Consider the following 177,146-nt stretch of genomic DNA (forward strand, 5'->3'; position numbering starts at 1 on the left):
CAAAATCATGTTTTATTTTAGGGTTATTGCTAAATAACTTATTGCCATTCTGTCCCAAAACAATAGGTTCAAAAGACGTTGATTGATCTACTAAGTACGTCAATCTAGTTTTTTTGTTAAACTCGATGGTTACGTTTTCCATAATCAACCCCATATTAACATCTCTAATCAAATACCCCTTCCAAGTCTTATCGTATGTAAATGTAGCATCCTTAAGTTTAGAATAATCTCTATCTGCTTGAGGATAATTAATATTGGCAATTTGAACATTATGAAAGCGGTTGTCAACCACTTCTGAACCATTAGCAGTTATTTGCAAACTTCCACCAATCATTGTATTATTGGTAAAAAAGGAACTCCTTCCAAGATCTATGGCAGCATTATAAAATAAGTTGTTAATTGTTCTGTCATTTCTTGCTTTATCTGCGCTTAATGAATTTGTATAACCATCATTTCTTCTTTGTCTACTTGGTGCCGTTGTCCCCAAAAAATAACAGTGATCAACAACAATTCCATCTGTACCTACCCAATTTAAATATCCTGTATAACCATCTTTAAACAACACATTTCTAAAAGTCTGATTTTGGACACCACGACGCATATCTTCTGTATTCGAAGCATAGGCTGGTAATACATTTCCCACATCCGTAATACTTCCTCCATCCATCAAAAAATTAGTAGGCATATTACTTAGTCCATGAGCACCACCAGCGTTAAAATGAACATTTTGCAGCGTCAAACCTATTGGATTTAGATTAGCCCTAATTTGCGCGTTAACAAGTGTAGCATCTATTACTTTCTCAAACTTTACTCTGATAAACTTAACATCGTCTTCGTACTCATAAGTATGATAAAATACCTGCTCTTGGCTTTTCCGTAAAAACATACCATTTTCATCGTAATAATACGCCCAGTATCTTGGTGTTGTCAAACCTGACCATCCAGCGTATCCAAGTCCAGAAAATTGATAATGCCTTCTTCCTCTTCGATCATTTCTCGCAATTCGAGTTGTTTCAAACTGTGACTTGCTTATATCTATTAAATCAATATTATATGTATAATTTCCATTTCCAGGAAGTGGTACACCAGTTATACCATTAATGTCTCCATTTGTTACATTTGATGCTCGTTGATGCACATTAATCGTGCTATCTCCTTTTATATAATTAGTAAACTGCAAGTCACCAGAGCTAGACATTAATGTTCCTTCTGTATTGCTTATAGAACAATCTTTTATCAATCCATTATAAGCTGCCGTTCGAATAAAAACAACTATATTAAAATCATCTCCTGTATTAGCAGCTGTAAGACCAGAATAATTATGCATTTTTTTATCTTGTTCCAAGTCAATGGAAATCGTATAATTATGAGTATTTCCGATTGTCAACAACCTAGATTTTCTCAAATTATGAGGAATAGCTCGTATCACACCAGCTCCCATGAGCGTATGCTTATCGGTACCATCTCCCATGTACCAACCAACAACAGCGGTAGTTAATCGAAGATTATTGACATACTCTCGAACACTGGTAAAATAAAGTCCCTCTGTAAAAATCAGCGTATTTCCTGAAGTCTGATTTTTGACAAAAAACAAATTCTTTCCTGCTTGAAAGTTATCCGTTCCAGTCCAGACCTCTGTATTACTAACTGTTCTAGTGGCAGGTTTATCAAGAACAACAGTGGTGGTATTAACAACCGATTTTATCTTAGTTTGCAAAGAATTTTGACTTATTTGAGGATTGGAAGCCACAAAGCCTGCATCTGCCCCATAAACTGCTACAAATTTTCCAACATCAGCAGCGGAAAAAACCCCATCGGTCACCACCAAAGTAGCACTTCCTGCGCTGATGCTTCCTGTTGTATATTCTACTCCGTCATTTTTCAAACCCAAATTTTTGGCATATAGTGTTGCCCCTGCATTCCAAGTTCCTTTCAATTCACCGTTAGAACTCTCTACAATTAATTGATCTTCTAGTCCATAAATAGATGTATTTACCCCTGTTAAGGTAAATGAATCAATATCTAAATAGCCTCCACAGCTTTTGAGTGTCAAATTTTCGGCTAATACAAAATTGCTGTTTAATGTAATAATAGATTCAAAACAAGCTATTTTGCCTGCGTTACTAGGATTGGCTAAATCTGCTAATGAAGTTGCGACAAATTCGTTGCTGTAATAATTTGGTGCTACAAATGGAGTATGGTGCAAGACCAACTTATTAACAAAGGAATGGGTTAATTGGGCATGACAGGTCGTTATCATCACAACCAACAAGCCGATTATTCTTGTTTTCATAATTCGTGTGTTTTAATTGGTAATTAATGTGTATTGATCGTCTATCCACTGATACAGGTGGAATAGGATTATTTTAAATACATAAGCTATATTACTATTACCGAATAGAGGGGGCATACATTGTATCCAAAACTTCATACAATGCATTCATACAAGATGTAGGTAGTGTAAACGTTGAGTCGCCTACTACACACAAAAAATAAAACTATTGATAGCTAAAACATGGGGCAAGTTTTATATTCTGCGATCTTGTTTAATCCTACATACCTGTAAGATTAACAAGCACAAAAATAAATGGATAGGATACCAATTACAAACAAACTTTAGTGGTTAATTATGAGATCCAACCACCAAACAAACACACAAAACAATGATAATCAAACACTAACTAACAAAGAAATCATTCTTCTATATTCTATTAACGACTGGCTAAGATGGGATAAATTTCGTCCATAGAAGTTAGTCCCTTTTTAAGCAATTCAAAGGCATTGTCAGCTAAAGAACTAATTCCTTTTTCTTTTAGTAGTTCTTTTACATTAAACTCCTCTTGTTTGACCAAATTTGCCAATTCTTCATCTAGTGGAATAATTTCATAAACAGCTTTTCGACCTTTATATCCCGTATAAAAACAGTGGTCACAGCCTTTGGCTACGTATTGTGTTGTCAATGCAAGAGGCGCCTTGTAATTTCTAGGATATTCTTTGGCTGATAAGGGTTGTTCTTCCTTGCAATGCACACAAAGCAAGCGAACCAGTCGTTGGGCGACTACTGTATTAAGTGTATCTGCTAATAAATAGGCAGGAATCCCCATATCAACTAAACGTGGAATGATCCCCCAAGCTGAATTGGTGTGAATGGTAGACAACACCAAACGCCCAACCAAAGAAGCACGAATCGCCATTTCCGCGGTATCCTTATCTCGTATTTCTCCTACCATGATAATGTTAGGATCTTGGCGCAAAAATGTTCGCATCGCAGAAGAAAAATCCAAACCAATGGCTTCTTTTAATTGCACTTGATTAATCCCCTCTAATGTATATTCAATAGGGTCTTCTATTGTCGTAATATTTCGACTCGTTTCGTTCAACAAGTGCATCGTAGCATACAAAGTGGTTGTCTTTCCTGAACCTGTGGGACCGCTAATCAAAACAATTCCATTAGGTCGTTTTATGCCCTCTAGATAGTCTTCTAATTGTTGTTGTTCAAAGCCCAATTCTTCTAACGCAATATTTCCTATATCACTACTCAACAAACGCATCACCACCTTTTCGCCATATAAAGTAGGCAAAATAGAAACCCGTAAATCAAATTTCTGATGGTTATTCTGAAAGAAAATACGTCCATCTTGTGGCAAGCGTTTTTCTGCAATATCCAAATTGGCACGAATCTTAATTTTGTTGACTAAACTAGGGTAGGTTGCTTTTTCTAGATGATATCGTTCTACTAATTCTCCATCAATACGAATTCGTACTCGACATTTGTGCTCGTAGGTCTCAATGTGTATATCACTAGAACCTAATTGATGTGCTTCATGAATTAGTTGATCCAAGATGTCTTGATTTTTATCTAATACCTTGCTCTTTTGTTCTCTAGCTTGTCGCCTATAGTATTGACTCAAGAAAGGTTGCAATGTGTTCGCTGGAACATATTTTAAAACAATTTCTGCTCCTAACAAGACTTCCAATTCTTCCACAGACGTATTTTCTTCTTCTATTGCTGCACAATACAAGACCCCTTCCTTTTTTTGAAAAGGGATAATTTTATAATGCCAAGCTTGTTCTGTACTTACTAATTGTAAAATACTACGATCGACTTGTTGAAGTTCTAAATTATCCATAAATGTATTGTAATAAACTCCAATCGTTGTAAGAAGAAGTATTATAATAATAAAGTGCTATTAAATAAAGCAACCAACAAAGGCTCATGGCACCAGCGAGCGGAATGGTTTTAATTTTTTGTACGCTCCAATGATAAATGCCTGTTACCAATAAAATTAATATTAGGGAGCCTATAAAAAAACAACAAAATTGTGCAGGAGAAAATAGTGTTGTGATAGCTAAAAAAAAGCAAATATCACCCCATCCCAAATAATGCTCTGTAATGTTGATCCATTGTTTGTGCTTGATGGAGAAATAGAGACTAACTCCTATCAATTGTATTGCCACAAAAGAAAGATTAAAATACAAAAACCAAGGCTCCCATGTAGGACTTGACCAAGCTGCATACAATCCTAACAAAAAAATAGAGGGAATCGTCCAAACGCTAATCGCTCTGTCTTTAAAATCTTGATAAACAACCATTCCCAAAACCAAACAAAGCCAATAATAAGGATGCATTAATCCAGTACGGTTTCTTTGAGCGTTCCCGTTTTATCGACCTCCCAAACATTGAGTTGTCCATCGCCATCAAAGTCTTCAGAAGCCGTTGCTCTAGCAATAAAATTCTCTTTTGAGGCATTCACCACCTCGTATACATACAAAGCATCTCCCCCTGTTTGTTTCAATGCAGGCGCTTCAAATCGCAGTTCTTGAAAATTGTCAGTATATCGAAAATTGGTTTGGTAGTATGCCTTTTGTAAGGTTTGAATGTATTTTAATTGTTTTTTGGCTTCCAAGCTGTAAGCTTGTCCAAACAATCCTTGCAAATTGGGCAAGGCTAATAAAATTAGAATTCCGATGATGACCAATACCATCATCAATTCAGTCAGGGTAAATGCGGGAAGTTTTTTATTCATGGTTACAGTTTTTCAATGCTTTGACTACTTGGTTGTTGAATACTCGCATTACAAACAACATTAATTATCAAAGAATAAGTATAAGTAATCGTTCAAAAAAAGCTAAACATACAAAATTTGACAGATATTCGCAACCCTTCTAAGCAGAAAATCAAAGACAAGTACTGTTAATTAATTTCAAAGAAAATCAAACCAAAACTACTATTGCATTTCCCAAACCCAGTTCCCTTCCATGTTTAAATATCCTACTTTATCCCCTTGTTCTACTCTAAACAAGCCATTTCCCACATAATCCACGTACTCATATTCGGGCTGAATAATTATCTTTCCTTGCAAATCAACCACTCCTAGTAAGTTGGTAATACTCACATTGGCCACTCCTTTTTTAAAGGGCGTAATTTTTGCATATTTAGGAGTTAAGAGTTGCAATCCCTTTTCATTAATGACTCCCCACTTGTTTTTGACTCGAACAGGAGCGACATGGTTTTCAAATCTCATTGCCCCTGTAAAATTGTTGGGGGTATGTCGTTTGGTATCTTCATGCACAAAATAATACGTCCAAGAATTTCTACGCACCAATGCCAAGCCTTTGTTGATGTCCAAAATTTTATTATATTTTACAGGAATAATTACATTTCCAGTCGTATCAACAACTCCCGTTTTATTATAACTCTCCCAAACGACAGCTCGATTGCCTTGAAATGGCTCTACCCTAAAATAAGTCGGTTCAATAACGACATCGCCTTTGGTATTAATGTACCCTCGTTTAGATTCATCAGAAGTAAAAGCAGCTCGCCCTTCTGAAAAGTCCTTCAATTGACGAAATTCTTTATCACAAACCAAGGTACCTGTTGTGTCAATAAACATCCAATTCAAATTCGTTTTTCCCAATGCTTTCTTTCCTAGCGGTTGAATGCGAACAACAGCAAAGCCTTCCTTAAAATCACGAATTTTACCATACGCTTTTTTTCCAACTAGCTCACCCCTTTGATTCATTAAACGATACTTTTTGCCAATTTTCACTTTTGCTAGTCCATATTCATTAAAAGCACTTATATTCTCATAGCGCCTTTTCGGTTTTAGGATAAATTCCCCTTGGGTATTAATCAGTCCCCAACCTTTTTTGCGAATATAGACTCTTGCTATACCATTTTTAAAATCTGTTAAACGAGAGAACCTACCAGCAAATAACAACTCTCCTGTGGGGCTGATATATCCTTTTTTTCCTTTAGGAAGATGTACCCAAGCCTTGCCTTCTTTAAAATCTCCCATTCTTAGATATTGAGGCTTAATAACAACATTCCCTGAAGGATCTATCGCGCCCCATCTTGATTGATCAAAAATAACAGCCAGACCTTCGCTAAAATCTCTCGCTATTCTATACTTTGATTTTATCACCTCTTTGCCACTTCGATTGACAAAACCCCAACGACCAGACAAATTTTTAACCGCAACTCGATCTTCTTGATAATTTCGAACCTTCAAATATTGTACTGGAACAACTATATTGGCATTACTATCAATCGCACCATGCAAAACTCGATGCTGTGCAATAAAAAATAATTGCTGGTTGGATTTAGGTAGAAAATTGAAATTATCGTAAGCTGGGGGCAGTATTTCGTTTCCCTCTTCGTCTAACATTCCCCATTTCCCTTCTTTTCTAACCAGCGCTCTATCATTAGAATAATTCTCTGCATAATCATACTTAAAAGGACTGTGCACCATACCTAACGTATCCAAGTATCCCCATTCTGCATCTGCGCAATACAGTGTCCCTTCCTTTTTAAATGCTTCAAAATATTTGGGGTCATTGTCGTTGTCAAAAATATAAGCAGCCAAAAAATCGTTAAAAAATGGAGCTGCTTTTCCTATAGGACGTTCAATTTTCCCCTCTAAGTCAACCAATAACCGTCCTTTTTTGGTCGCTCTAGCTTTTCCTTCTACAAATTCACCAATATAAGCAAAGCCTCTTTTTATAATCTTTCCATTTTGTGCTATTAAACCATGTTTTCCTCCAACAAAGACACAACGGGCAATATCCATATTGCGAAGCGTAAAATCAGATGTTTTTATATCTAAAAACTCCATTTTAGTAACAGGCAACCCATGTACATTTGAGAAAACACCATAAACTTCGTGAATTTTGAACCGAATTCTTCCTGTATTAATACGACCTCCTATGTCGATTTTTTCTTTTTCTACGATCGAAATTCCTTGCTTCTTAAATACTTGAACACTTGCCCACTGTGGTGCAAATTTATATCGTTCTTCTTGTATGTGCCACAGTCCCCATTTTCTCGCTCTTGTGTGATATTTCCAACACAAACTATCGCTAATTTGAAAAGGATTGGAGGTAGCATTATTGGTATTGTTGACAGTAGTAGTAGAACGAAACGTCCGTCCTGAAGAACGTACTTTTAAAGACTTTAAATTTGAAAATTTTGTATTATTTGACAATTGACCATTTTCATCAAAAGCAAACAGCTGTAAGTTCCCTTTATCATCTTGATAACGAGCATTGTTATCATTTAACTCCAGTGACGGAGGATAAGCAATAGGAACAACAATTTCCCCATTATTATTAATAATGCCATATTTTTTGCCCTTACGAGCAATAGCTACCGTCGTATTTAAATTGCTAATATGATCATAAATAAGAGGAATTAAAACCGATCCGTCTTGATTTAAGACTCCCTCTAATCCATTTTCTCTTACTCTAAAAGTATTCTTTCCAAACTTTGTAATAAAATCATATGCTCCAGACAAAACTGTTTGCCCTGTCCCATCAATTAGAGACCTTACGCCACTAGCCATAATTACCTCTACATGATTTTCATCAAACACCTTAACCTGCTTGCAGCCTTTTAATATGACTGAATTTAGTTCTACTGAATACAGAGCTATTTTGTTTTCTTCGTCTACAAATCGGTAAAACTTATTGCCTATTGCTTTGTAATTAAGCCAATTGTGTGGTATTACATTCACTCCTTCTTCATTAAAAGCCCCCCATTTACCACTCCTTTTTGCCCAAATTAAATTATCTTGAACAGCAATTCGGTCATACCCTGCCCCCAAAATTACTTTTCCGTCATAATCGTACAATTTTTCTATGCCCTCTTCATCTTTGGCTACAATAAATTTGTTTTTTAGGAAACTAAACTTTTCAAATTGGGGTGGCAAAATCACCCCTTTTTTGAGATGTGCCAAGCCTAGTCCTGTGATTTCTTCATAAGACAAAAAAGCATCTTCCAAAAACTCAATACTGGCAGCCATATCGTCCAAGATAAGTTTCTGCTCTGTATTAATCACACGCCAATTCGCACCTTCTGTTTTGACAGAAAATAGTCCTCGACCTATATAGTCCATCCAATCATATTGACAAGGAATCACCAAAGCCCCTGTTGTATCCAAAACACCCAACAAGCCCTCTTTTTCGGCAATAGCATACAAACCATCTTGAAAAACACCAATTGCGCTATAAGAAGGATTAACAATCAAATTGCCGTTAACATCCATCATTCCCCATTTTTTATTAATATGAACAGGGTATAAATGTTGATTTTGTTGAGCCTCTACGACAAGAGCTGCTATGGCGAATATCATTACCAAAAAGGGACGCAACATAATTAGATGTTTAGGAAAGTGATAAAATGAAAATGTAATGAGATAAAATGGAGGTGCTCACAACTACACCCCCATTCCTAGAAAAGCTATTAAAATTTATGTGTTTAATACCAATAGTTAGCTGCGCTGCTACTATAATACTAGACATGATCATCTATTACGACAAAGCATAGTCTACAAAAGTTCTCCTACTAAAAAACTATTTTCCTGAACTTTTGCGCACTTATCTAAATAGCAAACGCTCGGTCAATAACTTCATCCAATCCGTCTACAGAAGATATCGTTGCGATTTCTGTTGCCATTTCCATCAAAGCATGACCATCTTCTTTTATTTGTTCCAAATTTAGTGCTTTGAAATCTTTAGCAGAGAAAATAGCTACTTTTCCCTCTGGCAAGATAGCCAACAAAGCGTTTTCATCTACTGGGTCAAAAGAAAATTTAGACAAGTCGGTTGGACGGTAACGAACTACGGAGTGTTGTTTTCCCATGACTAAAAAATACGAAATCTTTTTATTAATATCTGAATTCACCTTTGCCAATTCATCAAATTTAGGTTGAGCAGCACAACGAGTTCTTCCTGGTTTGTGCCAAATATCCCAATTATAAATACCAAACCCTCCTACGTTAAAAGTACGCACCAAATTTGCTTGAGCAACCAAACGTTCTCGCTCATCTTTTTGTGCTTTCTTGACTTCGTTGTAAGCTTTCATTTTAGTTTCTGTAAACGCAGCCAAGGCTTCTTCATAATTTTCATCACTCAAAACTGGTCGCACCAAAGTTTTGAAGTCTTTCTCTTTATTCGACAAGATCAATTCAAAATATCCTGTCGGAGATTTCTCTAACTTAATTTTGTCCCAATCAGAGCTAAAAATCCACTCATTTTTCTCTGGATTTTTTCCTTCGCCAGCATATTCCCATACAACGCCTTTGAACGTTTTTAATTCTGGAAACATTGAATAATTGACATCCAAATCAAATACAAAGTTTTCCACATTGGAATGTTTTCTTGGTTTAACAGGCACAGGTGGTAAAGCTGCGTCCAAAGCTGCCAACCGTTCTTGTTTTTTAACATTGGGCGTTGCCGCTGCGGTTCCTTTATCTTCCCACCGACAATCCTTGGGACCTAGCTTATAAAAATTAAATTGGTTACCTTCATTAAAAGAGGCTAGATTTACTTTGATATCTTTGTCTCCTTTAACAAAAATTTCTTGCCCTGCCTGTTCCCCTTTTATTTCAAACATCCCAGCTGTCTCCATATACTCTCCCGTTTCTGGATTATGCATTGGAATTCCACTGGCAATAATATCCGTTGCATCATGAAACTCTCTAAATTTAATCTCTACATTACCCGATATAGGATTGCCATCTTTGTCTACAAAAGCATTCGCAGGGATTTCGATGGTCGTTCCTGTTGCTGTTTCGATGGTCATCCCATCTGATGTGGCAACAGAGTAGGATTGAAACGGAATATCCAATCCCTGAATCGGGGGACTCACAGCTAAAACTGGTGCTTCTATTCCTTGCTCATCAGTAGGAAGGTTAATTGCTTGATTTTTTTGGTTATTAGAATTAGAATCACAGGCTGCTAACAAAGCAGCACCTGCTACAACAGGCGTAAAAAGTCTTAAAATTTTGTTTTTGACAGTCATCATGTTATTTTGTTTTTAGAATGATCCAATATTTAGGAATTCATAAAATCTAAGTTGCAAATTGAACTGTTATTAATACCAATTATCCTCCGTGAAGTTTATGAGAAGTGGGCTATTCGACTTTCTCCTTTTATCCAAGAAACGGAAATGAGCATCTTTTAGAGAAGCTTTGCATTTTTCGATGTTATAGAGAAAGGAAAAAAGCTACGGTGATTCATCCAAGGTTATAAGTACACCAACTACGTTTTGTGATAATCGTTAATAGAGATTTTTTTGTTTTTGCTTTACTTAGTTGCATTTTTTTAATTGTATGACTCCATAATGACATAGAATAATAAGGTTACATGATTTATTTATTTTTTTTATTTTTTAATTTCACTCTACCTTAAAACAGATCTATAATTTAAACTTTTTTGTTGTAAAATGCATTATATTGGATGACTATTTATAACAAGCCTTTTTTCCTGTATAACTACTTTTAACATCACCCATAGAAGCAATAGAATAAATAGTAGACGACTATGTCTAACAACTACTCTATACATCATATAATAATATGAATATCTTGAAATCATTATTTTACCTACTACTGTTGACAGCCTGTTTATTCCAGTCTTGCGAACTTCCTAAGCCTGCTCAACCACCAACTTCAGATCCAATTTTGGACCAATATAATTCTACGACAAACAGTAGTGATTTACTGTACCGAGATACGGTTTATATTCCAATTTACTCCGACATATACAGCGAGACCAAAGATGTGAAATTTAATTTAACGGCAACGCTAAGTATTCGAAATACAAGTTTAGTAGACACCATTTATATTGATGATATTGATTATTATGATACCAACGGACAACTTGTACGTCATTATTTAGTAGATCAAACACTAGAATTAAGCCCCATGCAATCCATTGAATATGTCATCGAAGAAGATGATACCGAAGGAGGTACAGGTGCCAATTTCATCATCAACTGGGCAGCTAATAGTCGACATGTTACCCCTATTTTCCAAGGCGTGATGATTTCTACCAACGGACAACAAGGAATCTCATTCTTAACAGAAGGCGTTTCTATTTGCAAAAAATAACCTTTCAAAATAATGGTCAAGCACTTCGTAAAAACCCTAAAACCTTTACAACTTTTGATGTATGGGTACTTAGTTATTCTGTTTGTTGGATTTGGGTTGCTTTGCCTTCCGTTCTTTCAAACTACCTCCATTCGTGTCATAGACAATCTATTTATCGCTACATCTGCCCTCTCAACCACAGGCTTGGCAACGGTAAGCATTCCTGAATCTTACAATTTGGGTGGTCAGATTGTCATTCTACTACTAGTTCAAATAGGTGGTTTGGGGTATATGTCTATTGGTTCTTTTATTGTTTTATTAACTCGCAGAAAGCTTACTGAGATGAACTTTGAGCTAATCAATTATGACTTTAGCTTGCCCGAACATTTTGAAGTTAGAAGCTTTATTCGAGATATGGTTATTGTTACTTTGGTTATAGAACTAATCGGAGCTATTCTCTTAGCGTTCATCTTTTGGAATGCAGGCGAAAACAATGCTGTTTGGAATGGCATTTTTCACAGCATCTCTGCTTTTTGCACGGCAGGTTTAAGCTTATTTCCAGATAGTTTTGTTGGATATCGAGACCACTTTTTTTTAAATTTTGTTATCTCTTTTTTATCTATTGCAGGAGCATTGGGTTTTATTGTTTTTACCGATTTATTTGAACGTTTTTCTGGACGAAAGGAAAAAATAACCCTTACTAGTAAAATTATTATACATTTCACTTTTTGGGGCATTTTGTTAGGGGCTGCTGTTCTTTTTTTGAGCGATTTATCTATTGCCAACTTAGCCCCTGAAAAGCGGTTACTAGCATCCTTATTCCAAAGTGTTGCAGCTTTTACAACCGTTGGTTTCAATTCCTATAATATTAGCAATATTAGTTCAGGACCTTTGTTTTTTATGCTATTGTTAATGATTATTGGAGCCTCTCCATCAGGAACTGGTGGGGGAATGAAATCAACAACCGTTACAACGTTGTATGCCCAACTGAAAAGTACGTTTAGGGGAACACAAGACATTATTTATATGCACTGCAAAATTCCTGAACACAGAATACGACTGGCAACTAGCAATTTTTTCTTTTACGTCTTAGTAGTTTGCCTAGGCACTTACTTATTGTTATTGGTGCAACCACAAGACAAATTTGAGGTCTTATTTGAGGCTGTTTCGGCACTTGGAACAGTTGGATTAAGTACTGGCATAACAAGTGATTTAAGCGTTTTGGGCAAAATAATTGTTATGATACTTATGTTTTTAGGTCGAGTCGGTCCATTGTCTTTTGGAATGATCTTATTTCACAGCAATTATCAAGAACCAAAAATCAAAGAAGAAGATGTGGCAATTTAAAGAAGAATTTATAAATTAAAGGATTGTTGTCTCACATAGTAGCACCACAGCTAACTATTGCTCACACATACTCACAATAAATAGCCCTCTAAATAAACTATTATGCCGCATACCGAAGTGAACCTTGTTTTGGATAGCGCCAAAATCATGGCAACCATACAAGCCCTAGAAAAACGTATTGAAGATCGTTTCCCTGAATCTAGTCTCTTAAAAACGTGCAAGGGGTTTTCACAAATAGCCGACCATAGTCAAAACAACATTGATTATATCGGCAGACGCAATTTACCAATTCGATTATTTGCTTTAGCTATTATCTTAATGGGTTTAGTAGCGCTTTTGTATAGTTTTACTTTAGTCAATTTCAAGTTCTCTAGCATGACCATTGTAGATGTTGTCACACTTGCAGAAGCTACAATTAATGATGTTGTTTTACTTGGAGCTGCTATCTTTTTTTTAGTCACCTTAGAAGTACGTTTAAAACGTAACAAAGCTATAAAAATACTAGATCAACTGCGAGGACTTGCACATGTCATTGATATGCATCAATTGACTAAAGACCCTGTTATGGTTGGCGTAATAAAGCTAAAAACATATAATTCTCCTGAACGTACGTTAAGTAAATTTGAATTGCAACGTTACTTGGACTATTGTACTGAAATGCTCTCTTTAATTGGCAAGGTTGCTGCGCTGTATTCTCAAAGCCTTCCAGACGATGTTATTGTTACGGTTGTTAATGAAATAGAATCTTTGACAAGTGGTTTGAGTCGCAAAATTTGGCAAAAGATCATCATATTGGCAGATGTTGACGACCACCCTAGATTAGCGCTCAATATGGATGTAGAATAGAAATTTTTCTTGATTTTATAATATGAAAACATTACCTTTGCCTTCTAAAGTTTACAAACATTAAGTAATAATACTATACTCCGTTGATTACCTGCGGTGCTACTTCGTGGTAGCTCCCTGCGGTCGTGAGGGCGCAAGCTTAGTTTTTTAGTTTTCCTACGAACCCGCAGGCTCAAACTAATACGATTTTTCAACGGAGTCATGTAGGTAAAGAAACAAATTAAATCCATGAAATTCACAACACTTTTTATGTTGGGCTGCTTCTTAGTATCTTCTACCATGCTATTGGCTCAACAAACTATTTCAGAAATCCAAACAGAGGCTGATCAAATAAAAAAAGAGGAAGGTTCTATCAGTTTTTCATATGCTGAAAAATTATTGGAACTTGCCCAAATGTACGAAATTCAAAAAGATTTTCAGAAAGCCACCGATTTGGACCAAGAAGTAACGCTTATTTTAAATACGTTTTCTGACAGTATTCCTCCAGATTATGAAACCGAATACATCATTCAAGAACAATTAGAAAACCTGCGTTTAAAGCAATACTTGATTCAAGAAAAAGATTGGATAGAACGAAGCATTAAAGCAAAAGCATACTTGGGTATCATGCATTTCTTTCAAATTGCTCATCGGTTTATAGGTAGCCAACACGAAGATTATTTGAATAACTGGGAGAAAGCTTATTTTTTATACAATAGTGTCAACTACTATAACCTGCAACAAGCTAGAAATCTTTGGAAAGCAATTACTCAGCATCGAGCTCAGGAGTCTCAAGAAGAAAGTTTTACACACCTTGAAGTATTATTTGGATATGCTAGTTTTTGTGATAGAACCAATGACACAGAAACCTATAATACCTTAAAAACAACCATTGAAAAACATTGGCCTTATGCCTTTGGAAACAATGCGGACTATGTACCACCACAAGAGGACTTAGATGTAAAGGACGATATCACTTTGCCAGAAGAAGAAGGAAAAGAAGAAAATTCTTCCATATTTGTTTCAGTAGAAGAAATGCCTAGGTTTCCAGGTTGTGAAGCACTCCAAGAAGATCATAAAGAGAAAAAAGCTTGCGCAGATCTAAAACTATTGCAATTTATCTACAAAAAAATAACCTATCCTACACCTGCTTTAGAAAACGGCATACAAGGGATGTCTGTCGTTAGTTTTACAGTAACAGAATATGGTACTATTGTTGATTTTAAAATCCTTAGAGATCCAGGCGGTGCTTGTGGACAAGAGGCATTGCGAGTAATTAAATTCATGAATGAATTGCCAAGTCGCTGGACGCCAGGGAAACAAAGAGGGAAACATGTTCGAGTAAAATATAATTTGCCCGTTAGATTTAAGCTGACTTAAGAAGGCATCTTTTCATTTTATTAGATAAGAATTAGCATTGTATCTAACTTTTTGCCGAATAAAAAAATAAAAAAACGTAACGTGCGTTTTTTAATAAAATTAAATACCAAAATGCTTTATCCCCTAAACTTCAAATAAATTTAGTGTGCCGCTAAATAAAAATATCCTTGAAATAGTAGTAAGTACTTCTTATAATTTATATATTACGGTCAAATGTCTGTTTGAATTGCTTTGGCATTTTTTTTAATTTAAGATAAAACAAATCATAACACTATGTTTTCGAATCTATTTTTCTTGTTTCAAACACCACCAACAGATACAACTGGTTTAGAACCAACTGTACAAGCATTTTCTTTAATTGGAGTAGTTGCCAAAGGTGGTGCTATTGGTATCACTATCGCTATTATTCTTTTGTTCTTATCTGTTATAGCTATCTACATTTTAATTGAGCGTTATTTGACCATCAAGCGCGCTGGAGAAGTAGATGATAATTTCATGAAGGAGATTGGAAGTTTTGTACAAAATGGTGACATTCAGTCGGCAATCAACAAATGCAATGTAACAGACACACCTGTTGCCAGATTAGTTTCTAAAGGGTTACAACGCATTGGAAAACCATTAGAAGATATCAATACAGCTGTACAAAATGTTGGTAATTTGGAAATTTACAAACTAGAAAAGCGATTGTCTTTGTTAGCAACCATCTCAGGAGCTGCTCCTATGATTGGGTTCTTGGGTACGGTGACTGGTATGATCTTGTCTTTTATGAATATGGCTGGTGGTGATGTTAGTACGGAATCGTTGGCTGGTGGTATTTACCAAGCTTTGGTAACAACAGCATTTGGTTTGGTGGTAGGTATTATTGCCTTTATTGGTTATAATACATTGATTGCTCAAATGGATCGAGTTGTATTTAAAATGGAAGCGGCTACCGTAGAATTCCTAGACTTATTACAAGAGCCTGCTAGACACTAACATAAATTATATTTTAGTTCTTAAGCACACTGCAAAGTGAATGTTCAATAATTTTCAAGCAAATCTTTGTTTCAAACTGCTAAAAAGTATTGAATTTAAGGCTTTCTAAGCTGAAAAATTTATTTTATAGTGTGCTGAGAGTTTATTTCCTATTAGAACTAAAATTTTTCTCTTCACTATTTTTAGAATAGTTCGTTGCTTATTTTCGGTAACTTTTCTCTTAAAAAGAGTAATGATTTGCCATTTAAGTTAGATTTAAATTTTTGGAGGTATATCCAAATCGAACTATTTATTTTATTAAAGCACCTTTAATATGGGATTAAAAAAGAGAAATAAATTCAATGCAGAATTTAATATGTCGTCTTTGACGGATATTATCTTTTTGTTATTGATTTTCTTTATGTTAACTTCAAGCTTGACCAGTCCTAATAGTCAGAACTTGGACCGACCAAAATCTAGTAGTAAAACGCCTTCTCCTCAAAACGTTGCGCTTTCGATTACACCAGAAGGCAAATTTTTTGTAGATGCAGATGAGGTTCCTGAATCTCAACTAGAACAAAAATTGCTTGAAGCAATTAATAAAGAAAGAAGAAAAAATCGAGAAAAAAATATCCAAACTGAAGTAACGGTTGTTTTAAATGTAGAAATGACTGAAACAACAGGAACTATCGTTGAATATATGAAGCTTAGCAACAAACTAGGTGTGCGCCTTATTTTGGCAACAGAACCAGGAGATGAATAATTAAACGCACTCTATTATACTTTGAGTTGATCGGTTGCTGTTGCACCCCTCAAAGTATTAAAACGTTATAAGTTTGCTAAAAAACATCAAACAATGGGATTAAAAAAAAGAACAAAAGTATCTGCAGAGTTTAATATGTCGTCTTTGACGGATATTATCTTTTTGCTGTTAATCTTTTTTATGTTAACATCTAGTTTGGTAAGTCCAACCGCAATTAATTTAAAATTGCCTAACTCTAGTACCGATGCTAAACGCGATACTAAAAAAGTAGAAGGACCAATCAAATTAGACATTAATAAACGTAAAGAATACACAATTAATGGTAAACGCTTGGCAGAAAAAGCCGTCCGAGGAAAATTAACGTCTATCGTAAACAATGATCGAAGACAACCAGAGGACATTACAATCATTTTATCTATTGATGAAAATGTAGATGCTCAAACATTGGTAACTAATGTAGATTTAATCAACGATTTAGGTATTAAAATGATTTTGGCAACAAAACTTTCTAAATAAGCGTTTAATATAACTGTAGCAAGTATTGCTACACAAAATCATAAATGCTTAAAAAGCATGGCATTTAGACGAAATTTTAATAAAGCTGATGATGCTCAAATTCGCCGAAAGATAATTGTATTAATTGGAACAATTGTGACTGTTGTTATATTAGCTCAATTGGCATGGGAGCTCAGCCATTCAGATACACCTCATTTGATTGAAGTCGAGATGTTGGATAGAAATCAGTTTATTATACAAGGCGATACAACTAATTACGAGGAATTTGCATCTAAACTAAAAAAGGAAGTTATACAATCTAAAAAAGAGCATTTGAACAATCAAATTCAATTGAAACTACCTCCTACTAGCAAACAATCTAAAGAAGTTGCAGACATTATTATGATTGTTAATGGAATGAATTTGGATTGGGAAATAAAATATTAATACTATGATTACCAACAACTATACGAGTCTAGAAGACTTCGAAAAACCAGAAGACAAACGAAAAGGACGTATTGGCGCAGGCATTTTCTTAGTTACAGTACTAGTTCTATTATTTGTTCCTTGGTTCAAAACTATTTACCCAATTCCTGAGGCAGAGGGCTTGATGGCGTCCTTTGGGGATGTGGAACTCGCAGGTGGCAGTGAAGATTTTGTCAAACCTGCTGAACCTACTCCTCCTCAACCAGATCCTGTCGAAACAAAACCTGTTGTAGAAAAGGTAGATGAAGTTGAAACGGTTAAGAATGACGAAGAACCTATCGTCAACGAAAAACCAGAGCCTACTCCAACACCACCTACTCCAGAACCTGAACCTGAACCAACTCCGACACCACCTAAACCAGATCCTGGTTCTTTATTCCCTGGATCAAGTAAATCCAATGGAAAAGGAACAGCTAAAGGTGATGGTACCCAAGGTCGCCCAGATGGAAAAGGAGATTTAGGAGGTACAGGAAATGGTGATAAAGGGAAAGGAAAAGGAAAAATTGGTAGTCGCCGCAATATTCGTAAATGCGAAGATTACAAAGCGGGCAATGCTTCTTGGCAAGAAAAAGGAACGGCTGTTGTCACAATTTGTGTGGATGCCAGAGGCAAAGTGGTTAGCGCTGAATTTAATCGCCGAAAATCAACCATTACAAGCCAAGCTTTGATTGATTTGGTGGTTGGCTGTGCCAAAGAATATCGCTATGAAAAAGCCCCCGGTCAACCAGAGGCTTGTGGAGATATTACCATCCAATTAGGCGTCCACTAGGATTGTACTAATTCATAAAAAATATTTTACCTGAGCATCAATTCATTTCTGAATTGGTGCTTTTTTTGTAATCTTATTCGTTACTTTAGGGAGCCTTAAACAATAAATTTTATTAAATTACAAACTATTTTTTTGTTAAAGTGTTTGAATTGTTGCTATGGTTTTAAAAAGGTTAAAAGGTGCTGACATATTATTCTATTTGGTCATTACTTATGTGATGGTTGCTGGGAGTTGGTGGTCTTATCTTTTGTATATCAAAAACTCGGATGCACTTAATGCTAAAAAAGAAGTTTTGTGGTTGCAAATGAAAGAACAAGGCATCACTGACCGGCAGGTTTATCTGGAATCCGCAGAGTATACCCGTTTAATAGAGCAATATGGTCGGCAAAAATGGATGATTTTTGGCGAATCTTCTGTTTTGCTTATCCTAATTGTACTTGGTATTTGGCGAATAGCCCAAAGCCGCCAAAAAGAATTGGCTTTAGCTGAACAACAACGAAATTTTTTATTATCAATTACCCATGAATTAAAGTCCCCCATTGCTGTTATAAAATTAACCCTAGATACGTTTAACAAAAGGACACTCACCGCCGAACAAAGCAAGATGCTCACTACCAATGCTCTTGCAGACACCGACCGGCTCAATAAATTGGTAGAAGATTTGCTCTTGGCTGCGCGCGTAGATGGAGGATATCAGTATACTTTTGAATCTCTTGACTTGGGGCTCTTGCTCCAAAAGTGTATAAAAATAGCTGCTCCTAAATATAGCGGAACCATTGAATTTAATAATAATGTTGGAGATGCAACCCTCAACAGAGGTGATCAAACTACTTTATCTTCTGTTTTTTTAAATATTATAGAAAATGCTATAAAGTATGCCCCCAATACTTCAAAAATTATTATTAGCTTGATGCAAAATAAGGAAAATACTTATTGTGTCGAAATTTCCGATTTTGGTCCAGGGATTTCTAAACTGGAACGTGAAAATATTTTTGAAAAATTTTATCGAATTGGCAATGAAGATACGAGAAAAACAAAGGGTACTGGATTAGGATTGTACATTGTTAAGCAAATAGTAAAAGCACACAAAGGCAATGTTAGTATCAAAAGTAATCAACCTACTGGTAGTATTTTTACCATTTCTTTGCCTAAAGCATGATAAAATAAAACGGTAGCAACTTGCAAATCAATTATTGTTACCTTTAATAATTAAGTAATCTTGTAAAATCTAATGCCAACAAAATGAACATTTAAAGGTTTATTAAGGTTAGAGAATTACATGATTAAAAACTCCTAACGAATTACAAGTTAAATAGTATGGCAGTACGAATTTTTTTAGTCGAAGATGAAATTAGCATCCGAGATGCACTCAAATTAAATTTAGAATTAGAAGGCTACGAAGTTGTCACCACTGGTGATGGAAAACAAGTCTTAAAAATGTTCAAAGAACAACACTTTGATATTGTATTGTTAGATATCATGTTGCCTGAAGTTAGTGGTTTGGAACTTTGTGAGCAAATCAGGTTGGTTAATATGGATATTCCAATTATCTTTTTAACCGCAAAAGATACAACCGCAGACAAGGTTACAGGACTCAAAAAAGGCGCTGACGATTATATTGTCAAACCTTTTAACTTAGAAGAATTGCTGCTTAGAATTCAAATTTTGCTCAAACGCAGCCAAGGCAAAACGAGCACTTCTTTGGATAGCTTTGAATTTGGAGATAACAAAGCTAATTTTAAAACATTTGAAGCAACAGGCAAACAAGGTGATTTTAAATTGACAAAAAAAGAGGCCATGCTTCTAAAACTGCTGATTGAACGCCGTGGTGAAGTCGTGTCTAGACAACAAATTTTACAAAGTGTTTGGGGCTATGATGTCTATCCTTCTACTAGAACAATTGATAATTTTATCTTATCTTTCCGCAAATATTTCGAAGAGGATCCCAAATCTCCTAAGTTTTTCCACTCTGTCCGTGGCGTTGGATATAAATTCGTTACAGAAGAGGGATAAAAATTGTATCAATTATATTTATGAAAATCTGGAAACAATCGTTTACCTTAGAAGGCTTGGACAGTATGTCCGCTAATACTCTATCCGAAACCTTTGATATCAAATTTGTAGAGTTTGGTGATAATTATTTGATAGCAGAAATGCCTGTCACAAATAAAAATGTACAACCGATGCGCATTTTACACGGTGGAGCCTCTGTTGCACTAGCAGAAACTGTTGGAAGTATTGCCTCTGTCCTTTGTTTGGACGACCCTACAACAAATCATCCCGTAGGGTTAGACATCAACGCCAATCATTTGCGCTCTGTTCCCGAAGGAGGGAAAGTCCAAGCAAAAGTTACTCCAATTCATTTGGGTAAAAAAACACATGTATGGCACATTGATATTACAAATGAAGCAGGTAAAATGGTTTGTGTCAGTCGATTAACAATGATGATTCGAAAAGCTCGAATCTAGTTCATTCCTAATCATAATAATTACTATATAGCCCTCTAATTGTTAATAGAGGGCTTTCGTTTTTTCATAGTTACTTTCTGCTCATCGAACGATCAACTTTTCTTCATAAAATACTCCTTGATTGTTGGTTGCTATAATAGAATACAAACCTGTTGCTAAACTTTGTACATCTACTGTTAAATTTCCCTTTCCTATCGTCGTTTCTTCCCTAACAACCTTGCCTTGCGTATCCACAATTTTCCATTTCAGCGTTTCTCTGTTGCTTGGAAAATCGAAAGTTATTTGAATAGTGTTACTAGCTGGATTGGGATACACATTGAAGGTATTCTTGGAACTGGTTTTAATTGCATCCGTCCCTACCGTTGTATTGACTTGAATTGTAAATCCCTTAACCTCTACCCCAGGAACTGGCATTGCATGGTCGTTGACTTCCACCCAAAAGGTATGTACCCCTGTATCTTGAGCCGTTGGTGTCCAACAAAATGTTCCTATAGGATTGTTGGTTGTATCAATCGTAAATGTTGCTCCAGCTATAGCGTTGTTCCATGTCATGGTCAACTGTTGGCTTGTATCCAAATCTTCTCCATGTATATCAAAACAAAGTGTTTGACCAACTAGTATCGTGGTATCAAAATTATTCGTACTGTCTATTCCTGTTATAATAGGAATGTTATTAGTAGGGCAATTTAAACTAACAATCGCTATTTCTCGTATCGTAGAACCAATGACAAGCCCATTTCGTACCTCTTCAACCAAAACACAAAACATACTTGCCTGTTGTATTGATGCGGTATAATTAATTTGCCCTGTTTGCGTATCAATAGAAACAGGATTAGTCGCCCCCAAAGGAGCTGTTCCGCTATAGCCTGAGTTATAATTAACCGTTTGATTAGAATCTTGAAGACAAGGAATCAGAGAAAATCTCAAACTATCACCATCAGGATCTACAGCACCTTGATTGTAGGTTGATGACCAATTAGCACAAGCCCCAATAATAGGAGGATTCATAAAAAAAGGAGATGTATTGCATGGAATAGAAAAATTTTTTATTTCCGTTTCTAAATAAAATAGCGTGGTATCTGGATCATTTATAGATGTTAAACTATCGCTGCGACAGCAGCTTTGCCAACTAAGATTAATCATGGAGCAAGTAGCAGGAATAACAAGCGTATCTATATATGAATAGTGCTCTACTCCTCTAGTTCCTGTTCCTCCATTACAAGAACTTCCACTAGCACCCCCAAATATAGAACTAGTTACATCCACAGGTGAGCCTGCTGCTTTGGGCATCAAAAGTACTCCTGCATTCAATCCTTGGCAAGCACCCGACCAGTTTAAAGATATAGAATCGGGTAGATCAGCCCCCGAACAATCGGCATACACATTTAAGGAAACTCGATAGGTATTTACTCCTATACATTCGTAAGATATTTCTCCTCCTAATAGGCTTGCTGTTTGTCCATTAACAAGATTTATTCCCCATAAATAGCTTACAATTAATACCCAAAGAAGGTTAAAATTCTTTTTCATTAGATAAAGTGTTTTAATGGTTATGTGATGTTTTTTATAATTGCTAAAGATACCTCATAAGGTATTTTTTTTAAATTACAATTATAACGATGTAGCACTAGGTATGGCTGCTTACTAAGCTATATATTACGATTAAGGCATTCAATTTGTTTTTTCAATCAAACTAACATTAGTTTTTTTTGGATTTTTAATAAAAGAATTGTTTTTTAAAACATTACTCCATTGAAATCTCGTAGTAGCAGCGAAGCAAAGCAACGGAGTATTATTAAAACATAGACGTTGAATGCCCCTCTCTTAAAAATCTCAAATTTAACGCTATTCATTCACTTTTAATTTAGTTGAAACATGTCTCAAAAATACTTGGGTTTTCCATTATCAAAAGAATTAGAAAATCGTGTTCAAGACGTTTTATTGGATCTAAAAAATAACCATGACCGTCGCCAATTTGCCCTAAAGCTATTCCAAGTAATTAGTGATTTGTCTGACGAAGGATTAGATTATTACTTTATTCAATCTTTAAAAAAAGCAGGCTTAAGCAAAATCAAAATGATTGCTGTTGAAAATGCCATCAAAGTTGGTAAAAAAGCAATTTTGGGTGTTGGCAAAAGTATTATAAAAGCTATGAATGACGAACAACTGCTCGTTATCGGAAGTGTCTTGGAGGACTCTTTAACCATTCGCTCAGAAGAAGCATAAAATCTATTGATTAGCGAGCTAAGCGACTATTCACAATAAATATCAACCAACTCAAGTTATAGTTTTATGGATGGTTTCGTCCAGTCATGCTTTTACTTGCTATGTATTTTGTACTAAGATTTTGATTCTCAACTGCACAACACTCATGCAATCAACTAATCCATAATCATGATTTTTTTTTATAGCTTAATAATTCTTGCCTTTTGTTCTGTTTCCAGCTGGGCACAAACAGCCACATCTAAATTAGAAGTAGGGCGTCTTTCTGAACCTTTGTTAGAAGCATTGATTCTTGAAAAAGTCAATGCACATCGTCAGGAGAAAGGTCTAGGAGAATTACAAAATGAAGCAACACTTGCCAAAGCAGCTGCTAATCACTCTTCTTATCAAGGAAGCATCAAAGAATTAACACACGAACAGCGGAATGCTAGTCTAAAAACTCCCGCTTTGAGGGTTGCTAAATTTGGTGGCAACTTTAATTTAGTTGGTGAAAATGTGGCTTTAGTTCCTTTGGGTGTAGAAAGCACCTATGCCAGTATAGCAGAAGATTTTTTTCAAGCTTGGAAAAAATCACCACCGCATTATAAGAATATGATTAGCCCAGATTATAAGAACTCTGGCATTCGTTTTCGGTTTGGGAAAGATCCCAAAACTAAAACACCAATCATTTATGCAACTCATGTATTTGCTGGATTAAAAGCTCGCTTCTTTTCTGATGTCATTACTCCTAGTGATAATTATGGTGTATTGCCCTATAACGAGACGTGTAATTATTACAAAAAAACCAATGCCATCGCCGAAGTCTTAGCAAATTTTGTTGTTGTCAAAAAAGACTCTGTCTATTTGCATTATCATAATTTAAAGCACATTCAACAATATTTTTTGACCAATGAAAACGATGGTTTTGCAATCGACATTGTTGAACGCAAGCAATTTCCTTGCGACGCGAGTAACTTGATCAGTTCTACAGGGGCTTATCAAGGAGTTCCAATGCCTCCTAAATTTAGAGATGAGTTGTTGCTTAACAATCCTATGCAAGCACAGAACAAATTCTTAGCTTTTCTTGGCGTTCTTCCCGAAGGTTTGGTAGATAATTATCAATTAAATGTTGTTAGCATTCGAGAAAATTGTGCTTGTACCAATTCTAGCTATTTAGAAGTTCCTGTTAATGATATTCCCTTGGTCAAAATTCTTCCCGTTTGGCACACGACATTCAAGGTCAACAAATTGGACTACGAAGAACAAATCACAGAGGTTCAATTTGGTCAAGGAAAATCAGATTTAAATCATTCAGAAATAGCTCAAATAAAACAATTGATACAAAACTATCAAAAAAACATCCAACGCATACACATTTTTGCAACAAGTTCAGTTGAAGGCAATAGTGATAAAAACGAACAGTTGGGAATAGATAGAGCCATGCACATACAACAAATTTTTGAACAAGCAGGCTATCCTTCTGACATCATCAATTATCACACTTTAGAACGTTGGGATCTATTCCGTCAGCAAGTCAAAGGAACGCCTTTTGCCTTTCTTTTGGAAATGACCAATGCTCAAATTCAACAACGTCTTAATACAGATCAAGAGCTATTTAACAAAGTTGAATATCTATTGGTACAACAACGAAAAACTCAAATTACGCTAAAAATTGCTACCGAAGAAAAATTCGCAACAATCCCCTACAATGAACAAGAGTTATTAATAGAATTTGAACGCCTTTTGGAGAATAAGGAATTAGAAGCAGCTTTGGAAATTCAGTCTCAAATGGTCTATGCTTTTGTCAATGATAAGCTAAAAAAATCAACGCTGTTGGCGACTAAAATTCCATTAGAAAAAGAGTATATTCCTATGCTCAGTAATCAAATTGCGGTAGAGTTATTCTTTGGGGATTATATTCCTCATTCTGTTTTGGTTCCCAATTGGGGCGATCCATTTTTTAGTGTTGATCAAGCTTTTTTGGACAAATTAGTTCAACTTGTTCAATTATCTGAAACAGATTTACCACTCCAATACAATTTAAGCGCTTTTGCTATCAAATACATGCGATACACACGAGCAAGTATTATGGATGCCGCACAACTTTACGAAAAAATATTGGGATTCTCTGATAGTAATATTTATGGGAAATTCAGTACTTGGAATCAAATAGAAATAGAACGTTTGAAATTAAATTTTCACTTAGCTGCTGCCGATTATTTTTATCAAAAATTTGAGTACGAAAAACGAGATAACTCTCTAAAATACGTTCGTAAACACTACGCTAATCAAGATTTAAAAATAGATGAGGCGCTTTATTTAGCTACTTATTTTAATCAAAATTATCGTTTTAATTGGGCAATTGATTTGCTCAAAAACAGCTTAAAAGAAGCACCGAATCACGAAGATACTTATTTTACCTATGTTCAAACATCGACTTTGTTACAGGATTTTAATCAAGCATTGGATACGTCTTATTTGGAAGACATAGCTAAAGCTCTAGAGATGAATGCTAATCGATGTTGTACTTGGATGAACACCAATTATCAACTAATGCAAAATCCTCAGTTCAAGGCAATTTACTGTAAAAACTGTTTAAAAAATAAATAGTAGTGCGATGGGAAATAAAATTTTAATTACAGGCGCCTCAGGCAATATTGGTCAAGAGTTAATCCACTTTTTATATCAAAACCACTCTATTACTGTTGACATTATTGCAGGTATTCGATCTCTAGCTATGCCACCTAAGTCGCTTTCAAAATACTCGAAACTACAATACGTTCATTTTGATTTTACTAATCCTAATACTTTCAATCAAGCGCTAGATGGTGTGCAAACGGTATTTTTGCTTCGTCCTCCTGCCCTTGCGGATGTCCCTCGTATATTTGTGCCCCTCATTAAGGCTTTTGAAAAAAATCATGTCAAGCAAGTGTTATTTTTATCCGTTCAGGGAGCTGATAAAATAAAAATGATTCCTCATTATAAAATAGAACAATTGCTACTAAATAGCCAGTTAGATTATATCTTTTTGCGCCCCAGTTATTTTATGCAAAACCTCTCGACTACCTTACATCAAGACATTCTAAAGGAAAATCAAATCTTCTTGCCTGCAGGCAAAGCACTCTTTAATTGGGTAGATGTTGCCAACATAGGAGAAGCTGCAGCAATTTTATTAACTAATTTTGAAACGTATAAAAATCAAGCTTTTGATTTAACAGGTAGTGAACTATTGAATTTTGAGACAGTTGCCCAATTATTGACACAAGCATTACACAAAAATATTCGTTATGTTAGCCCTAACCTCATTCGCTTTTATAGAAAGAAAAAACGCCAAGGACACACTACTTCCATGATACTTGTACTCATTATGCTACATTTCCTTCCTCGCTTTAGCAAGCCTACTACTTTGTCGAATAATTATAATTTGTTAACAGGAAAAAAGCCAACTCTATTGGCAGATTTTATAGCTAGAGAACGCAATACTTGGCTCTAGTACTATTCTCGCTAAATACTTTCTATAATTGAGCAAATCTCTGTTATCTTTATTAAGTTACCCGAAACCTTAATACCGTTTTAAGCTTATCGACAGCCACTTTTCTAAAATCTGATAGATAAATTTCTCTATGCACTTTTGATATTCTGGTTAGATTCTGCTCTTTAGCAAATGCTTCCATCAATTGAAAACTTTCTGGCTCATTATCATAACTCCCAATGTGCAACATTTGTACACATTTTCCCTCTTTTATAGTTTCAAATTGGAGGTTAGTTAACTGCTTTTGAGGTTTTTTCTGTTGGGTAAGTGCCAACATTTCTTCAAAGAAGGCTTGGCTAACAAAATCAGGTTGTCGAATCATTAACTTAAACACCAAATCATCCTTATTAATTAATCCAGTAAAGTTCTCTTTAGCAGCTTGATTAATATCCCACACTCCCTCTAAAGGATAAACGGTATAATCCACGTAGTTTTTAGGGCAATTGTCTAATTTTTTCAACGTCATTTTTATAGCATAAGACACGCTATACAAAGCCGCAATGCATTCTGAAAATAGGCCACTATTAGGATTTCCTTCTCCATGGAGTGTAATAAATTGATAAGCTGGCACTTCAATTATTTCAGGCTTATTCTTAGGCAAGTAAACTTTTTTCTCTTTTTTTCTCCATTCGTGTTTCATAAACTTATTTTAGATGTTAATGAATAATATGAAGTCAAAGCTACACCATGCTTATGACAGCCTTATGTCAGCAACCATACATTTATTCATCGCTCGAAATTGCCTCTCGAAGAATGGATTCGTATACCACTTCTTGCATTCTAGAACGAATGTCTTTGCGAATTAAGGTCATATTTTCACCAGAAGGAAGCGTTCGGTTAGACAAAAATAAATATACAATCTTATTCTCAGGGTCGCCCCAAGCACCAATGCCTGTAAATCCTTGATGTCCAAAAGTTAAATTAGATGCCTGATACGCTACATTAATAGAAGTTCTAGGCTTGTCGCTTTCTTCTTTTCGGTCAAAACCTAATCCTCTCCTAGATTGGTTGCTGTATTTTGCTGTAAATTGTTTTACGGTTGCTTCTTTCAAATAACGCTTGCCACCATACTCTCCTCCATTAATCAACATTTGAAAAATAGCTGCCAAATCCCTTGCATTCGAAAACAATCCTGCATGCCCAGAAACCCCATTAATCATTGCAGCCCCCATGTCATGTACATCGCCTTGGATTCGTTGGTATCTAAAATACTGGTCATCTTCGGTTGGAATAATCAAATCTCGTGGCACTCCCTTTTTTAATGGATTGAACATCATTGTCGTCAATCCCATTGGGCGATAAAAGGTTTCGTTAGCATAGTCATCTATATTTTTACCGCTTACCTTTTTAATCAATTTTGCAAATAAATAAAAGCCCAAATCACTATACTTATAATTCTTTCTTGAGCGCAAATCTTGATTATAAATTCGTTGCCAAATAACAGAATCAACCTTAGATTGAGCGAAATATAGATTTTCTGCTACTCTTATTGAATAGTCCTTACTTGGTTTGTCAGAATAATAACGCCCCATAATAGGCTTCTTGTTGTCATCCAAGGTTTTTACATAAAAAGGAATCCAAGGTTTGAGCCCTGCTTGATGCAATAAGACCTCTTTGATCGTCATCCTAGACTTGTTGGTGCCGCGCAATTCTGGCAAATAGAGACTCATAGGCTGATTGATGTCCAGCTTACCTTCGTCCACCAAACGCATGATCGAAATTGTTGTGGCAGCTACCTTTGTAACAGAAGCTAAATCATAAATATTTTCTAGGGTTACTCGTTTCTTTTTTTGATAATCATAATAGCCATAAGTTCTATGGAAAGCAATTTTGCCATCTTTTGCTACCAATACCTGACAACCAGGAGCCGCCTTTTCTCGAATCATTTCAGCAGCAATTCTATCAATTTTAGACAAAATAGAAGCATCCAATCCAACCGATTCAGGGCTAGATGCATACATCATTTTTTGTACTTCAGTATCTTTTCCCATGCCATATTGAAATTTAGTCGAAGCAGAAACAGGCAAGCGACCTCTAAATGGTAGGGCTCCTGCAATCCCTCGCGCTGCTAATTGCTGTGTTAATATTTCATCATTAAAAGCAACTACAGCTCCTTGAGCAGTTGGGAAATTCTTCAAAGCATAAGGCGTTCCAAAGACAACAACTAGAACTTTTGTTTTAGAACTTATTGTTCGAACTGCTTTTTGAATGCCTGAAGCAATTCCAAAATTATTCTTAGCATTTTTGCCAATATTATGAACGGCAACAATAACAATGTCTTTCTTTGCTAACTGTTTGATTCGATTATTAGAAACATTATTTTTAGCAAAGTGGTGGTGTTTGATGCCATATCTTGAAAGTTCTTTGGTAAATGCAGTTTCATTACGGCTTGTTCCCACTGATATACAAGCAATACGCTGCTTTCCTAAAGGAAAGATAGCTGCGTGATCAACCAACGTTAACGCCTGACTGACCATTTCTTGCTTCAAAGCTTTATTCGCTTGAACATTTAAACGATTAACAACATTTTTAGCATTAACAGGCTTGTAACTATGCAATCCTAGTTTGTACTTAGCATGCAAAATCTTACGCACTCGGCTATCAATTTCTTCCCATGTGATGAGTCCTTCTTTGATCGCTGCATAAATTCGCTTTTTCGCATTAGGAATATCTTGCGTCACCAACAAGATATCATTTCCAGCTAATAATGCTTTTAAATCTGTTTCTCCATCTTTATAATGCTTTGTTACCCCCTTCATATTAAGAGCATCCGTAAAAATAAGTCCTTTAAAGCCCAATTTTTCTTTCAACAATCCCGTGACAGCAGGTTTGGAGAGTGTAATGGGCAAATTAGGTGTAGAATCTAAGGCAGGAATATGCAAATGAGCAACCATCACACTTTGTACACCATGTTGCGCTAAATTTTTGAAAGGGTACAGTTCTACACTATCCAACCGTTGCATATTATGTGGTATTACAGGCAAATCTTTATGTGAATCGACATCTGTATCTCCATGCCCAGGGAAATGTTTAGCGCAAGCCATTACTCCATTATCTTGTAAACCTTTGATGTACTGAAAAGATTTTGCGGTTACATTTTCTCTATTTTCACCAAAAGAGCGGTCTCCAATAACAGGATTGGCAGGATTGTTATTAACATCTACAACTGGTGCAAAATTAACGTGAATTCCCATTGCCTTGCACTCCGCAGCTACTGCTGCCCCAAAGTCATAAATTAATGCGTTGTTTTGAATAGCCCCCATCAATAGTTGACGAGGAAATTTAACAGAGGCACTAACCCGCATATTGGTTCCCCATTCGGCATCCATAGCCATCATTAGTGGCATTTCTGAACGCTCTTGATATTTATTGGTCAATGCAGCAATGCGATCTTCATGACCTCTAAAAAAAATGATCCCTCCAATCTTATGCTTATCAATCGCCTCCAAGATCTTTTTTTCATCACTCCCCCCCTTAGGAGGATAAGCACCAACCATAAACAACTGCCCCAAGCGAGCCTCTTTATCCATTTTTTGAAGTTGCTTATTAACCCAGGCTTCCTCCTCTTTTCGGCGTTCTTCTGCCAACAAACGAGCAGCTTCTTCGGCTTGTGCAATAGAATCTTGGACAAATTTTTGTCGTTCCAACTCAGCTCGGTTAGGAACATCAGATTGACACATTAAAAAACTAGTCAATATAATTACAATAACGGTGATACCTACTTTTGGCGTCATTCTTTTTTTCTTTATGTTTTTATTCTATCGTTACTTCGTCGCAAAATCGTATTGAATTGATTGTCTGTAACAACATATACCATTCCTTTATAGAACCATTATCTAAACTGTCAAAAAAACAATCATTTTAAATATGGGAGATTTTTTGCAACTACGCTACTCCTTTAATAAAGCGAGCAATCTCAAATAAGATAAGCTTTTGAGTTTAGAATTTCATAGAAAAGAAACGTTTTTTTGGAAATATTAAGTATTAGGTGATTACCTTTTTTTATTTGGCGAATTAAGCTTTAAATGGAGCTTGGCTCCATTTGTTTTAGCAACCACCTGCTATCATTTGTTCAACATGAAAATTCTCTTGATATGCCACTTAAACAAAACTTTTCTTGCTTTATTTTACTCTGCTGTTTTTTTTGCCTTACCTCCAATTCCTACGCTCAACAAAAGCCTAGAAAGGAACGCAAAATTAGGAAAAATCAAAGGTATAAAAAATCTATCTTAGATAATTTGCCAACTTTTTTTGTCGATGATTCTAGGTTTCCTAGTTATTTAAAACAAATCTATAAGCGAGATGCGGCACGAATGTCTATTCGACTACTAAACAATGAATTGCGTGTATCCAAACAAACTGTTCAAATTCCCGAAGAATTGGTTCAAGCGGTTTATAATGCTATGGTTGCCGTTCGTACAAGCGACTACAGTTCTATTGACACAATTACCAATCAATATTATATTCGGACATTTCCAGTGCCTAATGTTGAAAAAATTGTCTTGGTTGCCGAGCACGACGCTCCTTGGTTAGAACCACTAAGGCAACGCCAAGATACGACAGGAAGTGTTGCGATGAATGCTATCATCAAGGAACATCACCTAGTTCTTACCAAGTTAGTTCATTTAGATGAAGAGCGAGTTGCATTAGTATTACAATCTAGTGAACCTATTAACATTCCTGCTTTAATGATGCGTTTTTTTATTAGTGAAGGAATTGGGTCTATTGAAGAAGTTTTACCTTATGGTGACGGCAACGATATTAGCATCGTGCGTACCAAAACAGGCTGGGATTTAGTTTATAGTTTTAAATTTGGTGATTGCAGTTTTCAATGCCAAAAATTCCGAAACTGGTCGTTTTCTGTAGAGGAAGATGGTTCTGTGAATTATAATGGAAGTTCTGGATATACGATTCCGCCATGGAACACAAAAAGTAAGGATGCCAAACGCTATCCTGATGTTTTGGCAAAAAGATAATAACGCTTTCTCAAAAAAACATCCCTGTTCTATACTTATTAGTAGTTAGCTACGCTGCTACTTCGTGGTCGTTGATTAGCTCCCTGCGGTCGTGAGATCGCTATCGCTTAGTTGTTTACTTTTTTACCAAAAAGATAAAAAAGCACATTTATATTAGTTTGATAATCAAAATTTTAACACAAAACGCAATAAAATCACAACTTACTGATTATCAACTGCGCAGCACTCACGAAGTAAACTAATAAAGTTTTTCAACGACCACGTAGTAGCAGCGCAGCTAACTATTGATACTTATTCTACCAATAGAAAATGAGCCAACTCTCAACGATTTGGCTCATTTTTTCATAAACAAAACTATCATATCACGAAGCTAACTTACTAAGTGACAATCTATTTAGTCTTTATTTTCAATTTCTTTCATATTTGCTTTAATAAACTTAGCGTAATTCGCATCAAAGGACTCTGCTGTTTGCTCAAAAGTTTGCTCACTAAAATATTGCGGTTCAACATCTACTGTATTACCACCAATTTCTTTCACTTTTTCAACAACTTCATTAAAATGAGAATCTCTTTGTCTTGCTATATCAGCTGCTCTATAAGCGTCATGTGAAGAGAAAACCGCTTGACGTGCTCTACTTCTATATTTAGTAAGCGGCTCATCGGTCATATCTTTGAGTTTCACAGGCAAGGCAGACCCCTCATTTTTCCAATGCTCTTCATCCAAGTCCCTCCATTTAACATATGCTCCATGACCTTGTGTTGTACCTTTCCCTTCCAACATCTGAAGCGTGTTTAACTGTAATTCACAGTTGTGATTAAACGCCTCTCCATCATAATCACTACCACTCTTGACATTCAGATTCAGTTTTACATCTCCATAAAGCAACGCACTAAGAGGCGTATATATTTGCTTGATGCGAGCAATTGTGTAGCTAAAATTACCAAAATCAGAACCTGCTAGTTCTTCTATTTTGTTCAAAGCAAATAACATCTCTTGGAAGTTTTCAAACGCCAAGGTTCCTCGCACAACATCATTGATTTCATTAACAGCATTTTTTCCAGCCCCTGCATATTTAGTATTCATCTTTTGCTTGATGCGTTCTTTTCCTTTCAACCCTCCCATACTTGTAGCCGCCAAATTTTTGGTTTCCATAATTGGACGATTGGTGTGTTGATGGTACATAATATCTCCTTCTTTTGTAGGATCTTGCTCATCAAGCACTTTAGGATGATCTGCTTTGTATTTAACCTTTTTTTGTTGATCAATTTTCTTAGTCGAAGCACGTGTATCTACTTTTAATTGATTAAAAACCTGTGTAAAAGGTCCCAACGCTTTTGCCGCATCAGCCAACAATGCTTCAATTTGTTTATCCTGTTGTTCACTAGACAAATCCTCTTCATCATCTCCTGCATGAATGATATTTTGATTGGGTTGTGATAACATTTGTACAGGTCCAGAAGTAGTTGCTGTTTTTAAATCCGTTCTTTCTTCTGTTATCTCTGTTTTTTTTGCCTTATCTCCCATTCTAGTCGCCTGATCCTCTAAGCTAGTTTCTGTATTAGCCAAGGTACCTGTTCCCAATTCCGTATTAGGTTTCACATTTCCTTGTTTCTGTTGAATAACATGCCATAACTCATGTGCTAGATGTTCCTCTTGCCCTGGTCCAATATATATATTATTACCTTCGGTGTAAGCATACGCACCTATTTGTGCTGGTTTATCAGAATTATAATGCACTTTAACATCATCCAAAGAATACCCCGAAAGACTTTCAATAGATGCTTTCAAATCATCTGGAATTCCTGTTTTATTCGGCTTAGAGGTTTTACTGATACTATCCTGATAATCGGACAATTCTTTATTTTCATTGTTATTATCCACATCAGACTGAAATTGGCGCATGCGAATTGCTTCTGTGCTGTTATCTACAAAATCAGAATTGGTCGTATCAGGTTGTTTCCTAATCGACTCGTTAGATATCGACTGCTTTTCATCACCTGTTGACTTAGTTAGAGAATCTTTCATATTTTTATTTAGTTTGTTTACAACGTTGAGTCTCCTGTAAAGTTTCTAGTATTTAATACATTTTGCAATCATGTCGTTTTGCAAACGACAGATCCACTAAAAACCTATTTAACATTCTATTCTACTAGAGGAGAGAATTTATAAGGTATAGAGCCTAATGCACCAATAAATATACTACAATTAATGCAAATTAACAACAAAAAAAATGGAGTCATTTTATTAAAGAATGACTCCATTTTTTTTACATATAATATGTTTGACTATTTCTTAGTTAAAGCATTTAAAAAGTCCATGATAGAGTAGTACTCCATAACCACCTCACTTCCATCATTTTCCAAGCCATAAACACGCAAATTCTCTCCAGCTTCTAATAAATTAACCGCATATAAAACTTGACTATTCATGTTCCAAGCGATTTGATACAACAAGACGCGTTCATCATTATATTCGGTATCAAAATTTTCTGTTGTTCTACTAAACTCAATTTCATCATAAGTTCCTTCCTCATTTTTTTTATGGACTGTTGTATTTCCACGCCAATCAATCAAAAAGAGCGTATGCAATGTCTGCGAAATACGTTGGAGTTGTTCCTTAGGATCTTGACCTTGCCACTCTTTGTGATCTTCTAAGGAATAAAATTTAAGTCGTTTGCTTTCTCCTTCAAAGGAACGTTTTTCATCAATACTAATACCCAAGTTGATTAATTGCTCTTTTAATTGCTGCTGAAAATTAGCAGCTTGCGAATTTGTATCCTTCATAATTTGAGTGGTTTAAAATATTATAAATATGTTTTTAATATCATAATTAAATGTATTGGTTGGGCAATACATAAACACGAGGGATTCCTCAATGGTGGTAGTGGGGCAAGAAAATTAAAGTAGAATTTTTAATTTTTTGGAAAAATAAATTGTTGAAGGCTAAGTATGATGTTTCAGTTGTTGGATTTATGAAAACATCAAGATGAGAAATGAATTAAATAGAATTGAATCTAAAAATAACTGTTATTCAGTTAAGTAAGATTAAGATAATACAAAAAAATTATTATTTACAAATAATTGATAGCTATTTTTTTTGTTTTTTTTAGAATTTATGATTGATTCTGATTTTGAAGCCGTACTTCTTTTGAGTACATTTATGCTTCGGTTCGAAGAACTAAATTAGTAAACGTTTAATTTTTCAATTTGTTCTTTAATTGACCTTCTAATTGATAAAAATATTCTAAAATGAACTTAAATTTAGTCCATAAAAACGCTTTAGTTTGTGGCAGCACACAAGGTATTGGAAAGGCAACAGCTTTAGAATTAGCACAAATGGGTGCTAATATCACTTTGGTAGCCCGTAATGAAGAACGTCTAAAGAAAACACTAGCAGATTTAGACACTTCTAAAGGGCAAACACATCAATATTTATGTGTAGACTTTTCAAAACCTGAGGTATTAGCAGACACCTTGACTGCTTACTTGGCAGACGGAAAAATCATGCACATTCTAATCAACAATACAGGAGGTCCTGCGGGTGGACCTATTGAGAAAGCAGCAATACAGGAATTTAGAGCAGCTTTTGAAATGCATTTGATTTGCAATCATATCTTAGTATCTGCGGTAAAAGATGGGATGAAAAAGGCAGGCTACGGTCGAATCATCAATGTCATTTCTACTTCTGTCAAACAACCTTTGAATGGACTAGGAGTCTCCAATACTATTCGTGGCGCTGTGGCGAATTGGGCTAAAACAATGGCCAACGAACTCGGTATTCATGGGATTACTGTCAACAATGTTCTTCCTGGTGCAACCAATACTGTTCGCCTTCAATCCATTATCGAAAATAAGGCGCAAAAACAAAATAGTACGGTTGATGTGGTTGCCAATGCGATGAAAGCAACCATTCCTGCGGGGCGTTTCGCAGAGGCTTCCGAAGTTGCAAATGCTATTGCGTTTCTAGCTTCTCCTGCGGCTGCTTACATCAACGGAATTAATGTTCCTGTAGATGGTGGTAGAACAAAATGCTTGTAAGATAGATTACTTACGGTTATTAATATAATCGTTCATATAGACCACTAGTTTCTGATGCAATTTGCTTCAAAGCTAGTGGTCTTTTTTTATCAATATAGATGATTGCCTATCAAAAAACAGCCTATACGACTTAACGCATGACCATCAATGGACAGGTAATATGCTCTAACAAATGTCTGGTTGTACTTAATCTAAATAAACGCTCAAAAAAGTTTTTAGGAGGACTATACGCCATCAATAAATCAATGCTCTTTTCTTTTAGAAACAACTTCAGCCCTTCCTGAACTGTTTTTCCTTTTAGTTCGTGAAAAAGCACTTCGATATCGGCTGAATTTGCGGTCAACAACTCGTCAACTTCCCCTGGTTCTGCTTTTTTATCAGAATAAACATGTACATAATGCAAATTTGAATTTAACAATTCTGCTAAAGCCAAGGGCATAGAAACTTGATTCATATTTTCTAAGCTCAAATCCGTGGCGTAAGCAATGTCCGTTATTTTGCGATACGTTACTTGTTCTGGTACAATCAAAACAGGACAATGTGAGGTAGCGGCAACTTCTGTTGTCACACTTCCAAATAAACTCTCTATAATATTGTGTTCACCATGTGTTGGCATTACAATTAAGTCAATATCATTTTTTTTGCTAAAAGCGACGATTTCATCTTCTGGCAAACCTACAGATGCATGAGCGTGGATGTCCAATCCCTCTGTTAATTTCTGCTGTCCTGTTTTTTGAAGGTGGGCGAATCGCCCCAATTTTAGATGGGCATTTTCTTTCCGTTCTTCAATCATTTTATAAGCAATTGGGTCTGTTACAGGAACCCCTAAGTCTATACGATACACATGTAGAACATCTACCCTAGCCTTTAATTGGCGTGCAAGATTTAGGCAATACTGGTAACCTAGAACAGACATTGCTGAAAAATCAGTTGGGTAAAGTATTCTTTTTATTGGTTTCATAATTGGTAATTTTTAATTTAGTAGTTCTTCCTTCGTTCTTCAAAATGAATACAACAAGTTATTCTAAATCCACCTCTACACTTCCTACTAGGTAGCTATGAAGTCAAAAATAAGCTTTTTGCAAAAATAGAAATGTGTTTTTAATCATTTTTGTTTATGACCACTATCATAATATAGTCCATATAAATGGTTTATTTTTGTAGCAAATCAACAACTAATCATTGAATTTGTAACCTATTATTATGAAAAATATATTGTCAGCTACCGACTTCTCTTCTACTGCCAACAAAGCGGTTGATTACGCTAGTATGATTGCAAAGGGTCAAAAAACACCTGTGGAACTAAAATTACTAAACGTTTATCACATTAAGGAAGAATTGAAGCCTATTTTATCAGAAGAATACATCGAAAAATTATCTCGGCACGAATTATTTGATTTGGCAATTTACAAACAATCTAAAAATCTGCCAGCACATGTGAGTTTAAAAGGAGTATTAAGAAAAGGACCTGTTGTAGAAACTATTTTGCAGGAGGCTAGAGAAAGCAAGTCTGAATGTATCGTTATTGGTAGAAATGGTCATTCAGGAGTCAAAAATTGGCTGTTGGGGAATAACACGTTGCAACTAATTGAAAAAAGTGAGATTCCTGTTATGGTGATTCCTCGAATAGCCATTGTTCAGCCTCCTAAAAAAATTGCTATTGCCATTGACGATCGGTTTGTTCCATCCAACAAAACCTTGGCTCCTATTTATGAATTAGTCGATCGGTTTAATACAGAATTAGTTCTTTTTCATGTAGAACAAGAAGCCGCTCATTCTAATACACATAAAGAGACAGCCATTCAAATTGCTAGAAAAGGGTATCAAATTAATTTGTATAAAATGGATTCTGAAAACCCCACCGATGCGCTCTTAACAATGGCAGAAGAACATCAAATAGATTTGTTGTGTTTGATCAAACACGACTACACAACGTGGCAACAGTTATTCCACAAAAGTACTTCTTCTAATGTAGCTACTAAGAGTAAATTGCCTTTTATTATTTTAAAAGATCAGTTGTAGAATCTACGTCTATAAGATCAAGCAATTAAAGCGTTAAAAAGTGATTAAAATCATTCTTTGTGATGATGTAAGTCATTGTAAGACACTTAGAATAACCGTATTTTTATAATACAAAATACAAATAGATTTAGTTATTCTAAAAAATATATCAATCATGAAAAAATTCTTTTTAACTTGGATCACCCTCTTGGGTATTGTAGCGCTCACTTTTGCTCAAACACAAAAAACCTTGGTCAAAACTCTGCCTGTTGAGTGCCCTACTTACGAAGCTATTTTTGCCTTAAAAGGACAGGTTGACGTTGAAGAATGGGACAATAAAACCATTCGAATTGTCACCACAATTACAACTGCCAATACTCCTGAAAACGTCTTAAAAGCTTTGGTAGCAGCTGGGCGTTACGATTATGAAATGACAATAGATGATATGAATCAAACCATCACCATTGATATGCCTAAAAAAGAGAATGCGATTATGATTAATGGTGTTGATCTTGACGATCAATTAGACTATAAAATTTTCGTTCCGAAAGGAATGAATTATCAAATTGGTTTGGATTTTATGTTGATGTAATTTAGTTCGTCCAATCCCAAGTTTTATTAGCTATGTATTTGATACAATAGTTCGTTAAAAACCTTTATTAGTTTGATAATCAGTAAGTTACACCTTCGTCTCACTTCATATTAAAGCTTTGATTATCAAACTAATATAAATGTGCTTTTTTATTTTTTTGGTGAAAAAGTAAACAACTAAGCGATAGCGATCTCACGACCGCAGGGAGCTACCACGAAGTAGCACCGTAGGTAATCAACGAACTACTATGATAATAATACAGCTAACTATTGAGACAAGCGACTTAATGATTTTTAGAATCCTCGATATAGTGTTTATCTTCCTATAAAAACATGTTTTACTTGTTTAGTAGTCCGCTAAAAACAGCGGACTATTAACTTGTCAAAGCATGTTTTTTTTGTCTTTTTGCTCATACTAAGCAACATCATTTTTTAAACTAAGCAACATCATTTTATGATCTATTGAATCCCGCTATATTTGTTCTGTAATCAAAAAACAATTACTTCACTATAAAACAGATCAATCATGAAAAAGCTACTATTAACTTGGGTAATTGTACTACTAACCTTTGGTCTAGGATGGGCGCAGACAGAAAACACATTTGTTCAAACGTTTATTCCTGAAGAAGATTGTTATTTTGCCGTTTTTGCTTTAAATGCTAATGCGACAGTAAATACATGGGATGAACCAACCATCAAAATTACTTACACCCTTAAAAACCTTCCCGAAGCTAACAACACAGACAAAGTCTTTCATCAAGTTGAAATGCAGTTTTACGAAGAAGAAAGGGTCATGATTTTTGAACTTCCTAATCAAGACAAAGCAGTACTAAACAATGCCGAAAAAATGGTCGAATTCTTGGAAGTAGAAATCCTTATTCCTAATGGCATTAAATACCATGTTGTTCCAACGGCTTTACATCCACTACTATAAACAAAGCATTAATTAGGGGTTGAGAACTTACTCAAAATAAAAAAGCATTCAATCCTAAATACCATAATTCAAGCCATAAGTTTTCGTTCAATCGTTGCTTATGGCTTTTTTACTTTCTTGTTGTAGGATAATCCTATGCTTGTGTTCAATGATATAATGAACCTTGGAACTTATTAGGGTACTAGATAGTTACATAATTTATGAAACTAACAATTACAGGATATTCGACCGCTTTATTTGCAACATGGTATTTTATTGAAGAGTTGGGTTTACTCTTTGATGCAGGAGATGGGGTATCGGCTCATTTACTACAAAAATCTAGAAAAATTAAACATATTTTCATCAGTCATCCTGACAGAGATCATATTACAGGTCTATTGCAAATCCGTCAGTTAAATGCCCGTGAAGGCGGTTTTCCTTGGGTCTACTATCCCAAAGATGCAGGCTCCTTTCCTGCTATGGACAACTTTATGAGTAAATTTGATGCACATACCCAACACAATATTTGGCATCCTCTAAATGATACACAAGACGTTCCCATAAAAAAAGGAATTTTGGTGCATAGCATAAGAAATGAGCACATTGAAGCTCCTAAAAATAGCATTAAAAGTCTAAGCTTTGATGTTATCGAAGTCAAACAAAAACTAAAAGAACAATTCAAAACATTATCTCCTAAAGAATTGCAAACCCTTCGACTGCAAAAGGGCAATGATTTTATTACAGAAGAAAAAAAACAGTCTATTTTAAGTTATTCAGGTGATACTCCTGTCCAAGATTTCGATCGCTGGAAGCATTCTAAAATTCTCATTCACGAAGCAACATTTTTGGATAATTCTATCAATCCCCCCAAAGGGCAGAAAAAGAACCAACATAGCACCTTAGAAGAAGTCATAGAAATGGTGGCAGCATCTAAAGTAGAACAATTAATTTTAGGGCATTTTTCTTCTCGTTATTCCAAGCAACAAATCCAACAAGCGGTAATGTCCTTCGCTCAAAAATATGCTTTAAACATACCTATATTCTGTGTTTTTCCTGGCGAAGTTGTGAAAGATATTTTAAATACCAATTCTATTGTCTGACAACATCATAATGATGCTATCCAAACATTCCAACCAAATACAAATACGTTACTACTATTATTATTAACAAACACCAAATGAGAATTTTAGCCGGCAATACTTGGGAAGCTTTTTGAAGGTTTCGAGCTACTAAGGTCTCCTTCAACTGCTGTACTTCTGATAGTGAATAGACAATATTTTGCTCTGCCAATACTTTCAAAGCCAGTTCTAAGCTCTTTCCATTCATTTGCGCTGAAGCCAATGCTTTTTGCAATACTGTAACTGGCAAACCTCTGAAAAAACGCTCTTCAGCAGCTTCAAAATAGGTCAAAATAGTGCTGTATCTTTGAACCAATTGGTCTGCTTTTTCTTTGCACGCTTCTGGCAAAAAAACCGCCCAACCATCATAAATTCCTTTTGTTTCTACAAAATCAATAATCCGAATCGCATCTTTGTAAGCATAATAATAACGCCACTCTAAAACCATTGCTATCCCCTCTTTCTTCATAACTTCTTGAAATGCCTCTACATCTGCCGATTCATCCAAAATGAGGTAAGGTACTAATTCCGTACGCTTTTCATCTACATTATGCTTCATTTTCACTAAAATGTTTTGTTACCCAATCGGCATACCCTTCCGCCCCTAACATGGGTACAATCTGTATAATAGGCAAACCTTTCTCTTCTTGTTGCAGCATTGCCACTAAGCCTGTATAACGTTTGTGTGCCTTATTATTTCGAATCGCAGCACTAACAGCTTCCTTTGTTCCCACCAAAATAACCAATTGTTTGCCCCTTGTTATCCCTGTGTACAATAAATTTCTAAAAAGCAACCGATTATACGACTCATGAATGGGCAAGATGATACAAGGACTTTCACTTCCTTGATACTTATGGACAGAAACAGCATAAGCCAAGTCGAGCTCCAACAATTCTGAAAATTCGTATTCTACCTCTTTTCCATCAAATTCTACTACAACTATTTTATCAACATCAATCACTTTCTTAAGGTAACCAATATCTCCATTATACACACCCTTATCATAATTATTTCTAGTCTGTATCACTTTATCCCCTTCCACCAACTTTTTATGTCCAACCCCCATGTCTTCGTTTTTCTTCTTAGGATTTAAGTTGAGTTGTAAAATACGATTAAATTCTACACTGCCTATTTTCCCCTTATTCATCGGACATAACAACTGAATGTCTTTTAGCTTGTGTAAACCATATGCTTTGGGCAAACGTTTGTCAATTAGCCCTAAAATGTGTTGTATGAGTCGTTCAGGTTGACGTTCAGTAATAAAAAAGAAATCACTATCTTTCTCTGTCGTAATATTAGGAAAAATTCCTTGGTTGATTTTATGTGCATTGATTACAATCTGCGAATTAATGGCTTGTCTAAAAATTTCTGTCAACCTTGTAACAGGCACTCGTTCGCTTTGAATCAAATCGTTTAGCACATTCCCTGCCCCCACACTAGGCAATTGGTCAACATCTCCTACCAAAATCACCTTACAATTATCAGGAACAGCTTTCAACAAAGCACTCATCAAAAAAGCATCAATCATACTTGCCTCATCTACAATAAGCACCTCACAATCCAACTGATCGTATTTATTCTTACGAAAATAGCGAGTAACAAAATCAAAGGTTAATAAGCTATGAATGGTAGAAGCTTCCCTTTTCGTAATTTCGCTAAGTCGCTTAGCAGCTCGTCCAGTAGGAGCAGCAAGAACAATAGACTCGGTGGTTTCTAAACAAATATCTAAGACTACTTTTGTAATCGTACTTTTTCCAGTACCAGGTCCTCCTGTAATAATATGCAGCTTGTCTTCTATACTTTTAATGACGGCCGCTTCTTGTTGTACAGCCAAAGTAATTCCATTTTTCTTGCTAGATTTTTCTATAGCAAGTTCCAAATCGGTTGCTTCAAAAACATCCTCAAAGACCTTTAAGCGCTGTATTTCTGCCGCAATTTCTTTTTCATAGTCATAATTGACCTTTGACCAAACAAAAGTCTTAGGGCTACCTCCTTTGTGTGTTAATAATTTGAGAATAACCCTTCCTTTTGCTGCCAACCTATTTAAGGCATCTTCTACCAAGTCAAAAGCAACTCCTAGCAACATCGCTGCCTCCTTTACCACCCCTTCTAAAGGATAGCAACTGTGTCCCATTCGAGCAACCTGTTCCAGAGTAAATTCTATTCCAGAAGCAATTCTTGCGGCATCATTGACATCCACACCCATTTTTTGAGCAATGGCATCTGATTTCTTAAAACCAATACCATCAATTTCCGTTGATAAACGATACGGATTTTCTTTGACCTTTTCAATGCTTTTTTGACCGTAAACCTTAAAAATACGTTGAGCATAAGCAGGTGAAACGCCATAATTTTGAAGAAAGATCATAACCTGCCGAACATCTTTCTGTTTTGCCCATGCCGATTGTATCCGTTCTAATTTCTTCTTGCCAATTCCTTCTATTTCTAACAAACGATGCGGAGCAATATCAAAAACTTCTAGTGTTATTTCTCCAAAATGATCGACAATTTTCTTGGCAAATACAGCACCAATTCCTGCCACAGATCCCGAAGCTAAATACAACTCAATGCCCCTAGTAGTAGATGGAATTTTAACATCAAAAGCCTCTACAACAAACTGTTTACCAAACTTCTTATCATTCTTCCAATAACCTTCACAAAGCAAGGTTTCACCAACCTGAACTCCCATCATACTCCCCACTACTGTGGTCACGTTGGCATGCCCTGTTTCCAATATTTTGCCAACAGTATATCCATTTTCTTCGTTTCTATAAATAATATGCTCTAAGCTTCCTTCAATCTTTTCCATAGTTGCAATTTATAACAAAAAGAATCAACAAGCAATTCTTATTTGATAGACACACAAAGTATGTATATTTTTCGTTATGATAGCCATCCATTTATTAGATTTTTGACAATTCATTTAGCTAATTTGCCAAACAACAATTTTTTGTATCTTATCTTTAAGTATATTTACCCCTTATAAAACAATTATCTAATGTATCTTTCTTTTTTATTCCGCATTTTTTGCTTTTTATTCCCTTTTCAACTCCTTCTAGCACAAGAAAATCACAGGATTGACAGTTTAGAAAAATTAGCCGATACTACCCTTTCTTCTGACCAAAAATCAGAGCTATATCATTCGATTGCAAAAGAATACTTAAATGTAGATTTTGAAAAAGCAGAAGCCTACGAAAACTTGGCCTTAAAGTTTTGCTCTGATGACAATCATAGCCAATTGGGAGATTGTTATGGTCTTTTTGCTGCCATTTATGCCCAAACTTCTAGATCCCCCCAAGCTTTAACCTACGTAGATAGCTCTATTTATTTCTATGAAATAGCCAAAGATAGCGTTGGAATAGCAATAGCCTACAACACTAAAGGAGCCATTCTCATTCAATTACAACAATTTGAAAAAGGAGCTGAATATTTGTATAAGAATCTACAATTAAACGAACAAATGGGTGATACCGCTTCCCTAATGCCTGGACTTCAAAATCTCTTGGAAATTTATCGAATGATTGGCGAACACAACAAAGCCTTGGAAACAGGGAGAAAAGTTTTGTCCCTCGCTCACTCTACCCATGATATTTCAATGCAAGGATTTGCCTATCAATCTATAGGAGCTATTATGTTCAACTCGCATCAAATCGACTCTTCTTTAGCTTATTATCTTAAATCTATTCCTGCATTTAAAAACGCAAATAACTATGAACAAGTCGCTTTGTCCTATGGTCATATAGCACATCTTTATGCCTTCCAAAAAAAGAAATCATTGGCTTTGGAAGCGATTCAACAAGCAATAGAGTTCCAACCATTTATTAATTCTCAAAGTAACACCCTCGAATTGCAACTTTATATTGCTCACACCTATTATGCCATTGAAAATTACAACCAAAGCATCGCTATATCCCAAACAGTGTTAGACACAGCAACTATTTTAAACGACTTTTATTTTCAAGAACAAAGCCTAAATCGCCTGATTAAGAACATGGTGCAGCTCAATGATTTTGAAGCCGCCTACAACTATCAAAAAAAACGAGAAAGTGTTCTAGATTCATTTCTAACATTAGAAAAGCAAAATGAATTACTAAATTTAGAAACCAAGTATCAAACAGAAAAAATTGAGCAAGAAAATAAATTGCTTGCTCAAGAAAAAGCTATCGAAAAAATTAGAGCAGATCGCAACCGTCAACTACTTTATCTGTCTATTTTTGCGATTATACTAATAATAATTATTTCCATTCTCTTAGTTCGCCAATCCAAAATAAATGCAGCTCGTTTGACCAATCAACTCAAAAATCGCCTGTTGCGCAATCAAATGAGCCCTCATTTTATCTTTAACTCTTTAGTCGCTATTCAAAACTTTGTTTACAAAAGCAACCCCATTCAAGCAGGAGATTATTTAGCTTCTTTTGCTCAACTAATTCGTGCTATTTTAGAAAATTCTATGGAAGAATACATCCCGTTGGAAAAAGAAATTCAATGGCTTGATAATTATCTAAAGTTGCAACTATTACGTTTTGACAACAACTTTGATTATTCCATTGATTTAGATGAAAACATTGACTTGGATAATATGCTTATTCCTCCAATGCTCACACAACCTTTTATTGAAAATGCTTTGGAACACGGTCTGCAAGATGTAGATTACAAAGGTAAAATTGAGGTCAAAATTAACATATCTAACGACATTTTGCACATTAAAGTTTATGATAATGGCGTTGGTTTAGAAGCGAATAATAAACCTAACGATCAAAAAAAGCACCAATCATTAGCCCTTAAAATTACTAAAGAACGCCTACAATTTCTCAACAAAAAACGTGGAAAAAAAATATTCTTTAATATGAAAAGCCTTCCTTCTAAAGGAACTTTAGTTTCTTTTTCGCTACCTTTAAATTATAAATATTAATACCAATCATATTCCCTTTATAATGAATGCACTTATTGTTGACGACGAAAAACAAGCAAGAGAAACGCTTTTGCAAATCATTCGATTATGTTGTACCAACATCACAATTTGTAGAGAAGCCAACAGCGTATTAGATGCTATCATTGAGATAGAAAAAGAGCGACCTGATATTCTATTTTTAGACATCAATTTAGGTTCAAACAATGGTTTCGAAATCTTACAATACTTTGAAAAAGAGCCTCTAAATGTTGTATTTGTAACAGGACACAACGATTATTTACTCAAGGCATTACGCGCCTCAGCAGTCGATTTTTTGTTAAAACCCGTCAAAGGCAGTGAATTGATGGCAGCGGTTCAAAAAGTAGAACAAAAACGATCCGAACAACAACGCTATCAATATATCGACACCCTTCTTTCTAATCTTCAAGACGAAAAAGAGAGCATACAAAAGCTAACCATTAGCACCGCTGATAGCCTCTATATTCTCAATGTGGATGATATTATTTATTGTGAATCGGACAAAGGATATACTACTTTTTATACGACAGACAAACAAAAAATTATTGTCTCTAAAATTATAAGAGAATACGAAGAAATATTGCCTAAGAAAAACTTCATGCGAGTACATCAGTCTTTTTTGGTCAACCTAAATCATGTTCAACGATACGACAAAAAAGACAAAAATGCTCTAATAACGACACTGAATTACCAAGTTCCAGTTTCTCATAGATTAAAAGCTAAAGTCCTCGGCTATTTCGATAATATTGGCAATTGATTGTAGTAGTAAGCCTCAAAAACAGCAGGCTGTAAAAATAACAACGAACTACTATTACAAAGTACTGAGTACAAATTAAGGTCATCTCTTTAAGGATGACTTTCTTTTTTAAGTATCTTGATTTTGAGGGACAAAAGTCCCTACAATCTTTTTTTTTCTCTATCTTTCTTATTGATGCTCTCTAATTAGAACAATCGAACCAAAACAAAATCAATCATGTCTATAAAATCGAACCACATTTATCTCTATATTTTTCTTATCACAGCACTTGTAGGTTGTCGAGGATGCAGCTGTAGTCCACCCAAAACTTTTGTCTTAGAAAAACTGACCAAAGACATTCGATTGGATGCTGATAATGTTGCCACCATTCAAATTGAGCATCTAGAAAAGAAAAAAATGAGTTTTACATTTAAGTTTAAAAAACATGGAGGCAAGGCTTCTTATGCGATGCGCTACAACTTAAAACTAAATGACCGCCCTTACCGAAAAGCTATTTTTGAGCACGATGCAGCCAAAACGGATAGTGTTCAACAATATCAAAATGATCTAAGCTTAGAAATAAGTGAAGACCAACAACATTTGCTTGTCAAACACTTAGGAGAACCTGTTGATGTTTATCATATCTTGCCACTAGGAGCGCCCTTTTCTACTACTTTTAAAAAGGTAGAATTGAAAAAAAATAGTACCGCATTTCAACAAAAAACACTAAAAAGCCCCGAAGATCTTTTAACGGACTATGTTGCAAAAATGGAAACGGAGGCGCAATTTGCCAATAACCCAAGCATTAAGGAAACTCTAGATGCCCAAGAAGGTATTTGTCCCCTCGACAAGAAATTATTAGAATTAGTAGGCAACCCGCTCGCTGATTATTATTTCACCAAAGAAGGACGTATTTCTTATCTTTGTACCCATGACAAAGCTTGGCGGACTAGAGCCATGAAAAAAGTCTATCGTTTTGTAGGAGAAGCAAGCAGATCAAAACATCCCATGCCTCCCCAAACCTTAAAAAATGCTACGGGTGCTGTTAATTTGTTTGTACACGGTTTGGCTGATCTAATGGATAAAAGAGCTATTGAACGAATGGTCTTGCCACAATACCCTTTGTACCCTTATACCGAAGCAGTGTATAATCTAGAACATCATCGAACACTCCGTCCCAATGAAGCAAGAAGTATTGAAAAAAATTCCAAGAAAATTTTGACAAATCCTGCCTTTCGCAAAGAGTTGCCCGATCCTACCGCTGCTGTAGACGCAGCCATAGAGTTTCTCATCTTGTATCGAGACGATAAGAATACAAAAGCATTTGAAGAAATTATAAAAGCCATTTTCCAGAAAGAAATTCTCTTGTTAGAACTAAAAAACATAGAAGCTGAAATCTTTTTTCCTTACGATAGTCGATTTTCTCAACAAGAGCAAGCTATTATTCTGAATCAGGCTAGAAAAGCAGCTCAACAATTGGGCAAAAAACAAGAAAATTTTCGATTAAAATCTTTCTTAAAACGTTTTGAAAAACAAACCAATACTGCTACTAAAACAGAAAAAAAGATGCCTTCTTAAGTCTGTTTACTAGAACTTAGTATACGATTATGGACATTCTATAGATGAAATCGGACAGCTTTGAATCTAAACGATTCAAAAAGCGCCAATTTTATTGCATTGCATTATATTAAATAAGAAATCATTCTACATTATTTAATTCTATTATCGTATGAATAACCCAATGCAAGTTGTCCATTTTCAAATCAATTTAGGTTCTTCCTTAACATTCAAAGAAGGCTATTTCGAAATTTATGCCATACAAGAACAGAGTACACCCAATACTGAAAAGATTTCAGTAAACACGCCTACTTTTACTGTTACCTTGAATAGCAACTCGGATGTTTACTACTGCCTTATTCTAACCATTACTCAAACTAATGAAGGCAATTATTCAGAACAACACCCCATTCAGTTGCTTTCTGTTTTTAATGGAGCTAGTACCGAAGTTATGCTCAATGAACCATTAACGATTGCAAATGCTTTTTGTTATGCTCAATTTATGCAAGTATCACAAGAGCAAACAATAGCTATTACAGGACTTTCTAGAAGTATTGAAGTAGCGCATTTGATGCGTCTCAACTTTATGGACGATGCAGGAAATTTATCTCCTGTCATCTCTACTTCTCCTAATCATCTGGAAACCAACAGCTATTCTATGTGGAACTCCTTGTCAAATTTATTGTATTATTGCTTGACAGATGCTTCAATTTATCAAGCTTTTTTGAGCGCAACAAGCACTCCTGATTTGCAGGCTACCTCTTTCCTAGGTGGACTTTCTTTTTTAGTCCATCATCCATTTAATAATGTTGATTTTATTTATGACCTAGTCTGTGGAGAAGAACAAGTTTATACCCCCTCATTACCACAAATCCAACCAATTGGCAAACAAACAAAAGCAGTTTCTCAATGGACATTAACTATAAAAGTACACGATTCAGGAGCTAAAAATTTCCTAATTGGCGGACCTGCTTTTGTTGTTTTTGATAAAAATGACAGAGCTTGGATTACCAACAATGTAACCCAAGGCACCCCCAACTCAAGTGCTTTTTGCACTGTTTTAGAACCCGATGGTTCTCCCGCTTCTTTTTCGCCACTATTTGGTGGAGGGCTACTAGGTTCTGGCTTTGGAGTTGCTACAGATTTAAACAAGGAAACAATTTATTTTGGTAACTATGGATGGGGACCAACACAGTGCAACCCACAAGAAGGGAGTATTTCGGTCTTTAATTGTGAAGGGAAAGCCATCAGCCCTCCTCAAGGGTATACCAATTCCTTGCATAGAATCCAAGGTTTAAATTTTGATAGCAAGGGAAATCTGTGGATGTGTTCTTGGGGCACTCAAGATCCTTTAGCTCCTTCTGATGCTACCTATTATAACTTTAAATCGCACAATAGTTCCATTGTTGTTTATTTAGGCGGTGACCCAAACAAAGTTGTTTCTTATGACTTTGACGAGATGGCGAGCCCATATAACTTAACATTTTCTGTTACTTTTGACAAAGATGATAATGCCATTGTTAGCAATGCGGGGGCTTACTCTAAAGATGATCCCAGTAAATGTCAAATATCTTCTATTTATAAACTACAACTAAAAGATGGCGTCATTCAGCCTTTAGCGCAATGGACTGCTGCTGATAATCCAGAAACCAATGGCTATGAAATTTTTCGCCAAGCTGCTGTCAATTCCAAGGGAGAAATTTATTTGGCAGCTATAAAATCGAGTCGAATTATTAAGTTTGACAAAGATTTGAACTACCTCAAAGAATTCAAACAAAACATACATTTGCCTTGGGGAATTTTAATTGATCGAAACGATACAATCTGGGTTAGCAATTTTGGCAAAGAAACCTACGCAACAAATGGCAAAGAAGTCCTTGGACCTACTGGAGTTACAATCATTCAAGAAACACCCAATGGTGCCAGCAATCATTTTATGACTTTGCCATCTGGAGGTCATGAAGTCTTATTGAAAAACGGATTTCCGTTATATGGCAACATTTCTGGTGATCCTAGTCAGCCCTTGCCCTTACCTTGTTACAGCCCTCTTATGCGCTTAACAGCTTCTTCTATTGATCGTTGCGGAAATCTATGGGCTGCTAATAATTGGAAGCCTGCTGCGACTGTAGACATAAAAGAAAATCCTGGAGGCGATGGAATTGTAATTTTTATTGGCGTAGCCCCTCCCACTATTTAGACATAAGACTCTAATTAGTTGTGTCAATTCCAACGCAACTGATTGTTTCCCGTTCGAACAATCATATAATTATCCATAAGGTGCTCAATAGCTTTGAGTACCTTTTCTTTGATGTCCTCAGGAAATGCATCTACTATCGTATGCAAATCGGTGGGCTCTTTTTTGAGCAAGTATTCCAATTTAGTTTTAATTTGATAATACTCATGATGCTTCACATACTGGTCGTGTCTACCCAAGCAAACATCACAATGACCACATTTTGGGGCGCCATTTTCATCAAAATAAGCCAATAAAAGCTGATTTCTACATTGCAAAGTTTCGGCATAGTACAACGTGCTTTCTAAACGTTTTTTTTGACGCTCTTTCAAAAAATGGTAACGCTGTTGATCTATCACAAGCTCTTTTTCAGGTAAGCGTTCTACTAAAAAGGTCAATTGGGGGGCATCTTTTTGGGGTTTGTACTGAATAATTGCGTCTTTGTGCAATTTTTCTAACATAAAAATCAACTCCTTATGAGGCACTTTTAAGGAGTGTGCCAACTGCCCTTCTTTGATATTCACATCATGATTAAACGCTCCTTGCGAAGAACGTAAAATAATATGCACTAGTCGTTGCAACTTATTATTTCGAAGCATATAATCATACATCTCTTCTTTCCGAACAATCACCCGCAAGGTCGAAGGGAAAAATACATTTTCTGTCAAATCCAGATACTCTTCCTTCATCAACACTTTAAGCGCATGTAAGGTTTCTATTGGATTTAGATTAAATGTTTTGGCAAAATCTGGAACATCCAAATCAAACGTCTGTCCTAAACCAGCTCCAACCGCCAATTGATAATAAGACCCCAGCGCTTGATAGACCCTTCTAATTTCTTTGACAGAAGGATAAGCCTGTTTGAAATAGCGTTCTTGCTTGATTCGATCCGATTGGTTGTACAATAAAATACCATATGCTCTTTGTTCGTCTCGACCTGCTCGACCAGCTTCTTGAAAATAAGCCTCCAAGCTATCTGGCAACGTCAAATGAATAACAACTCGAACATCTGGCTTATCAATCCCCATTCCGAAGGCATTGGTTGCCACAATAATTCTAGTTTTGTTATTAATCCAATCTTCTTGTACTTTCTCTCTGGTATCTCCATTTCTACCAGCATGATAATATTCTGCCGATATACCATTTTTTTTCAAAAAATAGGCTACTTCCTGCGTTTCTCGTCGATTTTGTACATATACAATTCCTGCGCCTGCTATTCGCTTAAGAATATCCAACATCTTACGGCGCTTATTTTCTTCATAAAGAACAATGTAGGATAAGTTTTCACGCGTAAAACTCTTTTGGAATACCTTAGCTCCTTTGGAAAAGACTAATTTTTCTTGAATATCCTTTACGACAGGTGCTGTTGCCGTAGCCGTCAGCGCAATTAGCGGTACTTTAGGTAGTAATTCTCTAATCTCTGCTATATTCAGGTACGATGGTCTAAAATCATAGCCCCATTGAGAGATACAATGCGCCTCATCTATTGCTATTAGACTTACATTCATTTGCTTGATACGCTCTATAGCCAAGTCTGATGTCAAGCGTTCAGGTGATAAATATAAAAACTGTACTCCTCCGTGAATGCAATTGTCCAACACTCGATCCATTTCGGCTATGTTCATCCCCGAATAAATGGCATAAGCTCTAACTCCCCTTTCTTTCAAGTTTTTAACTTGATCTTTCATCAATGCAATAAGGGGAGAAACCACTATACAAATCCCTTCTAAGCAAAGTGCTGGCACCTGAAAACAAATTGACTTCCCTCCACCTGTTGGCAACAGAGCCAAGGTGTCATTCCCGTCCAATACAGACTGAACGATGTCCAATTGTAATGGACGAAAATCATCATACCCCCAATATTTTTTGAGTACTTCTTGTGGTGTCAATTTTCTTCTGCTTTTTGATTTTAGAATTTAATAAACGCATGACTGATGATAGTAGTTAGCTACGCTGCTACTACGTGGTCGTTGATTACCTACGGTGCTACTAGCTCCCTGCAGTCGTGAGATCGCTATCGCTTAGTTGTTTACTTTTACCAAAAAGATAAAAAATCACATTTACATTAGTTTGATAATTAAATTTTTAACCCAAAACACAACAAGCAAACAACTTGTTGATTATCAAACCAATAAGGCTTTTCAACGACCACAAAGCAGCAGCGCAGCTAACTATTGTTATGACCAACTCCTACTAAAACAATAACTTTGAACTTTCAAAGTCCAAAAAATCGTAGTGTTATCCATTCAACTGCGTACAAAAGTACAATATCAAGTTTTTGCACCCAATTTTTGATGCAATTTTTTAACATAATGGGTTGTCTCCAACAACCGTGAACCATACCAAGAAAAGAGCTCACCATCAACTATTTCTACTCTAGCGTTAGGGCAAATTTCTTGAAATATTTGAACGTGCTTTTCTTTGAATGGATAAGGTTCTGAAGATAATAAAATTAATTCTGGTTGCTTCGCCTGAATTTCTGCCACAGTTACCGATGGATAGCGCAACGATTCAGCAAAAACATTTTCAAAATTGGCTTTTTTTAATACATCATCAATAAACGTGTCACCTCCCGCTACCATATAAGGATTTTGCCAAATAAAATACGCTACTCGCCAAGGCGGCTCACTTTGTTCGTTAACTAAAGCTAAAAAATCTTCTTTTAACTGTTGAATTAGAGCCGTACTTTGATCGGGCACATTTAAAACATTTCCTAACAAAGTCATCATATCCCAAGCCTCTTCCAAGGTTTGCATGTCACTCATCCAAACAGGGAATTCCTTTTGCAAAGCTTCAATATCTGACTGCGTATTTTCTTCTTTATTGCCAATAATCAAATCAGGCTTCAAAGCCCTTACTTTTTCTAGATCAACGGTTTTAGTTCCTCCTACTCTTGGTTTATTTTTGTACCATTCTTTAGGATGTATACAAAACTTCGTTATTCCAACTACCCGTTCATCTAATCCCCAATAATAAAGCAATTCGGTCTGAGAAGGAACTAACGAAACAATACGCTTAGGCTCCTTAGGAACTTCTAATTGTTGATGCATTTGATCGATTACTAATTTCATATAGAAATTTATTTGGATACTGAAAATGGAGGTAGTATTTTGTGTGAAAAGGCTTCAAAACGAACCCTAATTTACAACAAAAGAACCAAGATTATATGAATTACCTAATACTAGTTTTTTTATTTTTGGTCAGCCCCAACCTTATAGCTCAAGGCGATCCCCCTCTTCTAGAGCAGCTGGTTCAAATTCACGACTTAATTAAAGAAAAAAAATTAAAAGAAGCACGTTTTAATTTAAAGTTATTTCAACAAAATTATTTGCATCTACTCGACCAATCTAGTCTTGAATTGCAAACATATCATACTGTAAAATCACATCTCTTTGGCGTACAAGAATCCTACGACGAGGCACTCATTCACATCACCCAAGCGTTAAAAATTGCCAAACAACATCCTGATTCTTTGCGCTATCTAAGTTTAACACACTGGGCAGCACGCTCCATTTACGAGCAAACAAGCCAATATCAAAAAGCCATTCAACAAGGCGAAAAATTAGCCTCTATCTACAGCTTGGGAGGTTTAGAAGAACAAATTGACTTGGGTAGAAACTACCAGAAAATGGGGATTTTTTACATAGAAAAGAGAGAACCCACCAAAGCCTTAGAATATTTTAATAAAACACTTTCTATTTATAACAAAACACCTCAAGCGTCTCTTATTGATTATGCAAGTTTGTATCGTGCTTTTTCTATGGCTTACAGTACTTCTGGGCAATATAGCGAACAAATTAAGTATATCAACAAAGCACTAGCTATTACCCAAAAAGATACCAGTTCGCTTAGTAAACAACTAGAAATATCGTTGCTAAATAATTTAGGGGCTTATTACATTCAAACCAAACAACCCAACAAAGGACTAGAGACGTATCACAAATATGTAGCCGCTACAGTCAAAGAACATGGACCTAATAGCGTTTTGGCATCTGTTGCTTATAGCAATTTGGGAATTTCTTATGCTCAAACTGGTGATTTGGAAACAGCCGAGACTTATTTTAGGAAAAATATTCAAATCAAAGAAAACATCCATGGCAAACACAATCCTGATGTAGCAATTGCATATGGCAACCTTGTCATTCTATTAGATTTGATGGAACGATACGAAGCTGCCCTTCAAGCGAGTCAACAAAGTTTTATCGCCAATACCAAAGATTTTGAGGACAATAATCCCTATCTTAACTTAGTCCCTGTCGTTCAAAAACACAACATACTAGATCCCATTAATGCTATTGGCAATCTCAATAACCGTTCTAGAGTTTTCTATAAATTATACCAAAAAGAAGAAAAATTAGAATACCTCAAACACGCTCATCAAACCATCCTTGCTCAAATAGAAATTTTAGACAAAGTTAAAAATGAATTGAGTGATGAAGATAAACTTGGTTTACTCAATGAGCGATTTATGCCCTTTACTTTAGGCGTTCAATTTGCAGAAGAATTGTATCAAATCACAAAAGACAAGCGTTATTTGGAAGCAGCCTTCCAATTAGCCGAACGCAGTAGAGATGCCGTTTTAACAAGTGCATTAAGTGCTCAAAAGGCACTTAATTTTGGCGGCGTTCCAGATAGTCTGATTCTCAAAGAAAATCAACTAAAAAAAGCTATTAGCCAATTGAATAAAAAATTATTACACAAAAAAAATTCTGAAGTAGATTATTATGATTTGCAAGAGCAAACTTTTGAACTCAAACGAGCCCAAGAACAGCTCATCAAACAATTGGAACAAAACTATCCTCAATATTACCAAATCAAGTATAAATCAAATATAGCATCTGTCGTAGATTTACAAACACGAATTTTAGACCCCAATACTCAACTAATTGCCTACTATATACAATACCCAAAGGCTTATATCTGGTCGATTACTCAACAAAATGCACACCTACAAACCATCCAATTAGACAGTAATTATATGAATGACATCCATACTTTTAGAAAGGTATTAACCAATTTGAAGTATGTTCAAAAAAATCCTATAAAAGCAGGAGAATTATACGACCAACTATCCTATAAATTTTATAATTCCTTTGTAGCGCCTGCCCTAACATCACAAAAATTCAAACGACTAATTATTATTCCCGATCATCTACTAGGACACCTTCCCTTTGAGGCATTTACCACAAGTTATCAAGCACAACCTCTTGTCGATTATCACCAGAAAAATTATTTACTCAAAGACTATGAAATACAATACTCTTATTCGGGTACGCTGCTTTTAAAAAATAAAGATCAGTACAATTTTTTGTCGCAAAATGTTCGTCTACTTGCTGTTGCAGCCGATTATAATAAAACGAATTTTACGCAACAAAATCGAACAGAGGAAGATTTGCTTATTCGGCATAACCTAGCCCCTCTCCCCGAAGCGATCAACGAGGTTAAAACACTGGAAAAAATAGCCTTGGGCACATTTCTTTATGGCAATGAGGCGTCGGAACATCTTTTTAAAAAGAAGGTTCCTCAACATGGAATTATCCATTTGGCCATGCACGGTATTTTAAATCAAAAAAATCCGATTGCTTCTTCTTTGGCATTTACCGAAAATGGCAGCGAGGTCGAAGACAATTTTTTACATGCTTTCGAAATAAGTAATTTATCGTTTGACGCACAATTGGTTGTTTTAAGTGCTTGCGAAACGGGGTATGGAAAGTTTGAACGTGGAGAAGGGATTATGTCCTTGGCACGTTCGTTCATGCATGCGGGGGTGCCTAGTTTGGTGGTTAGCTTGTGGCAAGTCAACGACTACTCTACTTCTAAAATAATGGAATATTTTTATAACGAACTCAAAATGGGCAAAACAAAGAGCGAAGCACTACAAGCTGCCAAATTATTCTATTTAGAAAACACCGAAGGTATTTCTGCACATCCTGCTTTGTGGGCTGCCTTTATCCAATTGGGCAACCATGAGGCTTTAAAACTAGAACAAGAACTTCTTTTTTCGATGACAAATTTGTTCTTATTTATACTTTCAATTGTATTGGTTATTGTCCTTTTCCGATTGTTTCTCAGAAGACGCAAAGAGCGAATTGACCTTGATAATACGACATTTGACTAGGTCTTTTGCCAATAGATTTCATTTAGCGTATTAAGATCAAAATCATATAACATGAAGTTCTATAAAAATGACTTCTTTTATTCAAAAACTCTTAACTTTACCCATGTGTTTTAGGTATACGTTATTAATACTTCGTGGCTTTTTGGGTCTTTTATAAAAAAGCCACGAAGTAATGTATTATGTTATTACCATAGCAGTACCATTAACTACTATTATTATAGCCATTTACTTAAGTAATCCATTCATTAGATGAAACAACTGTTATCTTTAGGGTACATTATTGTCTTATTTTCTTTTTTGTGTTCAAGCTGTGTCGGAACAAAAAAATTCAAGGCGTTGGAAGAAGAAAAACTAAAATTGGAAAATACACTTTTAGGAACCAAGCAAGAGTTGTCACAAGCCAAACGAGAACTCAACAAATTGAAAGACGCCTCGTCATCTGCCAACCTAACACAATCGGGAACAATCAAGAGTTTGCAGCAACAACTGGAAGACAACCAATCGGCTTTAGATGCTGCACAATCGGCTACCGTTAATTGTCAGGCTCAGTTGAAACAAACACAAAAAAAATTAGCCGACAAAGATTTATTAATCAAAACAGAATTAGAACCTTATAGAAAAATTAAATCAGGGTTAACGACTCAAAATCGCTCTTTGCGAGCTATTCGGGATGATATTAACGCTTTACTTGCTGCTAATCCTGAATTTAAATTAGTTCAATGGCTCAACAAGGATGAATTAACCTTGACATTTGATAACAAAGACTTATTTTCATCATCTAGTCGTTCGGTATCAAGCAATGGACGAGCATTGCTCTATCAACTAGCAGAACTATTCAAAAAATACCCTGCGGTTTATATTGACATCAATGGGCATATGCCCGCTAGTAGTGCCGTTAAAGATAATTGGAAAAATAGTACTCGCAAAACCTTATCGGTACTCTATACGTTAACACAGAAGGACATCCCACAAGATAAGATTCGGGTGATTGGCTACGGGCAGTTCAAACCTATTGTTTCGGAAGAAGATCCCGAAGCTAATCACAAAAATAGCCGTACTGAAATTGTCTTGCATTATCAAAACCTAGAACTACTAAAGGTAGTTCCAATTGACTAACTATTCGGTTTTAGAGTTGCTTTATCCTTTCAAACGAAAGCAGTCAATCAATGAAAATTATTTAGTAATAGTAGTTAGCTACGCTGCTACTTCGTGATTTCAACGAACTATTGTTAGTAACACTTGATATTTTAATCTCACATAGTGGAGTTGCTTATAACTTCCAAAACAATTAATTAAATCGTCATGCAAAAATACTTTAACTACTGTATTATCCTTTTCTTTTTTGGATCATTATTGTCTTGTGTTCCCAATCGAAAATTCCAAGAAGAAGTATCTGCTAAAACAAAGGCTCAACAAGAGGCTTCACAAGCAAAACAAAGTGCCGAACAAGCACAAGAGGAACTTGAGTTAGCTCAAAAAGAAATTCAAAAAATTGAAAAAGAGCTTCAAGAACTAGACAAAGATTATACTTTGATTAAAACTCGTTATGATCAACAAGAAAAGCTTAACAAAGACTTGCAAATTCTTTACGACAAAGTATTGGCAGTCAACGAAAAATTAACACAAGAAGCAGCAGGAAAAAGCAGAGAATTGACAGAAGAAGTTACACGCAAACAAGAAGAAATTCGCCGCAAAGAGGACGAGATTCGCCGTCGTGAGCGAGAAATGGCAGACATGAAACAACGCATGGACCAAGAACGTGCAGAAATCGAACGACTGCAAAAAGACTTAGAAGACAAAAATGCTAATATTGATAACCTTCAAGGCGATAAATCAGCGTTAGAAAAAAGTCTAAAAGCCCGCGAAGAAAAAGTAGCTGCACTAGAAAGTAGCTTGGCAGCACGTGAAAAACGAGTTAAAGAATTAGAAGATGCTATTGCCTCTCGCGATGCAAAAGCCAAAGCGCTAAAAGACAAATTATCACAAGCTTTGTTGGGTTTTGAGTCCTCTGACTTGAGTGTAGAACAACGCAATGGAAAGGTATACGTGTCTTTAAGTCAGAATTTGCTATTTGCTACTGGAAGTGCTCGTTTGGACAGCAAGGGGGCTGGGGCAATTACAAAATTGGCTGAGGTTTTGAACAAAAATAATGAAATCAACGTCTTGGTAGAAGGGCATACCGATAGCGATGGAGATGAAAAAATGAACTGGGAATTGAGTACCAAACGCTCTTTGTCTATTGTCGATCAGTTAATCAAAAACAAAGTTAAACCAAGTAGAATTACTGCGGCAGGACGTGGCGAGCATGTGCCTATTGCATCTAACGATACTGAAGCTGGAAAAGCTAAAAACCGTCGTACTGAAATTATTTTATCTCCTCAGTTGGACGAAATTATGAACATCTTGAAGAACTAAAAATTTACTTTCTTCCTTCCTTATAAGTCTGCAATTGATGTCAATTGCAGACTTTATTTTTTTTAATAAAAAAAAACAGAGCCTTTAAAGTAAAGGACTCTGCTTCATTATTTTTATTGATAGCTTTCTTTCAGATAAACTACTCCTCTGTTTGGTCTACTTTTTCCTCCTTTTTGGCTGCTTCTTCTTTTGCCGCTGCCTCTGCCGCTAGTTCTTCTTCTGTTGGCAAACTCAATAAACCTCTTTCATTTAAGAAATTGAACCATTTGATCAATTTCTTGATGTCACTCACCAATACTTTATCTCTGTCATACTCTGGCAAAATTCCTTCAAAATAGTTCTTAATCTCTACAGAACTTGCTTTTGTTGCTACTGGAGGGTTGGATTCCAATTGAGTTAACATGCTAATAAATACTGCTTTTAGTTCTACTGTAGCCTCTTCTGTATCTGTATAAATAGAAATAGATTCTAAAGGAGTAAATTGATGTCTTCTACTTGGCGCAAAAAATTTCTTGCCTGTATCCAAATCTTCAATAATTAATCCATTAGGACGATTAGCTGCCATTTTATAAATTCCTGAACGTCCACTAACCGCAACAAGTTTCTCTAAATTCATTTTTTATTTTTCTTTTATAAATTATAACTCTGTTTATTTTCCCAACAAAAATTTACTTAATTGAGGTAAAATACTATTTACAATAAATACCATTTTGTTGGTTTTAAATTGTTTGTTCTTAATACCAATTTTAAGTTTTTGAATAACTAACTATTAAGTAGTATTTCGACTAAACCCGACAAAAATACAAATTTGAGCCAACTCAACGAATTCATAGCCCTAATATTTCGGCTTATTACAATTTTCATAACGTTAAGTGATAAGATAGATGTTAACACCTATCTTAAAAACCTTCATTTCATATTATATTTTATACTATTTTTACAAACAAAATTGCCTTTCATTCGTTATAAATAATAACAATGCTACTCACAAGCATTTTTCCTTACTAACTTTCACTACAGTAAGAACATTCTTTAGCCCAAAAGAATGCGTTCTCTCTCTCACCTATCCTATTATTGGCTATTCTAGGATATGCACCTCTACTTATTGTAGAATAAGCTTCACTTACATTTCATTCGAACTGTTGGCAAAATAATATTTTTTAAAAAAATAATTATAAAAATTATGAAGTCACTACTACCAATTTATTTCGTTTTATTTTCATCCTTTCTTGCTACAATACATGGTCAAGAGGCACATTGGGAAAATGGTATTCAAAGTTTTGAATCGGCTAACTATAAAGCTGCAATTGCCAATTTCAAGCAATATGAAACAACAATTGCAGCTCAACAACCTAGCACGCAATTCCATATTGCTAAGGCTTATTATCATTTACACCAATTGGATTCTGCCATACATTATTATGAAAAAACACTTCAATTTGACAATATCAATCGCATTAATCAACGATGCATCCTCGGATTAAGTCGAGCATATTTACAAAAGGGGGATTTTGAAAGTGCCTACAAAACAGCTTTAACCTATTTGCAAGACAACCCTGATGATGAAGCTGTTCGTACCGAATTTCAAGACATTTGCCTTTGGGCATATTTAATCAAACACCATCGTTTGAATCCTGAATATTTAACCAATTACATCAAGAAGCCTAGTTATATTATTAACTCTGTAGCTGCACAGAAACTAATTGCTCGTAATGTTAGAAATGAAGCAGGCTACAAATTTGATTCCGATCGACTAGAGCAAATTGGCTTGGCTCAACGCTGGTATGGTACATTTTATAACGAGACAAAAGAACAGTCGATTCATTTCATATTTATTGATCCTGATTTGATAGAAAGTGTCCGAGAACAAGAAAAAAAGGCAAGCGAAATTATGACCAACGAAACCTTACCAATCTACGAACGTTTAGGTGCTTTTTATTTTCTTACGCCTCTCAATGATAAAAAAATGAACCTTGCATTGGAGCAAAAAGAGGAAACGTTTCGCTTTTGCACTTGTCTAGAAACGCCTGATTATGTTGCCAAACGCTACAAAAAAAAATGTATAAAAGACAAGCGTTCTATCATACAAGCAGCTGTCAATCAAAACACTGCTTTTGCTAATTAATATTACTCTATAGAAAATTGTATTTAATTAAAATATGCTCCCAATAATCATTACTCCGTTGAAACCACGTAGTAGCAGCGCAGCTAAATCGTATTAGTTTGATTATCAGTAAGATGCACCTTTAATAGCCTTTACACTAAAAGACTGATAATCAAACTAATGCAAGATGCTTTTTTACGTTTTTACTTCGTGAGCCTACGGGTTCGTAGGAAAACTAAAAAATCAACGGAGTATTAAATAATGTAACAGCTAGTTTTTTGAGATGCATCTATTTTAAAATTTGCAACCACTTTTTCACGATAAGATGAGTTAAGAAATCGTAATTCACAAAAAAAAACGATAAATTCAAGCTTTATTTGTAACAATAATTTGCGATATAGCGTTAAAGGTTGGCTTTATTCCCTTCCGATAATACTGATACGAAATTAAGAATGATCATAAAGCACGACAAAAGTACACTTTACCAAAAATTAAAGACTCATTTTGGCTACAATAGTTTTCGAGATCAACAAGAAGCCATTATCACACATATTTTAGAAGGCAATGATACCATTGTACTGATGCCAACAGGAGGCGGAAAATCACTTTGCTACCAAGTCCCCGCATTGCTTTTAGAGGGGCTAACGTTGGTCATTTCCCCTCTAATTGCCTTAATGAAAGATCAAGTGCAAGCCTTAAATGCCAATGGCATTCCTGCGGCATACCTCAACTCTAGTCTTACCACAGCCGAAGAAAAAGAAATTGAAGCACAACTAGAACGTCATGAGTTAAAGTTGCTCTATGTTTCTCCTGAAAAAGTTTTTGCTCAAAATTTTCTTTCTTTTCTTACTTTATTAAACATTCGACTAATTGCTATAGACGAAGCCCATTGCGTTAGTAGTTGGGGACATCATTTTCGTCCAGAATATCAAAAATTATACTTACTCAAAAACAAACTACCACAAGCTACAATGGTTGCCTTAACCGCTACCGCAGACAAAGCAGTACGATCAGATATTGGCCAACTATTGGGTATGCAGAGCCCTACTACCTTTCTTTCTTCTTTTGATCGTTCCAATCTATCGTTATCTGTTTTGCCTGGACAAAAAAAATGGGAACAGATTCGTCGGATTGTTCGAAAATATGCCAATAAAAGCGGCATTATATATTGTAGTAGTCGAAAATCAACCGAATCCTTGGCAGCAAAACTAAAAGCTGAAGGTGTCAAAGCTGCTTGTTATCATGCAGGTATGATGAATCGCCTCAAAGAAAAAACGCAGGATGCCTTTATTCAAGGGGATTTGGATGTTATTTGTGCTACCATCGCTTTTGGAATGGGCATTGACAAACCTGATGTGCGTTACGTAATTCATTACAATATGCCTGGCAACTTGGAGAGCTTTTATCAAGAAATTGGTCGGGCAGGACGAGATGGACAAAACTCTGATACAATTCTATTTTATAGTTATCGAGATGTTCAAACGCATTTGGGTTTTGCTAGTGAAATTGACAATGAAATTTATAGAGATATTCAAATTGCCAAGCTCCAGCGAATGCAAGAATATGCAGAAGCGCAAGTTTGTCGGCGAAAAATTCTATTGAGTTACTTTAGCGAAACCTTAGAAGAGGATTGCGGCAATTGCGATGTCTGCAAAAATCCTCCTAAATTTTTTGATGGAACTCTGCTTGCTCAAATGGCACTTTCTGCGGTGGCAAGAACACAGCAAAAAATTAGTCTTAGCACCTTGATTGATATTTTGAAAGGGTTTTATACTGAAGTAGTTCGAGAAAAAAAATATCACGATATAAAAACCTTTGCTGTCGGCAAAAAAACAACGGCTGTAGCTTGGCAACTTTACATTCAACAACTGATTCAACAAGGAATACTAGAATTAGATTACAAGGATCACTATAATCTCAAGCTTAACGATTATAGTTGGCGTATATTAAAGGGGGATGTTTCTGTCAAACTGGTAAGTTATGATGTTATTAGAGAACGTCAAGACACTCAAAAAAAACAAGCCAAAGTAGCTCCTAAACTCGTTTTAGAAAGCAATCCTTCTCTATACGAACACTTGCGTTTGTTGCGTCAAAAGCTTGCCAAACAAATCAACAAACCTGCTTTTGTTGTCTTTAGTAATGCTAGTTTAAAAGACATGAGTGCCAAAGCCCCAACAACACTAGATGCTTTTTTGGAAGTCAATGGAGTTGGTGAACACAAGGCAGCACATTATGGTTCGCAATTTATTGAGGCGATTCTAGAATTCCAAGAACGAGAGACCTAGGTACATTAGCAATGTCCAAACACTTACCTATTTTATTCTTTATTGTATTAATAATCTAAGTATCATGACTCCACTCCAATACACACAACAGTTACACCAAGAACTCTTGGCTTTTGATAAAAAACAAGTTGAGCTCTCCGTTGACCCTCTTATATTGGAGCAACCTAATCCGGCTTTTAACCTTGATAATTATAAAGATATTTTTCATCCAGACCTTCTACATGATCTGCATAAGCTCTATACAACTGTTCAAAAAATCAGTGTCTTTTGGTCACTTTCTAAAGATAAAAAAGGCAATTTACTAACTAGCAATTGGGTTCAGAAGGAGGTATTGGAAGACAGGGGATTGTCTCCTGAAGAATGCCTTGGAGGTAACTTAAATATAGTTTCCTTTCAAGAAATGATGTCCGATACATTTTATACCAATTTTTTGAATCAAAAAGGCGTTGAATATTTGCCATTTGATCGACATTGGACTCGTGTTGCTTGTTTGAAAAAGGTAAATGGACAGGTTAAAAACAAGGTCTATTTCTTTGATAGCGAAAATGCAAAAAAGGTCTATGACCTAAAAATAGGTGTCCTAGATTACATTCAATTAGCTTACCAAGCCAAGTGTTTCTATAATTGGCAATATGCATTTTTATTTCAGGACAAGGAGAATTTTTATAACAAGCATTTAGGCATCATGTTGCCACATTTATTACCACATCTTGAATTAGATTTGTCTGCATTTGGAATTGATACTAGTTCTAATTTTGACCTTCAAGCAGCAGCAGAAGCAGACCTTACAGCCGATACAAAAACGGATTTTAAAGAAGAAGAAACCCGACTAGTAAAGTACTTAAAAACAATAGATTCTAAAGTATCCTATGGAGGGCTTGACCATATAACTTTTAATTCCCAACCTTCCCACATAGATTTTGCGAAGTTTTCTAATTTGCATCGCCAATTGGCAACACAAGATAGTGCTTCTGCGCCCAAAATACTCCTTCAAAATGTTCCTAATCATTGTAACATACATGCTCTTGAGAAAGCGGATAGTGTTACAGAACTTCATTTGAATTATATTGGGGATGGTCCAAACAACTTTGAAGCATGGCTTGATAAGGATATCCCCTCTATTGAAACGCTTTGGCTCAACAATTTAGTTGGCGTCCAAAACCTTGACTTTTTACGTTCTTTTCCAAACTTATCGACCCTTCGATTGTCTTTGCTCAAAGATAACAGACTACCAGAAGACTGGTCTTTTTGTAAAAATCTAAAAACCATATCTATTTCCGCAGACAAAAAACAACACACTGGCATTCAAAAACTTATTTTACCCGACAGTACCCTTTCTCTTACTATTTGGATGAATGCACTACAAGCTATTCCATACATCAAAGGCAATCAGCTTCAGTATTTGGCCCTAAGCTCTACACAAATTTCAAAAATAGAACAACTAGAGCATTTGAAAAATATTCAACTCTTAAAAATCGAATCGAGCGCTATTTCTAAAGTCGAAGGACTAGAAGGATTGGTTAATTTAAAATCACTCTCTCTCAAAAATAATAAATTAGAAGATTTTTCAAACCTAGCAGCACTGCCTGCCCAAACAATTGTCTATCTTAGCAAAAAGGAATTTGTTACTGAGGATAGAAAAACAAATCTAAAACGCAAATTAAAACTTAAACATTTGAAACTAACAGTTAGTTAGTTTTTATCTTAATGCTTGCGTTCTCAGAGTTAGGACGCAGCTTCTATCCCCAGCCCTAATTTATTAATTTCAGACCAGTCTTCTTTCGCTAGTTTAACTCCCAAACTACCAACTCAATCAACAAGAGCGATAACTTGCTGAATTCACTCCTATGCCCCTTTCTCAATGCGATTCAACCTTTCTATAATATTCCCAATAACAGAAAAGTGTTCGTTCATAACAGAATTAATGAGCTTGAGAACATAGTTTTTTTACTACATTTTTCATTACCTACATTTGAGTTATCAATACAGTAGAAACTACTTCTAATTGTATTCTTTCAATCTTAATTCTAGCAGTAGAATTTTGCAGTATTAATTTTTTCAAAAAAACATTTTTTGTAGGTACATCTTTTATTAAAATAAAGACTATGAATCAAACATTTAATTTTCTACTATTCCTATTTCTATCTTTTTTCTCTCTAGAAACTTATGCTCAAATCACCTTACCTTATCATGAAGATTTTGAAGGAGCAGATTCTATTGAAACCTCTTCAAATTTAGCAACTATTACTGGGCTCACAGGTTGGGAGTTCGAGACTTCAACGGCTCAAGGTAGAATACGTACACAAGCAGGAACAGGCTACCCTAATAGCGGTACTAAAGCAATTACATTAGATGCCATACTTAATGGAGCTAATCCAGAACCTATTAACTATTTAATTGGTCATTGGGATTTATCGAATTATGATGCTAATGCCGATGCTATTGGGTTAAGTTTTGCTTGGATGGATCATGGGGATGAACCTGATGTAAATGATCGTGTCTGGATACGAGGTAGCAATACCGATACTTGGATCGAAATATTGAATTGGAGCAGCATCTCTGTTCCTAATGGCACGTATCAATTTGTAGAGAAAATGAATATTTCTACGATTCTACTCAATGCAGGGCAAAATTACTCTTCTACTTTTGAGATTCGTTTTGGACAGGAAGATAATTTTATGTCTTCTACTCCTAATGGCTCAGATGGGTTCACCGTTGATGATGTCAAATTAGAAAAAATTGTCCCTTACAACATTGGAGTCGTCGCCATTTTATCTCCTAGTGGTATCACTTGTGGAGACAGTATGACAAGTGTGACCGTTGTCATGGAAAACTGTGGAGCCAATACGATAGTCGGAGCAAATGTAACCATTAACATGACAGGTGATTTGACAGGAACGGTATCTGGAACAAACAGTGACTCAGTTGCTTTTGGTCAGCTAGATACTTTTACCATTGACTTCCTCAACACTTATGCTGGTGGTACCGTTACTCTTACTGCTTTTACTACCTTAACAACAGATTCTATTCCTGAAAACGATACTGCTAGTATAACACTTACATTTACAGGTATTACTAACCCTACTGTAACAGGGGCAAGTATTTGTTCTCTAGGAGACTCTACAACCTTAATCGCAACGCCCATCTCTGGTTTTGTTCATACTTGGTTTGATAGCGCTTTCGGTGGCAATATATTAGCCAAAGGAGACAACTACCCAACAGGTCCTATCGCTACCAACACTACGTTTTATGTCAATGCAGCTCAAGTCGTCACGACCAACGTAGGACACCTAGGTCCAAATACCAACTCAACCAATCCTAATACGCTTAATTTTTATCAAAACTTTACAGCACTGGGCGAATTTACAATAGATAGTATGACCCTTTACCCCAACGATACGGGTTTGGTAAGTATAAGAATTACAGATCCTACTGGTGCTATTGTCTATGACTCTATCAGTGTTTTAGTCGAGCCTAATGCTGCTTTTGATCCTGTGCGCATTCCTGTAGGAATAACAATTGCTCCTGGTGATTACAGAATGAATAGCTTTGGATCCACTGTTGGAGCCTTAGGTTATTCTAATGGTGCTGCCTTTCCTTATAGTGCTACTAATATTGTTGATATTACAGGTTCTAGTAATGGTGGTATCTACTTTTTCTTTTACGACTGGAAAATAACAGGTTTGCTTTGCCCTAGTGCTAGAATCCCTGTTCCTGTAACCGTTGGCAATGCACCAAGTATTAATTTAGGTACCAATATTAATCAATGTGGTGGAGTGGTTACTTTAGACGCAGCAAATTCTGGGAGCAACTACAATTGGTCTAATGGAGATACAACACAAACTACTGTAATAAGCACTTCTGGAATATACACTGTAATGGTCACGGATAGCAACAACTGCTCGGCAACAGATACCATTGACATTGAAATTCATTCCAATCCTATTGTTATGCTAGGAGCAGATATTATAGAATGCGATCACAGCACGGTTACTTTAGATGCAGGTAATTTGGGAAGCAGCTACAATTGGTCCAACGGAGATACAACACAAACTACTGTCGTAAATACTTCTGGAATGTATATAGCTACGGTTATAGATACAAACAGTTGCGTTGGAATGGATACAATCGAGGTGAGTATTTCAGATCTTGTTGCTAGTGCTGTTGATAATGGCAATGGAACGGCTACGGCTACGGGTTCGGGAGGTGTTACCACTACTACTTATACTTTCTTGTGGAGTAATGGCGATACGACTGCTACAGCAACAGGATTAACTGCTGGAGTGGCTTATTGTGTAACGATTACAGATGATAATGGTTGTTCGGATAGTGCTTGCGTCAGTATTAATCTAGGACTTAATAGTTTGGAAATGGAAGAGAACATCCAAGTTTATCCCAACCCAACCCTTGGGAATGCTTTTGCTAAGTTTAGTTTTGCTGAAACAACGGATTTAACAATTGAAATCATTGATATTACTGGGCGTAGCCAAGAGAAAATCAGTCTCCAAGCTACTCAAGAAGCAGTCATAAAACTACCAACTGATGCATTACCAAGTGGAACTTACTTTGTCCGTTTCCAAGTTGGCAACGAAATTAGTACTCAAAAACTTATCATCCAAAATCGATAAGTAGTCATTCAACCATACTGAATCTCTAACAAAATAGTCTTGGAATTTTTCAAGGCTATTTTGTTCTTTTTAAGAGAACGCTCAAACGCTATCTTCAAGCAACAACACAACTTCATTCTACAGTTTTAAATGCTCCTGTGCCAAAACAGCAATCAGCTGGTACAGTTGCTTTTCATAAGCTTCTTTTGTTTTTTGTTGCTTAAAAAAAGCTTTGTATTTTCGCTTTTTTGATGCTTGAACCACTTCTGGATGTACATAAGAAGCCTTTGCCACCGCTGGCGTATTGTTCAAGAACTGAGCTGCCTTTTTATAAGCCTTTTTTTCTGAAAGTTCTTGACAAAGCATCGTATAAGCTTTTTGAGTGCCATGCCATGTTCTAAATGCTTTTACCGTATAGCGTTGACCTGTAATTTCGTGCAGCTTATCATTAAGAGCAGTAGCATCAATATCTGGAAAAAGAGGAACAGAACCTTTTCTTTCCTCTTCTATTTCTGAAATAAAGGAAATAATCCGATCATTCTTAATGACAAATGTACGTTCTTTCTGCGATTTTGCTTGGTACTTTATTTCTATTTCACCTTCTTGAATGGTAATATGTTCCATACGAATTGTTGTTAGACCAACCGTATTATTCCGTTCATAATATCGCTCAGAACCAACCCGAAGTGCAAAAGTATCTAGCAAGTAAAAACAAACTGCATATTCCACCAATAGATCGTTTTCGCTCTCCAAGTTCTTTGCTATCCACTCCCGCAATTTTGATAAGGTTGGATATACATTTAACAACTCATAAAAATGTAATTTACTCCTTCCATCTACCCACTTGGGATGATATAAGTATTGTTTTCTACCAGCAGCATCATTTCCAAGGCTAAGCAAATGGGCTTGTTTTAGGGGAGCAATAAAGACGTTTTGCCATGCAGGGGGAATTCCTAACTGGTCGTAGTATTTTTTTCTTCTGATATTTGTAATTTGATGCCCACGCCTAAAGTAGCAGAACGAATCGCCACAAGGTTTTCGTTGAATTCCTTTCTCGTATGCTGTCCAATATTCTAAGCCTAAATGTGTGGCACAAGACGTAGCATCTCTTAAAAAGTGTTCAATAGTTTCTAGAAGCTTAGGATTTAAGTCCTGTTTATTGGCAGTATGTGATGGTCTAGACATTGTTCTATTAGGAATGATGAGTTTCTACTAATATATAATATCTATTTCTTGTATAAAGTTTTGCTTAATGTTGTTTTTTTGAAGCTCCGATCCAAACTTTTTTTTACTTAAATTCTTGATTCTATTTTTTTAATATCCCTCTTTAGATTATTGCGAGTGTAATATTGTTAATACCCTCATTCATTATATTATCATTAGCAAATGACTAGTATATTGATTAAGAAAAAACGGCCATATACAATTAAAAACTAGATCGCTTACAAAGCATTAGCTTTCATTCTTTTCAAATCAACAAAAACATCTATGGGATTTTCGATTGAATGCAAAACATCAAATTCTCTTTCGCCCTTGCTATTTTTTTTTCCACTATAAATGAGAATAGACCCCGTCTGATATTTATTCTCTATAAGATTGGAACTAGATTCTATATCAATAATTTTACTAAATTCAATAATAGTATAGTTTGCTCCAAGCCCCTCTTTAATAAAAATTCTCCTTCTTGAATAAGCATAGTGAACGTGATTAATATTTTTGTAACTAGCATATGAAACAAAACAACTCGACCAAAAAGGGATAAGATATAATATGTAAAAGCAAAAGTCACTCAAAGATTCAATTTGAAATAACATCGGAAGAGCTATAAAAAACCACAGTAAGCCTACTATTTGAAAAAGGACAGCACTCAAGGAATATGGTATTGGAGAAGGTTTTCCTATCCATAAAATTTTTTCATTTTCATCTAAAAAATTTTTAAAATACCTGTTAGGTTCTTTTTCAATATTCATTTCTTTATTTTTTAATCCTCTTCCCAAAAGATAAGAGAAATGTTCTCAGTAAAAAATACTATACCCCAACAATATATTTTTTTCTTAGAGTACGTAAAAGATGATATTCCCAAATACTTGAGTCTTCTAAAAGCCATCTTACTCTTCCTCTAATATAATTTCTCCTCTTGGGTCCGTGATAATTACTTTTCTCGAAGTAAAATATTTATTATGATAATCGTGAAAGAAAGTTGTCCATATAGTTTTTTTCCGACCTTTAAAAACTACCTTTTCTGCTACAAACCACTCATCTTTTTCCTTATTAAAAAGAAGCTTTTTATAACTTTTATTAAAGGGAGACTTATAGATTTTTAAGCTATCACTAAAACCATTTACATGACTGTAGTTGCATCTAACCTTTTTAAGAAATGGATTTGAGTTTTCAAAATCAAGGATTAATGTATGATAAGATTGAAAACTATATTCTTCAACTATTTTTTCATAGCTTTGAAAATTAAAATTTATCCTTGGTAATCTTTTGAAGAGAGCTTTCCGAACTTTAATAGTATCTCCATTTTTTAATGTCAATTCAAGCAACGTATTTTTTGATATGGTAGTTATAATATCAATAAGAGTTGAATCAGACCAATATTCTCTTTTATGAATATGTTTTTTAGTTGATTGTAAAATTTTGATGCTATCTCTGTAATCAATTTTAATAGATGGAGTAAGGTGTTTTTCTCCTCTTAAAGTACAGTTTCGACACATCAGTTTATCTCTATTCTTTTCTTTTCCCAAAAATCGACCACTATAATCACTTGGATCTTTCTGTTGATAGACACTTTCCTTCAATACCACTTGTTTCTCAAAACGATATGCGCTTAAGCCCTTATCATAAGTATATGTGCCCATATAATGCTTAGGTAAGTCCTTGTTCCATCCCCAAAAACCATCGATAAACTTTCCACTACTCTTAGAAACAAAATACCACATACCATTTACATCTATTAAAATTAAAGCCGTATCCATTTCAAATAGATTAATAGAAGATGCACTCCCCGTATGACTACTGATTGTAATGGAGTCTTTTAGCATTCCCGCTTTGTCATACGACTTAGCCACTCTGCCATGGTCAACTAAAAAAGGATGTTCATTCCGTTTCTCAACCTTAATATGCTGCCCCCATATGGTATCTGTAGAAATAATAGTCAGCATAAAAAGTAATATTTTAGATAGCTTCATCCGTTTTTTTAGTTAATTTTCAGGTACAAATCTGCTACATTTATAGAGGCAGTTGAAATTATTTTGTGATAAAAAGAGTTAATTAGGTAGAAAAACATTTATCCTACTATGCTCAAAGAAATCTCTATTCCTGCAACAAGATCGAATCAAAATTTCTTATTTTTTCAAGGAATTTTCTTTTTTTCGATAGCATTATTAATCACTTTTTTATATCTAAAAAATGTGTCTATCATCCACTATCAACATCCATGGTCTCGTAAACCTAACTTTAATACTGAAGCAATAATGCCTCTATTCTTTTTTCTTTTTATACTATGGCAAATAGGCAAATACCTACTCCACTTATACATCTATCATTTCCAGTTGCATTCAGATGTTTTGATTGTCGTACAAAAAAGTATATTTCGGAAAAAGATATACTTCTTCGAGCTCAAAAAAATAACTTCAGTTTCCGTATTAAAAGAATCCAAACTTTTTTTAGAAACAATGAACAACATTGATTATGAAATAAATGTACTAAAGATAGAGCAAAGCAATGAAGAAACTATAACATATTATTTTCCTCCGTACACCAATTATCTAGAAATCAAAGCCCTAAAAAAAATATTAAAAGACTTGCTTAAAAATTAACGATTCCAAACAAGCCTATACAAGGATTAGAATTTTATCATCTTCCCAATCACTTTCTGTGTCTTATTCTCTATTGTAATACTGTAAATTCCTGTACTCATTGCTCCTAGATCTATTTCTAATACGGTATTAAAATAAGTATCAAACTGACGGACGACTTGCCCTAACGAGTTGATAATCGTCACACGACAATTCTCCATAGATTGAGCAGTTTGTATTTGAACAAATCCAGAAGAGGGGTTCGGATAGATACGCAAATCTTGTACAGTTTTTTGGGTAACGTTTAGCATTAAATCGGGACGGATAATTTGTAATGCTTTGTATAAATTAATACGCCCATACCCTACCATATTATTAGGAAAAACATATTGAGAAGTCGTTCCACAAGTATCGTCTCTATAAGTATAAACCGTATCGGCTGTCATTTCTAATAAAGTTTCCAAAGAATCTACATTTCCTGCTAAACTAGGTTTGGCATTAATCAGCAAAGCAACAGCACCCGCAACGTGAGGACCAGCCATACTTGTTCCCGAATAAGCAGCGTAGCCTCCATTGGGAATAGAAGAACGAATTCCTGCCCCTGGCGCAACGACATTGGGCTTCATACGCATACTTCCATCAGAAGTAACACTCCCCAAACTGCTAAAGTTTGTCAATGTATCTAAGATATCCGTTGCACCAACTGAAAAGCTAGCTTCGTAAATTGCAGCAGGATTCCTAATAGAATTGCAACCAGCCCAACCATCGTTTCCTGCTGATACTACAACAAATACCCCTGCATTTTTCAGGTTTTCTACTGCCAACTGCATAATGTGAAAGTTGCTTGGGTTGCACCCTTCTACAGGAGGGCATCCCCAAGAGTTAGCAATTACATGAGGTGCCATGCTTGGATTGGGGTTCAAATTATTGGTATCGGTAGGTGCTAAGAACCACTCAAAACACTCTATATAGGTTGCGGGGGTTCCCCAACCATTCTCCATATTTCTACAACCAATCCACTCCGCCTCTGGTGCAACTCCAATTTGGTTGCCCAATCCATCATCGCCAATCATCGTTCCCATCGTATGCGTTCCGTGCGTGGCATCATCACAGGGATAGTTGACATCGTACCCACATTTATTAAACGTATCGGCACTTAGTTGACCATGAATAGCATCGTGCCAGTGATAATTATGATCCAAAGAATCGCCTCGATATTGATTTCTCAACGCAGGATGAATCCATTCGTATCCAGTATCTTGACCGCCAACTACAACTCCAGCACCTTTCAAGTTTTGATTCCAAAGCAAATGCGCGCGAATCATCCCTATTCCCCACTCGTAAGCTCGTGGACCTCTAGCAAGATGAGCATTTAATGACGAGCCGTCTGGACGATTCGGCAAATTATTATAAATTTTAGGATTCGGAGCAATCAAGGCTACTTCTTCTCGCTTAGCCAATGCTTCCAACAACGTTCGACTTCCTTTCACCCAAATTCCGTTAACAATAAAATAGGGACGATACATACCTTGATGCTGATCGATCAACTCTAGCAAATCACTCTGTGTTTCGTTTGCTTTTGTTTCTAATTGTCGAAAAACATATTGTGCTTTTCTTTCTTTGGTTGAAAAGTTTTTGGCCACCTTGGTATTGGCTTGGTCTTCCAGCAAAACAAAATATTCAAAATTCGCTTGATGAGCCGTTGCCCAAACTTCCGAGTCTACTTTTTCTTGCCAATCTGTTTGAGCATTACTTCCTAAAGCGTAACACAACAAGGTCAAAAACAGTATTTTTTTCATAATTTCTAACAAGTTTTATATCCTAAAACACTAGACCATTACAAAAGAGTCATGCAATGATAATGATATACACTTGAGTGTATAGACATCTAATTAATTGGCATTAAAGTGATATTACCAATAAAGGATATTTATAAATCAGCAACTTGTAGGGAACGATTGATATTTGTATATTTATACACAAAATAAGCCATATTACCTAAAAAAGGAAGTAGACAATCATTTCTTACTAAAATAATTTCTACCCCAAACCTTACTCATCTGCATAAATCTTTACCTCAATCCGACCATCTTCATAAATCACACCTCTATACATCCCTTTAGTATTAAAAGGCATAGCCACATTCCCCTTGGCATCTAGAGCGATCAAACCACCGCTAGCATTTTGTTCTTTTAATTTTGTATTGACTACATATTCTGCGGCTTCTTTCAAAGATTTATTTTGGTAATCCATAATAGCAGCAACATCATAAGCAACAACGTTTCTAATAAAATATTCGCCATGTCCTGTACAAGATACGGCACACGTTTTATTATTGGCATAGGTACCCGCTCCAATAATTGGGCTATCTCCTATCCTACCGTATTGCTTATTGGTCATCCCTCCGGTAGAAGTTGCAGCAGCTAAATTTCCTTTATAATCCAAGGCTACAGCACCTACTGTCCCAAATTTTTCGCTCTCTTTCGACCAAAGGCTTCCTTGTTTCCCATCTTCCTTATCTAAAGGATTGGTTGAGTCTTTTCCATCGTGATCCAATTCTATTTGAGAACGTCTAATCGCATTTTTAAGTTGTCTATAACGACGCTCATCATAAAAATACGCTGGCTCGACCAATTCCCCTCCTTGTTCTTTCATAAAATCTTCTGCTCCTTGCCCTGACAACATAACGTGTTTTGACCTTTCCATCACCATTCTGGCAGCTGTAATAGGGTTTTTAATATGCCTTACCCCAGCAATAGCCCCTGCATTCAAATCTGCTCCATTCATAATAGAGGCATCCATTTCTTGTTCTCCTTTGTGATTAAAAACAGCACCTTTTCCTGCATTAAACAAAGGAGAATCTTCCATCAATCGCACCACTAACTCTACTGTTTCAACAGATGATTTTCCTTCCTTTAGAGCTTTCATACCACTTCTTAATACCTTTTCGAGTTGATCTCGATACGCCTTGTCTTTTTCATTGCTCATCTTTTCTCTCAAAATAGTACCTGCACCACCATGAATTACCAAAACAGATTTTAAAGAGGTTTCTTTAGGAGGATTTTGTTCTTGTATAGTTGTCATACTGTTGCCGATTATCAAAATACTAGTTAATAGTAAAATGTATTTTATTTTCTTCATAATAAATAAATTTGTTTTACTGCCGACGTTTTACATTTGAATAATTAGGTTTAGAACTCTCATATCAGGTGTCATTTCAGTTTTTTTTACCAATTGCTTTTTATTGAAACTTGTTGGGCAACATCCCTTTGGCAGCCAATCGGGCTATTTCATCAATTCTCCTCTTTCTAGTTTCATTTCTTTTGGCGATAACAACCCAATGTAACATACCTTTTCTAATTGTTTTTGACTGGCTTTGAAAAAACTCCATTGAATTATCGTTCTTATTTAAGGCTATTTTTAAATCGTCTGGTACAATCAACTTTTCAACATCATCCATCAATGTCCATGTTCCATTTTTTTTTGCTCTTTCTATGCTTTCAAAACCTGCGTTTGTCATTAAGTTATTTTGGATAAGCTGTTCAATTTTATCTTTATTTACTTTTGACCAAGTACTGCTAGGTTTTCTTTTGCAAAAATATTGCATATATCTTTCTTTGTCAATAGATTTTTTAGTACTATCGATCCATCCGAAACACAATGCTTCGTCAACAGCTTCACTCCAACTGATCGAGGGAATTTTTGTTGAGAACCTATAATAAACAAGCCAAATAGACTGTTTTGATTCATGATTTTCTTCCAACCATTTTCGCCAATCTGCTCGGCTGCTAGGACAATATGTTTCTACTTCCATTTTATTTACATTCGACTCCACCCCTGCCTATCTATTAAAAAAATCAAACCATTATAACAAACAGCAGTAAAGCATAACTATTAAAAAATTAACGTAACTGTCATTAATAACACTGCAAACTTATGCCTAGTGCATGACACCCCTATGTCAATAGACCATAAAAATTATTGATACAAATCTACATGTTCTTACAATCATCTAATATAAAGGATATGAATAGGAAAGCAGCATTTAGGTGCATTATATTCTTGGTTGGACTTGGTATTTACCTCCAAATGATCCAAGGAAATACCAAATAATAAGTCTATATTTTTAAAATAGGATTTCCTCATAAAATAGAGCTTCTTTGTAAGATTGAGAATAACAACAAAAAAAGCTACTATGAAACTCGAACTGCACCTAAAAATCATCAGTATCATCCTTGCATTTAGTTTGCTGTATTTAGCGCTTTATAACCAACAACCTATTTGGGCAGAGTCCATTCGAATTATCATAAGCTTGGTTATCATCCTCTATTTCATTGTTATTTGGATGCGAACTAAGAAGTTGCTTTATTTTATCACTTCTATGCTACTTCCTATTTGGCTTTTAATTTTAATTCATCCCAACAGCTTTGCAGATCATTTTTTTTTATGGGAAAAAGAGAACATACTTCAAGAAATCATCCAAGTTGTTCAGTCTGACAACAAGTATAAAAAATTGACGACTTACGTCATCTCCGATGGTAACGCCCCCATACTTTCTAAGCAATCATACAATCATTCTCTATTAACTAAGATAGCAAGTACCAAAGAAATACACCCAATTTCCTCCAATGAATTGAAAAAACTGTTGAAACAAAGCTACATAATAGGCTTTGAGATGAGACATAACTCCATTCTATTTCATATTAAAAATAATAGACAAGTTCGATATTATCTTAATGAAGAAAGTTTTGTTTACCCAAAAGATAAAAAAATTAAAACACAATGGTATCGAGTAAACTAAATTACAAGGTGCTAAACTCTCTCACAAATTACACAACCTAAGACTTTACAAAACAACACATTAAACATCAAACATCCACCTTCAACCTTTGCTCTTTTGTCACAAATTCATTTTTTAATTTTGAACATCCATTTAAAGTATAATATATTTATCCCTGTCTAAACCTAAGAGGGATATTTTTTTGATCTATTTTAAAATTAAATAAACATTCAGTTATTTTATAAATACAAGAACTATGAAGCTATTTAATAAGATTTGCATACTATGTTTATGCATTATTTGCTGTTCTACGAATCCCACACAAGCCGCTATTGTATACTCTTACGACAAAGTCACGCCTCGCATTGAAAAAAAAGTAAAACCTCAACACCCTAGAAAACTCAAAAAAAGATTGCGATTCCAAAAATCCTTAAAATTAAAACAAGCCCGTCAACATCATCAAAGTCCAGAAAGCAAAAAAGCCATCACCTACATCATACTAGCTTCTGTAGCTACAATACTCTTTGTTGGCATCCTACTTGGTAGCCTGTCCTTTCTATTTAGTATACCTGCAACACTTGGTATTGTGTTAGCCATTGCGGGTATTGTAATCGCAATACTTGCCATTATTTTCTGGATCAATGGCTTCATCTATTTAAGCAAAGCAATTAGAAAAAAACGCCTAGGCTAGAATTTATCAGCCGTCCATTTACACAGCCATTATCAAGATAAAATTAAACTTCATATAAATTCATTAGTTAAAATTTCTTATCTTTCATCAGAATTCCCTATTAAACTACGCTCAATAGAGTTTATCTAAAACATTATTTTTCAGTTAAGAGTAAAAGATGTTGAGTCTATCTTTAGTTTTTTAAACGAGCCTATCAATAGGCTACTAAAAAACATTGGAAACATTCAAGATCAATGTATACGTCCTACTCTTGACTCGAAACACCTTCAATTTCTAGACAAACTCTTCAAACCAAAAAGAAAAAATGATAATAAAAAAACTACTGATGAAAAACATGCTCACCCTTTTGTTTGGCTGTTTTTATTTTTTTGCCAGTCAAGCACAAAATTCCCCTACTCAAACAATTAGAGGCAAAGTTGTAGATAAAGCTAGTCAAATGCCACTCATTGGAGTTGTTGTTATGGTAGCAGAAACAGATTTGAATACAACCACAGATCTTGATGGCAACTTTATTTTATCGAATGTTCCGATTGGTCGACAAGTCATCACGACCCAATATCTTGGTTATGAACCTTACTCGACGGAAGGATTAGTAATCTCCTCCAGCAAAGAAGCTTATCTTGAAATTGGTTTAATTGAGCAAGTTGAGGTAACAGAAACGGTTGTTGTTACGGCTTCTGGTGGCAAAGATGGAGTTGGCAACCAAGCCATCAATGATTTATCGGTTGTTAGTGCTCGGTCTTTTTCGGTGGAAGAAACCAAACGCTATGCTGCTAGTATTGATGATCCTGGTCGTATGGCCGCTGCCCTTCCTGGTATTCAAACCGACCAAGACAATGAAAACGATGTTGTTATCCGTGGCAACTCTGCCTTTGGTGTCTTATGGAGAATGGAAGGTTTAGAAATTCCTAATCCAAGCCATTTTGGTCGCCCAGGGACGACAGGAGGTGGTATTTCTGTTTTCAGTGCTTCGGTTATTGGCAATACAGATTTGTCTACAGGAGGTTTTGCTGCCGAGTATGGCAATGCGCTATCAGGAGTTTTTGACATGCGCAATCGTAGGGGAAATATGGTCAATAGAGAACATTCTGTAAAAATTGGATTGATAGGGTTAGGTGCCTCTACAGAAGGTCCTATTAAGAAAGGCCGCAGTTCTTATTTGGTCAACTACCGTTACTCAACACTTGGATTACTAAATGCCATGGGCTTGTATGTTGTTCGTGAAAACGTAGGAAATAACTTCATGGATTTATCGTTTAACCTAACCTTCAATTCGAAAGACAACAAAGATGAGTTCAAGATTTTTGGTATTGGCGGGCTAAGTGATGAACGTTGGTTTACCAAAGAAGATACAGCCGATTGGCAAACTTACTTAGATTATATTGATGAGCGCAATGGTTCTAACTTAGGGGTTTTGGGATTCACCTACCGACGCTTAATCAATGAAAAATCATACTTAAAAGTAGTTGTCGGTTCTGTTCTTAATCATATCTTTTTGAAACAAGCCATACCGAATCTTACTACTTTAGATATCGAAGATAAAAATGTTGTTGAGGATTACGATTACAAAACCCTAAGAAGTCAACTACATTTAACCTATAGTAACAAAATTAGCAACCGTTTTCGTCTAAAAACAGGTGCCTCCTTAACAGCCAATACTTACTGGTTAAATTATTCAAAGGACTTGGGTAATGGAGACTATACTTATTTGGACAACATCCATGGTAATACGTTCTTGCTACAAGCATACGCTCAAGGTAGTTATCGTCCTGTCAAAAAATTAATGTTCAATTTTGGGTTCCATGCCTTGTTTTTAACCTTAAACAATACCTATAGTATTGAACCAAGATTATCCATACAATACAAACCCTTTGAAAATACGACCTTTAGTGCTGCCTATGGCTTGCATGGCAAAGTGCTCCCTATTGGAACCTACCTCCTTCAATTGCCTAATGGCAACGGAAGTATTACACAACCCAATAAAGATTTAGAAATTGCCAAAGCACACCACGCCATTCTATCATTCCAACAAATCATTGGTTTGGGCTTCCGCCTCAACTTGGAGGGATATTATCAATATACCTTTGACAATCCAACTAGTACCATTCCCAATAGTGGTTACTGGTTTTTTAATGAACGTGACAATTACGGAACACGAGAAATGATTTCGGAAGGGCAAGGGCAAAATTATGGTGTTGACTTAAGCGTAGAAAAGGCATTTAGCCGCAGTTTTTTTGTCTTAGTAACAGGTTCTTTATTTTGGTCTCAATACAAGTCTTTGGGCGATACAGAATGGAGGCGCACTCGCATAGACAAACGTTGGGGAACTTCCGTGATGGGAGGATATGAATTTACCTTCAAGAAAGGAGGCGTTTTGCAAATTGGTCTAAAGAGTTTTCTTTCTGGTGGTCTACGATATACTCCTGCTGATTTTGAAGCGTCCAAACTAGCAGGGCAACTAGTCGAGGATACCAATCAATATTGGGGAGCTTCTGCGGGCACCTATTTCCGTTTGGATGGTCGAGTAGCTTATCGCAAAGATCATAAGAAATTTTCCTATACAATTTCCTTAGATGTTCAGAACATTACCAACACCAAAAATCCAAGGTATTTTATTTATGATCGCCAAGAAATCACACTAATCCCTCGTTATCAATCGGGCTTACTCCCTGTTATTAGTTTCCAAATTGACTTCTAAACAAGGCAAATGCACTGTTCGCTAAAACATCTAATTTAGCGAACAGTGTTCTTTCGTTCATATAACACCAATATAGTGCTCTACAAGACTACTTCTTTTTTATTTTCACGGCATCACTTTCGTTATAAAACTTAGTTTTCTCTCAGAACTTTGTAGAATGAACAAGAATATTTTTCCCATACTTTTTATCCTTGCTTACCTAAATTTATTATTTAAAAACTTACTTTTATGAACATTATCACTTGAAATTGATCTATAAACATACAATCAATGAAACTGTTACTTTCTTTGTGTTTTAACTTTATTTTTCTTTTTTCTTCTTTTGCTCAAACTCAAACTATTCGAGGAAAAGTTGTAGACCATGCTAGCCAAATGCCCTTAATTGGAGTTACCTTAGTTGTCGATCAGACAAATATTAATGGTGTTTCTGATGAAAATGGTGATTTTGTTTTAGAAAAGGTTCCTGTAGGGCGTCAACAAATAAAAGCGCAATATTTAGGTTATGAGCCTTATGTATCAGAAGATTTAATTGTCTCTTCAAGTAAGGAAATATACTTAGACATCTTATTAAAAGAACAAGTAGAGGTTACAGAAACAGTTGTTGTCAATGCCTCTAAAAGTGCCGATGGAGTTGGTAACCAAGCTTTAAATGATTTGTCTGTTGTCAGTACCCGTTCTTTTTCTGTAGAAGAAACCAAACGTTATGCCGCTAGCTTGGACGACCCTGGACGTATGGCAGCAGCATTGCCAGGGGTACAAAGTGACCAAGACAATGAAAACGATGTCATCATTCGAGGTAATTCTTCCGTAGGTGTTTTGTGGCGTTTAGAGGGTTTAGAAATTACCAACCCAACTCATTTTGCCCGACCTGCTTCTACGGGGGGTGGAATCACTGTTTTTAGTGCTGCTTTGCTAGGCAATACTGATTTTTCTACGGGTGGCTTTGCCGCAGAGTATGGCAATGCTTTTGCTGGTGTGTTTGATATGCGTTTTCGCAAAGGAAATATGATACAACGAGAACATTCTGCCAAAATTGGATTGGTTGGGCTGGGTTTTTCCACAGAAGGGCCGATGAAAAAAGGTAGAAGTTCTTATCTAATAAATTATCGTTATTCAACTCTGGGGCTTTTAAATGCAATGGGACTTTATGTTGTTCGTGAGAATGTAGCAAACGATTTTCAAGATCTATCTTTCTGCTTAACGTTTAATTCGAAAGACAATAAAAATGAGTTTAAAATATTTGGGGTTGGAGGCATCAGTAATGAACTTTGGTCTGTTAAAGAAGATACCGCAGACTGGCAAAACACATGGGATTATCAATACGAAAAAGCAGGTTCTAATTTAGGGGTCATAGGGGCAAGTTTTCGTCGACTCATGAATGAAAAATCTTATTTAAAAGCTACTGTAGGAACGGTATTAACTCATATTTTTTCGACACAGTATGAACCCGAAATTACTAATTTAGAGAATAGAGATAGCTTTTTACTGTACGATTATAAGATACTCCGTTCGCAAGCTCATGTTACTTATGGCTATAAATTTAGCAATCGTTTTCGTCTAAAATCAGGCGCTTTGGTGCATGCCATTTCTCATTGGTTAAGTCTAAGTGAACGACGCGCCAACGATCTAACCAATCACCAGTATTTGGATATCAGTGATGCAAATACAAACTTTTTAATACAAGCTTATGCCCAAGGAAGCTATCGCCCAAACAACTATTTTACAATTAATGCTGGGCTTCATGCCATGTATTTTGCAATGAACAATACCTACAGTATTGAACCTAGGTTTTCGGTACAATACAAACCTTTTTCCAAAACAACAATCAGTGCTGCTTATGGCTTGCATGGCAAATTAATTCCTATTGGAACCTATCATTTACGCATCAAAGATCAATTTGGCAACGTAAGTCAGCCTAACAAAAACTTAGAAATTGCTAAATGGCATCACGCTATTTTATCTTACCAACAAGTTATTGCATTGGGCTTTAGAGCAACAGCTGAAATTTACTATCAATATGGCTTTGATATCCCGACAGGTATTGATAGCGCAAGTACTTATTGGCTGTTCAATGAACGCCAAACCTATGGTCATGTAGCAATGACTTCGGAAGGGTTTGCCCAAAACTACGGTTTAGATATTACGATAGAAAAAGCCTTTGGTAGAAACTTCTTTTTATTGGCAACGGGTTCTATTTATCAAGCACAGTACAAATCTCTGGGCGATACAGAATGGCGTAATACTCGTTACAATAGAGGTTGGGGAACAAGCTTGATGGGAGGCTATGAATTTACCTTCAAAAAAGGGGGTGTTTTACAAGTGGGTATTAAAACATTTTTAGCAGATGGTATTCGCTATACTCCAGCAGATGAAGCTGCTTCTATTGCTGCTCGTGCTTTGGTAGAGGACGAAGATAAAGCGTATAGTGCTAAAGCTCCTATTTATTTTCGCTTAGATACGCGTATCGCATATCGAAAAGATCACAAAAAATTCTCCTATACCATTGCTCTTGATGTTCAAAATGTTACCAACTATAGAAATATTAGTTTTTATGGTTATGATCGTCAAAAGAATGAATTATTTCCTCGTTATCAAGCTGGAATTTTGCCAGTACTTAGTTTCCAAATTGATTTTTAGATCTTTTTCCGTTTCTACAAAACCAAAACTATCAATCAACAAGTTGTAATTTACTCTACTCATAAATCGTCCAAAAAATTATAGTAAATAATAGATTAATTCTTACTATAATTTTTTGGTACGACGATTAACTTGGATTAAGGAATACATTTTTTGATTGCCTCAAGTATTTTTTCCTCATCTCCTTGTTCATATCCAGTTTGTTTCCACATCAATTTTCCTTCCCCATCAAAAACAGCTACGTGTGGTGGATGGTTCGCATTCATTTTGGTCATAAAATCTTTTTCTGGATTGAGATAGTACTCATATTGCCAGCCTTTTGATACCACATAAGGTTTTACTCTAGCCATATTTCGAGCATCGTCTATAGAAACGGCAATAAGTTTCACTCCTGTTCCATCAACCCAATCTTCGTATTCCTCATGAATGGTGTTTAGCAATCGCTTACTAGGACTGTCCCAAGTTGCCCATATTACAACGACGAATGGCTTTCCATCGTTGCTCAATGTTTTTGCATTCACCTCTTGACCTGTGGATGTCTTTAAAGTAGCGTCAGGCAATCTATCTTGTGCCATAGTCAATACTCCTGATAATAGTGCTACTGTCAGCATAATTAGTCGTATCATTTTATTTAGTGTTTAGTTATAAAAATTATAAAAATCTTGTCCATGCCATTTGTGTTCTATTAACACCATCGTCTTAACGCACTGAAATTATGTATTCCTCAATGCTTCAAACATTTCTACCAACCACGTTTTACTAGCAATCGGATTGGTTGTATTAAATAATATTTCTAATTTTTGAAATTCCTTTAGAAACTTATTGTCAGACAGATAATCCTTACTTTCTTTTAATTTATACGTCCGCCGAATAAGGTTAATGAAATTATAATACACAACTCGGATGTCTTCTGTCAACTGTTTGTTCCGTTTGAGGTAATTTCGAAAGGCATCGGTCAAGGAATATAAGGCTTCTCCTTCATTTATTTCATAATAAATTTTAAGTTGAATCATTTTGGCTCCAATATGATAGGTATAATTGGTAAACACTACATTGTGTAAAGCTTGCAACGCAACTCCATATTCTTTTTTGGAATAAAGTAAAAACCCCATCAACAAAGAATAGGCGCTCTCTTGATACTGGGGTATCAAAGCTTTTTTATAGGTTTCAATAAACTCGGCTGCCCATTCATAATCTCCCAGACTAATTGCACTTGTTCCTATGTTTTTATAATCTCCATCAGACAAATAACCATCTACAAAATTGATCTCATGCTTGACTAAAAACTTAGAAATATCTAGTATTTCCTTTAGATATTGTTCACTTGCCGTTTTATTATAACAACGAATGCAATAATTTTCTAGGTAGTCGTATATATTTTTGAGCTCTTTCTTTGAAAAAATTGCCTGATGCTCTACCAACCAGCCTTTTACTTTAAAATATTCCCCATCTCCTTTTTCTCCATACAACAACATTTTTAATACTCCCGCATAAATTTTAATCGTAGGCTCTTGCCCATATGGACTATTCGGTTGATCCAAATAAACAAAAAGTTCATCCACCAAACGGTATTCATAATTACTACCAATAACAATATTTCGACTCACCATATCACAAGCAACTTTAAGCTTTTTAGTAATAAAGAACAAGTCTAAAAAATCATTTTTAAGTTGCAAATTTTCATTGTAAGTCCGTCCTCCCTGTGTTACAAAATTAACATCCAATTCTTTGTGATAAGAAAACTTTTCCCAGTACAAATCTTCTACATCTGTATAAGAACTCTCTTCGCTTCTTTCAATCTTTCGAAGAATAGCATCATAATCTTTAAATTGTTTTCTATGCCGCAACTCTGCTAGTATCTTGATCAAATGTTGGTTGTGCTTTTCTTCGTGCGCTGTTATCACTAAGTAATCGTGCAACAAAGAAAGTAATTTGGAACTAATACTATGAAGGGCATTGCCATCAAATTTTTTGTTAGGATAAACATATTTAAAAACACGTTCTTTTTCTAAACGATGCTGTCGCTTAGGATTAGGAACATACTTCGCTAAGTAAGCACATAGCTTCTTAACTTCCGCATGTTTGTTATAAAATGGGGAATTGACATAATCTAAGAAACGAGTAATTTCTCTAGAGTCTAAATGCTGAAATAGGTTTACTAGCTTGGTTTTGTGCATTATAAAACGCGATAAATTTAATTTCTTTAAATTGGTGTTAACCTGTCTTTTGTTATCTCATAAATGAAATTTGTTTCGCCCCATACTTTTTCTTCGTGCAATAACTTCCACGTAAAATGATGTTTGCGTGCAATACTCTGTATCGTTTCAATGGCACAATCGTCGGACAAAATCATAAAGATAGAACTTTGCACTTGCATGTAAGTACCTATTGTAGAAAATAAGTTATGAAAGTACTCAAAATTCTGTCCACAAAAAAACGCTTTTTCTCGATTATTTGTGGGTTCTTGCGGAAAATAAGGTGGATTAATTAGAATATATTGAAATATTGTAGGGGGTATATTTTTCAATAAATCAGATTCGATGACCTCCAATTCTAAGTTATTCATATCCTTAGTTTCTAAGATAGAGCGAACAGCTATAGGATTAATGTCACTTGCTGTGACAAGGAAACCCTCTCTCGCCATTAAAGAAGCTATTAATCCACTTCCTGCCCCTAATTCAAGTACTTTAGAGCCTTTTAATTCTAAATTTAATGCAAATTGGGCTAAAATTTTAGTACTAAATAGCAATCCTGGATGAAATACAGAAGGTGCTACTTTTATAGACAAGCCATCGTAATTAAACCAACGTGTTTTGGACAAATAAGCCTTGTATAATCGCCACAATATAGGTTGCGTCAATCGTCTGAATTGACGTCGTATTCGATCTATCATAATGTTTATACTACACTCTAAAAGCCTTCAATTTCGGGTTGACGATATTTCCAAATTTTCTGCAATACTTTTAACTCATAGGGAAATTTGTACAGCCCAAGGCGATAACGTAATACGGATAGAATATGTATCATCTTTCGCTGAAATTTACTCAATCGAATGTCTGATACCGTTGGATAATACGCATTCAAAACTGTTTCAAAGTTTTTAATCTTATCGACCATAGCAGGAGTCAGCCAAGGGGTAAGCGGATTTTTTCTCAAATCAAAGTTTTGCCATTGTGGTGTAATCCAATCTTCTAGTTGACTAGGGAATTCAAATCCAGCAGCCGTGATTCGTTCAAATAACTCGGAGCCTTCTGTCGGCACTGGGCTATATAAATAAATAATAATTTCTGTTGCAGGATTAATTTCTTTTATTTCCTTGATGAACGCAATATCAGCATCAATCTGAGCCATCACTTTTTCTTCACTTTCGGCAGGCAACCCCAAAACAAATGAATATTCTGGAATAATATCTACTTTTTTCATTCTAGCGGCAAAGCTTTTTATTTGTGCTGCCGTTTGCTTCCCTCCTTTGTCCATTTGTTGAAGAATGGCATCATCACCACTCTCTGCCCCAAAGAAAATCATTTTGCACCCAGCTTTTCGCATCAAATGCAACGTTTCATCCGAATAACGATCAATGGTGTCGATTCTACCTTCACCCCACCAAACCATATTTTCTTTCAACATCAACCTTGAGAATTCTGCTGTACGTTTTTCAGAAACAAAGAAATTGTTGTCGTGAAACTCTATTGCTGTTGCTCCGTACTCTTTCTTAATTTTTAATACATCTTTGTATACATTTTGAGCACTTTTAGCTTGCCAACGACCATTATAAATAGGAACAACGGCACAAAAAGAACATTTAAAAGGGCAACCTACACTAGAATGGTAAGCCAAGGTTTTGTTGCCTAAATACGTCTTTCCGAGGTATTTTTCAATTGGGTAAAATGTATTTAAATAATCATAAGGCAACTCTGTTAGTTGATCTTGATTGAGTAGACCTTCTTTTTTAGTTTTTACAATTTGACCATCAACAGTCTGATAAATTAAATTGGGAATAAACTCATAAGGCAAGTCGTTCTCCAACGCCATCAACAAAGCAGGAAAGGCATTATCACCAGGACCATTCACAATATAATCAATAAAAGGCGCTTGAATAACCACTTTATATTGATTGGAAGGGAAGTATCCTCCCCATATATTAATAATATCTGGAAATTCTTCTTTGGCTTTTTTGGCAAATGGAATGGCTTGGCTAAGTTGTGGACCGGGCATAACCGTCATGCCCAAATACTTAAATTCACCTGTTTTCAAATAAGAAGCTATCTTAGCGTAAGGATCTTGCTCCATATTACCATCAACAAATACATAATCAAACTTACCTTCTATAGAGGCTCCTACTTGTAAAATACTATTCGGAATTCGATATTTGGAATTGGCACTTCTAGGATTAAATAAAATTACTTTGTGGGGGGAGATTCTCATCATTCCTTGTTATTTTTAACTTTAGCTCTATTGTCGTAATTTACAATGTTTTTTGTAAAACTTAGTATTTTAACCATCTAAGTAATCGTTCATAAAAATTTATAGGCAAAATAGAATTCTTTTTGCACTGTTCTTCATCAAAAAATCTCGTTTTAGCCCGCTAAAACTTCAATTCTTTTCTTTGAACAGCACTAAAAACAATTACATTTTTAACTATACTTTTTTCTGTCCACTTACTTATGTCATAAATTCTTCGTTTGAATCGTCTACTTTTATGATTGCAGCAACCTTACGTTACCTAACTTTTTTTTTATTTTATGGAGGTCTTTCCAGCCTTATTGCTCTGCCCTTGGCTTGTTCTAGCGATAAATTAAATCCACCTTCTGATTTAAAAATTTGTTTGCAATATTATTACAATCCTCCGTCGTCTAACTCTGAGACCCTCAAAAGTGGTTTAAAGTGGTATTTTTCTTATTTGGGAGCTGCCTTACCTCAAGGACAATTAGAAAAGGCGATTCGTTGGAAAAAAGAGAATCATCAATTGGCGCTACTAGAAATTGATTGTGCGCTACTAGGCTTCTCTAACAATGCTCAAAATGCTTTGCAACGAATTATTAATACCATCAAAAGCAGTGCCGCCTACCAAAAAAATCAATATATGGATTTGGGGCGATTTGTTGTCCTCACATTGAATAGCAGTTACCATTATTACGCGATTACAGGAGTTTATCCTACGTTAGAGGGCTTTAAAAATGCCTATAATTTTGAAGATACTGCTGTTATTCGTTTGGACAGTGGTAATTCGAGTGTAACAATGGGAAATCGAGTGATTTACCAAACCAATAATACGATTATAGATTTTAAAAAAATGGCGTTTATGGCTGTAGAAGGAACTGGAGATGTCCAACAAGGAACTTTCCAAGCAAGCGATTTTGAGGCATTTGATTTTATGCCTAACGGACAACCTCGTTTTGCTATTTATAATGAGTTGGGACAACTAAAAACGACCGTTCCTCCATCCTTAGGAGAAGCTGGAAAGCCTGCCAAGTGTATGTGGTGCCATGAATCAATTATACAGCCTAATTTTGTGTTACAACATCCTCAAGCTGCTTCTTTTAATCAAAACATCCGACACAAGAATGCCTTGTTAAGCGATGCCAGAAATCAACTACACTCTGATCTAAGTTATGCATTATTACAAGAACACCACTTTGCTGAATTACTGTATATATCTTTTATGGAACCAAGCGCCGAACGGTTGGCGTTAGAATGGAATTATACCTTGCCACAAACTCAAGCATTATTACAAAGCTATACGACACATACGCATCCAGAATATCCTCAATTGGGCAACTTGTACCATCGTTCAGAAGTAGATCATTTAAATCCTTTGCCTGTGCTAGCAACTCCTGAATCTGCTCAAGAAGCATCTTTTTATGAGCCTAATTATTAATTTTTTGCCATTTTGACGACTTACCAAGCAATATCCTAAAAACAAAAAATAGCAACCACTGTACTATAGCCGTTGAAGCAATTGCTCCCAAAGCACCATAGGTTGGAATTAGAATATAGTTGCAACAAATATTCGCGAATGCAGCCCCCAAAAAGACCACAACTAACTGCTTTTCTTTTTCTATTTTTATTAGATGATGCGTTTGAATAGCATAGCCAAAAAAAGGTACGATCATTAGATACCCCAAACCATACATCCAAGCAGAAAAGTTAATTCCGTATATCCAAGGTAATAAATAGTAAAAAGCAATTACAACTGGTGCTGTTCCCAATATTCCCAACCCAAACATCCAATGGTTGAGCCGTTGTAAGGCTGTATCAGGCATTCGATAAATGTTTTTTAAAAATGGACTCACAATAATTCTATTTCCTAGTATAAACAAACTAAATGCTTTGAAAAAAACTTGATAAGCCCCCAATGTTTCTTCTGATAAATAAAATGCTACTCCATACAAATCTATTCTACTTTGAACAAATCCAATCATCGCTGGTATAAAAAAAGGAAAAGCAGCAACCAAAAATGCTTTTCGAAACCTCCATTTCCAATTCTTTAAAACAACACGTCGATAAAAAAAGGCATAAGCCATAGCTTTGGCAACAGCTAAAAATGCATATAAAAAAAGTAGGTAGTTGGTATCCAAATTCGAACGATGTGACCACAAGGCTATTAATATCATCATCAATCCTCCCCCTTCTATGCTCAAAGCTCCTTTTAATTTTCTAGTATAAATAGGCAACGGATCAAAGGAGCGCACTCCAAAAGCTCCCCACAACCAAACAGAAAGCCACCAACAACTTACCTCATCTCTATAAAAAAAAACAATGGCAACCATCTGCACTAATCCCAATAAAACCAAACGACTGCAAAACGACTCTTGCCAATAAACGGCTACCATTTGAACATTTTGACTAAAGGCTCGAATCAAGTAGGTATTCTGCCCCCAGTTAAAAAATAAAATAGCTAAGTTGACAAAAATCAAATAATTTACTATTTCGCCCCAAGCTGCCTCTGAATTGAATCGAATGACAAAATAAGAAATAAGAAACTGTCCTAGTGGAGGTAGAATTTGAAGACCACCATACAGAACAATCCATGTCAATCGTTGCTTTTTTTTTCTATTTAGTTCGTCCATTTTTTAAATAAGCTATGGCGTTCTTCTTGACTGTAAAAATGGCGGCAATATTTAGAATCTAACATTTGCTCTACATAGTTTTTAGGCAATCTCAAACTGGTTTTAAATGTGTGGTATAAATGCGCATAGTCTTTTTGTGCTCCAATATTATGGCGCTCCAATTTCAAATTAGGAATATTAAGAAATTCCTTCAACCTTTTTTCTTTTTTAGCATCTGGCAAATCTACCCGCATTAATAACAATTCAAAATTTCCTCTCTGATATTCTTTATACTTTTTTTGAGTATCAAAATTAGTCGCAAAAACATCTATTTCCAGCATCATTTTTAATTCATCGTCTAGCCAATTTAACGGATAATCATGAGGCACTAGTTGTAAGAATTGTTCTTGCAAAAGAGAAACATCATTATCATAGTTGGAAGCATCCATATTATTATAATAACGAAACACTTCAAAAAAAGCAGATACATTGCGTTCTATCGGTTCTCTTATTGTTGTTATAATTGAAGTTGGTTGGTTGGGTTGAATTTTTTTGTTATAAATTAGAGCACCCGTATTTTTAGAATCGGGCCACCAACCTTTTGCTCTACAAGTCTTGTATTCCCAATCTATACGCCTTTGATTTAAGCTATGTATGTGGAATATTGGGCTGTTACTATGACTTCGAATCGAATGATACAAAGACAACGATCCTACTTTTCCCATACTGTAAATTACAATTGGTTTTTGCTCCGATGATAATGATTTTTTAGCCTTTAAATAGTGCCATTGTCCACGAATATGATAACGGTAAAATGACTTTAAATAATACTTCATACTGCCTTATTTTTTCTCTGTCAACCTCACTTTCATTAAAGTATAAAATCCCATCCCACGGTTCTGATCCGACAAATAAAAGATCTCTTTTCCATTAATAACCATAGGCTTTCGCTTGTTTGAGTTCGTGTTGGTCAAAGGCATTCCCTTATAATAAATTTGTTTGTCTTTGATCCGTACAACATTCGTATCAAATTGATGAACCATAATATTAGTGGTAAGTCTTTTGGGAGCAGGAACCGTCCAATATTCGTATTCCAATTGCCCATTCTTAATCGTATAGTCGCTCGTCAAAATATGCTTCTCTTTTTCTAATACATAGGTATTTTGAGGGGGCGTCTTTTTAATAACAGCTGGTACGGTAAAAAACAAGAACAGCCCCATTCCTATCCCTACTTGGCTAATGTGATTGATGCGCTTGCTTTCTTTTGGGAGCAATAACTGTTGGTAGTATATAAAAATCAAGAGCAACACATATACTTTTGGGAACTTTAAATACAAAGGTAATTCGTAAAAATAAGTAATCGGAAGGTTAACATATAGAGCGATCAGCACAGAAAATAAAATCTGTTGTTTTTGTGTTAATTGCAAATCGTTTCGAAACACAACCAACCAAGGAAATAATAACAGTATTCCTGCATAAGAACTCAATCCTGGAGACAAGAGCATACCTGCAATGAGCCATAGCCCTACTTTTGTTATCAAGTCTTGTTTTGACTTCCAAGTAAAAAAAATAGCTGTACTTAATACAATCGTTTTATAAAAAGCTTGCATGAAGATAAATGCTGTGTACGAATTGAAAACAGGCGTAGGATTATGTAAGGCATCGTATACAAAGAGATGCTTAAACAGCATTGTTGCGGACTTTGCAGCAGGTGTAAAACCATCGTAGTAGGTTCCTGAAGATGATTTTGGAAATACATCGGTGAAATAATACATCCAGCTTGCCATGTCTACTTGAAATAACGATATGCTCAACAAACTAATACAAGCGACTCCATAAACCAACGCTGCCTTATAGTGCTTTTCTGCAATTAGCAATACACCTAGCAACACTGGAAATACTTTTAACATCAATGCTATTGCCCAACAAAAAGCCCCAACAACAAAGCGTTTTTTTTGAAATGCATGCAGTCCTTCGGCTAGTAAAAAACTCAATAATAAGTATACTTGTCCAAAATATAGACCATTCCGCAGGCTTGTAAAAAATACAACAGGCACTAGGAGAAATACCCCAGCTGAAAATCGCCATCGTCGCTGCGCTCGCACCAACATCAATAGAAACAAACTACTACTCAATAGATTAAAGCAAATCTTAGCCCATATTGGTGACAAAAAAGTAGCAGGATAAAAGAAAAAGGCTAAAAAAGGTGTATTAGGATAATAGGCCAAAAATAAATTAGAAAATCCCTTTTCTAAAGCCATCGAATTGAATTTCCAAGCATCATAAACTCCTGTTGACCACCAACCCTCTTTTAGAAATACAGCACCAATATAAGCATTCGAAAAATCATGAATAGGGAGTCCATACGTTCTAATAAGCCAATAACACAGCCCCAATAGTAGTGGTCCAAGAAATAATAAGGTTGGTATATTTGTCGTTTTTTTCAATTGGTAGGTATTCGTCAGAAATTCTATAAACAGCAATTATTTAAAGGCTTCTTTTTCAGACTATTGAGCAACAACTTTAGTCAAATCATATTGATTTTCTCTCGTTCTAAAGCCTAAACCCTCGTATATTTTCAAGGCATGATAGTCTTCATCGGCAACAATAACCGCTTCTTCCATTTGCAGCATATTTACAGTATAGATATGTTGAATCAAACGCTTGCACAAACCTTGCCTTCTAGCACTTTCAATAGTTCGAACTTGTTGAAATCGACCAATTTTATCAAAAATATACAAGCCCGCAGCAGCTAATAATTTTCCATCTCGAAAAACGCCATAAAAGTTCCCCATCTCCTGTGTTATCATGGTTTTATAAACATTTCTTCTATTCAATAAATAAGCCTTAAAAGAAGCTTCTGAAAAAACCGTTGGACGCTCTCTAATTTCATGCTGTGTCCATTGTTCCCAATCTAAATCAGAAGAAAATGGTCGAATGTGGTCACGCTCCTCCTGCAATACTGTTTTTGCCTCTACAGCCTCCTTATCATAAGTCATTACCGCCAAGTTGTCTATTTGGTATTGATCATTTTGAAGGTAAGGGGCAAGTATTTCATCCGAAGGTATATGCATCAATCGAAAACCTACATGATGCTGATTCGTTGCTTCAGAAAAATGACACTTAAAAAGCTTTTCCAGCTCGTCTTTGTCTAGAAGTAAATCAGGTGATTTTAACACCATGCAGTTTCCATCTATAAACGTTGGATTGGTTGGAGTTTCTACCAAATAATAATCGACATATTCTGTCACTTTTGCATCCGATCCTAGTAGTTTAAAATCAGTAAAAAAGCCTAAGTTATTCATGAATATTGCTTTAAATTTTTAATTTTTTCAATGGCTGGTATTTTGGATAAATCGCCCTATTCTTAACAAAACGCTATCGCAAAATAAATTATAAAAAGCGCTTGGTATACGCCATCCCTGTTTTGGCAGCAACAGATTTTAGTTTCAATTTAGTTGCTGCAAGGCTAAACTGTTGTCCTTTTAGTACCTGTTTATGATAATTTACCTCATTAACGACTCGACGCACAGCATAATCGTAATAACGTTTGGGATAAGTTCGCTTAAAATCTCGATCCCGATCTGTACTTGTATTCCAATCATTAACAGTTGTTTGCAATGCATCTACCTGCTCATAAAGTCCTGTTCCCTTGATAGGATAAGCAATCGTAATTGTGAAATGATCTGGATTCGATGTTTTTAGGTGATGAATGGTTTCTTCTATGTCTTCCTCTGTTTCGCCAGGATAACCTAACATAATAAATGTTCCCGCCTCAATTCCTTTTTTTCGAGTAAGTTGAATCATAGAACGGACTTGATGCACGTCAACCCTTCTATCCATAGCATCAATAATTTTTTGCGAGCCACTCTCTGCACCAATCCAAATACGAAAACAACCTGCTTTTTTCAACAAATCAATCACCGATTCATCCATTCGATCTGCCCTAGTAATACATTCAAAAGGAATAATTGCATTGCGTTCATTCACCTCTTGCGCAAACGCTGCCAACCATTTGTGGCTTACCGTAAATACATCATCTACAAACCATAGCGTTTCTGGATTATAACACGTTTTAATGTGTACTAATTCATCCACCACTACCTTAGGAGAACGCCTCCGATAACTTTGCCCATATACAGCAGTACTGCACCACTTACAAGTATAAGGACAACCTCGTTGAGTACTTACAGAGACTGCATTCAGACCATGATGTTTTTTCCATGTATGTAAGTATTGATGTAGATTTATTTTTTTGCGATTGGGAAAGGGCAAATCATCTACTGGACGCAATCGCTTTCGTGCTTTTGTCTTAAATATTTCTCCATCACTTGTGCGATATGCCAAGCCATCAATATGGGCAAACTCTTGACGATTCCCTTGTGCAATGGTTTGGGCAATTTCAAGCATTGTTTGTTCACCTTCTCCTATTACAACTATATCCGCTCCTGTAGCCAGATAGTCAGCTATATTGTAAGTAACATCAGGTCCTCCCAATACCACAATGGTATCCTTTAGTATAGAACTAGAACGAATGAATTGTACCAACTCAATCACATTTACTTTTGTCATCAGATTGGTATAAATGGGAATTAAGTCTGGTTGCTTTTGCTCTAGGTGCTGATACAGTTCTTTTTTAGTAGAAAAAGTGGTGTCAAACACTGTATTATCCACACCATTTTTTTCCAACCAAGCTGACAAATACAAAATCCCCAGAGGTGGGTAGGGGCGCATAATTTCCTGCTCTTTTTCGTCTTCTTTTATAAAATATCCGTGTGTAAAAATTATCTTCATTAATTTTTTTTAGGTCTCAATACAATCATATAATGGTCACTCCATCGGGCACAAACTTTGGGAGTCCATTTTTCTAGTTGATTCAACCCTCGAAGCAACGAAGGTTTATTTTTAAACCAATTATCCAAATAAGAGGGGGGCAACATAAATCCAATCGGATAAGCCTGTTGACAATGAAACTCCATTTGCAAAAGATGACCAAATTCTTTGGGGCTATAATACCAAGTATCTACGGTAGTGGCAAGAGTCAACGGGGCGGCAATTGCTTCCTTAGCCTTTCGTCTCCAAGCTTTTTTGAATTGCCCTTTAAAAGTAAAATACAACGTTTCCCACCAACAAAACCTTGACATCACGACTCCTATAAAACGACCATTGGGTTTCAGTAAACGTTGCAAAACAATACTTATTTTTTTTAATTCTTTAGGCGATACACAATTCAAACCTCCAAAATCAGAAAAAATAAGGTCGTATTTATCATTCGAATTCAACTGCTCCAAATCTTGTATTCCTAGCCTTTGGCAAGTAATATTTGTCTCCAATTTATTTTCTAAAACCTTCTCTTTAGTTACGGCAACCATCCTCTCCGAAATATCCGTTGCCAAAACAGAACAGCCCTGTTTTGCCAACCAAATGGCATCTTCTCCTGTCCCGCAATTCAGTTCCAAAACAGAACAATTAGAATATGTAGATACATACCTTTGAAGATAATTATATACTCGCTTGCGTTGTAGTACACCTATTTGAGTATGTGTAAATTCACGATCGTAGACCTTCGCTATACTATTAAAAGGTTGCTCTATAGATTGTTGATTTAATTTAGGCATTTTCCAAACGTTTTAAACGCATTTTATCTATTGCCGCAGCAGGAAGATAATAAAATGTTCCCAGTGCTGAGCGCAAGCGTACCCGATTGGTTTTTTGAGGAGATTTTAATAATAGTTTCAAATTTTCCCAACCTTGCTTCTTCCGAAATACCTTGTGCACCAACCGATGTAATCGTCTATAAAAAGCAGGCGAAAAAGTAGCTTGATACATCATATCCAAATCATCAGAGTCTTCCCAGTTTTGTTTGTCTTTTAATTCTGCCTGCACCATCTCAAAAAATTTAGTTCCTGGCAAGGGATAAGAAACAGAAATTCCAATATCATCTGGCAGCAAATCCAACAACATTTGAATCGTTTTTTCGATATCTTCCATTGTTTCTCCTAAATAGCCAAACTGCAAAAAGAAAGCGACTTTTACCCCTTTGCTTTTTAGAAGCTTCGTAGCTTCGTAAATTTGTGCAACATCCGTTCCTTTGTCCATAGCATCCAAAATCTTTTGAGATCCTGATTCTGCGCCCACCCAAACGGTCTCTAAGCCTGACGCTGCCAAGGCATCTATGGTATCCTCTTTTAGCAATAAGTCAACCCTAGATTGAATTTTGTACTGAATGGATAAATTACGAGTTTGCAACAAATCTCGAAAAGATTGTACCCACCCAGGCTTTAAGCCAAAAATATCATCACATACCCAAAAGTACTCTGCACCATACTTCGTTACCAGCATCTCGATTTCGTCAACAATACGCTCTGGCGATCTCGAATTGTAACGATTGCCATAAATAGGCTTTGCACACCAATTGCATTTATAAGGACACCCTCTAGTTGTTGCAATATTCAACGAAAAGTAACCTTGTTTTTGAAGCCATATCTTTCGATATGCCTCAATATCCACCAAATCCCATGCAGGTTGTGGCAATTCATCCAAATTTCTTAAGACAGGTCTCCTTGGATTTTTTATAATAGTCCCCAACTCATCCGACCACACCATTCCTAAAACAGAAGCTTTATTGATCTTTTCCGATTCAAGTGCATTGATCAACTCTAATAAGGTCTGCTCTCCTTCTCCTAACAGTACATAATCTGCTCCTTTTTCCAAATACTTGGCATAATGATCTGTCGAATCAGAACTAGAAACAATTACCGTACAATCTCGTGCTTTGCCATAAGCAATCATCTCAAAAGCCGCCTCCCGCATCTTTGTCAAACACATCTTTGTCAAGTAGTTAAACCCATCATCATAGATAATCAAATATTGTGGTTTTTCTTGATCCAAAACAGGAATTATTTCGTCCGTTCGCTCTTTTAAGTTGGTATCATATAATCCCACGTCATAGCCTTCTTGCCGCATCAAAGCGGCTGCATAAATCGTTCCGTAGGGCGGGTAAGGACGTCCATCTTCCCACTGTTTGGGATCAAAGCGATAAAAATAAGAATGTGTAAATAATAATTTCATACGTATACGATAATAGTTAGAGACAGATGATACGATAATAGATCTTGCTATTAATTATTTATAACTCTGAGGGAGTCATATAAAGCTGGATTTGATGTTGTTGTTCAAAATTTTGGACTCGTTCGGCAAAAGCTTTGATAACTTTTTGTTGGAATAATCGAGGATGATGCTTGGAAACATTTCGTCTTGATTTTAGGGCAATGTTAAAATCTTCTACAGGCATATCTTCAAACTTTATATTCCATCTTTTCAAGGTTTTTTTCATAAAAAAAAGATCCAACCAATCGCCTAACCTAGTATTTAATAATGCTTCCGTAAGATATTGCACCCATCTTTGTTTCTCTGGCAAGGTCTGCTTCAAATCACGAGGTTTTACGTTGGGATAATAGTTTTCTAACCAATCGTTAGCCAGCCAAAAATCTTGGTAAATTTGAGTCCCATACATTGGCAAAACAGTAGCCACTTCTGTTGCTGTGAAACGATTTTTTTCTTCGATTTCAAGCAAATGCTCATCGACAAAATAGTTAACGCAAAAGTGTTTTTTAGAATTGAATAAGAAAATCTTTTTAAATAAAATTAAAAAAGTTCGAGCTACCCACAAACGTTGGGGCTTGGTAACAATAAAATAGTCTATATCCCCATCCGAGGGCATTACATTTTTGGATAGTGATCCTGAGATAAATACTCCTCGAACATATGGGAAAAAAGTCATTAACTGCGTCATTCTTTTAGCTCGTTTGAGATACCTTAATGCGCGTTGATTGTTCTCTCTTCGACTTGTTACCCAATTCGGTCGATTCGCCAACAGGTAAAACTGGTCTATTTTATATAAATAGCCCTTTGCTACCAGCTCCTCTAAAATCTCCTGCACCTCTTTTATTAATGTTTTATCAGACGATTTATGACAACTAAATTCGTGTACTTCTTCTACTGTTAAGGGGTAAGAAAAAATATCATAATAAAATAAGGGTTCTAATATTCGACTAACGATTTTCCAATCAGTAGTATTAGATTTTGTGGGGAACTTCATACTATTTTGTTAGTTCATTAAAAAGTGTGTTATTTGCGTTTTTTGACACAAATAAGGTGCTTAAGCTATTGGATTAGCTAATATAACATCAAAAAATGACTTTATTCTTGAACATCCCTAATCAATCAAAACATTTCAAACAAAGTTTATCAAAACAGAAACACATTCAAATCACTAAAAATCAATATCATAAAAATTAAATCAACTATAATATTTCTAAGAAAAGCTATTTTTTGTTTTTGATCTAGCTCAAATAAAGTTTCATATTTGTAGTATTCCAAAATCTAAATCATCGCTTTGTTTATATTTATATATAAAATATTAATTTTAAATCATAATCAAAACTTAATCACTACTTTGTTTAAAACACAAACAAATCCTGAACTTGTAAAGAAACAATTAAAATTTAATTTTTATCGACCAAAAGTATACATTTAACAATCATACTGTATTCACACCGCACTAAATATACAAAAGAAACTTATATCACAATGACAAAAAATCTCAGTTTAAAAATCCAGTATGCAATTTTTGCCTGCCTCCTCTGGTTTGGACTAATAAGGTCTAGCCAAGCGCAAATGTTGACACTAGATTATGACGTTGACTCCAACTGTATTGTTACGATTAATCTACTAGACAGCAATAATATTGTTGCTAGTTTTAACCCTCCCTACCATTTTTCACTTGGAGGTATTAACGTCAGTAGCAACTCTTTAGGGTCGGTTAGTATTGACGCATCTCAACTCGCCGCCAATTCCTTTTACTCAATAGAAGTCATTGATGGGAACTTAAATTACTACTATGATAGTATAAACCTTATTTGTGGACAAACTTTTAACGGTCCTAGTATTTTATTGACCGATTCGCTTCTCCAAAGCCCAACGACTTGCACCCAATGTAATGGTTCAGGACAAATAAGTATTTTAAACCCTAATGGATCGCCGTATACATTTCAGTGGAGTGATGGGATCACTGCTACAGACACGCTTCAACATACTAGAAATAACTTGTGCCCTGGTATTTATACCATTGTTGTTACAGATAACGCTGGCAATAGAAGCGCTACTAGTCTAACCGTTACTTGTAATAGTCCTACTACTCCTCAAGTAGCGACTTGTTTTAATAGCATTACTCGTTATTTAGATGCGAACAATCAAGTAAGCATAACACCTAACGATCTAAGTCTTATAGGAATTGACACCAATAAAACTCAAGCTTATCTCATTGATCCATCAGGAGCAATAACTACCAGCCAATATTTTGATTGCAATAACTTAGGGTATCACTATTTCACTTTATTGCTTATTGATTCTATTCAGCAAATTCCAGATACTTGTACTGTCTTGGTAAATATTCAGGATACTCTAAATGCTTGTAATGGACTTATTGGCAACACTAATGAAGTAATTGGAAATACAACCAATTCTTCTAACTGTGCTACTTGTGATGGAAGCTATACTTTCATCCAATTCATGGACAGCACTACCGCTACAGGACCAGCTACGTTTGCATGGAGTGATGGCTCTACTGCTGGACCAATCAGAACAGATTTGTGTCCTGAGCAAAATTATGTCCTTTCCGTTAGTGATGTCAATGGAGTTATTCATACTGCAATCGTCAGTACAGGCTGTTTTAATGGTGCCTGTATAGATAGTAATTTGATCGATTCAGCATTAAGCTGCCCTGCTGTTTATGCGCCAGTTTGTGGTTGTGATAGTCTCACTTATATAAATGCTTGTGTCGCTACCCATAAATATGGCATTGCGAGTTGGACACAAGGACCTTGTGGTGGCACCAATAGTTTGTCCTTAATTGTTTCTACAACTCCTGATGCTAGTTGCGATACTATTATTGGTTGTTCTGGAACTGTCAATATTTCTGTATTGGGCGGCTTACCTCCTTATAACATCACTTGGAGTGATACGACCATCTCTGGTTTTTCTCCAACCAATATGTGTCCAGGCAATTATACCGTTGTTGTTAGTGATTTATTTGGCTACAGCGTAGCTTCGATTGTTACTGTTGGGGTAAGCGGTTGTGTATGGCCAGGTGATACGGATGATAATACGGTAGCCAACAACTTTGATCTATTACCAATTGGATTGGCTTATGGTGACGCAGGACCTCCGAGAGCAATCACCTCCAATACATGGATACCTTACGCTGCTTCCGACTGGAGTACAACTCCAATTATCGATTTACCCAATGGAAAGCACTTTGACTCCAATGGAGATGGTGTTGTTGATTCTCTAGATATCAATGCGATCCAACTTAACTACGGTCGTTCTTACTTCCGTTCTGGGGGGCACTCTTTAGCTGGTATTAGCCCATTTGGTATCAATAATGCTATTGCCAATACAGGCGATAGTCTAGCGACTGATATTTATTTAGGAAGTACTTTTTATCCAATAACGGATGCTTATGGTCTAGCGTTTACGATTAACTACAATCCAGATCATATCGAAGCAGGTTCAGTAATGGTGGACTTTAGCAATTCTTGGCTAGGTAATGATCTTATTCATATTCAAAAAGTCTTTCATAGAGTTGGTCAAATTGAAGTTGCTGTCTCTAGAAAAGATAAATACCCTATTAGTGGACAGGGACCTATTGGAGCCATGCATTTCACTATTAAAGATGACCTAATTATGGGTAAATGGTCATCAGATACTATTATTTCTCCAGTAACAATTTCGTCTGTTCGTCTTATTAACCACCAGAATTTGGAAATTGGAACAACACCAATAACAGGTCATATCACTATTTCAGGGCTTTTAGATATACCTCCTACTCCTGATAATTTAGATATTCGATTGTTCCCTAACCCAACAGATGGCTTACTAAATATCATCAGCGAAAAATCAGAAATTACCTCTATCAAAGTATTTAATGCTATGGGGCAATTAATTGACAGCAATAATAGTCCTGATCCATATACTAATAAAATTTCTATGGAAAGATTAGCTTCAGGTGTTTACTTTTTATCAATCCAAACAAATAATGGAATTTATAATCAAAAAGTAAAAGTAATCCACTAAAAACAGTACGTTTAAATATACTTCTTCACAGTTTTTCTAAAGTTACCTTAGTTTATTTTTTTCAACTAGGGTAACTTTTTTTTAGAGTAAATGAGTAGAAAACTAGGTTTATTTTGAGTGTTAACTGAAAAGCAAACAGAAGCGTTACTTTCGCTACTTTCCTTTAGTTCCTTCCTGCATTACACAAAGACACGAACTTGTACAACTCAATTGGTTGGGACTATCTAAGAATTACGTTTTTTTTTGCAACGTAGCATATACAAATACAAAAATCACCCCAACCCATATGTCAAGGTGATTTTTATTACAAATAGCTTTAAGAGCAAATAAATCTTCTCAAACTATTCTATTATTTTTTGATAAAGCGACTAGTAGATACGCCTTCGGATGTTTCAGCTGTGACAAAATAAACTCCCATTGCAAGATTACTTACGTCAATGGTTTGTTTTTCGGAAGTTACATTTTTGCTTTGGCTTAAATAAACCACACGACCAGATACATCTGTCATAATATATGTAACATCGATAGGAGCATCAAATTCTACTTCGACATTCAGGTGATTTCCTACTGGATTAGGATAAACGCTCATTGTAGCATTCTCTGCCTCCAATATTGCTTGATTTCCTGTTATCAACGCTGAGGAGTTCAAATGCAATCCTATAGAAGGTACTTCATCGAACCCTGTGAAACCTGCGAACCAATCTATAGAACCAGCCGCATCAACTACTCTCATAGTAGATGGAGCTACTGGTGATGCATTAGAAGTTGTCCCTATATTCATAGCATAGTTCAAACGATCTACTCCATGAATTGGCACATCGTTAAACCCAAAAGTTGAAACCCCGCCAGCCAAGGAAGGTTGTGTTAAAACAGAAATATAATAAAATCCTCCATCGGATAAGGGACCCATTGGTCCTCCTGACGAAGCATCTGCAAAGCTACGAACTACAGCCAAGCCATAATCGCCATTGGCAACAGTAGTCCCCAAACCAGTTAAAGCCATCGTTCCTATTCCCACTTGTGTTAATTCATCGCCCGTCACAAATCCATTAGATGCTCCACCATTAGAACCATCTACATATTCATAGATATTGATAAACATCGTTTGGTTGGCTGCTCCTGTAAAACCAGAAGGTACGTAGTAACGGAAATCAATAGAATCTATTTTTATATCGTCTGTCATTCCTTTTGGAAAATAAAATACAGACCCATACTCAAATGCTGAATGTGGCGCCCCCCCTGGGAATATGCGACTACGGGCAAATACTCGACCATCTGAATTGGCTAACCTCGCTTTAGACAAGTAATGCGAAGAAGCCCCTCCTTGATCATCTGTAATAACAAAAGAATGTCTAATGGTATCATTCTCTGGTGTTCCATCTGCATTGTTATGCTCTACCCAATACGTCACATAGTAACGCCCAGCACCATTGTTCATAATAAAATCTAAATCTCTCAAGTAGTCAACTAAACCAATACCGTTGCGATCATTTGATTTGATCGAATCGGTCGCCCCTCCTACAATTGTATCTAAATAAACCCCTGTTGTTAAGGCTCCTGTCACAGCATCTTCAAAGTCAATAGAGCACTTCACTCTTGGTGCATCCGCTGGCAAGATATTTTTCCATCCATTATTAATAACTTTCGCTCCCCATAACCATTCACCCAAGTTGTAACGATCAATGTTCACAAGCGGATTATAAGCATTGTTACCTATTCTAACCATATCTCCAACACCAAAATAAGTTGGTGCATCTGCATCTGGAAGTCCTATAGCAATATCATATTCTGGAGCCATTTCGATAACAATATCATCCAAAATAGAAAAATAAAGCTCTCCATCAAATGAAAATTTCAAGCGACACTGAGACAAGTTAGCCACCCCTGCTGTTACAGATGGAAACATAGCTCTAACCATCCCTCGAACAAAAGAGTTTTGAGGAGTAGGTTGCAATGCAGGTATACTAACAGGTGTACTCCATGTTGTCCCATCATCTGTAGAAATCGACAAGGATAACTCTGTCAATCGAAAAGGTCTATAATAAGAATAGAACTGCACAACAATAGCAGAATCGGTAGCTCCAGTCAAGTCTATTCTTGGAGAAATCAACTCTCCCCTATGTTCTGCTGGAGAAGTTCCTGTTCCTGGAGCAGTACTAACGCCTCCATTATCCATAAAGTCAGAATCAAATATTGCCACTCCATTTGCCGCCGAAACAGAATTGGCAGGATTTAATGTACCGACATAAGCACCTTGCGAAATACCTGTGGTACTTCTTACCCAATAAGCATTTCCAGGCATCACAGCCGCATCATTTTCATTGACGGTCAACGCAGTCCATTGAGTTGCAGAATAAGACCCTGCCGTTGTTGACTGTACAAAAGCATTTTGAAACTCTGCATCTGCTTGACCATTAGATGCTCCAACTCCCCATAGTTTTGTTTGCGCATTGGCAGCTCCTACAGATAATAGAAAACTGAGCACAAAGGTCGCACATTCTAGTAATCTTAGTTTTTTCATGATTAAAATAATTGTACTGTAAATAAATTGGATTAATAAATCAGTTTAAGGGATTGATTTTTTAGTGACTTACTTATCTTTAAATTTACAATTTTATAACAACAAAACCATAACATTTTATTAAGATTTTAAGATTTTTTTTTGTGTATTTAATTATATTTTAGACTGTTGTGCCTATTTTTAGATTTTGCTAAAAATAGAATAGATAGAAATTCATCTTGTTTTTTTACCAAACAATCGTTTGATTAAACTTTATTATTTATATTGCTACCTATTCATTCTAATCTTCAAAAACAACTTCAATAGGTTTCTTTTTTTAGATAAGGTGAGTTTGACCAAAATCAATCAATTTATAATTTACTATTATGACAAAGGAAAAATATCCGCATTTGCTAGCCCCTTTAGACTTAGGATTTACCACCCTTAAAAACAGAGTTCTTATGGGTTCTATGCATACAGGGTTAGAAGAAGGAGACCCCAAAGTATTGGCTGCTTATTTTGCAGAACGTGCCCGCGGACAAGTTGGACTTATTGTTACAGGAGGTATCTCTCCCAATCACGCTGGTGTTGTCAAACCATTAGCTGCTCAACTAAAGAAAAAATCTCAAATTGCACATCATAAAGTAGTTACAGACGCGGTACACAAGGAAGGGGGCAAAATTTGCATGCAAATTCTACATGCAGGACGATATGCTTATGTTCCTTATTGTGTTTCTGCTTCTTCTACCAAATCTCCGATTTCTATGTTTAAAGCATGGAAGTTGCCCAATTTCATGATTAATTGGACGATTAACGACTATGCTAATTCTGCTTATTTAGCACAACAAGCGGGGTATGATGGTGTAGAAATTATGGGTTCTGAAGGCTATCTCATCAATCAATTTATCGCTGCTCGAACCAACAAAAGAACAGATAAATGGGGCGGCAGTTATGAAAATCGCATCCGCTTTGCACTAGAAATTGTTCGAAAAACCAGAGCACGTGTTGGCAAAAACTTTATCATCATATTTAGATTATCGATGCTTGATTTAGTTGAAGGAGGATCTACATGGGAAGAAATTGTTCAACTAGCAAAAGGCTTAGAAGAAGCAGGCGTTACTATTATTAATACGGGTATTGGCTGGCATGAAGCACGTGTTCCCACCATATCTACTAGGGTTCCAAGAGCAGCTTTTGCTTGGGTTACCGAAAAGATGAAAGGAGAAGTTTCTATCCCTTTAATTGCAACCAATCGTATCAATATGCCTAGTGTTGCCGAAAGTATCCTTGCCGAAGGGAAAGCAGACATGGTTTCTATGGCCCGCCCTTTTTTGGCAGACCCAGAGATTGTTCTAAAGACAATGGAAGGAAGAGAGGACGAAATTAATACTTGTATTGCTTGTAATCAAGCCTGTTTAGACCATGTCTTTGAACAAAAGAAAGTTTCTTGCTTAGTCAACCCACGCGCTGGTCATGAAACAGAACTCAACTATCTACCAACCAATAACAAAAAGAAAATCGCTGTTGTAGGCGCTGGTCCTGCGGGCTTATCAGCCTCTACTGTTGCCGCTCGTCGAGGACACCAAGTTACCCTATTTGATGCGAGCCATGAAATAGGTGGACAATTTAATATGGCGAAACAAATTCCTGGCAAAGAGGAATTTTACGAAACAATTCGATACTTTAAACGTCAGATAGAGTTGACTGGTGTTCATCTTAAATTAAATACTAAAGTAAGTGCTGAAGATTTGATTGGCAATTTTGATGAAATAATTCTAGCAACAGGGATTAGTCCAAGAGTCATTCAACTAGAAGGAGAAAATCATCCCAAAACATTAACTTACATCGAAGTACTAAGAGACAAGAAGCCTGTTGGAAACAGGGTTGCGATTATTGGTGCTGGTGGAATTGGATTTGATGTAGCTGAATATTTGTCGCACGAAGGTGTTGCGCCTAGTGTTGACATTCCTACTTATATGAGTGAATGGGGTGTAGACATGACCTTAGAAAGTCGTGCAGGACTTACCGCTCCAGAAGTACACCCTTCTCCTAGAGAAATTTATTTACTCCAACGAAAGAAGAAAAAAGTAGGTGGTGGCTTGGGCAAAACAACTGGTTTTGGGCATCGTGCAAGCCTCAAGAAAAAGAAAGTACAAATGCTTAATGGGGTATCCTATCAAAAGATTGATGATCAAGGACTACATGTTACCATTGATGAAAAACCACAAATATTGGAAGTTGATAACGTCATTATATGCGCTGGGCAACTACCATTAAAAACCTTATATGCTCCTTTGGAAGCTGCTGGGGCAAAAGTACACCTCATTGGAGGGGCTGATGTTGCTGCAGAACTAGACGCCAAACGAGCAATTAACCAAGGCGCTCGATTAGCTGCCAAAATTTAACTTTACCAACTACTAAAACAAAAAAACCGTTGATAACAATTGCTATCAACGGTTTTTTTTGAGTATCACTAAGTGTGGTCAATATACAATGCTTATTTTGCTTTGTTTTTGATCTCTTGTACTTCAAGACGGATGCTTTGAGCAAGAGTTTTGATTTCTTGCATACCTTTACGTACACGAGTACCAGCAGCATTATTGTTGTCATTGTAGAATTTTCCAAAATCAGCTTCTAAAGCATCAACGATGCCTTTTAATTCATTAAATTTGTCCATTACAGTTTCTTTGTTTTCTTTTGCAATAAATGAATATTACAAAGGTGTTTTTAAAAAAATCCTTTTTCAAGGGAAAGCAAATGTACAATAACATCTAAAATATCCAAAACACACACCCTTTTTTTTTAAAAAATCGCTCTAAAAGTCGGTTATTAGGGTGTTTCAGGCTGTAAAAGTGTTTTAAAAAGTAATTAAAAGGCGATCTATAAGTAAAATAAAATGCTATTTTTAAGCATTCTGAGTACGCTCTAAAAATAGCAGAAAATCACTTAACAGTGTCCTAAGGCAGTTTTTAATAAAGTTCTTGAAGTACTGTAAGCGTCTGATCCAAATGATGCTCTGTAAAATCAAGATGTGTCACCAAGCGAATTTGTTGAGGACCAAAAGCAACCGTTCTTACTCCCTTATTTTGCAATTTATTAATTACGTCTATATGAGACAAATCTTCCCTCACCTCAAATACTACTATATTGGTATACACTGGCAATACATCCTTAACAAAAGAACACTTTTCTAAGGTTTCTCCTAAAGTTTTTGCTCTAGCATGATCTTCTTTCAATCGTTCAATATTGTTTTTTAAGGCAAAACTTGCAGCAGCAGCCAAGCTACCCGCTTGGCGCATCCCACCTCCAAATATTTTTCGAATTCGCCTAGCCTTTTTAATGCTTTCTTTTGTTCCAAGTAACACCGAACCTACTGGCGCTCCCAAACCTTTGGACAAACAAACAGAAATGGTATCAAACTCCGCTCCTAAATCTTGAGCCGTATAATCCGACTCAACAATAGCGTTAAAAACTCTAGCTCCATCTAAATGCAACTTCAACCCTCTTCTTTTACAAAGTTGTCTAATTTTTCTTATTTCTTCTATATCGTACATTGTTCCACCTCCTTTGTTACAAGTATTTTCTAAACTCACCAATTGTGTTTCAGGAAAATGTGGGTCATCTGGCTGAATTGCTGCTTCTATTTGTTCTGCGGTCAACCGTCCCTGTTTGCCTTCTAAAAGATGCGTTGCTAAGCCTGAATTAAACCCAATTCCACCACCTTCGTACTTGTAAATATGCGACAACTGATCACAGATTAACTCCCCAGGCGCATTACTATTTATTTTAATGGCAATTTGATTTGTCATTGTCCCTGAAGGACAAAAAACAGCTGCTTCCATACCAAACAAATCAGAAACATAAGCTTCTAACGCATTAATAGAAGGATCATCACCAAACACATCATCTCCTACTGGTGCTTCTAACATAATTTGTTTCATTGCCAATGAAGGTCGAGTCACCGTATCACTCCTTAAGTCGATCATTATTTTTATTTTGTTTTGCAATTTTTTTTTTTGACAACTTAAAGATACGACTTCATCACAGTAGTCACAACTATAGAACTAATCTTTTAAAACCTTGTGGCACGTTATATTTCTTCCATTTGTTAGTCGCAACCAATACATCCCTTTGGGAAGTGTTTCTGGAACCTCAAGCTTTACTTTTTGATTTTGGTATACCTCAGATAAATGAATTGGCATACACTCTCCAAGACTATTCCATAACTCTATTTCTAACGCTTCAAGCGCAATGTCTTCCTCAAATTTAACCTCTATTTGATGGACAAATGGATTTGGATAAACATTAATAACCATATTTGATGTTGAATGATTCAAGACTTTTATAGCAGAATGTTCTATAATTTCTGCTTTTAAGACCATCTCTAGACGGTAATAATTCGCTCCACTCAAAGGATTATTATCCTCCCATTCTTGCAATGACTTTAATTCTTCTAATGTTGCGATGGTTTCAAAATGAATTCCGTCTGAACCTCTTTGGATGCGTATCTCTTGGTATGATTCTATATTAGACACTTCCCAAGATAGCAAGCTTGTCATCACCCCTCTTTTTTTGACTTGAAATTGTTTCAATGGAAGCACAATGTGAGCTTCAACAAATACATCATCTATAAAATAGTAGGCCGCTCGATTTATTAATATACAACCATTGGTAGCCGCAGTTCCCGTTAATTGAATGGTTGTTGTTGCATCATCATAAAAATTACCAATCGTCAACCACTCTTCTCCTCCCGAAGCAGTATAAATGCCACTGACCAACGTCCAATTATTGGCATCTGAGACTACCCCTGAAACTACTTGCGGAACCACATTAATAAATTGATTCCCTGCTTGAGGCGTCTGACTCGAAGAAAGATACATGCCTTTACCGTTGGTGGCATATTTAGTAGAATCGGGTCTTAATATCCAAAATCCAATATTATATCGTTGGCCTGCTGCTAATGGGCTTGTTAACCGTACTTGCAAATACTCTCTACCATTGGGAGCACCCAAATCATATACATCTACAATTCCAGCATAAGCATTGCCACTATGAGCAGGATTGGTGCTACCTCCCATATTGACAGGGATTCCTTTTGAAGCACAGCTTGCTGTTGAGGGGAAACCACAGACATTAAATAAATCAGGAGTAGTTGTAGAGCCAGTTGGTCGCTGCCAAGGTAGTCTGATATTGCCAGTTGCACAACCTGAATTTTCAAAACTAGGGTCTGGAACCAAATTTTGACTTTGTGCTTTTATTAAAAATGCAAAAATTAAGATAAAAGAAAGACTTGTTTTCATTGCTATTACTATTAACTTAGTAGTTAGCTGTGCTGCTACTTCTTGGTTGTTGATTAATTCATGCGCTGTGTGTTTTTAGTTTTTAATAAAAAACACTTTACATTTAACTGATTCTATGCAATACAATAGTAACCTTTGTATTGTTTTTTTTCTACAACAAAAAAAGAATCTTGTTTATCCTTTTTTTCAACTATTATACGTATCTATCATTGGCTGATTTTTTTCTTACAATCAATCATCTATCATTAAATGGTACCAAATACATCATTACTAAAAAAGTATGTCTAAATAGATTACTTAGTTTATCTTCCTTATTTGACATAAAATGTTTATTACATATAGAAAACACACATTCAACATCCAAATTAACTCATGAAACAAGATTTAAAGAAAACAGACTTTTTTTGCCTTGAAAAAAAACTTTGGCTTGCCAATCAAACCACGAACATTCGAGCATATGATTTTCAATTCACACCTCTTTTTTCAGTTTCTCGACCTCGTATAAATGAGCCATCAAAAATTGTTGCTAGAATTGGTGCCATTGCAGATTATTCCTCATTATATCTTACCTATCAAGAATTGGGTTTTGAATTAATTAATTCTCCAAAACAACACCAACTGGCTAGTGAGCTTCAGTTTTGGTACCCTTTAATAGCTGAGATGACTCCCAAAAGCAAAGTTTATCCTAATTTTCCAAACTTGGCAACCGTCCTAAAAGATTTTAGCTTTCCAATATTCATAAAGGGAAATCGACAAACGGCAAAACATCATCCCGATCTTTGTATTGCTAAGAATAAAACTGACTTTCAACAAATTGCTAAAGCCTATCAAGAAAATAACATTTTGCATTGGCAAGCTGTTGTTTGTAGAACCTATGTTCCACTACATTCGCTAAAGCAACAAGTTCCCGATAAAGTCCCTCTTTCTTTTGAGTTTAGAACCTTTTGGTGGAAAGGCAACTTGGTTGGCAGTGGTCCTTATTGGTCACAGTTTGCCAATTATCAATGGTCGCCCCAACAACAACAAGTTGCACTTCAATTAGCGCAACAAGCAGCCAACCGAATTCAAGTTCCCTTTCTTGTCATTGATTTAGCGTTAACTCAAAAGGGCAAATGGATTATAATCGAGTGCAACGATGCTCAAGAGAGTGGTTATGCAGGTGTTGCTCCATTTTTACTTTGGCAAAATATTCTTGAACTAGAAAACAACCATTCAACTTATGAAATTTATAAATAAACTACTATCCAAATTAAAAGGGAAGGCAACCAATGATCATTTTCCTATAACTATAGAAGTTGTCCCAAATCAGCTATCCGTTATTGTTGACGAGCATCAAATCCCTAAAAGTATGGGCAACAGCAACCTTAATGCTCTGTCTTATCTTAGCAAAGGGCTAACATCAGTGGGGCAACAAGAATTGTTTTTTGTTCTAAAAACCAATCAAATTGATGTGTCAAATATTCCACAAGATCCTCTATTTTTTCTAGCCCAAGTCTATCAATTAGCACAACAAGGGCGCATTGTCAAAGAGGGTGATATTACACAATTTGGCAGTAAAGACATGTGGGGATGGAAAGGCATTGTATATGCCCCTGCGCCATTGCATTTGCAATCCAAACTTCCCCCAAATTGCCTCAGTATGATTCTATTAACTTTAGAAGAAGTGCAAACAGTTCAAGATTTTGGAGCCCTTAGAATTTTATCTATGCTAGGCAAACAAGCCCGCTATTATCCATTTCCTTACTGGACAGACCATCATCGGGAAAACTTGTTAATTAAAGAACTTCAAGATAGTTTGTTATTGCGTGTCAATCGGGTCAATTTGAGAGAAGCGACTGTTACCATGTTAAATAACAATCACATCTATTTAAAAATTTCTACCTCTTTAAAAATTGACTTTCCTCCAGATGCCTTGTCGGGACCTGTGCCAATTGGCATCTTACCATCCTTGGCAGCAGAGGCAGATGCTTGTCTAACTTGGTCTTTTGCTCCCAATACACCAGAAGCCATTACCCTTCCTAATAGCAATGGTACGGTTATTAGTGGTTGTATGTTGGTATTAATTGGCGAACAATCCGAAAATTCTAGTCGAATGCTTGAGGATGGTTTTGCATTATTATTAACCAAAGAAGCATGGGAAGCATTTTGGATGGCATTTGAAAAACAAGAAGTTTATCACTTAAAAACGGCTGGGGAAAACTTAGATTTTTCACTTATTTGGGAATAAAATATTAGTTATACTCCTTGGATTAGTAGTTCGTTGATTAGCTCCCTGCGGTCGTGAGATCGCTATCGCTTAGTTGTTTACTTTTTTAGCTCGCTGCGCTCGTGAGATCGCAAACTTAGTTACCAAAAAGATAAAAAATCACATTTATACTAGTTTAGCTGCGCTGCTACTTCGTGGTACTTCGTAAGTGCTGCGCAGTTGATAATCAAAATTTTAACACAAAACATAGTAAATCCACAACTTGTTAATTATCAAACTAATAAAGTTTTTCAATGACCACGTAGTAGCAGCGCAGCTAACTATTGTTGGATTTTTTAAACAAATTATTGCATGAAATTAATATCATTAAATGTAGGACAACCTCAAACGCTTACTTGGAAAGGAAAAACAGTTCAAACTAGTATTTTTAAACAACCTATTCATGGTAAACAATCGGTTTCTTTCTTGAATATAGTAGGAGACCAACAAGCAGACCTTCGTTATCATGGTGGTAGAGACAAAGCTATTTATAGTTATGACCTATCACATTACGAAGCTTGGAAAAAGCAACTTCATCGAGACGAGTGGTCTTTTGGTCTTTTTGGGGAAAATCTGAGTACAGAGGGATTGGATGAAACACAAGTTTTAATTGGGAACATTTACCAAATTGGTTCGGTGGTCATTCAAGCTACTCAGCCTAGAATTCCGTGTTTTAAATTAAATATTTGCTTTGATCGGGAAGACATGACGAGTTTGTTTTATAATTTCAAACGTTATGGCATTTATTTTCGCGTCTTAGAAGAAGGGACTTTGGAGGCTGGAGACACAATTAAGTTGATAGAGTCTTCTCCTTACGCTATTTCTATCCAAGACCTTGTCAATACTTTTGTAAGTAAGGGAAAAGATAAAGTTTTGCTTGAAAAAATCTTGGATATCCCACTCCTGCCCAATGGGATTAGAAAAAACTTTTTGTCCTTTCTATAATCCCTTTGGAGAATCGTATAGTTTCCTTACCTTATACCCCATTATGGTTATAATCACAACAAACTATGAGCAAAATAGAAGTCAGTCAACATATAAAAGAGTTAAAAGCCTCCTTAAAATTAATGGGCTCCAATCTTCTAGTAGCTGCTAGAGAATTTGGTGCTAGCAAAGAAACTAGAGAAATTTTAAAAGGGCAAATTGATAATATTAATGAAAACTTTTTGTTTGTCATTGTTGGAGAAGTAAATGCAGGCAAAAGTAGTTTTGTCAATGCTTTGTTGGGTAGCCCTATCTGTGCCACTAGCCATGAAATTTGTACGCAAGATGTACAAAAAATCATCTATGGCGAACAAGAAACATTGACTCAAGATACACACGAACGCATTACAACACGTCAGTTTCCCGCGGACATTCTAAAAGAAATTACGGTAGTTGATACGCCTGGCACCAACAGTAGAGAACTAGATCATCAAGTGATTACAGAACGCTTCATTCCTAAATGTAATTTGGTCTTGTTTGTTTTTCAATTGGACAACATCCACGTACAATCTGCTTGGGATTTGTTTCAAAAAATAAAAGGCGAATGGTCTAAAAAAGTAGTTTTTGTTCTTACCAAAGCCGACCGTTACAGCGAGGAAGAAAAGATCAACTATAAGAACATTCTAACCAAGTACGCCATTAACGAAAACATTGAAAATCCGTTGATATATGTTACCTCTTCTAAATTAGAAGACGAAGGCAAAACTGCTGAAAGTGGTTTTGCTCCCATCCGAGATTATATCAATAGTGATGTTTTAAAAAATGCTGCTCTGAACAAAATTATTGAAGATGTCAAGGTGATTAAAAAGCTCATGGCAGATATTCATCAGGAGTTCGATTTGCGCAAAACAAAATTTGCTAAAGATACGGAAGCAAGGGAAAGAATCGCTAGCATTATCAAAAGCAAAGAATCACTCACTTTGTCTAACATTCAAAATTTAACCCGTAAATGCTTGGCGGCTTATGATGCCAATACTGAAAAGACATTGGAGGAATTGAACAAAGGTATTGGATTCTTTAGCTTTACCTTTAAGTCCATTCGCTCTGTCTTTGGAGGTGAAAGTACCCAAGAATGGCTAGAAAAAGTCAACAAAGAACATGTAGAACGCTTGAACAAGGATACTAATTTAATCTTAGATAGTGGTGTTGATAGCCTTAAAAGTGACATTACCTATATGGTTATTGGTGTCAAAGAGGAACTAGATGCTTTGGAGGACATTCGTATTCGTCCGACAGAAATGTTTCATAAAATTGACGAAAAACGCAATGAAATTGTACATTCTCTCAAGCAAAATTTGACCGACTTTTTGGATAAATCTTCTGTTTTTAAAGGTGATCAAGTTGTCAAAGGCAATGGGGTTGATTATACAGGTGTTAATGTAGCGGGTGGTGTTGCCGCTGTTGGTGGTGCCTTGACATTTATTACTCAAATTTCTGTTTTGGACATTACTGGGGGCATTGCTACGGGACTTGGCTTGTTATTGGCTGGCGGTATTGCCTTTAGCAAAAAAGGAAAATATATCGCTGATGTAAAAGAAGCTTTGGCTCAAAAACGAGTACTTTTTGAAGAAACGCTGACCCAAAATTTAAGTAGTTATTTTAATCAAATTAAACTAAAAATCAACGATCAGTTTGTCGATTTTGACTATCACCTAAAATCAGAAGCCAACCAAATCAAGGAATACGACAAAGTTGCGCACCAACTCAAAAATGAGTTAAAAGAAGTTGAACGTAAGATTTTCAGTTAAAACAACGTTTCAGTAACCGATACAAACAATACAACTATGAAATTCCGAATTGCTCGACATGCAACTAATTTGCAAGCTATGGTTGATTTTTATACTCAAAATTTGGAACTGGAAATCTTAGGTGGTTTTAACAATCATAGTGATTATGATGGGGTCTTTTTAGGCAAAAAAGGCTTGGATTGGCATCTAGAATTTACAGTATCTTCTGATGCTCCTGAACACCATCCAGACGAGGATGATTTATTGGTTTTTTATATGCCAAGTGTAGAAGATTTGGAACGTATAAAAGCAAATTTTGAAGCCAACAAGATTCCCTCTGTCAAGGCAAAAAACACCTACTGGGATAACTATGGGCTAACTTATGTAGACCCTGATGGGTTTAGAGTGGTGGTGGTTTATCAAGAGAAATAGTCCAATTCACATAAGAAATATGCTTTGGAAAAACGAAGAATAGGTTTATGAAGGATGAATGTAGCCCGTAAAAATAGAAGAGTAGTTTTGCCCTAATTTTATTCTAAGTTTTCGTTGTGTTTTCCACTGATAGATTGGAATAGTAGTAACAGCAATTTCATTAGGTGGTAACAACCAATAAATTGCCCCCATACCACAACCTCTATACTGATAAGGCTCTTTTAATTCTTCCCATTTTTTCCCCATATATCCTTCTAGAACCAAAGGGATAGAATATTGCGTTGCAAAAACTATCGTATCTTCTTCTAAATTTTTGATAATAACAGGATAGGCTTTAAACGCTTGTCTCTTAATTGCCAAATAATTATAGGATAACAAATGGCGGTTGGTATCTACGATAACTCTCAAATCAACGGTATCACCTATCAAAACCGATGCATATTGACTATTACAATCTGCCATATAACATCTACAGGAATCCCATTTGGGTTTTAAAGTAGTTAACTTTTTTGTCAAACTATCTTTCATTGTATCTTTTTGAACCGTTACTGTTTGTAAGAAATCTTGAGGTGGCGGCGGAGGCGGGATACCTATATAAAATGGCGGTTGATAATCAATGTATATTGTATCTTTTTCTTTGCCTATATATAAAATATGTCCCTTTAACATTTGATTATAATCATCATATTCAAGTACTGTAGAATCAAAATTAACATTATCAATACAAATAGGGTAACTAATTTCAGGCACCAGCGAACCAGGGCTTTGACAACTAACCAGTAAACAGATAAGGAATAAAAGTAATATTTTCAAAATCATCAACTTTTAGAAATAATCATTACATTCATATAAGCTAGATGCACTATTGTACCCAATGGGTGTTTGGAGCTGGTTTAAATTGAACTCTTTGTCTAAACAAAGAAGCAGGATCACAAATTTCGAGTAGTTCCTTGCCTGTTTTAATTTGTTCTAATTCATCTGCAGCATAATATTCATATTCTGTCCAAACAGAAACAATTCTTTTATCCTTGATTGGAAACTCAGGTACAACCCAAAGTATGCTGTCTTCATATGCTTGGTAGATGTAATTCATGGCACAATCTCCAACATCAAAAGCGGCATATTCAATCGTATTTGGAGCGACTATTTTGACACGTTGATAATTTTTAATTGCTTCTTCTAGAGCTTTATTTTGATCCACATCGTGTACCACGACTTTACCCATTGCTCCAAACAACCCATATCTAATATTGTGTTCTGGCAAGTCAGGAAATTCCCAATCTCTAATTTCAAAAGAATAGTACAGCTTCCAAGTATCTTTGTAAGTATAAATTCTATAGGTATTCACACTTGAATAATCCGCATGAAATTCTACAACTCCTATTTCATCCGCACCATCACCATCAATATCTCCGATTGTTTCGGCATAAGCGACTCCCAAATCAGACGTAAAGGGAAACGTATCTTTTAAGGTATTGCTAACCATATAAGAATAAAACTCATGATCTTCTATCTTTCCACCTTGATAAGCCATTATATCCAAGTTTTCAAAAAATTTATTGGTTTCTTGTTTTGTTTTTGCATTTACATGACGTTCTACCAAGGTATCTTGAATATGATCTCCATTAAAATCTCCTAATAAGACAAAGCGATATCCCCAGATTGGTTTGCCCAGACCTATTGTTTCTTCTTTTGTTAATTTTTTTTTGACTAAAGACGTGTCTATTTTTTTTGCTACTGTTTCTAGTATTGATGTATCGAGTGCTTCTTCTTGAGGGGCTTCACAAGCTATGGTAATCGTAAAAAGTGCTACTAAAAGCACGTAACATAATCTCATTTAGTGATCTCTATTTTTGTATTTTTTTTAATGCCTGCTCCAATTAATTGTCCTGAACAACCAATAATAAAAGGTTTCTAACGGCTAAAATTCACTTATAAAATACAAAATAAGTTACTTTTTTTTATTTTTAAGTACTATTTTTTAATAATTAGTATTCGGTTGAAAATAATAGTCTTTGGTTACTCTAAGCCTAGTTAATTCTAACAAATATTCCATTTTTGTATTGAAGTTCAAAGTGGCTGTTCTGGTGTTTTAAATGTACTTCAAAAGGCGAAAAGTGGGCTTCGTCATTTCTAGGAATCCATTTTTTCTGCTTGTTATTAATAACAATAAATAAACCATGCTCATCACCCAAAGCCGCAAAACGTGCCAAATCACCACTGTAGCGTTCTATAGGAAAAGTTTGTAGCAAGCTCTTATAGACAGCTTTTACAGCATTGGTTGGCACTCCTATTTCGCTAACTTCCAGTACTTGATCTACTCCAAATGCTTCCTTTCTATCCATATTTAAATTTTTTCTGGCAATCAGCTCCACGATATTCATATCTTTATCATAAAAATACATTGCCTCAGCATTCCAATCTGAAAAGTCAACTAAATCCATTCCTTGCCAATCCAAAATATTTACCCGCTGTTGAAGCCATTTTAATGCCTCTGCTCCTTTGTTGGACGGAATGTTAAAAGCATAATGATAATTGGTTGCTCCACTTTTCTCAACAAACTGCAAGACTGTTTTTCCTATTTTTAGGCTAAACGTATTGGCTGTTTTTTCTAACAACTCAAATCCTAACGTTTGCGTATAGAAGGATATTTGTGCCGCTAAATTGGCGCTATAAAGCTTTATTTTATTGAAATTCATTTTATGTATTTTTGATACGCTCCATAGATTTATTATTGCTGAAATACAGAGATGCCCTTTGTTTTTTCTAAAAAATAAAAAAGCCGATAAGTGCTACTTCAGCGGGTCTTTTTTAGTAGGTTTCACTTAGTTTTTGTAAACTAGATAGCTATTGACTTTGTTCAAAGATAAAAAAGTACAATCAGATAAAGTTACTTTTTCATATTTTTAGTATATTCGCAGGTCGATACTGATTCCTTACTATTTTATTGTTTATAAATGCATTCAAAGTAGTTGTTTTATCACAAAAATCACAACCTACATTTGAATGATTTGGCAGATAGTATTTTCAAGTTTTCAGTAAGCATTTATATAGAAAAAAATTAAGAATCAAATAAAGAAATACCATGTTTGACAGTTTATCAGAACGTTTAGAAGGTGCCTTTAAGTCGTTGACAGGAGACGGTAAACTAACGGAAATTAACGTCGCTACCTCCATTAAAGAGATTCGTCGTGCCTTAGTTGGTGCCGATGTAAACTACAAAATTGCCAAAGAATTTACAGATAAAATCAAGGCGCAAGCTTTGGGAACTAAAAATGTACTTGCTTCTGTTCGTCCTGGTGAATTAATGACCAAAATCGTTAACGATGAATTGGTCGAACTAATGGGTGGTCAAGCAACAGGTATTAATATCAAAGGGAAACCAGGTATTATCTTAATTGCTGGTTTACAAGGTTCGGGTAAAACTACTTTTACAGGTAAATTAGCAAAATTTTTAAAAGTAAAAAAAGGCAAGCGTGTTTTACTTTCTGCTTGTGATGTTTATCGTCCTGCGGCCATCACTCAGCTAACTGTTTTAGGAGAGCAAGTGGGGGTAGAGGTATATAAAGAATTAGAAAACGAAAACCCTGTTGAAATTGCTCAAAATGCAGTGGCTCACGCTGCCAAAATGGGCTTTGATGTGGTTATTGTCGATACAGCGGGTCGTTTGGCTGTAGACGAAGAAATGATGAATGAAATTGAAGCTGTTAAAAATGGTATCAATCCTTCTGAAGCATTATTCGTTGTGGATGCCATGACAGGTCAAGATGCTGTTAATACGGCAAAAGCCTTTAACGAACGTATTAATTACGATGGAGTTGTATTGACCAAAATGGACGGTGATACTCGTGGTGGTGCGGCACTTTCTATCAAATACACGGTTGGCAAGCCAATTAAGTTTGTTAGTAGAGGGGAAAAAATGGATGAATTAGATGTCTTCCACCCTGATCGTATGGCTCAGCGTATTTTAGGTATGGGAGATATTGTTTCTTTGGTTGAAAAAGCTCAAGAACAATTCGATGAGAAAGAAGCCAAACGTTTGGAAAGCAAAATCAAAAAGAACAAATTTGATTTTGACGACTTCAAAACTCAGTTGAACCATATCCGCAAAATGGGTAACTTAAAGAACTTGATTAGCATGATTCCTGGTATGGGCAAAATTGCTAAAAATTTGGACATTGATGATAATGCCTTTAGCAAAATTGAAGCTATTATCAATTCGATGACTCCTCAAGAACGTAAAAACCCTAGTATTATCAATGGTAGCCGCAAAAAACGTATCGCTCGTGGTTCTGGAAATAAACTAGAAGAGGTCAACCAATTTATGCGCCAATTTGAGCAAATGCGTAAGATGATGCATCAAATGAGCAAAATGCAAGGCCAAGGTGGTGGTGGAATGAGCATGCCAAAATTCCCTGGACGTTAGTTCGATCTCAATAACTGTAATAAGTAATCGTTCATAAAAATTTATAGGCAAAATAGAATTCTTTTTGCACTGTTCTTCATCAAAAAATCTCGTTTTAGCCCGCTAAAACTTCAATTCTTTTCTTTGAACAGCACTAAAAACAATTACATTTTTAACTATACTTTTTTCTGTCCACTTACTTAAAATATAAAAAGAAGCCTTAAACTCTATCTCTGAGTTTAAGGCTTTTGTTTTTCTAGCTCTTAGGTCTCGGAATTTCTAAATAGAAAGAATAACCGACTTGAATTTGATGATAATATAAATTGGCATTCGTGAATTGGTGTATGAACCTGTAACGACCAAAAAATCTACCATTGCTTTTATTCGGAGCTGGTTTTAACCAAACCAATAGCTCTGCTTTTCCTAACAGAGAACGATCCCAAAATTCGCCCTGTTTCAAGTCATTCCTAAAATCATCTCTGTCTTTTACCTGGTTGTAATATTCCCCCAAACCCAATAACAAAAAGGGCGTATAACTCATACTAAAACCAAAGTATTTATCCATCGAAAATTTTATATTGGCTTCCAAAAATGTTTCCAATGTCACTGCTGTGTATTCATTATTTTCGGGGAGTCGAACAGGGTTTAATCGTAACGAATCTTTTAACGGAACCAAACCAAAGTAAAACCCAGAATTAAACTCAACGGTAGTATGTAAATGAGGATTTTGAAATAATGCCAAATTAAACAAACTCCCTACTCTCATGTATTGATACAAATGTAAATCAATGGAGGTAGCATATCCATGCGTTTTTTCTTGACCATTAATCGTGGTGGTTAAATAATCTAGCGGCAAAACTCGTTCTTTGTCTTCTACTTTTGATATGGTTATATTAGGTCGTAAATATTGAAAAATCCCCCAATTGATATCTTTACTTCCCCACAATTGATTTCGGATTGTATGCAAGTTGATTCGACGGTATATATCTGTCTGAATTAAGCCATTGGGCTTGTCCTCTTCTATCCCCATAAAATCAGAAAAGACAGCAGCTTGTATGATTCGACTTAGGGGCTCTTTGTATACCGTATGTACGGTCGGGTCTTGCTTCACTAGAATGATATGGGTGCCATTTTGAGGACTTTTGTCCAATACATTTCTCGTTAAATCAGGGATATATTCTAACAAATCTTTTAAGTTAATTATATAATCCACATAGCCTTTAGGTTTAAATAGATCCTCACCTGCTACCCTATAATGAATGGGATCATGACAACGGATATAGTATTCGTTAAATCTACTGATATTTCTATTGGACGAAATGCCAATTGGAATAGGATTCGTAAAAAGGTACTCCGTTCCTCCTATGGTTACAGTTGCCCTAAGTTCATTGATAAAACCATTGTGAACGACTATTTCTACTTTATTTACTGTAAATGAATTGGCGGTTATCTTTGCCAAAGGAGTATCTGGCACCAAGCTTGTACGTACAGCGGATGAAGCTGAATCGGTGATAGGGAGAGTCCCCCCTCCCTTTGATGAATTGGGATAATGTCTATTAATCTTCGCAGAATTATCATAAATAGTAGCGTACACAGGAACCGTTTGATGGACCTTAAAATCGCCCGCTTTGGGTCCTGTAGCAGCAGCTGGATTTAGGCTGTTTAGCATCACAATATTATGATACAAAGCACTTGCCGCCACTTGCAAATTAGCACTATTTTCAGCTGAAGTTACTTCTGCTGGTCCTCCTGCCTTGTCTACTGCAACATTAAATTTAGCTGTAAATGTATTTAATCTCAAAGGGCTATCAAAGAATTGAGTTGTTTTATTTCCATATTTAATCTCTACCTGAAATTTGTCTTTAGAAGTACGGATTACGGTTGCTTCATAGACATGATCATCTTTTCCATCAGAAATTAAAATGGTTCTTCCTGATATGAGTGTTGTTTGCGCTAAGGAGCTGATAATACAGCCTAACAATAAGCTTATTATAATTAGATATTTCATAATAAATTGGCGTTAGAGGTTAATTAAATGATGTAAAATTTAAACTATCAACAGGGTCAGCAGCATTTCTTGGATGATGTATCCAACTGATTTGTATGTTGTCAGCATTGATTCTTGTCAAGGTATCCAAGGAAAATTGAGCAGTGGTATCCCCCGAATCGGTATAACCTGTCCCAACAAAAGCACTAAAATCAGTAGTGAACACTCCTCGTATTTGTTGTGTACTAAGGGGCGATTGTGGCAATCTAAAATCTAGCTTATTATCAGCTGTAATCACACCGTATACACTCCCCGCTCCTAACAATGTGGCTGTTGAGACGGTATCAAAAGCTTCCACCTGACCAATATAATAGCCACTCCATGAATTTTGGCGGTTGTATTGGGTACAAAAAACCTCTATATGTTCTGCTGTTTTTAAGGTGGTAACCGTTTTGAAAAGAGGCAATACGGTAGAATCTACCAAATTGGCAATCAAAAACGTTGTCTTTTTAGCTTGTGCCAAATCATTAGAGGTTCGACTTTCTTGTTCGTACAAAAACAAGGTAATTTCTAAGGAATCAATGGGTTGAGCATCTAAATTCCTTACTTTGAGTAAAATAGATCCTGTATCTATTTGATTGGTATAATCTCTCGCTAAGTATTGTTGAAACTCCAAATTAACAATTGGTGTTCCATAATAGGTGAGCGTTTTGAGAACTACATGAGGTGGGGTTTCTTTTCTTAGCTTGTCAAAAAAATCATCTTGAGAACAAGCTCCCAAAAAGATAGCCCCTAGCATTAAGAGCATTAATAAATTACGCATACATTTTCTTTTAGTTGGTTATAAATCGAGTTATTATTAATCAATAGCACTAAATTTAGAAGTATTGTTATCATCTAAGCCCTTGATTAAGTGGACATAAAAAATTATAGTTAAAAAGAATCTTATTTTTATAGATTTTTTTCTAGATGATTACTTATAAGTTAATAAATATATTATTCGAATAACTATTTTAAAGATAAAGCATCTACAAAACAATAAGAAACCAACTTTTTTACTTTTGTAAAATCCCATTAAATAAGGATATTGAACGCTTGTCTATATCATTACTCCCTTGAAACCACGCAATAGCAGCGCAGCTAACTAAAAGCAAAGCGCTCATGTAATAAACTAATGCAAGGTACTTTTTTATGTTTTTACTTCGTGAGCCTACGGGTTCGTAGGAAAACTAAAAAGCAACGGAGTATTACTATATTGTATAGCAATAAAAAAACCTTGAATTCTATTAGAACCCAAGGCAATCTTTACATTATTCCTCAACCATAAAAGGTTTATAGACCAAACTTTTCTTCGTTACAAAGTATTGATATAATTATCCAACAGTTGCTTGGTAGCATCAAAAGAAAAAGCATCTTTGACACGACCATAATTAATTCTATCGGTGACATGACCATAAGCAAATTTTGCAAATTCCAACCGATATTTATCCATTGTAAACAAGGCTAAAACATCTCTTACCTGATTGGAAGTTAAGCACCAATCATTGATTAAAATTTTAGCCGTTAATACTCTATTTTTATCCAAATGCGCTTGGCTAACTTTCGTTTTTAAGGCCTCCACATCCTCTAGACTCAACTGCTTTGTGCAACTAATTTTAGGATTTAAAACTGGAATTTCATTTTGTGCCAATGTTGTATCTCCATTTCCTATCACCACATTAAAATCATTTTCAAAACCACCGCTAGAAGTTGTTTTAGAATTGGTCTCTCTGACCGTTTTCCCATTCACTTTCTCTGTATAAGAATGTGTTGTTGTAGATTCGTATTTGCCACTCATTTCTCCCGAAATCGTACCATTGCCTTCGCATCCTACGAGTAACAATCCCATCAAAAAAATTCCTATTGTTCTTTTCATATTATTTTTTTATCGTTACTTAATTTAGTTTTAGTAGTTAGCTTTGTTACTCCCTACGGTCGTGAGCTCGCATAGCTCGGTTCGCTGCTACTTCATGGTTATTGATCTTTTAGAGCATAAAATTGGATCAACTATAAAAAAAGGTTTCTAATTCAAACCCCTCAAAACGCCATACAGATTTAGGAGATTGCCGAACATCTATCACAGAAGCCCTCTTATCTCCTTCTTTCTGATAGAGTAATTTCAAAAAACAAAGATGATGTGGATAACATTTTACGCCCCCTGTTCCAAAACTATACAATTGCTTGCCTGTCACTTTGGTAAAAAAATCAGCCAACTTATTTTTTTGACTTCTTAATTTACTCAAATTGGGAGCTTGATTTTGATCATGAGGCAATATTTGAACGCTAGAGCTTCGCTCTAAACGATTACTTTGATAAACTCGATATCCTTCAAAATTTGCTTGTTTGGCAGTGGATAAGTCCGTATTTAGAGGCTGCTTAGGATTAAAAAACTGCAACGCCATTTTTTCTTTTTGAGTACTAGCTTGTCCTTGTATAATATAATACTCAAATTTAATGCTATCTAATTGCTCTACTTTTGCCTGTTCTTTCAACAACTCTTTTCCTTGGGGAGTTATCCAATAAGTTTGATCCTCCGCTAGTCGGACAAAATCTTGTTGCAACAAATAATGAAATTGTCCTAAAACAAAACGCTCCTTATCTAAACCTAGAAAAGCACAAATTTCTTTGTGCGCCACCTTTCCAGCCTCTATCGTTTGCAAGATCACCCGACTAAATCCATCCAAAGGTATTTGTGAACAACTGATTAGCTCCTGTGTACATTTCCATATTGGAAAATAAGTTTCCTGTACATCAACCAATGTATACCCTTTATCTTGATATCGGTCTTTATATTCTTGCCATATTTTTTCTGTATGCATACGGTTATTCATTCTAAAAATCTTTCTCTAACAAGTCACTAAAATCATCATATACCAGTCCCTCTTTATCCAGCGCTTGAACAATTTGCTGCAATTTAAATATTTTAACCGCACTTTGTGGATGAAGGATTGCTCTATTTAATAGATAGTCTTTGTCGCCTACAATAAAAAGCAAGCGTTTGACTCTCGAAAAAGCAACATTAATACGCCGATGATCTTCTAAAAAACCAATAACATCTTTCTTTTGAGGGCTACTTCGTACAATATCATAAATAATAATATCCCGTTCAGCCCCTTGAAATTTATCAACAGTATCCACGCTGATCAACGCTTCAAAATTTTCGTAATTCTTTTGATCAATTGCTTTTCGCAACAACTTCACTTGTCCATTATAACCAGCAATCACACCAATTGAAAGTGGTTTTTCCTGCTCTTTGTTCCCCACATACAAAGTATTTAATTGAGTCAACAATTCAGTAATAACAGCAACATTACAAGCATTGCTACGATGAACGGAATCTCCATTATCACTAGGATTAGAACGATTAGAAGTATTTATAAAAACAATTGACGTATCTTTTTTCAAATTCAAACCATGCTGAGTATGCTTCAATAGTTCAGGTGCTGCATTTTGCAATGTATTCTTATAAAAATACTTAGAAATCAAACTTCCAATTTGGGCAGGCATTCGATATTGAACCGCCAGCATTTTTATGTGTGCTTTTTGTTTCTCATCTTGCTCAAATGCTTCAATTAATGTTTCAAATAAACTTTTTCCAAAATCTCTATCCTCCCCCAAACCATTATCTACTAAAGTCTTTTTTAAAGCTCCTTTCAGTACTCTATCTTTAGCAACCACAGGCGGTAACTGTTGATGATCACCTATTAAAATAATATTTCGCCCCATATTGATAGGAACCAATGTTTCGGAAGGAGTCGCTTTGCTACTTTCATCCATAATAACATAATCAAACTCAAAATTCATATTTTGATATTGACCGCTAGCGATGTGCATACAGGTAGCCCCTACAATGGAAACTTCTTGCAACAAAGCACTTAAAAAGTCAACTGCTCCATGCCCAGTTTGCACCATTGCTTGTTTTTTACCATTTGCTAAATCAACATTCGCACCATTCAAAAAAGCAAACCAACGTTGCTGTATTGCCTTCAGTTGTTTTTGCTCTGACGGAGAACAACCCTTGATATAGTCCACAGATTTTTGTTCTTTTTCTTGAATCCATTGTTGCAGTTTGTGTTCGTAGGTATGCGCCATAATTTCTGTGGGTATAGCGGATTTATTCAAGGTATACTTACTAGCCAAACGCATAAAAGGCAAGCTATTTTGTGTTCTTTTATTTATCTTCAAAATCCCTTCCAAGACATTATCAACGGCTAGATTAGATTGAGAAGTTACCAATATTTTGGCTTCTTTTTCTCGTTGCAATATTTGCTGCAAAAGCTCAATAATAACCGTTGTTTTACCTGTCCCTGGAGGTCCTTGAATTAAATAAAGTGGCTGCCGATTTAAAGCTTCTAACACTGCTTCTGCTTGCGTTCTATCGTTACACAAATTTGGATTAAACAAAGTCTTGCTAAATGCTTGGTAATTTTCCTCCTGCAACGGTTGATTCTCGACAAAAGCATTCACCTCAGGACGTGCCAGAATCCGACACAACAAAGGATTAACTATCTTTGACGCTTCAAAGTTTTGCAATGCTTCCAACTGCTTTCTTAGCTGACTACTCTCCTGACGAAGATCTTCTTTTAAAATTCCTTTCTTAGGAATTTCCTCCAACAGACAGTGTATATCTCCCAAAACAATGGTTTTTTGGATCTTATCATAATCCACCAAGCGCCCCACCAACTGCCTCTCCACACACAAACCAATTGATTGTTGATGTATTGCGGCTACTCTCACCCAAGTACTGATGCTTGTTTCGCTTAGTCGAAATACCAATCGCCCCTCTGCGTCTTGAGTTCGGTGCTTATAGTTTACTTGAAACGCATTTTGCTCCAACTGTTGTAACTCTTTTTCTGGTAATAACTTCCAAGCACGCACCAAACTTTTCTGTTTGCGTTGCAATTTGAGCAAGTCATTTTGAGTCTCGAACTTTTGAGTAAAAAATGGGATGCAATTGTAGTTAGATGGATATTCTGAAAAAGAAGCTTTCAGCACAAAAGAGTAAGGAGCATCCCAAACGCGGTTGTTGCGTTCGTTATTACAATGTGGAATAAAAAGCGACTTATCATTATTTAATACAAATTTCCCGTTCCAATTTGCGGTACTAAAACGCCCTGTTATCAAGCCTCTATCCGAACGCTGATGCGCCAAATCCAAACACACTTTTTGATTCATTTCTTTCAACAGCAAGCGCAAGGTATTGGCATCAATAGCTTTTCGGTTCACAATCACTCGAATTGCTCGACGTTTCTCATCGTAAGGCATTTTAAAGCTAACTTGTTCTAATAATTCTATCAATTCTGAATAACTACTTAGAGAGTCTGCTCTTTGAGGAAATAAACCTCTTTGTAAAATAGCCCCAACAACCATTTGCTTTTGTTCTTTTTTTAAGAACGATTCAAAACTCTTGATTAAAGCGTACACATTATCTTGATGACTAGGGCGGCTGACGACATCATTTTGATTGGATTTCAGAAATGCCTGTGTATCTGGCGAGAGTTGTCGTTCAGGCAATACCTCTTCTTTTCTAAACAAGTCCCATAGTCCCACATAACTCAATACAGCCCTTCCTTCTGAATTAATCCGAATCGTATTGGGACTTATAATTTGTGTTGTATATTGTTTCGCCTGCAAGCTCTCCAAGCCTTTTGCTAGGTCTAACAGATTTTGAAAACTTGTCATAGAACGACCACTGCTCAATCGAACAAAGCCTTCTAAATATTCGTAGACAATAAAGTAACATTGTTCGTGCTCGTCAAAACCTATCGCTTGAATATTTTGTATTCCTTCTATAGATTGGTTCACTAAAAGGGGCAACTCATATTTAAACAAACATTTTAATATAAAAGCTGTTTCTTTTGTTCGTTGAATCGTTAAGAGTTCATGTTTTACTCCTTTAGCATCATGGCAAAACCAATGTTTTATTCTTTCATTGACCTCGTAAAACAATTCATTAATTTGATATTGATTAATTATTTGCATTAACTTTTTATTAAAAACAATAATGTCTCCTCTAGATGATTTTAATGACTATTCTGAGAATAAGTTTAACAAATTTACTTTTAAGTAAGTGGACAGAAAAAAGTATAGTTAAAAATGTAATTGTTTTTAGTGCTGTTCAAAGAAAAAAATTGAAGTTTTAGCGGGCTAAAACGAGATTTTTTGATGAAGAACAGTGCAAAAAGAATTCTATTTTGCCTATAAATTTTTATGAACGATTACTTAAAGACCTACTCAAACAATCGACTGTTTTTATACTTCCCTTGTTTGGGATTGTTGGTGCATTCTTATTCCCTATACTTATGGTGTTATTTTTGAGCCTATTACTGTGTATTCTAAGTCTTTTCTTTTAGAACCATACAACGATAAATTGTATACCCTTATTCATTAGCCTCCCTATAAAGTTCTTTCCACAAGCCAAACAAAGCTAAACAATAATTTACCATTTTGCCTCAAAAAGCACTTTCTTTGGTACAAGAAGCCTATATCAGAAATTAGACACAAAAAACTCTCTGACAAAATGGCAGCTTTGCATTCTTTTTTTGTATCTTTGCAGTGTTATTACTTAATACTCTGTTGTTTTTTTAGTTTTTCTATACAAAACATAAAAAAGCATCTTGTATTAACTTACTTATCAGGCTATTAGAATCAAAGCAAATAAAACTGCATCTTACTAATAACCAACGGCGAAGCCCTCACGAAGTAAACAATATGATTTTCCAACGGAGTAATTCTAATTTAAAGAACAAATTATAAGTTTCCAATCCTGTGAACGATATAGGTAAAAATTAAGTTATTTGTTCGACTTTATAGCGTTTTGAATTTTACAAATTAAATATGTACAACGACAATCCAACAATAAAAAACATAGACGAAAGCAAACAAGGTGATGTTTTCTTCAAAGAGCAAGTCGCTAATCAAACTGATGACAATAACAAAAAATTCTACATTGAGAGTTATGGTTGCCAGATGAATTTTAGTGATAGTGAAATTGTTGCCTCTATCCTATCTGAGGTAGGTTATTCTCCAACTAGGGACATGGATAACTCTGATTTGATTTTGATTAATACTTGTTCCATTCGAGAAAAAGCAGAGGATACCGTTCGCAAGCGATTGCGTGTCTTTGACAAAATCAAAGACAAAAAACCAGGTACTTTAGTAGGCGTCTTAGGTTGTATGGCTGAGCGATTGAAGCAAAAATTGCTTGACCAAGAAAAATTAGTGGATTTGGTGGTCGGACCAGATGCTTACCGTGATCTTCCCAACTTGATTGCAACAGCAGAAGATGGAGATAAAGGAATCAATGTATTTCTATCTAGGGAAGAAACTTATTCAAATATCAATCCTGTTCGATTGGGAAGCAATGGAGTAACTGCTTTTGTAACCATCATGAGAGGTTGTGATAATATGTGTTCGTTCTGTGTGGTTCCTTTCACTCGTGGACGAGAACGTAGCCGTGATCCTTTTTCTATTTTGGCAGAATGTACCGACTTATTCAACAGAGGTTTTCGTGAAGTTACCCTTTTGGGTCAAAATGTAGATTCTTATAAATGGAAAAATCCAGATACAGATGAAACCATTGATTTTGCGGATTTATTAGAATTGACGGCTAAAGTCAGCCCAGATTTGCGTGTACGTTTTTCTACTTCACACCCCAAGGACATTACCGATAAGGTCTTGTTCAATATGGCAAAATATGAAAATATTTGTAAGTACATTCACCTACCTGTTCAGTCTGGTAATTCTAATATTCTTAAAAAAATGAATCGTACCTACGATAGAGAATGGTACATCAACAAAATACATCGTATCTACGAAATTATGCCTGATTGTGCCATTTCTTCAGATATGATTGCTGGTTTCTGTGGTGAAACAGAAGAGGAACACCAAGAGACACTTTCTATCATGGAGATTGCTCAATATAGTATGTCTTATATGTTCTTTTATTCTGAGCGTCCCAATACACTAGCGCATAAAAAATACGAAGACGATGTTCCTTTGGAAGTTAAAAAACGTCGTTTGAATGAAATTATCCGTTTGCAAAATCAACTATCATTTGAGCACAATCGCAAAGAAGTAGGGCAATATCACAAAATTTTGATTGAGAAAGTTTCTAAAAAGTCAGACCAAGAATTGGCAGGGCGTACCTCTCAAAACAAAATGGTCGTTTTCCCTCGTGAAGATGCCCAAATAGGTACTTATGCCTATGTCAAAATTCACGACTTCACTTCTGCTACTCTAAAAGGAACATTAGTAGACGAAGCAGAATACTTGCAGCACAAGGCTTAATACAATCCATGTATGAAAGCAAGTAAACGATTGCATTTTAGATCCTTAACAACAGAAGATACAACGGCATTAATTCGCATTTATTCGGATGCAGAAGCGATGAAATTTAGGGCTAATCCTCCTCTCTTAAACGAAGATGAGGCGCTCCAAATGATTAAAAAGGCAACGCAGGAAGCTGCCCATTTTTCGTCTAAAAGATGGGCGATTGTTAAGAACGATACCAATGAGTTAATTGGCACTTGTGTCTTGACCTATGATAAACAAGAACCAACCTGTACCATTGGGTATTCTATTGGTAAAATGTTTTGGAATAAAGGATATGGCAAAGAGTTGCTACATGCAATGGTTCAAGAAGTAAGAACAACCAACTGCAAAACGATAAAAGCTTTTGTCCATCCTCAAAATTTGGCTTCTATAGCTATTTTAGAAAAGGAACAGTTTTATCAAGCTGATGCAAGCGCATCTGAAAATCTATTGACGTATTGTTTGAATATAATGTTATAACTAGACGCTGTTCTAAGGAAGAAGAAATTCCTTATGATTTGCTACTGCTTGCTGATGAAACGATAGAAGCTATTAATCGATACATCCATCAATCGGATTGTTATGTCTTTGAACACCAAGGGCAGCTGCTTGGTTTATATGTCTTATTCCCCATCAGCAATCATTGCATAGAAATAAAAAACATTGCTGTTTTAGAAAGTGCTCAAGGCAAAGGAATTGGCACGTTGTTAATTAGAGATGCCATCCAAAAAGCAAAGGAGCAATCCTATACAACCATTCTTATAGGTACTGCTAATACGGCCTTCAAACAGTTGTATTTGTACCAAAAAGAGGGATTTGAAATTGATGACATCAAAAAGAATTTTTTTATTGATAATTATCCAACGCCTATTTACGAAAAAGGAATTCTTTTGAACCATATGATCATGCTAAAAAAAACAATTGAACAATAGCTCCTAATCCTAAACACGTTAATTAAAATATTCTTACAATGATAAAATCACTCTTCTTTTCTCTCTCTCTTATACTTTTATTGTTGTATAGTTGCAACCAACAACCTACTCCAATCGAACAGGATCCAATTTCAACACTTCCCGAATCGCCTCCTGCAACAACAACACCTCGTAAATCGTCTGGCACCATGACCAATCAGCCCATTGAAGACATGGCTCCCGCTGTTGTGAATCAAGATTTGATGATAGCACCTAAAGAACTATTGGGGTATGTACAAGCAGCTATTATTCCTAGCTACAAAGATTGGGTTTTATTCAAAAATGGAACGTATATTATTTTTGATTACATAGATACGATTCCTGATATTCAACAATCTGCTTTACGCTATTTAGCACAATACAAACCTAAAACGATTGCAGATACTAACTGGGATTTTACCATTAGCGACTTGGATCAGGTAGAAGGTTGGTCGGTGTACGGAAATGGTTATGGAATATATACTTTTGTACATCCAACTGAATTGAGCATCAATCCTAGTCCTCAACAAATTGGAGCTTATGCCAAAGCCAAAAGAGCACTAGACGAGGAGAAGCCCAAAATACTTTTCATTAGTAGCAAGGATGGAATTCTAGAGATTCAATAAAATAATACTCCGTTGATTTTTTAGTTTTTCTACGAACCCGTAGGCTCACGAAGTAAAAACATAAAAAAGCATCTTGCATTAGTTTGATTATCAGTTTTTTAGTATAAAGGTTGGCGAAAGTACATCTTACTAATAATCAAACTAATACGATTTTTCAACGGAGTAATGATAAAAAACTCCTCTACTTAATTTAATTATTCGTTTCAAGCCACAAAATTATGCCTTCAAAATCAAGTTTATCAACATTTTTAATCTGCCTATTAGTTTGTATTACAACGCAAGCTCAAGAAGGATTGAACATTGAATCTGTTTCTATTTTTAAGAACAAAACTGCATTCTTTGTAAAAAAAGGAACTGTTGCTACCCAAAACAATAGTTGGCTGATTTTAGGAGATACCATTCCCGCCGCTTTAAACGGAACGTTTTGGCTCAACTCTCCTGACAATGATTTTAAATTGGTAAAAGCTTACAAAAAAACCATTAAAACAAAAGAGCAAGCAGTAGCTAGTGATTTTGCTGCCATGCTAGCTTTGAACGATGGAAAAACAGCAACACTATATTTTAAAGATACGCTGTACACAGGGAAAATTTTATTCATGCAAGTAACGCCCAAAAAGAAACCCGATGCTCCCAATCTAAAAGCTCCATTATTCGCTTTAATTACCAAAGAAGGTAAAACTATGGTATTCAAAGAGAGCAGTATTAATGGGTTGATGCACATCGAATTTTCTAACACGCCTCAATTTACTTATGACTATACTCAGTCAAAACAATTGCCTGCTCTGCAAATTGATTTTAAATCAGATAAACCCAAACAGGCTTTGGATATGATGTATTTATGCAATGGTTTGGCTTGGAAACCCGATTATAAAATTGAATTGATTGAAGAAAATAAAGCCAAATTATCCCTTCGGTCTACCGTTTTGAATGAAGCAGAAGACATCAGCACCAAAAAACTTAATTTAGTAGCCGGTGTTCCCAATTTTAAATATGCTACAAGCATTTCTGAATTAATTAATTTTTTAGACATTCATATTGGAGGATTTGCCAATAACGTTCAAGCATTTGGTAACATTGCGATTCCTCAAAACCAGTTCAATGAAACGGTCTACAACAGTCCAACTACTTTTTCGGGCAATACAACGACCGCCTCACCTGCTCCCTCTTTTGGCGAGGCTACTGCTATGGAAGATCTATATTTTTATACACTCAATGATGTTGTTCTAAAAAAAGGGGAACGAGCTTTCTTTGATATTTTCACAGTTGATGTTCCCGTAGAGCATATTTATGAAGCAGTTCTATCAGACAATAACATTACCTATGCCTTAGAATATAGCTTCATAAAAAAAGAAAATCCTGTTGTTCATACCATTAAACTAACCAACAATTCTAAGTTTACGTGGACAGCTGGTTCTGCACTCGTTTTAAAAAATGATAAAAACCAACAAGCTCCTATTAGCCAAGATAAATTGGGCTATACTTCCCAGAAAGATGATATTTCTGTCAAACTTACGGAAGCACCTGATGTTAGTGTCCGCTTTTTAGAAAAAGAAACCAATCGTACTCCCAATAAAAAAAGCTTAAAGAAGGGAAATTATACTTATTATAATGATTTAGTAGAGGTTGAAGCAGAAGTAACGGTTCATAATTACAAAAACAAAGCCATCCGCCTAGACCTAAAACGTGCTATTGCTGGTGAATTGGATAAATCCAACCTTGAATGGCAATTGGCTCCAAGGGTGCAGTTTGGCTATACTTTAAATAAAAAAACGGATGTATGCTGGGAGCTAAAATTGAAAGCCGGTGAAGAAAAAGTCATTCGATATACTTACTCATTTTATACATCTGAACACAGATAATACTATATGAATTTACAATCAATTAAACAACGTTTTGGAATTATAGGTAATTCTCCAACCTTAAATCATGCCTTGCAAATAGCCGTACAAGTGGCACCAACAGATTTATCTGTACTCATAGAGGGGGCAAGTGGTGTTGGAAAAGAATCTTTTTCCAAAATTATACACAATTTATCGAGTCGAAAGCATCAAAAATTTATTGCCATTAACTGTGGTGCTTTGCCCGAAAGCACGTTGTATTCTGAACTCTTTGGGCATACTAAAAATGCCTTTACAGGAGCAACAACAGAACGAAAAGGTTATTTTGAAACGGTCAATGGTGGAACTATTTTCTTAGATGAAATTGGAGAAATGCCTGCCAAACTACAACAGTTCTTACTGCGTGTTTTGGAACAAGGTGAGTTTGTCAAAATGGGTTCCAACAAAGTTGAAAAAACAGATGTTCGGGTCATTGCAGCCACTAATGTTAAGCTACTGGAGAATGTACAGCAAGGGAAATTTAGAGAAGATTTGTACTATCGACTCAATACGGTTCCCATCAAGGTTCCTCCATTAAAAGATCGTTCAGAAGATATTCACATTTTGTTCCGAAAATTTGCAGCTGACTTTGCAGAACGTTATAAAACGACTCCCGTTCGTTTGGACGAACGAGCCCAGCTACTATTAGAAAATTATAGTTGGCCAGGTAATATTCGGGAGCTAAAAAATATCGCCTTACAAGTTTCTGCACTGTCCGATAACAAGACAATTACAGCGGACGAACTCTTGCAATTTATTCCTAAAGCATTGGATAGAAACTTGCCAGCAATCAGCAATCAATTTGGAGGTGGGTTTGATAATGCTGCAGGTTCTGGTTTTTATGAACGGGAGATTTTGTTCAAGTTTTTGTATGAAATGAAAAAAGATTTGGCTGATCTAAAAACATTGATTGCCGAAATTGCGCATACCAATAATCTTCAAATGCCTAATGGCACAACAGCTTCGAGTCTAACGCCTGTCCCCAGTTTTCAAGCTCAAACCAAGGCTAGCTTTAACAACTCGGACTATGAGGAAGAAAATTACGAGGAACACAATAGCAAACATACTCCTATTGTCATCAATTCTGAACGACCTGTTAGTAATAAATATAGCGATGTGGAAGAAATTGAAGAATCCTTATCCATTGAAGATATGGAGCAAGAATTAATCAAAAAAGCGCTAGCCAAACATCGAGGAAAGCGCAAAGAAGCGGCAAAGGAACTCGGCATTTCAGAACGGACATTGTATCGAAAAATTCGTCAATATGAAATTGAGGCTTAATGAAACCACGCAGTAGCGCCTTGTATTAGTTTTATAAATGCAATTGATTTTGCCTCATTTTCTCTTGATAAAATATTCTGATATAGCACCAAAGATAAACCAACGATCAATAATACGATCTTATTTTTGGTGCTATTTTAAATCAACTTTTTATCTCTTGCTTTTCTTGTTTTCAGAATATTCCATACCAATCCAAAAGCAGGTAAGGTAATCAACCAAGCTACTCGGCTATTATAACGATCATAAACACCAGAAGTTGAAGCAACAATAAATGCATTTACCAAAATTCCCAAAATTAGCAGTGTAGCCAATGCCTTTTCTTGTTCTGAATAACCTCTATAAAAAAAGAAAGCCATCAAAACAATAAACGCAGATAAATATAACACAACCTTTTGCACAAAATTAGCGACATATACTTCCTGCTCTGTATATGTTTTTAGAACTTGGCGACTGTCTTGCCCTGCCAAATAATAGGTAGGAAAATAAGGTTTTATGGGAGCCATAAATGGGTGACCTTTGGTATTCCCCATATCTTCCTGATTGTTATAATCAAAAAAAGAGAGCTGCATCAAGGTGGCTTCTAAACTACGAATAATATACTTTTTTAAATACTTGGGCTGGGTTAAAATTTTCCAACATAACTCATTGTAAAAGGCTACTTTTTCATCCGACCAATGCCATAAATCCTTCTTGTTCAAATAACTTCCTGTCGACCATAAAAAATACCGTCCCAAACCCAATGACTTTATATGCCCGCAAATATCATGGTCGAATTCCGTGCAATTTTCTTCTAAATAGCTTTGGGCTAGACCAAAATCACACAATCGAGCAAACAAAAATATTCCTCCGCCTTCAGTTCCAACAAAGCCTCCACCTCGACTGTATTGAATGGTACAAGTTGTTAGATAACTCCCTCCTACCAGAGCCATCATAAATGCCAATTTTCGACCTGTAATCCCCAATTGTTGGTACCTAGCTTTCCCTCCTTTCAAGAACCTTCCCAACAACACTACCAAAAGTAGAATTAGATTTAACAACGTATGCGAATTATGCATTCCTGAAGATAGAAGAAATAAAAAGACTGCTATTCCAAAATCTCTTCTTGATATATTGGTTGCTAGTAATAAAAGACAGAAACTGAGTAGGACAATTGGAGTAAAAATATCTGGCATTAGCATGCTAACGTGAAAAGAAGCTGCCGTTGTTGCTGCAATCATGCAAATATAAGAAGTCAAAGAAACTGCTAAGTATTTGCTAGGGAAAAAGTATTTAAAAATCAAGTGAATAGCTCCTATCAAAATAATTCCCTGTGCCAATAAAACCAACCACAAAGACTCCCATAAACTAACGTGTCGTATAAAACCGCCATACAGCCACAATCGTGTATTGCCTGCTTTTCCTTCAAATCCTGAAATAATATACCCCAATGAGTCGGTAAAAAACAAGGGAAAACCATTATAAAAAGCTGGAATACATAGTACAATAGAAAGAAGAAAGAAAAGAAGAATATATTGTTTATTTGATATCCTCATAAAGATTCCGTTTGTTTTAAAAGCAAAAGAATAGTATGCTTACAGTAATAAAGAGGACATAAAATAAGTATCCTTTTTTTAGTCGTAAAAACATTACGCCTCCTCAAAAGACTCTTATAAAATGCCATATACTTAATAGATAGGGTACTAAAATCGTGTAAACATAAAAAATTATAACCTTAATTACAAGTTCATCTAACAGGTATTCTAGAAATATTTATGCAATACATATTTCTATTTTTATCTTTTAAACAGTAATGATTCGTACATTAGTACCCCCCTATTACTATTACTTAATAAAAAGCTTAATGAATATGTATAAACTTACTTATTATCTAATTTCTATCGCTTATTTTTCCATCTGTCTTGCCTGTGTTTCGGTACCCAAAAACACACACAAATCTTCTGAGCGTATTGCTACAGGGGCAGGTCCCGAAGATATACTCTTAGATACTATTTCATGTCAACACCCTAGATTACTGGTTTCTTGCACCAATCGCCGCTTAAAAGATAGTATTCCTAATGGGAATATTTATGCCATTGATTTGGACAAAGATTCTTTAATCAGTCGTCCTCTCCTACGGGTCAACGAACCCGACACACTCGTTTTTCAACCACATGGATTTGACTTGATTCGTCAAAATGGAAAAGTGTATTTATTTATCGTTTCTCATGACGAGCAAAGAGACAAACACTATGTTTACAAATATGAAGTAAACGAGCAACAACTTAAATTTGTAAAAGCCTATCAAAATATATTAATGAACTCCCCTAATACTGTTGTTGCCTTAAAAAAAGGAGGCTTCTATACTAGTATTGACCAAAAGAAACGAGGCAATCAACTCGCCTTGCTTTTTAAAGCAAAATCAGGTAGCATCGTTTTTTGTGATGAGCAAGGTGGTTGGGCAAAAGTTGCTTCTAAATTGGCGTACCCAAATGGCTTGTATATTACATCCAAAGAGCGTTATTTATACGCAAGTACCACACGCCAGCATACTCTATTTAAGTACAGTATTAAAGCAGATGGAAATTTGATTAATCGAGAAAAAGTTACTCAATTGGTCGGCGGAGACAATATAAGATTAGGTCAAAACAAAGAACTCTTAATTCCTGCACATCTCAAAGCATTTAAGTTTTTTGCTCATTTCAAGGACTCATCCAAGATAGCTCCTAGCGTTGTTTATAGTGTAAATACTACTGATGGAACCAAAGAAGTGGCATATTCTAACGATGGGAAGCAAATTAGTGCTGCATCAACTGCTGTTAGCTACAAAAATCATCTATATATTGCGCAAGTTTATCAACCCTATATATTACGCATTAAGCGAGAAAATAAGGTTTCTAAAAAATAGTACTTTAAGCCTTCGTTAAATAAATCTATATTTTTATGTCTTTTTTCTTGCAAAAAAAAAGAAAAAGTCTGACATTGGGACTAGATCAAAAAAAACACTTGATCTTCTTTAAAAAAAACACTACTAAAATTAAATTTTAGTAATTAAATATAATGGTTTTCATAGCTTAGGTTTGGTGGGGTAATCAAACCTAACAGGGTTGGTCTGCTCGGGGGAAATGACCAACCCATTTTTTTTGCCCTTACTAAACCTTTCGATTTATTTTCCTCTCTTTATAATTTTTTTAGTCTCAACTACTTTTTCTGCATTCATCAAGGCAATAAAATAAATTCCTTCTTTCCAATCAGCCATTGAAATTTTATAATTTCCATTCACAGAGTTAGCTTGATACATAAGCTTTCCTGAAATATCTGTAACAATAATTTGTTCAATATCTGGTGCCACATTGGTTAGATATACTTCTGTTTCAACAGGATTGGGAAATACATTTGCAGTAACATGGTCTTCCTTGATAACAATAGAGTGTTGTGAACTTTTTCTCATAGATGGATTGGCAATTGTCACTGAAACTTGATCTGTGTGAGTTGCTCCTTGGTCATCCATTACCTCCAATTCAAACACATAGGTTCCTGCTGCTAAATTATTCACCATAGTCGTGACATTTTGTGGCGTTTGAAGCGAAACAACAGAAGCCTTTGGACTTATAATCAATCCATTCAAATAAGCATATTCTGCTCCATTGGCAGTATCTACTTCAAATAAAATTTCCCCAGAAGCATCCGCCTCAACATCATTGAGAATAACTGCTTGCGTTGTATTGTTTGTTGCATTAAGAATTCCAGATTGACTCCCTATTGTGTAACGAGTTGTTTTATTTCCTGTTCCATTTCTCCCACCATAAAATGTAAAATCATACAAACCATTTGGAGCCAAACCATCAACGATAATTTTTCTAGCAACACCTCTACTACGTATCCAATAAGTAGATGCTATAACAGCATCTGGCATTACTCCAGAATTATTTCCTGTAGAAAGTCCGCTTAGCTTAGTGCTCCAAGCATCCAAGAGATGCAAAGTAACTCCTGTTGGATTATTTTGATCATCAACCAAATTATTAATAGTTGTTCCTACAGATACTTGACCAAGCGTATTATTCCAAGGGGCTGTTGCTAATATCGTATTCGGAGTATAACTAAAGTTGATTAATATTGGATTACCAGAAGTACTAACTGGCCCACTCAACAAACGCCATTGGTAAGAAGTAATGGTACCATCACTATCTAAGCTCCCAGTCCCATCTAAAGTAACTGCATTTTGTGGGCTTGTAATATGTATATCTGCTCCCGCATCCGCAACAGGCGGAACATTAGGGACAACAACAGATTTGCTTTGAGCAAATAACCATGCCCACATATTATCGTTGTAATACGCAGCCGACCAAGCATTGTGCCCCGATGCTTTGTATAAAGTAAAAGCAAGGTTTTGAGTAGGAGAATGCACACCTGATGCGATGCTAAAACTAGTTCCATCAAACTGAAATGTTTGGTCTGTTGTTGCTGGTCCCAATTCATTAGGGTCATTTGGGTTCGGGTAAGTATAAGGATACAAGTACCCTTCTCTGAGGATTGTAGGACCACCTACATTTGCTATTCTATCTACATTTTGTGCTGTAAAAGGAATTTTTACTACTTTATCTCCAAAATTATGAAATGCCCAAATTGGCACACTTTGAAGATGCGGGGATGGGTCCGCTACCTTATCTGCTCCACAAATAGGCACCATCGCTGCCACCAAATTGGGATAAGCCTCTCCAAATTTCCACACAGAGCCCCCTCCTGCACTTAATCCAGTGACATAAATTCGGCTAACATCAATTGGGTAACCCACATTTAATAAATAGTCAATCAATTGTTCCAATAAGATAGGCATATGCCTTGACGATGTTTGTGGAGCAATAATAATAGCAGGAAAATGTCTACCAGAACCTCCATTAGGATTGCTAATCGCCTGACCGATTCGCTTCATTGGTCCATGTCTCAATACTCTATTCAAATCAGGAAGCTGCCCACTACCTCGTTCTCCTCGACCATGTAGGAATAAAACAAGTGGATAAACTTGCCCTGAAGTATAATTTTGTGGCAAATATTCATAATAACCATAAGGCTTGCCATCTCCTTGCACTTTTTCAATTGCTGTTAACTGTCCTGAATTACCCGAAGGTTGCCCATAGGCAGTTAAAATAAAACACAAACTGATCAAAATTAATAGTAGTTTCTTCATAAGAAATTTAGATTTTAATAAAAAAGATAATTTCACTTACAAAAGGGGGATTTTAATATTTTTTACTACTCAAAAGTATAAAATACTTCATCCCTTAATTCATCTTTTTTTCGCCATAATCTAAACTCAAACGAAGCCCACTCTTAACTAAAAACATAATGATCAACCAATTAAAAATCTAAAAAGTCTAACTTCTTTCTATGAAAAAGCTATTAACATTTAGTAAAAAAAACATTTAATGAGTAAAATATAAAGCTTCAAAACTTTTTCTATTCTTCATCTGTTTACCTTAATAAATAGCTTATAAATGCTTTATTTGACTAAAAAAAAAGAAAAAAAGCAACCTTTTGAAAAAAAGTACGTTAGGTTATACAATTTCACATTAACTTTTTTACATTTGCAGCGTTTCTAACAACAGCCATATTATAACATGGTTGAGGAACCTTAACAATTGAATTTAAAAACTAAAATTATACTATATTATGTATTGGACTTTAGAATTAGCCTCTCACCTACAAGATGCTCCTTGGCCAGCAACTCGCGATGAGTTAATTGACTACGCAATTCGTTCTGGTGCGCCTATTGAAGTAATCGAAAATCTTCAAGCTCTTGAAGACGAAGGCGAAGTATATGAGGGCATTGAAGATATTTGGGCTGACTTTCCAACAAAATCAGATTTCTTCTTCCCAGAAGACGAGTATTAAGATCTGAAAATACTAACAATAGGAAGAGCGCTGAATTAAATAATTCAGCGCTCTTTTTGTCATTAGTCTACTAACTTTTTATAACACTAGTTTAATATTTTGCTTAATTCTTCTTTTTGTGCAACCGAAAGCGGTTCGTTCTCTAATGCCCATAAGGCATATTTCTTAACTAGCGGATGTTGCTCACAGTTACTAGTAAAAGACCAAACCAAAGCATCATATATTGCGTCGTTAATTAGATTCGTTTTATCTTCTTCTGTCTGTTCAGATTCACCATAGGCTTCTATCCCTCCTTCGTATTTTACATAGTCCAGGGTTTGAATCAAACGTAATATTGATTTGTAACTTCCACTAAACATAAACTCACACCACAACATATCCAATTGTGCGGGGTTAATAATAACATCGTAGGGATTCGGTAAAGCAGATTTCTGTAGTTCTACATAAGCTTCGGATTCAATTCCTTTTAAGTTTTCTAAAAATTCCTCTGCTTCTAAGTCACTATAGTACAATAAGTAAATTAAATGAAACCGTGTATTCTCATCCTCTTTTTGATAGGCATTTAGAATTTGATGCAGCAAAAATTTATTGTGATTAACAATCTCTAGCATTGCTGAAAAAACAGGCAAAAAAGAATTCTCGTTTTCCGACATTTCGCTCTTAGCATAATAGATATAATGGGCGATAGCTGCTTCAGGTCGTTGATCTCTATAATAACCTTGCATCCATTTATTAAATCCTTCTTCCCCCTTTACCTTAAAAGCATCATAAGCTGGCAGTTGTTGTACAACAAGCTCTGATTTCAAAACCTTAGATTTACCTGATACTAAATCTCTTATTTTTATTTTAACCTTATATTTTCCAAATAAATCTTTCTCTCCAAATGCAACTTTAAGAATAGCATCTCCCATTTGGAGGTATTTAGGATTTATTTTTTTGTCAGACAGAATAGGCAAGTCCGTTTCTTTTAAAAATTCTTTTCTTTTTGGCGTTGTGATAACAATATCATAGACAGCATTAACTTTTCCATTCTCGTCTAATCCAAAATCTCCAGCAACAACAGCAATAAATGTATTTTGCCCTTTAAAAACTGTTTTTGTGGTCATTATTTGGGGAATAGTAGTACTAACCGTTTTATACCATTTATCTTGAAATGTATAATCTGTTGTTACCAATAACAATCCATCAATCGCAAAAAGATTGGAAAGGTAAAACAAAAAATAGATTGTTAGTAGAGTTTTTATAGTATTCATATTTTTAATTTAGGTGTGTATGGAAACGAAACTTACAACTAAATATAGGCTTATTTTTCAATAAGTCTGTCTGCAAATTATTATAAAACAATATCTCCTTTATAAAATAAACTACGATTCTTATCAAATTATTTGAACGATCCAAACCCTTCATTTGGAAAATGAAAATTGTCCTAAATCGACACAAAAATAGCTCTCCCTTTTGCAAGGGATTGTAAAACAAAGCAATCTACAAAAGCCATATAATATTCTAAAAAAAGGTTTCTAAATCAGAATAGCAAAACTATTAAACTACATATAGTTTAAGTCTAAAATAAAATTCCAAATTTGCTTCTTAAAAGCTTGCTTTTCTCCTCAGATTACAATTACTTTGCGACAATCCAATAGTTGAACATTTAGCTTTTAAATGTTCAAAGGTTAGAATCTAAAAATACCCCACTACTACTTAAAAAATCATGTTCTTAGGCACTGCAACACGTTCTAATTTTCCAAGCCTGTTTGTTGGAATTGGATTTTTTATTTGTTGTAAGCTATCAAAGAATGTTATATATAGGTTTTCAATTTAGTATTCTTCTAATCTCAAATTTAAAAACGCGATGAAAACGCAAAAACACAACCGTTTCCAAAAATTAATGGTTGCCAACCGAGGAGAAATTGCTGTACGGGTACTTCGTGCTGCCTCCGAACTAGAACTCACTACTGTTGCTATTTATACGCACGAAGATCGTTATTCTCTACATCGTTACAAAGCTGATGAAGCCTACCAAGTGGGCAAAGATGACGAACCACTAAAGCCTTATTTGGATATTGAAGAAATCATTCGAATAGCTAAAGAAAATGCGGTGGAAGCCATCCACCCTGGATATGGTTTTTTGTCAGAAAATGTTCGCTTTGCTCAACGCTGTCAAGAAGAAGGAATTGTCTTTGTTGGTCCATCCCCTTCTGCCATGCAACAATTGGGAGATAAAGTAGATGCCAAAGAAATTGCACGAAAGCTAGAAGTTCCGTTAATTGAAGACAGTCAAATTCCATTAACCAGCGTAGAAATTGCCTTAGAAGAGGCTGCTCGCATTGGTTATCCGATTATGGTAAAAGCTGCCTCAGGTGGAGGTGGTCGTGGTATGCGTGTCGTCCGCCAAGAATCAGACCTTCCTAAAGCCTATTCAGAAGCTAAAGGAGAAGCCAAAACAGCCTTTGGAGACGATACCGTTTTTTTAGAAAAATATATTGACGCGCCCAAACATATTGAGGTTCAAATTTTAGCCGACAACTATGGCAATATGGTGCATCTTTTTGAAAGAGACTGTTCTTTGCAACGTCGTTTTCAAAAAGTAGTAGAAGTAGCTCCATCTGCCACTCTGGGTCAAAATACCAAAGACGCCTTATACGAATATTCGTTGCGTATTGCCAAACATGTCAACTACAGTAATGCTGGAACTGTTGAATTTTTGGTTGATAAAGATGAAAACATTTACTTTATAGAAGTCAACCCTAGAATTCAAGTAGAGCATACCATTACCGAGCAAATCACAGGCATTGATATTGTTCGTTCTCAGATTTTGATTGCAATGGGTTACCCACTATCCCATCCACAGATTTATATTCTGAGCCAACAAAGTGTCAGTCATATGGGGTATGCAATTCAATGTAGAATTACAACTGAAGATCCTAGCGAAGGATTTAAACCAGATTATGGTCAACTAATTGCTTATCGCAGTGCTGCTGGCTTCGGGATTCGTCTAGATGCTGGTTCTGCTTATACTGGCGCCAAGATTTCACCTTTTTTTGACAGCATGCTTGTTAAAGTTACCGCTTGGGGGCGCACCCTCAAAGGAGCATCTGGTCGCTTACATAGAGCATTAAGAGAATATAGAATTCGTGGCGTTAAAACCAATATTCCGTTTCTTCTTAACTTATTAACAGACGAGACATTTCAAGCGGGAAAAGCAACCGTTACCTTTATTGATTCGAACCCTCAACTAATGCAATCATCCAAACGACGTTTGGATAGAGGTACTAAAATGTTATCGTATTTGGGTGACGTTATTATTAACGGGAATCCAGATGTTAAATATGTTGATGCGAATAAAACATTTCGCAAACCAATTGTTCCTGCGTTTGATAAAATGAGCGACTTCCCAAAAGGAACCAAAGACAAGCTCAATGAACTTGGTCGAGCAGGTTTTGTAGATTGGTTAAAACAAGAAAAATCCATTCAGTTTACAGACACTACTTTCAGAGATGCGCATCAATCCTTGTTGGCAACTCGTGTCCGTACCCATGATATGATTAAAGTGGCTGAATCGTTTGCCAAAAACAACCCCAATATCTTTTCTATGGAAGTTTGGGGCGGTGCTACCTTTGATGTTGCTTTGCGATTTTTAAAAGAGTGTCCTTGGGAACGTTTGAAATTGTTGAGAAAGGCAATGCCCAATACATTGTTGCAAATGTTACTGCGTGGTTCTAATGCCGTTGGGTATACGGCATATCCTGACAATTTGGTAGAAAAGTTTATAGAAAAAGCTGCTGAAACAGGTATTGATATTTTTAGAGTTTTTGATTCCTTGAACTGGGTAGAAGCTATGAAAGTGAGCATTCGAACCATCCGAGAACGAACCAACTCTTTGGCAGAGGCTTGTATTTGTTACACGGGGGATATTAACAATCCTAACAAAACAAAATATACCTTGCAATACTACCTTGATTTGGCGCGTCAGTTAGAAGATGAGGGTGCTCACTTGCTTTGTATCAAAGATATGGCAGGTTTATTACAACCTTATGCTGCAGAACAATTGATCACAGGGCTTAAAGAAGCCGTTGATTTGCCCATTCACTTACATACGCATGATACTTCGTCTATTCAATCTGCTACTTACTTAAAAGCGATTGAAGCGGGTGTTGATGTTGTGGATGTTGCCCTAAGTGCTGTCTCTGGACTAACATCTCAGCCTAACTTCAACTCTATTGCCAGTATGCTCCAGTTTCATGAACGTGCTTCTGACTTAGATGTCCAATCCTTAAATTCATTTTCCAACTATTGGGAAGCTGTTCGAGAATTCTACTATCCATTTGAGTCCGAACTAAAAGCAGGAACAGCGGAAGTTTATCAACATGAAATTCCTGGCGGACAGTACTCTAACTTACGTCCACAGGCAAGAGGTTTAGGTCTAGAGGATCAATTTGAAACGATTAAACACAACTACGGAGTTGTCAATCGCTTATTCGGTGATTTAGTTAAAGTTACTCCATCCTCAAAAGTTGTTGGAGATATGGCAATGTTTATGACTGCCAACAATTATACTGAAAACGATATCCTTACCAAAGGAACAACCATTGATTTCCCCGATAGTGTTAAAGCACTATTTAGAGGAAACTTGGGACAACCGCACGGTGGCTTTCCTTCAGAATTGCAAAAAATCGTTTTAAAAGAGGAGCAACCTTTTGTCGAACGTCCTAATGCGCATTTAGCTCCCATTGACTTTGAAAAAGAGTTCAAGGCATTTCAAGAAGAATTTAGTACATTCTGTGATGAGTTAGATTTTATTTCTTACAAACTCTATCCAAAAGTATTTAGAGATTTTTATGAACATCACGAGAAATTTAACGCCGTCCAACATTTACCAACACTGCCTTTCTTTTATGGTTTGAAACAAAATGAAGAGACGATTGTAGAAATTGATAATGGTAAAAATATTTTAATTCGATACATCGGTTCCTCGGCACCAGATGAAGAAGGAATGCGCAATGTAACCTTTGAACTCAATGGTCAAACTCGCTCTGTCAAAATCAAAGATCAAACGATTAAAACAGAAAAAGTGCTGCATCAAAAAGCAAGTGGAGAACGCCAAATTGGTGCGCCTTTACAAGGAAGTTTGTCACAAATTTTGGTACAGGAAGGAGATAATGTAACTCCTAATACACCTTTGTTTATCATTGAAGCCATGAAAATGGAAAGTACCATTACTTCTCCTGTTTCGGGAGTTATCAAAAAAATACACTTAACAGAAAAAACAATGGTTGGACAAGACGATTTAATTATTGAATTAGAATAAGCAATAAGTTAACTACTGACTTTAGAATAGTCTAATGATATAATCCACATTGTTTATAATAAAAAAAGTTTTACTTTAGTAACTCCATAGAGGTGTAGCTTTGAGCTACACCTCTTCTATTTTAATTATTTTTTCCTTTCAATATTCACATATCTTCCCTCAATATGACAACGACACTTTTTTATGGTATTGCATACGGCTGGATAGCATTGGCTTCCCTTACTTTTCTTTCTTTATTTTTTGTCACCGCTCCATTTGGGCGGCATACATCCGAAAATTGGGGACCTAGTATTAATGCTCGATTAGGCTGGTTTTTAATGGAGTTGCCATCCCCTCTTCTATTCAGTTATTTTTTCTTTACAGGTAGTACAGCACCCAATAAAGTTACTTTAATTTTTTGGAGTTTATGGATATTACACTATCTTAATCGAACGATAATCTACCCCCTACGACAAAGAGATCATAATAAGAAAATGCCTGTCATGATTATGGGTTCTGCTATTTTTTTTAATATTATAAATGGCTTTATCAATGGTTACTTTTTGGGCAATTACGGAAACTTGTATCCTGAAACATGGTTAAGTTCTCCTATTTTCTGGATTGGTATCATGCTCTTTTTGATAGGAATGTTCATCAATATTCAGTCTGATAATATTTTACTCAACCTTCGCAAACCAGGAGAAACAGGGTATAAAATTCCTCAAGGTGGCTTGTTTAAGTATGTTTCTTGCCCCAATTTATTGGGAGAAATCATTGAATGGATAGGTTTTGCCATTATGGTTTGGTCTTTACCTGCTCTATCTTTTGCTTTATGGACTTTTGCTAATTTATCTCCTAGAGCCATAGCGCATCACAAATGGTACCACAATAAATTTGAAAATTATCCTGAAAATCGAAAAGCTGTTTTGCCTTTTCTTTGGTAGACTTTGTTGGCATTTTATACACATTAGTAGTTCGTTGATTTTTTACTTTTTACCAAAAAGATAAAAAAACACATTTATATTAGCTTGATAATAAAAATTTTAACACAAAACACAACAAAGGTGTAACTTATTAATTATCAACTGCGAAGCACTCATGCAATAAACTAATAAAGTTTACTTCGTGAGCGCTGCGCTTTTAGTTAGCTGCGCTGCTACTCCGTGGTTTCAACGAACTATTGACACATTGGTAATAGTAAAAACCAACTATATCAAACACATTCTATTAACACATTGCACGATTATGAGACAAACATTCACCATTGGTCTAATTCTAATTGCTACTATCCTTCAAGCACAAAATTGGCGCTTGGGATTTATGGGGTGGTTGGATGATCAACATTATTTAGAACGTAGAGCAGACGAAAAAGATGCTAAAAAAATAGTTCTACTAAAAGTAAATGCAAAAACAGGATCTACCAGCCCTTATGAAGCCAATAGCCCAAGAAAAGAAGTTCAAAAAAAAATTCCAAAAGAATTTCAACTATCTTGGAGAGCTCCACATACTAAAGATTTTAAACAAGTCATTCTAACCAAAGATAACAATTTGTACCTCTTTGAGAAAGCCACAGGAGAAGTTCGCCAGCTGACGAAACATGAGGATTTGGAAGAAAACCCAACTTTCTCTCCCAATAATGCATACATCGCCTTTACTAGAAAAGGTAATTTATATACACTTCATTTAGAATCGGGCAAAGAAACGCCATTAACAACAGATGGTTCAGATAAGGTCTACAATGGCTGGGCATCTTGGGTCTATTATGAAGAAATTTTAGGTCGTAGCTCTTATTACAAGGCTTTTTGGTGGTCGCCAGACAGCAAACAAATTGCTTATTTAAGATTTGATGATAGCCCTGTTCCTGTTTTTCCAATTTATCGGTCTACAGGCGTTCATGGAGAATTGGAAACAATGCACTATCCCAAAGTTGGAGATCCCAACCCACTTGTTGCTCTAGGCATTTGCAATATAACAACCAACAAAACAGTTTGGGTAGATACTGATAAAAATATAGACCAATACATCGCTTGGCCATTTTGGACCAAAGATTCTAAACAATTGCTTTTTCAAAAAATGCCTCGTGATCAAAATAAGATTGAACTCTTGCTAGCCAATCCCCAAAATGGTTCTACCAAAAGAATTTACGAAGAAAGTCGCCCTACATGGGTTGATTTCTTTAAAGATATTTATATGCTAGAAGACAACAGTGGTTTTATTCTTAGGTCGTACCAAAACGATTGGTATAATCTCTATTATTATGATTTGAATGGAAAATTAAAAACAACAATTACAGATGTTCCCTGGCGGATTAATAGTATAAAAAAAGTAGATGAAGCAAAGCAGATTGTCTACTTTGAAGGAACAGGTACGATTAATACCGACATGCATTTATTCTCTGTTAATTTGGATGGTTCTAACCTAAAACAACTTACTAAAGGAAAAGGCGAACACATTGCAATGCTATCTCCTCAACAAAGCTACTTTGTAGATCGTTATAGCAGTATTTCCAAAGCGCCATCTAGAGTTTTATACGATATCTATGGCAAGGAAATTAGAACCATTGTCCAATCACAAACACCTGAATTTGATCCTACTTTGCATCATAAAATGGAATTATTTCGGGTGCCATCAACAGATGGAAAATTTGACCTACCTGTCGTTTGGACATTGCCTAGTAATTTTGATAAAAAGAAAAAATATCCTGTTGTTTTTAGAATTTATGGTGGTCCTGATGCTGGTGGCATTAAGGATGCATGGAGGGGATGGAATGGAAATAACCTAACCGATATGGGAATTATTGTTGTTTCTGTCTCTCATCGAGGTTCTGGTAAATTTGGAAAAAAGGGATTGGACTACATGCATCGAAATTTAGGAAAGTGGGAAATGGAAGATTATTTTGCTGTTGTGAATTGGCTCAAAAAACAGCCTTTTGTAGATACTGATCGCATGGGTATTACAGGCAGTAGTTATGGTGGGTATTTGTCTGCATTGGCACTAACTTATGGTGCAGATTATTTTACACATGGCATTGCCAATTTATCTGTTATGGATTGGCAATTGTATGACAATGTTTACACCGAGCGTTATATGGACACTTACCAACAAAATGAAAAAGGTTACCAACAAGGGTCTGTGTTAAGTCATGTTGACAAATATAAGGGAAAATTACTGATTACGCATGGATTGATGGACGACAATGTCCATGTTCAAAATAGCATTCAGTTGATTGATAAAATGCAAGACGCAGGCAAGGAATTTGAAATGATGTTCTATCCCAACGAACGACATGGCTGGGGTGGTCCAAAGGGCAAACACGCTAGAAAATTAAAAGAAAGCTTCTGGAAACGTGCTTTTTTCGAGGAGTAGTTTTTTCCCTACTCTTTTGCTTTGAATAAAAAATGCTGAATTTGAGAATTCTCAAATTCAGCATTTTTAAGATAATAGCTAAGCATTCTAAAAATGAAAGAAATTTACTTGACAGAATGCTAAGACTCAAATACTAATCATTATCAGTATAAGGAGTAACTTCATTACTGTGTTCTATCACCGTATTTTCGGCATCAATATGTGTCACAACAAATTCTACTCGACGATTTAGTTGGCGACCATCTGCATATTTATTGTTAGCAATTGGTTTGCTTTCTCCATATCCTATGTATTGCATTCTTGAAGCATCAATTCCTTGATCAACCAAATATTCATAAACGGACTTTGTTCTATTTTCAGACAAATTTTGATTGTAATCATTGTCTCCTCTACTATCTGTATGCCCATGAATTTCAATTTCCATAGAGGGGTATTCATTCATTAAACTAACCAACTCATCCAATTGCTCATGAGACTCAGGCAACAACGCCCATTTTGCCGTTTCAAAAAACACTCGATCCAGTTTGATCACTGCACCAACAGCAGGAGGTGGAGCAACTGGTTCTGGTTCGGGCTCTGGTTCAGGCTCAGGAATACTAGTCGCACAAAGCATAACATCATCAATCAAATAATAAGCATTATTAAATGCTTTTTCGTCTACTGTAGCCTGTATTGGATCTTCTACCTCTACCATCTTAGTTTTTTCGTTGTTAAAGAAATTACCAATACACAAATATTCTGAGCGGTTGGGTGAAATAAAGGTAAATGAAATGCGCTGCCATTCTCTTTTTTTAGGATTAATCAATTCATCATAGTTATAATCTGGGACAATGTTTGTCAATGGCTTCCAACCTTCTTCGCTCAATCTAGTAGGCGATAAAGCAACCCCTATATTATTAGAGACGTAACGAGCTAATCTAGCTCTACAAACCCAAAATTCACAATAATATTCTTGACCTTTGATCAATGGCTTCTTCAACTTGACTTGTATATATTCTCTATACGTATCGTCTCTCTCTGACTCTGGGTTGTGAGTTAGAATAGCAACCATTTTGTATCCAGAATGAGGCTTATCCAAATCAATCCCATCCCGTTTGGCTCGTTTAATATCAGACGGAAGCCCAATTTTAACATCTGGTGTCGTCATTGTTGGACTTTTCCAAGCCACCATATTATAACGAAAAATACCTGAGCCATCAACATCCGATTCTGGTCTTCGACCAATTAAAGCCTCAAAATCAGGATTAGGCACTAGATTTTCATCGTGTCCTTCAGGTGGTTGCGCTGTTGTTTCTGTAGTATGCAACGCTAAAAAAGCAAAGAGTAAAATGATTTTTTTCATACTTAAATTTATGTGTTTAAAATCAGTTTAGAGTACATTTTTGACCTAACATTCGACTAATTTACCTTTCTGTTAGTAGACTGTTATTGGCAATACCAATCGTAGTAAATACTGCAAATTACTTGCCTATTTACAAGACAAATATATATTCAAATATCAATAACTAAAATATATTGCCACAAATTAACCCTTTTTAAGATACAATATTAGTCACAATTTTTAACACACTTTCCTCCTTTATTTATAAAATACCATTTATTATCTTTATAAACAGAAGCTTCTCCATTTTCAAAAGGCTTCGTATGAAAAAAGTCGCCTGCTATAACCACATCTCCAGTTTTGTCAATATAGTTCCAAATTCCTGGTTCTGTTTCTACATTTGCCAAACCTTCGTTAAATGCCTTTCGGTAGGGATCTGGTTTGAAGAAATTAACATTAAAAAACTGAGGTTTAATCACTACTTCCAAATCTCTATTCATGAATCCCCATTTTCCTTCTTCTGTTAGAAAGGCCGCTAATCCTTCGCTAAAACGCATCATTTCAAGATATTTCGGCTCAACTAACATTTCTCCATTTGTTGCATCCAGCAAGCCATACATGCCGATATGTTCATCAAAAAATATGACTGTCCCTTCGCTAATAACCCCTAAATCACGATAAAACAATGGTACAGTCAATTCATTATTTTTATTAAGCACGCCATATTTACCATTTTTAGAAACCACAGCATAACCATCCTCATTAAAACCATCAAAACTATCGTATAGCGTAGAGTCTTCATTTCGTTGAGTTTGACAAGCAACACGATAAAAAGTGTAATCCCCTTCAACATTTTCTATTTTTCTATTTTTGACCTTTAATACTTCTTCCCCTATCTCCCAAGTTTCTCGATGATTCAACGTTTTTTTGCTGTCTCTAGCATTAGTCGCATAAATTTCCATTTCAGCCGAATTTCCATTCAATATACCCTCAAACCGTAGATAATAAGTTGCTTGTATGCTAGGGTAAACTCGACGCCCTTCTCCTGTTATTTTATTTCCATCTATTCCAATTTCTACCGCTTCTATCAAGTTTTCTTCGAATAATTGAAAACAATAACCAACTGCGGTATCCAATTGGTGTGTAATTGGACCTTCTCCATTGCTACCATTTGCCTCTCCCTTATTAGCTGTCTCAGAAGTACATCCCCACGTAAGAAAAAAAGCAACTATATAAATCAAAAAATAGTTCGACTTCATTAAATTATTGTTTTAAAAATTAAAAAATACAATAGCTTCTCAAAAAAACTTAACCTTCTAGCAACCAAAACCTTAACTAGAAACAAGTTATTAATAATGAGGTTATTCAAACAATAATAATGATCCTACCCCAATCCAATGCACTTGTTTTTCATTTTTTCTTAAAAAAGCAAAAAATTAGCGGACTACTAAAAAATAATACCTAAATTGTGAATCATTTTAGAATAAAAAATGTTAATGTAAAGTATGTGTATCTAATGTTATTTATAATCAATACTAATACTTATAACTATAAATATATAACCATTTCGAAATGAAAATTCATTACAATTAAATGTTTACTTCCCTCTCCTTATATACATCACTTTACAAAACAGACATACCAAGCTGGTTATCGATTGAGCATCTTTGAACTTCCAAAACATTTTGGTTGTTTTTCATTTGAACCTCAACCCTACGTCACAATCTATATCAAACGCAAAATGGCTATTTTTGTGAAAAAACACAAATCGCAATACAAGAAGTTGCCCAAAAACACCTTTAAATTTGAGCAATTTCAAAGAACACTTAAAATACTATATATTTCAGGGGGTAATATCCCGCTTCATCTAACCAAAAAATCATAACCACCAATGTTAAAAACAATGAAACTTCTTGCTGTATTCTTAACAGCATCCATTCTCTTTGTGCTTGGATCTTGTGGAGGTCCTAGTGTTAAAGGCTCTGCTGATGTTTCCAACGCTATTCCTGCCAATGCTACAGGTGTTTTTTTAATGAACACCAAACAATTAATGAAAAAGGCAGATTATGCTAGCCTAAAGCAAACCTCTTTCTTTAAAGATTTTATTCAAAAAGCGAAAGAAGAATCACCAGAAATGGTTCCGTTTTTGGAAGATCCAGAAGCAGCAGGAATTAATATGGCAGGTAATATGGGAGTTTATTTTTCTGTCCCAGAGAACATGTCAGAAAAATCATTTGAAGCTGCTTTTATGTTGCCAGTATCAGACAAAGCAAAAATGGATGCTGCTGTTCAAATAGCACTCAAAGAGGAAAAAGAGGCTCAACCAGAAGCTAAGGATGGCTATACGATTACTGCTTTAGATAACGATGCATTTTTGATTCAAAGCGAACATCTTTTAGCTTTTACTAGCTTCAATGATGATGAAAAGATTAAGAATATGCTCAACCCTAGTGGTGAAAATATTCACTCGAACGCTAACTTTAAAAAACACCTAAAAGAGAGCAAAGACATTATGTTTTGGATGAGCGCAGACCCTATCGTTGAGGCAATGCTCAAAAATCCTGAAACAGGAAGATCTATCAAAGGAGGACTTGCCATGGCTCAAATACCAGAAGAAGGCTTAAAAGGAAACTATATGTCTTTCTTCTACGACTTCAAAAAGGGTGAAATGGATGCTGGTACTTATTTTGATTTTAGCGAGGTTTTAGTTCAAGAACTAGGTGATGTTTTCCCTAATAAACTAGCCGTTGATTATGCTAGCTACCTCCCTGCCGAAAATGCAGCCGCTTCCATGACATTTGGTATCAGTGTAGATGGCGTTTTAAATTTCATGGCAAAACGTGGGCTAGATCAGTTCGTAGACAACTATTTAAAATTTGTAGGACTAGATTTAGGTCAAATCAAAAACGGCATTACAGGAGATATGGCTGTTAATGTTTATGCCCCAGCAGCTCAAGACAACGATCCTGCTGTTTTATTAGCCGTTGGGCTAAAAGACAAGGCATTTATGGATAGTTTGTTGACTAAAGTAGGTTCTATGGTATCCAAAGATGGAGACAAGTACATTTTCACAGGACAACAAAGTATCATGGACCCAGATGCTACTCCTATGCAGTTTTTTGCGATTGTCAAAGACGATGTCATTTTAGTATCTAACTCAAATGCACACTTAGACAAAGCGATTGCTGGCACCAACAATAAAGTTGTCAATGAATTGCAATCAGGATGGGTAGGTATGTTCCTTGATTACAATCTTATCAATCAAAACTACGATGTTATTGCCAACTATTTGCCAATGGATCCTAATAGCTTGAGCTTGTCTAAAATGATGAGCGAATACCAAAATGTAAGTACCGTAAAAATGATTGGAAAAGGCAACGAGATTATGGCTAAAACCATTTTGAAAGATGCCAATAAAAATAGCTTAAAAAGCTTGATCGAATCACTTGATAAGATGTACCAAGATAAAGAAAAAATTGAGGCAGAAATGAAAAAACAACTAGAAGATGAATTCAAAGACTTTGAAGATGACTTTGATGATTTGGAAAATACTACTGAAGAGGTTCTAGAAAATACTTAGTATTAAGAATTACGATATTTAATAAAAAAGAGTCATTTTGTGCCTTCAAAATGGCTCTTTTGCTTTTGATGGGGCTTTCTTCTTTATCCAAATTTAGTATATCCAACCTCTTAATGAAGAAAATATATTTTACGGTTACCAATGACTTAACTTACGACCAGCGTATGATTCGCATCTGTACAAGTCTCGCAAATGTAGGCTACAATGTTTGGCTGATTGGTCGCCAGCGTCCCAACTCAAAACCATTGCGCCAACAAGCATTCCAACAAAAACGTTTGAACTGTTTTTTTGAGCGAGGTAAGTTTTTTTATTTAGAATATAATATTCGACTGTTTTTCTTTTTGATGTGGCATCGTTTTGATGCTGTTTGTAGCATTGATTTGGATACGATTTTGGCAGGCTTTTACAGCAGTCGCATAAAAAGGAAAATTTGTATTTATGATGCTCATGAGTATTTTACAGAAGTACCAGAAGTAGTCCAAAGACCGACGACAAAACGAATTTGGGAATGGGTTGCCCAACACACTATTCCTAAGTTAACACACGCTTATACGGTTTGTCAAAGCTTGCAAGAAGTCTTTCAAAAACGTTACCATACTTCTTTTGAAGTTATCAGAAACGTTCCTTTTCAGCAGACCAAACCTATTGAGCAATTATCTTTTCAAACGCCTTTTATTCTACTTTATCAAGGTGTTTTAAACGATGGACGTGGCTTAGAAGAAATGATTGCTGCCTTACAACAGTTACCAGAGGTTGAGTTTTGGTTGGCAGGTGAAGGAGATCGTTCTCAAGAACTTCGTCAATTAGTTCAAACATTAGGGTTGGATCGTCAAGTCAAATTTTTGGGCTATATACAGCCTCATGAACTTAAAGCAGTTACTCTAAAAGCGCACTTAGGAGTTAATTTGCTACAAAATAAAGGGCTTAATTATTATTATTCTTTAGCTAATAAATTCTTTGATTACATTCAAGCCCTAAAACCTTCTTTAAATATGAACTTTCCTGAATATGCCATGATTATCGAAGAACATCCTGTGGGTCTTTTATTGGATGATTTGACCCCTGAAACTATCGTTAGCAGCATCAAAAAAATTATTGAGCAACCTGAAGCTTATCAAACCTTACAAGCCAACTGTTTAAAAGCACGCGAAGTATTTGTTTGGGAAAAAGAAGCTGTAAAACTGGAGGCTTTTTATAAACAAGTTTTTAAATAATAGTAGTTCGTTGATCACTTCGTGAGCGAAGCTAACTATTGTAAATAAGTAATACGAAGTAGCACCGTAGTCCTGTCTTATGTATAAAGGCTAATCAACATCCAATTTCTTTTGAATAATTGAGAGATTAACAGCAAAAAAATTGTTATATTCGATTGTAATGAGAACATATGCCTACATAATCCTGCTACTTTTTTTCTATACTTTCGTTAATGCACAAGATCCCTACCATTGGAAATTGACAGACGACGATGGTCTTCCTAATATGGAGATCTACGGTTTATACCAAGATTCCAAAGGCTATATGTGGATTGCAACAGATGGAGGTCTTTGCCGATACGATGGAAAAGAAATTATTACATATACCTCTGAAGATCAAAAGCGCACGTCGGCAGCTTCTATTCAAGAAGATTCTAGAGGAACTATTTGGTATAAGAACTTTGCAGGACAGTTGTTTTTTATTGACTCTAACAATACCGCTCAAATCTTCCCCATTCCAGATTCCATCAAACTAAATACTTATTTTGAATATTCATTGACAAAAGAATATTTGCAGATTCTTTCCTCCGTCAATTTCTACACGTACCACTTCAAAAGTCAACAATGGAAAATAGGTAAATTCCAAAGCAACCATAATCTACGATGCAGCATTGGCTTTTTTTCTAGAGACCAAGTTAATGATTCTTCTCTACTTTATATTGATTGTAACAATGAGTTATGGCTACGAAAAAAAGAAGCCTTTTATTCCAAAGGGGTTATTCCTAGTCTTTCTAGCTCAAACAGACATATTATTATCATAGGGCTTGAAAATGATTCTGCTTTAATTGCTACGACTACCAAAGTGTATATTGATCATATTGATTCCGTTTCTAAACTTAGAAACCATGCTTTAATTGCAAGCTATGAGGGAATAGCTACAATTTATAGTAACAAAGGTACCATTCTAATTGGTACACAAAAAGGAATTGTTGTGTTATTGCAAGACAAGTATACCAAACGTTGGAAACATCAAGGCCTATTCTTAAAAAAAGAACAAATCAGTGCAACACTTGTTGACCGTGACGGCAATATTTGGTTAGGCACACTAGGTCATGGAGTCTTGATCATTCCATCTTTAAAAATGACTTTTTTTGATTCTAAAAATTCCGTTTTGCCCGACTCTAAAATTGGTGCTTTAGCTAAGAAAAAAGAAGATTTATTCCTTGGAACACACGGTCGTATATCAAAACTCAATACAAAATCTTTGGAATTCGCCTTGTATCCTCCTGTAGATATGTATCCTACTACCAATATTCTATGTGACACTATCCGCAACCAAATATTGTTCAATTCTGCCAATAATTATATATTATCTCTATCTGATCAAAGCATAAAATCGAGTTGTCATGGCATAGGTCATCATTCTATAATTTATAAAAAAAATCAACTTATTGTAGGTACCTTTCTTGCTTTAATAACCTATCCTCTAGATAACAAAAGACCTACTAAAGATGTTTTTAACAAACCACTCAAGTATCATGTAGATAAGACTATTTGTGATGAAGGAAAACTCCAAGGTTTTATAGCCAGTAAACGTATAACAGCTTTATCTACAGACATAGCAGACACCTCCCGTTTTTGGACAGGAATCAACGATAGTTTATTTTATTGGCAAGATGCTGTTCCCTATTCGGTTTTATCTAAAGAAGGAAAGGCTATCACACCTATTACCATTCGCCAAGCTCAAGATAGTATTCTATGGGTGGGCACTCCCAATCAAGGTCTATATGGTATTAAAAATAAAAAAGAAATTTATCATTTTACAGTAGACGATGGGCTACCAAGTAATAACTGCAAAACAATTGCTGCTGACTATCCATATATTTGGGTTGGAACCAACCTTGGAATTGTTAAAATACAGCCTAATACTAAAAAAATAGAGCTGTACAATCAATTGGATGGTTTGTTAACCAACAATATAGATCGCATAGAAATTGCCAATAAAAAAGTTTGGGCAACTTCTAGCAAAGGTTTGATTGCTTTTGATGTTAATACGCCTTCTATGAACAAAACAGCTCCATTAATTAGGATTACCCAATGGAATGTAAACGATAGTAGCCTTGCTTTCAACAAATTTACAACGCTTCCTTATGAGAAAAATAACATTCAATTTACCTTCCAAGCTTTAGCACTAAAAAGCAGGAACACCTACACCTATGAATATAGGCTCTTGGGGCTTGATACTACTTGGATTTCGCAAACTAGTAGTACTAATTTTGTTCGCTTTCCTAGTCTTAATGCAGGACAATATACCTTTGAAGTCCGCGCTAGGAATGAAGATGGTGTCCTGAGCAAAACTCCAGCAGGTGTATCGTTCTGCATTCAAGCACCTTATTGGGAAACTTGGTGGTTTAAAACGATTATTGGTTTTATTACTTTGTCAATTGTTATTGGTTTAGTGCGACTTCGTTATCAGTTCCTTCAGCGAAAACAAGCCACTCAAAATTTAATTATGCAGCTTAAAATGCAAGCACTTCAAGCACAAATGAATCCTCATTTTATTTTTAATGCAATGAGTACCATACAAAGCTTCTGGATGTACAAAGACTCCAAAACAGCCTTAATATATCATGCTAAGTTTGCCAAATTAATGCGATTAATTTTTAATTATTCCAATGAAAAAAGTATTCCCATAAAAGATGAAATTGATTTTTTAAAGCTCTACATTGACCTTGAAAAAATTCGATTAAAATACGATGTTACGGTACAATTTGACATAGACCCTCTTTTTGAAGAAGAAGGGCTGCACATTCCTCCCTTGCTGATACAACCTATCGTTGAGAATAGTTTCAAACATGGTTTTTTACATAAAGAAGCAGATGGGCATTTACTCATCAAACTAGAATTGGAAGACAACTATATAAAATGTACCGTAGAAGATGATGGGGTCGGTCTGGAACTAGCCGATACTTATAATGCATGGAAGGATAACGACACTACCAAAAAAAGTAGTAGCTTTGTTACACAAGATCGCTTAACTATGCTCAACCGAACTCATGGAACAACAGCAAAAAAAACAACTTACAAAATAAGTGATTTAACAAATATTAAAAATCAATCTTCAGGAACTAGAACGGAGCTTTGGATTCCCATTACGGATTATCTTTTTTCTGATTTTCAGTAACCACCAATGAATTTCTCTTTTTAACTCAATAAAATAACATTTCGTGAAAGTTATAACTTGTGTAATTGTCGAAGATGAAGTAAATACTAGAAAGCTATTAAAATCTATGCTAGAAGACTATTGCGATGGCGTAAAAGTTTTAGCAGAAGCTGGCAATGTCCAAGAAGGTGTAGAAATGATAAAAAAACACCAACCTCAACTCGTCTTTCTAGATATCGCTATGCCCAAAGAAAGCGGATTTAGTTTGTATAAGTATTTTGATGAAATTAATTTCAAAGTCATTTTTACAACTGCTTTTAGTCAATACGCCATTCAAGCACTAAAATTGGCGGCATTGGATTATTTGATGAAGCCAATTAATTTGGAAGAATTAATGGAAAGTTTGGATCGTTTTAGAAACCAAGTTCACCCCTTGCCTACGACAAAAGAAAATTACAGTCTAGTAGATAAAAATGCACAAACCCCAAACCATCAAAAAATTGCATTGGCTTGCTCTGATGGTTATATCTTTGTACCCATCGACAATATTATCCGTTGCCAATCGGACAAAAGCTATACGCTATTCATTATCAAAGACCAAGAACCAATTTGGACATCTCGAAATTTGGGGGAATATACGACAATATTAGAAGAATACAATTTCAAAAGGGTGCATCGCTCTCATATCATTAATCCCAAATATGTAAAGAAATTTATTCGAGGAAAGAGTCCTATATTAATCATGGACGATGATACTCAGATAACTATTTCCTCTGCCAAGCGAGATAGTTTGTTAGAGCACTTTTTTATACCTTAGCGTATTACTAGCGTCTCCATAATTCGGTGTTTTTTTGTGGTAACAACGACTCTATATACTCCTTGAGGCAAATCTTGTATGTTTAAAACTTCAGTTGTGTTTCCTATTGATAACGGTGTAAAATGCGTGTATACTTCCTGTCCTAGCGCATTGACTAAACGAATGGTTGCTGCCTCATTTTTAGGACTACGAATGTGAACACGACACGACTGATAAGCGGGGTTGGGTTGTAATTGAATTCCAAGCTTGGGAACAAGTACTTTATTGGTGTTGATACTTGTTGTAATTGCGCTAAATTTCAAAGCTTTTTCACTAGCCACTTTCGAAACGTCAATTGCACTAACTTGTACAAAACCTTGGCTCCCTCCATTATAAAACTCGACATCTATTGTTGCAGCATCTGTAACAGGTGAAACAATAACGCCCCCAGTTACTTCCCAACAATAACGATGGTCTGGATGAGGATTGGCAACGGTATAAGTATAATTCGTTGCAGGCAATACGGTATCTGGTCCACTTAATACAGGAGGTGTAGGACGCATTAAATCATAAAAATAATCCGCTGTCTTGTCTATAATACTCTGCCAATGTGCATTTGGTCCTGAAGGCAGCCAGTCTCCATTTAAAGCCCCCCAATATTCGTGTCCCTCTCCTTGCGCAAAGTAAGTTTGATGTGGAAGATTAAACGTATTCATCACCGAATCCATCATATAGGTACCACAGGTATTGGGCGCTGTCAAAACTACACCTGAAAAAGGCTTGGCACACTTATAATCAACAATCAAATCATTGGTTCCATGAAACATAACCATAGGAGCTTTATTATTACCATGTGCCATCCAACTTAAATCGGCTATAGCCCCCCAATAAGCTGCGATTCCTTGAGGAATAGAATCCACATCATCTGCCAAAACTGATGAACCATTAAAAGGATTAAAACTAGTTAATTCGACAACTGGGCGACTATGTAAAGGTCCTAAGTCTTTTTTAAAAATAGGTACTAATTCATAGCTCTCTGGTAAGCGTTCGGTATAATCCACAAAGGTGCTATGAATCGCACAAAATGCTCCTGCACTGCTTCCTCCTACAAAAACTTTATTGGGATCAATGTTGAACCATGCTGCATTTTTACGAAAAAATCGTACGGCAGCACTCATATCTTGTGCCCCTCTCCAAACAGCTCTTTTTAAACTCGATGGGCTGGCAATATTAAACCCCAAACGATACTCAATGCTTGCTGTTACAAATCCCCAATGTGCCAAAGTATCTGCCAATGCTTGCACATCTTCGTTTTGCATCGTTCCAACCAAAACAGTTCCCCCCATAAAAGCAACATTAATAAATCCTCCCCCATGTGCCAAAATAACAACAGGGCGTTTGCTTACAGTATCTGTTACTGGAGGAGTAAAAACATCCATCACTAAGTCTTTGTTAAAAGTTGTTTCGGTCGTTAGAGTTGCTCCAATTAAAGCTGGCGCATTCAAACTGTATTTCACATTTCTAAATACTTGAATAGTATTAAAATAACGGCTTTTGTAACGGGTACCACACTGAGCAAACAAGTCCATTCCACAACTACTTAACACCAACAATAGGAGTACAATTCTTAACATAGTTTATTAATTTTGATACGCTGCAAATTTTCCCAAAGTAATGTTATGTAATCGTTCATTGTTCCTCCTTTTGTTATGAAGGTACAAGCATAACTAACTCTTGGTAATTCTGAGTACTATTTAAATATTCTTCCACGAAGTCATAAGACATTATTCACTCTAACTTGTTGGTTTTTAAATGGGAAATAAAACGACCCAACACCGTTAAAATAAATCTACTAATTGGCTAATTCTGATGTGACTAATGTGGTTTAAGTGGGCTATTGGAGATAAAAGGCTAAGAAATATAATACTTTTGGCAAAAAAAAGTTAGTTTACTTAAAACCTTTTTATTATTTGTCCTATTTTTTGAAGAAAACCATTCGTATGAATACCCTTCATTGTTTTTTCTTATTGGTTGTAAGTACGTTTACATTTGCACAATCTGATACAGACAAACATCTCTATGACTTGCATTTAGTAAAACTAACAGACAAAAAGAATAGTCCATTTAGTCTTTTCTCTCCGCAAGAATATTTAAGTCCTAGAGCTTTAGAACGACGTGCGACCCAAGGTGTTTCCATTGATATGCTGGATATTCCTATCTCTATGTCATATATTAAAACAATAGAAGCATTGGCTCCTATCCAAGGAAAATCCAAGTGGTTTAATGCGCTTGCGATTCATACAGAAAGTAAAAGTATTCTCAAACAAATTGAAGCCCTCCCCTTTGTAAAATCTATTCAACCTCTTGGCAAGTTTCGAAAAGCAAAAAAAGCAAAAATTTACCATAAAAGACCTGCTATAGATAGCTCAAAACATCAAGTAAGTCCCTATGGTTTAGCTAAAACCCAACTTGAAATGCTTGGAGGTGAAAAGCTTCATCAATTGGGCTTCACAGGAAAAGAGGTACATGTTGGTGTTGTTGATGGTGGCTTTAGAAATGCGTATAGAATGACTGTGTTTGATAGCCTATTCTTAGATGACCGAATTTTAGGTACCCATGACTTTGTTGAAGGCGATGACTTTGTCTATGAAAGCAGTACTCATGGCACCAATGTCCTATCAATTATGGCAGCTAAGCAACCTTATTTGATGATTGGTACGGCTCCTGATGCTTATTATTATTTATTTAAAACAGAAGATATTCGAGGAGAATTTAGAGCGGAAGAATTTTACTGGGTGCTTGCTTTAGAACATGCCGATAGTGTTGGAATAGATATTGTCAATTCATCAATGGGATATACTCGTTTTAGGGATGCCTCTATGTCTTATCAATACAAAGATTTGGATGGAAAAAGCACCTTAATTACCCAAGGTGCGAACATTGCTAGTGCCAAAGGCATTTTGATTGTCAATGCCGCTGGTAATGATGGTCATAAAGATTGGCATTACTTGGCTGCCCCTGCCGATGCCGTGGAAGTGCTAACAGTTGCGGCTGTTCAACGAGATAGCAGTAGAGCAACATTTAGTTCTTGGGGACCGACCTACGATGGGCGCATCAAACCCGATGTAGCTGCATTAGGAGAAGGCACTGCCTATGCTTCTATGATTACTTATGATGTAGGATATGGTGATGGCACTTCTTATGCCTGTCCTGTCTTGACTGGAATGGTGGCAACGTTAAAACAAGCCTTTCCTACCGTATCCAATAAAAAGCTAAAAAGTGCCATAGTCAATAGCGCACATTTATTACATGCGGACTCTTCTTTGGGAAAAGGTATTCCCAATTTTCTTCAAGCCTACTTAACCCTATCGGATTCCAGTATTTTTATACATCAATCGGGTCTTCTGGATCATCCCAAAAGGATTGTCAATAATAATGTACATGTCTACGTAGAAAATGCTCAAAAAACTCCTATTGAATTAACTTTGTATAATATTTGGGGCAAACAATTACATCATCGAAAAGAAGAACTTCAAGCCAATATAATTAATAAAATATCACTCAAAGAATTCAAAAACTATGGTCAAGGAGTTTATGCGTTGCAAATCAAGTTGTGGGGCAAAACACACTGGGTAGAACTGGTTCATTAATTGTGTGATCAAACAAATCTTAGTATAGGTCTCATTCAGCTCCAACAAGTTGTTATGAGGTTTTCTGTCATTTTTTCTGAACGATTACTTTCCTTCGGCTGTTTTCTAGTCTACAAGACTTTTTAAGTTGGTCGATTCTATTTATCCTTATTTCGAATTTATTCTACAATATTTAGTAGATTCGAGCAGAAGTTATTCAAAATTTGTGAACTTGTTGTTTATCATTAGTTCTTCATAAGTAAGAGGTCAGAAAAAATAAGAACAAAAAATGGGCTTATTTTTGAACGATTACTTTCCAATTAATTGTCATAAACCATTAGAATGAAAGCATTAACGATACTATTTTTTTTATTTCTAATTCATCCTATCCAAGCCCAAAAAGAGGATTACAACCATCATAATCATACCTTACATTGGGTTGAATTTACGGACAAAAATAATACTCCCTACAATATTTTTCGTCCTCAAGATTTTTTATCTGCTAGAGCTATCCAACGTAGGATCACAATGGGGATTCCCATTGAAGAAAATGACTTGCCCATCACTCCTGATTACATCAAACAAGTCATCGGCTTAGGAGCTCCTCTACACGCAAAATCAAAGTGGCTTAATTCTATTGCGATTTATACCAAAGATAAGAACTTATTAAAGCAAATTAATGAGTTACCTTTTGTCAAATCGGTTAAACCCTTGGGCAAATTTAGAAAGGTTACCAAACCTAATATGAAAAAAAACAAACCTTCTGTAGATGCTTCTAAACATGAAATAGACTATTATGGTCAAGCAGATAACCAAATTAAAATGCTAGGCGGTGACGTGTTGCACGGATACGGATATACAGGAAAAGGTATCCATGTTGCTATTTTTGATGGTGGCTTTTTGGATGTTTATCGAATGCCTGTTTTTGATAGTATTTACACTAATAATCGCTTATTGGGAACACACGATTTTGTAGAAGGAGACGATTTTGTTTACGAAAGTAGTTCGCATGGCACCAATGTCCTCGCTTGTATGGGGTCTAAAGCACCACACTTAATTGTAGGCACAGCTCCTGATGCTTCTTATTACTTGTTTAAAACCGAAGATGTTCGAGGAGAATTTAGAACAGAAGAATTCAACTGGGTAGCTGCCCTAGAACACGCAGATAGCATAGGAGTTGATGTCGTTAATTCTTCCTTGGGTTATACGGGCTTCAACGATACGACCATGTCCTATAAATACCATCAATTGGATGGAAAGACAGCCCTTTCTAGTCGAGGCGCTAACATTGGTGCTTCCAAAGGAATTTTGATTGTCAATAGTGCTGGTAACGAAGGCGATGGTAATTGGCACTATATCGGAACCCCTGCCGATGCCGAAGGTGTTTTGAGTGTCGCTGCTGTTCGCCCCAATGGGACTAGAGCCAGCTTTAGCTCTTGGGGACCTACTCCCGATGGCAGAATCAAACCAGATGTAGCAGCACAAGGACGTTATACGGTTGTTGCCAATCTAAACAAATATGACATCACAAGAACCAATGGTACTTCCTTTTCTTCTCCCGTTATGGCAGGTATGGTTGCCTCTCTCAAACAAGCGCACCCCGACAAAACAAGCGAAGAAATCAAAGATGCTATTCGCCTAAGTGGTAGTATATCTAATCAACCAGATTCTTCTTTGGGGTATGGAATTCCTAATTTCTTTTTTGCTTATCTTACAATGTTAAAAGCAAGTATTGTTGTTGATCACAAAGGGGAACTATACTACACTCCCAAACCTATTGATGATGAGTTGCATCTGTTTATTGAACAACGAAAGCCTGCTGTATTAAAAATAAGTATTTATAATAAATTAATGGCAGAACAATTTACTTATACCACGACTACCAAAGGTAGAGAAATCAAAGAAGTTCGCATTCCTGATTTAGAAAATTACCCTGCGGGAGTTTATATGATAAAACTAGAAATTGACGCTTACCCTTATTGGCTTGAAATGATTAAGGAGTAAAACGTTGAATCCCATCGGGTGTCAAAATATTAGAAATTAGGTTGTTGAGTGATGCTCAATAACCTAATTTTATTTCTAGCTTTTATATTACCAATAATGAGAAGGATTATTTTTGCACTAATACATCACACAACCTCTCCTTGCTAAATCAAACGAAATAGCGTATCTTAAAGGAGTTTTTTACAACTTAACAAACACCTATTATCATGAAAGACGTTCCGCTCATTCCTGCCGATCATTGGTTTTTTAGAAATTCTTTAGTTGTTCTAAATGATCCTCTAGCTTTTTTTGTTAATACCTTTGCAGAATACGGTGATATTTACAATGTCAACTCCAACCTATACACAATCTATGTGACTGCAAACCCTAAGCACATTCAAGAGATAATGGTCTCTAACAAAAAGGATTATGCCAAGAGCGATGATTATAAAATATTAAAGTATTCTTTAGGGAATGGTTTATTGACTAGTGAAGGTGATTTTTGGAAAAAACAACGCCGTATTGCCCAGCCTGCTTTTCATAGAGAAAGCATGAAAAAATTGTTGGACATTATGATTGCTTCTACGCAAAAAATAGTCGCCTCTTGGAAAGAGAAAACACAGGTTCAGTTAACGGATGAAATGAATTTTTTGACACTTGATATTGTCACCAAATGCTTGTTTGGTACTGAATTAAAAACCGATTATTCAAAAATTCAGCAAGCAGTTACGATAGAAAATGAGTACTTGGCAGAGCGAATCATGACACCTTTTAAGCCTCCGTTTTGGGTTCCTACCTCCAAAAATCGTGCTTATAGAAAAGCTCGTGCTTATAGTAGTAGCTTAATTTTAAATATTATTAAAGATAGGCAAGAAAACCCTAGTACTCACAATGATTTGTTGAGTATGCTGATGAATGCAGAGGATGAAGATACGGGAGAAAAAATGAGCAATCAACAGTTAAAAGATGAATCGATCACTATCTTTGTAGCAGGGCACGAAACAACAGCCAACGCTTTGTCGTGGACTTTTTATCTACTAACGCAGCATCCTGATAAACTAAAAATCTTACAGCAAGAAATTGATACGGTGTTGCAAGACAAACCACCAACATTCCAAAACTTGAAGGAACTCACCTACACACAAATGGTCTTGGAAGAATCCATGCGTTTGTATCCTCCTGCTTGGACTATCGTACGAAAAGTTGCCCATGAAACAACTATGGATGGGTATCTATTCAAAAAAGATACTCGATTAATTTTAGATGTATATATGCTACATCGCCACCCCGATTATTGGGAAAACCCCACTGCTTTTGAACCAGAACGTTTTGAAAGCAACCAGAAGAAAAAGCGGCACAAATATGCTTATATTCCTTTTGGGGCAGGGCAACGGATGTGCATTGGCAATAGTTTTGCTATGATGGAAATGAAAGTTGTGCTAACATTGTTGTTGCAACAGTTCAACTTATCTCTTGCCCCTAATGCACCTGAAGTAGTCCCCGAACCGCTAATCACCTTACGACCTAAAAATGGGATTCTGATGGACATCCGTAGTCGATGATAAAAATTATAGTTTCTAGATACTGCTATTTGTTGAGCAGCATAGTAATATCTAGAAACTATCCTTATACCCCAAAGATTCTTTTACAAACCTAAAATTGGTGCAAAAATATCTTCTTCATACCCTCCTTCTTGGTAGGTTTGGTAGGCTCTTACGCCCGTCAATTCTACATCAACTATACCCGCATTATGATTTTTTGCTACCTTTGCTCCAGTAGAGAATGTTTCCCAATTTTCCCAAGTTACCTTTAAACCACCAATTGGTAAGATTCCTACCCACATTTTCCATGCTTTTGGTAGCCCCGTCTCATCCAGAAGCCATAAATAAGAATCGCCAGGAGTCACGCCTCCTGTTGGATAGGTCACCAACAAACCTTGCGATCCATCTTCTAAATCCACCGTTCTTAATTCTGGATTTCCGTTACGAATTTGAACAAAGCCATTCATCCAAAAAGCATCATTTATAAAATACGAATAAGCCGTCTCTAAGGTCTCTTGATCGTCTGGTTGTTCCTTTCCATCTTCATAAATTTTCCCCTTCATAGTATTAGGATTTAACAATACTCGATTGTCATCCCAACGAACTTCTACCAAATGGCGTTTTTTGTCCCAAATGTATTCGTGCATCCCCAAGAACGTCCATTCTATATAATTCGTTTGATCCCAAGCCTCTGCATTTACTGCTGTTAGCATTTTTTGCGCTAGAGCTTCTGCCTCTGGACCTTGTTTACCCTCTGGAAGAGGTTCATTGTAAACCAGATACAGCACCACAAAAGCAACTACTAATAAAAGTAAGATAATTCCAAGCCCTTTTAACAAGCCCTTTCCAATTTTTTTAAGCATAATTGATGTGTATTTTGATAATTATTTTGAGAATCTATTTAAATTCTACCTTCAAGCTACAAATACTTGATTTTGTTCCTACTTTGAAGAATATAAATTTTAAACTACTCTGATTCCATACTTACAAGCCCTAAATTAGGACGACTAATTTAGGGCTCCAACTAATATTCTTATATAACTAATAACTGATAGAATAGTTTTGAGAATTCTAAAATTTTAAATTTTCTCTCACTAGGTACTGTGCTTCTCTCCCCTCAAACCATTGGCCAACATAGAAACCAACAACCAAATAGATACTAAAATGGAAATTCGACCAATCAAATCACCATACAATGTATAAAAGGTTACTTTATCGTTTAAATAGATGTCATCTCGAATGGCAATAGCTTCATCATAATTCGTTGGATGATAAATATCGCCTCTACTATTGATAAAACAAGAAACGCCCGTATTGGCAGAGCGAACGACATAACGGCGATTTTCAATCGCTCTTAAAGAAGATAAATACAAATGTTGGCGATGCCCATTGCTGTTATCCCACCAACCGTCGTTGGTAATTACAAATAATGCTTCTGCGCCTTCTTTGATATAATCTGTTACATAGTCGCCATAAATAGATTCATAACAAATTAAAGGGGCTACGGCGCCTTGACTAGAAGTAAATACGGCTCGTTTGTCCTGAATGCCCAAACTCAAGCCTGGTGCTCCTCCCAAATCAAGAATTAAGCCTTTGAAAAAAGGAATATTACCAATATAAGGCATGCTCTCAGCACCAGGAACTAACTTTGATTTTTTATAATAAGGAATTTCTTTCGTTTGACTGTTCAACTGTATAGCTGCGTTGTGTGCATCTATATACTGACATTGTGTTTGCGTTGAATTACAGTACGTATAAACGTTATCTGGTCTAGGCTCTCCTTCTTTGTAACGAATATAGGTGCTTAATCCCGTAATTAAATTCAACTTAGGATGCGCTCCTGTAAATGCACGAAGTGTTTTAATTAACTGACTTTCTTCTAGTTTATTAGCTTCTATACCTCTAAAAGAAGTTTCTGGAAATAAAACATAAGCAGTTCGATCGGTTACAGCAGTTTCTGTCAACTCCATAAAACGTGTCAACTGCTGTTTTCGAGGAATACTAAACTTTTGATAATGTGGTTCAAAATTAGGCTGTACACTAACCACTTCAACAGCTTTCTCGGTCGTCACGTCATAACTATAATAAATAGCTAGAGAAACAAGAATTGGAACAATAAAAGCAATGCTTGGTTTGATAAAAACAACTGCCAAAGAACCAGAAGGCTGTTCTTGAGACCAATACTTAAACAAACCATCTGCAATCCAAATATTAATTCCCAATATCCACAAAGAACCTCCAAAAACACCCGTAAATTCGTACCATTGTACTAAGCTAGGCAAGTGTGCAAAACTATTCCCCAAGGTTAACCAAGGCCACGAAATATCCCAAGTTAAATGCCCTATTTCAAAAGTCATCCAAAAGCTCAGAAAACCTAAATTCGCCGCACGTTGCCCCATATTTTTTTTTGTTACATGATAAAAAATAAAAGGGATGGTCATAAAAACAGCATTTAATGTATTCCCCAACATACCAGCTATAAAAGAACTGTTTTGAATCCACCAAGTCGTTAATAGGTTCCAAATAAGAAATGTATTAAATGCCAATTTAAAAATGGTCCATTTGGAGGTGGTTGACCGCTCTTTAGAGACAATATCTTCTGCCCAAAGCAAAGGTATGAATCCTATAAACATAAGAAAAAAAGTAGGCATGGGCATAAAACCTCCCGCAAGTAGGACACCAGAAAGTATACTCGCTCCCAATAGTTTGTTTCTTTGTGGTAATGTGGTAATATATTGTCCCAAGAAGGCTAAAATACTTCCCCAAACACACAACCAAAACCAAAGTACTCGTTGTCCCCAAAGTTGATCTTGACGATACAACGTTCGTAAATCACACCCTACATAAACAGCAATCAATAGGCAAATTGTCCCAACAACCAACCTTATTTGCATTTCTTTTTTCATTCTCTTATTTTTTTATTCTACCAAAACCTCCTTATAATTCCAATCTCCTAAGTAAGTGGACAGAAAAAAGTATAGTTAAAAATGTAATTGTTTTTAGTGCTGTTCAAAGAAAAGAATTGAAGTTTTAGCGGGCTAAAACGAGATTTTTTGATGAAGAACAGTGCAAAAAGAATTCTATTTTGTCTATAAATTTTTATGAACGATTACTTAATACAAATCATCTAATAGAAAAGAATTTAAACGGACTATTCCTTAGAACTAAATACTTCTTCGTGATAAAACAATATAAATAACCATTGGAGCTCCCAAAAAAGACGTTACTACATTGATTGGCAACATCTGGTCGCTTCCTGGCAACTGTGCTATAAATTGGCACAACAATAAGGTTATCATCCCCAATAGAATGGTTCCTAATAACAATACAAAATGTCGATGTGTTTGAAAAAACATCCGAGCTAAATGAGGAACGGCTATCCCAACAAAAGCAATGGGACCGCAAAAAGCCGTTATCCCTCCTGCCAAAACAGCGGTCACTACAATAATTTGTTGTTGTGCTCGACGAACATTTACGCCCATACTCAAAGCATACTGATCTCCCAACAACAGAGCATCTAATGTTTTACTCAAACCAAATGTCAATAGTATAAATAGAGCACAAATTGGAGCTAATAATGTCAATTCTTCCCAAGTTACTCCTGTCAAACTTCCCATTGACCACAATACAAACTGCTGCAACGCTTGTTGACTGCTAAAATACTGCAACAAAGATACAATCGCACTGGTAGCACTACCAAACATTAATCCCAAAATTAACAAGGTATTAATATCGGAAATACGCCAAGAAATTAACATCAACAAAAAGAGCACAAGCCCTGCCCCTAGCATTGCCATCAAAATCAACATCCAATTGCTAGTTCCCCAAAAAGCAAAAAATGCAAAGGAAGACAACCATCCTGATGCTAAGATAAATAAAGCCACTCCTAAAGAAGCCCCAGAACTAATCCCCAATACAAAAGGACCTGCAATAGGATTTCTAAAAAACGTTTGCATTAACAAACCGCTAACCCCCAAACTAGCCCCGCTAAATATTGCAGCCATTATTTTAGGCATTCTAAAGCTCCAAACAATAGTGGCATCACTCTTAATACTTGCATTTCCTAACAAAGCATCTAGTATGCGATCCAAGGGAATAACAACAGAGCCCCATGCTAAATTCAGCATAAACAATGCAATTAGCAGGACAATAAGTATGCTTATTTTAGTTCCAATAGACAATTACGCTAAAGTTTTTAATAGTTCTTACTTCTTGTTTAGCTGGTTAACTAAAGGTGCTCTATTAAATTCGCACGTATACAATGAAGTTTAATAAAATCAATCCTATTGAGTAACTTTTTAGAGTTCCTGATAATAGTACAAACTATCTTCCTCTACTTGCTCGTCATGAAAAATATGGATCAAATCTTTTAAAACTAAGTGAGGGTTTACAATAGCGGATTCAAAAATATCAGAACCACCCTGTGCCGTGCCTCTTTTATAATAATTGTATAGTTGCCCTTCTTGAAAGGCTTTAAAATCTTGGTATTTGGATTCCGAGTCAACTAAGTCGTCTTTATTCGTCCAACTAGACATATTAATCCAGTAATCTGCCTCCAAAGCCTTGGCATATACCGCTTCAAAATCAAGCGGCACACCACTCAAACTATTATCTTCTTCCCACAAATAACGCCCCCCAGCATCTTGAATAAAGGTTGCCATAAAACTTTTGCCCCCCGCAACATACCAAGTGCCTTTGTAAACAGCCCCTGTCAAAACAGTAGGCTTTCTGTTATGCCGAGTCGCCCGTTCTTGCAGTTGTTGATACTTTGCCGCAATTTGGCTACACTTTCTCAATGCCTCGTTCTCTTTTCCCAACAAACAAGCCACAAACACTGCCCACTCTGCCCTACCCAAGGGTGTTTTCTCCATAAAATCAGACAGCAACACCGCAGGTATTCCCATCTCATTAAATTTCTTATAAGAAGCCTGATCACCTATGCTATATACCATAGCAACATCTGCATTGCTTGTCAAGGCCTTTTCATAATCAATCGTATTGCTGCCCCCAATATCCATCACACGTCCTTCTTTTAGAGCTGTCTGAACATTTTTATTATAAACATAAGCCCCATTAGACATGGCAACAATCTTATCGGTAGCCTCCAAAAAATCTAAGAAAGCCACATCTATAGTACTTGTACAAATAATCCGCTCCACAGGTACTGGAATAGTAACCGCATTAGGATAGTTGGTTGGCGCTTGTTCTTCTCTAGGATATAGAACATACTGAAACTGCTCTTGGGCATTCTTCCAAGCTTTTGTAATAGTCAAAATGGTATAAGTACCTTCTTTTTCAATGGTGAAATTTTTAGCATGGTCGAGTTCTAATATTGTTCTTTCTTTTTCAACAACATTGCTATTCGACACCTTTGTTTCGTTATTGCAAGCAATTACTATCCAACAAAAAAAGAGTAAGAAATAAATAGGCATAGCATGATTTTTTTTGTCGCGCAAAAATACAAAAAACGCTAAGCTTTTCATCCTAATCCTAAGTTTCCTTCAAAATAAAGCAGCTATTATAGTTTTTTTTTCGTAACTTAAGTAACTAGTAGTCTTACTGTTACCTCTTACTACCCCATTTTAAAAATTGTCAAACAAATCTCATTTGTATTCTTTAACTTTCAAACCTCTATTCTATGCTACAATTTGACAAAAGAAAACAGTTTACTAAAAGTACGCAGCAACTCTTTTTTATCACAGGTTGTTGCTTCCTTTCGCTTAATCATAGCTATGCTCAAAATGTTGGCATTGGCACCCCTAGTCCAACCAACAAATTACACGTTGTAGGAGATGCTAGAATCACCTCCCTATCTGGCGTTGGTACTCGCATGGTAGTGGCAGATGCGAATGGTGTACTCAGTACGCAAGCCATTCCTGCGGCATCTGGCGACATTACCAGTGTTACAGCCGGTGACGGTTTAGTTGGAGGAGGAGCTACAGGGGATGTTACATTAAATGCTGTCGCTATAAATGGGTTAACAACACATCCTAATGATATTCGTTTGGGAGGAACCTTAATTCAAGGTACGACGATTAGCCATGACCTCTTTAATTTAACGCATGACTTAACCAATACAGGTGATTTTCATATTGCGGACAATGGAGTCAATCGCTTTTCTGTTTTAGACAATGGACGCACAGCAGTAGGAAGTATTGCTAATGCTGGTAGATTTAATGTCACTGGTGACTCTTATTTCTCAGATGATCTTTTTCTCAGAGATGGCGCAGTTAATGGTGGCGATATTTTAGTTCGAATTTATGATTCGGCAGATGATGGAGTAATTGATTTATACGAAAACAATGCTATGAATCATAGAATTCATGGAAATGGTGTTACTGTTTTTAATGAACAAGGGAATGCCAATGCCGATATTCGCATAGAATCAGACTTACAGACCAATATGCTCTTCATTGATGCAGGAACCAACGAAATTGGGATTCAAACCAATGCCCCCTCTAGCATGCTTCAAATGACCAATGGAGGGATTAATGTTGGTGCTAATGCAATGGCTTCTTTTGATAATTCTGGTATTGATGGTGTCGCTATTTCTGGTCATGACAATAATACTGCAAATCCTTATAATGGCATAGAAGGAATTACCAATTATAGCGGTACAGCCTTTATACCTTCTGGAGTTTTTGGTTTGGCAATTAACAACAGCTTGACTCATAGAGCTATTGGCGTTCGGGGTGTTGCCAACGGACGTGATGGTGTCGGAGTTTACGGTTCTAGGCAAAATACAGGTGGTGTTGTTGGCTGGGGTGGCGTTTTTTATAATGATTTAGGCTATACGGGTTTTATGGGTGCCGTTTCTGACCGAAAAACAAAGAAAAACATCCAACCTATCCAAAAAGCATTAGATATTGTTAATCAATTAAATCCAGTGACTTATAATTTTAATTTTGAGAAATATCCTAATATGGGATTAAATACAGAAATGGAATATGGCTTTGTTGCACAAGAAGTTCAAAGTGTTCTCCCCGAAATAGTTCGAGAAAAACAACTCGTGACCAATGCTTGTGTAGAGATGGGGGCACAACAAGAACAACAAGCGGTTGTAGAAGATTTTGTGGTAATGGATTACACTCGTATTATTCCTATTTTAACTCAAGCGATTAAGGAGCAACAAGGTATTATCAAAGAGCAAAATGAACGTATTAAAGCACTAGAAACAATTACTAAAGAACTAAAGTCTAAACAGTAACTTTTGTAAAATTGATCTAATTATCATTTATAAAATGGGGAGATACTCGATGGAGCATCTCCCCTCTTATTTTCACAACTAATAAGTTTTTTATTATATCTTCTTACTTAATAATGGTAAATCGTTTTACCGTTGTGTATTTAGCACCATTCATACGAATATAATAAGCTCCTGCACTGATGCTGTCTAAATCAATTTGCACCTCTGTTTCAAAAGCTTTTAATTCCAAAGATTTCACCCATTTGCCACTCATATCAAAAATCGTCAATTGAATTGCCTCAGATTGAGCCTTATTAATTGCAATGGTGAATTTCCCATAACTAGGATTAGGGAAAATAGCCAGTTTAATCCCTTCATCTTCTGCTTTATCGACAGGAACAACACTACCAATATTCGTATGCAAAGAATCGATACAACCGTTCACGTCTTGAACAACTACCGCATAGTATCCTACCACAAGATTATTCAAATCTTCTGTATCATCAAAATCTCCAATTCCGTCATTATTCCAATCAAACATAAATGGTGGCAAGCCTCCTGTTACAGATAGATTAATGAAACCATCGTTGCCCACAATTTCATCTTGTTGCTGCGTAATATTGACAACTGGATTAGGATTTACAGTAACAACGACAGAATCTACGCTGCTACAATTGTTCAGATCTACTCCTGTTACAATATAAGTAGTAGTAGTTGTTGGTACAAATGGCGTATTATCCGTTATCCCGTTATTCCAAATGTAAGTCGTTGCACCACTTCCTGCTAAAATCACGGATGCCCCATCGCAAATTACTTGATCACTTCCTGCATTAATTGCAGGAGCAGGATTAACCGTAACGATTACTTCTGCTGTATCGGTACAACCATTTGCATCCGTTCCGATAACCTTGTAAATAGTATTGTTAGTTGCAGCAAATGGAACATTATTCGTCACTCCATTATTCCAAGTATACGTTTGAGCTCCTATTCCACTTAATGTCAATAAACTATTCTCACAAACAGTTGTATCAGAATTAGCCGATACATTGGGTCGTGCATTAACCACTATCGTTACTTGATCGGTATTATTACAACCATTAACATCCGTCCCTGTCACACTATAGGTAGTTGTACTTGCTGGGCTTACAGGATTTCCATTCAACACTCCATGATCCCAAGTATAGGTTGCGGCACCACTTCCTGTTAAGGTTACCATTCCACTTTCACAAATAGAGAATGTGCTTGCATTCGCCGCCACAGTTGGCAAAGCATTTACTGTTATTGTAATTTGATCGGTATTGGTACAACCATTAACATCTGTTCCCGTCACACTATACGTCAATGTATTCGAAGGGCTAAATGCAACACCATCTGTTACTCCAAAATTCCAAGTATAACTCATCGCACCACTTCCCGTCAAAGTTACCGAGTCTCCTTGGCAAATTGACATTGAACTGGCATTCGCTAAAACTGTTGGAGCTGGTGTCACCATTATCGTTACTGTATCAACATTGGTACAACCATTCGCATCTGTTCCTGTTACCATATATGTTGCCGTGCTAGTCGCTGCAAAAGCAACATTATCACTAACTCCATTATTCCACACATACGTTTGTGCGCCACTTCCTGATAAGGTTACCATCGTGTTTTCACAAACAGTTTGATCTGCTCCTGCTGAAACGTTTGGTCTTGCATTAACAGAAATCGTTACTTGGTCGGTATTATTACAACCATTAACATCCGTCCCTGTCACACTATAGGTCGTTGTACTTGCTGGGCTTAAAGGATTTCCATTCAACACTCCATGATCCCAAGTGTAAGTTGCGGCACCACTTCCTGTTAAGGTTACCAACTCGCCTTCACAAATAGAGAATGTACTTGCATTCGCTGCCACAGTTGGCAAAGCATTTACTGTTATTGTAATTTGATCGGTATTGGTACAACCGTTAACATCTGTTCCCGTCACACTATACGTCAATGTATTAGAAGGGCTAAATGCAACACCATCTGTTACTCCAAAATTCCAAGTATAACTCATCGCACCACTTCCCGTCAAAGTTACCGAGTCTCCTTGGCAAATTAACATTGAACTGGCATTCGCTAAAACTGTTGGAGCTGGTGTCACCATTATCGTTACTGTATCAACATTGGTACAACCATTCACATCTGTTCCTGTTACCATATAAGTTGCCGTGCTAGTCGCTGCAAAAGCAACATTATCACTAATTCCATTATTCCACACATACGTTTGTGCACCACTTCCTGATAAGGTTACCATCGTGTTTTCACAAACAGTTTGATCTGCTCCTGCTGAAACGTTTGGTCTTGCATTAACGGAAATCGTTACTTGATCGGTATTCGTACAACCATTAACATCTGTTCCTATTACATTATAAGTAGTCGTTGTAGTTGGACTAAATGCAACATTATTCGTTACATTGTTACTCCATGTATAGGTATTAGCACCTGTTCCTGTTAAGGTAACAGATTCGTTAGAGCAAATGGTTGTTGCAGATGCGTTAGCGACCACGTTAGGCAAAGCATTAACCAAAACTGTTACTTGATCGGTATTGCTACAGCCATTGGCATCTGTTCCTGTCACACTGTACGTCGCACTAAGTGTTGGATTAATCGTAGCACCATTAGTTATACCATTATCCCACACATAATTACTAGCTCCTGTTCCTGCAAAAGTTACTGGTTCTCCAGCACAAACAATTGTATTAGTTGCTGTTGCGGCTACTATTGGTGTTGTATTGACCACAGTATTAACACTTTGAGTTGGACTATTCCCACAACCATTCGTTGCTTGTACACTCACAAGACCACCAGCATTTCCTACCACTGTATTGATACTTGGAGTTATACTTGTTCCTGTCCAACCATTAGGCAAAGACCATGTGTAGCTATTAGCTCCTGCAATAGGATTAACTGAAAACGTCTGGGCAGTATTTTCACAAACTGATGTACTACCAACAATTGTAGAAGGCTGCATTGGTACCGTATTGATCGTCATTGTTACAGGAGAACTATTAACAGGACCACCTATAGCACAAGCTGAATTGGATGTCATAATTACCTGTACTACATCCCCATCAAGCAATCCATTAGAACTATAAATATTGCTATTCGTTCCTACATTTACTCCATTTACTTGCCATTGGTAATTGGGGTTTGCCCCTCCATTTGTAGGCGTTGCTGTAAAGCTGACCATTGTTCCACTACAAACCGTTGTTGCTGGCATTGTTTGCACAGAGACAGAAGGTGTAGAAGAAACGGACACATCCATTACAATTGCTGCCGATGTATCTGGATTATTTGTAATACACGCTTGATTAGAAGTTAAAACAACAGCTACAACATCATTATCATTTAAGCTTGCATTAGAATAACTAGCACTATTCGTCCCTACATTTACTCCATTTACTTGCCACTGATAATCTGGAGCCGTTCCCCCATTCGTTGGTGTTGCCGTAAAATTAACCATTGTTCCACTACAAATTGTATTGGATGGCGTTGCAGATATTGTTACATCTACGGGTACACTTCCTACTGACGAAGTTGTTATTGTAATAGAATCCACCAAGACACAATTTCCACTACCCGACTGAACGATGTATGTAGTAGTACTAGAAGGAGTTGCTATTGGATTTGCAATAGTAGGATTAGACAATCCTGTCGTTGGTGTCCAAGAAAAAGTAGCTGCCCCTGTTGCGTTTAATTGGACTGGCGAACCGCCACAAACCATTGTATCAGCTGTTAATACGGATATACTGCTTGGTATAATTGTAAACAACGCATCACTTAAATCATAAATAGCTGTCGAACTTGCCTTTACACGAACCAATACATTGGATGAACTAATATTGGGTGTTGTCCAGTTATATGACAATGTTGTGGTGTTGTATCCTAATACAATGTCGTTCCAAGAATTACCACCATCTGTTGTATAAGCCAAATCGTAAGTACCGTTAGGAGAAGGCTCTGTCCATGTTATGTTATAACTATTACATCCATACAAGGTATCCCCTCCATTAGGAGACAAAACAGTTAAAGCAGGTGTATTACTACTAATGATAAATGGAATGTCACTTACATCTTCTTTACAGTTATCTATATTATCACGAATTCTAATCAAACAATTGCTAGAAGGTGCATTAGGCACTGTCCATGGGTAGGTATTATTAGAAGTATTATATCCTAAAACAACTGTAGACCATGTACTACCTCCATCGTCTGAAAAGAAGATGTCATATAGATTTGAAATTCCATCTGAAGACCACTCGATATTATAAACAGAACCAACTTGCATAATTCCTCCAAAATTGGGTTGAATAATAGTCACTGGTTTATCTACGGTAAAGGTTGCATCACTCTGATCAAAATAACTTGTATTGTAATATGGCTCTACTTTTACCAATACTTGTGACGAAGAAGTGTTAGGAATCGTCCAATTATAGGTTGCAGGATTACTAGTTTGGTACCAATTGTTAACAATCGTTGTCCAAGAGTTTCCACCATCTAGAGAGTATAAAATTCTCCAACGATTATATGCTGGTGAATGATCAAAGGTAATAGAAGTTACGGTACATCCGCCCCAACTATTTATGCCATTATCTCCATTAGGAGTCAATACGGTAACAGCTGGTTTAATCTGAAAGACAGCATCACTCACATCATTAATCAAAACATTAGCTGTATTACTCACTCGAACCAAACAAACAGTAGAAGCAACATTGGGGATTGTCCAAGAGTGCGTTCCATCATTTGAGGTATTAGTGGTTATTGTATTCCAAGATAAACCATTATCTGTAGAGTAATCTATGCGCACATTTGAATAATAAGTAGTAGGATTCCATCGTATGGTTTGCGAGGTTCCTGCATACCACACTTCTCCTCCATTAGGAGCCGTCATTATTGGAGTTGCGGGAGTCACTTCAAAAGAGGCATCCGAATCATCGTACTTACAAGTATTATTATAATCAACAACACGTATTTTATAATTTGCTGATGGGATATTAGGTGCCGTCCAAGTATAGGCATTCCCTGTAATATTAGTTGCTATCGTCGTCCAATTACCACCGCCACTAGTAGAGTATTGCAAATTGTATTGTCCCGAAGCTGCGGGAGTCGTACTCCAAGTAATAGTATGGCTGGTCAAACCTTGTATTACCTCACCGCCATTCGGACTCGTTATCGTCATATCATTGCTCGGCAATATCACAAAATTTGCATCTGATATATCATAGACACTATTATCATAATAATCTTCTACTTTAAACAAAGCTTGATTACTCGTCACGCCATTCGGTACTGTCCAATTGAATCCTTGACTTGTCCCACTGCCCGAATTAGATACAATGCTGTTTATCGCTAACCAAGTCGTTCCATTATTCGTAGAATAATAAAGCCTAAATCTGCTGATACAAGAGTTCGGTTTTGTCCAACGAATTGTATAACGACTGCAACCATATAAGGTATCCCCTCCATTTGATGCCGTTACTCGTATCGGCGCTACCAAAGAAAAATTACTGGCACTCGTGTCTGCCAAACCCAAATTATTTGT

The 177,146-nt window shown here is 35.9% G+C and carries 122 protein-coding genes (1 of these 122 only partly in view); 64 read left to right on the plus strand and 58 right to left on the minus strand.

From position 1 onward, the window contains the following. The 6 genes from CG11_RS13935 to CG11_RS13960 form a co-directional block, all read right to left on the minus strand. On the minus strand, positions 1-2,293 hold the 5' portion of the coding sequence (locus CG11_RS13935; protein WP_052597202.1) for a hypothetical protein. It extends 896 nt beyond the left edge of the window; the window shows 2,293 of its 3,189 coding nt (coding positions 1-2,293); it begins with the start codon at positions 2,291-2,293; the stop codon falls past the left edge of the window. A 418-nt stretch (positions 2,294-2,711) separates the two neighbouring features. Beyond that, positions 2,712-4,130: a GspE/PulE family protein gene (locus CG11_RS13940; RefSeq protein ID WP_052597204.1), complete on the minus strand. Its 1,419-nt coding sequence runs from the start codon at positions 4,128-4,130 to the stop codon at positions 2,712-2,714. Further along, positions 4,123-4,629, minus strand: a complete 507-nt coding sequence (locus CG11_RS13945) for a prepilin peptidase (RefSeq protein ID WP_052597206.1) — start codon at positions 4,627-4,629, stop codon at positions 4,123-4,125. Before CG11_RS13945 ends, CG11_RS13940 begins: the two co-directional genes overlap by 8 nt. Beyond that, on the minus strand, positions 4,629-5,027 hold the full coding sequence (locus CG11_RS13950; protein ID WP_052597209.1) for a prepilin-type N-terminal cleavage/methylation domain-containing protein: 399 nt from the start codon (positions 5,025-5,027) through the stop codon (positions 4,629-4,631). The genes CG11_RS13945 and CG11_RS13950 overlap by 1 nt, the downstream gene beginning before the upstream one ends. A gap of 201 nt (positions 5,028-5,228) precedes the next feature. Next, the gene (locus CG11_RS13955; protein ID WP_052597211.1) at positions 5,229-8,651 is read right to left on the minus strand and encodes a WG repeat-containing protein; all 3,423 of its coding nucleotides are present in this window, start codon (positions 8,649-8,651) and stop codon (positions 5,229-5,231) included. 227 nt (positions 8,652-8,878) lie between these two features. After that, positions 8,879-10,303 carry a hypothetical protein gene (locus tag CG11_RS13960; protein WP_156039774.1) on the minus strand — a complete coding sequence of 475 codons (1,425 nt, stop codon included), beginning with the start codon at positions 10,301-10,303 and terminating at the stop codon, positions 8,879-8,881. A 562-nt stretch (positions 10,304-10,865) separates the two neighbouring features. Here CG11_RS13960 and CG11_RS13965 point away from each other — a divergent pair. The 12 genes from CG11_RS13965 to CG11_RS14020 all read left to right on the plus strand — a co-directional run bounded on the left by CG11_RS13965 (position 10,866) and on the right by CG11_RS14020 (position 20,856). Further along, positions 10,866-11,390 (plus strand): DUF3124 domain-containing protein, encoded by a 525-nt coding sequence (locus tag CG11_RS13965; RefSeq protein WP_197043850.1) that lies wholly within the window; start codon positions 10,866-10,868, stop codon positions 11,388-11,390. A gap of 57 nt (positions 11,391-11,447) precedes the next feature. Then, positions 11,448-12,716: a TrkH family potassium uptake protein gene (locus CG11_RS13970; protein ID WP_197043851.1), complete on the plus strand. Its 1,269-nt coding sequence runs from the start codon at positions 11,448-11,450 to the stop codon at positions 12,714-12,716. 102 nt (positions 12,717-12,818) lie between these two features. Beyond that, a complete protein-coding gene (locus CG11_RS13975) occupies positions 12,819-13,562 on the plus strand; it encodes a hypothetical protein (RefSeq protein WP_052597217.1) in 744 nt (247 codons plus the stop codon). A gap of 228 nt (positions 13,563-13,790) precedes the next feature. Continuing rightward, positions 13,791-14,921 (plus strand): energy transducer TonB, encoded by a 1,131-nt coding sequence (locus tag CG11_RS13980; protein WP_052597219.1) that lies wholly within the window; start codon positions 13,791-13,793, stop codon positions 14,919-14,921. A gap of 273 nt (positions 14,922-15,194) precedes the next feature. Next, complete coding sequence (locus CG11_RS13985; protein WP_052597220.1) at positions 15,195-15,896, plus strand: MotA/TolQ/ExbB proton channel family protein; 702 nt, start codon at positions 15,195-15,197, stop codon at positions 15,894-15,896. A gap of 313 nt (positions 15,897-16,209) precedes the next feature. Then, entirely contained in the window at positions 16,210-16,638 is a 429-nt protein-coding gene (locus tag CG11_RS13990; RefSeq protein WP_052597222.1) for a biopolymer transporter ExbD, read from the plus strand. A gap of 93 nt (positions 16,639-16,731) precedes the next feature. After that, a complete protein-coding gene (locus CG11_RS13995) occupies positions 16,732-17,154 on the plus strand; it encodes a biopolymer transporter ExbD (protein WP_052597224.1) in 423 nt (140 codons plus the stop codon). A gap of 57 nt (positions 17,155-17,211) precedes the next feature. Continuing rightward, positions 17,212-17,580 (plus strand): hypothetical protein, encoded by a 369-nt coding sequence (locus tag CG11_RS14000; protein ID WP_052597226.1) that lies wholly within the window; start codon positions 17,212-17,214, stop codon positions 17,578-17,580. Positions 17,581-17,584: 4 nt separating this feature from the next. Continuing rightward, on the plus strand, positions 17,585-18,388 hold the full coding sequence (locus CG11_RS30205; RefSeq protein ID WP_052597229.1) for a hypothetical protein: 804 nt from the start codon (positions 17,585-17,587) through the stop codon (positions 18,386-18,388). 157 nt (positions 18,389-18,545) lie between these two features. Beyond that, positions 18,546-19,547, plus strand: a complete 1,002-nt coding sequence (locus CG11_RS14010; RefSeq protein WP_052597231.1) for a sensor histidine kinase KdpD — start codon at positions 18,546-18,548, stop codon at positions 19,545-19,547. Positions 19,548-19,705: 158 nt separating this feature from the next. Next, positions 19,706-20,401 (plus strand): response regulator transcription factor, encoded by a 696-nt coding sequence (locus CG11_RS14015; protein ID WP_052597233.1) that lies wholly within the window; start codon positions 19,706-19,708, stop codon positions 20,399-20,401. A 20-nt stretch (positions 20,402-20,421) separates the two neighbouring features. Then, a complete protein-coding gene (locus tag CG11_RS14020) occupies positions 20,422-20,856 on the plus strand; it encodes a PaaI family thioesterase (RefSeq protein ID WP_052597235.1) in 435 nt (144 codons plus the stop codon). An 81-nt stretch (positions 20,857-20,937) separates the two neighbouring features. Here CG11_RS14020 and CG11_RS14025 read toward each other — a convergent pair whose 3' ends face one another. Next, positions 20,938-22,386, minus strand: a complete 1,449-nt coding sequence (locus CG11_RS14025; protein WP_052597236.1) for a T9SS type A sorting domain-containing protein — start codon at positions 22,384-22,386, stop codon at positions 20,938-20,940. Positions 22,387-22,731: 345 nt separating this feature from the next. On the opposite strand from CG11_RS14025, the gene CG11_RS14030 reads away from it, so the two are divergent. From CG11_RS14030 to CG11_RS14040, 3 genes are all read left to right on the plus strand, one after another. Next, positions 22,732-23,082 carry a hypothetical protein gene (locus tag CG11_RS14030; RefSeq protein WP_052597239.1) on the plus strand — a complete coding sequence of 117 codons (351 nt, stop codon included), beginning with the start codon at positions 22,732-22,734 and terminating at the stop codon, positions 23,080-23,082. 168 nt (positions 23,083-23,250) lie between these two features. Further along, positions 23,251-25,668 carry a CAP domain-containing protein gene (locus tag CG11_RS14035; protein WP_052597241.1) on the plus strand — a complete coding sequence of 806 codons (2,418 nt, stop codon included), beginning with the start codon at positions 23,251-23,253 and terminating at the stop codon, positions 25,666-25,668. A 7-nt stretch (positions 25,669-25,675) separates the two neighbouring features. Then, positions 25,676-26,551, plus strand: coding sequence for an NmrA family NAD(P)-binding protein (locus CG11_RS14040; RefSeq protein WP_052597244.1), 876 nt, complete (start codon positions 25,676-25,678; stop codon positions 26,549-26,551). A gap of 52 nt (positions 26,552-26,603) precedes the next feature. On the opposite strand, the gene CG11_RS14045 is transcribed toward CG11_RS14040, so the two are convergent. Together CG11_RS14045 and CG11_RS14050 are read right to left on the minus strand one after the other, a co-directional pair. After that, a complete protein-coding gene (locus CG11_RS14045) occupies positions 26,604-27,230 on the minus strand; it encodes a GyrI-like domain-containing protein (protein WP_052597245.1) in 627 nt (208 codons plus the stop codon). A gap of 82 nt (positions 27,231-27,312) precedes the next feature. Beyond that, positions 27,313-30,324, minus strand: a complete 3,012-nt coding sequence (locus CG11_RS14050) for a glycoside hydrolase family 3 N-terminal domain-containing protein (RefSeq protein ID WP_052597247.1) — start codon at positions 30,322-30,324, stop codon at positions 27,313-27,315. Positions 30,325-30,828: 504 nt separating this feature from the next. Here CG11_RS14050 and CG11_RS14055 point away from each other — a divergent pair. Then, on the plus strand, positions 30,829-31,566 hold the full coding sequence (locus tag CG11_RS14055) for a hypothetical protein (RefSeq protein ID WP_156039775.1): 738 nt from the start codon (positions 30,829-30,831) through the stop codon (positions 31,564-31,566). Positions 31,567-31,960: 394 nt separating this feature from the next. Here the strand turns inward: CG11_RS14055 and CG11_RS29075 are convergent, their stop codons facing one another. Next, complete coding sequence (locus CG11_RS29075; RefSeq protein WP_063833108.1) at positions 31,961-33,592, minus strand: DUF4157 domain-containing protein; 1,632 nt, start codon at positions 33,590-33,592, stop codon at positions 31,961-31,963. Positions 33,593-33,852: 260 nt separating this feature from the next. Continuing rightward, positions 33,853-34,350, minus strand: coding sequence for a hypothetical protein (locus CG11_RS14065; protein ID WP_052597251.1), 498 nt, complete (start codon positions 34,348-34,350; stop codon positions 33,853-33,855). Between the two features lie 465 nt (positions 34,351-34,815). Between CG11_RS14065 and CG11_RS14070 the strand changes: the two genes are divergently transcribed. Next, on the plus strand, positions 34,816-35,604 hold the full coding sequence (locus CG11_RS14070) for an SDR family oxidoreductase (RefSeq protein ID WP_052597253.1): 789 nt from the start codon (positions 34,816-34,818) through the stop codon (positions 35,602-35,604). 130 nt (positions 35,605-35,734) lie between these two features. Here the strand turns inward: CG11_RS14070 and CG11_RS14075 are convergent, their stop codons facing one another. Then, complete coding sequence (locus CG11_RS14075; RefSeq protein WP_052597256.1) at positions 35,735-36,565, minus strand: universal stress protein; 831 nt, start codon at positions 36,563-36,565, stop codon at positions 35,735-35,737. 242 nt (positions 36,566-36,807) lie between these two features. Between CG11_RS14075 and CG11_RS14080 the strand changes: the two genes are divergently transcribed. The 4 genes from CG11_RS14080 (at position 36,808) to CG11_RS14095 (ending at position 40,209) form a co-directional block, all read left to right on the plus strand. Further along, complete coding sequence (locus tag CG11_RS14080) at positions 36,808-37,626, plus strand: universal stress protein (RefSeq protein ID WP_052597258.1); 819 nt, start codon at positions 36,808-36,810, stop codon at positions 37,624-37,626. A 154-nt stretch (positions 37,627-37,780) separates the two neighbouring features. Continuing rightward, positions 37,781-38,197 (plus strand): hypothetical protein, encoded by a 417-nt coding sequence (locus tag CG11_RS14085; RefSeq protein ID WP_052597260.1) that lies wholly within the window; start codon positions 37,781-37,783, stop codon positions 38,195-38,197. Positions 38,198-38,722: 525 nt separating this feature from the next. Further along, positions 38,723-39,130, plus strand: coding sequence for a hypothetical protein (locus tag CG11_RS14090; protein ID WP_052597262.1), 408 nt, complete (start codon positions 38,723-38,725; stop codon positions 39,128-39,130). A 200-nt stretch (positions 39,131-39,330) separates the two neighbouring features. Then, a complete protein-coding gene (locus CG11_RS14095) occupies positions 39,331-40,209 on the plus strand; it encodes an MBL fold metallo-hydrolase (protein WP_052597265.1) in 879 nt (292 codons plus the stop codon). 16 nt (positions 40,210-40,225) lie between these two features. Here CG11_RS14095 and CG11_RS14100 read toward each other — a convergent pair whose 3' ends face one another. After that, complete coding sequence (locus CG11_RS14100; RefSeq protein ID WP_052597267.1) at positions 40,226-40,786, minus strand: hypothetical protein; 561 nt, start codon at positions 40,784-40,786, stop codon at positions 40,226-40,228. Then, positions 40,776-43,037 carry an ATP-dependent RecD-like DNA helicase gene (locus tag CG11_RS14105; RefSeq protein WP_052597270.1) on the minus strand — a complete coding sequence of 754 codons (2,262 nt, stop codon included), beginning with the start codon at positions 43,035-43,037 and terminating at the stop codon, positions 40,776-40,778. The genes CG11_RS14100 and CG11_RS14105 overlap by 11 nt, the downstream gene beginning before the upstream one ends. 189 nt (positions 43,038-43,226) lie before the next feature. Between CG11_RS14105 and CG11_RS14110 the strand changes: the two genes are divergently transcribed. The 4 genes from CG11_RS14110 to CG11_RS14125 all read left to right on the plus strand — a co-directional run bounded on the left by CG11_RS14110 (position 43,227) and on the right by CG11_RS14125 (position 49,648). Continuing rightward, entirely contained in the window at positions 43,227-45,140 is a 1,914-nt protein-coding gene (locus CG11_RS14110) for a histidine kinase (RefSeq protein WP_052597271.1), read from the plus strand. A gap of 22 nt (positions 45,141-45,162) precedes the next feature. Further along, entirely contained in the window at positions 45,163-45,915 is a 753-nt protein-coding gene (locus CG11_RS14115) for a LytTR family DNA-binding domain-containing protein (protein ID WP_052597273.1), read from the plus strand. Positions 45,916-46,131: 216 nt separating this feature from the next. Further along, a complete protein-coding gene (locus CG11_RS14120; RefSeq protein WP_052597275.1) occupies positions 46,132-47,472 on the plus strand; it encodes a hypothetical protein in 1,341 nt (446 codons plus the stop codon). A gap of 151 nt (positions 47,473-47,623) precedes the next feature. Continuing rightward, positions 47,624-49,648: a hypothetical protein gene (locus CG11_RS14125; RefSeq protein ID WP_156039776.1), complete on the plus strand. Its 2,025-nt coding sequence runs from the start codon at positions 47,624-47,626 to the stop codon at positions 49,646-49,648. 23 nt (positions 49,649-49,671) lie between these two features. Here the strand turns inward: CG11_RS14125 and CG11_RS14130 are convergent, their stop codons facing one another. Then, entirely contained in the window at positions 49,672-51,573 is a 1,902-nt protein-coding gene (locus tag CG11_RS14130; RefSeq protein ID WP_052597278.1) for an ATP-dependent DNA helicase RecQ, read from the minus strand. Between the two features lie 381 nt (positions 51,574-51,954). After that, positions 51,955-52,755, minus strand: coding sequence for a helical backbone metal receptor (locus CG11_RS14135; RefSeq protein ID WP_052597280.1), 801 nt, complete (start codon positions 52,753-52,755; stop codon positions 51,955-51,957). A gap of 95 nt (positions 52,756-52,850) precedes the next feature. On the opposite strand from CG11_RS14135, the gene CG11_RS14140 reads away from it, so the two are divergent. From CG11_RS14140 to CG11_RS14150, 3 genes are all read left to right on the plus strand, one after another. Then, positions 52,851-55,802, plus strand: coding sequence for a CHAT domain-containing tetratricopeptide repeat protein (locus CG11_RS14140; RefSeq protein WP_052597282.1), 2,952 nt, complete (start codon positions 52,851-52,853; stop codon positions 55,800-55,802). A gap of 249 nt (positions 55,803-56,051) precedes the next feature. Further along, positions 56,052-56,918 carry an OmpA family protein gene (locus CG11_RS14145; RefSeq protein WP_052597285.1) on the plus strand — a complete coding sequence of 289 codons (867 nt, stop codon included), beginning with the start codon at positions 56,052-56,054 and terminating at the stop codon, positions 56,916-56,918. Between the two features lie 186 nt (positions 56,919-57,104). Next, positions 57,105-58,217, plus strand: coding sequence for an OmpA family protein (locus CG11_RS14150; RefSeq protein WP_052597286.1), 1,113 nt, complete (start codon positions 57,105-57,107; stop codon positions 58,215-58,217). 139 nt (positions 58,218-58,356) lie between these two features. Here CG11_RS14150 and CG11_RS14155 read toward each other — a convergent pair whose 3' ends face one another. Next, positions 58,357-58,833: a DUF5606 domain-containing protein gene (locus tag CG11_RS14155; RefSeq protein ID WP_052597288.1), complete on the minus strand. Its 477-nt coding sequence runs from the start codon at positions 58,831-58,833 to the stop codon at positions 58,357-58,359. A 567-nt stretch (positions 58,834-59,400) separates the two neighbouring features. On the opposite strand from CG11_RS14155, the gene CG11_RS14160 reads away from it, so the two are divergent. The 4 genes from CG11_RS14160 (at position 59,401) to CG11_RS14175 (ending at position 67,234) form a co-directional block, all read left to right on the plus strand. Further along, a complete protein-coding gene (locus CG11_RS14160) occupies positions 59,401-60,342 on the plus strand; it encodes a lipopolysaccharide assembly protein LapB (RefSeq protein ID WP_052597289.1) in 942 nt (313 codons plus the stop codon). Positions 60,343-60,773: 431 nt separating this feature from the next. Continuing rightward, complete coding sequence (gene recQ, locus CG11_RS14165) at positions 60,774-62,606, plus strand: DNA helicase RecQ (RefSeq protein ID WP_052597291.1); 1,833 nt, start codon at positions 60,774-60,776, stop codon at positions 62,604-62,606. A gap of 64 nt (positions 62,607-62,670) precedes the next feature. Continuing rightward, positions 62,671-64,302: a leucine-rich repeat domain-containing protein gene (locus CG11_RS14170; RefSeq protein ID WP_052597293.1), complete on the plus strand. Its 1,632-nt coding sequence runs from the start codon at positions 62,671-62,673 to the stop codon at positions 64,300-64,302. Positions 64,303-64,711: 409 nt separating this feature from the next. Beyond that, positions 64,712-67,234, plus strand: coding sequence for a T9SS type A sorting domain-containing protein (locus CG11_RS14175; protein ID WP_052597295.1), 2,523 nt, complete (start codon positions 64,712-64,714; stop codon positions 67,232-67,234). 117 nt (positions 67,235-67,351) lie between these two features. Here CG11_RS14175 and CG11_RS14180 read toward each other — a convergent pair whose 3' ends face one another. The 6 genes from CG11_RS14180 to CG11_RS14210 form a co-directional block, all read right to left on the minus strand. Further along, positions 67,352-68,398 carry a DNA topoisomerase IB gene (locus tag CG11_RS14180; protein ID WP_052597297.1) on the minus strand — a complete coding sequence of 349 codons (1,047 nt, stop codon included), beginning with the start codon at positions 68,396-68,398 and terminating at the stop codon, positions 67,352-67,354. A 257-nt stretch (positions 68,399-68,655) separates the two neighbouring features. Further along, positions 68,656-69,183 carry a PH domain-containing protein gene (locus CG11_RS14185; RefSeq protein ID WP_052597299.1) on the minus strand — a complete coding sequence of 176 codons (528 nt, stop codon included), beginning with the start codon at positions 69,181-69,183 and terminating at the stop codon, positions 68,656-68,658. 138 nt (positions 69,184-69,321) lie between these two features. Then, positions 69,322-70,377 (minus strand): hypothetical protein, encoded by a 1,056-nt coding sequence (locus CG11_RS14190; RefSeq protein WP_156039778.1) that lies wholly within the window; start codon positions 70,375-70,377, stop codon positions 69,322-69,324. A 683-nt stretch (positions 70,378-71,060) separates the two neighbouring features. Beyond that, a complete protein-coding gene (locus tag CG11_RS14200; protein WP_052597305.1) occupies positions 71,061-72,812 on the minus strand; it encodes a S8 family serine peptidase in 1,752 nt (583 codons plus the stop codon). A 253-nt stretch (positions 72,813-73,065) separates the two neighbouring features. Continuing rightward, positions 73,066-74,154 (minus strand): isoaspartyl peptidase/L-asparaginase family protein, encoded by a 1,089-nt coding sequence (locus CG11_RS14205; RefSeq protein WP_081909555.1) that lies wholly within the window; start codon positions 74,152-74,154, stop codon positions 73,066-73,068. A 100-nt stretch (positions 74,155-74,254) separates the two neighbouring features. Further along, a complete protein-coding gene (locus CG11_RS14210) occupies positions 74,255-74,827 on the minus strand; it encodes a YdeI family protein (RefSeq protein WP_052597309.1) in 573 nt (190 codons plus the stop codon). A 381-nt stretch (positions 74,828-75,208) separates the two neighbouring features. Here CG11_RS14210 and CG11_RS14215 point away from each other — a divergent pair, with 381 nt between their 5' ends. The 4 genes from CG11_RS14215 (at position 75,209) to CG11_RS14230 (ending at position 81,819) form a co-directional block, all read left to right on the plus strand. Then, positions 75,209-75,814, plus strand: coding sequence for a hypothetical protein (locus CG11_RS14215; RefSeq protein WP_052597311.1), 606 nt, complete (start codon positions 75,209-75,211; stop codon positions 75,812-75,814). 235 nt (positions 75,815-76,049) lie between these two features. Then, positions 76,050-76,484, plus strand: coding sequence for a hypothetical protein (locus CG11_RS14220; protein WP_052597313.1), 435 nt, complete (start codon positions 76,050-76,052; stop codon positions 76,482-76,484). A gap of 325 nt (positions 76,485-76,809) precedes the next feature. Beyond that, the gene (locus CG11_RS14225) at positions 76,810-79,182 is read left to right on the plus strand and encodes a carboxypeptidase-like regulatory domain-containing protein (RefSeq protein WP_052597314.1); all 2,373 of its coding nucleotides are present in this window, start codon (positions 76,810-76,812) and stop codon (positions 79,180-79,182) included. Positions 79,183-79,452: 270 nt separating this feature from the next. Then, entirely contained in the window at positions 79,453-81,819 is a 2,367-nt protein-coding gene (locus CG11_RS14230; RefSeq protein ID WP_052597316.1) for a TonB-dependent receptor, read from the plus strand. A 137-nt stretch (positions 81,820-81,956) separates the two neighbouring features. Here CG11_RS14230 and CG11_RS14235 read toward each other — a convergent pair whose 3' ends face one another. From CG11_RS14235 to CG11_RS14250, 4 genes are all read right to left on the minus strand, one after another. Beyond that, positions 81,957-82,445, minus strand: coding sequence for a TlpA disulfide reductase family protein (locus tag CG11_RS14235; RefSeq protein ID WP_052597318.1), 489 nt, complete (start codon positions 82,443-82,445; stop codon positions 81,957-81,959). A gap of 87 nt (positions 82,446-82,532) precedes the next feature. Continuing rightward, the gene (locus CG11_RS14240; RefSeq protein ID WP_052597320.1) at positions 82,533-83,996 is read right to left on the minus strand and encodes a hypothetical protein; all 1,464 of its coding nucleotides are present in this window, start codon (positions 83,994-83,996) and stop codon (positions 82,533-82,535) included. A gap of 26 nt (positions 83,997-84,022) precedes the next feature. Then, the gene (locus CG11_RS14245) at positions 84,023-84,712 is read right to left on the minus strand and encodes a methyltransferase (protein WP_052597322.1); all 690 of its coding nucleotides are present in this window, start codon (positions 84,710-84,712) and stop codon (positions 84,023-84,025) included. A 17-nt stretch (positions 84,713-84,729) separates the two neighbouring features. Beyond that, positions 84,730-86,247: a B12-binding domain-containing radical SAM protein gene (locus tag CG11_RS14250; protein WP_052597324.1), complete on the minus strand. Its 1,518-nt coding sequence runs from the start codon at positions 86,245-86,247 to the stop codon at positions 84,730-84,732. Positions 86,248-86,518: 271 nt separating this feature from the next. On the opposite strand from CG11_RS14250, the gene CG11_RS14255 reads away from it, so the two are divergent. After that, positions 86,519-87,697: a hypothetical protein gene (locus CG11_RS14255; protein ID WP_052597326.1), complete on the plus strand. Its 1,179-nt coding sequence runs from the start codon at positions 86,519-86,521 to the stop codon at positions 87,695-87,697. Here CG11_RS14255 and CG11_RS14260 read toward each other — a convergent pair. The 8 genes from CG11_RS14260 to CG11_RS14295 all read right to left on the minus strand — a co-directional run bounded on the left by CG11_RS14260 (position 87,687) and on the right by CG11_RS14295 (position 96,969). After that, on the minus strand, positions 87,687-88,889 hold the full coding sequence (locus CG11_RS14260; RefSeq protein ID WP_052597329.1) for a lipopolysaccharide biosynthesis protein: 1,203 nt from the start codon (positions 88,887-88,889) through the stop codon (positions 87,687-87,689). The two genes, CG11_RS14255 and CG11_RS14260, sit on opposite strands and share 11 nt — an antisense overlap. Beyond that, positions 88,877-89,704 (minus strand): putative capsular polysaccharide synthesis family protein, encoded by an 828-nt coding sequence (locus tag CG11_RS14265; RefSeq protein WP_052597331.1) that lies wholly within the window; start codon positions 89,702-89,704, stop codon positions 88,877-88,879. The genes CG11_RS14260 and CG11_RS14265 overlap by 13 nt, the downstream gene beginning before the upstream one ends. A 6-nt stretch (positions 89,705-89,710) precedes the next feature. Then, the gene (locus CG11_RS14270; RefSeq protein ID WP_156039779.1) at positions 89,711-91,315 is read right to left on the minus strand and encodes a glycosyltransferase family 87 protein; all 1,605 of its coding nucleotides are present in this window, start codon (positions 91,313-91,315) and stop codon (positions 89,711-89,713) included. Between the two features lie 60 nt (positions 91,316-91,375). Beyond that, positions 91,376-92,173 carry a GNAT family N-acetyltransferase gene (locus CG11_RS14275; RefSeq protein ID WP_052597336.1) on the minus strand — a complete coding sequence of 266 codons (798 nt, stop codon included), beginning with the start codon at positions 92,171-92,173 and terminating at the stop codon, positions 91,376-91,378. Between the two features lie 88 nt (positions 92,174-92,261). Further along, a complete protein-coding gene (locus CG11_RS14280; RefSeq protein WP_052597338.1) occupies positions 92,262-93,662 on the minus strand; it encodes a radical SAM protein in 1,401 nt (466 codons plus the stop codon). Continuing rightward, the gene (locus CG11_RS14285) at positions 93,662-94,486 is read right to left on the minus strand and encodes a bifunctional 2-polyprenyl-6-hydroxyphenol methylase/3-demethylubiquinol 3-O-methyltransferase UbiG (RefSeq protein WP_052597340.1); all 825 of its coding nucleotides are present in this window, start codon (positions 94,484-94,486) and stop codon (positions 93,662-93,664) included. Before CG11_RS14285 ends, CG11_RS14280 begins: the two co-directional genes overlap by 1 nt. Further along, positions 94,479-95,939, minus strand: a complete 1,461-nt coding sequence (locus tag CG11_RS14290; protein ID WP_052597342.1) for a radical SAM protein — start codon at positions 95,937-95,939, stop codon at positions 94,479-94,481. The genes CG11_RS14285 and CG11_RS14290 overlap by 8 nt, the downstream gene beginning before the upstream one ends. 58 nt (positions 95,940-95,997) lie before the next feature. After that, entirely contained in the window at positions 95,998-96,969 is a 972-nt protein-coding gene (locus tag CG11_RS14295) for a hypothetical protein (RefSeq protein ID WP_052597344.1), read from the minus strand. A gap of 491 nt (positions 96,970-97,460) precedes the next feature. Between CG11_RS14295 and CG11_RS14300 the strand changes: the two genes are divergently transcribed. After that, positions 97,461-100,004, plus strand: a complete 2,544-nt coding sequence (locus CG11_RS14300) for a T9SS type A sorting domain-containing protein (RefSeq protein WP_052597346.1) — start codon at positions 97,461-97,463, stop codon at positions 100,002-100,004. Positions 100,005-100,353: 349 nt separating this feature from the next. Here CG11_RS14300 and CG11_RS14305 read toward each other — a convergent pair whose 3' ends face one another. Then, positions 100,354-102,525, minus strand: a complete 2,172-nt coding sequence (locus CG11_RS14305) for a T9SS type A sorting domain-containing protein (protein ID WP_052597350.1) — start codon at positions 102,523-102,525, stop codon at positions 100,354-100,356. A gap of 365 nt (positions 102,526-102,890) precedes the next feature. Between CG11_RS14305 and CG11_RS14310 the strand changes: the two genes are divergently transcribed. Then, positions 102,891-104,909, plus strand: a complete 2,019-nt coding sequence (locus tag CG11_RS14310; RefSeq protein ID WP_052597352.1) for an NADPH-dependent 2,4-dienoyl-CoA reductase — start codon at positions 102,891-102,893, stop codon at positions 104,907-104,909. A 92-nt stretch (positions 104,910-105,001) separates the two neighbouring features. Here CG11_RS14310 and CG11_RS14315 read toward each other — a convergent pair whose 3' ends face one another. The 3 genes from CG11_RS14315 to CG11_RS14325 form a co-directional block, all read right to left on the minus strand. After that, positions 105,002-105,181 (minus strand): hypothetical protein, encoded by a 180-nt coding sequence (locus CG11_RS14315; protein WP_052597355.1) that lies wholly within the window; start codon positions 105,179-105,181, stop codon positions 105,002-105,004. Between the two features lie 292 nt (positions 105,182-105,473). Then, the gene (locus tag CG11_RS14320; protein ID WP_052597357.1) at positions 105,474-106,490 is read right to left on the minus strand and encodes a low specificity L-threonine aldolase; all 1,017 of its coding nucleotides are present in this window, start codon (positions 106,488-106,490) and stop codon (positions 105,474-105,476) included. Between the two features lie 78 nt (positions 106,491-106,568). Beyond that, complete coding sequence (locus CG11_RS14325; RefSeq protein ID WP_052597359.1) at positions 106,569-107,804, minus strand: T9SS type A sorting domain-containing protein; 1,236 nt, start codon at positions 107,802-107,804, stop codon at positions 106,569-106,571. A gap of 372 nt (positions 107,805-108,176) precedes the next feature. On the opposite strand from CG11_RS14325, the gene CG11_RS14330 reads away from it, so the two are divergent. The 5 genes from CG11_RS14330 (at position 108,177) to CG11_RS14350 (ending at position 113,192) form a co-directional block, all read left to right on the plus strand. Continuing rightward, entirely contained in the window at positions 108,177-109,040 is an 864-nt protein-coding gene (locus CG11_RS14330; RefSeq protein WP_052597361.1) for an ATP-grasp domain-containing protein, read from the plus strand. Next, positions 109,024-110,031 (plus strand): hypothetical protein, encoded by a 1,008-nt coding sequence (locus CG11_RS14335; RefSeq protein ID WP_052597362.1) that lies wholly within the window; start codon positions 109,024-109,026, stop codon positions 110,029-110,031. Before CG11_RS14330 ends, CG11_RS14335 begins: the two co-directional genes overlap by 17 nt. A 330-nt stretch (positions 110,032-110,361) precedes the next feature. Beyond that, positions 110,362-110,994: an MOSC domain-containing protein gene (locus CG11_RS14340; protein WP_052597364.1), complete on the plus strand. Its 633-nt coding sequence runs from the start codon at positions 110,362-110,364 to the stop codon at positions 110,992-110,994. Positions 110,995-111,059: 65 nt separating this feature from the next. Then, positions 111,060-112,781, plus strand: a complete 1,722-nt coding sequence (locus CG11_RS14345; protein WP_052597366.1) for a dynamin family protein — start codon at positions 111,060-111,062, stop codon at positions 112,779-112,781. A 36-nt stretch (positions 112,782-112,817) separates the two neighbouring features. Continuing rightward, positions 112,818-113,192, plus strand: a complete 375-nt coding sequence (locus CG11_RS14350; RefSeq protein ID WP_052597368.1) for a VOC family protein — start codon at positions 112,818-112,820, stop codon at positions 113,190-113,192. Between the two features lie 45 nt (positions 113,193-113,237). On the opposite strand, the gene CG11_RS14355 is transcribed toward CG11_RS14350, so the two are convergent. The 3 genes from CG11_RS14355 to CG11_RS14365 form a co-directional block, all read right to left on the minus strand. Beyond that, the gene (locus tag CG11_RS14355; RefSeq protein ID WP_156039780.1) at positions 113,238-114,005 is read right to left on the minus strand and encodes a hypothetical protein; all 768 of its coding nucleotides are present in this window, start codon (positions 114,003-114,005) and stop codon (positions 113,238-113,240) included. A 49-nt stretch (positions 114,006-114,054) separates the two neighbouring features. Continuing rightward, positions 114,055-115,029 (minus strand): hypothetical protein, encoded by a 975-nt coding sequence (locus CG11_RS14360; RefSeq protein WP_052597372.1) that lies wholly within the window; start codon positions 115,027-115,029, stop codon positions 114,055-114,057. Between the two features lie 193 nt (positions 115,030-115,222). Next, on the minus strand, positions 115,223-115,891 hold the full coding sequence (locus tag CG11_RS14365; protein ID WP_052597374.1) for a VOC family protein: 669 nt from the start codon (positions 115,889-115,891) through the stop codon (positions 115,223-115,225). A 386-nt stretch (positions 115,892-116,277) separates the two neighbouring features. Here CG11_RS14365 and ffh point away from each other — a divergent pair, with 386 nt between their 5' ends. Beyond that, positions 116,278-117,618 (plus strand): signal recognition particle protein, encoded by a 1,341-nt coding sequence (gene ffh, locus CG11_RS14370; RefSeq protein WP_052597376.1) that lies wholly within the window; start codon positions 116,278-116,280, stop codon positions 117,616-117,618. Between the two features lie 235 nt (positions 117,619-117,853). On the opposite strand, the gene CG11_RS14375 is transcribed toward ffh, so the two are convergent. The 5 genes from CG11_RS14375 to CG11_RS14395 form a co-directional block, all read right to left on the minus strand. Next, on the minus strand, positions 117,854-119,605 hold the full coding sequence (locus CG11_RS14375; protein ID WP_052597379.1) for a hypothetical protein: 1,752 nt from the start codon (positions 119,603-119,605) through the stop codon (positions 117,854-117,856). Positions 119,606-119,624: 19 nt separating this feature from the next. Beyond that, entirely contained in the window at positions 119,625-120,407 is a 783-nt protein-coding gene (locus CG11_RS14380; protein WP_052597381.1) for a hypothetical protein, read from the minus strand. 531 nt (positions 120,408-120,938) lie between these two features. Then, positions 120,939-121,499: a DUF4476 domain-containing protein gene (locus CG11_RS14385; protein ID WP_052597384.1), complete on the minus strand. Its 561-nt coding sequence runs from the start codon at positions 121,497-121,499 to the stop codon at positions 120,939-120,941. Positions 121,500-121,626: 127 nt separating this feature from the next. Continuing rightward, the gene (locus tag CG11_RS14390; protein ID WP_156039781.1) at positions 121,627-122,454 is read right to left on the minus strand and encodes a hypothetical protein; all 828 of its coding nucleotides are present in this window, start codon (positions 122,452-122,454) and stop codon (positions 121,627-121,629) included. Between the two features lies 1 nt (position 122,455). Beyond that, a complete protein-coding gene (locus tag CG11_RS14395) occupies positions 122,456-125,605 on the minus strand; it encodes an AAA domain-containing protein (protein WP_052597388.1) in 3,150 nt (1,049 codons plus the stop codon). A gap of 855 nt (positions 125,606-126,460) precedes the next feature. Between CG11_RS14395 and miaB the strand changes: the two genes are divergently transcribed. The 6 genes from miaB (at position 126,461) to CG11_RS14425 (ending at position 132,670) form a co-directional block, all read left to right on the plus strand. Then, positions 126,461-127,912, plus strand: a complete 1,452-nt coding sequence (gene miaB, locus CG11_RS14400; RefSeq protein ID WP_052597389.1) for a tRNA (N6-isopentenyl adenosine(37)-C2)-methylthiotransferase MiaB — start codon at positions 126,461-126,463, stop codon at positions 127,910-127,912. A gap of 12 nt (positions 127,913-127,924) precedes the next feature. Next, a complete protein-coding gene (locus CG11_RS14405; protein ID WP_052597391.1) occupies positions 127,925-128,416 on the plus strand; it encodes a GNAT family N-acetyltransferase in 492 nt (163 codons plus the stop codon). Then, a complete protein-coding gene (locus CG11_RS14410; RefSeq protein ID WP_197043852.1) occupies positions 128,395-128,868 on the plus strand; it encodes a GNAT family N-acetyltransferase in 474 nt (157 codons plus the stop codon). The genes CG11_RS14405 and CG11_RS14410 overlap by 22 nt, the downstream gene beginning before the upstream one ends. Positions 128,869-128,906: 38 nt before the next feature. Next, the gene (locus CG11_RS14415) at positions 128,907-129,512 is read left to right on the plus strand and encodes a hypothetical protein (RefSeq protein ID WP_156039782.1); all 606 of its coding nucleotides are present in this window, start codon (positions 128,907-128,909) and stop codon (positions 129,510-129,512) included. Between the two features lie 218 nt (positions 129,513-129,730). Beyond that, entirely contained in the window at positions 129,731-131,371 is a 1,641-nt protein-coding gene (locus CG11_RS14420) for a hypothetical protein (protein WP_052597395.1), read from the plus strand. 6 nt (positions 131,372-131,377) lie between these two features. Further along, positions 131,378-132,670, plus strand: a complete 1,293-nt coding sequence (locus tag CG11_RS14425) for a sigma-54-dependent Fis family transcriptional regulator (protein WP_052597398.1) — start codon at positions 131,378-131,380, stop codon at positions 132,668-132,670. A gap of 137 nt (positions 132,671-132,807) precedes the next feature. Here CG11_RS14425 and CG11_RS14430 read toward each other — a convergent pair whose 3' ends face one another. Next, positions 132,808-134,202 (minus strand): hypothetical protein, encoded by a 1,395-nt coding sequence (locus CG11_RS14430; protein WP_052597400.1) that lies wholly within the window; start codon positions 134,200-134,202, stop codon positions 132,808-132,810. 314 nt (positions 134,203-134,516) lie between these two features. Between CG11_RS14430 and CG11_RS14435 the strand changes: the two genes are divergently transcribed. Continuing rightward, on the plus strand, positions 134,517-135,554 hold the full coding sequence (locus CG11_RS14435; protein WP_197043853.1) for an SMP-30/gluconolactonase/LRE family protein: 1,038 nt from the start codon (positions 134,517-134,519) through the stop codon (positions 135,552-135,554). 258 nt (positions 135,555-135,812) lie between these two features. Here the strand turns inward: CG11_RS14435 and CG11_RS14440 are convergent, their stop codons facing one another. Further along, the gene (locus tag CG11_RS14440; protein ID WP_052597404.1) at positions 135,813-137,834 is read right to left on the minus strand and encodes a T9SS type A sorting domain-containing protein; all 2,022 of its coding nucleotides are present in this window, start codon (positions 137,832-137,834) and stop codon (positions 135,813-135,815) included. 482 nt (positions 137,835-138,316) lie between these two features. Here CG11_RS14440 and CG11_RS14445 point away from each other — a divergent pair, with 482 nt between their 5' ends. Beyond that, positions 138,317-138,538 carry a DUF2795 domain-containing protein gene (locus tag CG11_RS14445; protein WP_052597406.1) on the plus strand — a complete coding sequence of 74 codons (222 nt, stop codon included), beginning with the start codon at positions 138,317-138,319 and terminating at the stop codon, positions 138,536-138,538. Positions 138,539-138,624: 86 nt separating this feature from the next. Here the strand turns inward: CG11_RS14445 and CG11_RS14450 are convergent, their stop codons facing one another. Continuing rightward, the gene (locus tag CG11_RS14450; RefSeq protein WP_052597408.1) at positions 138,625-139,791 is read right to left on the minus strand and encodes a hypothetical protein; all 1,167 of its coding nucleotides are present in this window, start codon (positions 139,789-139,791) and stop codon (positions 138,625-138,627) included. Positions 139,792-140,387: 596 nt separating this feature from the next. On the opposite strand from CG11_RS14450, the gene CG11_RS14455 reads away from it, so the two are divergent. The 3 genes from CG11_RS14455 to CG11_RS14465 all read left to right on the plus strand — a co-directional run bounded on the left by CG11_RS14455 (position 140,388) and on the right by CG11_RS14465 (position 147,188). Next, positions 140,388-143,843, plus strand: a complete 3,456-nt coding sequence (locus CG11_RS14455) for a pyruvate carboxylase (RefSeq protein WP_052597410.1) — start codon at positions 140,388-140,390, stop codon at positions 143,841-143,843. Between the two features lie 164 nt (positions 143,844-144,007). Continuing rightward, positions 144,008-144,766: a DUF1295 domain-containing protein gene (locus tag CG11_RS14460; protein WP_052597412.1), complete on the plus strand. Its 759-nt coding sequence runs from the start codon at positions 144,008-144,010 to the stop codon at positions 144,764-144,766. Positions 144,767-145,067: 301 nt separating this feature from the next. After that, positions 145,068-147,188, plus strand: a complete 2,121-nt coding sequence (locus tag CG11_RS14465; protein WP_052597414.1) for a S9 family peptidase — start codon at positions 145,068-145,070, stop codon at positions 147,186-147,188. A gap of 133 nt (positions 147,189-147,321) precedes the next feature. Here CG11_RS14465 and CG11_RS14470 read toward each other — a convergent pair whose 3' ends face one another. Beyond that, positions 147,322-148,530 carry an OmpA family protein gene (locus CG11_RS14470; RefSeq protein ID WP_052597416.1) on the minus strand — a complete coding sequence of 403 codons (1,209 nt, stop codon included), beginning with the start codon at positions 148,528-148,530 and terminating at the stop codon, positions 147,322-147,324. A gap of 206 nt (positions 148,531-148,736) precedes the next feature. Then, positions 148,737-149,768 (minus strand): WG repeat-containing protein, encoded by a 1,032-nt coding sequence (locus CG11_RS14475; RefSeq protein ID WP_052597419.1) that lies wholly within the window; start codon positions 149,766-149,768, stop codon positions 148,737-148,739. 644 nt (positions 149,769-150,412) lie between these two features. On the opposite strand from CG11_RS14475, the gene CG11_RS14480 reads away from it, so the two are divergent. From CG11_RS14480 to CG11_RS14495, 4 genes are all read left to right on the plus strand, one after another. Continuing rightward, positions 150,413-152,089 carry a DUF4836 family protein gene (locus CG11_RS14480; RefSeq protein WP_197043854.1) on the plus strand — a complete coding sequence of 559 codons (1,677 nt, stop codon included), beginning with the start codon at positions 150,413-150,415 and terminating at the stop codon, positions 152,087-152,089. A gap of 113 nt (positions 152,090-152,202) precedes the next feature. Further along, entirely contained in the window at positions 152,203-153,303 is a 1,101-nt protein-coding gene (locus CG11_RS14485) for a glycosyltransferase (RefSeq protein ID WP_231512801.1), read from the plus strand. 160 nt (positions 153,304-153,463) lie between these two features. Next, positions 153,464-156,466: a histidine kinase gene (locus tag CG11_RS14490; protein ID WP_052597423.1), complete on the plus strand. Its 3,003-nt coding sequence runs from the start codon at positions 153,464-153,466 to the stop codon at positions 156,464-156,466. 43 nt (positions 156,467-156,509) lie between these two features. Continuing rightward, on the plus strand, positions 156,510-157,262 hold the full coding sequence (locus CG11_RS14495) for a LytTR family DNA-binding domain-containing protein (protein ID WP_052597424.1): 753 nt from the start codon (positions 156,510-156,512) through the stop codon (positions 157,260-157,262). Here CG11_RS14495 and CG11_RS14500 read toward each other — a convergent pair. Beyond that, complete coding sequence (locus tag CG11_RS14500; protein WP_052597426.1) at positions 157,259-158,875, minus strand: carboxylesterase family protein; 1,617 nt, start codon at positions 158,873-158,875, stop codon at positions 157,259-157,261. The genes CG11_RS14495 and CG11_RS14500 overlap by 4 nt on opposite strands. A gap of 366 nt (positions 158,876-159,241) precedes the next feature. Between CG11_RS14500 and CG11_RS14505 the strand changes: the two genes are divergently transcribed. The 3 genes from CG11_RS14505 to CG11_RS14515 all read left to right on the plus strand — a co-directional run bounded on the left by CG11_RS14505 (position 159,242) and on the right by CG11_RS14515 (position 164,415). Further along, a complete protein-coding gene (locus tag CG11_RS14505) occupies positions 159,242-160,891 on the plus strand; it encodes a S8 family serine peptidase (RefSeq protein WP_052597428.1) in 1,650 nt (549 codons plus the stop codon). 321 nt (positions 160,892-161,212) lie between these two features. Then, the gene (locus CG11_RS14510; protein WP_052597430.1) at positions 161,213-162,874 is read left to right on the plus strand and encodes a S8 family serine peptidase; all 1,662 of its coding nucleotides are present in this window, start codon (positions 161,213-161,215) and stop codon (positions 162,872-162,874) included. 206 nt (positions 162,875-163,080) lie between these two features. Continuing rightward, positions 163,081-164,415, plus strand: coding sequence for a cytochrome P450 (locus CG11_RS14515; RefSeq protein ID WP_052597433.1), 1,335 nt, complete (start codon positions 163,081-163,083; stop codon positions 164,413-164,415). 83 nt (positions 164,416-164,498) lie between these two features. On the opposite strand, the gene CG11_RS14520 is transcribed toward CG11_RS14515, so the two are convergent. From CG11_RS14520 to CG11_RS14535, 4 genes are all read right to left on the minus strand, one after another. Continuing rightward, positions 164,499-165,257 carry a hypothetical protein gene (locus tag CG11_RS14520; RefSeq protein WP_052597435.1) on the minus strand — a complete coding sequence of 253 codons (759 nt, stop codon included), beginning with the start codon at positions 165,255-165,257 and terminating at the stop codon, positions 164,499-164,501. A 231-nt stretch (positions 165,258-165,488) separates the two neighbouring features. Further along, positions 165,489-167,300, minus strand: a complete 1,812-nt coding sequence (gene lnt, locus CG11_RS14525; protein WP_052597437.1) for an apolipoprotein N-acyltransferase — start codon at positions 167,298-167,300, stop codon at positions 165,489-165,491. Between the two features lie 258 nt (positions 167,301-167,558). Next, on the minus strand, positions 167,559-168,575 hold the full coding sequence (locus CG11_RS14530; protein WP_052597439.1) for an iron ABC transporter permease: 1,017 nt from the start codon (positions 168,573-168,575) through the stop codon (positions 167,559-167,561). A gap of 117 nt (positions 168,576-168,692) precedes the next feature. Beyond that, complete coding sequence (locus CG11_RS14535) at positions 168,693-169,826, minus strand: ABC transporter substrate-binding protein (RefSeq protein WP_197043855.1); 1,134 nt, start codon at positions 169,824-169,826, stop codon at positions 168,693-168,695. 206 nt (positions 169,827-170,032) lie between these two features. On the opposite strand from CG11_RS14535, the gene CG11_RS14540 reads away from it, so the two are divergent. Beyond that, positions 170,033-171,601, plus strand: coding sequence for a tail fiber domain-containing protein (locus CG11_RS14540; RefSeq protein ID WP_052597443.1), 1,569 nt, complete (start codon positions 170,033-170,035; stop codon positions 171,599-171,601). 103 nt (positions 171,602-171,704) lie between these two features. On the opposite strand, the gene CG11_RS14545 is transcribed toward CG11_RS14540, so the two are convergent. Then, on the minus strand, positions 171,705-177,131 hold the full coding sequence (locus tag CG11_RS14545) for a T9SS type A sorting domain-containing protein (protein ID WP_231512802.1): 5,427 nt from the start codon (positions 177,129-177,131) through the stop codon (positions 171,705-171,707). Positions 177,132-177,146: the final 15 nt, after the last annotated feature.

Source organism: Aureispira sp. CCB-QB1, assembly GCF_000724545.1.
Classification (GTDB): domain Bacteria; phylum Bacteroidota; class Bacteroidia; order Chitinophagales; family Saprospiraceae; genus Aureispira.

Excerpts from the sequence above, each read along its gene's own strand:
- CG11_RS13940 (WP_052597204.1), bottom strand. The coding sequence starts at position 4,130 with ATGGATAATTTAGAACTTCAACAAGTCGATCGTAGTATTTTACAATTA.
- CG11_RS13945 (WP_052597206.1), bottom strand. The coding sequence starts at position 4,629 with ATGCATCCTTATTATTGGCTTTGTTTGGTTTTGGGAATGGTTGTTTAT.
- CG11_RS13950 (WP_052597209.1), bottom strand. The coding sequence starts at position 5,027 with ATGAATAAAAAACTTCCCGCATTTACCCTGACTGAATTGATGATGGTA.
- CG11_RS13955 (WP_052597211.1), bottom strand. The coding sequence starts at position 8,651 with ATGTTGCGTCCCTTTTTGGTAATGATATTCGCCATAGCAGCTCTTGTC.
- CG11_RS13960 (WP_156039774.1), bottom strand. The coding sequence starts at position 10,303 with ATGATGACTGTCAAAAACAAAATTTTAAGACTTTTTACGCCTGTTGTA.
- CG11_RS13970 (WP_197043851.1), top strand. The coding sequence starts at position 11,448 with ATGTATGGGTACTTAGTTATTCTGTTTGTTGGATTTGGGTTGCTTTGC.
- CG11_RS13975 (WP_052597217.1), top strand. The coding sequence starts at position 12,819 with ATGCCGCATACCGAAGTGAACCTTGTTTTGGATAGCGCCAAAATCATG.
- CG11_RS13980 (WP_052597219.1), top strand. The coding sequence starts at position 13,791 with ATGAAATTCACAACACTTTTTATGTTGGGCTGCTTCTTAGTATCTTCT.
- CG11_RS13985 (WP_052597220.1), top strand. The coding sequence starts at position 15,195 with ATGTTTTCGAATCTATTTTTCTTGTTTCAAACACCACCAACAGATACA.
- CG11_RS13990 (WP_052597222.1), top strand. The coding sequence starts at position 16,210 with ATGGGATTAAAAAAGAGAAATAAATTCAATGCAGAATTTAATATGTCG.
- CG11_RS13995 (WP_052597224.1), top strand. The coding sequence starts at position 16,732 with ATGGGATTAAAAAAAAGAACAAAAGTATCTGCAGAGTTTAATATGTCG.
- CG11_RS14000 (WP_052597226.1), top strand. The coding sequence starts at position 17,212 with ATGGCATTTAGACGAAATTTTAATAAAGCTGATGATGCTCAAATTCGC.
- CG11_RS30205 (WP_052597229.1), top strand. The coding sequence starts at position 17,585 with ATGATTACCAACAACTATACGAGTCTAGAAGACTTCGAAAAACCAGAA.
- CG11_RS14010 (WP_052597231.1), top strand. The coding sequence starts at position 18,546 with ATGGTTTTAAAAAGGTTAAAAGGTGCTGACATATTATTCTATTTGGTC.
- CG11_RS14015 (WP_052597233.1), top strand. The coding sequence starts at position 19,706 with ATGGCAGTACGAATTTTTTTAGTCGAAGATGAAATTAGCATCCGAGAT.
- CG11_RS14020 (WP_052597235.1), top strand. The coding sequence starts at position 20,422 with ATGAAAATCTGGAAACAATCGTTTACCTTAGAAGGCTTGGACAGTATG.
- CG11_RS14025 (WP_052597236.1), bottom strand. The coding sequence starts at position 22,386 with ATGAAAAAGAATTTTAACCTTCTTTGGGTATTAATTGTAAGCTATTTA.
- CG11_RS14030 (WP_052597239.1), top strand. The coding sequence starts at position 22,732 with ATGTCTCAAAAATACTTGGGTTTTCCATTATCAAAAGAATTAGAAAAT.
- CG11_RS14035 (WP_052597241.1), top strand. The coding sequence starts at position 23,251 with ATGATTTTTTTTTATAGCTTAATAATTCTTGCCTTTTGTTCTGTTTCC.
- CG11_RS14040 (WP_052597244.1), top strand. The coding sequence starts at position 25,676 with ATGGGAAATAAAATTTTAATTACAGGCGCCTCAGGCAATATTGGTCAA.
- CG11_RS14045 (WP_052597245.1), bottom strand. The coding sequence starts at position 27,230 with ATGAAACACGAATGGAGAAAAAAAGAGAAAAAAGTTTACTTGCCTAAG.
- CG11_RS14050 (WP_052597247.1), bottom strand. The coding sequence starts at position 30,324 with ATGACGCCAAAAGTAGGTATCACCGTTATTGTAATTATATTGACTAGT.
- CG11_RS29075 (WP_063833108.1), bottom strand. The coding sequence starts at position 33,592 with ATGAAAGATTCTCTAACTAAGTCAACAGGTGATGAAAAGCAGTCGATA.
- CG11_RS14065 (WP_052597251.1), bottom strand. The coding sequence starts at position 34,350 with ATGAAGGATACAAATTCGCAAGCTGCTAATTTTCAGCAGCAATTAAAA.
- CG11_RS14070 (WP_052597253.1), top strand. The coding sequence starts at position 34,816 with ATGAACTTAAATTTAGTCCATAAAAACGCTTTAGTTTGTGGCAGCACA.
- CG11_RS14075 (WP_052597256.1), bottom strand. The coding sequence starts at position 36,565 with ATGAAACCAATAAAAAGAATACTTTACCCAACTGATTTTTCAGCAATG.
- CG11_RS14080 (WP_052597258.1), top strand. The coding sequence starts at position 36,808 with ATGAAAAATATATTGTCAGCTACCGACTTCTCTTCTACTGCCAACAAA.
- CG11_RS14085 (WP_052597260.1), top strand. The coding sequence starts at position 37,781 with ATGAAAAAATTCTTTTTAACTTGGATCACCCTCTTGGGTATTGTAGCG.
- CG11_RS14090 (WP_052597262.1), top strand. The coding sequence starts at position 38,723 with ATGAAAAAGCTACTATTAACTTGGGTAATTGTACTACTAACCTTTGGT.
- CG11_RS14095 (WP_052597265.1), top strand. The coding sequence starts at position 39,331 with ATGAAACTAACAATTACAGGATATTCGACCGCTTTATTTGCAACATGG.
- CG11_RS14100 (WP_052597267.1), bottom strand. The coding sequence starts at position 40,786 with ATGAAGCATAATGTAGATGAAAAGCGTACGGAATTAGTACCTTACCTC.
- CG11_RS14105 (WP_052597270.1), bottom strand. The coding sequence starts at position 43,037 with ATGGAAAAGATTGAAGGAAGCTTAGAGCATATTATTTATAGAAACGAA.
- CG11_RS14110 (WP_052597271.1), top strand. The coding sequence starts at position 43,227 with ATGTATCTTTCTTTTTTATTCCGCATTTTTTGCTTTTTATTCCCTTTT.
- CG11_RS14115 (WP_052597273.1), top strand. The coding sequence starts at position 45,163 with ATGAATGCACTTATTGTTGACGACGAAAAACAAGCAAGAGAAACGCTT.
- CG11_RS14120 (WP_052597275.1), top strand. The coding sequence starts at position 46,132 with ATGTCTATAAAATCGAACCACATTTATCTCTATATTTTTCTTATCACA.
- CG11_RS14125 (WP_156039776.1), top strand. The coding sequence starts at position 47,624 with ATGAATAACCCAATGCAAGTTGTCCATTTTCAAATCAATTTAGGTTCT.
- CG11_RS14135 (WP_052597280.1), bottom strand. The coding sequence starts at position 52,755 with ATGAAATTAGTAATCGATCAAATGCATCAACAATTAGAAGTTCCTAAG.
- CG11_RS14140 (WP_052597282.1), top strand. The coding sequence starts at position 52,851 with ATGAATTACCTAATACTAGTTTTTTTATTTTTGGTCAGCCCCAACCTT.
- CG11_RS14145 (WP_052597285.1), top strand. The coding sequence starts at position 56,052 with ATGAAACAACTGTTATCTTTAGGGTACATTATTGTCTTATTTTCTTTT.
- CG11_RS14150 (WP_052597286.1), top strand. The coding sequence starts at position 57,105 with ATGCAAAAATACTTTAACTACTGTATTATCCTTTTCTTTTTTGGATCA.
- CG11_RS14155 (WP_052597288.1), bottom strand. The coding sequence starts at position 58,833 with ATGAATTTAGAGAAACTTGTTGCGGTTAGTGGACGTTCAGGAATTTAT.
- CG11_RS14160 (WP_052597289.1), top strand. The coding sequence starts at position 59,401 with ATGAAGTCACTACTACCAATTTATTTCGTTTTATTTTCATCCTTTCTT.
- recQ (WP_052597291.1), top strand. The coding sequence starts at position 60,774 with ATGATCATAAAGCACGACAAAAGTACACTTTACCAAAAATTAAAGACT.
- CG11_RS14170 (WP_052597293.1), top strand. The coding sequence starts at position 62,671 with ATGACTCCACTCCAATACACACAACAGTTACACCAAGAACTCTTGGCT.
- CG11_RS14175 (WP_052597295.1), top strand. The coding sequence starts at position 64,712 with ATGAATCAAACATTTAATTTTCTACTATTCCTATTTCTATCTTTTTTC.
- CG11_RS14180 (WP_052597297.1), bottom strand. The coding sequence starts at position 68,398 with ATGTCTAGACCATCACATACTGCCAATAAACAGGACTTAAATCCTAAG.
- CG11_RS14185 (WP_052597299.1), bottom strand. The coding sequence starts at position 69,183 with ATGAATATTGAAAAAGAACCTAACAGGTATTTTAAAAATTTTTTAGAT.
- CG11_RS14190 (WP_156039778.1), bottom strand. The coding sequence starts at position 70,377 with ATGCTGACTATTATTTCTACAGATACCATATGGGGGCAGCATATTAAG.
- CG11_RS14200 (WP_052597305.1), bottom strand. The coding sequence starts at position 72,812 with ATGAAAAAAATACTGTTTTTGACCTTGTTGTGTTACGCTTTAGGAAGT.
- CG11_RS14205 (WP_081909555.1), bottom strand. The coding sequence starts at position 74,154 with ATGAAGAAAATAAAATACATTTTACTATTAACTAGTATTTTGATAATC.
- CG11_RS14210 (WP_052597309.1), bottom strand. The coding sequence starts at position 74,827 with ATGGAAGTAGAAACATATTGTCCTAGCAGCCGAGCAGATTGGCGAAAA.
- CG11_RS14215 (WP_052597311.1), top strand. The coding sequence starts at position 75,209 with ATGAAACTCGAACTGCACCTAAAAATCATCAGTATCATCCTTGCATTT.
- CG11_RS14220 (WP_052597313.1), top strand. The coding sequence starts at position 76,050 with ATGAAGCTATTTAATAAGATTTGCATACTATGTTTATGCATTATTTGC.
- CG11_RS14225 (WP_052597314.1), top strand. The coding sequence starts at position 76,810 with ATGAAAAACATGCTCACCCTTTTGTTTGGCTGTTTTTATTTTTTTGCC.
- CG11_RS14230 (WP_052597316.1), top strand. The coding sequence starts at position 79,453 with ATGAAACTGTTACTTTCTTTGTGTTTTAACTTTATTTTTCTTTTTTCT.
- CG11_RS14235 (WP_052597318.1), bottom strand. The coding sequence starts at position 82,445 with ATGATACGACTAATTATGCTGACAGTAGCACTATTATCAGGAGTATTG.
- CG11_RS14240 (WP_052597320.1), bottom strand. The coding sequence starts at position 83,996 with ATGCACAAAACCAAGCTAGTAAACCTATTTCAGCATTTAGACTCTAGA.
- CG11_RS14245 (WP_052597322.1), bottom strand. The coding sequence starts at position 84,712 with ATGATAGATCGAATACGACGTCAATTCAGACGATTGACGCAACCTATA.
- CG11_RS14250 (WP_052597324.1), bottom strand. The coding sequence starts at position 86,247 with ATGATGAGAATCTCCCCCCACAAAGTAATTTTATTTAATCCTAGAAGT.
- CG11_RS14255 (WP_052597326.1), top strand. The coding sequence starts at position 86,519 with ATGATTGCAGCAACCTTACGTTACCTAACTTTTTTTTTATTTTATGGA.
- CG11_RS14260 (WP_052597329.1), bottom strand. The coding sequence starts at position 88,889 with ATGGACGAACTAAATAGAAAAAAAAAGCAACGATTGACATGGATTGTT.
- CG11_RS14265 (WP_052597331.1), bottom strand. The coding sequence starts at position 89,704 with ATGAAGTATTATTTAAAGTCATTTTACCGTTATCATATTCGTGGACAA.
- CG11_RS14275 (WP_052597336.1), bottom strand. The coding sequence starts at position 92,173 with ATGAATAACTTAGGCTTTTTTACTGATTTTAAACTACTAGGATCGGAT.
- CG11_RS14280 (WP_052597338.1), bottom strand. The coding sequence starts at position 93,662 with ATGAAGATAATTTTTACACACGGATATTTTATAAAAGAAGACGAAAAA.
- CG11_RS14285 (WP_052597340.1), bottom strand. The coding sequence starts at position 94,486 with ATGCCTAAATTAAATCAACAATCTATAGAGCAACCTTTTAATAGTATA.
- CG11_RS14290 (WP_052597342.1), bottom strand. The coding sequence starts at position 95,939 with ATGAAATTATTATTTACACATTCTTATTTTTATCGCTTTGATCCCAAA.
- CG11_RS14295 (WP_052597344.1), bottom strand. The coding sequence starts at position 96,969 with ATGAAGTTCCCCACAAAATCTAATACTACTGATTGGAAAATCGTTAGT.
- CG11_RS14300 (WP_052597346.1), top strand. The coding sequence starts at position 97,461 with ATGACAAAAAATCTCAGTTTAAAAATCCAGTATGCAATTTTTGCCTGC.
- CG11_RS14305 (WP_052597350.1), bottom strand. The coding sequence starts at position 102,525 with ATGAAAAAACTAAGATTACTAGAATGTGCGACCTTTGTGCTCAGTTTT.
- CG11_RS14310 (WP_052597352.1), top strand. The coding sequence starts at position 102,891 with ATGACAAAGGAAAAATATCCGCATTTGCTAGCCCCTTTAGACTTAGGA.
- CG11_RS14315 (WP_052597355.1), bottom strand. The coding sequence starts at position 105,181 with ATGGACAAATTTAATGAATTAAAAGGCATCGTTGATGCTTTAGAAGCT.
- CG11_RS14320 (WP_052597357.1), bottom strand. The coding sequence starts at position 106,490 with ATGATCGACTTAAGGAGTGATACGGTGACTCGACCTTCATTGGCAATG.
- CG11_RS14325 (WP_052597359.1), bottom strand. The coding sequence starts at position 107,804 with ATGAAAACAAGTCTTTCTTTTATCTTAATTTTTGCATTTTTAATAAAA.
- CG11_RS14330 (WP_052597361.1), top strand. The coding sequence starts at position 108,177 with ATGAAACAAGATTTAAAGAAAACAGACTTTTTTTGCCTTGAAAAAAAA.
- CG11_RS14335 (WP_052597362.1), top strand. The coding sequence starts at position 109,024 with ATGAAATTTATAAATAAACTACTATCCAAATTAAAAGGGAAGGCAACC.
- CG11_RS14340 (WP_052597364.1), top strand. The coding sequence starts at position 110,362 with ATGAAATTAATATCATTAAATGTAGGACAACCTCAAACGCTTACTTGG.
- CG11_RS14345 (WP_052597366.1), top strand. The coding sequence starts at position 111,060 with ATGAGCAAAATAGAAGTCAGTCAACATATAAAAGAGTTAAAAGCCTCC.
- CG11_RS14350 (WP_052597368.1), top strand. The coding sequence starts at position 112,818 with ATGAAATTCCGAATTGCTCGACATGCAACTAATTTGCAAGCTATGGTT.
- CG11_RS14360 (WP_052597372.1), bottom strand. The coding sequence starts at position 115,029 with ATGAGATTATGTTACGTGCTTTTAGTAGCACTTTTTACGATTACCATA.
- CG11_RS14365 (WP_052597374.1), bottom strand. The coding sequence starts at position 115,891 with ATGAATTTCAATAAAATAAAGCTTTATAGCGCCAATTTAGCGGCACAA.
- ffh (WP_052597376.1), top strand. The coding sequence starts at position 116,278 with ATGTTTGACAGTTTATCAGAACGTTTAGAAGGTGCCTTTAAGTCGTTG.
- CG11_RS14375 (WP_052597379.1), bottom strand. The coding sequence starts at position 119,605 with ATGAAATATCTAATTATAATAAGCTTATTGTTAGGCTGTATTATCAGC.
- CG11_RS14380 (WP_052597381.1), bottom strand. The coding sequence starts at position 120,407 with ATGCGTAATTTATTAATGCTCTTAATGCTAGGGGCTATCTTTTTGGGA.
- CG11_RS14385 (WP_052597384.1), bottom strand. The coding sequence starts at position 121,499 with ATGAAAAGAACAATAGGAATTTTTTTGATGGGATTGTTACTCGTAGGA.
- CG11_RS14390 (WP_156039781.1), bottom strand. The coding sequence starts at position 122,454 with ATGAATAACCGTATGCATACAGAAAAAATATGGCAAGAATATAAAGAC.
- CG11_RS14395 (WP_052597388.1), bottom strand. The coding sequence starts at position 125,605 with ATGCAAATAATTAATCAATATCAAATTAATGAATTGTTTTACGAGGTC.
- miaB (WP_052597389.1), top strand. The coding sequence starts at position 126,461 with ATGTACAACGACAATCCAACAATAAAAAACATAGACGAAAGCAAACAA.
- CG11_RS14405 (WP_052597391.1), top strand. The coding sequence starts at position 127,925 with ATGAAAGCAAGTAAACGATTGCATTTTAGATCCTTAACAACAGAAGAT.
- CG11_RS14415 (WP_156039782.1), top strand. The coding sequence starts at position 128,907 with ATGATAAAATCACTCTTCTTTTCTCTCTCTCTTATACTTTTATTGTTG.
- CG11_RS14420 (WP_052597395.1), top strand. The coding sequence starts at position 129,731 with ATGCCTTCAAAATCAAGTTTATCAACATTTTTAATCTGCCTATTAGTT.
- CG11_RS14425 (WP_052597398.1), top strand. The coding sequence starts at position 131,378 with ATGAATTTACAATCAATTAAACAACGTTTTGGAATTATAGGTAATTCT.
- CG11_RS14430 (WP_052597400.1), bottom strand. The coding sequence starts at position 134,202 with ATGAGGATATCAAATAAACAATATATTCTTCTTTTCTTTCTTCTTTCT.
- CG11_RS14435 (WP_197043853.1), top strand. The coding sequence starts at position 134,517 with ATGTATAAACTTACTTATTATCTAATTTCTATCGCTTATTTTTCCATC.
- CG11_RS14440 (WP_052597404.1), bottom strand. The coding sequence starts at position 137,834 with ATGAAGAAACTACTATTAATTTTGATCAGTTTGTGTTTTATTTTAACT.
- CG11_RS14445 (WP_052597406.1), top strand. The coding sequence starts at position 138,317 with ATGTATTGGACTTTAGAATTAGCCTCTCACCTACAAGATGCTCCTTGG.
- CG11_RS14450 (WP_052597408.1), bottom strand. The coding sequence starts at position 139,791 with ATGAATACTATAAAAACTCTACTAACAATCTATTTTTTGTTTTACCTT.
- CG11_RS14455 (WP_052597410.1), top strand. The coding sequence starts at position 140,388 with ATGAAAACGCAAAAACACAACCGTTTCCAAAAATTAATGGTTGCCAAC.
- CG11_RS14460 (WP_052597412.1), top strand. The coding sequence starts at position 144,008 with ATGACAACGACACTTTTTTATGGTATTGCATACGGCTGGATAGCATTG.
- CG11_RS14465 (WP_052597414.1), top strand. The coding sequence starts at position 145,068 with ATGAGACAAACATTCACCATTGGTCTAATTCTAATTGCTACTATCCTT.
- CG11_RS14470 (WP_052597416.1), bottom strand. The coding sequence starts at position 148,530 with ATGAAAAAAATCATTTTACTCTTTGCTTTTTTAGCGTTGCATACTACA.
- CG11_RS14475 (WP_052597419.1), bottom strand. The coding sequence starts at position 149,768 with ATGAAGTCGAACTATTTTTTGATTTATATAGTTGCTTTTTTTCTTACG.
- CG11_RS14480 (WP_197043854.1), top strand. The coding sequence starts at position 150,413 with ATGAAACTTCTTGCTGTATTCTTAACAGCATCCATTCTCTTTGTGCTT.
- CG11_RS14485 (WP_231512801.1), top strand. The coding sequence starts at position 152,203 with ATGAAGAAAATATATTTTACGGTTACCAATGACTTAACTTACGACCAG.
- CG11_RS14490 (WP_052597423.1), top strand. The coding sequence starts at position 153,464 with ATGAGAACATATGCCTACATAATCCTGCTACTTTTTTTCTATACTTTC.
- CG11_RS14500 (WP_052597426.1), bottom strand. The coding sequence starts at position 158,875 with ATGTTAAGAATTGTACTCCTATTGTTGGTGTTAAGTAGTTGTGGAATG.
- CG11_RS14505 (WP_052597428.1), top strand. The coding sequence starts at position 159,242 with ATGAATACCCTTCATTGTTTTTTCTTATTGGTTGTAAGTACGTTTACA.
- CG11_RS14510 (WP_052597430.1), top strand. The coding sequence starts at position 161,213 with ATGAAAGCATTAACGATACTATTTTTTTTATTTCTAATTCATCCTATC.
- CG11_RS14515 (WP_052597433.1), top strand. The coding sequence starts at position 163,081 with ATGAAAGACGTTCCGCTCATTCCTGCCGATCATTGGTTTTTTAGAAAT.
- CG11_RS14520 (WP_052597435.1), bottom strand. The coding sequence starts at position 165,257 with ATGCTTAAAAAAATTGGAAAGGGCTTGTTAAAAGGGCTTGGAATTATC.
- lnt (WP_052597437.1), bottom strand. The coding sequence starts at position 167,300 with ATGAAAAAAGAAATGCAAATAAGGTTGGTTGTTGGGACAATTTGCCTA.
- CG11_RS14535 (WP_197043855.1), bottom strand. The coding sequence starts at position 169,826 with ATGCCTATTTATTTCTTACTCTTTTTTTGTTGGATAGTAATTGCTTGC.
- CG11_RS14540 (WP_052597443.1), top strand. The coding sequence starts at position 170,033 with ATGCTACAATTTGACAAAAGAAAACAGTTTACTAAAAGTACGCAGCAA.